The organism is Pseudomonas sp. Sample_22, from assembly GCF_004307635.1.
In the GTDB taxonomy this organism is placed as follows: domain Bacteria; phylum Pseudomonadota; class Gammaproteobacteria; order Pseudomonadales; family Pseudomonadaceae; genus Aquipseudomonas.
In genome coordinates this window covers 57,672-223,656 of record NZ_RCNY01000085.1, presented here as the reverse complement: position 1 = coordinate 223,656, position 165,985 = coordinate 57,672, and the positions used below count along the sequence as shown (strand labels likewise).

Genomic DNA, 165,985 nt, shown 5'->3' with positions numbered 1-165,985 from the left:
TTTTTAGCGAAAAACATCTCGCGAAAGCTTGACCGTGAACAGAGTATCTACAGGGTTATAGGTCGTGCCGTTATTCCATGATCGACACTGACCTTGTAGGAGCGAGGCTTGCCCGCGAAAGCAATCCGTCAGGCGACCCGATTCAAATCGTTATGCCGTGTTTCCTTCAGGCACAGTACGGCGATCAAGCTCAGCACCGCTGCGCCGGACACATAACCGCCGACATAGCTCAAGCCACCCATAGCTACCAGTTTCTGCGCAAAGAACGGCGCCGCCGAGGCACCGACAATACCGCCCAGGTTGTAGGCGGCAGAGGCGCCGGTATAACGCACGTGAGTTGGAAACAGCTCCGGCAGCAGTGCACCCATCGGCGCAAACGTCACGCCCATCAGGAACAGCTCAATGCACAGGAAGAGTGCCACGCCCCAGGTCGAGCCTTGGGTCAGCAGCGGTTCCATCAAAAAGCCCGACAAAATTGCCAGCACGCCGCCGATGATCAGCACCGGTTTACGTCCGTAGCGGTCGCTGGCCCAGGCGGACAGTGGAGTAGCCGCCGCCATGAATAACACGGCGAAGCACAGCAAGCCGAGGAAGGTTTCACGGCTGTAGCCCAGCGTCGCGACGCCATAACTCAAGGAAAACACCGTCGAGATATAAAACAGTGCGTAACACACCACCATCGCACCGGCACCCAGCAAGACAGGCACCCAGTATTGGCTGAACAGCTCGACCAGCGGGATTTTTACCCGTTCCTGGCGGGCCACGGCGTTGGCAAAGACCGGCGTTTCATGAAGCTTGAGGCGCACGTACAGGCCCACCATCACCAGCGCGGCACTGAGCAGGAACGGAATCCGCCAGCCCCAGGAGCGGAACTGTTCATCGTCCAGCACCATGGCCAGGGTGAGAAACAGGCCGTTGGCCGCAAGAAAGCCAATGGAAGGGCCGAGCTGCGGAAACATGCCGAACCAGGCGCGTTTGCCCTTGGGGGCGTTCTCCGTGGCCAGCAGCGCCGCGCCGCCCCATTCCCCGCCCAACCCCAGGCCCTGGCCGAAACGCAGCACGCAAAGCAGGATTGGCGCCCAGGCGCCGATGCTGTCATAGCCGGGTAGCACGCCGATCAGCGTGGTACATACGCCCATCAGCAACAGCGAGGCCACCAGGGTGGATTTGCGTCCGATGCGGTCGCCGAAGTGGCCAAACAGCGCCGAGCCCAGCGGTCGTGCCAGAAACGCGATGCCGAACGTCAGGAAAGCCGAGAGCATCTGCGCCGTCCCGGACGTCTGCGGAAAGAATACCGGGCCGATCACCAGTGCGGCAGCAGTGGCATAAACGTAGAAGTCGTAGAACTCGATGGCGGTGCCGATGAAGCTCGCGGTGGCCACGCGGGTGGCGGAGTTCGTCGGTTGCGCGGGCGCGTGGTCGTAGGTTGTGCTGGTCGTCATGCGGTTATCCCTGACAGTCATGTGCCCCAGTGGAGCGAATTATTATGGTTGAACACCCAGGGATGTGGGTTTGCAGCAGAGTGCGGGTAGCACAGCGTAGCGGGGGGCTTGGGTAAGCGCCTCGATTATAGGAAGGTGGCTAACGATTCAACAAGGGGGCAAGAATGCTCAGCCTGCCGTGGCCGCGACGGGCGCCGGGCCGGTATGCCAGATCAATACCCGAGTGACGCGGTTGTCTTCGGTCTCGAGGATTTCCAGGCGATAACGACCGATTTTCAGGCATACCGCGCTCTCGGGAATGGTTTCCAGCGCCTCGGTCACCAGCCCGTTAAGGGTTTTCGGGCCATCGCATGGCAGGTGCCAGCCGAGGCTCTTGTTGAGGTCGCGTATCGATGCGGCGCCATCGATCACCAGGCGGCCGTCGGCCTGGGGGTGAATGTGCGGGTTGTCCAGGCTTTGCTGGCTTTCGAACTCGCCGACGATTTCTTCGAGAATGTCTTCCAGGGTCACGATGCCAAGCACCTCGCCGTACTCGTCGACGACCATGCCAAGCCGACGCTGCTGCTTGTGGAAATTCAGCAGTTGCAGTTGCAGCGGAGTGCTTTCCGGTACGAAGTACGGTTCGCGACTGGCCGCCATCAGCGCGTCCAGTGTCAGGCTGTTGTCGGCCAGCAGATGGCCGATTTGCCGAGTGTTGAGCACGGCTTCAACCTGATTGATGTCGCTGTGAAACACCGGCAGGCGCGTGCGGGTGTTGTTGCGCAGTTGTTCGATGATTTCTTCGATCGGGTCATCGAGGTTGATCCCGTCGACTTCGCTGCGCGGCACCAGAATGTCGTTGACCGTGATGTTGTCCAGCGCATGGATGCCGGGCAGCGGATGTGGCCGGTGGACGGCGGGTTCGCGGTCATCGTGTTGGGCGTGTGGTGCCTCGTCTTCGCTCTGTTGCACGACCTTGACCTTGCGGGCCAGTGGACGAATCAACAGTTTGGCGATGGCATCAAGCAACCAGGCAGCGGGGTAAACCATTTTCAGCGGGACGCGCAGCAAGCTGTTGCCAAAGGCGAGGATGGCATCCGGATGGCGGGCGGCAACGGCACGGGGCAAATAGTCGGCAAGCACCAGAAGAATGGCGCCCGCACCGAGGCACGCGATCCATGGACCGTTCTGCGCCCAGGTGAAAATCGCCAGCAAGGTGCAAATGACCACGACCAGCGCGCGACACAGGGTATTGCAGAAGATCAGGCTGACGAGCGGGAAGCTCAGCCTGGCCGGTGGCTTGTCGCTCGAGCGCGAAGCGATGCGTTTGGCCAGCAGATATTGATGTGCGGCTTCAATGGCGGAAAACAGTCCCGACCATAAAACCAGCAGAGCCACTACAGCGAGCATTGGCCCTAAGGGCAAGTCGTCCATTAATGCCGCCCGTTAGATATGCAGGATGTATTCACGGACCAGCTTGCTGCCGAAATACGCCAGCATCAACAGGCAGAATCCGGCAAGGGTCCAGCGAATGGCCTTGTGTCCGCGCCAGCCGAGGCGATTGCGCCCCCAGAGCAGCACGCTGAAGACGATCCAGGCCAGGCAGGCCAGCAAGGTCTTGTGCACCAGGTGTTGGGCGAACAGGTTGTCGACGAACAGCCATCCGGAAATCAACGACATCGACAGCAGAGTCCAGCCGGCCCAGAGGAAGCCGAACAGCAGGCTTTCCATGGTCTGCAGCGGCGGGAAGTTCTTGATCAGCCCGGACGGATGCTTGTGCTTGAGCTGATGGTCCTGGACCAGCAGCAACAGCGACTGGAATACCGCGATAGTGAACATGCCGTAGGCGAGGATCGACAGCAGGATATGGGCAAGGATGCCCGGTTCTTCGTCGATGATCTGTACCGTGCCGGCGGGAGCGAACTGCGCCAGGAGCACGGTCAGCGCGCCGAGGGGAAACAGTAAGACCAGCAGGTTCTCCACGGGGATTCGCGAGCAGGCCAGCAAAGTCAGGGCGATGACTGCGGCGGCAATCAGGCTGGCGGCACTGAAGAAATCCAGGCCCAGGCCGATCGGCGTCAGCAGGTGGGTCACCAGGCTGGCGCCATGGGCCAGCACCGCGAGTACGCCGAGCGTGACCAGCAGGCGCTTGTTGGCCTTGGCGCAGTTGGCCAGGCGGGTGCCCTGATAGATAGTCGCAGCGGCATATAAACAGGCGGCGGCGAGGGTGGTAAGCAAACTGGGTGACAAGGGGAGCATAAGTCCTGTTAGGCAAGCCCGAAAGGCGCTGAGTTTGGCATAGAACCCACGCGGCACGAAAGACCAGACAAGCTGACGGCGAGGTGTCCGCCGACCGCAGTCTTCGCTATAATCCGCGACCTGCCCACGCCGCAGGCTCGCCGAGCACAGTTTTAGTCCGGTCCGGGCCGCCATTATCCCGGTCTACACAGGGCCTGAAAGGATCGCGCAATGTTTGAAAACTTAACCGACCGTCTCTCGCAGACGCTGCGCCATGTCACCGGCAAGGCCAAGCTGACTGAAGACAACATCAAAGACACCCTGCGCGAAGTGCGCATGGCGCTGCTCGAAGCCGACGTCGCCCTGCCAGTGGTCAAGGACTTCGTCAATTCGGTCAAGGAGCGCGCTGTCGGCACCGAGGTGTCGCGCAGCCTGACGCCGGGCCAGGCCTTCGTGAAAATCGTCCAGGCCGAACTCGAAAGCCTGATGGGCGCAGCCAACGAAGATTTGAACCTCAGCGCCGTGCCGCCAGCGGTCATCCTGATGGCCGGTTTGCAGGGCGCGGGTAAAACCACCACCGCCGGCAAGCTCGCGCGCTTCCTGAAGGAGCGCAAGAAGAAGTCGGTCATGGTCGTGTCTGCGGACGTTTACCGTCCAGCGGCGATCAAACAGCTGGAAATGCTCGCCGGTGAAGTGGGCGTGACCTTCTTCCCGTCCGACCTGAGCCAGAAGCCGGTCGAGATCGCGCAAGCGGCTATTAAGGAAGCAAAGCTCAAATTCATCGACGTGGTCATCGTCGATACCGCCGGTCGCCTGCACATCGATGAAGAGATGATGGGCGAGATCAAGGCGTTGCATGCCGCGATCAACCCGGTTGAAACCCTGTTCGTGGTCGACGCCATGACCGGTCAGGACGCCGCCAACACGGCCAAGGCCTTCGGCGATGCACTGCCGCTGACCGGTGTGATCCTGACCAAGGTCGACGGCGACGCCCGTGGCGGTGCTGCGCTGTCGGTTCGCGCCATCACCGGCAAGCCGATCAAGTTCATCGGTATGGGCGAGAAGAGCGAAGCGCTCGATCCGTTCCATCCTGAGCGTATCGCTTCGCGCATCCTCGGCATGGGCGACGTGCTCAGCCTGATCGAGCAGGCGGAAGCGACCCTCGACAAGGACAAGGCCGACAAGCTGGCCAAGAAGCTGAAGAAGGGCAAGGGTTTCGACCTCGAAGACTTCCGCGATCAGCTGCAACAAATGAAGAACATGGGTGGCCTCGGCGGCCTCATGGACAAACTGCCGAACATGGGCGGTGTGAACCTGGCGCAAATGGGCAATGCCCAGAGTGCGGCAGAGAAGCAATTCAAGCAGATGGAAGCCATCATCAACTCCATGACCCCGGCCGAGCGCCGTGACCCTGAGCTGATCAGCGGTTCGCGCAAACGCCGTATCGCCATGGGTTCCGGCACCCAGGTGCAGGACATCGGACGCTTGATCAAGCAGCACAAGCAGATGCAGAAGATGATGAAGAAATTCTCTGCGAAAGGCGGAATGGCCAAGATGATGCGCGGCATGGGCGGTATGTTGCCCGGCGGCGGCATGCCGAAAATTTAGTGCCCTGTCACGCCAATACTGCTCAATATTGGCGTAACAGGGCACCAGAATCCGCGCCGGTCATCGCACCGGCGCAGACCCGCACGGAAGCGGGATCTACAGCAAACCCGCGCTTGGCGGGAGCTGACCGGCCGTTTTCAACGACGGCTCTATAGCAAATCTGCATGGCGTCCGATAGGCCGCCGGAAAAAGTCATTTGCAAAAGTCCGGATATTCCTTAGAATATGCGGCCTTTCGGGCACCCATGCCCGCTGTGCCTTTAGATTTGCAGCACCGACTACAGGAACGATGTTCACATGCTAACAATCCGTCTTGCCCTTGGCGGCTCCAAAAAGCGCCCGTTTTACCACTTGACCGTAACCGACAGCCGCAACCCGCGCGACGGCTCGCACAAGGAACAGGTTGGTTTCTTCAACCCTGTTGCTCGTGGTCAAGAAGTTCGTCTGTCCGTGAACCAAGAGCGCGTAGCCTACTGGCTGAGCGTTGGTGCACAACCTTCTGAGCGCGTTGCTCAGTTGTTGAAGGAATCTGCCAAGGCTGCGGCCTGAGCAATATGAACGCGACGCCAGCTGTTGCTGATGATTTGATCGTTATCGGCAAGATTTATTCTGTTCACGGCGTTCGCGGCGAAGTGAAGGTGTATTCCTTTACTGATCCGATCAAGAACCTGCTGGATTACAAAACCTGGACGCTCAAGCGTGACGGCAATGTAAAGCAGGTAGAGCTGGTCAGCGGACGCGGGAACGACAAGTTCCTGGTCGCAAAGCTCAAGGGTCTGGATGATCGTGAAGAAGCTCGTCTTCTGGCCGGTTATGAGATCTGCGTGCCGCGCAACCTGTTCCCTGAACTGACCGACGGCGAGTACTACTGGTACCAGCTGGAAGGTCTCAAGGTCATCGACACCCTCGGGCAACTGTTCGGGAAGATCGATCACCTGCTGGAGACCGGCTCGAATGATGTAATGGTGGTCAAGCCTTGCGCTGGCAGCCTGGATGATCGCGAACGCCTGTTGCCCTATACCGAGCAATGCGTGTTGGCCGTCGACCTGGCAGCAGGCGAGATGAAGGTGGATTGGGACGCGGATTTCTAAGCGTGGCTAACTTGCGCGTAGAAGTGATCAGTTTGTTTCCCGAGATGTTCTCCGCCATCAGCGAGTACGGCATCACCAGTCGGGCGGTGAAACAGGGGCTGTTGCAGCTCACCTGTTGGAATCCGCGAGACTACACGACGGATCGACATCACACTGTGGATGATCGCCCATTTGGCGGTGGTCCGGGCATGGTGATGAAGATCAAGCCCCTGGAAGATGCTCTGGTTCAGGCCAAGGCAGCCGCCGGGGAGGGCGCGAAGGTGATTTACCTGTCGCCCCAAGGCCGTCAACTGACTCAGTCGGCGGTACGCGAGTTGGCGAATCTGGATGCATTGATCCTGATTGCCGGCCGCTATGAAGGCATTGACGAGCGTTTTATTGATGCTCATGTCGATGAAGAGTGGTCGATTGGCGACTATGTACTGTCTGGCGGCGAGCTGCCGGCGATGGTCCTGATCGATGCGGTTACACGACTGCTGCCTGGAGCTTTAGGGCATGCGGACTCCGCCGAGGAAGATTCCTTTACGGATGGTTTGCTGGATTGCCCGCACTACACCCGACCGGAGGTGTATGCGGATCAGCGTGTTCCCGACGTATTGCTAAGTGGCAATCACGCGCACATCCGGCGTTGGCGTTTACAGCAGTCCCTTGGTCGGACCTATGAACGACGCGCCGATCTTCTGGAAAGCCGCTCGCTTTCTGGAGAAGAGAAGAAGCTGCTCGAGGAATACATCCGCGAGCGGGACGATAGTTAACAACGTATCGATGGTAGATCCGACGATTTACCTTAGGAGCACAGCATGACTAACAAAATCATCCTTGCACTCGAAGCAGAGCAGATGACCAAAGAGATCCCTACCTTTGCCCCGGGCGACACCATTGTCGTTCAGGTGAAAGTGAAGGAAGGCGACCGTTCGCGTCTGCAAGCGTTCGAAGGTGTTGTTATCGCCAAGCGTAACCGCGGCGTAAACAGTGCATTCACCGTTCGTAAAATCTCCAACGGTGTTGGCGTAGAACGTACTTTCCAGACCTACAGCCCGCAAATCGACAGCATGGCCGTTAAACGTCGCGGTGACGTACGTAAAGCCAAGCTGTACTACCTGCGTGACCTGTCTGGTAAAGCAGCTCGCATCAAGGAAAAACTGGCTTAAGTCCAGCTTCCGATGCAGAAAAAAGCAGCCTACGGGCTGCTTTTTTGTTGCCTGCGATTTATCTTCCCTGACCGTACTGTCGGTCTTGCCTGAGCCTTTATGCCCGCCATCGATCATCCCCTGATAGACCAGTTCCTCGACGCCCTTTGGCTGGAGAAAGGTCTTTCCGATAACACCCGCGATGCCTATCGCAGTGACCTCGCGCTGTTCAACGGCTGGTTGCAGGAAAAGGGCCTGGAGCTGATCAACGCCGGGCGCGAGTTGATCCTCGACCACCTGGCCTGGCGCCTGGAGCAAAACTACAAGCCCCGTTCAACGGCAAGGTTTCTCTCTGGCGTGCGTGGCTTCTATCGCTATCTGCTGCGGGAAAAGTTGATCGCGGTCGATCCAACATTAAGGATCGACATGCCGCAACTTGGGCGACCGTTGCCCAAATCCTTGTCGGAAGCCGATGTGGAAGCCCTGCTGAAGGCCCCTGATTTGAGCGAAGCCATCGGCCAGCGTGACCGTGCCATGCTCGAAGTGCTCTACGCCTGCGGGCTGCGGGTCACGGAGCTGATCAGCCTGACACTGGAGCAGGTCAATTTGCGCCAAGGGGTCTTGCGTGTGATGGGCAAGGGCAGCAAGGAGCGGCTGGTGCCGATGGGCGAGGAAGCGATTGTCTGGGTCGAGCGCTACATGCGCGATGGCCGTGGCGAATTGCTTGGCGGGCGTCCCAGCGATGTGTTGTTTCCCAGCCAGCGCGGCGAGCAGATGACCCGTCAGACGTTCTGGCACCGCATCAAGCATCAGGCCAAAGTCGCCGGGATCGGCAAATCGCTGTCGCCGCACACCCTGCGTCATGCCTTCGCCACGCATCTGCTCAACCATGGTGCGGATTTGCGTGTGGTCCAGATGTTGCTGGGGCACAGTGATTTGTCGACAACGCAGATTTATACCCACGTCGCCCGGGCGCGATTGCAGGATTTGCACGCCAAGCACCATCCGCGCGGCTAAATACCGTTCCTGAAACTGAAATGCTTATCTGTGGCGAGGGGGTTTACCCCCGTTCGGCTGCGCAGAAACCGGTACTCACGGAGCAACTAATTTAACCCCGTGGCAGATTGTGGGGTTGCTGCGCAACCCAACGGGGGTAAACCCCCTCGCCACAATGAATATTGCCAAACAGGCATCGTAGGCTGTCCTGCGTCACCTGCATTCGGCCACCGTTGCCTTATGTGGTAGGCTTTGTCGGTTTGCACGATGGGCGGTTATGACCCGGTGTTTCGGCACGGGCGTTCTGATCGTCACATTTGTCCGCCTTCAGGAGTTCTCATGCGTCTGACCCAGATTTTCGCCGCCGCAGCCATTGCGTTGGTCAGCACCTTTGCCGTCGCCGATGACGCGGCCGACAAAGCCATTCGTAAAAGTCTGGAAAACCTCCAGCTCGAAGTACCGGTAGAAACCATCACCGCCAGTCCGTTGCCGGGTTTGTATGAAGTCAAACTCAAGGGCAGCCGCGTGCTGTATGCCAGTGCCGACGGGCAATATGTCGTTCAGGGCTACATGTTCCAGCTCAAGGACGGCAAGCCCGTCAACCTGACCGAAAAGACCGAACGCCTGGGCATTTCCAAACTGGTCAATGAAATCCCGGTCGCTGAAACCGTGGTGTACCCGGCCATCGGCGAAACCAAATCGCACATCACCGTGTTCACCGACACCACTTGCCCCTACTGCCACAAGCTGCACGCCGAAATCCCGGAGTTGAACAAGCGCGGAATCGAAGTGCGTTACGTAGCGTTCCCGCGTCAGGGGCTGGGCTCGCCGGGTGATGAGCAATTGCAGGCGGTGTGGTGCTCCAAAGACAAGAAAGCGGCCATGGACAAAATGGTCGACGGCAAGGAAATCAAGGCCGCCAAGTGCGATAACCCGGTTGCCAAACAGTTCGCCCTCGGTCAGTCGATTGGCGTGAACGGTACACCGGCCATCGTTTTGGCCGATGGTCAGGTCATTCCGGGCTACCAGCCTGCGCCACAAGTCGCCAAACTGGCGCTGGGCGCGAAGTAAATTCGCATCGTCACGGTCAGCCATTGACGATCATGGTCCGGCAGCAACATCGCCGGGCCATTAATAGAGAGCCGCGAACATGCGGCTGTTTTCACGGCCGGCCTCGAGTCGGCCGTTTTATGGGGAGTTCACAGTGAAACCGGTCAAAGTAGGCATCTGTGGGTTAGGGACCGTCGGTGGCGGTACCTTCAACGTACTTCAGCGCAACGCCGAGGAAATCTCTCGTCGTGCCGGGCGTGGGATCGAAGTGGCACAAATTGCCATGCGCACGCCAAAGCCTCAGTTCCAAACGACCGGTATTGCGATTACCAACGATGTCTTCGAAGTGGCCACGAACCCTGAGATCGACATCGTGATAGAGCTGATGGGCGGCTATACCGTTGCCCGCGAGCTGGTACTCAAGGCCATCGAGAATGGCAAGCATGTGGTCACCGCGAACAAGGCGCTCATCGCCGTTCACGGTAATGAAATTTTCGCCAAGGCACGCGAGAAGGGCGTGATTGTTGCGTTTGAAGCAGCCGTGGCGGGTGGCATTCCAGTCATCAAAGCGATCCGTGAAGGCTTGTCCGCCAACCGCATCAACTGGGTGGCCGGGATCATCAACGGCACCGGCAACTTCATTCTCACCGAGATGCGCGAGAAAGGCCGGACCTTCGAAGACGTGTTGGCCGAAGCGCAAGCCCTGGGCTATGCCGAAGCCGACCCGACCTTTGACGTTGAAGGCATCGATGCGGCGCACAAGCTGACGATTCTGGCTTCGATTGCATTCGGCATTCCGCTGCAATTCGACAAGGCTTACACCGAAGGCATCACCAAACTGACCACCGCCGACGTCAACTACGCCGAAGCGCTGGGTTATCGCATCAAGCATCTGGGGGTGGCGCGCAGCACCGCATCCGGTATTGAACTGCGCGTGCACCCGACGCTGATCCCGGCCGATCGCCTGATCGCCAACGTCAACGGCGTAATGAACGCGGTGATGGTCAACGGAGACGCCGCCGGTTCGACCCTGTTCTACGGCGCCGGCGCCGGCATGGAACCGACCGCTTCGTCGGTGATCGCCGACCTGGTGGACGTGGTTCGCGCCATGACCTCCGACCCGGAAAACCGCGTACCGCACCTGGCTTTCCAGCCGGACTCGTTGTCCGCTCACCCGATCCTGCCGATCGAATCCTGCGAAAGCGCTTACTACTTGCGCATCCAGGCCAAGGACCATCCGGGCGTATTGGCCCAGGTGGCAAGCATCCTCTCTGAGCGGGGGATCAACATCGAGTCGATCATGCAGAAGGAAGCCGAAGAGCACGACGGTCTGGTGCCGATGATCCTGCTGACCCACCGAGTGGTGGAACAGCGCATCAACGATGCCATCGCAGCTTTGGAAGCCCTGGCGGGCGTGGTCGGTCCGGTTGTACGGATCCGTGTCGAGCACCTGAACTAAGCCGTTATCGTTTACCGGGCGCCGTGTCGGGCGCCCGGCATTGCGAACACTGTCCATTGGAGTCAGTCATGCGTTACATCAGTACCCGCGGCCAGGCACCGGCCCTGAATTTCGAAGACGTCCTGCTGGCAGGTCTTGCCACCGACGGCGGTCTGTACGTCCCGGAAAACCTGCCACGTTTTACCCAGGAAGAAATCGCTTCCTGGGCCGGCCTGCCGTATCACGAGCTGGCTTTCCGGGTCATGCGCCCGTTCGTCACCGGCAGCATTCCCGATGCCGATTTCAAAAAGATTCTTGAAGAAACCTACGGTGTGTTCGCCCATAGCGCCGTCGCGCCGCTGCGTCAGCTGAACGGCAACGAATGGGTGCTGGAGCTGTTCCACGGCCCGACCCTGGCGTTCAAGGATTTCGCCCTGCAACTGCTGGGTCGTTTGCTCGATTACGTGCTGGAAAAGCGCGGCGAGCGTGTGGTGATCGTCGGTGCCACCTCCGGTGATACCGGTTCGGCCGCCATCGAAGGTTGCAAGCACTGCGAAAACGTCGACATCTTTATCCTGCACCCGCACAACCGTGTGTCCGAAGTGCAACGTCGACAGATGACCACGATCTTCGGTGAGAACATCCACAACATCGCCATCGAAGGCAACTTCGATGACTGCCAGGAAATGGTCAAGGCGAGTTTCGCCGACCAGAGCTTCCTCAAGGGCACTCGCCTGGTGGCGGTGAACTCGATCAACTGGGCGCGGATCATGGCCCAGATCGTTTACTACTTCCACGCAGCCCTGCAGTTGGGCGGCCCGGCGCGCTCGGTGTCGTTCTCGGTGCCGACCGGGAACTTCGGCGACATTTTCGCCGGTTACCTGGCGCGCAACATGGGCCTGCCGATCAATCAATTGATCGTCGCCACCAATCGCAACGACATCCTGCACCGCTTCATGAGCGGCAACCAGTACGTCAAGGAAACCCTGCACGCCACCCTGTCGCCGTCGATGGACATCATGGTGTCATCGAACTTCGAACGCCTGCTGTTCGATCTGCACGGTCGCAACGGCGCGGCGATTGCCGGTCTGATGGACAGTTTCAAGCAAGGTGGTGGTTTCAGCGTCGAGCAGGAGCGCTGGACCGAAGCCCGCAAACTGTTCGACTCGCTGGCCGTGGATGACGCACAAACCTGCGAAACCATCGCCGAAGTTTACGAGCAAACCGGCGAAGTGCTGGATCCGCATACGGCGATCGGCGTCAAGGCAGCACGCGAATGCCGTCGCAGCCTGGATATCCCGATGGTGATTCTGGGCACGGCGCATCCGGTCAAGTTTCCGGATGCGGTGGAGAAAGCCGGCGTAGGAAAAGCGCTGGAACTCCCTGTACATCTTTCTGATTTGTTTGAAAGAGATGAGCGTTGCACCGTGTTGCCGAACGAGCTGAAAGCCGTACAGGCCTTTGTCAGCCAGCATGGCAACCGCGGTAAGCCATTGTAACGGGCAAAACCTGTCACACATTGAAGCCCGTCCCTGACGGGCTTTCTCGTTTCTGCGTGCCACACTGCCGTCGAGATTCGCCCCTGAAGGACGGGTGAACTGAACACAAGGATGTGGCAATGCCGTGTTTCCATGAGTCAAAACCAGCGATGTGCTGGTTGTTTTTTATTGCGGCCCTGGGCTTTGCCCAGTGGGCCGTGGCGGCGCAAATGATGGCTTTTGAGTCGGACGTTGCAGCCGCCGCCCCGGTGCTCGCGCTGGATGCGCAGGAGCGCAAATACCTCGCTGAGCAGCGTCAGGTTGTCGTTGCGTTGACACAGTACCCGTTGTATCTGTTCAAGGACGAGCACGGCCATTGGAGCGGCTTCAACAACGATGTGCTGGAGCGCATCAGCACCCTGACAGGGCTGAAGTTCGTCTACGAAGAGACGTTCTCCTCCGACCAGTTGCTCCAGCGCCTGGAAAGTGGTGCAGCCGACATGAGCACGATGTTGTCCATGAACGACGAGCGCAGGGCATTCCTGGATTTCAGTCATGCGTACGGTGGCGCAAGCTGGGTGCTTATCGGTCATAGCGAAGCGCCCGCCGTGCAGTCGTTGGAGCAGTTGGCGAAAAAGGTCCTGGTGTTACCGACCCGACACGCGCTGGAAGCGGAGATTCGGCATGAGTATCCAGCCATCGAGCTGCGCTCGGTCAAGACCTACGCCGAGGCTCGGGCGTTGGTCGAAAGCGGCGAAGCCTACGCGACCATCGACACCGAAGTCGGCGCCCGACTCTATCCTTCGGGGCGGCTCAAGGTCGGCGCAGCGATAGAGGGCAAATGGGACGCTGATTACCTGGCTGTGCGCAAAGGCCAACCACAACTGTTGAGCATCCTCAACAAGGCGCTCGAAGCATTTTCACCAGCTGAGTTACGCGCGATTCGCCACAAATGGTTCGGAGCAACGGCACCCGTAGCGACGCCTTCGGCGTGGGAACGGCTGGATTGCTGGAGCGTTGTTGTTTGCAGCGTATTTGCACTGCTTTGCCTGGTCTGGAATCGTCGCCTCACGACACTGATCCAGCAGCGCCAGGATGCCGCGAACGACCTTCGCGATCAGTTGGCGTTCCAGCATACGTTGCTGGACGCTATGCCCGATCCGATGTTCGTTCGTGATCTGCAAGGGCGCCTGGTCATGTGCAACAAGAGTTACGAGGAGCATCTGGCGATACGCTTCGATCAGGCTCAGGGGCGCCAGCTCATCGAGCTCGACATCATGCCCAAAGCGACGGCCGAACTTCTGCATGCCGAGCTCATGGTTCAACTGAACACGCGCAAGCCATGCTTCAGCGAGCGGCAATTGCTCTTGCACAGTGGCCTCAAGGACGTCTATCAATGGACGGTGCCGTTCTACAGTGCGGACGGGCAATTGCGCGGTCTGTTGGGGGGCTGGAGTGATATCGGTCAACGGGGTCGACAGGCGTGACGGAGTTGTTTTCTCTCTGTCATCTTGGCCATGCATGCTCTGTCGATCAGGGACGCCGTTATGTCTTTCAGAACTTTCTTCCCGGGCCGGCGGTCATTTACTGTAGTGACGCCCCAGGCACTTTGTTTTCGGACTATTGAGTGGTGATCGAGATGGAAAGTATCAGTCTCTTGCTCGGTGAGGCTCTGAGCCCGTATCAAGTGACATTGACCCCGTCAGGTATTCAGGGTGAATTCCGTGTGACATTGAGGAACGCGATCGGTGAGATCGTGGTCGAGCGCAAGTTCAATCAGGCGCAGTTGAGCGACAAGCGCTTGCTGACCGATGTGGTCGACGGCTTGCATCGCGATGTGCTGATTGCTGAAGGACGCCTGGAGCCTTGTGTGATCGCGGCGCTGCGTAATGCCGCTCAGGACAAGCTGTTGGCCAGTCGAAATTGAATTGTCATTTGTGGGAACCTTCCTGCACCAAGGTCAGTCAGACCCATTAACAACAGGATCAAGCATTGTGCTCCGGTGCTTGTAGCTTGTTGCTACGGGTCTGATGCAGGCCACGTTTAACCCCGAGTCGTCTCCCCACTTCTCGGGGTTTCTTTTTGCCCGGCGTTTGTCAGTGCCCGGTCTGTTGCTCGAAAAATGTCCTGGAAGCCTCCAGGTATTCACTGCGACTTTCCGGGTCAAGCCAGGCCGCGTAGGCCTCGCTCAGATAGTCACGGGGCAGGGTACGCAACAGTTGGTTTATTTCGGTGATCGCCTTTCGACCCTGCGGCGTGTCGGTGCAGCCGATGTAACCGGACAAGTATTTACCGGTGTTGCGAATCGGGTAGAACTGCAATTCATTCTCCGCGATCCCTTGCTGCTGCGCCTGATAACGGATTTCCGGACGATAGCCCAGCAACAGCTGCAAGCGTCCCAGGCGTTGCATTTGCAAGAGGCTGCCCAATGCGTCGTTACCGTAATGGAGCGTCAAGGCCTTGGGCGGAGCCTGTTTGAGCAGCACGTCGAGGTACTCGCCGTAGTTGCGTTCGGCGACGATCCCCAGCGTCACGGTGCCGGTGGCCAGCAGGGCGGCCAGATCCACTTCTCCATCCTTGATGAATGGCGCCAGCACGTTGCGATCAACGCGGCGCACGGCCAGGCCATTGCTCATGGCGCGGAATACCGGGATGGAAAACGCGATCCAGGTTTCGCGTTCCTTGCTCCAGTTCAAAGCGGCATCACACGTGAGAGAGGGCTCGTGGAGCATCTGCAAGCCGCGCGCGCGATTGACCTTCATCACGCTGTGTTGGTACTGCGGCATGCCGGCGATCAGTTTCGTCAACAGTTGATCGATAATGCCCAGGCCTTTTTTCGGTCCTTCGAAAATGAACAGCGGTGGCAGGTCGCGTTTGAGCCAGATCAGCGTGTCTTTGGGTTGCGCCAACGCTGGCGGTGACGTAGCGCTAATCAACAGAACGCTCGCCACCGCACACAACGCCCGCCCGTTACGCCACAGGCAGTGCTTGAAGAGTTGCGCAAGCAGACGCTTGAGCTCAGATGGCTCCGTCTTTGCGCAGTTGTGCGATCTGCGACGCGTCATAGCCAAGTTCCTGGAGTACCTGCGCGTTGTGCTCGCCCAGTTGCGGCCCGACCCATTCACAATCACCGGGTGTGTCAGAGAGTTTCGGCACAATTCCCGGCATCTTGAAATCTTTGCCATCCGGCAGTTTGGCCTGCAGGAACATTTCCCGGGCGAGGTACTGCGGATCACTGAACATGTCTTCGGCGCTGAAGATTCGGCTGGCCGGTACGTCGGCCTGATTCAGCAGCTCAAGAATCCTGTCCAGCGGCAACGAATTGACCCAGCGATCGATGACGCCGTAGAGCTCGTCACGGCGGCTGTCACGCCCGTCGTTGCTGGCCAGCAACGGGTCGTTGGCCAGGTCTTCGCGACCCATGATCAGCATGAAACGCTTGAAGATCGCATCGCCGTTGGCGCCGATCTGTACGTGCTTGCCGTCGGCACTGGTATGGATCGAAGAGGGCGTGATGCCGGGCATGATGTTGCCGGTCCGTTCACGGATGAAACCGAACACGTCGAACTCCGGGACCATGCTTTCCATCATGGCGAAGATCGCTTCATACAGCGCTACATCAACCACCTGGCCCTGGCCGCCGTTGACCTCACGGTGCCGCAAAGCCATCAGCGCGCCGATCACGCCCCAGAGTGCGGCAATCGAGTCGCCAATGGATATGCCGGTGCGCACCGGTGGGCGATCTTCAAAACCGGTGATGTAGCGCAAACCGCCCATGGACTCGCCGACCGCACCAAACCCTGGTTGATCTTTCATCGGCCCGGTCTGGCCGAAGCCCGAGAGCCGCACCATTACCAGCTTCGGATTCAATGCATGCAGGATCTCCCAGCCCAGGCCAAGTTTTTCCAGGACGCCGGGGCGGAAGTTCTCGATGAGGATGTCCGCTTCGCCGAGCAGCTTTTTCAGAATCGCCAGGCCGTCGGGATGCTTGAGGTTCAGGGTCAGGGACTTTTTATTGCGTGCCTGCACAAACCACCACAGCGAAGTGCCCTCATACAACTTGCGCCATTTGCGTAACGGATCGCCGCCGTCCGGGGATTCGACCTTGATCACATCGGCGCCGAATTCAGCGCAAATGCGCGAAGCAAATGGCCCGGCAATCAACGTGCCCAATTCAACGACTTTCAGGCCCGAGAGCGGTTTGGCGGTCAACGACATACGTGATCCTGTAGGAAAAGGGGTTGAGCGAGTACAGAGTTTTAACATAGCCGACCGTCAGGCGCCCCAGGTAGATCGGCTTCTATTCGTTCAATGGTGGTCGCATCGGTTAGACTTGCCGCCTTTCCCCGTATCAAGAAGCCCGTTCATGGCCCAGCCGTCCACGACCTACAAGTTTGAACTGAACCTCACCGACCTCGACCGTAGCGTCTACGAGAGCGTCAAGCAGACCATCGCCCGGCATCCTTCGGAAACCGAAGAGCGCATGACTGTGCGCCTGCTGGCCTACGCACTCTGGTACAACGAGCAACTGTCTTTTGGCCGTGGTCTGTCAGAAGTGGATGAACCGGCCTTGTGGGAAAAAAGTCTGGATGACCGCGTCCTGCACTGGATCGAAGTCGGCCAGCCGGATGCCGAGCGCCTGATCTGGTGTTCGCGTCGCACCGAGCGCACCAGTCTGCTGGCTTACGGTAGCCTGCGCGTCTGGGAAGGCAAAGTGGTGCCGGCGGTGAAAAACCTGAAAAACGTCAACATCGCGGCCGTGCCTCAAGAAGTGCTGGAAACCTTGGCCAAAGACATGCCCCGCGTCATCAAGTGGGACGTAATGATCAGTGAAGGGACGATTTTCGTAACCGACGATCGCGGTCAACACGAAGTCCAGCTGACCTGGCTGCTGGGCGAACGCGGCTGAGGCTGCGCCATTCCCCAGATATCCCACATTCAAGAGAAGCACCTGTCACCCCATGCGTATCGAACCTCGCCTGTTGCCCGACACCTTGCCCTTCCTCGGTGATATTCCACCTTTGCTGACCCGCCTGTATGCGGCGCGGGGTGTGCAATCCGAAGCCGAACTGGACAAGAGCCTGGCGCGATTGATCCCGTTCCAGAAGCTCAAGGGTATCGAGGCGGCGGTGGATCTGTTGGTAGTCGCCCTCGAGCAACGTCAGCGGATCCTGATCGTCGGCGACTTTGACGCCGATGGCGCGACGGCCAGTACCGTGGGCACTTTGGGCCTGCGTTTGCTGGGTGCGGCGCATGTCGATTATCTGGTGCCCAATCGATTCGACTACGGCTACGGCCTGACGCCGGAAATCGTCGCGGTGGCACTGGAGCGCCAGCCGCATTTGTTGATCACGGTGGACAACGGCATCTCCAGTGTCGATGGCGTGGCGGCGGCGAAGAAGGCCGGGCTCAACGTGCTGGTCACCGATCACCATTTGCCCGGCGAGGAATTGCCGTTGGCCGATGCCATCGTCAATCCGAACCAGCCGGGATGCGAATTCCCAAGCAAGGCGCTGGCCGGTGTCGGGGTGATTTTTTATGTCCTGATGGCTTTGCGCGCGCGGTTGCGCGAACTCGGCTGGTACACGGACAAGCCGCAACCGAACATTGGCGAATTGCTGGATCTGGTGGCGCTGGGCAGTGTTGCCGACGTCGTACCGCTGGATGCCAACAACCGGATTCTGGTGCATCAGGGCCTCGAGCGGATTCGCGCAGGCCGTGCCCGGCCGGGCGTCAAGGCGATCCTGGAAGTGGCCAAGCGTGATCATGCGCGCATTACCTCGACCGACCTGGGCTTTATTGTCGGTCCGCGCCTGAACGCGGCAGGTCGTCTGGATGACATGAGTCTGGGCATCGAATGCCTGCTGACCGAAGACGCCGGCCTGGCCCGTGAAATGGCTGCCCAACTGGACGGCATGAACCAGGACCGCAAATCCATCGAACAGGGCATGCAGCGTGAAGCGCTGGCCCAGCTCAAGGACCTGCCGCTGGAATCGATGCCGTTCGGTTTGTGCCTGTTCGATCCTGAGTGGCACCAGGGCGTCATCGGTATCCTCGCGTCGCGCATGAAAGAACGCTATTTCCGTCCGACCATCGCTTTTGCCGATGCTGGCGATGGTCTGCTCAAGGGCTCGGGACGTTCGGTGCAGGGCTTTCACATCCGCGATGCACTGAGTGTGGTCGCGGCGCAGCATCCGAACCTGATTACCAAGTACGGCGGTCATGCGATGGCGGCGGGCCTTACGCTGGCGCAAGACAACTTTCCGTTGTTCGCCGAGGCGTTTGACGCTGAAGTCCGCCGGCAATTGCGTGAAGAAGACCTGACCGGGCGCCTGCTGTCGGACGGCACCCTGGCGGTCGAGGAGTTTCACCTGGAGCTTGCCCGGGCACTGCGCCATGCCGGGCCTTGGGGACAGCACTTTCCTGAGCCGCTGTTTCACGGGGTGTTTCAACTGGTGGAGCAGCGCGTGGTTGGCGAACGGCACCTCAAAGTGGTACTGAGGAGCGAGTGTGGTTCGGTCAAGCTCGACGGCATTGCCTTTGGCATCGACCGCGACGTCTGGCCGAATCCGACCATCAAGTGGGTCGAATTGGCTTACAAACTCGACGTCAACGAGTTTCGTGGAAACGAGACGGTTCAGTTGATGATTGCCCACATAGAACCGCGTTGACCCCTTCGCGGGCAAGCCTCGCTCCTACGGATTACCGAAATCTGTAGGCGCGAGGTTTGCCCGCGAAAGCGATCTTTCTGACTCGCAACCTTTCTGAACCCTCCCTCATCCCTCGATGTCGACTAGGCTCTAAGCACTGCTTGATTTTCCTTGTGACGTCTTGTCGAATTCTTTTGCCCGCGGGGGCGGGTGTTGTACCTTTTTCCTGTCACTCGTCGACTTTCAAACAGAACCCTGGAGCCTGACCACTGATTCGAGAGGTGCCCCATGAGTCTGCTGCTTGAACCCTATACCCTTCGCCAATTGACCCTGCTCAACCGCATTGCGGTGTCGCCAATGTGCCAGTATTCGAGCGTCGATGGTCTGGCCAATGATTGGCACCTGGTCCACCTCGGCAGCCGTGCCATCGGCGGGGCCGGGCTGGTGTTTACCGAAGCCACGGCGGTCACGGCCGACGGGCGGATTACCGCACAGGACCTTGGTCTGTGGAACGATGAGCAGATCGAGCCGCTGCAACGCATCACTCGCTTCATTGCCGCCCAGGGTGGTGTTGCGGGTATCCAGTTGGCCCATGCCGGTCGCAAGGCCAGCACCTGGCGCCCTTGGCTCGGCAAACATGGCAGCGTAAAACCTGAAGACGGTGGCTGGTTGCCGGTCGGGCCGTCGCCCATTGCTTTTGATCCTCAGCACACGCAACCCAAACAGCTTGACGATGGTGAAATCGCCGATGTGATTCAGGCCTTCGTCGATTCCGCCAAGCGCGCGTTGGCCGCCGGTTTCAAGGTGGTGGAAGTGCATGCGGCCCATGGTTATCTGTTGCATCAATTTCTCTCTCCGCTGAGTAATCAGCGGCGCGATCAATGGGGCGGCTCGTTCGAAAACCGCATTCGCCTGGTGTTGCAAGTCACCGAAGCCGTGCGCGCGGTGTGGCCGCAAGAGCTGCCGCTGTTTGTCCGGGTCTCGGCCACGGACTGGGTCGAGGATGGCTGGAACCCGGATGAAACCGTCGAGCTGGCGCGACGCCTGAAAACCCTGGGGGTCGATTTGATCGATGTTTCGTCGGGTGGCACGGCGGTCAACGCGGAAATTCCGACCGGCCCTGGTTATCAGACTCGCTTCGCGGAAAAGGTCCGCAAGGAAGCGGAAATCGCCACCGGCACTGTCGGCATGATTACCGAGCCGGCACAGGCCGAACACATTCTGCGCACCTGTCAGGCGGATATCATTTTCCTGGCCCGTGAGTTGTTGCGCGACCCGTACTGGCCGCTGCATGCGGACGACGATCTCGGGGGACGCAAGGCCATCTGGCCGGCGCAGTACCAACGGGCTACTCATCGTGATCAACCCATTCATGAATCTGATCTGCGTGAATGATTGCGCCGTTACGAAAAAAGCCCCTGAATCGTGAGATTCAGGGGCTTTCGTTTGATCGGGAAACCAATCAGGCCGCTTCGATCTTGCTGCGGTTTTGCTCGACCTTGTTCAGGTAGTCCTTGAGCTTGTCCTGTTCCTCCGGCGTGGTGAACAGGCCTAGCTTGCTGCGGCGCCACAGAATGTCATGGGCGGTGGTGGCCCATTCTTCGCTGCACAGGTAGTCAACTTCGCGGGTATAGAGACCCCCGCCGATGTGTTCGCCCAGATCGCCAAGGTCCTGCACCCCTTCGAGCATGCGCCAGGTCCGGCTGCCGTAGGTGGTGGCCCAGCGACGCGAGATTTCGGTCGGAACCCAGTCGAACCGGTCACGAATTTTCGAGCTCAACGCCTGCGGGGTCGTCATGTCTTCGCCGCCTGGCAGGGGCGAATCGGCGGTCCAGCTCGGTTTGATGTGCGAGAAGTACGGTGTCAATTGCGCCAATGCCGACTCGGCCAGTTTGCGGTACGTGGTCAGCTTGCCGCCGAATACCGACAGCAACGGGGCTTCTTCGCCGGAGCCCGACAGGGCGAGGGTGTAATCACGAGTCACCGCCGACGGGTTGTCCGATTCGTCGTTGCACAGCGGACGCACGCCGGAATAACTGTGCAGGATATCGTCCCGGCTGATCTGTTTTTTGAAGTGGGCGTTGACCACGTTCAACAGGTAATCGGTTTCGCCATCGGTGATTGCAACCGCGGCAGGGTCGCCGGTGTACTCGCGGTCGGTGGTGCCGATCAGGGTGAAGTGGTTCAGGTACGGAATGGTGAACACGATGCGCTGGTCTTCGTTTTGCAGAATGTGCGCATGTTCGCCTTCGTACAGCTTCGGCACGATCAGGTGGCTGCCCTGGATCAGACGGATGCCGTACGGCGATTCCATTTTCAGGTCATCACGAATGAACTTGGCGACCCAGGGGCCGGCCGCGTTCACCAGTGCCTTGGCACGAATCGAAAACAGGCTGCCGTCGGCGCGTTCCAGGTGCAGGTGCCACAGCCCCTTGGTGCGACGAGCGCTGACGCAACGGGTCTGAGTATGAACGTGGGCACCTTTTTCCCGGGCTTCCATGGCATTGAGCACCACCAGACGCGCATCGTCGACCCAGCAGTCGGAATACTCGAAGCCTTTGGTGATTTCGCTTTTCAGTGCGCTGTCCGCAGCAAACTTCAGGCTTTTCGAGCCCTGGAGTTGTTCGCGTTTACCGAGGTTGTCATACAGAAACAGCCCGGCGCGGATCATCCAGGCTGGACGCAGATGAGGGCGGTGCGGCAACACGAAGCGCATTTGCTTGACGATGTGCGGCGCCTTGGCCAGCAGCACTTCGCGCTCGGCCAATGCTTCGCGCACCAGACGAAATTCGTAATGTTCGAGGTAGCGCAGGCCGCCATGGATCAGCTTGCTGCTGGCTGACGATGTGTGGCTGGCCAAGTCATCCTTTTCGCAAAGGAACACTGACAGACCGCGGCCTGCGGCGTCCGCTGCGATCCCTACACCATTGATCCCGCCACCAATGACGGCGATATCGTAGACCTCGGCAAGAGGGGGCGTAGGCAAGGTGGAAGTGGGCATCGGCTAAGGCCTCGGGTGTTTTTGATTTTCTGTATTTGATTACGAACATAAATGTTCATTTGCGAAAATACTAGCCCATAAAGATGCGCACAGCCAGTCAGCTTCGATTGAAAATACTCATCGAAGGACGGTGAAAGGAAAATTTACGAACATTGAAGCGTTAGCGGAGGGCTTTTGTGGCGAGGAAGCTTGCTCCCGCTCGGCGGCGAAGCCGTCGCATTGACGGCTGATCCGATGATTCTGAGTGAGCTCGATTGAATGGTGGAAGGGCTGCTTCGAAGCCCAACGGGAGCAAGCTCCCTCGCCACAGGGGAGGGGGGTACTTAAACGACTTCCAATCTAACCTTGTGCTGGCTCAACAACTGCGCCAGCGCCGGGGAAGGCTGCTGATCGGTCACCAGGCAATCGACCAGGCTGATCGGCCCCAGGCGAATCATGGCGTTGCGCCCGAATTTGCTGGAGTCGGCGGCGAGGATCACTTGTCGGGCATTGGCGATGATCGCCTGGGACACCCGCACTTCCTGATAATCGAAATCCAGCAAACTGCCGTCTTCATCGATGCCGCTGATCCCGACCAGGGCGAAGTCGACCTTGAACTGGTTGATGAAATCGACACTGGCCTGACCCACCACGCCACCGTCACGCCGCACGTTGCCGCCGGTCAGCAGCACGTCGAAGTCGTCCTTGGCACTGAGCATCGAGGCCACATGCAGGTTGTTGGTGATGATCTTCAGATGGTTGTGATTGAGCAGGGCGCGGGCGATGGATTCGGTCGTCGTGCCGATGTTGATGAACAGCGACGCGTGATCCGGGATCTGTGCGGCAATGGCTTCGCCGATACGCTGCTTTTCATCGCGCATCTGATCGGCACGCATGGCGTAAGCGGTGTTTTCGACACTGGAGTCGTAAGCCGCGCCGCCGTGATAACGACGCAGCAAATTGGCTTCCGCGAGTTGATTGATATCGCGGCGGATGGTTTGCGGAGTAACAACGAACAGCGTGGCCATTTCCTCGATACTGACGTAGCCGCGTTCGCGAACCAGTTCGAGGATTTGCTGCTGACGGGGAGGCAGATTCATGGGGCGTCCTTTGGGCTGCCGTGCAAAATTTGCCCATGATGCCGCAGGAATCCGCTCCCTGCCAGTTACATACAGATGCGAGTCTGCTGGTTGGCTTATTCAGCTTCGTCTTCAGAGGCCCAATCGCGAGTGCGGCTGACCGCTTTTTTCCAGCCGGCGTAAAGCTTTTCCTTCGCCGCTTCGTCCAGGGTCGGTTCGAACTTGCGCTCGATCACAGCCTTGCCGCGCAACTCTTCCAGGCTACCCCAGAAGCCACACGCCAGGCCGGCCAGGTAAGCGGCACCCAGCGCCGTGGTTTCACGCATTTGCGGGCGCTCGACCTGAGTACCGAGAATGTCGGCCTGGAACTGCATGAGGAAATTGTTCGCCACCGCACCACCGTCCACGCGCAAGGCTTTGAGACGTTCGCCGGCATCCTGCTGCATGGCATCGAGCACGTCGCGGGTCTGGTAGGCGATCGACTCCAGTGCGGCACGGATGATGTGATCCACGCGTACACCGCGGGTCAGGCCGAACAGCGCGCCACGGGCATACGGGTCCCAGTAGGGAGCGCCAAGACCGGTAAAGGCCGGCACCAGGTACACGCCGTTGCTGTCCTTGACCTTGTTGGCGAAGTATTCAGTGTCGTGGGCGTCGTTGATGATCTTCAACTCGTCACGCAGCCATTGCACGGTGGAGCCGCCGTTGAACACCGCGCCTTCCAGCGCATAGGCCACTTCGCCGCGCGGGCCGCAGGCGATGGTGGTGAGCATGCCGTGGTTGGATTTCACGGCTTTGTCGCCGGTGTTCATTAACAGGAAGCAGCCGGTGCCGTAGGTGTTTTTGGCCTGACCGGCCTCGACACACATCTGGCCGAACAACGCCGCTTGCTGATCGCCGGCGATACCGCCGATGGCGATGCCGCTTTTGGTCTGGCCGTAGATTTCCGATGACGACTTCACTTGCGGCAGCATTTCCCGGGGGATATCCAGCACCTCCAGCATCTTCGTATCCCACTCCAGGGTGTGGATGTTGAAGAGCATGGTGCGCGAGGCGTTGGTGTAGTCGGTGACATGCACTTTGCCGCCGGTAAATTTCCAGATCAGCCAGCTGTCGACGGTTCCGAACAGCAATTCACCGTTGCGCGCGCGCTCACGGCTGCCTTCGACGTTGTCGAGAATCCATTTGAGCTTGGTGCCGGAAAAGTACGGGTCGGTGACCAGGCCCGTGGTGTCGCTGATGTATTGCTCATGGCCATCGCGCTTGAGCTGCTGGCAGATTTCGGTGCTGCGTCGGCACTGCCAGACAATGGCGTTGTAGATCGGACGCCCGGTGTTCTTGTCCCAGACCACCGTGGTTTCACGCTGGTTGGTGATACCGATGGCCGCGACCTGATCGTGATGCAGGCCGGCTTGCGCCAGCGCCTCGACCATCACCGCGCTTTGCGTGGCAAAGATCTCCATCGGGTCATGTTCGACCCAGCCGGCTTGCGGGTAGTGCTGTGCGAACTCCCGCTGGGCGGTGCAGACCACGTTGGCGTCGCGGTCGAAAATGATCGCGCGGGAGCTGGTCGTACCCTGATCGAGGGCAATGATGTAGTTCTTATTCTGAGTGTCGGTCATGTCGATTGCCTTGGACGAAATATGGGAGCGAGTTCTGGCGCGCGATCTGTTCGGCAGGATCATGCGCCAACGGTATCAAGAAATTCTCGGTTTGCCGTCAATGGCCGGTGTTGCTTCCTTCATTGCGGGCTCGGTGCTCGGTAGATGGCGGGCGATCAAGCCGCGATAAGCGGCTGCACCCAGGCAGGCACCGACGATCGGTGCAAATATCGGAATCAGGAAATACGGAATATCGCGACCGCCGGTGAAGGAAATATCCCCCCACCCCGTGAAGAAAGTCATCAGTTTGGGGCCGAAGTCGCGCGCAGGGTTCATCGCGAAACCGGTCAGCGGCCCCATCGAACTGCCAATGACCGCGATCAGCAAGCCAATCAGGATCGGCGCCAGCGGGCCATTGGGCAGGCCATTGTTATCGTCGGTCAGCGACATGATCACGCCCATCAGGATGGCGGTGATGATCACTTCCACCAGGAACGCTTGCGCCGTGGTCAGGCTGGGGTTGGGAAACGTGGAAAACACCGATGCCAGTTCAAGGCTGGCTTGGGTGCCGCGAACCATATGGTGAGTTTGTTCGAAATCGAAGAAAAGGTTGCTGTACAGCGTGTACACCGACAGGGCACCGCAAAAGGCGCCAGCGATCTGGGCAAAGATATAGAACGGCAGTTTACGCTTTTCGAAATCGGCAAAAATGCTCAGTGCAATGCTGACGGCTGGATTGAGATGTGCGCCGGAAACCCCGGCGGTCAAGTAGATGGCCATGCTCACGCCGACGCCCCAGATGATGCTGATTTCCCACAAACCGAAGCTGGCGCCCGCGACCTTGAGCGCGGCAACACAACCCGTACCAAAAAAGATCAGCAGCGCAGTACCTAAAAATTCGGCCATGCATTGGCTCGAGAGGGACGGTTGTTGTAAAGCGGTAGTCATTGAAACCTCATTTTTTTTCTTGTCTGGCGCTTTCATTCCATCATGGTCAGAGCGCGTTTTTCCCCAAGGCAGGATCCCCATCCTGTCCCGGTTTACAGCTGGGCACTGCGGTAAGACGTTTCGTACAGTTTCATAAACGAAAAAATATAGACAAGAAACACTGCTGTCAAAGGTCGAAAGTGAACCATTGGTCATAAATAAACTATTAATCCTGTGAATGATCCCAACAGGTGCTGATTGGTGGCCTGTTCAACCGGCACCGGGATAGAGCCTTTTGCGTATCAATGTCCTAGAATTCCGCGCAAGATTTTTTTACTGTCTCCCAGTCTGGAGCTGCCATGACCCCCGCATTGGATTTGCTGAAAAAGGTTCGCGCCGAACACCGGGTGCACAGTTATGAACATGATCCGAAAGCTGCGTCTTACGGATTGGAGGCTGCAGAGAAGCTTGGACTGGACCCGGCGCAAGTGTTCAAGACTTTGCTGGCGGCCAGTGAAAAGGGTGAATTGCTGGTGGCGGTGGTGCCAGTTGGCGGCAGCCTGGATTTGAAACACCTGGCCCACGCCGCCGGGGTGAAAAAAGTCGAAATGGCCGACCCCGCAGCTGCGCAACGCGCTACGGGGTATCTGCTGGGCGGGATCAGCCCGCTGGGGCAAAAGAAGCGCTTGCGCACATTTATAGACAATTCTGCCCAGCCCTTGGCGAGCATTTTCGTCAGTGCCGGTCGGCGTGGCCTGGAGGTCGAATTGGCCCCGGCGGTGCTGGCCGAACATACTCAGGCGAAGTTCGCCGACATCGGCCGCACCTGAGGGGCTGGATACGTCGCTGTATGGGGAAAATCGGGCTGTTCTGTCACTGGTGCGTTTTTCTCGGCGACCTCATGCTCGGCGACCTGACACAGGGAGATGGTTATGCAACTCGAGTTTCATCAGGTCGACGCGTTCAGCGATCAACCATTTAGCGGCAACCCGGCAATGGTCTATCGGCTGGACGCCTGGCTCGCCGATGAGTTGATGCAGAAGATCGCCGCCGAACACAACCTTGCCGAAACGGCTTTCGTCGTACGAGAAGGGCTGGGCTGGCACATCCGCTGGTTTACCCCGTCCACCGAAGTCCCGCTGTGCGGGCACGCGACGTTGGCCAGTGCCCATGTTTTGTTCGAGATCTACAAGGAACCGGTCGAGCGCCTGGACTTCACCTGCAAGTCAGGCCCACTGAGCGTCAGTCGCGAGGGTGGACGTTTGTGGCTGGATTTTCCGACGATCATCCCGTCGGAAGTGGGCGTGACCCTCGATGTCGAGCGTGCGCTCGGCGTGGAAGCAGTAGACGTGCTCGGCTCGAATGAATTGTTCGTGGTGCTGGAGTCTGAGCAGGCCGTGCTCGATTGCAAACCGGACATGGCCGCATTGGCAAAACTGCCGTGGCTGGGCGCCATCGTCACGGCCCGGGGCAGCAAACATGATTTCGTCTCGCGCTACTTCGCGCCGGCGATTGGCATCAACGAAGACCCGGTGACCGGATCGACCCATTGCAGCCTGATTCCGTATTGGTCGAAACGTCTGGGCAAGTCGGGTTTGACGGCTTACCAGTGCTCGGCGCGGGGCGGGGAGTTGTTCTGCCGGCTGGAAGGGGATCGGGTGAAGATAGGCGGGAATGCAACGCTGGTGGCCAGCGGCACGCTGATGCTGGGCTAATGCAAATCCGTTGTAGGAGCGAGCCTGCTCGCGATAGCGGTACATCAGCCAACATTGTTGTTGAATGTGAAACCGTCATCGCGAGCAGGCTCGCTCCTACAGGGAAGGTGTTGATTAACTAACGCTGCTGTACCGCCGCACACCCGATTCAACGGTCGGAATCTGCGCCGCCATACTGCCGCTCGCCTGGAATAGCACCAGGTGTTCGGCAGAGACACGAATGCCCACCTCGGCACCGATCTGTTGATCGACATGGCTCGGGAAGATCGACTCCAGCTGGGTACCGGTCGGCAATTGCAGGCGATAGAGCGTTGATGCGCCCTGGAAAGACTTGCCGACGATTCGTACCTTCAATGCGCTGTCTGGTGCATAAACGATATCGTCCGGACGCAGCAGTACGTCCACTGCGCCGCCTACCGGCCAGGTATAGGCCCGGTTACCGCGCAACTCGCCCAGCTCGGTTTGCACCGACTCCGGGCTGCTGAGTTGGCCACGAATGAAGTACCCCTGGCCGATGAAGCTGGCCACGTAGGGCGTCAGCGGTTCGTGATAGAGGTTGTAGGGCGTATCCCACTGCTCCAGCCGTCCTTCCTTGAAAACACCCACATGATCGCTGACCGCGAAGGCTTCTTCCTGATCGTGGGTCACCAGAATCGCGCTGGTGCCACGGGCCTTGAGAATGTCGCGCACTTCGTGGCTGAGCTTGCGGCGCAGTTCGCCATCGAGATTGGAGAACGGTTCGTCGAGCAACAGCAACTGCGGCTCGGGCGCCAGGGCGCGGGCCAGGGCAACGCGTTGCTGCTGACCACCGGAGAGTTCGTGGGGGAAGCGCTTGCCGAGGCCCTTGAGGTTGACCAGCTCCAGCAACTCTTCGGTGACGCGATCCTTTTGCGGATGCTTGCGAATGCCGAAGGCGATGTTGTCGGCCACACTCAGGTGCGGAAACAATGCGTAGTCCTGGAACACCATGCCAATCCGGCGCTTCTCCGGCGCGAGGGTGAAACCGGCGCTGGAGATGGTTTCTCCTGCCAGCTGGATGTCACCTTCGTGCACCGGCTCGAAACCGGCTATGGCGCGCAGGGTGGTGGTCTTGCCGCAGCCTGAAGAACCGAGCAGGCAACCGATGTCACCGGCGTTCAAATGCAGGTTGAGGTTTTGCACCACACGCTGGTCTTGATAACCGCAGGCGAGGTTGCGCAGGTTGAGCAGTAATGGCTGGCTCATGCGTGGTGATACGCCGGCTCGACGAGAAACTCGAGCAGGGCCTTTTGTGCATGCAAGCGGTTTTCAGCTTGATCCCAGGCGACCGAGCGTGCGTCGTCGAGCAGGTCGACGCTGATTTCTTCGCCGCGGTGCGCAGGCAGGCAATGCATGAACAGCACGTCCGGCGCGGCCAGGTCGAGCAGTGCGCGGTTGACCTGGTAGGGCGCGAACAGCTGAAGGCGCTTGGCGGTCTCTTCCTCCTGGCCCATCGAAGTCCAGACGTCGGTGCTCACCAGGTGGGCGCCGCGTACGGCGTCTTGCGGATCGCGAACGATGGTCACCCGGTCCCCAGCCTTGGCCACGAATTCGGGGTTGGGCTCGTAACCTTCCGGGCAGGCAACGCGCAACTGGAAGTCGAACTGGATCGCCGCTTCTATATAGCTGTTGCACATATTGTTGCCGTCGCCGATCCAGGCCACGGTCTTGCCCTGGATCGAGCCGCGGTGTTCGAGGAAGGTCTGCATGTCGGCCAGCAACTGACAAGGATGCAGGTCGTCGGACAGACCGTTGATCACCGGTACGCGCGAGTTGGCGGCGAACTCGGTCAGATTGCTGTGGGCAAAGGTGCGGATCATCACCGCATCGAGCATGCTCGACATGACGATGGCGCAGTCGCCGATCGGTTCGCCGCGGCCCAGTTGGGTGTCACGGGGCGACAGGAATATCGCCTGACCACCGAGCTGGATCATGCCGGCTTCGAAGGAAATGCGGGTGCGGGTCGAAGACTTTTCGAAAATCATCCCGAGCACGCGGTTTTTCAGGGGCTCGAACAGTACGCCGCGGTTACGCAGGTCTTTGAGCTCAACGCCTCGACGGATCACGCTGACCAGCTCTTCGGGCGTGCAATCCATCAGGGAGAGAAAGTGCCTTGCGCTCATCATTGACTACCTTTTTGCTACAAACCGCAGATGCTCAAAGCCTTGTTTGACGGAACAACGGGCGAGACCTGCGGCGTAAGCCGCACGGGGCGACGAAATAGGGGAAGGCGCGATCTTATAATTAAATGTCGCGTCTTACCAATAGGGCTACGGTTTTTAGGGGATTTCAGAGGGGCTACGGGATGACCGCAGTCGCGCATTTGAAGCCTGTTTCCTGACAGCAGCGGGCCATTTGTACACCGGGCCTGCGCGGCTTGGCAATCAAACGGGGCGCGGATAACGCATTGTGGGTCGGTTTGCGCCTGGATATTCGCTGAATTTCGCAACAGTACGTCTGATCTGAAATATTTGCTAATGCAAAGTGCTGGGTTATAAATAAGTCACGAGCGACGCAGGAAGCCACCGCAATGGAATCGAAAGAACAGCAACTTATGGAATTGCTTGGCCTTACAGCCCGCTCCCTGACGCACCTGACCGCGTCGATGACTTCGATGTCTTTCGAACTGCTGCGCAGCAACGATCAGACTACCCGCGACGCTGGTCGGCGGATGATCGACCGCATGGCCACCATCAGTGCCGGGCTCGACGATCACTGGCGATTGATTGGCGAATTGACCGGGGTGCATGTCGCCCACGAGCAGATCGAAACCATCCAGGAAATCCAGTCGCAGGCTCCACCGAGGCTGCCGTCGAGCTGATCGACAACGGCCATCGGCTGGCCTGATGGTCACCGATTCACAAGATGAACGTCGCTGGCGCGGTTGCGGGGCAGGCGCCATAGTTTTGTTTCCGCGGCCGACATTGCCCGCTCAGAACAAGACAGAGACTGGCCATGACCAAGACTCTCCATCACCGTGCCTGCCACCTGTGTGAAGCCATCTGTGGCCTGACCATCGAAACCACCGAGGCCGACGCCGGCAACCTGCAGATCACCTCGATCAAGGGTGACCCTCTGGATACGTTCAGCCGTGGGCATATTTGCCCCAAGGCTGTCGCCCTGCAGGATATTCAGAACGATCCCGATCGCCTGCATAAACCGATGCGACGGATGGGCAGCGAATGGCAGCCCATCGAGTGGGAAGACGCCTTCAAACTTGTCGCCGAGCGGCTGGCGGCAATCCAGGAACGTCACGGACAAAACGCAGTGGCGGTCTATCAAGGCAACCCCAGCGTGCACAATTATGGGTTGATGACCCACAGCAATTACTTTCTCGGCTTGCTGAAAACCCGTAACCGGTTTTCAGCAACGTCGGTTGACCAGTTGCCCCATCATTTGACCAGCCATTTGATGTACGGCCACGGTTTGTTGCTGCCGATTCCAGACATCGATCACACCGACTTCATGCTGATCCTCGGGGGTAATCCGCTGGCCTCCAACGGCAGCATCATGACCGTGCCGGATGTGGAAAAGCGCTTGAAAGCCATTCAAGCAAGAGGCGGCAAAGTGGTCGTGGTCGATCCTCGACGCAGTGAAACGGCGGCGATCGCCGACCAGCATCTGTTCGTGCGTCCTGGCGGCGACGCGGCGCTGTTGTTCGGCCTGCTCAATACGTTGTTCGCTGAAGGACTGGTCCGCGACAGTCACTTGCCTGTTGACGGTCTGGATGACGTTCGCGAGGCAATCGCGACATTCACCGCCGAAGCCATGAGCCCGCTTTGCGCGGTGCCAGCCGAGCAGATCCGCCAACTGGCGCGGGACTTTGCCGCTGCGCCAAGCGCGGTTTGCTACGGTCGCATGGGTGTCTCGACCCAGGCGTTCGGCACGCTTTGCCACTGGCTGGTGCAGTTGATCAACCTGGTGACCGGTAATCTCGATCGTGTTGGCGGCGCCTTGTGCACCGAGCCGGCGATCGACCTGGTGGCCTCTACTTCGGGTGGGCATTTCAATCTGTGGCAGAGCCGGGTGTCCGGGCGTCCGGAGTACGCCGGGGAGCTGCCGGTATCAGCGCTGGCCGAAGAAATATTGACCGAGGGCGAAGGGCAGGTCCGTGCGCTGATTACCGTGGCGGGCAATCCAGTGTTGTCGACGCCCAATGGCCGACAACTGGAGCAAGCGCTGGATGGACTGGAGTTCATGGTCAGTGTCGACTTGTACATCAATGAAACCACGCGATACGCCGACCTGATCCTGCCGTCCACCTCGGCGCTGGAAAACGATCACTACGACACCACGTTCAACATGTTCGCCGTGCGCAATGTCAGCCGGTTCAATCGTGCAATTCTGCCCAAACCCGAAGGTGCGCTGCATGACTGGGAGATTTTCGTCGGATTGGCCCAGGCATTCGCCGCGAAGACCGGCAAGGAGCTCAAACCCACCATCGCTCCGGCGCAGATGATCGATCGTGGTCTGCGCATGGGCCTGTACGGCGATGCGTCAGAGCAAAAACTGTCCTTGGCGACATTGTTCGACCATCCCCATGGCGTTGATCTGGGGGCGCTCAAGCCAAACCTGGCGTCGCGTCTGAAAACCGCCAACCAACGGATTCAGGTCGCACCTGCCGCGATCCTTGCCGATCTGGCGCGCTTTTGCACACTACAGGCCCCGGCGGCCGATGAGCTGCTGATGATCGGCCGTCGCCATGTGCGTAGCAATAACTCGTGGATGCACAACTATCATCGTCTGGTGAAGGGCAAGCCGCGCCATCAGTTGCTGATGCACCCCGATGATTTGGCCAGTCGGGGCTTGAGTGACGGGCAGCGTGTGCGGGTCAGTTCACGGGTCGGGGTAATTGAAGTGGAGGTGCTCGGCAGTCTGGATATGATGAAAGGCGTGGTCAGTCTTCCGCACGGTTGGGGCCATGCGCGCCCAGGCGTGCAAATGACGATTGCCAGTGGCCAGCCGGGCTCCAGTGCCAACGACCTGACTGACGAATGTCAGCTCGATGAATTGTCCGGAAATGCGGCGCTCAATGGCGTCCCGGTGACCGTGGCAGCGGCCTGATCGTATCTGACGGAGAGACCGAGCAGGGCGCTCGGCTTTCCGTTACAATGCGCCACCGTGCCGACCCATGAGTCGGAAAGTTCAGCCGAGGTGCTCCATGGATATCATCGAAACGATTAAAGAGCAGATTGCCAACAACACCATTCTGCTTTACATGAAAGGCTCGCCGAATGCCCCGCAGTGCGGCTTCTCCGCTAAAGCCGCGCAGGCCGTGATGGCATGTGGCGAAAAGTTTGCGTACGTGGACATCCTGCAGAACCCGGAAATCCGCGCCAACCTGCCAAAATACGCCAACTGGCCAACCTTCCCGCAGCTGTGGGTTGCTGGTGAGCTGGTCGGCGGTAGCGACATCATGACCGAGATGTCCGCCGACGGCTCGCTGCAGGCGCTGATCAAGGATGCAGCTGCCAAGGCTGCTGCTCCAAAAAGCGAAGCCTGATCTCGTATCTTTGTAGGAGCAAAGCTTGCTCGCGATGGATTCAAGTCCACCGCGGGTTACCTGACGGGTTGCGGTATCGTTAACGATCATCGCGAGCAAGCTCAGCTCCTGCAACGAGCAAGAACAAAAAAGCCCCGCTTCTTCAAAAGAGAACGGGGCTTTTTATTGCATCGCAATTAATCGCGTCGAACTTACTCGTCTTCGCCCATCTGCGATTGCAGATAGTTCTCCAGACCAATCTTGTCGATCAGGCCCAGTTGGGTTTCCAGCCAGTCGATATGTTCTTCTTCGGACTCAAGGATGTCTTCAAGCAGTTCACGGCTACCGAAGTCGCCGACTTTCTCGCAATGCGCGATGGCGGCTTTCAGATCGGCGTGACCGGTTTTCTCGATACGCAGGTCGCACTCAAGCATTTCCTTGGTGTGCTCGCCGATGTGCAGCTTGCCCAGGTCCTGCACGTTCGGCAGGCCCTCGAGGAACAGGATGCGCTTGATCAGCTTGTCCGCGTGCTTCATCTCATCGATGGATTCGTGATACTCGTGTTTGCCGAGTTTGTTCAGACCCCAATCCTCATACATCCGTGCATGCAGGAAGTATTGGTTGATCGCGACCAGCTCATTGGCAAGGATCTTGTTGAGATGCTGGATGACTGTAATGTCGCCTTTCATGATGGGGTCCTGCCCTTTATTAGCTGTCTATAAGGCAGAGTTTGAGCCGCACAACTAAGAGTGTCAAACCTAAGTTATTGAATAATATATGAAAATTAATCGGAATAAGAATGTTTGTGTTCCGCGTCTAGCATCTAACTGGTTGATTTTCAGGCATAAAAAAACCGGACATCAGTCCGGTTCTTTGAAATGGGATATTCAGGCGGCGGTAAATTCTGCGGGAAAAGGAATCGCAGCTTGCGCGGTTTGCAGTTCCATCAGGGTTTCACGGACCACTTCCTTGGCCAGGCAGGCACATTTGCCACATTGACTGGCAACGCCTGTGGCTAAACGGACTTCTTTGTAGCTGCAGCATCCTTCATAGATCGCATCGCGGATTTTACCGTCGGTGACACCAGTGCAGAGGCAAACATACATAAGAGAAGACCGTCGCTTGTTTATGCTCGAATGCGATGGATCTTAATGTTAACGAGAATGATTGTCAAAGTGCTTTGAGGCAACATTTCTCCAGGGCTGACGAACGGTTTTTCTTCACTGCGCAGGCGCTGATTTTGCTCCTGCAATTTTACGCCAGCAGGAAAAACCGTTGAGGACAGGCCAAACACGCAGTGTATGATGGCCGGTCTTTGCGCAACGGATTTGTGTCACAGGGCTGTCGCCTGAGAGTGGCAGGCTGGCGCAAACCTTGTTATTCACGTTTCTACACCAGGAGATATCCAATGAGCGTACTCGTAGGCAAACAAGCCCCTGACTTCACCGTACCGGCCGTACTCGGCAATGGCGAAATCGTAGACAGCTTCACCCTGTCGTCGGCCATCAAAGGCAAATACGGCCTGGTGTTCTTCTACCCACTGGACTTCACCTTCGTTTGCCCGTCGGAGCTGATCGCTCTGGACAACCGCATGTCTGAGTTCAAGGCACGCAACGTTGAAGTGGTCGCGGTTTCGATCGATTCGCACTTCACCCACAACGCCTGGCGCAACACTCCGGTCAATAATGGCGGTATCGGCGAAGTCCGTTACACCATGGCTGCCGACATCAAGCAGGAAATCATGAAGGCCTACGACGTTCAGTCCGCTGACGGCGTAGCGTTCCGTGGCGCTTTCCTGATCGACGACAAAGGCGTTGTCCGTTCGCAGATCATCAACGACCTGCCGCTGGGCCGTAACATGGAAGAGCTGCTGCGTCTGGTCGACGCTCTGCAATTCCACGAAGAGCACGGCGAAGTCTGCCCTGCCAACTGGAAAAAAGGCGACAAAGGCATGAACGCTTCGCCAGAAGGCGTTGCGGCTTACCTGACCGAGCACGCTGCCGCACTGTAAGGCGCAGGCTCCAGCTTTAAAAAGCAGATAAAAAAAAAACCGGCCTTAGAGGCCGGTTTTTTTATGGGGGGGCGGCGAGCTATCAGTCGTCGAAATCTTCCCAGCCACCCATTTGTTTCCAGCGATTGACGATGCCGCAGAACAGTTCGGCGGTTTTCTCGGTGTCATAGCGAGCCGAGTGAGCCTCGCGACCATCGAAGTCGATATCCGCCGCCTGACAAGCCTTGGCCAGCACAGTTTGACCGTAGGCCAGACCGGCGAGGGTTGCGGTGTCGAAGCTGGAGAATGGATGAAACGGGTTGCGTTTCATGTCCAGGCGCGCGACCGCAGCGTTGAGGAAGCCCAGGTCGAAGCTGCTGTTGTGGCCGACCAGAATCGCCCGCTTGCAGCCATTGGCCTTGAGCGCCTTGCGCACGCCGCGGAAGATATCGGCCAGGGCAGTTTCTTCACTCACGGCCATGCGCAGAGGGTGATCGAGCTTGATCCCGGTGAACTCCAGCGCTGCCGCTTCGACGTTCGCGCCTTCGAAAGGCTCGACTCGGAAGAAGTAGGTGTGATCCGGGTAGACAAAACCCTTTTCATCCATGGCAATGGTGGTTGCGGCGATTTCCAGCAGGGCGTCGGTGGCCGAGTTGAAACCACCGGTTTCTACGTCGACGACAACTGGCAGATAGCCACGAAACCGTGCGGCCATCGGGTGACGGGAACCACCGCCACCGCCTTGGCCTTCCTGTTCGTCGTCGAAATGGTCTTCACTCACGCGTGTTCCTCCAGCAGGCGCCAGCGCAGTTTTTCACCGGCGCGCAGCGGGATAACGGTCAGCTCGCCAAACGGCAGGCTGGTTGGGGCAGTCCATTCTTCACGGACCAGGGTGATGCGATCGGTGTTTGCCGGCAGGCCATAGAAACGCGGGCCGTTGAGGCTGGCGAAGGCTTCGAGCTTGTCCAGTGCATTACGCTGTTCGAACGCTTCGGCGTACATCTCGATCGCTGCATAAGCGGTGTAGCAACCGGCGCAACCGCAGGCGGCTTCCTTGGCATGCTGGGCGTGGGGCGCCGAGTCGGTACCGAGGAAGAATTTCTCGCTGCCACTGGTGGCGGCGTCGAGCAGGGCTTCCTGATGGGTGTTGCGCTTGAGGATCGGCAAGCAATAGAAATGCGGCCGGATCCCGCCCACCAGCATGTGGTTGCGGTTGTACAGCAGGTGATGCGCGGTGATGGTCGCGCCAACGTTGGCCGAGGCCGAGTTGACGAACTGCACGGCGTCAGCGGTGGTGATGTGTTCGAACACCACTTTGAGCGTCGGGAAACGCTCGACTACACGGCGCATGTGCTCATCGATGAAGATTTTTTCGCGGTCGAAGACATCGACATCGCCGCGGGTGACCTCACCGTGGATCAACAAAGGCATTCCGACTTCGGCCATGGCCTCCAGTGCCGGGAAAATCTTGTCGATACTGGTGACGCCAGAGTCCGAGTTGGTGGTCGCGCCGGCCGGGTACAACTTGGCGGCGTGAACGAAACCGCTGGCCTTGGCCTCGCGAATTTCTTCAGGCTGGGTGCGATCGGTGAGGTACAGGACCATCAGCGGTTCGAACGGGCTGCCGGCCGGGCGGGCAGCGAGAATCCGCTGGCGATAGCCGTCGGCTTCAGCCGCATTGCGGACCGGAGGGACCAGGTTGGGCATGATGATGGCGCGACCAAAGGTGCGCGCGACATCCGCAACGGTATTGGTCAACACGGCACCATCGCGAAGATGAATGTGCCAGTCGTCGGGACGCAGCAGGGTCAGGCGGTCGGACATGAGGGGATTCCAGGCGGGTCAAACTGAGGGGAATGCTACCGGAAAAGACACTTGCAGGCACTCGCTATCAAGTTTTGCAGGAAGCTTCCGATATCCAACAGGTATGCCGTAAACATCTGTGTGTCGGTCTTTTTGTTGTAGAAGCCAGTGGAGCCTCCCGTGCGCCAGCGTTATTTAGCCTTGCTCAGTGTGTTTGCCAGCCTTCCCGCGATGGCGCTCACTTTCCAGACTCGTCTGGAGAGCATTGAGTGGACGGTCGAAGGTGACAAGTTCGAGTGCCGCTTGACCCAGCCGATCACCGATTTCGGCTCAGGGCAATTCGTGCGACGCGCTGGCGAGCAGGCGACGTTTCGTCTGAATGCCTATAACGCGATGCTGGGTGGAGGCTCGGCCACGCTGTTGGCGGCGGCTGCGCCGTGGCAACCGGGGCGCGGTGACATCAATCTCGGCTCCGTTCGAATCGGCAGCGGCAACGTGCTGTTCAACAGTTCACAAGCGCAGGCCGGACGGCTGATCAGCGGCCTGATTGACGGTCGCAGCCCTGTGGTACGGCATTCTTCGGCGGATGGTCGGGTATCGGAAGTACGCTTGTTGCCGGTCAGGTTCAACAAGGCATTCGCCGATTACCAAAGCTGTGTGGCCAAATTGTTGCCGCAGAATTTCGATCAGGTCAAACAATCCGAAGTGGGTTTCCCCGGTGGCGGTATCGATCTGGATGCGGCAGCGAAAGCCAAGCTCCGGGTGATGCTGGAGTACATGAAGGCTGATCCGACGGTTAACCATATCGAACTTGACGGCCATTCCGACAACAGCGGTAACCGCCTGACCAATCGCGACCTGTCACGACGTCGAGCCTTGGCTGTGATGGAGTTCTTCAAGGCCAACGGGATCCAGGAATCGCAGATCACCCTGCGCTTTCACGGCGAAGCCTATCCGTTGGCGCCCAATATCAACAACGCCAATCGTTCGAGAAATCGTCGTGTGACCATACGTCTGGAACGGGGGGCACCACCCGAGCAGGTGGCACCTCAAGCCGTGAAACCGGCCACTTCAACGACTTCCTGACTCTACGGTCATCGTCGCGCTCTCGACATAATCTGTCGCTTCGTCGTCATAAGCTGTCGCGCCACTGTAAATTATCCTGCATGAGCGGTAGACTTCTCGGCTTTCCGTAGAACCCCGTGGAGTGATGGCATGGCGGACGTAAACAAGGTCGTTCTGGCGTATTCCGGCGGCCTGGACACTTCGGTGATCCTCAAGTGGCTGCAGGATACTTATAACTGTGAAGTGGTGACCTTCACCGCTGACCTGGGTCAGGGCGAAGAGGTTGAACCTGCACGCGCCAAGGCTCAGGCCATGGGCGTCAAAGAAATCTACATCGACGACCTGCGCGAAGAGTTCGTGCGCGATTTCGTGTTCCCGATGTTCCGCGCCAACACCGTTTACGAAGGCGAGTACCTGCTGGGTACTTCCATCGCGCGTCCGCTGATCGCCAAGCGACTGATTGAAATCGCCAACGAAACCGGCGCTGACGCCATTTCCCACGGCGCCACCGGTAAAGGCAACGACCAGGTTCGTTTCGAACTGGGCGCCTATGCTTTGAAGCCAGGCGTAAAAGTGATTGCTCCGTGGCGCGAGTGGGACCTTCTGTCCCGCGAGAAGCTGATGGACTACGCGGAAAAACACGCGATCCCGATCGAGCGTCACGGCAAGAAGAAATCGCCGTACTCGATGGATGCCAACCTCCTGCACATCTCTTATGAAGGCGGCGTGCTGGAAGACACCTGGACCGAACACGAAGAAGACATGTGGCGCTGGACCGTTTCCCCGGAAAAGGCTCCTGACAAGCCGCAGTACCTGGAACTGACCTACCGCAACGGCGACATCGTTGCGCTGGACGGCGTCGAAATGACTCCGGCCACCGTTCTGGCGACGTTGAACCGTATTGGTGGTGAACACGGTATCGGTCGTCTCGACATCGTCGAGAACCGTTACGTGGGCATGAAGTCCCGTGGCTGCTACGAAACCCCTGGCGGCACCATCATGCTGCGCGCCCACCGTGCGATCGAGTCGATCACCCTGGACCGCGAAGTCGCTCACCTCAAAGACGAGTTGATGCCTAAGTACGCCAGCCTCATCTACACCGGTTACTGGTGGAGCCCTGAGCGTCTGATGCTGCAACAGATGATCGATGCGTCCCAGGCCCACGTGAACGGTGTCGTGCGTCTGAAACTGTACAAGGGCAATGTCATCGTCACCGGCCGCAAGTCCGATGAGTCGCTGTTCGACGCCAACATTGCTACCTTTGAAGAAGATGGCGGCGCCTACAACCAGGCCGACGCGGCAGGCTTCATCAAGCTTAACGCCCTGCGTATGCGCATTGCAGCCAACAAGGGTCGCAAGCTGTTCTGAGACCTTTGAGTCGGAAATGAATTTGTGGCCTCCTCATCGAGGAGGCCACAAATTTGCAGATGCTGTTTTTTATCTGAAATCTCAATATCACGTTGTCGGGTACCTCCCTCCGCTTTCATCACCGTCGTGTGGTGTACGTCAGTGGCAAGATTCAAGAACTGTCACTCTCTTTGAACATAAATTGTAAACAACATAAAAAGTAGCGTTGCTGCGTTTTCTTGTCTGCTTTAAAAGGTTGAGTGCGCCTTCCTTGAGGCATTTTTCCGATTCTGTATCCGCGATAAATAAAACTGCCTGACAGTGTTTTTCCCGTGGCTTTTTTATGGCCTGGGACAAGGCACTGAATTCGATTGTCTTGTTGAGTTGACGTGCATCGATGATCTGCAGGCTATTTGCTGGCTGAGACAGTCGAATACGTTGTTCGCCTGCGGTTTGCCGCGAGTCGATGTCGTCGGGAGGGGATTGTGCGTTGGGAGAGCGAGATGCAGGCGGAACATCTGTTGCCTCATTTTCCCGGTTATCCATTTCACCAAGGGCTTCTATGAAATGCTCGCCCTTTTCATAGTCCGAAGGCGCGTACAACGATCGATAATTGAAGTTGAGTGTCGCAAAGAAAAGAAGAAGCAAATAAAAGGGAAAGCTTATCAAGAACCAAATATAGATCTCCCTTTCTCTGTTATCCAGTAAAGGTAATATCACTGCTGCTGAAGTTTCAGACAGTGTTGCGAATATGGCGATAACGGTAATGGGGTTTGCGATTCTTTTTTTGGGAATTTTCATGTGTTGTACTCATATTGGTTGTCTATTCTCTAATGGATTGAAATTTTATGGGTTGTATTGCAGTGGTTGGTTTATTGCGGTTGATTGGCTGTAGTCCCTTAAAAAGGTTCGTTGCTGGTTTTTAAAAATATACCCTGTTTGTTTCGGTGTGGGTTGTATTGTTTTAATGGTTGTTCAATTCTTGAATTTTTCTGTAAGGGTGAGTGGCACTTCCTGTGCGATCTTTCCTTTTTCAGTGTTTGGCACTAAAAGTATCTGTTGCGTTGAGGGGGATGGAGGGGCAGATTGTGTTCGGCGGGAAAAAAATAGAGTCGATAAAGGTTTGTGTTTGTTGTGAATTGATACAAAAAACCACCGTTGAAAAAACACATGCACAATGCGGATACAGTTTTCCAGAGGCGGAGTTCGAGGGTTTTTTGTAAGACTAATCCGCGATGTTTGTAGGGAATGTCTTTCGCTGTAGATGCCCGGGGGGCGCGGCATGCCATGGGGGAAACGACTAGGCTATTGTGCGGGCTCTAAAAATTCGAACAGCGAAATTGGACTTGCCCATGAATAAAGTGCTGATCGTGGATGATCATCCCGTCATTCGTCTTGCGGTACGTATGCTGATGGAACGTCATGGCTACGAAGTCGTTGCTGAAACAGACAATGGTGTGGATGCATTACAACTTGCCCGTGAACAAATGCCGGACATTGTCATTCTGGATATTGGAATACCAAAACTCGATGGCCTGGAAGTTATCGCACGATTGAGTTCGGCAGCCTTACCGATGAAAGTATTGATATTGACTTCACAGGCACCTGGGCATTTCTCCATGCGATGCATGCAATCCGGTGCTGCCGGATATGTTTGCAAGCAACAGGACCTGACGGAGTTGCTCAGTGCAATAAAGGCTGTTCTGTCCGGTTACAGTTACTTCCCCAATCAAGCATTGCACACCGTGCGTGCCAGTTTGGGCAACGCCAGCGAAGCCGATATGGTGGATCGCCTGTCGGGGCGGGAAATGATGGTTCTACAACAGCTGGCTCGGGGCAAGACCAACAAGGAGATTGCCGATGGGATGTTTCTCAGCAACAAAACCGTCAGTACCTACAAGACGCGGTTGTTGTTGAAGCTTAATGCGCGCTCTCTGGTCGACCTGATCGAGCTGGCTCAGCGCAATGGGCTTGTCTGATTGCGCAGCGTTGACGACACCGGATAAGCGGGCACTTGTCACGGTTCAGCATTTAGCAAAAAGCCTCCGTTTCGGGAGGCTTTTAGATGTCATAAGTCAAAATCGTAATCGGCCAATTGCTTTTGCAGTCGGCGCTCCTCCAGCAGATTGTCGATGGTGCGGCGTTTGCTCAGGTTGGTTTTGGCTACTTCCACCACCGGCTCGGCATCGTCAGCCTCAACGGGGATGAAGTCGTCTTCTACGTCCAATTGCTCTTTGCCAGTGCTCATGTAGTTACTCCAGGCTAAGAAGGCCTTTGGGGCTCCTTATATCGACAATCTCCTGGCGGGTAAAAAAGATTTTTTCAATCGATGAATCAGTAATTCTAATAGAGCCTCAATCGTCCGAGGTCTTGTGCTTGTATTCACACAGGTCTTCGATACGACAACTGCCACAACGCGGCTTGCGGGCCAGGCATACATAGCGCCCATGCAGGATCAACCAGTGATGTGAGTCGAGCAGGTACTGTTTGGGCACGAACTTCATCAATTTGTGCTCGACCTCGACGACATTCTTGCCAGGTGCAATGCCGGTGCGGTTGCTGACCCGGAAAATGTGGGTGTCCACCGCCATGGTCAGCTGCCGGAATGCGGTATTGAGCACGACGTTGGCAGTCTTGCGGCCAACTCCGGGCAGGGCTTCCAGTTCCTCTCGGGTCTGCGGCACTTCACCTGCATGGCGCTCGACCAGCAACCGACAAGTCTCGATGACGTTTTTTGCCTTGCTGTTGAACAGGCCGATAGTCTTGATGTATTCGGACAGTCCTTCAACGCCCAACGCATGAATAGCCGCAGGGGTGTTGGCGACCGGAAACAGTTTTGCCGTCGCCTTGTTGACTCCAACGTCGGTCGATTGCGCCGAAAGAATAACGGCGATCAGCAATTCGAACGGTGAGGAGTAGGCCAGTTCGGTCTTTGGTTCCGGGTTGTCTTCATGCAGCCTGCGGAATATTTCCAGACGTTTTGCAGCATTCATGGGCAGTGCGTGTCCTCGAGGGCGTCAGTGTGAAGGTGTCGGGCGATGCCAGGCTTGCCATGCGGCGATCAGCAGACCCAGGAGAATAAAACCGCCTGGAGCCAGCGTAGCCAGGCGTAAGCCACCGTCGGTGGTCAGTCCCCAGCCTTGCCATTGCGCGTGCGTTGCAGCGACCAACCACGACAAGTGATGACCCAGTGTCCCGTAACCAATGAATTCGCGCAGCAGTCCGAGGCCGACCATCAGGGCGCCGAACAGCCCATACAGGCGCAGGCGGTCTCGCCAGGTGCTCTGAAAGAATCCGTTGTGTTCCAGCACGACACATTGCAAAGCAAGCAGCGCCGCATAGATCCCTATTTGATGATGCCATTGCAGCGACCAGACTTGTGCGCCGAGTTCCGCGCAACTGGTGAGCGTGGCCGAAAGCAGCACGCTTGCCCACAAATGCGTTGCCGGGAGCAAGCGTGGTCGCAAGATGTTCATGCCAAGGCCAAACGCGCTGATCACGACAACGAACATCAACCACAGGCCCAATGCGCTCGCCAGTGAGCCGGTGACGCCAATGAGCGGTGCGAGCATCAATGAGCACGGCAGCAACGATGTTTTACTCATGGCCGGCGCTCCCGAGCAGTTGTTGCCGATGCTCATCAAAATAACGCAGCGCGTCGTGGGTGGCGTTGATCACTGCTCGTGAGGTAATGGTCGCCCCCGCCAATTGATCGAACTGCCCGAGATCCTTTTTCAAGGCCCAGCCCTTGTCGTCAGGATCAAAACGAGACTTGCCGGTAAACGATTGGAGCCAGGTGTTGGGCCAGTCGGCGATTCGTGCGCCGAGCCCCGGGGTTTCCGCTTGTTTGAGTGTTTTGACGCCGATCAGCCTTGCGTTGGCGTCAATGGCAATCAGCAGGTCGATAGCGCCCGCGTAACCCAGGGTCTGGCTGCGCAGCAACACAGCGTACGGTTGACCGGCCTTGGTCGCTCGGTACCCGGCCATAAGGGTACTGTTGCCCAACGCGGTGTCCTGGAGTGTGAGCGGCTGTTCCAGCGGCTGATTGTCGTAGCTGGCAGGGGGTAGCAGATCCAGCAGGTTGCGACTGTCGATCAAGCGCTGCTCGGCGGCGATGCGCGGCGCACTGTTGAGCTGCGCGAGATAACTCAGGCCTATGCCAAACGCGCCCAGTAAAACCAGGATCGCAACGCTCGACGCACGATTCATGATGCGCTCTGCTCCTGACGAGCGACTGCAAACCTCTCCAGCGCCGGAACGCAGAGGTTCATCAAAAGCACGGCGAAGGCGACGCCGTCCGGGTAGCCGCCCCAGGTACGAATCAGGTACGTCAACAGCCCGACCCCGGCGCCAAACAACAGGCGGGCTATGGGGCTTTTGGCGCCAGATACCGGTTCCGTAACGATGAAGAATGCCCCCAACATGGTTGCACCGGTGAGCAGGTGAAACAGCGGTGAACCGTGGGAGTCAGAGCCCGAGCCGTTCCAGCACAACAGACTGATGACGAACAGACTTGCCAGCATCCCGACCGGCGCATGCCAACTGAACACTTTACGTTGCAGCAAAAATGCGCCGCCGGCGAGGAATGCCAGGTTCACCCATTCCACGCCGCGGCCGCCGAAGTGACCAAACGCCGGGTTCGCCGAAAACAGTTCGTCCATTGTCAGGCTTTTGTTGATCCGCAGACTGTCCAGTGCCGTGGCCCGGACCCACGCATCCGGTACCTGTCCAAAGCCAAACACCTGTTGTAAAGCACTCGACAGGTCCATGCCGTGGGATGACGGCCAATGGGTCATCTGTTGCGGGAATGTCACCAGCACCAGAGCAACACCCAGCATCGCCGGATTGAACGGGTTCGATCCGACACCGCCATACAAGTGCTTGCCCAATACCATCGCGAACGCGGCGGCACTGACGGTCAGCCACCACGGACAATAGGGTGGCAGGGCCAACGCCAACAGGGTTGCGCTGACCAACGCGCTGCCGTCGCTCAAGCTGGCCCCGAGTGGTCGCTTGCGCAGGTGCAACATGGCCGCTTCGACCGACAATGCAGCGATGCCGGCCAACATCAGATTGATCAACACGCCCCAACCGTACAGCCAGAACATCATCAGTGCTCCGGGCAGGGTGGCCAGCAGCACCAGTTTCATGGCCTGCTGCAAGCGATCATCAACTGACTCAAGAGGCGGCATAGGTTTCCACCTGGCGTTCGGCCTCGTTGAGGGCACGCTGCAGGGCTTCGATCTGTTCGGCGGAGGCTTCGCTGGTCTGGGCTTTTTTAAGTTCGGCGCGGCGCATGGCCAGCTGGATTTTTGCCCGTTTCAACTCGGCATCGTTTGTCGCCGCTGCCGGACGCGGCACAGCAACCGGCGGCGCATCGCTTTCCAGTTGCGTCAACGTACGTTCGGCTGCTTCGAACTGCTGCTGCAGGACGACGAGTTGCGACTGCTGTTCAAAGGTGGGCGGATGGCCGAAAGCCTTCAGCGACTTGTGCAATTGTGCCCGGCTCATCGCGACGTCGATCTTGGCTTTTTTCAGCGCCGCATCGGCATTCGCCGCTTTCTGCGCGCGGACGCGTTCAAGGGCGGCTTGCACTGGATCGAGTGCGGCTTCAACGGGCTGCGGCGTTCGCTGCAAGCGAGCCTGGCGCTCGGCTGCCTTCTGTTGTTCTTCGCGTTGCAAACGGGCGTTGCGCTGTTCGAACCGGCGTCGTGCATGACTGCGCTTCTCGGCACGGGCTCGTTGATCGTCAAGACTGAATGCCAGACCACCGACAATCGGCACAACGGTCTCCATCGGCAGGGGACGCATCTCGATGCAATCGACCGGGCATGGCGCCACGCAGAGATCGCAACCGGTGCATTCGTCGATGATCACCGTGTGCATCAGTTTTGCCGCGCCGACGATGGCATCGACGGGGCAGGCCTGGATGCACTTGGTGCAGCCAATGCATTCGGCTTCGCGAATGTAGGCGATCTGCGCCGGGGCTGAACCTCGGCTGACGTCCAGTTCCAATACCGGCACGTTCAGCAGTTGGGCCAGGGCATTGATGGTTTCGCTGCCACCCGGGGGGCACTTGTTGATCGGCTCGCCGGCGGCGATGCCCTCGGCGTAAGGTTTGCATCCTGGGTGGCCGCACTTGCCGCATTGAGTTTGCGGCAGGAGGGCGTCGATGCGTTGAATCAGACTCATGTTTTGATCAGTCCGCTGAATCCGAGAAAAGCCACTGCTATCAAGCCGGCACCGATCAGGTCGATCGGCAAGCCGCGAAAGGGCAGTGGAACATCGTTATCGAGTGTGCGCTGGCGCAAATCGTTGAAAAGACTCAGCACCAGCCAGAAACCCAGACCGCATCCCAGGCTCAATGCCGTGGCATGGAAAAGACCGTTGTCGTCCTGAACATTGAACAGTGTCACTCCCAGGACGCCGGCATTGCCTGCCAGTAGCAACCACAGGCCTTCGAACGAAAGCTTGGGCAACAACCGCGCAAGCAGTTTGAGCAGGGGGTCGATCAGCAGGACGCTCAGTGGCAGAAAGACGAACAGGCGCAGGGTTGCCAGATCCAGTGGCACCAGTAGCCAGCGGTACAGTGCATAGCCGACTACGCCTGCCATCAACATCAGGCATGTCGTCGCGATGCCGAGCGCATGGACCTGCCGGCGCTTGCTGCCCAACAGCGGATCGACGCCCAGCGGCCAGTGCAACACGAGGTTGTTGATCAAGGCTGCACTGAAGAGCGTCAAAAGCGTATCGGTCATGATTGTCCATATCCGCTGCCGGATAACCCTGTAGGTGAAGCCACACCTGATGGATAGTATGGGCCAGACATGAAAATCCCACAGCCGCGCCAGGCACGACTGTGGGATCGATTCAGCGCAAAATCTACTTGATGCGCTGACCTGGCTTGGCGCCACTGTCCGGGCTGAGCAGGTAGATTTCTTCACCGCCAGGGCCGGCCGCCATCACCATGCCTTCGGAGATGCCGAACTTCATTTTCCGTGGCTTGAGGTTGGCGATCATCATGGTCAGGCGACCATCGAGCTTGGACGGATCCGGGTAGGCACTCTTGATCCCGGAGAACACGTTGCGTTGCTCGTCACCGATATCAAGGGTCAGGCGCAACAGCTTGTCGGCGCCTTCCACGTGTTCGGCCTTGACGATCAGCGCCACGCGCAGATCGACTGCGGCGAAGGTGTCGAAGTCGATTTCCGGCGACAGCGGGTCTTTGGCCAGTTCGCCGTTGCCGGCAGGTGCGGCTTCGCCGGTGTCGGTCTGGCTGGCGGTCAGGTCTTCTTTCGAAGCGTCGGTCATGGCTTGCACTTTCACCGGGTCGATCCGGGTCATCAACGGCTTGAACTCGTTCAACTGATGGTTGGCGAGCAAGGTTGCGTGGTCGTTCCAGGTCAGCGGTGCGACGTTGAGGAACGCCTCGGCATCGGCGGCCAGCAACGGCAGCACAGGCTTGAGGAAGATCACCAGTTGGCGGAACAGATTGACGCCGGTGGCGCAGATCGCCTGGACTTCATCCTGTTTGCCTTCCTGTTTGTTCAGCGACCACGGTGCCTTGTCGGCAATCCAGGCGTTGGCACGATCGGCCAGGCCCATGATCTCGCGCATGGCGCGGGCGAAATCGCGGGCTTCATAGGCGTCGGCGATGCTTGGCGCGGCGGCCAGGAAGGCTTCGGTCAACTCTGGCGCAGCGTTGGTGTCGACCATCAGGCCGGCATTGCCCTTGTGGATAAAACCGGCGCAACGGCTGGCGATGTTGACGACTTTGCCGACCAGGTCGGAGTTGACCTTCTGCACGAAGTCTTCGAGGTTCAGGTCGAGGTCGTCGACGCCACGGCCCAGTTTGGCCGCGTAGTAGTAGCGCAGGTATTCCGGCGACAGGTGATCCAGGTAGGTCCGGGCCTTGATGAAGGTGCCGCGGGACTTGGACATTTTCTGGCCGTTGACGGTCAGGTAGCCGTGCACGTTGATGCCGGTCGGCTTGCGGTAGCCGGCGCCTTCGAGCATGGCTGGCCAGAACAGGGCGTGGAAGTTGACGATGTCCTTGCCGATGAAGTGGTACAGCTCGGCGGTGGAGTCCTTGCCCCAGAACGCATCGAAGTCCAGCTCCGGCGTGCGGTTGCACAGGTTCTTGAAGCTCGCCATGTAGCCGATTGGCGCGTCCAGCCACACATAGAAGTACTTGCCCGGCTCGCCCGGGATTTCAAAACCGAAATACGGCGCATCGCGGGAAATGTCCCACTGCTGCAGGCCGGCATCCAGCCATTCGGCAATCTTGTTCGCCACGGCGTCTTGCAGGGTGCCGCTGCGGGTCCAGGCTTGCAGCATTTCCTGGAAGTCCGGCAGCTTGAAGAAGAAGTGCTGGGAGTCCTTGAGCACCGGCGTGGCGCCAGAGATCGCCGACTTCGGATCCTTCAGGTCGGTGGGCGCGTAGGTGGCGCCGCATTTTTCGCAGTTGTCGCCGTACTGGTCTTCAGTGCCGCATTTCGGGCAGGTGCCCTTGATGAAGCGATCGGCCAGGAACATTTTCTTTTCCGGGTCGAAGTACTGCGTGATCGAGCGTTGGGCAATGTGCCCGGCGTCGCGCAGCTTGAGGTAGATCTGGCTCGACAGCTCACGGTTTTCTTCGGCGTGAGTGGAGTGGAAGTTGTCGAAGTCCACCAGGAAGTCGGCAAAGTCGGCGCTGTGTTCAGCCTGGACATTGGCGATCAGTTGTTCCGGGGTGATGCCTTCTTTTTCTGCGCGCAGCATGATCGCCGAACCGTGGGCGTCGTCAGCGCAGACATAAATGCATTGGTTGCCGCGGTGCTTCTGGAAGCGCACCCACATATCGGTCTGGATGTATTCCAGCATATGGCCAAGGTGGATCGAACCATTGGCATAGGGCAGGGCGCTGGTGACGAGGATCTTGCGTGGCTCGGACATGGGGCTCGGCTACTTGATGAAACGGAGGTCGGCCACTATAAAGCGCCAGCGCATAATTTTCACCCTGTGCACCTGTATCCGGTTGCATCGGATGCTCAAACCCGAGTCCGGGCAGTTTGAAGAAGAAAGGGCTGTTGTGGCGAGGGAGCTTGCTCCCGCTGGGGGGCGAAGCCGCCCCGAACCCTGCTACACGGCGCTGTCAGGAGGATCGCGTCAACCTGATTGCGACTGCTGCGCAGCCGAACGGGAGCAAGCTCCCTCGCCACAGGCACAAATAGCTCCCTCCCCACAGGGGTGTGTTTGCCACAAATCATCAGTGGGCATGCCGTCCTTGAGCTGATGCTCAAACCCGAGTACAGGCAGTTTGAAGAAGAAAGTGCTGTTGTGGCGAGGGAGCTTGCTCCCGCTGGGTGGCGAAGCCGCCCCGAACCCTGCAACACGGCGCTGTCAGGAGGATCGCGTCAACCTGATCGCGCCTGCTGCGCAGCCGAGCGGGAGCAAGCTCCCTCGCCACAGGGATGTGTTTGCCACAAATAGCTCCCTCCCCGCAGGGATGTGTTTGCCACAAATAGCTTCCTCCCCACAGGGATGTGTTTGCCACAAATCATCAGTGGGCGTGCCGTCCTTGAGCTGATGCTCAAACCTGTGAGCAGGCAGTTTGGGCAGGAAAGGGCTGTTGTGGCGAGGGAGCTTGCTCCCGCTGGGTGGCGAAGCCGCCCCGGACCCTGCTACACGGCGCTGTCAGGAGGATCGCGTCCATCCGATTGCGACTGCTGCGCAGCCGAGCGGGAGCAAGCTCCCTCGCCACAGGGAAGTGTTTGCCACAAATAGCTCCCTCCCCGCAGGGATGTGTTTGCCACAAATCATCAGTGGGCATGCCGTCCTTGAGCTAGAACGGTTAGGATACCTGCCTGATTTTCCAGCCTTGTTATCGGAGTTGCCCATGAGCGCCGTCAATCGCGCAGCGGTGGAAGCCGTCCTTCGCCAATACACCGACCCTTATCTGAACCAGGACCCGGTCAGCGCCGGGTGCGTGCGCAACATCGACATTCAGGGCGACCGCGTCAGCGTCCAGCTCGAATTGGGTTACGCCGCCGGTCTGTTCAAGAGTGGCTGGGCGCAGATGCTGGAAATGGCTATTCAAGGCCTCGATGGCGTGTCGAGTGCAAAAGTCGACATCACCAGCGTGATTGCCGCACACAAGGCTCAGGCACAGGTTCCGGGGCTGGCGAACGTGAAAAACGTCGTGGCCGTGGCGTCAGGCAAGGGTGGCGTGGGCAAATCCACCACCGCGGCCAATCTGGCACTGGCCCTCGCTCGCGAAGGCGCCAAAGTCGGGATTCTCGACGCCGACATCTACGGTCCAAGCCAGGGCATCATGTTCGGCATCGCCGAAGGCACCCGCCCGCAGATCAAAGATCAGAAGTGGTTCGTGCCGATCCAGTCCCACGGCGTCGAAGTGATGTCCATGGCCTTCCTCACCGACGACAACACGCCAATGGTCTGGCGCGGACCGATGGTTTCCGGTGCCTTGCTGCAACTGGTCACCCAGACTGCCTGGGGCGATCTGGATTACCTGGTCATCGACATGCCGCCAGGCACCGGCGACATCCAGCTGACCCTGGCGCAGAAAGTCCCGGTGGCCGGCGCCGTCATCGTCACCACCCCGCAGGACCTGGCATTGCTGGACGCTCGCAAGGGCGTCGAAATGTTCCGCAAGGTCAACATTCCGGTGCTGGGCGTGGTGGAAAACATGGCCGTGCACATCTGCTCGAACTGTGGGCATGCCGAGCATCTGTTCGGTGAGGGCGGCGGGGTGAAACTGGCCAATCAGTACGGCGTCGAACTGCTGGCTTCGTTGCCGCTGGCGATGGCCATCCGCGAACAGGCCGATGGTGGCAAGCCAACAGTGATCGCCGAGCCGGACAGTCCGATAGCACTGGTTTATCAGGAACTGGCCCGCCACGTCGGTGCGCGGATCGTGTTGCAGGAAGCGTTGACGCCAGCGATGCCGAACATCAGCATCAGCGACGATTGATGGCCTGAAACACAATCAACTGTGGGAGCCAGCCTGCTGGCGATAGCGGATTCAGATTCACCAACCATGTTGGCTGAACCACCGCAATCGCCAGCAGGCTGGCTCCCACAGTGTTTTTCATGACTGGGCTTAGATCCGCAACCCGCCATCCATCTCCAGAATCCGCCCGGTGTAGTAGTCGTTCTCGAAAATGTACGCCGCGGAATGGGCGATTTCTTCCGGCTTGCCCATGCGCTTGAGCGGAATCCCGGCAGTCATCTTCTCCAGCGCTTCAGGCTTCATGCCCAAAGTCATTTCGGTTTCGATGAAGCCCGGTGCAATGCCGGCCACGCGAATGCCGTAGCGCGCCAGTTCCTTGGCCCAGGTCACGGTGGCCGCAGCGACGCCGGCCTTGGCGGCAGAGTAGTTGGTCTGGCCGATGTTGCCAGCGCGGGAAATCGACGAGATATTGATAATCGCGCCATTGTTGTTCAGCTCAACCATTTTCGCCGCAACTTCACGGGTGCACAGGAATACACCGGTCAGGTTGACGTCGATCACTGCCTGCCACTGCGCCAGGCTCATTTTGGTCATTTCACCGTCCTTGACCTTGAGCAGCAGGCCGTCGCGCAGGATGCCGGCGTTGTTGATCAGGCCATGGATCGCACCGAAGTCTTCGGCGACCTGGGCAACCATGTGCGTGACTTGTTCTTCGTTGGCCACATTGCACAAGTAAGCGCGAGCTTCGACGCCTTTGGCTTTGCAGGCGGCGACCGCGTCATCGAGTTTTTCCTGGTTCAGGTCGACCAATGCCAGCTTCGCGCCCTTGCCGGCGAAATACTCGGCCATGGAACGGCCTAAACCCTGGCAACCGCCCGTGATAATGATTACTTTGTCAGTGAGTTGCATTCGCATGCCCCGGTAGCAGGTCTGAGTGGTTTCCTTGCTAGATAGCCTCTCGATCTGCGCCTGACCTGGCTTGGCTGCACATGAGAATTGCCCGATGGCGTGCTGGGACTTTCCAGCGCAGCCCGTCCGTTTTTTTGACGGATTCTATATAAGGAGTCATAAATTGAGCGTTGAAGCGGCTAAGCATGCACGAGAATTGCTTCTCAAGGAATACCGTGGAGTGCTCTCGACGCACTCCAAAGCAATGCCCGGTTTTCCGTTCGGCTCAGTGGTTCCGTATTGCCTGGATGAGCATGGCCGACCGTTGATCCTGATCAGCCGTATCGCGCAGCACACGCACAATCTGCAAAAAGATCCGAAATGTTCATTGTTCGTCGGTGAACGCGGCGCTGAAGATGTACAGGCCGTCGGTCGACTGACTTACCTGGCCGAAGCCCGACAGCTGGAAGACGCCGCGGCCATTGACGCCGCTGCCGAGCGCTATTACCGCTACTTTCCGGAATCGCAGAGCTACCACACCGCCCATGATTTTGATTTCTGGGTACTGACGCCGGTCCGTCATCGCTACATCGGTGGATTCGGTGCGATCCACTGGGTCAATGAGCTGACGCTGGCCAACCCGTTTGCCGGCAAGGCTGAAATCAGCATGGTCGAGCACATGAACGCCGATCACGCCAAAGCGATTGCCCATTACGTGGAACTGGCCGGTTTGCCAAAGACTTCCCCGGCGCAAATGGTCGGCATCGACAGCGAAGGCATGCACCTGCGCATCGGTCAAAGCCTCTACTGGCTACCGTTCCAGGCACCATGTAATACGCCGACACAAGTTCGCGAAGCCTTGGTTTTCCTGGCCCACGCTGAGCATTGGCCGAAAAATGAAGTGGCCGACGCTTGAATTCACGAAACGGCGACGTCATCTAAGGTGAACTGGCAAGGCATTCTTGCGTTGAGGAACCATTTGATGCGCCCTTTTTTGTTGCTCTTTCTGCTGTTCCCGGTGTTGGAGCTGTTCGTATTCGTCAAGGTGGCAGGGGCGATCGGGTTTTTCCCGGCCCTGCTGCTGGTAATACTCGGTTCGATGTTCGGTGTTTTTGTGCTGCGCATTGCCGGCCTGGCCACCGCACTGCGTGCCCGTGAAAGCCTGAACCGCGGTGAGCTGCCGGCCCAGACCATGCTCGAAGGTCTGATGCTGGCGCTGGCCGGTGGCCTGTTGATCCTGCCCGGCTTCATCAGCGATGTGATCGGCCTGATCATGCTGTTGCCGATCAGTCGTCGTCTGCTGGCCAATAAAATGCGCCAGCGCGCCGAGGAACAGGCGATTCGCCAACGCGCCTTCGCCGATGACCTGCAGGCCCGTGGCGGCCCCGCACCACGCGAACCGCTGGGCCGTGAGCCCAACGTGATCGAAGGCGAGTTCGAACACCGCGATACCAAGTAATTCAATCTATCGACACGGCACCTTCGGGTGCCGTGATCGTTTGCGGGGCATCGACATGAAAATTTTTCGCTGCCGGCCCTTGTAATCAGCTTGTACGCCCTTATGTAACGGTCACCGCAAGGTTTCTGGCGATCACGCCAGTCAGACTTCCGCGGTTCGCTCGACGAACCGCACCCGGCACCGCCGGACTTTGTTAAACCCGCCGGGACTACACCGGCCGATGAAAACCACAATTAGGAGAGATCGACAATGAAGCTTCGTCCTCTGCATGACCGCGTCGTCATCCGTCGCAGCGAAGAAGAAAAGAAAACCGCTGGCGGTATCGTCCTGCCAGGCTCGGCTGCTGAAAAAGCCAACAGCGGCGAGATCCTCGCTGTCGGCACCGGCCGCGTACTGGATAACGGTGAAGTGCGTGCACTGTCCGTGAAAGTGGGCGACAAGGTTGTGTTCGGTCCTTACTCCGGCAGCAACACTGTGAAAGTCGACGGCGAAGACCTGCTGGTAATGAGCGAGAACGAAATCCTCGCTGTTGTCGAAGGCTGATTCCCCGCTCATTTTCCCGCTACTACAAAGTATTTAAGGAATATCGATCATGGCTGCTAAAGAAGTTAAATTCGGCGATTCCGCCCGCAAGAAAATGCTCACCGGTGTCAACGTCCTGGCTGACGCAGTAAAAGCGACCCTGGGCCCGAAAGGCCGTAACGTGATCATCGAGAAGAGCTTCGGCGCTCCGACCATCACCAAGGACGGCGTTTCCGTAGCCAAAGAAATCGAACTGGAAGACCGTTTCGAGAACATGGGCGCGCAGCTGGTCAAAGACGTTGCCTCCCGTGCCAACGATGACGCAGGCGACGGCACCACCACCGCCACCGTTCTGGCTCAGTCGATCGTCAACGAAGGCCTGAAAGCCGTCGCTGCCGGCATGAACCCGATGGATCTGAAGCGCGGTATCGACAAAGCGACCATCGCGATCGTCAAAGAGCTGAAGGCCCTGTCCAAGCCATGCGCTGACACCAAGGCTATCGCTCAGGTAGGCACCATCTCCGCCAACTCCGACAACTCCATCGGCGACATCATTGCCGAAGCCATGGAAAAAGTCGGTAAAGAAGGCGTGATCACCGTTGAAGAAGGCTCGGGCCTGGAAAACGAACTGTCGGTTGTAGAAGGCATGCAGTTCGACCGTGGCTACCTGTCCCCGTACTTCGTCAACAAGCCAGAGACCATGGTCGCTGAGCTGGACGGCCCGCTGATCCTGCTGGTCGACAAAAAGATCTCGAACATCCGCGAAATGCTGCCAGTGCTGGAAGCCGTTGCCAAAGCCGGCCGTCCGCTGCTGATCGTGGCCGAAGACGTTGAAGGCGAAGCCCTGGCGACTCTGGTTGTGAACAACATGCGTGGCATCGTCAAAGTCGCAGCCGTCAAGGCTCCAGGCTTCGGCGACCGTCGCAAGGCCATGCTGCAGGACATCGCCGTTCTGACCGGCGGTACCGTTATCTCCGAAGAGATCGGCCTGAGCCTGGAAAGCACCACCCTGGAGCACCTGGGTAACGCCAAGCGCGTGACCCTGTCCAAGGAAAACACCATCATCGTTGACGGTGCTGGCGTACAAGGCGACATCGAAGCGCGCATCAACCAGATCCGTGCCCAGGTTGCCGAAACGTCCTCGGACTACGACCGTGAAAAACTGCAAGAGCGTCTGGCCAAGCTGTCCGGCGGCGTTGCAGTGATCAAGGTTGGCGCTGGTTCCGAAGTTGAAATGAAAGAGAAGAAAGCCCGCGTTGAAGACGCCCTGCACGCTACCCGTGCAGCCGTTGAAGAAGGCGTGGTACCTGGCGGTGGCGTGGCCCTGATCCGTGCTCTGGAAGCACTGACCGAACTGAAAGGCGACAACGCCGATCAGGACGTGGGTATCGCTGTACTGCGTCGCGCTGTTGAAGCGCCGCTGCGCCAGATCGTTGCCAACTCCGGCGACGAGCCGAGCGTAGTGGTCGACAAGGTCAAGAACGGCGAAGGCAGCTTCGGCTACAACGCTGCGACTGGCGAATACGGCGACATGATCGAAATGGGCATCCTGGACCCAACCAAGGTTACCCGTTCGGCTCTGCAAGCTGCAGCTTCGATCGGCGGTCTGATCCTGACCACCGAAGCCGCTGTTGCTGATGCACCGAAGAAAGACGGCGGTGCTGGCGGCGGTATGCCAGACATGGGCGGTATGGGCGGCATGGGCGGCATGATGTAAGCCAGCCGTACCCCTGTACTAAAAACCCCGCCTGCGAAAGCCGGCGGGGTTTTTTGTTGCCCCAGAAAAATGTGTTGCGGTTGACAACCTCTTCGCGGGCAAGCCTCGCTCCTACGGTTACTCATTGGACCTGTAGGAGCGAGGCTTGCCCGCGCAGGCGTCAATTCAGGTGCTGACTAGCTCCGCGTTGACCGGCCCCTGAGCCTTCAACGCCGGTCGATACAGAATCCAGTAATACGACCCCAGACAAATCAGCCAGCAGAACACTGCCGTCCACACGTTGTGCGAAAAGAAGTGCGCCCCCTGCATCATTCGCCCGATGGAAAACACCGAACCCAGGGCGAAGGCAAAGACGAACGCCACCCGGGCCAGTCGCGGGCGACGATCACGCAACACGAAAAACAGCGCGAACAGCGTGAACCCGGTGGCCGCATGGCCACCCGGCCAGCAGCGCCCTGGCTTGTCGGTCTGCGGCCGAGGGCTGAGTAGTTCACTGTAGGTTTCATGGCCGCCGAACTGTTCCAGGCTCCACGGGCATTGCACCGCCGTCACTGCTTTCATCGGCGTGACAAACGAGGTCGCCAAGCCCAGGGATAGCACCAGACAACCCAGTTCCCGTTTGTACGGTTTGAGTTTGTCCATGAAAAACGAACCAATGAAACCGAGTATGGCCAGTACCGAAAACGCAATGACCACTTGCTTGGCGCGGTCATGCAGTACGGTCTCGAGGAAGTAACTGTGGCGCCCGATGAACGCCCCGGCAACCGGGTCGTAAAACAGCTTGGCCAGGGCCATGTCCAGGTTTGTCAGTTCGAGGAGCACCAGAGTCATCGCCGCAACAGCGGGAATGCCCAGGTATACCCAGAGATTGAGCGGGCGAGAAGCGGGGCGTGCAGAAATCGAAACCATGAAAATTCCCGGGTCAGTGAAATGTTCTTGAGTGCGCAGCCGCGCGGAGTTTGAGCCCGTTTCTGTCGTCAGCCCGTGAATCGATAGTGAAAAAAACGTTGAGCCCCGAATCGGCCGTTTTGTGAGGTCGAGACTGCACGCAGTCCTAGCCGTGAGCCACACTTGGCCTTAAGCTGCGCGGGCCAAGACGGCCGTAACTGTGTACGGAGAAGGTGCCCATGCGAATTTTATTGGTTGAAGACAATCGCGATATCCTCGCCAATCTGGCCGATTACCTGGGGCTCAAAGGCTATACCGTCGACTGTGCACAGGACGGTCTGTCGGGCCTGCACCTGGCCGCCACCGAGCATTACGACTTGATCGTGCTCGACATCATGCTGCCTGGCATCGACGGCTACACCTTGTGCAAGCGCCTGCGCGAAGATGCCCGGCGCGACACCCCAGTCATCATGTTGACCGCACGCGACCAACTCGACGACCGGCTGCAAGGCTTCAAGTCTGGCGCCGACGATTACCTGATCAAACCTTTCGCACTTTCGGAACTGGCGGCACGGATCGAAGCGGTCATGCGGCGTACCCAGGGCGGTGGCCGTCGTACCTTGCAAGTCGGCGACTTGAGCTACGATCTGGACACGCTGGAAGTTACCCGCGAAGGGCGGCTGCTCAAGCTCAACCCGGTGGGCCTCAAGTTGCTCGCAGTATTGATGCAGAAAAGTCCGCATGTGCTGCGCCGGGAAATTCTTGAAGAAGCGTTATGGGGCGATGACTGCCCGGACAGTGACAGCCTGCGCAGCCATGTCCATCAGTTGCGTCAGGTGATCGACAAACCGTTCGCCAAACCGTTGCTGCATACCGTGCACGGTGTCGGTTATCGCCTGGCCGAGGGCCGCGATGGAGTTTAAGCAGAGCCTTGCCCAGCGCATCATCATTGCCTTCGCACTGATGAGTGCGTTGGTCGCGGGTGCCTTCGCAATGGGCATTGTCGCCACCGTGCATCTGGTGGAAGAGAAGTTGATTTCTGCCGGATTGGGTGGCGATTTGCAGCGCCTTCTGCTCATGGACAGTGTCTCGGACTGGAGCCATCGGCCCGAGCCGGATCAGTTGTTCTATTTCAGCGGAGGACCGGGCGATTTCGATTTGCCCAAGGATTTGCGACATCTGGACTCCGGTTTTCACGAGGTGTTTCGCGAACACCTGTCGTACCACGCGATGGTCGAAATCGTCGACGGGCGGCGTTATGTGCTGCTGCAGGACCAAAGCGATTTCGAAGAGCGTGAACGGGTGCTGTTCGCCGTTGTTCTCGTTGGCTTTGTGCTCAGCCTGGCGCTGGCGGTTTTCCTTGGCTGGGTTCTGGCGCGCAAGGTGATGGCGCCTGTTGTCCGGCTGGCCCGACAGGTCCGGCACCGCGATCAGTTGCTCGGTCTGGCACCGCCGCTGGCACCGGACTACGCGGCCGATGAAGTGGGGGAGCTGGCTGTGGCATTCGATGCGACCCTGGGGCGTCTGCGTCAGGCACTGACGCGGGAGCGACTGTTCACCAGCGATGTCAGCCACGAGTTGCGTACGCCGTTGATGGTTCTGGCCAGTTCCTGCGAGTTGTTGCTCGAGAACCCTGGCATCGATCAGCGCGGTCGCGCGCAGGTCGAGCGCATCTCCCGCGCCTGTGAAGAAATGCGTGAACTGGTACAAACCTTCCTGATGCTGGCCCGGGCCCAGCGCGAAGACACGAGCATGTCCCCGCAGCAGACGCTCACTGGCGTCGCCGACGGCTTGATCGGGCAGTGGCGCGCGCCCATTGAGGCCAAAGGCTTGACGCTGATTTTTGAACCGGGTCAGCCACAGAGCATTCGATACAACGCCACGCTGCTGAATGCGGTGATGGGTAACTTGCTGCGTAACGCGCTGCACTACACTGAACAAGGGTTTATCCGATTGACCCTGACGACCAGCGGTTTTGTCGTCGAGGACAGTGGCGTGGGCATTCCCGAAGAGAAGCGTGAAGCGATGTTCGAACCGTTCGTGCGCGGCAGTGAAAAGCGCGGTGAGGGCCTGGGCTTGGGGCTGTCACTGGTGCAGCGGATCTGTGAAAACCAGGGCTGGAGCGTCAGCCTGACCAACATGGAGCCCAATGGCTGTCGTTTTCAGGTGCAGTTGCACCCCACTCCAGCAAGCTGACCGTCGGCGACAAGCAATGGAGAGCGGCCCGTGTTTTGTAAAACCTCGAAACGATTAGGGGTTTTACATGACATTTTTTTCACAAAGGCATGACCTGACGCTGACACGGTGCTACCTAATGTGGGTGCCATCAGAAGTACAGGAGAGCTCGATATGGCCGGCCCGATCAAACTGGATTTTTCCGAAAAATACGACGACCAGCACGCACAACAGTATTTGCAAAAACATCAGGATGGACTGAGTCGTAAATTATCCCATTGGCGGGATGAGCAATTGGCTCGCAAGGCGCTGACTGCGGTCGGTGAGCCTGGTCTGGTCCTCGACCTGCCCTGCGGCGCTGGACGTTTCTGGCCATTGCTGGCGGAGAAACCCAACCGCGTGATCATCGGCGCCGACAATTCGGAGTCGATGCTGAAGATAGCTACTCAAGCGCAACCGGCCGATGTGGTGAAACGGGTACAACCCTTGCACACTTCTGCATTCGACATTGCCTTGCCTGATAACGCCGTCGACAGCATTTTCTGCATGCGATTGCTCCATCACATCGGTGAGGCCGAGCATCGACTGGCAATTTTGCGCGAATTCGAGCGCGTCACCCGTGATAGCGTCATTCTTTCACTGTGGGTAGATGGCAATTTCAAGGCCTGGAAACGCAAGCGCCTGGAACGGACCCGCAATCAGCAAGGTTACCAAAACCGATTTGTGTTACCTGCTGCTACGGTCGAACAGGAATTTGAACAAGCGGGTTTCCGAATTCAGGAACGTCTGGACTTTTTACCGCTCTATGCCATGTGGCGAGTTTACGTATTACGCAAGAGGTAACAGGATGGCAGTGCAGGTAGCAGCAGGATCGGATGATGGCTCCCAGGACCGTTTCGACTATTTCTGGAATCAGCGCGGTGAATGGGTAGAAGAGCCCAATGTTCGCCGCGGTGGAGAAAGTGGTGTGCAGCGCGTCAAGGGCAGTGATGATCAACTGCTCTACTTCAAACGCCAGACCGGGCATATCTATCGCAGCTTGCTGCACCCGTTTGGCCGGCCGACAGTGCTGCGTGAGCGCGATGCACTCATCGGCGTTGGCTCGCTCGGGGTTCTTGTTCCGCAAATTGTATTCTGCGGCGCACAGCGCGACCCCGTGCACAAATGGCGCGCCTTACTGGTAACAAAGTCACTGGATGGTTTCCAGGAAATTGAACATTGGTACGCCGACGGCGGCCGCGAGCGTCACGGTGAAGCCGTACATGATCGCGTGTTGCAGGCCTTGGCAGAAAACCTGGCCCGCATGCACAAAGGGCGTTGGCAGCATAGCTGCCTCTATATCAAACACGTATTCGTGCGGGTGACCGGCGAAGGCGAGGCGTCCAGGGTCGAGGTGGCTTTGATTGATCTGGAGAAGTGCCGCCAGCGTCTGACTTCACATCAGGCGGCTGCCCACGACATGAAGCAACTGCGCCGCCACTCGTCGTTCAGCTCAACTGACTGGAAGAAACTGGTCTACTTTTATGAGACGGCGTTTGGCAGCGCTATCAAGGGTTTATAGCAATGAAACTCGAAGTTGCGCGAGGTTTGTTTTTGATAGGAGCCTTGGCAGTCGCTTCGCTCGCGGTGGCTGCCTGGGAGCAGCCACGCACTCAAGTTCTCAGCTCAGCGAATGGCGATCATTGCCCTTTGCCACGAGTCGCCAAGACCTCCGTGGCTACACAGCCCGACCATGATTTGTTGCTGTTCATGTTCGGACTTTCTCAAGGATTGAGGCCGCAAAGTTGAAAAGTTTGAAGCCCAAATAAAAGGCCTCGCAAATGCGAGGCCTTTTATTTTCCGGTGTCTCGTCCATGACGCTTATCCAATGGGGGAGCGGTGTCAGGGTTTATCGTCTTTGGCCAGCAACGTATATACGCATGGCAACACGAACAAGGTAAACAGCGTCCCGATCGACATGCCTGTGGCGATCACCGTTCCGATGTCGAAACGGCTCACCGCCCCCGCGCCGGTGGCGATGATCAAGGGCACCATGCCAAATACCATGGCGGCAGTGGTCATCAATACCGGGCGCAGGCGAATGGCCGCTGCTTCCTCCACGGCCTCGCGTGGCGACAGGCCCTTGTCCTTGCGCAATTGGTTGGCGAATTCGACGATCAGGATTCCGTGCTTGCTGATCAACCCGATCAGCGTCACCAATCCGACCTGGGTGTAGATGTTCATGCTCGACCAGCCAAGGAACAACGGGATCAAGGCACCGCAGATCGACAGTGGCACTGTCACCAGAATCACCAGTGGGTCACGGAAGCTTTCGAACTGTGCAGCCAGCACCAGGAAAATGATTGCCAGTGCCAGGGCAAAGGTCACCCATAACGCGCTGCCTTCCTGTACGTATTGCCGCGAGGCACCGGCATAGTCGATGGCAAAGCCCACCGGCGCCTCTTCGCGGGCGATTTGCCGCACAACGTCGATAGCCTCGCCCATGCTGACCAGCGGCACACCGGACAGGATCGCCGAGTTGAGTTGCTGGAACTGGTTCAACTGCCGCGGTCGCGCACGGTCGGTCACGGTGATCAGGGTCGACAGGGCCAGCAGCTCGCCCTGGGTGTTTTTCACGTAATAGTTGTTCAGCCAGTCGGGATTGTCCCGAAACGGTCGCTCGACCTGAGCGATGACTTTGTAGCTGCGCCCCTCGATGGTGAAACGGTTGATCTCCGCTTCACCAAGCAAAGTCGCCAGTGTTCCACCCAGATCCTGCATCGACACACCCATCTGGGCAGCCTTGGCACGATCGATGTCCACCACGACTTCCGGCTTGTCGAAGGCCAGGTCGACATCGACGAATGCGAACTTGCCGGACTCCATGGCGCGCTTTTTCACCCGGTCGACCACCTGCAACAGCAGCTCGTAGTCGTTGGCGGTGTTGATGACGAACTGGAAAGGCAGCCCTTCGCCAGTGCCTGGCAGCGAGGGCAGGTTGAAACCGAAAATCTGCAAGCCGGGAATGCTTTCGAGCTTGGCCTGAACCTCGGGCAGTATCTGCATCTGCGTCCGGCTGCGCTCGTTCCACGGTTTGAGCAGAAACCCGCCGATACCCGATTGCACTCCGTTGAATCCATTGATCTGGAAGGAAGAGTAATACTCGGGGAACGCCTTGAAGATCGAAATGAATTCGTCGGTGTAGGTGTTCAGGTAATCGAGGTTGGTCGGTTGCGGGGCGTTGGCGATCATGAAAATGATGCCTTGGTCCTCGTCCGGTGCCAGTTCCGATTTGGTGAACTTGAGCAACACCGGAATCAGGCACAAAACAATGACCGCGAACACCAGCACCACGGGCCGGGTATTGAGCGTTCCGTGGAGCATGCTCTGATAGCGGCGCTTGAGGCTTTCGAAAATCAGGTCGAGGCGATGGGCCAGGCCGCTGGGGTTTTCATCGTGACGCAATAGAAAGGCGCACATCATCGGTGACAGGGTCAGGGCGACGATGCCGGAGATCACTACGGCGCCGGCCAGGGTCAGGGCAAACTCCTTGAACAATGCGCCGGTCAGCCCCGTCAGGAAGCCGATCGGCGCATACACCGCCGCGAGAGTGATGGTCATTGAAACCACCGGCATGGCGATTTCCCGGGCACCCTCTATAGCAGCGTCCCGCGGTGTCTTGCCTTCTTCGATATGGCGGTGGATGTTCTCCACCACGACGATGGCATCGTCCACCACCAGGCCGATGGCCAGCACCATCGCCAACAGCGTCAGCAGGTTGATCGAGTAACCCATCATCTGCATGAAGAACATCACGCCGATCATCGACAACGGAATGGTGACCACCGGGATCACCACCGAGCGCAGTGCACCGAGAAACAGGAACACCACGACGATCACGATCAGGACCGCTTCGAACAGGGTTTTCACCACTTCATCGATAGAGGCCTGAATGAACAGCGTGGCGTCGTAGGCAATTTCACCCTTGAGGTTCGGCGGCAACTGGGCTTCAAGATCCGGCATGATCTTGCGCACTTCCTTGATCACATCCAGCGGGTTGGCACCGGGCGTGGCCTTGATGCCGATATACACCGAGGGCGTACCGCCAAAGGAACTGATGGTGTCGTAGTTTTCGGCGCCCATCTCGACCCGGGCGACATCGCGCAGCAGTACGCGACTGTCGCCATCGACCTTGAGCGCAATCGCAGAAAAGGCTTCGGCGGATTTCAGCTCGGTGCTGGCGTTGATGCTGGTGACCACGTACTCGCCCTTCACCTCGCCAGCGGCGGACAGGAAGTTGTACTGGCGCACGGCGTTGGTCACGTCGCTGGCCGTCAGACCGAAACCGGCGAGTTTCACCGGGTCAAGCCACAGGCGCATGGCGAACACCTGGTTGCCGAGAATCTCGGCTTCGGCCATACCGGGCAGGGTTGCCAGTTTCGGCTGGATCACCCGTGACAGGTAGTCGGTGATCTGCGGGTTGCTCAACTCCTTGCTGAAAAAGCTGATGTACATCAGCGCCGAGGCATCGGCGGCTTCCTTGCTCAGGACCGGGTCTTCAGCGTCCTGGGGCAATTGGTTCTTCACCTCGTTGGCCTTGGCCAGCAGTTCGGTGAACAGTCGGTCGCTGTTGGCACCGATGCGCGCGTAGATCGAGATCACCGAAAAGTTCTGGCGACTGACCGAGGTCATGTAGTCGATACCCTCGGCGCTGGCCAGGCTTTGCTGCATCGGCTGGGTGATATAGCCCTGGATGGTTTCGGCGTTGGCCCCGGGGTACGCCGTGGTCACCGTGATCAGGGCGTTTTCCATTTGCGGATATTGACGTAGCGGCAACTTGCTCCAGGCCTGGAAGCCCAGCAGCACGATCAGCAGGCTGACCACGGTGGCGAGCACCGGGCGGCGGATGAACGGATCAGTAAAAGCCATTGGGGGTTCCTTGATCAGTCAGCGCGAGGCTGACTGTTCTTTTCGGCCAGGGTCTTGTCATCGCTGATGGCGATGCGCGCGCCATTGTCGAGTTTGATCTGGCCAGCCGTGACAATCGTTTCACCGTTCTGCACGCCTTTGGTGATGATCACCATTGCATCGCGCCGTTCGCCGGTTTCGACAAAGCGCCGCTCGGCAATCAGGATCGGTTGCCCCTTGTCGTCCTCCTCCACGCTGCCGTCTTCGGCTTTTTTCTGGGTGGCGACATAGACCGAGTTGCCATAGAGCGTGTAGGTGATCGCGCTTTCCGGTACGACGATGCGTGGCTGCGGGTCGGGCAATATGACCTGCAGGCTGGCGAACATCCCCGGCAGCAGCTTGCCATCGGGGTTGGCCAGGGTGGCCCGGACCTGCACGTTGCGCGTGCTGTTCTCGACTTTGGGGTTGATTGCACTGATGGTGCCGGGGAAATCTTCTGTGGGGAACGCCGCGACAATGAGCTGCACCGGTTGACCGACGGCGATCTTCGGTACCGACTGTTCGGGAACGAAGAAATCGACATACAGACTGCTGAGGTCCTGCAGGGTGGCGATCATGGTGCCTGTGGCCACGTAGTCGCCGACGTCCACCTGACGAATGCCGATGGTGCCGCTGAAGGGGGCGAGGATGCTTTTTTTGCCGAGTGCAGCCCTGAGTTGGTTGACCGTGGCCTTGCTCTTTTTCAGTACCGCCGAGAGGCGGTCGAATTCACCTTTGGAAATGGCCTGGCTGCCTACCAGTTGGCTACCGCGACCGTAATCGACCTGAGCCAGCCCAAGGTCGGCCTGGGCGGTTTCAAGCAGAGCGCTTTCCACGGCGCTGTCGAGCCGCAGGAGCAGTTGGCCGGCCTTGACCTTCTGCCCTGATTCGAACTGCAGATCCACAACAGTGCCATCGGTCTCCAGGCTCAGGTCCACGCCTTGCAGTGCCTTGAGCGTGCCGATGGTGGGCAGGCGTGCCTGCCATGGCCGTTCGGTTGCCTTGGCCACGGCAACGCTGATCGGTGGTTTTGGCGCGGAGAAACCTTGAATCATCGTGTAGATGGAGAAGGCTTTATATCCGGCCAGGACCAGCACGATCAGCAGAACAACACCCAACATGATCAGCATGCGGCGACGCAGCATATTCCAGTTCCTTGGAGAAAATCAGGTGAGACAGTGGGCACATTACCGCGACTGGGAAGGGTAATCCAACTGCCAGTTTTTACAGGTTGTGAGGTATTGGAGAGGTGATGTCGTGAAAAGATCGTCCGGGAGCGGCCCCAGCTATCGGACGATCTTTTGACGTAATTACGCCATCAGATGCAGATGGTTGTCCCAGAGCCCTGCCGGCAGCTCCAACGGTTTTGCAACCAGCTCTGTCTGGCGGCAATCGTAGTAACGGCAGCGGCCCTGGCCAGAGGTCACGACAAACCCGTCGGCGACCGCGCCAACGCCAGCGCAATCGGCAAGCGGTGCATCCAGGCGCACTTCGCCGCTGTCCAGGTCCCAGATGAAAAAGCGGTTGCCCCGTGGCGCAGTCAAGGCCACCAATCGCAGGTCACTGTGCACCGCGACACTGGCGGTGTAATGCCCCATGGCCTGTAACTGGTGCTCCGGCACCGGGAACGCCACGAACGGTTGGCCGGGGCGCTTGATTGCCAGCAGCTCCGACGATTCATGAGCCGCGCCCATGAACTGCTGACCGGCAACGATGGTGCCGTCGCTGGCGATGCCCAGGTGGCGCACGCTGTTCATCTGCTGGCCGAGGGTTTCCTTGCTCAACAGCGTGCCGTCGCGTTGCATCAGCACCAGGCTTGGTTCCATGGCGTCGAGATTCATCTCGACCCGGCTTTCCGCTTCGGTGCGAATCCCGCCGTTGGCCACCACCAGGGTTTCGCCATCGGGCATCCACGACACTTGATGCGGGCCGATGCCATGGGTGGAGATCTCGCCGCTGTGCACCAGTCGCTCGCCTTCGAACTTATACACACCCAGCAAGCCGCGACCCGGATCAGTGGTGTCGTTTTCGGTGGCATACAGCCAGTCACCGCTGTGGTGAATCACCGCGTGACCGTAGAAGTGCCGATTCGGTTGTGATGTCAGCGTTTGCAGCAAAGTCCCGTCGCGCAGGTCGATCAGGTAGCTCTCGGTGCCCGGGCGACGGGCGACGAACAGCGCAATCGACAACGTCGGGTGGTTGATGATGTCGTGGCAACGCTGGCCGACCTGGGTGGCAAACACCCGGGTGCCGTCCAGCCGATACCCGACGGCGTAGTGCTTGCCGTCAGTATCGTCCCGCGCCGAGAGAAGCAGCGGGCTGGCGTCTTTGTGTTTGAACAGCTTCCAGCCGCCCAGCGTCACTGCACCCAGCAACAAACTTCCTAACGTCAGAGCCTGGCGTCGCAGCATGGCACTTGCCCTCATCAGTCACCGTCGTTGGCGTTGAAGCCCAGTTGGATGCCCAGCGCCTTGGCCAGTTCGCCTTCGTGCAGGCGATGGACGACGTTGAGGCTGTCGTAGATATCGTTGAGTTGCTGGCGACCGGCGTCGTCGTTGAGCATTTCGGTCAGCGAGCGCTGGTTGCTGGCGAACAGTTTCAACGAAGCGGCATAGGCGGCGTCGATCTTGTCGGCCAATGGCTTCTGATCGCTTGGCAACAGGCTGCGCAAGCCCTTGTTGTCGACGCCTTCCCAGACTGTTTTGGCAGCGGCCAGGCTTGCCTCAAGGCCGGCCAGGGAAGATTGGCTGCGCCATGCATCGGCCTGGAACGGTTGCGGGACCCCCTTGGTCTGGCGCCCCATTGGCGTGCCGAGTTTTTTCTTCAGGCTGTCGAGCGCAGTGACTTGCACGCGCAACAGATCGGCAATTGCTTCGTGCGAGTCAGCATAACGCTGGTTCGGGAACTTGCTCATTTGCGCGAGCATACCGTCCGTGTTGTTCCAGCTTTTCAGAATCTCTTCGGCCAATTGTTTCTGACGCTCGCCAATGGCGATCAACAGCGGGCAATACTTGGCTTTCTGCTCGGCGTTGGCCACATCTGGCTTGCTGTCGAACAGAATGTATTCGTAGGCCGACAGGCCTTGCACCACGACGCTGGACTTGGTCAGTGCCGCTGCATCGATTTGCGGCTGTGCCGTGATCAGTTGCTCGACTTGGCGGCCGACCAGGTTTTTCTTGTCCGGCCAGAACTGCACTTGCCATGCACGATTGCCTTCAGCCAGCGGCCCGATCAACAGCGGTTGCAGCTCGGCCCAGGCTTTTTGTGCGTGCAGGAAGTCGGCGCGGGCAGTTTCCAGTGTTTCCTTGCCTTCGCAGTAGGCCAGCGCGCTGACAGCCAGTTGGCGGTCGGCTTCTACCCAGCGGGTGTAGGTCGGCAGGATCACCGATTTGGCGATGGCTGCCGACGTGACCGCTTGCGGGTCCTGAGGCGAACAGGCGCCCAACGCTAGTGCGGCCAGGCTGGTGAACAACAATTTGGGACGAAACATGTCGGGCTCCCGCAGTCGAATGCGTATTAAAGTGAATTCAAAAACGCCAGCAACGCGGCGCGCTGCTCGGCATTGAAAGACAAAACCTGTTGCTGCGCCGCGGTTGCTTCGCCGCCATGCCAGAGCACGGCTTCGAGCAGATTGCGAGCGCGGCCGTCATGCAAATACTGGGTATGCCCGCTGACCGCTTGCGTCAATCCAATGCCCCACAACGGCGGCGTGCGCCAGTCGCGGCCACTGGCCTGGAATTCGCTGCGGTTGTCGGCCAGGCCGTCGCCCATGTCATGCAGCAGCAGATCGCTGTAAGGGCGAATCACTTGATTGGCCAGTTCAGGTTCGGCGGCGTTGGCGGCGGTGGTGTATTTCGGCGTATGGCAGGACTGGCATCCCGCCTGATAGAACAAATTCTTGCCGGCCAGCACTTCAGCAGCGTTGACATCACGGCGCGCCGGAACGGCGAGGTTGCGAGTGTAGAACAGCACCAAGCGCAGGATGTTGTCGCTGACTTCCGGCTCGCCATCTACGCCGTTGCCATTCGGCGCCTGTTTGCAGGCGGTTTGCCCGTCGGTGCAGTCATCAAAGGGTCTGAGGCTGGTCGTGAGACCCATGTCACCGGAAAACGCGTGAACATTCTGCTGATTGAGATTCGGTTGCCCGGCTTTCCAGCCAAATCGCCCGAGTACGGTTTTCTGTTGCGCGTCATCCCAGACCCGGTTCGGCCGTCCGGCGATACCGTCCCCGGCTTTGGCTTGAGCCTCGGCGTTGGCCAGGATTGCCTCCTCGGGGATTGCTTCAAGCAGGCCCAGGCCGATCATTGGCGGCGCGACCCGTGCCGAGAAACGTGTGTCGGGGTGCATTGGGCCGTAATTCAACTGGGTGATGTTGAGGCTCGGCTTGCGCAATTCGACTTCGGTGCCGTCTTTGAATTGCACCTTTACCGGTGTGTAGTCGACCCGCACCTTGCCCTCGGGGGCGACACCGGGCACGGCCATGTCCTGGAACTGCCCGCCGTAGACCGGCTCCGGCACGACACCCAGTTGCTCGATGACTTTGGCATAAGCCGGGGTGTCGGGAATCGACAGGCGCACCAGCATCGATACGGCATTCGAAGCGTCAGGTTCGGGCGGGTGACCGCGACCGTCCTTGATGTGGCAGCCCTGGCAGGCATTGGTGTTGAACAGAGGACCCAGACCATCACGGGCTGTCGTGGTCGACGGCGCAATCACCCAAGGGTTGCGGAAGAAGCTGTTGCCGACGCTGAAATCCACACGCCGTGAAGGTGGCAGGTTGGCCGAGGGCAGGGAAAATGCGTTTTGATCAGTCTTGCGTACGGTGGCACTACCGCCGGAGCGGGCTTCACCGGGTTCGGCCTCGGTAAACCGCGGGGCGTCATCGCAGGCACTCAGGCCCAGGGCCAGAAACAGTGCGGACAAGCGAAGAGGCAGCGAGGGCATAGACATCCTGCAAGACGAGCAAAACAAGGGCGCAAAGTCTAACAGGGGATAAGAGTTTGAATAAGAGGAATTATCGTTTGCTTTGATGCGGGGCAGGGTTTTGATCGTTCCCACGCTCTGCGTGGGAATGCCTCTACGGACGCTCCGCGTTCGGCTCTGGATGGGACGCGGAGCGTCCCGGGCTGCTTTCCCACGCAGAGCGTGGGAATGATCGGCACTCAAAAAACAGGTATGAAAAAGGCGACCCGAAGGTCGCCTTTTTATTCAGCCAGCGTTGATCAGAATTCGTGATCAGCGTTGTCCGGGTTCAGGTCGCTGATACCCAGCTTGCCAGCAGCCGCTTCGATCGAACCGGTCTGCTTGACCAGCGAAGCGATGGCGTCGCGAACGATCTGGTTGCCCGCGGCGTTGCCGGCAGCGATCAACTGGTCGTAGTGCTCACCCTTGTTGGCGTGGTCAACGATGACCTGCATCTTGGCTTCGGTAGCGGCCAGGTCGGCTTTCAACGCGGTGTCGGCAGCCGGGTCTGCCTTGGCCACCAGCGACGACAGGCTGGCGCCGGTCATTTTGGTGCCATCGACGCGGGTGTATTCGCCCAGGTACACGTTCCGAATGCCCTTGGCATCGTAGAACTGCGAATTGTGGGTGTTGTCGCTGAAGCAGTCGTGTTCGTCTTCCGGAGAGTTGGCTTCCAGGGACACCTTCATGCGCTCGCCCGCCAGTTCGCCGAGGGACAGGCTGCCCATGCCGAACAGCATTTTGCGCAGGCCGGTTTCAGCCGGTTCGGCTTCCAGGGTGGCGCGGTAGTTGTCGGCCACGTTCGGCTTCCAGTTGCCGACCATTTCTTGGAGGTCGCTGACCAGCAACTGGGTCACTGCCTTCAGGTACGCGCGGCGGCGCTCGTTGTGACCGCCGGTTGCGCCTTTGCCTTCCAGATAGTCGGAAGCCGGACGGTTGCCGGCACCAGGGCCGGTGCCGTTCAGATCCTGGCCCCAGAGCAGGAATTCGATGGCGTGGTAGCCGGTGGCGACGTTGGCCTCGGAACCGCCCAGCTCGTTCAGGCTGGCCAGTTTTTCCGGGGTGATGTCTTTGACGTCGATCTTGTCTTCGCCGACCTGAACCTGGGTGTTGGCGATGATGTTGGCAGTGGCGCCCGGGTTACCCAGGGCGTGCTCGTAGGATTTGTCGACGTAGTCGATCAGGCCTTCGTCCAGTGGCCAGGCATTCACCTGACCTTCCCAGTCGTCGATGATGGTGTTGCCGAAACGGAACACTTCGCTCTGCAGGTAAGGAACGCGAGCTGCGATCCAGGCGGCCTTGGCGGCTTTCAGGGTGTCGGCGTTCGGCTTGGCGAGGAACGCGTCGATGGCGGTTTGCAGGGTTTTCGCGGTGGATTCGGCATCGCTGTAAACGGCGAAAACGATGTCGGCGTAGTGCGCGACAACGGCTTTGGCGGCGGCTTCGTCGACTTTACCGGCAGCGGCAGGCGCAGCGGCTGGAGCAGCCGGGGTAGCAGCAGTGCTGGCTGCCGGCGCAGGTGCGACAGCTTTTTCTTTGTCCTTGCCTTCACCGCAACCGGCGAGGGAAATTGCGATGGCCAACAGACTGGCGGTAGCCAGAGGCATACGAATCATGGCGAACATCCTGCTTCGAGAGGGAGGTGATAAGGCGCTGTGAGAGCGCAAAACTGCGACATAATGCAAATCTTTCGCATTATGTGTAAAGGGTTGTGCTTGGAAATATTTCTTATTCACATGACTGAATGCCGGCCGCCAGCGAGAGCAAGCTCCCTCGCCACAGGTTCAGAGGATCGCGGCGTTACTGCGCTGGGCCTGCTTCAGGTACGCACCCAATTCCCGTGCCGGCAGGGGTTTGCTGTAGTGATAGCCCTGACCTTCGTGACAACCTTCGGAAATGATGTAGGCCTCCTGCTCGGCCGTTTCCACGCCCTCGGCGATGACTTGCATGCCCAGGCTCTTGCCCAGCTGGATGATCGCGCGAACGATCGTCGCGTCATCGTCGTCATCGAGCAGGTCCTGGACGAAACTCTTGTCGATCTTGATCTTGTCCAACGGCAGGCTTTTCAGATAGCTCAGTGACGAGTAGCCCGTACCGAAGTCGTCAATCGCAATCAGTGCCCCGGAGCGCCGCAGGCTTAGCAAATGCTGGGCGGCGGTGCTGATGTCCTCCATCAGGCCGGTTTCGGTGACTTCCAGTTCCAAGCTGCGCGGCGGCAGGCGATACATCTGCAGCAAATTGTTCACCACCCTTGGCAACTCAGCGTGGTGCAATTGCACGGTGGACAGGTTCACGGCCATGCGCAGGTCGCTGAAACCCTGATCGTGCCAGTCGCGCAGCTGCTTGCACGCCTGGTCGAGAACCCATTCGCCGATGGCGATGATGGTGCCGTTCTGCTCGGCCAGCGGGATGAACAGGTCCGGCGGCACCAGCCCGTGTTCCGGGTGCTGCCAGCGAATCAGTGCTTCGACGCCAACCACGCGATGATCCCGATAGCTGATTTGCGGCTGATAGACCAGGTAGAACTGTTCGCGGGCCAAAGCATCGCGCAGGTCTTTTTCCAACTCGCGACGGCGGCGCATCTCGGTGTCAACGCTGGCGATATAAAACTGGTAACGATTGCGCGAGCGGGTCTTGGCCAGGGTCATGGTCTGCTCGGCTTTTTGCAGCAGCTTCTCGGTGCTGTCGCCGTCTTCGGGGAATAGCGTGATGCCGATGGTGGCGCGCAGGCGAATTTCCTGATGATCGAGGGCAAACGCCGCTTCCAGGTCATCGAGAATGCTCTGGGCCAGCTCGGCGGCTTCGTAGGGTTGTTCGATATCGGCCTGCACCAGGGCGAACTGGTCGCCCCCGAGACGGGCGAGGGCGCCGAGGCGTCCACTGTGTGCGCGCAGGCGATCGGCCAGGGCCAGCAGTAACTGGTCGCCGGTCTGGTAGCTGAACTGTTCGTTGATACCCTTGAAGTCATCCAGCCCGACACACAGCACCGCGACCCGGCGTTGAAGCTTGCCAGCGTCGACGAGGATCTTGTCCAGTTGCGTTTGCAGCTGCTGACGGTTCGGCAGGCCGGTGAGGAAGTCATACTGGGCCATGCGCAGCAGGCTGTTTTCCGCTTCGTGGCGCAGATGGGTGTTGCGCTCGATGGACTCCAGCAACTGGTTGGCGGTGTTGATCCAGATGCCTAGCTCGTTTTTTTCATGGCCCTTGAGCTGCGGAATCTTGTGTTCGCTGGGGCGATCGGGATTGATTTCGGTCAAATGCTCGATGATCCGCGACAAAGGCTTGGTCAGCAGCCAGTGATAAACCAGGTACAGCACCAGCCCCATCGCCAGGGCACGCAGTACACCGGAAATGAAGATGATCACCGAACTGACGATAAAACCCTGGCCATAGGTGGCCGTGTCGAGGGTGATGCTCAGGTCGCCGTAATACTCACTGTAAGGACCACGACCGACCAATTGAGTGGTGAAGGTGCGTTCCTTGCCGAGGATCAGATCGGTCAGCCAGCGGCTGTTGGAATGCTGCAATTCGCGTGATTTTTGCGCGAGCATGGCTTCGTTGGGATGACCGATGGAAGCCTGGCGAACGGCATCGTCCTGAAACAGGCCTTCGATCACCTGCATGCCCATTTCCCGGTCCAGGCTATAGACGGCCTGGGTCGAAGGGTCGCGGAACATGTCGAGAATGCGTTGGGCATCCCCGGCAACGGCCTGGCGGGTCTTATAAGCATCGAAAACAATCTGCGCGCAGCTCAAGACCACACCGACGATCAATGCCGACAGGAGCACGACCCGGAGCAACTTCACCGACAAGCTGTTCTTGAGTTCCAGCTTCAAAGGGTTATTCCTTGTTCCGTGCGGGTAGCATCAAGTTGCCATGAGTATTGGCAATCTCGTGATGGCAGTCAAAGGGACAATCATCCGTGAGGGATTTTGCCTGCAGCTTGGCCGATTTGCTGTGCCTGGATTATTGATCCGATGGGTACTGTGTCGGTAGTTGGGTCCTTCAACTTGAGGGAAAGTGGGGATTTTTTCCTTTCATTGATGTTAGACCGGTGTGGCTTTGGGGCAAGGGGGTGATAGCGGGTTTCTTCGTGGGAAAACTCCGATACCTGTAGGAGCGAGCCTGCATACGCCACGCAACCTGTGGGAGCTGGCTTGCCAGTGATGGCGCCCTGCCAGCCAACCAATCTCCAGCAGATGTACCCCATAAAAAAACCCGGCTAAAAAGCCGGGTTCTTTTGTCTGGCATCGAGCTTAAGCGGTGAAGGTTTTGCCTTCGAACTGCTCAGCCACGAATTTCCAGTTGACCAGGTTCCAGAACGCTTCAACGTACTTCGGACGCAGGTTGCGGTAGTCGATGTAGTAAGCGTGTTCCCAGACGTCGCAGGTCAGCAGCGGTGTGTCGCCGCTGGTCAGCGGGTTGCCGGCGCCGATGGTGCTGGCCAGGGCCAGGGAACCGTCAGCCTTTTTCACCAGCCAGCCCCAGCCGGAACCGAAGGTGCCGATGGACGTCTTGCTGAACTCTTCCTTGAACTTGTCGAACGAACCGAAAGCCGCGTTGATTGCGTCAGCCAGTGCGCCGGTTGGTTGACCGCCAGCGTTTGGCGCCAGGCAGTTCCAGTAGAAAGTGTGGTTCCAGACCTGAGCGGCGTTGTTGAAGATGCCGCCCGAAGAAGTCTTGACGATTTCTTCCAGGGTCTTGCCTTCGAACTCGGTGCCTGGCACCAGGTTGTTCAGGTTCACGACGTAGGTGTTGTGGTGCTTGTCGTGGTGATATTCCAGAGTTTCCTTGGAAATGTGCGGCTGCAGAGCATCATGTGCGTAAGGCAGTGGCGGCAATTCGAAAGCCATGGTGGATCTCCTAATCAGGTCAGGTGCGGTGAGCGCAAGGCCGATCACGGGCGGCCAGACAAGCGCCGGGGAGTTTTACACTCTTTGCGGCGCAGGGTCGGGATCATAGCACCGGGGGGGCGGCATAACCACGCAACAACTGTGTGGAATAGAGGTTCCAGAGCCGTTTGGAATAAATCAGCCGGCCATGATCAATTGCAGCGCTACTGCAAACATCATCACGGCCACCAACAGATCGAGGATTCGCCAGGTGCTCGGTCTGGCCAGCCATGGAGCGAGCCAGGCGGCGCCTAGTGCCAGGGTGAAAAACCACAGCAGCGACGCACTCGCGGCCCCCACCACATAAGCACCAGGCTCGGTTTGTTGTGCACCGAGGGAGCCGATCAGTAAAACGGTGTCCAGATACACATGCGGGTTGAGCAACGTCACCGCCAGAGCGCTGAGCATCACCGCGCGCAGTGAGCGCACAGTCTGGTTTTCACCCTGTTGCAGGCTCTGCTTCGAAAAGGCACGGCGCAGTGCCTGACTGCCATACCACAGCAAAAACACCGCGCCGCCCCAACGGGCAATCGCCAGCAATGTCGGATTTTGTGCCAGGACTGTCGCCAGTCCGAACACCCCGGCCGCCACCAGTAGCGCGTCGCAGGCCACGCACAGGGCCGCGACCGGAAGGTGATGTTCCCTGCGCAAACTTTGCGCCAGCACAAACGCATTCTGCGTGCCGATCGCCATGATCAGGCCGAACGCTACCAACAGACCGTTCATATAGCTTTGCCACATGATTGCTTACTCCCCGTTGGCAGCCAGATTGCGCAGCACTTCCAACGCGCGTTCAGCGTCGGCCTGGCCGACGAACAAGTGGTCGTGGTAGTAACCGGCGATTACGTTGCAGCTGATCCCGGCCTTGCCCAACGCTGTGGCGAATGCGGCTGTCAGGCCGACGGCTTCCAGGGCCGAGTGCACGTTCAGGGTGATCCAGGCCGCGACGTAGTCGAAGCTCAAACCGGTCTGCTCGGCGTGGCTACGTTCGACAATGACTGTCAGGCCTTCCTGTTCACGGAAGCTGCCAATGATGTCCAACCCCGTCGGCAATTGCCCGTCGGGCAGGGTGCAGAACACGTATTCGCCGGCGTTTAATTGCGGACTCATGCTGCGCAGTAACGTTGCCAATGAAGTTTCGCCAGCCATGTCGGTATTTCCTGTTCATCAGTTCTTGCTGGTCATTCTCGGGCACGACGCTGTATAAGAAAAACCAATATTGCTGATCGCTCATTAGGAGAACTGATGTTCGACTACAAATTGCTGTCCGCTTTGGCGGCGGTGGTCGAGCAGGCCGGTTTTGAACGGGCTGCGCAAGTGTTGGGGTTGTCGCAATCGGCCATTTCCCAGCGCATCAAATTGCTCGAAGCACGAGTAGGTCAACCGGTACTGGTTCGGGCTACGCCGCCATCCCCGACCGAGATCGGGCGGCGCTTGCTCAACCATGTGCAGCAGGTACGTCTGCTTGAACGGGATCTGCAAAGCCTGGTACCGGCATTGGATGAAGAAGGTTTGCCGGAGCGTTTGCGCATTGCCTTGAATGCCGACAGTCTGGCCACCTGGTGGGCGCAGGCGGTAGGGGATTTCTGCGCGCAACAACATGTGTTGCTGGACCTGATCGTTGAAGACCAGACCGTCGGCCTCAAACGGATGCGTGCCGGCGAAGTGGCGGGGTGTCTGTGTGCCAGTGAGCGACCGGTGGCCGGTGCGCGCAGTGTTTTGCTCGGGGCGATGCGTTATCGCGCCCTGGCCAGCCCGGCGTTCATTGCCCGACATTTCCCGCAAGGTGTACGCGCCGACCAGTTGGCGCGAACCCCGGCCCTGGTTTTCGGCCCTGACGACTTTCTGCAGCATCGATATCTGGCATCCCTCGGCGTCGATGGCGGCTTCGAACACCATTTGTGCCCGTCATCTGAAGGCTTTATCCGTCTGACCGAAGCCGGACTCGGCTGGGGGCTGGTGCCGGAACTGCAGGTCCGCGAACAACTGGAGCGCGGTGTTTTACGGGAGCTTTTGCCAGATAAGCCGATCGATGTGCCGCTGTACTGGCATCATTGGCGTAATGGTGGTCAGTTGCTGGGATTGCTGACCGATCAGTTGGTGCTGGCATCCAGGCAATGGTTGGTGCCGTTGGACTGACGTTCAACGTCAAGACTTCACGCAATACGCAAAACGAAATATTCGGAGCAATACATGAAGATTCTGGTCACCGGCGCAAGCGGCTTCATTGGCGGGCGCTTTGCGCGTTTCGCCCTGGAGCAGGGCCTGGACGTGCGGGTCAACGGTCGCCGGGCCGAGGGTGTGGAGCATCTGCTGCGCCGTGGCGCCGAGTTCATCCAGGGTGATCTCGGCGATCCGCAATTGACCCGGGAGCTGTGCGCCGACGTTGAAGCCGTGGTGCATTGCGCCGGCGCCGTCGGTGTGTGGGGACGTTATCAGGACTTTCACCAAGGCAATGTCCAGGTTACCGAAAATGTGGTCGAGGCCTGCCTTAAACAACGGGTAAAACGCCTGGTGCACTTGTCGTCGCCATCGATCTACTTCGATGGTCGCGATCATTTGGGTTTGACCGAAGAACAAGTGCCCAAACGCTTCAAACATCCGTATGCCGCCACCAAATACCTGGCTGAGCAAAAGGTGTTCGGCGCCCAGGAATTCGGCCTCGAAACCGTGGCGCTGCGCCCGCGTTTCGTCACCGGTGCCGGTGACATGAGCATCTTTCCGCGCCTGTTGAAAATGCAGCGCAAGGGACGTCTGGCGATTATTGGCAACGGTCTGAACGTGGCTGACTTCACCAGTGTGCAAAACCTCAACGAAGCGTTGCTCAGCAGTTTGCTGGCCGGGGGCTCGGCCCTGGGCAAGGTCTACAACATCAGCAACGGCGCGCCGGTGCCCCTGTGGGATGTGGTCAATTACGTCATGCGCAAAATGGAAGTCCCACAGGTTACGCGCTACCGTTCCTACGGTTTGGCCTACAGCGTTGCGGCGCTGAACGAAGGCGTATGCAAGTTATGGCCAGGCCGCCCCGAGCCGACCTTGTCGCGGCTGGGCATGCAAGTGATGAAGAAAAATTTCACCCTGGACATCAGTCGCGCCCGGCATTATCTGGATTACGACCCGAAGGTCAGCCTGTGGACTGCCCTTGATGAATTCTGCGGCTGGTGGAAAGCCCAGGACATCCGCACACACTGAACCGGCTACGGTGTTGAGGGTCAATCGGTGCGGCAGTGGGGGTTATACTCGCCGCATCCACGCCATTGCGTTTCACAAAGGTTGACTCAATGTCCATGCGTAACGATGCCAACGACGACTTCGATGATGTACCGAGCCTGCGTGCAGGCGTCCTCGATGACGATGATTTTCCAGCCACCACCCGCACCTCGGTACATTCGCGCACACCGCCCGTGGTCAAGGTCAAGGCAGCAAGTACCGGCCCGTTGTGGGCACTGGTGGGCGCTTTGTTCTTTGCCTTCGCGGGCCTGGCCTGGTGGAGCTTCCAGCAGATTTCGCTGATGGAGCAGCAACTGGTGGCCACCCAGGAAAGTTTCGCGCGCATCAGTGAGGAAGCGGCAGGGCGCCTGCAGGACATTTCCGGCAAAGTGGTCGCCAGTCAGACCAACGTCACCTCCGACAGCGAAGCCTTGAAGCTGCAAATCAAGCAGCTGGAGAGCAAGTTGCAGGATCAGAGCAAGCAGCAACAAGGCGTGGTCGGTCAAACCTCGGACCTGGACAAGCGTCTGGCGCAGATGACCGCGCAAACCAGCGATCTGGACAAGCGTCTGGCGCAGATCACCACCCAGAGCGCTGAGCACCAGACCGTCAATACGCAATTGCAAGCCCAGGTCAAAGTCTTGATCGGCGATGTGGCCGCGCTGAAGAGCGCCACGGCTGACACGGGGCAATTCGAAGCCCAGCTGAAAAGTATCGGCGCCGATATCACTGCATTGAAAAAGCAAGGCAACCCGAACGCCGCCATCGACAGCCTGGAACAGGACATCATCGTGCTCAAGAGTCAGCAGGACAACCGTCCGGCGCAAGGCTCGACCAACACAGCGGAATTCGATGCTTTCCGCACCCAGGTCACCCGCAACATCAACACACTGCAAGCGCAGATCCAGAACCTGCAACAGCAATTGCGCGCCCGACAGTAAGCCTTGAATCATTCCCGGGCGGACCGGGAATGATTTCCTTACACACTGCGATCCGCTGAATATCCATACATGCCCGATTGCCGTCTACGCTCTTGAAACATCAACAGGAACGAGGGATGCGCAATGGGGTTTGTGCAAAGGTTCGCCGTGCTGTGCTTCATGCTTGTGCTGGGCTTGGCTCAGGCGCAAGCGGCCGGAACAGAAAAGGACGACAGCAAGGCCGCCATCGCCTTGCTGGAAAAAGCCTTGGCCTATTACCACGAGAACGGTGACAAGGCCTTTGCGGCGTTCAGCCGTCAAGGTGAGTTCGTCGATAAAGACCGTTATGTGTTCGTCCTGGACACCAAAGGCGTGATGCTCGCCAGCGGCGGTCCGTCTTCGGCCCTGATTGGCCGGGACGTCTCGGAAACGCTCGGGCCGGAGTTGCAGACAGCCTTCAAGGAAGCCCTCAAGGTGCCGGAAGGCAACGGTATTCAACAGGCGGAATATCGTTGGCAGAACTGGGCCGACGGCAAGGTCGAGCGCAAACATGTGTATTACCAGCGAGTCGGCCAGCGGATTCTCGCGGTGGGTTACTACCTGCCACGGGCGTCAGCGGAACAGGCCATGGCCTTGCTGAACAAAGCGGCAACCGACCTGGCCAAGGACGAGAAGGGCACACTGACGGCGATCAATTCCCTCAAGGGCGGATACCTGCAGGATGACCTGTATGTGTTCGTCGTCGATCTGGACACTCAGCGATATGTCGCCCACGGCACTAACCTGCGCTTGATCAACACCGATTTCAGCAAAATCAAGGACCCTGAAGGCAAACCCGTGGGAGAACCGATCCTGGCGCTCATGGCCAAGCAGGATTATGGCGAATACGAATATCGCTGGAAAAACCCGGTGACTGGCAAGATCGAGGACAAGCACGCCTACCTGAAGAAGGTCGGACATTTTCTGGTGGCTGTCGGGTATTACAGCCCATGATGTGTATGTAGGAGCGAGCTTGCTCGTGAAGGTGGTGAACGATATCGCGCGAACCCGGATGCCCTGCGGCGTTCTCGGCTTTTTTCGCGAGCAGGCTCGCTCCTACAGGCATTTAACGAACCTTGTCTTCCCTGCCCCGCAACAACTTGTTCGGCATGGCGATTGCCGCTGCCAACCCCAGCAGCGACACGGCAGCGCTGACCATCAGCAAGTGGCGAAAGGTCAACAGCAGTTCGGCACGCAATGCGTCCTGCGCATCCCCCGGCGCCGCGTTCAGACCGTCCAGCAGTACGTTGCCGGAATGCCCTTCGGCAATCAGCGCCGACCCGGCCAGGTGCGCGAAGCTTGAATCCTGCAGCAGCGCCAGCAGCAGTGCCGACATCATGGCCACGCCCACCGCGCCCCCAAGCGAGCGAAACAGGTTGGTGGTGCTGGTCGCTACGCCGATGTCCCGTTGTTCCACCGAGTTTTGGGTGCCCACCAGCGAAGTCGGAAACTGCATGCCCGAGGCGATCCCGCTGAACAGCATGCACAGGCTGCTCAGCACGAACGCTTGAGGCGGACTGAAGGCCATGCCCAGAATCGAAATCGGCATCAGCACGGCGCCAGCGAGGATCATGGGTTTATAGCGGCCCGTGATTGAGGTCCTGCGACCGGCGAAATAGGCACCAATCGGCAAGCCCATCGCCAGCGGCAGCAGGTGCAGCGCGGCGCTGTCTGCGCCGGCACCGGTGACGCTCTGGAAACGCAGCGGCATCAGCACGATCAACGAGATCGCCTGGAAACTGGTGAAGAAAATCGTGCACCAACACAGAACCGCATTGCGGTTGGCGAACAAATGCATGGGCAATAGCGGCTCCCGTGCCCGTCGTTCATGCATCACAAACAACCCCAGCACCAGCACTGAGCAAGCCAGTAACCCCAACACCTCGGCGCTACGCCATGAATGGCCCTGGCCGACCTGGGTGATGCCCAGTAATAACGCCGTCAGGCCAATGATCATCAGCACAGTGCCGAGGTAATCAATGATGGGTTTGCGTTGCGGAATCGGCAGGCCGACCAGTGTGCGATTGGCCACCAGCCACGCACCGAGGCCCAATGGCAGGTTGATCAGGAACACCCAGCGCCAGGACAAATACTCCGTCATGTAGCCGCCGAGCACGGGGCCGGCGACGCTGGCCACCGCATACATGCTGCTGAAGTAACCCTGATAGCGACCGCGTTCGCGCGGTGGCACGATGTCGCCGATGATTGCCTGGCTCACCGAGATCATTCCGCCGGCGCCGATGCCCTGGAAAATCCGCGCCAACACCAGTTGCTCCATGCTCTGGGCCATGCCGCAAAACAATGATGCCAGGGTGAACAGGCCCATGCCGAACAGCATCAACTTGCGCCGCCCGTACAGATCCCCGAGTTTGCCGTAGATCGGCACCGCCACGGTCATCGCCACCATATAGCCGGAAATCACCCACGCCAGCAGGCTGACATCCTTGAATTGCGCGGAAATGGCCGGCATCGATACCGCGACGATGGTCTGGTCCAGCGCCCCCAGAAAAATTGCCAGCATCAGGGCGATCAGCACACTGCGGATCGCCGGTTTGGGCATTTCAGGCTGGTTGAGATGGGTCACGGGAAAACCTGCGGGCAGTGATTGACCCGCAGAGGCATGGCGAGCGGGTGAGTGCTCGCCAGTTTAAATCGATAGCAGCCTATTCGATAGCCTCGTAGGGAAGCCCGACATAGTTTTCTGCAATGGTTTTTCGCCCGGCCTCGGAATCGACGAAGTAATCCAGCTCCGACTCGGCGATGCGCTGGCTGAATGCATCGTGATCGTCGAAACGGTGCAGCATCGAGGTCATCCACCAGGAAAATCGTTCGGCTTTCCACACCCGACGCAGGCAGATTTGCGAGTATTTCTCGAGCAAGTCGAGGCGATCTTCGCGATAAACCTTGAGCAGGATATTGAACAACGTACTGACGTCACTGGCCGCCAGATTCAAACCTTTGGCACCGGTGGGGGGGACGATGTGCGCGGCATCGCCGACCAAAAACATCCGGCCGTACTGCATGGGTTCGACCACGAAGCTGCGCAGCGGCGCGATGCTTTTTTCGATGGACGGACCGGTCACCAGCTTCTGCGCCAAGGTCTGCGGCAGGCGGGTTTTGAGTTCGTCCCAGAAGCGTTGATCGGACCAGTTCTCGACCTGTTCATTGGCCGGGACTTGCAGGTAATAACGTGTGCGCGTGGCCGAACGCATGCTGCACAGGGCAAAACCACGTTCGTGGCGGGCGTAGACCAGTTCTTCGTGTACTGGCGGGGTGTCGGCCAGTATTCCCAGCCAACCGAACGGATAGACCCGCTCGAAGACTTTCAGGCTATCGCTGGGAATCGATTGACGGGCGACACCATGGAAGCCATCGCAGCCGGCGATATACGCGCAATCGAGGCGATAGGTTTCGCCATTCTTTTCAAAAGTGATGAAGGGCTCATCGGTTTTCATGCCGTGGGGAACGACATTGCTCGCTTCATAAATTGTCTGCGCCCCCGCGACCTGACGAGCGGCCATCAGGTCACGTGTAACCTCGGTCTGGCCGTAGATCATTACGGTTTTACCACCGGTGAGGGCCTGCAGGTCAATGTGCACCTGACGCCCATCGAGGGCCAGTTCGAAGCCGCCATGGACCAATCCCTCGGCGTCCATGCGCTTGCTCACACCGGCCTGGCGCAACAGCTCTACCATGCCTTGTTCGAGGACTCCGGCACGGATGCGACCGAGGACATAGTCCGGGGTCTGACGTTCGAGGATAAGGGTGTCGATTCCGGCGTTGTGCAGCAACTGGCCGAGTAGCAGACCGGAAGGGCCAGCACCAATAATGGCAACTTGAGTTTTCAGCGTTTTCATTGTTTTTATGACTCGCAAGCTTCACGCGGCCAGAGCCGCTGAATGATTTTATGGATCGAGTGCTTGCATTTTTCTCTCGCGGGTCTGTCAATTGAAGGTGAAAACTGAGCTGATACCTGTTCATTTTGCCAATCGGTGCGATTATCGCCCGTCATCTATTCCGAGGCCTGGATTGAAGTGATGAACAAGCCTGACCTGCCTTCGATTCCAGTGTTCAAGCTCTACGGTGAAAGCCTGGATTGGCCGACCCCCGACTTGCTGCACTGTGAGACCATTTCCAAACGCAGCCGCGAACATCAATGGGAAATCAAACCGCATCGCCATGCCGATTTATGCCAGTTGCTCTTCGTATTCAAAGGTCAGGCAGAGCTTGAAATCGAAGGTAAACGTACTCAACTGAGCGAACCGGCTATCCAGATCCTGCCACCACTGTCGGTGCACGGCTTCCGTTTTTCCGAGGATGTCGAAGGCTTTGTGGTCACGCTTGCCGCGCCGTTGATCGCCCATTTGCAGCAGCAACTGGGGCATTCGGTCAACGCCTTGGCCCAAGCGGAAAGCTATCCTGCGGGGCAGGACGGTGAGTACCTCAACAGTCTGTTCAGTGCGCTGCAGAATGAGTACACCAGCCATCAACCGGCACGGGAAATGCTGATGCATTCGCTGGTCAGTGTGATCATGGTGTGGGTCAGCCGCCAGGTGATCCAGCGTCATTCAGCCAGCCAACGGCCGCAGCGTGCCCGCGAGTACCTCAACGGTTACATCCAGCTGGTGGAAGAGACCTATCGCCAGCACGTCAAGGTCGAGGACCTGGCCCATCGCCTGGGGATTTCCGTTTCCCATCTCAACGGCACGTGCCGTGAGCTGGCCGGGCAGCCGGCATTGCAGATCATGCATGAGCGGCAATTGCTGGAAGCCAAGCGCTTGCTGACCTACACCAGCATGACCATCTATGAAATGTCCGACGTGTTGGGGTTTTCAGATCCGACCAACTTCACGCGCCTGTTCCGGCGTCGGGTGGGAATCTCGCCAAAGGCCTTCCGCGACCGCTTGAAGGCCGATCAGGACAACGAGGCCTGACGCCTTGGCTATCGAAGGGCGTTGAGGGTCGCGTTGTGGGGAATGCAACGCTCGAAATTGCAGCTGGCGTACTCACGGGGCAGGTTGCGCAACTGCTCCACGCGCCAGGCTGCTGCGCCATACAACCCGAGCGTGACCGCGCAGGTGATGAAAATGGCCAGGTACCTTCTTGTTTTGATGTTCATGGCGTTGACCTCTGAACGAATACCCTGCGGTATTACCTTGAGCATAGGTCAGCGCGGATGAGTTGCCAGCCAGACAGGCTGTGCATTTGATCCGATATTCAGAACACTGATGAACCCCTGTGACCTTGTGAGAATCCCTGAACCCTGTGGGAGCCGGCTCGCTCCTACAGGGGCAGTGATGGATTTCGGGTTTTATCGCGACTGCGCCTGCTCCACCAACCAGCCCATCAATTCCCGCAACTTCGGCGAAGGTTCTGGTTTTTCCGGGAATACCAGGTAATACGCCAGTCCCGTCGTCACCTTCAGTTCGAATGGCATGACCAGTCGCCCGGCATCCAGGTCGTCGCCGATCAACGACCAATCGCCAATCGCCACCCCCGTTCCCTGGGATGCCATCGACATCGCCAGATCAAGGGTCTCGAAGTGCTGGCCCTTGCCGACATTGCTCAGTTTCACATCCGCTGCTTTCAACCAGGCCTTCCAGTCCCGCTCATCGCGTGTGGGGTGTAGCAGCAGATGCTGTTGCAAATCGGCCGGAGTCTGCAGCGGTATCGGCCCTTCGAGCATGGGCTTGGAACAGACCGGTGTCAGTTGCTCGTCGAACAGTTTCTGCGACATCAGAGCAGTGTCTGGTGGTGTGCCGTACATGACCGCCGCATCGAATTGCTCGCGGTGAAAGTCCACACCGTGCTTGATCGTGGTGGTCAGCTCCACGGGGACATCCGGGCGTTCCTTTTGCCATTGCAACAGGCGCGGCAACAACCAGCGCATGACGCACGTCGGCGCCTTGAGTTGCAGGGTTTCACGCTTCTCGCCGATCTGCTCAACGGCCTCGTCGATCAATCCGAAAATCTGCTGCACCCGTGGCAGCCACTCCCTTCCTTCGGCTGTCAGGCTCAGGCCTCGCGCCTGGCGGATAAACAATTCATAACCGAGAAAATCTTCCAGCCCGGCGATCTGTCGGCTTACCGCTCCTTGGGTGATGTGCAGCTGTTCGGCAGTCCGGGTGAAGTTGCAGCACTGCGCGGTAATCAGAAAAGTATGCAGCGCCGGCAGGGGAGGCAGTCGTTTCATTGAGATCCAAGGTATGACGTGAGGACATGGCTAGTATGATTTTTTATCCATTGTTGCGGCTATGTGTCGCCCGTTCCAATGAGGCCATCCCTGGACCTGCGAATCCATCATAAACACAGCGCAGGCCCGGCGTCTCAAATCGAACAAGAAGGGCAATTCACATGGCGACGTGCGGCGAAGTGTTGGTCAAGTTACTCGAGAATTATGGTGTCGAGCAGGTGTTCGGCATTCCGGGCGTTCACACCGTGGAGCTGTATCGCGGGCTGGCCCGTTCGAGCATCAACCACGTCACACCACGTCATGAGCAGGGCGCCGGTTTCATGGCCGACGGCTACGCCCGCACCAGCGGCAAACCGGGTGTGTGCTTCATCATCACCGGCCCAGGCATGACCAACATCACCACCGCCATGGGCCAGGCTTACGCCGATTCGATTCCGATGCTGGTGATCTCCAGCGTGCAATCGCGCAGCCAACTGGGCGGCGGTCGCGGCAAGCTGCACGAACTGCCGAACCAGGGCGTATTGTGTGCCGGTGTAGCGGCGTTCTCCCACACCCTGATGTCGGCGGCCGAGTTGCCGGGCGTACTGGCCCGCGCTTTTTCGCTGTTCCAGGCCGGTCGTCCGCGCCCGGTGCACATTGAAATTCCGTTGGACGTCCTGGTCGAGGAAGCCGACGACTTGCTCAGCAGCCTGCCGGTCACTATCGACCGCGCCGGCGCTGCGCCTTCGGCCGTTTCGCGCATGACTGAGTTGCTGGCCGGCGCCAAGCGTCCGCTGATCCTCGCCGGTGGCGGGGCCATCGATGCCGCTGCCGAGCTGACTGAACTGGCCGAGTTGCTCGACGCTCCGGTGGCACTGACCATCAACGCCAAAGGCATGCTTGAGTCCGCGCATCCGTTGCTGATCGGCTCGACCCAGAGCCTGGTCGCCACGCGCGCGCTGGTCGCCGAGGCCGACGTGGTATTGGCCATCGGCACCGAACTGGCGGAAACCGACTATGACGTGACCTTCGCTGGCGGTTTCGAGATTCCCGGCAAGCTGCTGCGTATCGATATCGACCCGGACCAGACCGTGCGCAATTACCCGCCGCACGTTGCGCTGGTGTCTGACTCGCGCAACGCCGCACAAGCGTTGTTGAGTGCGTTGTCGCACAAATCCCTGGCTGAGCGCCGTAACGATTGGGGCCAGGTTCGCGCCGCCCGTTTGCGTGAAGAGCTGGCCGCGAGCTGGGATGCACCGACCCTGGCCCAGACGCGTTTCCTCGAAACCGTTTTGCAGGAGTTGCCCAACGCCGTGTTCGTTGGCGATTCCACTCAGCCGGTGTACACCGGCAACCTGACCTTCAACCCGGAACGCCCGCGTCGCTGGTTCAACTCGTCCACCGGCTACGGCACCCTCGGTTACGCCTTGCCGGCGGCGATTGGCGCCTGGCTCGGTGGCAGCGTTGAAAGCGGCGCCCGCCCGCCGGTTGTGTGCCTGATCGGCGACGGTGGCCTGCAATTCACCCTGCCGGAACTGGCCAGCGCCGTGGAAGCGCGCACACCAGTGATCGTGCTGCTGTGGAATAACCAGGGCTACGAAGAGATCAAGAAATACATGGTCAACCGTGCCATCGAACCGGTGGGTGTCGACATCTATACCCCTGACTTCATCGGCGTGGCCAAGGCCCTGGGTTGCGCTGCCGAGGCGGTCAGCGGTGTCGAGCCATTACGTAGTGCGCTGCGTGCCGCCACCGATCGCCAAGGCCCGACCCTGATTGAAATCGATCAGACCCAGTGGATGCAGGCGGTGTCGAAATGAACTTCCCAACCACACTCGATGGCCTGTACATCGACGGCCAATGGTCGGCGGGCAACGAACACCTGCGCGTGATCAACCCGGCAACCGAAGCGCTGCTGACCACCGTCAATGGTGGCGACGCAAGTGCCGTCGAGCAAGCCGTCAGCGCGGCGACCAAGGCCTTCATCGACTGGTCGAAAACCACTGGCGCCGAGCGCGGCGCGATCCTGCGCAAAATCGCCGCGGGCGTGCAAGCCGGGCGCGAACAACTGATGCATTTGCAGTCGAGCAACAACGGTAAACCGCTGTTCGAGGCGGCCATCGACGTCGATGACGTGATCGCCACCTTCGAGTATTACGCCGGTCTCGCCGAAGGCCTGGATGCAAAACAGGACAGCGCCGTCGAATTGCCGACCGATGATTTCAGCGCGCGCCTGCGCCGTGAACCCTGCGGTGTGGTCGGCCTGATCGTGCCGTGGAATTTCCCGATGGTCACCACCGCATGGAAGCTGGCCCCGGCGTTGGCCGCGGGTTGCTGCGTGGTGCTCAAGCCTTCGGAAGTGACGCCGCTGCCGGAGCTTGAACTGGCCGCGATCATCGCTGAAGCCGGCGTGCCTGCCGGTGTGTTCAACCTGGTTTGCGGTACCGGCCTGGCCGTGGGCGCCCCCCTCTCGGCAGACCCGCGCATCGCCAAAATCTCCTTCACTGGCAGCAACGCGGTAGGCGTGCAGGTCATGCAGCGCGCCGCAGAAACCGTGAAGGGCGTGAGCCTGGAACTGGGCGGCAAATCTTCATTGCTGGTACTGGCCGATGCCGATCTCGACCTGGCGGTGGAAGTGGCGTGCGGCGGCGGTTTCTTCAACGCCGGGCAGATGTGCTCCGCCACCAGCCGTGTACTGGTCGCCGAGGAACTGGCTGAAGCGTTCCTGACGCGGATCAAGGCTCGTGCCGAAGCGATTCGCGTGGCGGACCCGTTCGACCCGAACGTGGAGATGGGCGCGCTGGTCAATCAGGCGCAATACCAACGCGTGCTCGGCCACATCGATCGCGGTTTGAGTGCCGGTGCGAGGCTGGTGTGCGGCGGTAATCGTCCGGCGGATCTGCCTCGCGGGTATTTTTTGCAGCCGACGGTTTTCACCGATGTGCCCCTGGACAGTGCGCTGTGGTGCGAAGAGATTTTCGGCCCGGTGATCTGCGTGCGCCGTTTCACCTCCGAAGCCGAAGCGATTGCCCTGGCCAATGACAGCCAGTTCGGCCTGGTGGCCAGTGTGGTCACGCGCAACGCTGAAACCGCCGACCGTGTCGCCAACGCTTTGCAGGCGGGGCTGGTGTGGATCAACGCGCCTCAGGTGATCTTCCCGCAGACCGCTTGGGGCGGCTACAAGCAGAGCAGCATCGGCCGCGAATTGGGGCCGTGGGGCTTGCAGGCTTTCCAGGAAATCAAACACGTGATTCGCGCCGTCTGAAGGCACGAAAAAGGTGAGCGCATGCCTCGCAAGGAGGCATGCGTCGGCGTCATGGCTTCGATGAGTATTTATCGATAGTCAGCTGTTTTACACGACTTCAGGATGAACTCGCTGGCCCGGTAAAGCCCCCGAAAATACGAGGGGTAAACGCTGATCCAGTCGCGCGGATGCAACAGTTTCGACCTGCCTTATACCTACAAAAACAAAGGGAGTCCGTAATGGGCGAGCATGATCTGAACAGACGTCAATTCATCAAGACCGTGGGCGTAGCCTCGGTTGCAGCGGCCGCCATGAGCTTGCCGTTCGTCAAGGCCAATGCCAGCGATACCCGCTTCACCGGCAAGACCCTGCGCCTGCTGACCTGGTCGGATGACACCGGCCTGGCTGCATTGCGCAATATCGCTGCGACATTCGAAGACAAGTACGGCTGCAAGGTCATCGCCGACCGCACCGGCAGTACCTCGGAAATGGTCGCCAAACTCAAGGCCGGCGGTGATCGCCCGCAGTACGACATCATCACCCTGGCCGGCGTCGGCGCCGAAGGTCTGGCCGCCGCCAACCTGTTGGAAAAGCCCGACCTCAACCGCATCCCCAACATCGTCGATGTGCCGGAAAAATACCGCACCGGCGCCAATGGTCACGGCATCGGTTACCTGCTCTGGTGCAACAGTCTGGTCTACAGCACGCGCACCCAGAAAGAAGCGCCGACCAGTTACGCCTCCCTGTGGGACGCCGACGCGGCACCGAACATCTTCCTGCCGCCACCGAACTGGACCGAGGCCATGGACCTGATCATCATCGCTGCCAAACTGGCCGGCGGTGACGAGCACAACATCGAGCCTGGCTTCAAGAAGCTCGCCGAACTGAAAGATCGCGTAGTGACCCTGGGCGAAAACCCGAACCAGATCGCCGAACTGTTCCGCACCGGTTCCCTGGACATGGGTGGTCTGTACGCGCCGGCGTTCTTCCCGAAACAGATCCGCGATCCGAACTACGGCCTGGGCGCCACGTTCGGCATGAAGGAAGGTTTCTACACCGACCTGATGCTGTCGGTGATGCCGAAGAATCGTCCGGGCGACACCGACATGGCGTACGCCTTCATCAACCATTCTCTGGACCCGCTGGTGCAGGGCAAGATGGCGGAAGACATCTACAACGGTCCGGTCAACGCCAAGGCGATCATCTCCGCCGAAGCGCGCAAGAGCCCGTACATCCTCACGCCGGAGCAGATTGCCGAGAAGGCGATCATGCACGACAACGCTTTCCTGGCGACTGTGCATGACCAATGGATTCGTCGTTACACGGAAATCTTTTCTTCCTGATTTCTGAGGTTCAAGGATCCTTTGTGGCGAGGGAGCTTGCTCCCGCTCGGCTGCGCAGCAGCCGCATAACCAGGCACCGCGTTCTATCAGAACCAACGCGGTGAGTGATTGGGGTCGCTAAGCGACCCAGCGGGAGCAAGCTCCCTCGCCACAGGTTCTTGCTCGATCTCAGTCTTGCTGCTTTCCATTGACGAGACCCTTTGCTATGGAACACCAACCTCTGACCCACCCGGTGAGTGCCGTGCCCACGCGCGCCAATCGCGGTGTTTCGCCGACCGCGCGTGCCTGGTTTTTCCTGACACCGTCGATGCTGTTTCTCGGCGTGCTGATTGCCGCGAGCCTGTTGGTACTGCGCATGAGCGTGGGCACCAAAGGCGCGGAATGGTCCGGGTTCAGCCTGGCCAGTTACGCCCAATTGCTTGAACCCTACTACCTCAAATCCCTGATGCTGACCCTGCGCCTGGCGTTGATCAGCGCGGTGATCGCTGTGATCCTGGCGATCCCGGTGGCCTACACCATGTCGCGACTGACCTCACCGTTCGTGCGTCGGATCTTCCTGGCGGCGGTGCTGTTGCCGTTGTTGGTCAACCTGTTGCTGCAAAGCTACGGCTGGCTGGTGATTCTCGGCCCGGGCGGCATGCTCAACCAGGCGCTGATGGGGCTGGGCCTGATCAAGCGTCCCATCATGCTGCTGTACAACCAGAACGGCGTATTGATGGGCCTGGTGCAAACCGCGTTTCCATTGGCCGTGTTGCCGATCGCCAGCGCCATGCGCGGTGTCGCCCGCAGCTACGAAGAAGCCGCCGCGACCCTCGGCGCCAGTCGCTTCCAGGTGTTCCGCCAAGTGGTATTGCCGATGAGCCTGCCGGGGATCATTACCGGTGCAACGTTGGTGTTCGCCTACAACGCCAGCAGTTTCGTGGTGCCGCTGCTGCTCGGTGGCCGTCGCGTGCCGATGCTGGCGGTGATGGTGCATGACCAGATCGCCCCGCTGATGAACTGGCCCGCCGCGTCTGCTGCCGGTGTGGTGCTGATCGTCACGACGCTCGCGATCATGACCTTGTCCGAATACATAACCGGCCGTCGTCGACGCATGCTGGAGGCTTCGCAATGAGTACCCTGACCAAGAAGCGCTATGGGCTGTTGCCCGGCGAGACCGGCAAGTTCGCCGGCATCCTTTCCGGCTTCATTCTGCTGCTGGCGGTGCTGCCGATCCTGACCATGATCGTCATGTCCTTCAGTGGCGCATCGAACCTTGATTTCCCGCCGAGCAGCTACAGCCTGCAATGGTACAAGGCCGCCTGGCACACCTTCGTCTCGCCCGATTCCAGCGACGTGTTGAGCCTTGGCCAGGCCATGACCACCAGCCTCATGGTGTCGTGCCTGACCATGGTCTTCGCCACGATCATCGCGGTGCCGGCAGCGTACGCGTTGACCCGTTGCGAGTTCCGCGGCAAGGCCGTGGCACTGCAACTGATGTCGTTGCCACTGGTGTTCCCGATGGTGGTGTTGGGGCTGGCATTGTTGCTGGTGTTCGACAGCCTGCCATTCCACATGACCACCTCGCGATTGGTGATTGCCCACGTCATCCTGGCGTTGCCGTTCGTGGTGAAGAACTGCACGGCGGCCATGCTTTCCATCGGCAGTGAAGTCGAGGAGGCCGCACAAATGCTCGGCGCCTCACCGCTGCGGGCGATTGTCGATGTGGTGGTGCCGTTGATGAAGTCGGGGATCCTGGCGGGCATGCTGCTGGCGTTCATCGTCTCGTTCAACGAATTCACCGTGACCTATTTCCTTTACACCATCGATGTGATGACCGTGCCGATCTGGATGTACAGCCGCACTGTGTCTTCGCTCGACCCCACCGTTTTTTCGTTTGCCGTGCTGATCGTGTTGATCGACTTTGTCCTGATTTGGGCACTCGAAAAACTGGTCGGTGAAGGTGGCGTTTCGTTCTGATTTCTTGAGGTGATTCTTATGTCTGGTCTGATTCTGGAAAACGTCGAGAAACATTACGGCTCGGCCTGCGCGGTAAAAGATGTAAACCTGCATTTGCCCGAGGGCAAACTGGTGTGTTTCCTCGGTCCTTCGGGCTGTGGCAAAACCACGTTGCTGCGCATGATTGCCGGGCTGGAAACCCTGAGCGGCGGCGAGATACGCCTCGACGGTGTAGACATTGGCCATACGCCTGCGCACCTGCGTAATTTCGGCATGGTGTTTCAGTCCCTGGCATTGTTCCCGCACATGACGGTGGGGGAGAACATCGCCTATCCGCTGAAACTGCGTGGGGTCAGCAAGGCTGACCAGCAGGCGCGGGTGGTGGAGTTGCTGGAGTTGATCCAGCTGCAACCGATGATCAATCGTCCGGTCGCCAAACTCTCGGGCGGCCAACGCCAGCGCGTGGCGATTGCCCGGGCGATTGCTTCGCACCCGAAAATCCTTTTGCTTGACGAGCCGCTGTCGGCGCTCGATGCCAAGTTGCGTGAGTCAATGCAGGTGGAAATCCGTCAGCTGCAACAGCGTCTGAACATCACCACCATCATGGTCACCCACGACCAGCGCGAGGCCATGACCATGGCCGATATCGTCGTGGTGCTGGGTGAGCACAAGGTGCAGCAGGTGGGTACGCCAATCGAGATTTACCGTCATCCGGCCAACGAATTCGTCGCGGATTTCATCGGCTCCGGCAATATTTTCCCGGCCACGGTACTGGGCAACGGCCAAGTGAGTTTGCCGGGCGGGGACGCGCTGAAGGTGCCAATCTGCAGCAGCATCGTGGTTGGCGAGAAAGTGAAGATGCTGATCCGCCCGGAAGACCTGCAACTGTCGGCCCCTCAGGCCACGGCGGGCAACCGCTTGCTGGGCAAGGTGACGTTTGTGCGCGATATCGGCGCGACCATCGAGACGACGGTGGAGTGTTCCGGGGTGACGTTCACTGCGCTGAGCACGCCGTGTCAGGGATTCGGTTTGAGCGTCGGGCATCCGGTGTCGGTGACCCTTCCTGCCGAGGCTTGTCGGGTACTCGGCGCCTGATCCAGGGTTTGTACTGCCTCAAATGGCCTCATCGCTGGCAAGCCAGCTCCCACAGTGATTGTGGTTTTCACTAGATTGTGTGAACACCGACGAAACCTGTGGGAGCTGGCTTGCCAGCGATGGCGTCAGCTGTAACAACAAAAAATCTGGATCAGACGCTCAAACGCAACCGCGCCAAATCCCTCAAGGGTGGAGCCCCGAACAACCGACTGTACTCCCGGCTGAACTGCGAGGGGCTTTCATACCCTACGCGATACCCGGCCGCCGAAGCCTCCAAGCCTTCCGCCAGCATCAAACGCCGCGCTTCCTGCAGGCGCAGCTGTTTCTGATACTGCAGCGGACTCATCGCCGTCATCGCCTTGAAGCGGTGGTGCAGCGTCGAGACGCTCAAGTTCACCTCTTTGGCCAGATCATCGATGCGCAGTGGCTGTTCGAAGTTGCCATTGAGCCATTTGATCGCCTGGCTGATGCGATGGCTCTGGCTATTGGCAATGGCGATTTCGTACAACCTGTGCCCCTGCTTGCTGCGCAACAGCCGATAGAGAATTTCCCGACGAATCAGGGGCGCGAGCATGGCGATGTCTTTCGGCGTGTCGAGCAAGCGTGCCAGGCGCAGCACGGCGTCGAGCATCGCGCTGTCCAGCCGTTCGACGTACAAGCCGCGTCCGGTCGGGCGGGTTGGCACACCGATCGGGCCGGCGTCGGCAATCAGCGCGGAGATTTCTGCGGGGTCGATGTCCAGCCGCACAGCCAGGATCGGCTCCTCGGCCGAAACATTCACCACTCGACCACTGAGCGGCATCGAGACCGAGACCACCAGGTAATTGAGCGGGTCGTAATTGAAGAACTCATCGGCCAGCCGTACTTCCTTGCGGCCCTGGGCCATGATGCACAGCGCGGGTTGCGCGAGCACCGGGGCGAATTCGTGGTTTTGACTATGGCGTGACATGAACAGCGAGCCCACAGCGGTGGCATAACTGCCATCTTCCGCGGTGTTGCGACGAATGATCGCCGCCAGTTCCGCACGCTGTTTCTCCATCTCGATGTCCAGCGCAGCTTCAAAGTGATCGAGTGACGACATGCAAGGCATCCTCGGCAAGGTGATGGGGCAGAGCATATGTTTGTGCAAGCCGCGGTGGTAGACACATTCTGTCGAATGCTTGCCTGATTCTGCATGAGGATGTTTTTTCGACCCCGCAAGCGAGAGCGTAGAGCCCCAAAGTTGCTTGAAACTCAGAAGGCGGAGCCGTGACAGTGTTTTACACAATGTTGCAGGCGGCCCGCGTACTTTCGCAGGATTGTGCAACGCGGCGGCAGAAATCGACTAACGGAAAACCCGCAGTGGCCCTTAACCTTTGATCCTGTCGCAGCCCGTCCCCCGGCTGCCACTCGACTCCCCGGGAGGGTTGAACCATGTCCAAGCAAATCCCTGTCAGTCATATGGCTTTCGTTCGAGCGCGCGCCGGGCGTTCACAAGAACTCGGTTTGCGCCTGAGTGCGTTGATCGAGCCGTCCCGTGCAGCGCCAGGCTGCCTGAGCTTTACCTTGCAACACTCACAATGCGATCCGGATCTGTGGCTGGTGTCCGGCTTCTGGAGCAATCAACAGGCGATGACCGCGTATTTCAACACCCCGGCCATGGAGATTTTTGCCGAGCTGGTGCAGGAACTGGTGGTCAACAGCCTGGATTTCCATACCTTCAAGGATGTCTCGCAGGCGCAGGCCTTGCGTCAGTCCGGGGTAGCGGTACACAAACTGGCCGGTTGAGGGTTTAATGGCTGCATTCTCAACCAGCCAGGATGCGCGACATGGCACGCAAAGCCTTTGAAACCTTCGAAGCAGTATCGGCCGTAATCCCCCGTGAAGGCGGGTATTACGCGGCAATCGCGACCAAAGCCATTGGCGGCTCCGGTGCGCCTCGTTTCAACAAACTGCTGGAAGAGCAGACCTTCAAGACCGCCAAGGAAGCGGACGAAGCCGCCGCCCTGCAACTGACCCATCTCAAGGGCGTTGGCGAAGACGGCGAACTGATCTGGTAATTACTTCACCGCTCCCGGGCGGTACATTTTGAACAATGCCTCAGGTCCCAGCTGGAAGTAATCGGCTGGCCCGCCGCCGCGCAGAATCGGTTCTGCCGCGGCGGTGTCGTATACCCCATCCTTCAGCAGCCATTTGGCGATATGCACGGCGACCACTTCGCCGAGGATCAGCCAACTCGGCACCACATCGCCGTCCGCTCGTTGCAACTGAATGATCTGCGTGACCTTGCATTCGAAAGACACCGGGCTTTCGGCAACTCGCGGCACCTGAATGATTTTCGACGCCACGGGGGTCAGCCCGGACAATTCGAATTCATCGACTTGCGGCTCGACCATGGCGCAACTCTGGTTCATCTGTTCGGCCAATGGCCGAGTAGCCAGGTTCCAGGCGAACTCGCCGGTCTGTTCAATGTTGTTCAGGCTGTCTTTGCGCCCGACGCTGGAGAACCCGATGATCGGCGGAATGTAGTTGAAAGCGTTGAAAAAGCTGTACGGCGCCAGGTTCAAGCGGCCTTCGGCATCCTGGGAAGAAATCCAGCCGATGGGGCGCGGGCCTACGATCGCGTTGAATGGATCGTGGGGCAGGCCGTGGCCATTGGCGGGTTCGTAGTAGTGGATGTCGTCGGGCATAGGCTTTTGTTCCTGAGGACTTGATTCGCAAGAGCGTCATAGTGCAAGGGCAAACCGCTAATTTCCAGTCAGAAAAAAATCCTGTAGGAGCGAGCCTGCTCGCGATGCGGTCCGTCATTCAACATCTCAATCGACTGACAGTCAGTCATCGCGAGCAGGCTCGCTCCTACAGATTTTGTGATCAGTGCACAAATTTTCAATGCTCTGGAAAAGACCAGGCCCGGCCGAAGCCGGGCTATGGTGCCGTGGATTGGGGTTTAGCTGACGGACGCACCGCCGGTGCGGTCATAACCATCTTCAGCGACAGTGGCGCCGCCGGTGCGGTCGTAGCCGTCTTCAGCAACGGTGGCGGAGCCAGTACGGTCATAGCCGTCAGCGGCGACAGTAGCGGAGCCGGTGCGATCGTAGCCATCTGCTGCAACGGCGGAACCGGTGCGGTCGAAACCGTCGGCGGCGAAGGTGTTGGCGGCCAGTACGGACAGGGCGATGGCGAGGAACAGTTTGGTTTTCATCTTCATTCTCCAGATTCTTTGGCGTGGTGTGTCTTGGGCATGGGTTTCATGCTACGCCAGTTAAACTGATTAAAAAGCGCAAAATAATGCTAAAAACAATCGATTAAGTAGATATTAACGCCGTCAGACGGTTCCGCTTTCAGGGACTGAATGGGCGTATCGCACTTGATCGATCAGGCCGTTTGAGGATGGTCAGCAAGCATTAACTCGTGATTAATCTGCCGTGGTGTGTCGTTAACAAATTGTTTAATCAATGGCCGCGAATGTCGGCAGTGTGTTTTTCAAAAAAAAAGGGCAGACCCGAAGGTCTGCCCTTTTTGCTGAAGCGCGCCTGGACTTAGTCCGTGACGATCCGCGAATGCTTGCGGGTGTCTTTCATGGTGATGTACACCAGCAACGACACGGCGATGCACGCGGTGACATACCAGTAGTAACCGGTTTCCATGCCGATGCTCTTGAACCACAGTGCGATGTATTCAGCGGTACCGCCGAAGATCGATACGGTCAGTGCGTACGGCAGGCCCACGCCCAGGGCGCGGATTTCGGTCGGGAACAGTTCGGCTTTCACCACGGCGTTGATCGAGGTGTAGCCGCTGACGATGATCAGTGCCGCCATGATCAGGAAGAACGCGCCCCACCAGGTGGTGATGGTGTGCAGGGTAGTGAGGATCGGCACGGTGAACAGCGTTCCCAGAATGCCGAAGGCAATCAGGATCGGCCGACGACCGATTTTATCCGACAGCCCACCGATGACCGGTTGCAGGCACATGAACAGGAACAACGTGGCGGCGGAAATGGTGGTGGAGTCGGAGATGCTCATGCCGACGGTGTTCACCAGGTACTTCTGCATGTAGGTGGTGTAGGTATAGAACGCCAGCGTACCGCCCATGGTCAGGCCGACCACGGTCATCAGTTCCTTCGGATGGCGCATCAAGGTGCGCATGGCGCTTTCCTTGGCCTTTTCTTTCTTGGTGAACGATTCGGTTTCTTCCATGCCGCGACGCAGGTAGAGCGCGACCACTGCGCACAGCGCGCCGATGGCGAACGGAATGCGCCAGCCCCAGGCGTACAACTCTTCGGTGGTCAGCAGGTTCTGCAGCACGATCAACACGCCCAGTGCTATGAGCTGACCGGAAATCAGGGTCACGTACTGGAAGCTGGAGAAGAAGCCACGACGCTCCTTGGTTGCCATCTCGCTGAGGTAAGTGGCGGAGGTGCCGTATTCGCCACCCACCGACAGGCCCTGCAGCAACCGGGCGAACACCAGCAGGATCGGCGCACCGATACCGATGGTTTCATAGCCAGGGCTCAGGGCGATCAGCAGCGAGCCGAAGCACATCAGGTAGACGGAGGCCATCAGGGCCTTTTTGCGTCCGACCTTGTCGGCGTACAGGCCCATCAGCCAGCCGCCGATCGGGCGCATCAGGAAGCCCACGGCGAAGATCGCCGCGGTGTTCAGCAATTGTGCAGTGGTGTCGCCTTTGGGGAAGAAGGTCTTGGCGAAGTACAGGGAGAAAGCGGCGTAGACGTACCAGTCATACCATTCGACCATGTTGCCGACGGAGCCACTGAAGATCGATTTGATACGGCTGGAGGTGGTGCGTTGTTTTGTCGACACGGCAGCCGACCCACGGGGCAGGGAACTGGAGTTATCCATTGAAGGATCCTTCGTTTAATTATTTTATGAAGCGCGCGTAAACGCAGGCTGCCGGGGCTATAGCAGGAGCTGTGCCAACGGCGAGAGGGCCGGTTTAGAAGGGGTAGGCAGGTTTTATGAGCGGAAATCCGCTTATGGCGTGCAGGGCGAGAAGCGGATTTCCGCCGAAACAGATCGTTCCTACGCTCCGCGTGGGAATGCAGCCCGGGACGCTCCGCGTCCCAAAAGCCGAACGCGGAGCGTCCGTTGAAGCATTCCCACGCGGAGCGTGGGAACGATCAAAAATGAGGTCTGTCCAGACGCTACAGGAACATCTCTCGGGTCAACCCGTGCCGCTGCATCTTTTCATTGAAGGTCCGGCGCGGCAGTTGCAGTTCTTCAAGCACCGATTTCACATCGCCTTTGTGCCGCATCAGCGCCGCGCGCAGGCACTGCGCTTCAAAAGCCTCCTGTTGCGCTGCCAGTGACTGCCCGGGTTCGACGGCCAACAGCTCCGGCTCATCAAGGCCCAGGACCTGGCGCTCGGCGACGTTGGCCAGTTCGCGCACGTTGCCCGGCCAGTCATGACTCAGCAGATGGCTCAGCTGCGCGCCGCTCAACGGTGGAAATTTGCGTCCCAGGCGTTCGGCAGCGTTCTGCGCGAAGGATTCGAACAGCAACGGTATGTCTTCACGGCGTTCGCGCAAGGGCGGCAGACGCAATTGAGCGACGTTCAACCGATAGGCCAGATCTTCGCGAAAACGACCGGCCCGCGCTTCATCAAGCAGGTCCGGTTTGGTCGCGGCGATGATGCGCAGGTCTACCCGGATACTCTGGTTCGAGCCCAATCGCTCCAGCTTTTGTTCCTGCAACACCCGCAGCAGTTTCACCTGCTGCGCCAGCGGCATGCTTTCGATTTCATCGAGGAACAGCGTGCCGCCGTCGGCGTATTCGAGCTTACCGATACGCTTGCCTTGTGCCCCGGTGAACGCACCGCTTTCGTGGCCGAACAGTTCGGCTTCGAACAGCTGCTCAGGGATTGCCGCGCAGTTGAGCGCGACAAAGGGTTTGTCGGCCCGTGGGCCGAAGTCGTGCAGGCAGCGGGCAACCAATTCCTTGCCGCTACCGGTTTCACCGCGGATCAACACATTGACCGGCAACGACGCCAGATCCAGTACCTGTCGACGCAAAGTCTGCAAGCCACGGGACACGCCGAGCAGTGTGGCATCGAGCTTGGCGCGGTTGTCCGCCTGCTCATGCAGGGCGCGGTTTTCCAGTACCAGGCGACGCTTGTCCAGCGCCCGGCGCAGGCTGCCGAGCAAGGTTTCCGGGCTGAAAGGTTTCTCGAGAAAGTCATAGGCGCCATCGCGCATGGCGTCGACGGCCATCGGTACATCGCCGTGACCGGTCAGCAGTATCACCGGCAGGTCAGCGTCGCGGCGTTGCACTTCGGCCAGCAGTTCCAGGCCGCTCATTCCGGGCATGCGCACGTCACTGAGAATCACCCCGGCAAAATGCCTGGGCAGCTGCGCCAGGCACTCTTCGGCGCGGCTGAACAATTGCACGTCAAAACCGGACAGGCTCAGCCATTGCTCGACGGCGTTGCGAATGCTGCTTTCGTCGTCGACCACCATCACAGAATTGAGCATCAGCCTTGGGCCTCCAGGTCGATCGGCAAGGTCAGGGTGAACACTGCGCCATTACCGTGATTATCCGCGGTCAATCGCCCGCCCGCTTCGTGAACGATGGCGAATGAAACGGCCAGGCCGATGCCCAGCCCGTCGCCCACGGGTTTGGTGGTGAAAAACGGATCGAACACCTTGGGCAGATTTTCTTCTGCGATGCCGCTGCCATTGTCGATGACGCTCAGTCGCCACAATTGTTCATCAGCCTGGAGACGGATTTCCAGGCGTTTGCAGGGTTTATCCTGCATCGCATCGAGGGCGTTGCGCAGCAGATTGATCAACACCTGCTCCAGGCGAATCGCATCCCCGCGCACCCATGCCGGACGCGTCATATGCAGCACGGTGCTGACTTGCTCGTCGCGCAAGCGAGTGTCGAGCAATTGCAATGACTGGTCGACCACCGCCGCCAGGTCCAGGCGTTCGCGCAAGCCGCTGGGGCTTTTGCGGGCGAAGGTTTTCAAGTGCCCGGTGAGGGCGGCCATGCGGGTCAGCATGTCATCCAGCGGTTTGAGCGCCTGGTACGCTTCATCGACGCGGCCATGATCGAGCAGCAGACGCAAAGTAGCCAGTTGCATGCGCTGGGCCGTCAGTGGCTGATTGATTTCATGGGCCAGTGCCGCCGACATCTGACCGAGGGCGGCGAGCTTGGCTGATTGCACCAGGCCTTCCTGGGCGGTGCGCAAATCGCGGGTGCGCTCCTCCACCAGTTGTTCAAGTTCTTCGCGGCTGCGTTGGCGTATCTTCGCCAGGCGCCAGCGCTGGTGGAGAAACAGCAGCAGAAACACCACCGTCAGCCACAACCCGGCAGCGGCAAGCGCGGCGTTGCGGCTGTCCTCGAAGGCCACCTGCGGACGGCGCAGCAAGTGCAACGTCCAGCCTTCGGCGGCGAGCGGCAGCGATTCCCACAGGTAATCGGCACGGCCGTCCGGGCCATTGACCCGTGTCAGCGCACTGTTGTCGTCGAAGTGGCGCAGCACTTGGTAGTCCAGCGGCATCAGCGGTTGCTTGTCGTATTGGCGGGTCGCCTTGAGCTCGGCGTGATCGCTGGCACTGAGTGGCTGTAAATGGCGATAGCGCCATCCCGGTTGATTGGCAATGAAGATGACCCCGCGGGCGTCGCTGACCAGCAACGTGTCGCTGCCCTGGCGCCATTCGCGTTCCAGTTCCGGAAACTCCAGTTTCACCACCATGGCGCCGAGAAACTGGCCGTCGTCGTTGGTGACGGCGCTCGACAGGAAGTAACCGGGAATGCCACTGGTCACGCCCACGGCATAAAAACGCCCGGTGCCTTGAGTGCGGGTCTGGCTGAAATAGGGCCGAAAACCATAGTTGTGGCCGACATAACTGCTGGGCAAACGCCAGTTGCTTGCCGCCACGGCCAGCCCCGTACGGTCGAGCAATTCCAGGGTCGAAGAGTCGGCCGCACCGTTGATTTTTTCGAGTTTACGGTTCAGCACATCCTGCTGCTCGGGGCTCACCGGGCCTTTGAGGGCGTCGCGCAATTGCGGGTCCAGCGCCAGCACCGAGGGCAGGGCGCGGTAACGTTCGATCAGCGTATGCAACGATGTGGCATACAGTGCCAATTGCTGATTGGCCCGTGCCGCGTCTTCGATCATTGATTGGCGCACGGTATGGCGCATGGCCAACGTGGCAACGAGGGCGGCGCCGGCGATGATGACGACGGTATAGACCGTCAGGCGCAAGGGGCGAGAAAACTCGAACATGCTGCATTACACACGGGGGAACGGAGGGGGCGCACCATAACATGGCCACGCGATCCCCTGTAGAAGCGAGCCTGCTCGCGATGGACGTCAACGATGACGCGGGCTGCCTGAATGAGCGCGGTGCCTTTGCGTCCATCGCGAGCAGGCTCGTTCCTGCTGGGGGATGTGCGGGCAATAAAAAAGGCGACAGGAGCACAGCTCCGGTCGCCTTTTCCTGCGGGGCAGTCTAAGCGCTTACTGCACTTCCACCGCCAGGCTTTCACTGATCTTTTGCTGCCAGATGGCAGGACCGGTGATGTGTACCGACTCGCCCTTGCTGTCGACCGCAACGGTCACAGGCATGTCTTTTACGTCGAACTCGTAGATCGCTTCCATGCCCAGTTCGGCGAAAGCCACTACGCGGGATTTCTTGATCGCTTGCGCCACCAGGTAAGCCGCGCCGCCGACTGCCATCAGGTAAACGGCTTTGTGGTCCTTGATCGCGTCGATGGCGGTCGGGCCGCGCTCGGATTTGCCGATCATGCCCAGCAGGCCGGTTTGCTCGAGGATCTGACGGGTGAACTTGTCCATCCGCGTTGCGGTGGTCGGGCCAGCCGGGCCAACCACTTCTTCGCGCACCGGATCAACCGGGCCGACGTAATAGATGAAGCGACCTTTCAGATCGACCGGCAGGGTTTCACCTTTGTTCAGCATCTCGACCATGCGCTTGTGCGCAGCATCGCGGCCGGTGAGCATCTTGCCGTTGAGCAGGACGGTTTCGCCCGGCTTCCAGCTCTGCACTTCTTCCGGGGTCAGGGTGTCGAGATTGACGCGACGGGCCGACGGGCCTGCTTCCCAGACGATTTCCGGGTAGGCATCCAGCGGTGGCGCTTCCAGCGAGGCCGGGCCGGAACCGTCGAGCACGAAGTGCGCGTGACGGGTAGCGGCGCAGTTCGGGATCATGCACACCGGCAAGGACGCGGCGTGGGTCGGGTAATCCATGATCTTCACGTCGAGCACGGTGGTCAGGCCACCAAGGCCCTGGGCACCGATGCCCAACTGGTTGACCTTCTCGAACAGCTCCAGGCGCATTTCTTCGATGCGGTTCTGTGGGCCACGGGCCTTGAGTTCGTGAATGTCGATGGACTCCATCAACACTTCCTTGGCCATGACGGCGGCTTTCTCGGCGGTGCCGCCGATGCCGATGCCGAGCATGCCTGGTGGGCACCAGCCGGCGCCCATGGTCGGAACGGTCTTGAGCACCCAGTCGACGATCGAGTCGGACGGGTTGAGCATGGCCATTTTCGACTTGTTTTCGGAACCGCCGCCCTTGGCCGCCACGTCCACTTCCACGGTGTTACCCGGAACGATGGAGTAGTGGATCACGGCCGGGGTGTTGTCCTTGGTGTTTTTACGAGCGCCCGCCGGGTCGGCGAGGATCGAGGCACGCAGGACGTTTTCCGGCAGGTTGTAGGCACGACGCACGCCTTCGTTGATCATGTCGTCCAGGCCCATGGTCGCGCCATCCCAGCGCACGTCCATGCCCACGCGGACAAACACGGTAACGATGCCGGTGTCCTGGCAGATCGGACGGTGGCCGGTGGCGCACATGCGCGAGTTGATCAGGATCTGCGCCATCGAATCACGGGCCGCTGGCGATTCTTCGCGCAGGTAGGCTTCGTGCATCGCCTGGATGAAATCCACGGGGTGGTAATAGGAAATGAACTGCAGGGCGTCGGCAACGCTCTGAATCAGGTCGTCTTGCTTGATCACGGTCATGAGTCGCGCTCCTCTAAAAGACGGGAACATTCAATAAGGTGCTTGCAGCTTGGGTGCATCGGTCGGTTGCAAGCACCTTTCAAGGCACGCCGGGCATGCTGGCGCGACGCTAAAAAGGCGCGGCAGTATAACGCGCCTCGTCCAAGGGCACACGCGCCGGTAGTCAAACGTTGGTCGCATAGGCGGCCGCGTGAATCCAGGTGATTTTTCAGCCATGGATTTGACGCCATTTATCCGACCGAAAATTGAATGGTCATTTATCGGCCGCCCCACTAAAGTGACACTCGGTCTGTAGAGTAGGACGCTCTGTCAGCCTTCATTCGGTGAGTCAACGATTGACCCATAACGCCATCCAGCGACTGTTGCTCAAACGTTTTGCCCTGGCAGCCGGCACGTATGCCCTGGCTTTGCTGTTGCTGTGGCTGGCGTTTTTTACCGGTCACTATCAGCAATCCCTGGCCAGCGTGGCCATTGGCAGCGCACTGGTGGTGATCAGCCAGGGCACGTTGTTCGCCCTGTTCTATAGCGGCTGCAACCTGCGCTTCGCCGACCCCAGCCTCACGGAAGCTCAAGTGCTGATGGGGCTGGGTTGGCAAACCTGGTTGATCGCCCATCTGGACGACGCGCGCGGGGCGTTCCTGGTCTTTTATGTGCTGATCCTGCTGTTCGGGCTGTTTCATCTGTCCCGTCGCGCGTTTTTACGCTGCGCGATGCTGGTGTTCTTCAGTTTCAGCGCCATTACGCTGTGGGAGGGCTATCACTTTCAGCTGGCCGACCCGGCGCTGGCGGCGTTGCAGGTGTGCGTGCTGTTGATCGTGTTGATCTGGCTGGTGCTGTATGCCGGTTACGTCCAGGCTTCGCGACACCGTATGCGGCAGCGGCGCTTCGCGTTGCAGGCGCATCAGGACACGCTGCGCGGGATGATGCGCCAGCTCGAAGACCTGGTCGCCACCGACGAACTGACCGGTCTGTTCAATCGCCGGCATTTCCTGCGCCTGGCCTCCCGTGAACTCAACGCCATGGACGCCGGCGTCAGGCATGGCCTGGCGCTGATCGACCTCGATCACTTCAAGCGGATCAACGATCTGCACGGCCATGCCGCGGGCGATCAAGTGCTGCAGGCCTTTGCCGGCGTGGCCACTGCATGCCTGCGCGATGGCGACGTTCTGGCGCGCTATGGTGGCGAAGAGTTTGTGGTGTTGTTGCCCGATTGCGATGCCGACAGTCTGACCGCCTGCTGTGAGCGACTGCGGGTTGCATTTACCGATGTCGAGTTGCTCGGCCTGAATGTCGGCAGCCTCAGTCTGTCGGCGGGCATGACGTTGCTGGAACTGGGCGATGACCTCGACGACGCCTTGCAGCGAGCCGATCAGGCGCTCTATCGCGCCAAGCGTGACGGTCGTAACCGTTGCGCGGCGGCGTGGGAAAACGTCGATGCCTGAATTACGTGTCGGTGACCGCCAGTGGTCGGTGGCGGCGGGCAGTAATCTGCTTGATGCACTGAATCAGAACGGCGTGGCGGTGCCCTATAGCTGTCGCGCCGGCAGTTGCCATGCGTGCCTGGTGCAGTGCGTGCAAGGCTTGCCGAGCGATAGCCGCCCCGATGCCTTGAGCGCGCAGCAACGCCAGCAAGGTTGGCGTCTGGCGTGCCAGTGCCAGGTGGTCGAGGACTTGCAGGTGCACACCTTCGACCCGCAGCAGGATGGGCGCCCGGCCGAGGTCGCGGCGCTCGACTGGTTGAGCCCCAACGTACTGCGCTTGCGCCTGATCCCGCAGCGGCCATTGCGTTATAGCGCCGGGCAGCACCTGGTGTTGTGGGCGGGTAACGTGGCGCGGCCATACTCCCTCGCCAGCCTGCCCGAGGACGACCGGTTTCTCGAATTTCACCTCGATTGTCGCCTGCCGGGTGAGTTCAGCGATGCAGCACGTCAGTTGAAAATCGGCGATCCGCTGCGCCTCGGCGAATTGCGCGGCGGGGCGCTGCATTATGACCCCGATTGGCACACGCGACCGCTGTGGCTGATGGCCGCCGGCACTGGTTTGGGACCGTTGTTTGGTGTGCTGCGCGAAGCTCTGCGTCAGGATCACCAAGGCGAAATCCGCGTCATTCATCTGGCCCATGACGCCGACGAGCATTATCTGGCCAAGCCTCTGCAGGCCATGGCGGCCAGCCGCCCGAACCTGAGCATCGAGCTCTGGACCCCGGTCGGGTTACCCGCGGCGCTGGCGCAACTGCGGCTTGTTTCGCGGCAAACCCTGGCCCTGCTCTGCGGAGCGCCGGACAGCGTCGACGCCTTTGCCCGGCGCTTGTACCTGGCGGGATTGCCGCGCAATCAACTGCTGGCCGATGTGTTCCTGCCACGTGGTTGAGCCGCAGACGTTGACCGGATTTATCAAGCGGCACTAAACCTTCGCTGACAGTACCGGCTCCATCGCCAGCCCTGACAACTCAACCTTTGGATCAGCAAACAAAAAGCCCCGCCATTCACATGGCGGGGCTTTTGTTTTTCAGCGCTCGGTCACTCAGACCATCGGGTCGCCAACGTGCAGGATCTTCATGCCGTTGGTGCCACCGGTGGTGTGGTAGCTGTCGCCCTTGGTCAGGATGACCCAGTCGCCTTTTTCCACGACGCCGCGTTTGACCAGCTCGTCGATCGCCTTCTGGCTGACTTCGTTCGGTGCCAGCGAAGCCGGATCGAACGGGATGGTGTACACGCCACGGAACATCGCCGCGCGGGCCTGGGCTTCGCGGTGCGGGGTGAACGCGTAGATCGGCACCGAGGAACGGATGCGCGACATGATCAGCGGGGTATAACCACTTTCGGTCAATGCGATGATCGCCTTCACGCCCGGGAAGTGGTTGGCGGTGTACATGGTCGCCAGCGCAATGCTTTCGTCGCAGCGGGTGAATTCCTTGCCGATGCGGTGGCTGGAGGTCTTGCTGGTCGGATGCTTTTCAGCGCCGACACAGATGCGCGCCATCGCTTGTACCGCTTCGAGCGGATACAGGCCGGCAGCACTTTCAGCCGACAACATTACGGCGTCGGTGTAGTCCAGCACGGCGTTGGCTACGTCGGACACTTCGGCGCGGGTCGGCATCGGGTTCTGGATCATCGACTCCATCATCTGGGTCGCGACGATCACGGCCTTGTTGTGGCGGCGTGCGTGCAGAATGATTTTCTTCTGAATGCCCACCAGCTCGGCGTCGCCGATTTCCACACCCAGGTCACCACGGGCCACCATCACGGCGTCGGATGCCTTGATCAGGCCATCGAGGGTTTCGTCGTCGGCCACGGCTTCGGCGCGTTCGATCTTCGCCACCAGCCAGGCGGTGCCGCCAGCTTCGTCGCGCAGTTGACGGGCGTATTCCATGTCGGCGGCGTCACGCGGGAAGGACACCGCGAGGTAGTCGACTTGCATTTCCGCAGCGAGCTTGATGTCAGCCTTGTCTTTTTCCGTCAGGGCCGGGGCAGTCAGGCCGCCACCGCGACGGTTGATGCCTTTGTGATCGGACAGCGGGCCGCCGATGGTCACGGTGCAGTTCAGTTCGGTGGCCGTGGCGGTATCGACGCGCATCACCACGCGACCGTCATCGAGCAGCAGCTCGTCGCCCACGCCACAGTCCTTGACCAGGTCCGGGTAGTCGATGCCGACCACTTGCTGGTTGCCTTCGGTAAGAGGATGGCTGGTGGAGAAGGTGAATTGATCACCGATCTTCAGCTCGATCTTCTTGTTGGCGAATTTGGCGATACGGATTTTCGGGCCTTGCAGGTCACCCAGCAGGGCGACGAAGCGACCGTGCTTGGCTGCCAGGTCACGCACCAGCTTGGCGCGAGCCTTATGCTCGTCGGGGGTGCCGTGGGAGAAGTTCAGACGGGCGACGTCCAGGCCAGCCAGAATCAGCTGTTCGAGAACTTCCGGCGAGTTACTGGCCGGGCCAAGGGTAGCGACGATTTTGGTACGACGGACGGACATGCAAAGACTCCTGAGTTCAAGCGCTGGGTGAGGCTACTATGCTGCGAAGTTGTAGTCATTGTTCGTTTGCACTACTTATCGCTTTCTTTATTGAACCGGACAACTTTGCGCCTGGCAGCCTGAAGATTTCCGCTCACGGGTCGATACAGCGTTCAAGACAGGAGATCCCCCCATGCGATTCGTGCTCATTGCCGCCCTTGCCATCAGTGTCCTCAGTGTCACGGGCTGCACCCGTTTCTCGATGAACCATCATTTGAATCTTGCCTACAGTGCCTATGAGCGGGGCAATTGCGAGCAAGTCATGCTCGAATTGTCCAAAGTCGAGCGCGCCAGCCGGGCGCGGCCTTATGTATGGCCGGAAGTGTCGATGATGCGCGGCCAGTGCCTGGAACGGCAAAAGATGTTTATCGATGCGGCCCAGACTTACCAATTCATCATCGCCTCGTATCCGCAAAGCGAATACGCCTATCGCGCCCGCGCCCGCCTGGAAACCTTGCAGAGCCTGGGCCATTACCCGACCCGCAGTGCCGCGGCGGTACGCCCGACGCAGTTCTGATGCAGGTTGTCATTCAATAGCTGGCCGACCGGCGGTGGTGAGCTATAGTCGAATAGACCGGTTTAGAGCGTTCTCTCTAAACCATCGTGACACCTGTGATTGGCAGGAGTAAGCGATAGCGGTTTATTGACTGTCGCACCAGGATCGGGGAGAGCGGGCCGTCTTGCCACTTCAGTTCCACCGGCAGGTCCGTTCCGAAGCATTAGTGCGGCTCTGCTTAAGGGCCTTGCGTAGCGAATTCAGCATGTTTACTGACCGCCGGATCGAGCGGCATCAACTGCCGTATTTCCTGAAAGTGTTCAACAGCATTACGGACAAGCCCATCGGTTTTCTGGGCAATGTCTCCGAAGATGGACTGATGCTCATCAGTCAGTTGCCGATGATGATCGGTGCTGACTTTGAACTGCGCCTTAAAATCCCCGCCAGCGGCGGCATCCAGCAGGTCATTGACTTGCGGGCGTGTTGCTTGTGGTGCCACGAAGACGCGACGCCTCACCACTATGACGCCGGGTTCAGTCTGCAGCGGGCACCGCCTGAATATGGGCAACTGGTGGAGGCGTTAAGGCAGTATTTCAGTTTTCTGCCGCTGCCGGCCTCGGCCTGATAAAGCAAAAGATCGCTGACGGCGGTCTTTTGCGCCTAGGTGCTGCCGCCACGCTTCCAGCTCAAATATTGCGTCACCAATTGCGTCCCCAATTGCCCCGGCCGCGTATCCAGCACTGGCACGCCATGAGCGCTCAACCGTTCGTGAAGTTCAGCCCGTGCATTCAAATAGTTCACCGTGCCGCAATAAGCCAGGGCTTCGGGCAAGGTCTGCACCGGTGTTTCGCGCAGGTTATCGAGCAGGTCTTCGCGCAAACTGGCGATCAGCACGCGATGCTGTTGGCCCAGGCGTTTGACGGCCGTCAGCAATTCTTCATCGTCCTCATCGCGCAGATTGGTCAGCAGCACCACCAGCGCACGGCGTTTTTGCCGCGCCAGCAATTGCGTGGCGGCGACTTGATAGTCGGCACTGCGTTGGCAGCTGTTCAGGTCATACACGCTGTTGAGCAACGTGTTGAGTTGCCCGGTGCCTTTGACCGGTGCGAGGTAGCGCGGTGTGTCGCTGGCGAACGTACTGAGACCGACCGCATCACCCTGGCGCAATGCGACATAACTGAGCAGCAGGCAGGCGTTGAGCGCGTGATCGAAGTGCGACAACTCATCATCCTGACTGCGCATGCGGCGGCCGCAGTCGAGCATGAAGATGATTTGTTGGTCGCGCTCGTCCTGGTATTCCCGGGCAATCGGGGTGCGCTGCCGGGCGGTGGCTTTCCAGTCGATCTGGCGCAGGCTGTCGCCCTCGCGAAATTCGCGCAACTGATGAAACTCCAGACCCAGCCCCCGGCGTTGTCGCTGGCGCACGCCGAGTTGGCTCAGCCAGTTATCCACCGCCAACAGTTGACCGCCGTAGAGGCGGGCGAAGTCGGGATAGACACGGGTGTGATCGGTCAGCTTCAGCAGGCGTTTGTCTGACCACAGGCCCAGGGGGCCAGGCAGGTTGACTTCGCAGCGTTCGAAACTGAAGTGGCCGCGGCTGACCGGACGCAGACGATAAGCCATAACACTTTGCAGGCCGGGTTGCAGCGCCACCGCCAATGGCAGGTTTTCGAAGCACAGGCCTGGCGGCACGTGGTCGAACAGGCGTATGTCCAGCGGTTGGGCGAAGTCGTGTTCGACCGTCAGTCGCACTTCGCTCCAGCGACCGAGTGCCAGGCTGCCGGGCATCTGTCGTGTGATCCGTGGGGAGGGCAGTCGCTTGAGGCGAATGGCATCGAGCAACGCCAGGGCCAGTAGCGCCAGCAGCAGGCCCCAGTTGATTCGCGACACAGATGCCGGCAACGCAACATCCAGCGCCTGCAACGCGCCCAGCACGATGCCGATGGCCAGCAGCACACCCAGCCATAGCAACAGCAGGCGACTTGGTTTCACAGGCGCGGCGCCGGAACTTGGTCGAGTAATTGTCGCAACACCTGATCGACCTCCAGACCCTCGATATCCAGCTCCGGGGCGATGCGCACGCGATGGCGCAGCACCGCCAGGGCACAACCTTTTATGTCATCCGGAATCACGAATTCGCCGCCGCGCAACAAGGCCCGAGCCCTGGCGCAGCGCACCAGCGCGATGGAAGCCCGAGGCCCGGCGCCAAGGGTCAGGCCCGGCCAGCTGCGGCTGGTGCGGGCCACGCGGACGGCGTAGTCGAGCACCTGGTCGTCCAGTGGCAAGTCGCTGGCGATGCGTTGCAGCGCCAGCACGTCCTTGGCTTGCAGCACCGTGCGCAGCGGTTGCACATCGAGCATGTCGGCGCGGGTCGAACGGCTGACCTGACGCACCATGTTCAACTCCTGTTCGGCGTCGGGGTAGTCCATGCGCACCTTGAGCATGAAGCGATCCAGCTCGGCTTCCGGTAACGGGTAAGTGCCTTCCTGTTCGATGGGGTTTTGCGTGGCAAGCACCATGAACGGTTGCGCGATCGGCAGGGCGCGGCCTTCAAGCGTGACTTGCCGTTCCTGCATGGCCTCAAGCAGTGCGGCCTGGGTTTTCGCCGGGGCACGATTGATCTCGTCGGCCAGCAGCAGGTTGGTGAACAGCGGCCCTTTGCGCAGTTTGAACTGCTCGGTCTGAAGGTCGTACACCGCATGGCCGGTGACGTCGCTGGGCATCAAGTCAGGGGTGAACTGAATACGCGCGAATTCCCCACCGAAACAGCGTGCCAGCGCCCGCACCAGCAAGGTCTTGCCCAGCCCCGGCACGCCTTCGAGCAACACGTGCCCCCCGGCAATCAGCGCCGTGAGCACATCGTCAATAACGCTGTCCTGGCCGATTACGGCTTTTTGCAGTTCGACGCGTATCGCCTGAGCCAACTGGCTGGCGCGCTGTCGTTGTTGAGCGGCATGGCTGGGTGCGTCGGGCTCGATCGGTTCACTCATAACGCGTTCCTCAAGGTTTGCAGATGGGCGACCTGGCGGCTGAATTCTGCACTGGAAAGTCGCTGCTTCTTCCGTGGGCTCATGGCCTGGCTGATAGCACGTGTGGGCTGGCCGGTCAGGCGTGAGAGCAGCAGCCATTGTTCGGCAACGCCGAGTTGGTCATAGCCTGGATGGCGTCGTCGGACCCGGCGCAGAATGTCTTGTTGCAGCGTTTGCAGCAGGCTCTGCTGACCGTTGCGTCGCAACATGAAATCGGCACTGGCACGCAGGTGCTCGAGCAATTGTCGGCGCGCTTTCGGTGCCGGTTCCTGCAATGGCCCATGGCGCACACCGACATGCCAGAGCCCCAGGGCAATCAGCGCAAGCAAGGCAACCAGCGCCTGGGGGAAATAACGCAGCAACAAGGTCCATAAACTGTCGTGATCGGTGTTGAACAACAGGGTCACATCGGTATCCGCGGTCAGGTACCACAACAGCCAGGCGTTGTCGTACTGATCGATTGCCGGGGTTTTCCACAAGTCGGCGTCGGTCACCACAATGATCGAGCCGAGCCCGTGGTTGAGTTGCATCATGTGCGTGGCCTTGCCGCTGTTGGCCCAGGCCTGGGCGAGATTCTTCGGGTCTTCGAGATGGAAGGCCGTGTCGAAGCCGGCATACGCCGGGGCGTCTTCGTTTTCCAGGTAGAGCTTGGTCAGTTGCGGATAAGGATCTTTTTCGCCATCGGCCGGCGGCGGGTCCTTGAGGTCCTTGCTCAGGGACTGATGCAGTTGTACCCGGTCGAGCAACAAATCATTGCTTTGCCCGGCCTTTTCATCCCACAGCGACTGGGCGACGAACAACAGGCGCCCTCCGGCCCGGGTCCAGTTCATCAATTGATCAATCTGCCGTGGCGTCATGTTGTAGCGATCGCCCAGTAACAACAGGCTGTGTTGATGCGGCTCCAGGCTCGGCAGAACGTCGAGGCTATTGGCATGGCCGACGACCAGGCCTTGTTTGCGCAGAAAGTGCTCGGCGGCCAGATAAGGATTGGCCTGTGCCTCGGGCGATGGACCATGATCGATTTCTGCCGGATAGGGCGTGGCCTTGAAATACAGGTACACGCTCAGCGCGACCAGCAGCACCGCGACGACTATGCCGAACGTGATCAGCCACCCGCGCCGGTTCAATGCGCGGCTCCAGGGCCGAACAATGCTCGCCAGCCATCACACAATTCATGCTGCAAATGCGCGGCGGGCAAGCGATGCCCGTAAGCCATGTTCTGCCAATGCCCGGTCAGTTTTTTGCTGAAGGCCAACAACGCCGGTTGTTGCAGTTGTTCGATGCGTTCCAGCACCTGGCCTTCGGTGTCGGCAGCTTTCAGCGCGATGTCGTAATCGTGCAGCAGGTGGCTGAGGAGGGCGCGGTAGAGCAATCCCAGCGCTTCTCGGGGATGGCTCTGCCAGAGGTTTTCGGCACTGGTGGCGACGTCGGCGGGCAAGGTGTCACGGCCAAGATCCAGGCCGAACGCCTGTTGCGGTGTCGGTCGCGTGGTTTTTTTGCCTAGGCTCGGACGACGGCTGACAAACGCCTGCAACAGGTCGCGGTAATGCCAGATCAACAAGCCAATGGCGGCGGCCACGATGCCCCACAGCAAGGCTTCGATCAGCGTGGCCAGTGCGCCGAAACGCTGACTGTCAAACAACCCGAACAGTGCCTTCAACCAGGCTGGCGTGTTGTTGTCAGCCGGTTTTTCGGCACTGTCGATGTCGTCGCCAAAGCGATAACGGATCACCGTTTCCTTGTTCTTGAACGGCGGCTGCTCAAGGATCGCCTTGATGCTGTCGCGGGACGCCTGACTGGTCAGCGGTTGTTCCAGCAAGCGCGGACTGTCAGGCGTTGCCACCGCAGCGTCGGCCCAGGCATCGTGTCCAGTCGGGAGCAACAGGATCACTGCCAGCAAAACCGCGATGGCAGCGCTGTTCAAGCGCTGGCGCATACGGCGGAACACCAGTTCGATATCCCAGGCTTCCAATACAGTACGGCGGTTGAGGTAGAGGCTGAAGCCGCAAGCTACATAGATCGGTTCCCACACCACCAGCACCAGGGCGTAGAAGGCATTGGTCAGATGCTCCAGCCAGCGCCAGTCCTGGGTGGCGGCGGCGATCAGCGATTGCCAGCTCCAGTCGAGTGCGACCTGTTGCGGCAACAGCAGATAGAACAGCACCATAAGGCCGATCCACAGTGCAGTTTCCAAATGCACGCCAATCAGCGTCAGCCACCGTGCCGCACCGGCATCGCGCTGCAACAGCACCTGAATGCGCTGCTGTCTCGCTTCGGCGCTCAGGCCTTCGAGTTGCACCACCGGTAACAGAAAGCTGCGGCTCATGCCAAAGCGTCGCCAGGTCAGGCTGGCCAGCAATTGCGGCTTGAGCAGCCGCGGCCATTGGCAAAGGGCTTGTTTGAGGGTGGGTGTTTCGCCAAATATGGCTTTGGACAGGATGTACAGCGGCAGGCGTTCGAAAGCCGGCTTCAGCCACCAGAAAATGAACACGGCAAGGGATGGCGACTCCCACAGCAAGCCGCTCAGCAGGGCAAAAACCGGCAAGGTGATGATCGCCCAACTGATCATCAGCAGACGTCGATGGCGCTGGCTCAACAGCACGCCCAGGTCCATGGCTTCCCAGGTCGGGCGCGGGCGGATCACCACACTGGCGTCACTCAGGCGCATGGCGGACCCGTCCGGCAAACAGCAGATAAACCGTGACCGACAGCCAGAGCAGCGCGCCCACCAGGTATTTGGTCATGGGCGTTGCTGCCGTCATCGACGACCAATAGGCCTCGATGAACGCCGCAATCAGCAGGAACAGCATCACCCCGCAAATCAGCAACACGCTCTTGCGTGCCGCCAGGCGCAAGGCTTCCGAGCGGGGCAGGCGCCCCGGCGCAATCAATGCCCAGCCCAGTTGCAGGCCGGCCGCCCCGGCGAGGGCGATGGCGGTCAATTCGAAGGCGCCGTGGCCAATCACGAAGGACCAGAACGTTTGCCCGTAGCCGATGTGCGTCAGATGTCCGGCCACCGCGCCGATCATCAAGCCGTTGAAGAGCAGGAAGAACGCGCTGCCCAGGCCAAACAGCAAACCACTGGCGAAGGTCTGAAAGGCGATGCCGATGTTATGCATGATGTAGTAGCCGAACATCACCCAGTCTTCACTGGCCGCGCGTTCCGCCGAGCGCCCGAGATGACCGGCTTCGGGGTCGTACATGTTTTGCATTTCGCTGACCTGCTCGGCCGGGATCAGGTTGTAGATCAGGTCCGGGATCAGGTACACCAGTAGCGCAATGCCGATCAGGCTGCCGAAAAACAGCAGGCTGGCGGCAAGCACGAAGCGCCATTGCTCACGGACCAGGCGGGGGAATCCGGCGAGGATGAATGCCAGTACATTGGCCCCCAGGTGGCTGCGATGGCGATACAGTTGTTGGTGTCCGCGCAGGACCTGTTGTTGCAACGAATCGATCAGGAAACTGCTGTAGCCGCGCTCCCGAGCCAGTGCCAGATGTTGGCAGAGACGACGATAGTCAGCCGGGAAATCGCCGACTCCGTCGGCCTTCCTGTCCCGTTCCAGACGTTGCAGCGTGAGGGAAAACTGCTCCCATTCGGCCATGTGCCGATGTTCGAAAAGGCTTTGCTTCATGCCGGGCCCAACAAACCGCGAGCGATGCCGTTGAGTTCAGCCACGGCTTGTGGCGCTGGAACCTGCAACGGTTGCGCCAGGATCGCGGCGAGCTCATTGACCCTCGCAGGCGAGAGTTCGGCCTGGCGTTCGGCGAATCCGAGGATGGCGCGTTGTTCGCTCAGGCTCAGGGTTATTGCCGGGCGGCGCGGTTGGGCTGGCGGTAGCTGGGGACGTGTGAGCGGCTGTTCACGGTAGATCACCAACGTGCCGGCCGCCACATCGCCGAGGCGTTTGAAGCCGGGATGCTGCAGGCAACTGATTGCCCCGAGGAAGTAGCCGAAAGGCAACAAATCGACAAACCGCAGCAGGTTGCGCAACAGCGACGCGGACCAGCCAATCGGTGTGCCATCGTCTTGAACCACGCGCACTCCCATCCATTGCTTGCCCGGTGAGCGGCCCTGGTTAAGGACCTCGAACAGCACCATGTACCACCAGCTCACGCCAAAGATCAGCAGCGAGCCCAGGCCGGCGCCGAGTTTTCCGAGTATCGCCACGACAATGAACACCACGCCGAGGATCACGCCGCGCAGTGCCAGGTCGATGGCGAACGCCAGCGCACGCACCATCAGCCCGGCGGGTCGCAGAGGCAAGTCGATGCCTTCAGGCGTTTCAACTTGATATCGCGTATCCAGTGGCGGGGACAGCGTCGCTTTCCTTGGCAGTGCTGTGGTCTCGAGCATGGGCAACCTGATGATGTGGCCTGATCGGGATTGTCTCGTTCCCCGATGCTAGCAGCCTCACTGGGGAAAACGACATAACTATGTATTGCGGTTTGAGTAACCAGGAGTGTTTGAATCACAAGATTACTGGCCGGGGCGGGACGTGAACGCCTAGACTTCGTCGATCTTCAGTTCGGGAAACGCCTGTGACCTCTATCTTCTGGTACGACTATGAAACGACGGGCATCAACCCCCGTTGCGACCGCCCCCTTCAAATGGCGGGGCTGCGTACTGACTTCGATCTCAATGAAATAGACGAGCCGGTCAATCTCTATTGCCAGCCCAGCGACGACATCCTGCCGCACCCGGCAGCCTGCGCGATCACCGGCATTACGCCTGGAAACCTGGCCACGCTGGGGTTGAGCGAAGCCGACTTCATGACCCGCGTGCACGCCCAGTTGGCTGCGCCGGGCACGTGTGGAGCCGGGTACAACACCTTGCGCTTCGACGACGAAATGACCCGCTACAGCCTGTACCGCAATTTTTTCGACCCGTACGCACGGGAGTGGCAGGGCGGCAACAGTCGCTGGGATTTGATCGATGTGGTGCGCGCAGCATATGCCTTGCGTCCCGACGGTATTGTCTGGCCAACAGACGATGAGGGGCGGGTGACACTCAAGCTTGAGCGTCTGACCGCCGCCAACGGCATCGATCACGGCAATGCCCACGAAGCGCTGTCGGATGTGCGCGCGACGATCGCTTTGGCGCGGTTGATCCGGGAAAAACAGCCGAAGCTCTATGAATGGCTGTTCAAGTTGCGCAGCAAACAAAAGGTGCTGGACCAGATTCGCCTGTTGCAACCGATGGTACACATTTCCGGGCGCTTTTCAGCGGCACGCAACTTTGTGGGGGTGGTGTTACCGCTGGCCTGGCATCCACGCAACAAGAATGCGCTGATAGTCTGCGACCTGCATCTTGACCCCCAGGGTTTGCTCGATCTGGATGCTGACACGTTGCGCCAGCGCCTCTATACCCGCCGCGATGATCTGGCCGAGGGCGAGTTGCCGGTTCCGCTCAAGCTCATTCACATCAATAAATGCCCGGTAGTGGCGCCGTTGTCGGTACTTCGTCATGAAGATCAGCAACGTCTTGGCCTGGATATGCCGTTGTATCAGCAGCGTACGGTGCGACTAAGTGACGCGCAGCAAGTCTGGCTGGATAAAGTTGCGGCAATTTATGCCCGTGAGGATTTTTCTGTCAGCCTGGACCCTGAACAACAGTTATACGATGGTTTTATCGGTGACCGTGATCGGCGTCTATGTGAACAAGTACGTTCTGCCGACCCGGCTCAATTAGCACAAGCTCAATGGCCTTTCGATGATGAACGTTTGCCTGAATTATTGTTTCGATATCGCGCACGCAACTTTCCGCAAACGCTGAATCTTGAAGAGCAAGAGCGCTGGAGACTATTTTGTCAGAAGCGCTTGTCGGACCCTGAGTGGGGCGCCCCCAATACCCTGGATAGTTTCTCCGAGGCCGCAGCCCAAATGGCTGTTACTGCGACAGCGTTTCAGCAACAGGTACTCGGCGAATGGCAGCAACATGTTCTCGGGTTACGCTCACGTTTGAATCTTTGAAATCGAAAACACCCGGAGCCTGAACTCCAGGCATAAAAAAACGCCAGCGATTGGCTGGCGTTATTTTTTGTCGCAGACGGGTCTGGCGGCTTAGCCCAGCAGGGTAGCCCAGCCTTCAACCACGTCACCGCCCCACTTGGCTTTCCACTCTTTCAGAGTCTTGTGGTTGCCACCTTTGGTTTCGATGACTTCGCCGTTGTGCGGGTTTTTGTATTGTTTAACTTTGCGAGCACGCTTGGTGCCGGTAGTTTTCACAGCGCCGCCACGTGGAGCCTTGGTTTTGGATTCCGGGTCCAGCAAAGCAATGATGTCACGCAGGGACTTGGAGTATTCGCCCATCAGGGTGCGCAGTTTGCCTTCAAATTCCAGCTCGGTTTGCAGTTTGTCGTCTTGGGACAGATTCTTCAAACGGGCTTGCAGCTCTTTGATAGCTTCTTCGGTGGCGCGATATTCGTTGATCAAGGACATGATTACTACCTTATGTGTGGCGCAGGATGGCAGGGGGACAGTGCCGCAATAATAGTCAGGGTGTTTCATCAAGTAAACATTAAAGCAGGTTTATTTAATTAAATTGTCCGCAATTCGCTGCACATTTTCGATGCAGTTAAATAGTTTGAAGCTCGGCTACAGATATTTACAAAGGAGTGCTTGTGGAAGGCTTACTGCACTGTCGTTTGACGAACGAGGTGCACGGGCAGGCCCAGCGTCGGTTGCCATCTGACAGCACGGCACGTCATCAATACTGCAGTTTTGCTGCGCAATCGCTAGAATGGCCGCCTTTGCGAAGTTCTGGAGTTTTCCCCCCATGCGCACTTTTCGGCTGGTGATTTCCTGCCCCGACCGCGTCGGCATCGTTGCTAAAGTCAGTAACTTTCTGGCGTCACATAACGGCTGGATCACTGAAGCGAGCCACCACTCGGACAATCTCAGTGGCTGGTTCTTCATGCGTCACGAGATTCGTGCCGACTCGCTGCCTTTCGGTATCGAAGCCTTGCGCGAAGCTTTTGCGCCGATTGCCGAAGAATTCTCGATGGACTGGCGTATCACCGATACCGCGCAAAAGAAACGCGTGGTACTGATGGCCAGCCGCGAATCCCACTGCCTCGCCGACCTGCTCCATCGCTGGCACAGCGATGAACTGGACTGCGAAATCGCTTGTGTGATTTCCAACCACGATGACTTGCGCAGCATGGTTGAGTGGCACGGCATTCCTTACTACCACGTGCCGGTCAACCCGCAGGACAAGGAGCCGGCTTTCGCCGAGGTTTCGCGTCTGGTGAAACATCACGATGCCGAAGTGGTGGTCCTTGCCCGTTACATGCAAATCCTGCCGCCCGAGTTGTGCAGTGAATATGCGCACAAGGTCATCAACATTCACCACAGCTTCCTGCCGTCGTTCGTCGGTGCCAAGCCGTATCACCAGGCTTCGATGCGCGGCGTGAAACTGATCGGCGCGACCTGCCACTACGTGACGGAAGAGCTGGACGCCGGCCCGATCATCGAGCAGGACGTGGTGCGTGTCAGCCACAGCGACAGCATTGAAGACATGGTGCGTTTCGGCCGTGACGTCGAGAAGATGGTACTGGCCCGCGGTCTGCGTTATCACCTGGAAGACCGGGTGTTGGTGCACGGCAATAAAACCGTCGTGTTCTGATTTACCGCACGACCCGGTTGAAATTCGAAGGGCCTGGGCGTTCAATCGCTTCAGGCCCTTCGCCGTTTCTGCATGAGGACATGACCATGGCCGATCCATTGGACAAAGCCACTTCCAAGGCGCCCGCCACCTTGGGCGAAGGTTGTTTGAGCCGTTACGACCCGGACGACCTGAGCCCGGAGGATGGAACGGAGTTTCCAGGCGCTGCCGAGTTGTGGGAGCAGTTGCAGCAAGAGCCCGACAACCCGCCTAAGCCTGCTTGAGTTTCATCAACTTCTTGAGCAGCGGCCGCCCCAGCATCAGCAAGAACACCGGCCCACCGACCAGCAGATAGAAGTAATAGGTCACTGCCCGCCAGATCAGAATCGCCGCCGCTGCGGTGGATTTCCCCACCATGGGCGCCAGCAGCGCCGCCGACGTCAGTTCCGCCGCGCCGGCCCCGCCCGGCAACAGGCTGAATTGACCTGCACTGAGCGAAAGCATCTGGATCAAAAAGCTCCAGGCCCATTGCAAGTCTGCACCGAGCCCGCGCAGCGCCAGATACAGCACGCTGTAGCGTAAAATCCAGTGCAGGCAGGTCAGGGCAAACACAGTGATCAATGTCTGCAAGGGCAGCTTCAGTGTGTCAGTAAACGCCGCCAGAAAACTCAGGAGCTTTCGCGCCCAACGCATCCGGGTGGTGGGCTGCACGTTGAGGCGGGCCAGCAACCGGCCGCTCAGGCGAATCAGCAAGCGGTGATACCGCGCCACAAGCACACAACTGATCAATCCGCCGAACATCGACACGGCACTGACAATCAACAGCCATTCCATGCGCTGGCTCAGGTGTTGAAACAGCGCATAAATCAGAATCCCGCTGAGTGCGCAGAGGAAAAACAACAAATCGCTCAACTGGTCCATGGCGAACACGGCACTGCTTCTGGCCGGACGCACACCGTTGCGTCCCAGCAGCGCCATGATAGTGAGCGGGCCGCCGCTGCCGCCAGGCGTGGCGCAATAAGCGAATTCGGCAGCCATGACCACGCCAAGGCTTTTGACGGGGCTGACCTTATGGCGCTGATCGCCCAATAAAAGGCGCAATCGCAGGGTGTTTACCACCCAGCACAGCAGGATCATGCCGAACATGACCAATAATCCGCTCAGCGGAAAAGCACTCAATCGTGACCAGGTTTCGCTTCCACCCAAAAGCCACGGGATCAGCACCGCAGCGAGCAGGCCGATCACCAGCAGGATCCCGCGACTCATGCGGCGCGCTCCCTGTTCTGGCTTTGCAGGGCCAGCCAGTTTGCCTTGGTCATGGGCGATCGTCCGTCTGCCAGCAGGCGCTTGAGGGTTTGCAGCCAGTAGGTGCGCGAGAATTCATGGCGCATGTCGACCGGGTGCAGGCCCAGGCGAATCACCGGTGCCTGGCGCCAGCGTTGTTCGCGCTGATCGCTGACGAGCTTGGACAAACCGCGACGCCAGGCACTGCGTGCGCTCCAGACCAACCCGGGCGCGTCGACCGTGGTGAAATCCGGTAGTCGATAAAGGTGTTGAGGGTCGCTGGTATAACTCAAAGGCAGTTGTCGCAAGGCTTGCCGCGTGCCTTCACTCATCAGCCAGGCCGGCGCGACAAAACCGTTCAGCGGCCAATGGTATCGATCAAACATCGCAATGCCTTCATGCAAACGGGCGAGGGCGGCCTCCCGGGACAAGCTGTAGAACTCGCCTTCGTGGGTATAGACCCGGCGCATGAACCAGTCTCGCGCAGAGTTCAGCGGCGATCCGTCATCGCAATGAAAATAGCCGTGCAGCACCAATTCATCGCCGCGTTCGAGTCGTTCGGCAAGCCGCTGGCGAAAATCCGGATGGGCGTGCAGATCGTTGTGTCTGTGGTAGTTCGGCACCACCAGCCAGGTGATGGGTACGTTACCCAGTGCGTCCACGGCTTCGACAAAGGGTTGGTAGTCGGCCCAGGTTTGTGGCGCCACATCGTGCAAGACCAGTAACAGGCTGGGCGTATTCATGGGCTCAACCATTGGCCGCGCGTGGCCATTGACTGCCGAGTACGGCGTGATAGTGACCCAGCAAACTGTTGACCACCGTGTCCCAGGCGTAATGTCGCTCGGCATGAAGTCGCGCTTGTCGGCCGAGGGCCGCACTGTTTTGGGCGAACAGTTCGCGCACCGCGTTGGCCATCGCCTGCGGATCGTTCGGTGCACATAACAGGCCGCATTGATCAGTGACAATTTCCTGAAAAGCCCCTGCCGCCACCGCCACCACCGGAATGCCGCTGGCCATGGCTTCGAGAATGACCAGGCCGAAGGTTTCCTGATCGCCTGCATGCAGCAACGCGTCAGCACTGGCCATCAGGCGCGCGACCTGCGCGGCGGGACAGAATTCATCAATGACGGTGACATTGCCTGGCACCGTGCTCGGCATCGACGAACCGACCAGCAGCAAGTGGTAACGCCTGCCCAGGCGTTTCATGCACTGGAGCAGCACCGGCAGGTTCTTTTCCTTGGAACCGCGACCGGCAAAAATCAGCAGGTGGGTGTTGTCGTCCAGTCCCAATTCGACCCGCAGGCCCGGATCGCGCTTTTCGGGATGGAAAGTCTGCAAATCGACGCCCAAGGGTTGGACAAAAACGTTTCGAACCCCAAGACCCGTGAGCTTGTCCGCCATCACCTGACTGGGCGCGAGAACCCGGTCGAAGTTGCCGTAAAGCTTGCTGACGTAGGCTTCGACATTGGTGGTCACCCAGTTGCCCATGCGGTTGCTGACCAGCAATGGCAGGTCCGAGTGATAGAAACCGATCACTGGCACATCCAGTTGCCTGCGTGCGTCCAGGGCTGCCCAGGCAGTGAGATAAGGATCGCCGACCTCGATCAGTTCGGGTTGCAGGTCGTGCAGGACATTGCGCCAGGGGGCCAGGCGCAGCGGGAATCGATAACCCTTGCCGAAAGGCAGGGCAGGAGCCGGAACGGTATAGATACCGTCCTGTTCACTGAAAACTGCGCCAGGGACCAGCAAACTGTGGCGAGTGCCGGGCCTTGTACACAGTCGATGATGTTTTGCATCCAGATAAGTGCGCACGCCACCGCTGGCAGGGGCGTAAAACATGGTGATGTCAGCGATATGCACGATGAACACTCCTCCGGTCCGTTGCTCTCCTTGGGTGGACCTTAATGAAGAATAGATGTTCGGTTGAGGTTTGGAGGGGTGGGCTGTCAGCCAGGGTTATGCGATGTGTTACAGACCGCCTTCGCTGGCGAGCCAGCTCCCACAAGGTTTTGCGTCGTACACAAAAATTGCGTCCGCTGCAGAACTCTGTGGGAGCTGGCTTGCCAGCGATGAGGCCGGTGAGAGCGATTAGATCCGGAAACTGCCTACCAACTGCTTCAACCGCGCCGCCTGCTGTTCCAGATCCGAACACGCGCGCAACGTCGACTGCAGGTTTTCCACACCTTCCTGGTTCAGCGTATTGATTTCGGTGATGTCGACGTTGATCGACTCAACCACTGCCGTCTGTTCCTCGGTGGCGGTCGCCACCGACTGGTTCATGCCGTCGATTTCGCCGATACGCTGGGTCACGCTGCTCAAGCGCTCACCCGCCAGATTGGCGATTTCGACGCTGTCCTGGCTGTGACGCTGGCTGTCGCTCATGGTGCTGACGGACTCGCGGGCACCGACTTGCAGCTCCTCGATCATGGTTTGCACTTGTTGCGCCGATTCCTGGGTGCGGTGCGCCAGATTGCGCACTTCATCGGCCACCACGGCAAACCCGCGCCCGGCTTCACCGGCCCGCGCCGCTTCGATGGCGGCATTGAGCGCCAGCAAGTTGGTCTGTTGGGAAATGCTGGTGATCACTTCGAGAATCTGCCCGATGTTCACGGTTTTGCTGTTCAGCGACTCGATGTTGGTGCTCGACGCGCTGAGCATGCTCGACAACTGATTCATCGCGGCAATGCTGCGGTCCACAACCTGCTGGCCGTCTTCGGCGAGGCTGCGGGCGTCACTGGCCTGATTCGATGCTTGCGCAGCATTGCGGGCGATCTCCTGGGCGGCGGCGCCGAGCTGGTTGATCGCGGCGGCGACACTGCTGGTGCGCGATGCCTGCTGGTCGGAGTTGAACATCGACGAGTTCGAGGCCGCCACCACACGCAACGCGACTTCGTTGACCTGGCCGGTGGCGGAAGACACCTCGCGGATCGAACCGTGGATACGCTCGACGAAACGGTTGAATGCCGTGCCGAGCGTGCCGAACTCATCGTTGTTGACGATGGTCAGGCGCTTGGTCAGGTCGCCTTCGCCGTCGGCAATGTCGGCCATGGCGCGGGTCATGACGTGCAGCGGCTGAATCAGGATGCGGATCAACATGCCCAGCAGGGCGATGATGATTGCCACCGCGATGACGGTCGCCACCACCGCTGAAGCGCGGAATTCGCTGAGCATCGAGAAGGCTTTTTCCTTGTCGATGGACAAGCCGATGTACCAGTTGACCGAGGGTAAGCCTTTGATCGGCGTGAAGCTGACGATGCGGGTCTTGCCGTCGACATCGACTTCACTGAAACCGTTGCCGATTCGCGGTGTGTCTTTCGGATACGCCTCACTCAGGGACTTCATCACCAGCGCTTTGTCCGGGTGAACCAGGATTTTGCCGTCGGCGCTGACCAGAAAGGCGTAGCCCATGCCGTCGAAGTCGCGGGCGCTGAGGGTATCGATCAGCGTTTGCAGGCTCAGGTCACCGCCGATCACGCCGATGCTTTGCCCGGATTTTTTCGAGGCCATGGCCATGGAAATGATGGTTTGACCGGTCGCCGCATCGATATAGGGCTCGGTCAGGGTCGGCGTGCTGCTGTTTTCCGCCCCCTTGTACCAAGGGCGGACCCGTGGATCGAAGCCATCGGGCATCTTCGCGTCGGGTCGGATGGTGAAATGCCCGGTGGCATCGCCCAGGTAGGACGCCATGAACGTCGAGGTCAGCGCTTTCTGTTCAAGCAGGGCGGCTACGTTGGCTTGTTCCGGGTTGATGGCGATGTTTTGCGAAAGGTTTTCGATCAGCAGAATCCGGCCGGTCAACCATGTCTGGATGTTGTTGGCGGTGACATCCCCCATCTCGTTGAGATAGTTGTCCAGGTCTTCGCGGATGGCATTACGCTGTAAATAGTCGTTGTACAGGGTGAATGAGGCGAAAGTGGCAATGACGATGAGGGCGGCGGCAAGCAGGATTTTATGGCTGAAGCGTAGATTTTTATTCATGGCTTGGGGTCCGCTAAGGTCTTATTGCCCAGCGCGTGCTTTTATAAAGGAACGCAAAAGGGGCAGGGTTGAAAGCAAGTGATATTTCCATCGCTCCTTAAGGGAAATGTCCTACCAGATTGTGTCTGTCTGCTTTGTTGCTATTTCTATCGGCCGTGAAGGATCAAAGATTAACCATGGGTGACCAAATGCATGACTCATTGCAACTCGTTATCGGCGCCGATCTTTCCGGGCAGCCGATCGCCCAGGCCATGCGCCTGGCCAACCGTCACGGTTTGATTGCGGGGGCTACCGGGACGGGCAAGACCGTCACCTTGCAACGTATGGCCGAAGCCTTCAGTGATGCCGGAGTCGCGGTATTTGCCGCCGATATCAAGGGCGATCTCTGCGGTCTGGGTGCAGCCGGTAATCCCCAGGGCAAGATTGCCGAGCGAATCGCCGGGATGCCCTGGCTGAACCACAAGCCTCAGGCTTATCCGGTGACCTTGTGGGACATTCACGGGCAGTCCGGTCATCCACTGCGCACAACCTTGAGCGAAATGGGCCCGTTATTGTTGGGTAGCCTGTTGGAGCTGACGGACAGTCAGCAATCGGCGCTATATGCCGCGTTCAAGGTCGCCGACCGCGAAGGCTTGTTGCTGCTGGACCTCAAAGACCTGAAGGCATTGCTCAATCACCTCAAGGATCATCCACAGCTGCTCGGCGATGATGCGGCGCTGATGACTACCGGTTCCAGCCAGGCCCTGCTGCGGCGTCTGGCAACGCTCGAACAACAGGGGGCGGAGGCGCTGTTCGGTGAACCGGCGCTGCAACTCGAAGACATTCTGCAGCCGACAGTCGACGGTCGTGGTCGCATTCATTTGCTCGATGCCAGTCGGCTGGTGCATGAAGCGCCGAAGGTCTACGCGACGTTTCTGTTGTGGTTGCTGGCCGAATTGTTCGAGCAATTGCCGGAGCGCGGTGATTCGGACAAACCGCTGTTGGCGTTGTTTTTTGACGAGGCGCATCTGTTGTTTGCCGGGACCCCCAAGGCGTTGCAGGATCGTCTGGAACAAGTGGTGCGGCTGATTCGTTCGAAAGGCGTGGGGGTGTATTTCGTCACCCAATCGCCGGGGGACCTGCCGGACGATGTGCTGGCGCAACTCGGCTTGCGCATCCAGCACGGTTTGCGTGCATTCACCGCCAAGGAGCAGAAATCCCTGCGGGCGGTGGCCGACGGATTCCGGCCTAACCCGGCATTTGATGCGCTGTCGGTGCTGACTGAGTTGGGGATTGGAGAGGCTTTGGTCGGCACTTTGCAGGAAAAGGGCACGCCGGAAATGGTCCAACGGGTTTTGGTGGCACCGCCACAGTCGCGGATCGGGCCGCTGAGCGAGACGGAGCGTACGCTGCTGATCGCCGGTTCGCCGTGCAAGGGCCGGTACGACAAGCCGATTGATCGTGAGTCGGCTTATGAAGTGCTGATGGGCCGCAAAGGACTGGCGCCTGAACCCGAGGCTGCACCGGACAAATCAGCCAAGCAAGAGCCAAGCTTCACCGAACAGGCCGGGGAGTTCCTCGGCACGGCGGCGGGGAAGGCGCTGAAGTCAGCGATGCAGCAGGCGGCGAATCAGATCGGCCGACAATTGGTGCGCGGTTTGATGGGCTCTTTATTGGGCGGCAACAAACGCCGCTGAAACCTGTAGGAGTGAGCCTGCTCGCGATGGCGGCGTATCAGTCAACTTATGCGTTGAATGTTACATCGCTATCGCGAGCAGGCTCGCTCCTACATGGGTTCATGATCAGGTTTTGGGCCTGGCGTGCGCCGCCAACCGCTCCAGCGCGGCCCGAAGGTTTGGATCACTGATGCCGTCGGCCGTCGCCTGAATGGTCGCCGCCGCATCATTGGACAAATCCATGGTATGACCGGCCGCGCCTTGTTGAACGGTAGGTGGCTGAACCTTGAACAGAATTCGCGTGAGGCTGGCGAATTCATCGAACATCTGCAATTGCCGCTGCAGGCGTTTTTGCTGGTAGCGCAGGCGAGTGGCCCAATGCCCATCAGTGACGATCAGCAGCAAGCTGCCTTCACGCCAGGACGCCACGTGGCAATGCTCGCGAGCGGCGGGTTGCAGTTGGCTTTCCAGCAGGCGTTGCAGATGACCCAGGCGTTGAGCGTGGCCGAGAATGGCTTTGAGCGGCTTGGCTTCGCGAAGGAGAACGGCGGGTGCTCTGGCCGTAAGAGGGCGAAATGCCATGATCAGACACCTGAAGTAACAGAGCCGCCATGGTAGCAGAAAGCGCCGAATGCACTCGCCCATTGCTTTTGTGGATGCTTTACTCATTAAATCAACGACTAACTTCTTCCCTGAATGGGTTGAAGTTGAGCAAAACGCCCTTATTTTAAGTGAGCCCCGTCAAAGCGCAGTGCCAGCATCGTGGAACATCGCCACTTTCCTCACCACCGTTTCCGGGTAGAATGCTCGTTCGCATGCGGCCATGAGGGCTGCACGGGCGACTCACGGGGCCGCCCTCCATCCCTTTAGTGTGGAAGATCCTGCCGATATGTTTGCGCCTTTGTTAAAGAAACTTTTTGGAAGCAAGAACGAGCGTGAAGTCAAACGCATGCTCAAGACGGTGCAACTCGTCAATGCCTTCGAAGAGCAAATGGTGGCCCTTTCGGACGATCAATTGCGTGCCAAGACAGACGAGTTCAAGGCCCGCATCGCCAAAGGGGAAACCCTCGATAAATTGCTGCCAGAAGCCTTTGCGGTCGCCCGCGAAGCCGGTAAGCGTGTCATGGGCATGCGTCACTTCGACGTCCAGCTGATCGGCGGCATGACCTTGCATGAAGGCAAGATCGCCGAAATGCGTACCGGTGAAGGCAAGACCCTGGTGGCAACACTGGGCGTTTACCTCAATGCATTGTCCGGCAAGGGCGTGCACGTTGTGACGGTGAACGACTACCTGGCCCGTCGAGACGCCAACTGGATGCGCCCGCTGTATGAATTCCTCGGCCTGACGGTCGGCGTTGTCACGCCGTTCCAGCCGCCGGAAGAGAAGCGCGCCGCCTACGCTGCCGACATCACCTACGGTACCAACAACGAATTCGGTTTCGATTACCTGCGCGACAACATGGCGTTCAGCATGGAAGAAAAATTCCAGCGCGAACTCAATTTTGCCGTGATCGACGAAGTCGACTCCATTCTCATCGACGAAGCCCGTACCCCGCTGATCATCTCCGGTCAGGCCGAGGACAGCTCCAAGCTGTACATCGAGATCAACAAACTGATCCCGCAGCTGGAATTGCACGTTGAAGAAGTCGAAGGCGAAGTCACCAAGCCCGGCCACTACACCGTCGATGAGAAGACCCGCCAGGTCGAGCTCAACGAAGCCGGTCACCAATTCGTCGAAGAAACGCTGACCCGCATCGGCCTGCTGGCTGAAGGCGAGAGCCTGTACTCGGCGCACAACCTGAGCCTGCTGACTCACGTTTACGCCGGTCTGCGTGCGCACAAACTGTTCCACCGCAACATCGAGTACATCGTGCAGGACGGTCAGGTGGTTCTGGTCGACGAACACACCGGCCGCACCATGCCGGGCCGTCGTTTGTCCGAAGGCCTGCACCAGGCCATCGAAGCCAAGGAAAACCTGAACATCCAGGCCGAAAGCCAGACACTGGCGTCGACCACGTTCCAGAACTACTTCCGTCTGTACAACAAACTGTCCGGGATGACCGGTACGGCCGACACCGAAGCGTTCGAGTTCCACCAGATCTATGGCCTGCAGGTCATGGTCATCCCGCCGAACAAGCCGCTGGCCCGTAAAGACTACAACGACCTGGTGTTCCTGACCGCGGACGAGAAATACGCCGCGATCGTTGCCGACATCAAGGAAAGCATGGCCGCCGGTCGTCCAGTACTGGTCGGCACCGCAACCATCGAAACGTCCGAGCACATGTCCAGCCTGCTCGTGAAGGAAGGCATCGAACACAAGGTCCTCAACGCCAAGTTCCACGAAAAAGAAGCCGAGATCATTGCCCAGGCCGGTCGTCCGGGCGCATTGACCATCGCCACCAACATGGCCGGTCGTGGTACCGACATCCTGTTGGGCGGCAACTGGGAAGTGGAAGTGGCCTCGCTGGAAAACCCGACGCCTGAGCAGATTGCCCAGATCAAGGCCGACTGGCAGAAGCGTCACCAGCAAGTGCTCGAGTCGGGTGGCTTGCAGGTGATCGCCTCCGAACGTCACGAATCGCGCCGTATCGACAACCAGCTGCGTGGTCGTGCCGGTCGTCAGGGCGACGCCGGTTCCAGCCGTTTCTATCTGTCGCTGGAAGACAGCCTGATGCGCATCTTTGCCTCTGACCGGGTGAAGAACTTCATGAAAGCCCTGGGCATGCAGCCTGGCGAAGCGATTGAGCATCGCATGGTGACCAACGCCATCGAAAAGGCTCAGCGCAAGGTTGAAGGTCGTAACTTCGACATTCGCAAGCAACTGCTTGAGTTCGACGACGTCAACAACGAACAGCGTAAAGTGATCTATCACATGCGTAACACGTTGCTGGCTGCCAACAACATCGGTGAAACCATTGCCGACTTCCGTCAGGACGTCCTCAACGCCACCGTCAGCGCCCACATTCCACCGCAATCGCTGCCTGAGCAGTGGGACGTGGCAGGCCTGGAATCGGCCTTGGAAAGCGATTTCGGCGTGAAACTGCCGATCCAGCAGTGGCTCGACGAAGACGATCACCTGTACGAAGAAACCCTGCGCGAAAAACTCATGCAGGAACTGATCGCCGCCTACAACGAGAAAGAAGACCAGGCGGGCGCCGAAGCGCTGCGCAGCTTCGAGAAACAAATCGTTCTGCGCGTGCTGGACGACCTGTGGAAAGACCACCTGTCGACCATGGACCACCTGCGTCATGGTATCCACCTGCGTGGCTATGCCCAGAAGAACCCGAAGCAGGAGTACAAGCGCGAGTCGTTCACGCTGTTCTCCGAGCTGCTGGATTCGATCAAACGCGACTCGATCCGCGTGCTGTCGCACGTTCAGGTTCGCCGCGAAGATCCGATCGAAGAAGAGCAGCGCCTGCGTCAGGAAGCCGAGGCACTGGCCGCCCGCATGCAGTTCCTGCATGAAGAAGCCCCAGGTCTGGAGCAACCGGAGCAACTGGGTGAAGAGGTCGATGTGGCTCTCGCCACCGCACCGGTTCGCAACGAGCAGAAGCTGGGCCGCAACGAGCTGTGCTACTGCGGTTCGGGCAAGAAGTTCAAGCATTGCCACGGGCAGATCCAGTAAAACCCGTTTCAATCGCTGAAATACCCGCGCCGCGACCGGCTTCTGCCGTCGCGGCGTTTTACCATTTCGAACCACCGTTTTTCCTGAAACGGTGCTGACATCATTTATAAAGGAGCGCATTCATGGCTGTTGGTCTTGGTCCTTTGCCAACGTTGCACCCGGTTGCCGGTTTTGAACTCGGTATCGCCTCGGCCGGTATCAAGCGCCCGGGGCGCAAGGATGTCGTCGTCATGCGCTGTGCCGAAGGCTCGACGGTGGCAGGCGTGTTCACCCTGAACGCTTTTTGCGCAGCGCCGGTGATCCTCGCCAAGCAACGCGTGCAAGGCCCGGTGCGTTACCTGCTGACCAACACCGGCAATGCCAACGCCGGTACCGGCGAGCCAGGCCTGGCCGCCGCCGAGCGCACTTGCGCCAAACTGGCCGAGCTGACCGGCGTCGATGCCAGCCAGGTGCTGCCTTACTCCACCGGTGTGATTGGCGAGCCCTTGCCGGTCGAGAAAATCGAAGGTGCACTGCAAGCGGCCCTCGACGATCTGTCGGTCAACAATTGGGAAGCTGCCGCCACCGGCATCATGACCACCGACACGTTGCCAAAAGGCGCCAGCCGTCAGTTCCAGCACGACGGCGTGACCATCACCGTGACCGGCATCAGCAAAGGTGCGGGCATGATTCGACCAAACATGGCGACCATGCTCGGCTACATCGCCACCGACGCCAAAGTCTCCCGCGACGTGCTGCAAAACCTGATGCTGGACGGCGCCAACAAGTCGTTCAACCGCATTACCATCGACGGCGACACCTCGACCAACGATTGCTGCATGCTGATTGCCACCGGTCAGGCTGCGCTGCCGGAGATCACCCGTGCCGAAGGCGAGCTGTTCGCCAAGTTAAAGCAAGCGGTGTTCGAAGTGTGCATGGACGTGGCGCAGGCCATCGTGCGTGACGGCGAAGGTGCGACCAAGTTCGTCACCGTTGAAGTCAACGGCGGCGGTAATCATCAGGAGTGCCTGGACGTCGGTTACACCGTGGCCCACTCGCCGCTGATCAAGACCGCGCTGTTCGCTTCCGACCCGAACTGGGGCCGCATCCTGGCTGCCGTCGGCCGCGCCGGCGTACCGAATCTGGACGTGAGCAAGATCGACGTGTTCCTCGGTGACGTTTGCATCGCCAGCCGTGGCGCGCGCGCCGCGACCTACACTGAAGCCCAGGGCGCGGCAGTGATGCAGCAGGAAGAAATCACCATCCGTATCGAATTGGGCCGCGGCGATTGCAGCGAAACCATCTGGACCACCGACCTGTCCCACGAGTACGTGAAGATCAACGCCGAGTATCGTACTTAAGAGCGGGTCGCCCCTAATCGCGGGCAAGCCCGCGATTAGGGGCGACCAGATGCTAGAGATTTGGCCTGTCCCCTTCATCAAAGGTCCCGAACATGAGCCTTCACCTGATCATCGGCGACAAACTGCTTTCCTCCTGGTCCCTGCGCGGCGCCCTGGCGCTTGATCTGACCGGCGCTTCCTACACCGAAGAACTGATCAAACTGAACCAGCCCGACACCCGCGAGCGTGTGCTCAAGCATTCGCCGACCGGCAAAGTCCCGCTGCTGAAAACCGAGCACGGCACCATCGCCGACTCCCTGGCGATTGCTGAATACCTGGCCGAACAATTCCCTGAAGCCAAGCTGTGGCCAACAGACACCGCGGCCCGTGCCCAGGCGCGTTCGGCGTGTGCGCAAATGCACAGCGGCTTCTTCGCCATGCGTGGCAACATGCCGTTCAACCTCAGTCATGACGCGCCGCTGTCGCCGCTCCCGGCGGACGTGCAGGCGGATATCGAGCGCATGGCGGCGTTGTGGGCCGAGTGCCGTGCTGCCGCGACCGAAACCGGTCCTTACCTGTTTGGTCGCATTACCTTGGCCGATGCGTTCTTTGCGCCGATCGCCGTACGACTGCGCACCTATCGGGTGAAACTGTCCGCGGTGGACGAAGCCTATGTTGAAACCCTCTACCAATGGCCAGCATTCAAGGCCTGGCAGAAGGCCGGACTGGAGGAAATCGAGCGGTGAAACGAGTTCATGTAGCCGCTGCCGTTATCCGTGATAACAGCGGCAAGATCCTGATTGCCCGCCGTGCCGATACCCAGCACCAGGGCGGATTGTGGGAGTTTCCCGGTGGCAAGGTCGAGGCCGACGAATCGGTGGAAACCGCGCTGGCCCGCGAACTTCATGAGGAACTGGGCATTGTCGTCAGTGCAGCGCGCCCGTTGATCAAGGTTCGCCACGATTATCCGGACAAGCAGGTATTGCTCGACGTCTGGGAGGTTTCGGCGTTCAGCGGTGAGCCACACGGTGCTGAGGGTCAGCCATTGGCCTGGGTCAGCGCCCGTGAGTTGTCGAACTACGAGTTTCCCGAAGCCAACCGGCCGATCGTCGCGGCTGCCCGGTTGCCCGAGCGGTACCTGATCACCCCGGAAGATCTGGAAACCCCGGCCTTGCTGCGCGGAATTCAGAAAGCCATTGCCGGCGGCATCAAGCTGATCCAGTTGCGCGCACCGAACGGTTACGATCCGAAGTATCGCGACCTGGCCGTTGATGCGGTAGGGCTGTGTGCCGGCAAGGCGCAGTTGATGATCAAGGGGCCGTTCGAGTGGCTGGGCGATTTTCCTGCCGCCGGTTGGCACATCACGTCTGCGCAGCTGCGCAAGTATGCGGCTGCCGGCCGGCCATTGCCGGCTTCGCGCTGGCTGGCCGCGTCCTGCCATAACGCCGAAGAACTGGCGTTGGCCGAAGCAATGGGCGTGGACTTCGTGACCTTGTCGCCGGTGCAGCCGACGCTGACGCATCCGGGGGCTGAGCCGCTGGGGTGGGAGCAGGCTTCGACCTTGATCGAAGGCTTCAGCAAACCGGTGTTTTTGCTCGGTGGTGTCGGGCCTGCGCAGGTTCAGCAAGCCTGGGCGGCGGGTGCGCAGGGTGTTGCTGGGATTCGGGCTTTCTGGCCTGATTCTTCGGTGTAGTTGGTGGACCCTTCGCGGGCAAGCCTCGCTGCTACAGGTTCACGCGAAATCCTGTAGGAGCAAGGCTTGCCCGCGATGGCGGCCGGCAGGCGCCGCTTAATCCCCAGGCTTCGCCGCCGGTTGCCAAAGAATCTCCGCAACGCCTTGCCTCTTGGCAATCAACCTGGCCACCACAAACAGCAAATCCGACAACCGATTGATGTACGCCAGGCCAACCCCGGCCAACGGCTCAATCGCATTCAACTGCTGACAACGCCGCTCGGCACTGCGTGCCAGGCTGCGGCAGACGTGGGCTTGGGCAATTAACGCCGAACCACCCGGCAGAATGAAGTTCTCCAGCGGTCCCAATTCTTCATTCCATACATCGATCGCCGCTTCAAGGCGTTCGATTTCCGCCACGTTCAATGCCTGGTATGCCGGCATCGCCAACTCGCCGCCAAGGTCGAACAGCCGATGCTGGCAGGGCGCCAACACCTCGATCACTTCGCTCAGCCGCGGATACTCTTCACATTCCGCTGCAAGCCCGGCCAGCAATACGCCGACCTGACTGTTCAACGTGTCGACCTCGCCAATGGCCTCGATCCGTGGATGGTCCTTGGGTACGCGGCGTCCATCGCCCAGGCCGGTTTCGCCTTTGTCGCCGGTGCGGGTGTAAATCTTCGACAAGCGAAAGCCCATGGTTACCTCGTAAGCTGGTTGAATTCCTGGGAGACGAGCGGGGTGCCCGCCAGTGGCAAGCGCAAGGTGAAGCAGGTGCCTTGGCCGAGGGTCGATTGCACTTCCATCTGCCCTTTATGGTTATTGGTGATGATGAAGTACGAAACCGACAACCCGAGACCGGTGCCCTGGCCGATTTCCTTGGTGGTGAAAAACGGTTCGAAGGTCCGTTTGCGCACGCTTTCGCTCATGCCGATGCCATTGTCCTCGACCTGAATCTCCGCCCAGGGCGGATTGAGCCGGGTGCGGAGAATGATCCGCCCCGGCTCGCTATCGTCTTCACGCTGGTGAATGGCCTGGGCGGCGTTTTTCAACAGGTTGAGCAACACTTGCTCCAGTTCGTTGGCGGTACCGGGTACCGGGCCGAGCGCGGGGTCGAACTGGCGGATGATGGCCTGGCCCTTGAAGTCGAAACCGATGGCCAGGTCGAAGTCGTTACCGGCGATTTCCACCGCCTGATCGATCAGTGCCGGCAGATCGCATGGGGCCATTTGCCGGGTACTGCGGCGGCTGAAACTGAGCATGTGGGTGACAATTTTCGCCGCGCGGGCGCCGGCCTGTTGAATGCCGTCGAGTAGCTGCGGCACTTCCCTGGCTTGCAGGTATTGATTGACCGTCGACAGCTCAACGCCTATGTGTTCGGCCTGCTCCAGGTTTTTTGGCAGTTCGGGGGACAGGCGGCGGCGAATGTTCTGCACGTTGTGCAGGATCGCACCAAGCGGATTATTGATCTCATGGGCCATGCCGGCGGCGAGGCCACCGACGGAGAGCATTTTTTCCGACTGCACCATCATTTCTTCCAGGGACAGGCGTTGGGTGATGTCGTCGATTCGTATCACCACGCCACGCCCGGCACCGCCCATCAGCGGGTAGAAAGTCAGGGCGTAATGGCGCGGCTCATCGTCTTTGATCCAGGTCACGCGTTCGATTTTGGCTACGGTATGTTGCTCGACCGTTTGCTTGAGTTGCGGCAAAAACGGCTTGAGCGGCTCGAAGGCGAGGAAGATCGGCTGGTTCAAGGCTTCATCCAGGCGAGTGCCGGACAGGGCACTGGCTTCCTGATTCCACTGCGTCACGTAAAGCTGTTCGTCGAGCGCGATCAGCGCCGATGGCATGGAGTCGATGATGCTGTTGAGGTAGTTCTGGAAGCCGGTGAGTTTCTTCTCGATCTTGCTCCGCACCTGGACTTCGAGCTCCAGTTTGCGATTGGTGTGGCGGGTTTCCTCGGCCAGGCCCTGAGCCTGGTCATAGGCCGCCTGCGAGTCGTCCCGTGCGCGTTTGAGCTGCTGCTCCCGCGCTTCAATGCGTGACAGCATGGTATTGAACGCTTCGGCGAGGCTGCCGATTTCATCGTGGTTGCCCCGTGAGGCACGCAGGGCGTAGTTCTCTTCCCGGGTCACCTGGCGGGAAAGCTCTTCGAGTTGATGGATCGGCCGGGTAATCAGGCGTTTGATCTGCCTCGCGATGACCAGCCAAAGCAGGACACTGAAAATCAGGATCCCGAGGCTGGCAGTCAGGGTCCCGGTATAAAACGCCATCGGCAGTTCGCTGCTGGCCACCAACAGCAAGTGGCCCGGCGCGGCACCTGGGCGGGGCAGGGTGATGACTTGATTGCTGCGAAATTCGGTGGCCTGCCAGGATTCGATATGCCCGTATTTTTTTGGCAGACTCAGGTGATCGCCATGCTGCAACTGTGCCAGGCGTTCACCCTTGCCGTCATATAGTGCAGCGGCGCGCAAGGGTGAGTAGCTGTTGAGTTCGTCGAGCAGGCGTTGAGCGCTTTGCGGCGAAGTCAGTGCTTCGGAAATCAGGCTCGGATTGGACACCAGGCGTCCGATGGTCTGCAACGCCTGGGGCGCCATGCTTTCCTGGGAAATGTAATACGCGGCGCTGATAAAAGTCAGGTTGGCGACCAGTAAAACAGTGGTCAACAGCACCAACAGGGCGGCCAGTAGTTTCTGGCCGACCGGCAGGTTTTCAAGGCGCTGGCGCAATGGCATCAGGTTTATCGCTGCAAAGGAACAAGTGGCCAGCGTAGCCGCTGCTCAGTCGCTGGGCAATCCAAGGCTGTGCAGTCGGGTAATCAGGCGCTGTTGCAGTTGATTGAGGTGTGGCAGATTCAATTGATGTCGAGCCGCGATTTTGCAGGCATGGCCCAGCAGGTAGCTGATTTCGGTCCGGCGCTGGTGGCTGACATCCTGGTACATCGACGAGTAATTGGCCGCCGTGGCATGAATCACCCGCTCGACTTCCTGTTGCAGGTTTTCCGCTGCTGCCGGTTGACCGCAGCGCTCAAGCAGTTCGGTGAGTTCACCGCAGAGGGTGGCGACTTCACAACGGTGCTCCTGCAAACCACCATTACGGCAATCGTGCAGCACAGTCAGTGGATTGATGGCGCAATTGAGTGCCAGTTTTCGCCACAACCTGGTGAGTATCTCGGTACTCCATTCATGGGGAATACCGGCGCTGTTCAATTCTTCAAGCCAGGTTGGTGCGGCGGGATGACCGGCATCCCCCAGCCAGGTAAACCCGTGTCCGGCGAACACCACGCGCCAGTCGCCATCGCGAAAAGCGCCTTCGGTGCTGGAGGCATAAATGCAGCGAGCCTGCGGCACTTGTGCGGCTACGGCGTCCTGGCTGCCGAGGCCGTTCTGCAACAGAATCAGTTCGGCGCCGGGAGCCAGGCGTGGCACCAGTTGCGCTACGGCGTGCTCGGCGTCGTAGGCCTTGCAGGCCACCAGCAATCGATCGATCGGCTCTTTACTATCGGGTGTTTCGGCAGGTACCGGGTAGTGCTGCGCTGCGCCATGCTCGACCAGCGTCAGTCCACCCGCCACTTCATAGGCTTGCAGACGCCGGGCGTCGCGCAGGATCAGCCGCACCGGCAACCCGGCCCGTGCCAGGCGAGTGGCCCATAAAGTACCGAGACTGCCAGCGCCGAGTACATGCCAGGTAGTGGACATCAGCTTTTTGCTCTGTTTGACGCGCGCATGGACGGCTCGCAGTGAATGATCGGAAAGACCCGTTATAATCAGCGCGGATTTTTACCGCAAGCCAGGTGTGCTCCTTCTTGATCGAGCGCCCCCTATTTAATGGAGAGATTACATGCCGTCGTTCGACGTGGTATCCGAACTGGACAAACACGAAGTCACCAACGCGGTCGAGAACGCCGTCAAGGAACTCGATCGTCGCTACGACCTGAAAGGCAAGGGCAGCTTCGAGTTCAAGGAAAAGGACCTGACCGTCAATCTGACCGCTGAAGCCGATTTCCAGCTCGAAGCGATGATTGAGATCCTCAAGCTGGCGCTGGTCAAGCGCAAAATCGACGTGCAGTGCCTTGAGGTCAAGGATGCATTTGCTTCGGGCAAGTTGATGAAGCAGGAAGCCGTCCTCAAGGAAGGCATCGACAAAGAGCTGGCGAAGAAAATCGTCGCTCACGTCAAAGACGCCAAGTTGAAAGTGCAGGCCGCCATTCAGGGCGAGCAAGTGCGCATCACCGGCAAGAAGCGTGACGATCTGCAGGAAGCCATCGCCGTACTGCGCGCCAAGGAATTCGGCATGCCGCTGCAGTTCAACAACTTCCGCGACTGATCCGCACGCGGGAACCTCTCGGCGTTTTCGGCGTCCGAGGCCCAAGCAACGGCAGAAACGATTGATCCACACCGGGTCGGTCTTTCTGCCGCTATTTTTTCGCGTGCCGGATAGCCGCAAATCAGGAGAACGTAGATGGACTTGAATGCTGAAGTGGATAACCTGGTCAAGGCATCCCAAGCCTGGATTCCGATGATCATGGAATACGGCAGTCGCGTGCTGTTGGCGGTAATCACACTGGCCATCGGTTGGTGGCTGATCAACAAGGTGACGCAGAAGCTCGGAAGCCTGATTGCATTGCGCAATGCCGATCTGGCGCTGCAAGGCTTCATCAGCAGCCTGGCCAACATCATTCTGAAAATTCTGCTGATCGTCAGCGTGGCGTCGATGATCGGTGTGGAAACCACCTCGTTCGTGGCTGCCATCGGTGCGGCGGGCCTGGCCATCGGTCTGGCCTTGCAGGGTAGCCTGGCGAACTTCGCGGGTGGCGTGTTGATTCTGTTGTTCCGTCCATTCCGTATTGGCGACTGGATCGAAGCACAAGGTGTGGCCGGTACGGTTGATAGCATCCAGATTTTCCACACGGTGCTGCGCACGGGTGATAACAAAACCATCATCGTGCCAAACGGTAACCTGTCGAACGGCATCATCACCAATACCAACCGCCAGCCAACCCGCAAAGTGGTGTTTGATGTGGGGGTTGATTACGAGGCGGACCTGCAGAAAGCCCGTGAAGTGTTACTGGATCTGGCAAAAGACCCGCGCGTATTGACTGATCCGAAGCCTGAGGCCGTTATTTCGACACTGGGTGACAGTGCGATCACTGTTTCCCTGCGTGTATGGGTTAAAACTGCGGATTACTGGGATGTGATGTTCATGTTCAACGAACAATCCCGTGATCGTTTGAAAAAGGCCGGTATCGACATTCCGTTTCCACAGCGGGTTGTTCGTGTGGTTCAGGAAGCAGCAGTACAGTAAGCCTGGTTTCATTAGTTGTTACATGAGCCCGAGGGATTAATAGTCTCTCGGGCTTTTTTGTGACTTTTGATCGGTTCATTGAAAAAAGTACTAATGTTATTCGCGGAAGTTGTTTGCTGGCGTGATCAGTGTATGGCAGGCATAAAAAAACGCCCACCTGAAAAGGTGAGCGTTTTTTGATCTACAGTACTTCCGGTTTTACACCCTGATTACAGGATGCTCAGCGGGTACTCGATGATCAGACGGGTGTCGTAGACGTCAGGCGAGTAACCGCTGTACGCGCCGTTCGAACGGTAGTTGGCGAAACGTGCACGGAAGGACAGGTCTTTAGCTGGACCTTCCTGAACGACGTACTTGGACTCGATGTTCCACTCGTTTTCCTTACCTTCACCCAGACCGTTGGTCTTGATGTTGTCACCCATCACGTAACGGGTCATGAAGCTCAGACCTGGGACGCCATAGGAAGCCATGTTCAGATCATAGCGAGCTTGGTAGGATTTCTCCTCGCGGCCCACGAAGTCAGAGATCTGGATGGAGTTGGATACGAAGATGGTGCTGTTACCGTCAACGCCGTAGTAGTAAGCGTTGTCGCCGCTGGACTGCTGATAGGCCAGGGTGAATTTGTGAGCGCCGAGGCTATAGGCAGCAGCCAGGGACCACAGGTTGTTGTCCACACCCAAGGTGCCGTCGCCGATGGCGTCGACCAGGTCACCGCGCTTGTCACCTTTGGTCTTGTAACCGTTAAGGTCGAAGTTCAGGGACTGATCGTCAGTGATTGGCAAGGTGTAGTTCAGGTTGACGTAGTACTTCTTGAAGTACTCATCGGCATCCGATGCAGCCACGGCACCGGTGAAGTTGTCGGTGAAGGCGTAGCTGGCACCGAAGATGTTGATGCCGTCGCTCAGGCCTTTGCCGTGGTTTCCGTCTTCGTCAGTCAGGCCGCCGATGCTGTCACGGGCCATACCGGTTTGTTTGCTCAGAGCGGTGAAGCGACCGGCGCTCAGTTCCAGACCTTTGATTTCCTTGGAAGTCAGCAAGGTACCGGTGGCAACTTCTGGCAGCAGACGGCTGTCGTCGGTAGCGAACACTGGGCTGGCTACGAATTGCTGGCCGTACTTCAGAACTGTGTCGGAGAGACGCAGTTTGACTGCACCGCCAACCTTGCCCTGGGATTTTTCCGGGTTGCCATCGCTGTCGTTGGCGAACAGGCCGTTGCCACGCTTGCCCGAACCACCGTCCAGTTTGACCGAGCCCATTGCCATGGCGTCCAGACCGAAACCAACAGTGCCTTGAGTGAAGCCCGACTCGTAAGTGAGCAACTGGCTCAGACCGGAGTCCTGACGATAGCCGGCGGTGCCGCTGGATGGGTTGCTGACACCGTTTTTATAGTCGCGGTTCATGTATTCGAAACGGGTTTTCAGTTTCAGGCTCTGGTCACCGAAGAAACCCTTGGATTCTTCCTGGGAAGACGCCACTGCGAACTGCGAGGTACCAGCTGCAACAGCCAGTGCGATCATGCTCCACTTCATCACGCGCATCGTGATTTGCTCCTTTGGTTTTTAGAAGAGTACTGCCGCTCCACCTGTTTTATTATCTGGGCGGCTCTTTCTTTTTGTGTCGGCGCAAACTTATATCACGCCGACAATGTTGGCGATACTTGCGCATCTAACCTTTCAGCTTCTTTACGACCCTGTCGCTAACAGCTTGCTAGATGTCGCAAATTTACAGCCCCGATGCAACCGGAGACACAACTTTAACGCTGTTTTGTTGGGGTTGAGCATCGGTAAAAAGAGTCCCTGGTGAAACGTTTGAATCTCCATCGGGCTACCCTGCCGCTGTTTTATTTAGTCTCAAGGTTCCCGCTTCCAGCTGAGCCTTATAGACGATGTGGGTGTGAATGCAACAAGCGTGCACAAATCAGAATTCCATGGATATTTTTTTCTGCATTGCTGGCCGATGCCGTAAAACCTCATGAATCCGGGGGTCTCATCCTGCTGTAGGTGAGGCTTGACGCCATCCATCGCATGGTGTTGACCATACTGTTACCGCCGCGTGACAACCAAAAATGTTACCGGTTCACCCCGCCGTTGAGTAATTGGCGGATATGCGAAGTAGTCAGCGTAGACACACTGTGCGGTTTTGGTGCAAAAATTTTTATTTGCTGTACTGAATCCATACAGCATCGCGGCCTGTCACCCAGCAGCTGATGAGGCTTTTCGGTCATTTCAGCGCATTTTGCGGGGCTGCCGGTTCGGTACTGGTGCGTTTCGCCAGCAAGTGTTTCATCTCGGAGCGTAGGAGCGTCCATATCAGGATCTCGAGAGTTTGCATCAGGGTTCGTCGTGAAGCCTGCGACGTTCGCAGGTATGCTGCCGTCCAGTCGCTTGGTGCAACATCTCTCGGGATGGGCGCTAAGCTGAAATTGATGACCTGACGGGAGTGCGCGCTGTGTTCGCTTTAGATCCAATACTTCAACAGGACACGCTACCGATCGGTGATTTCCCGCTTTGCCGGCTGCTGCTGTCCAACGATTCGAACTATCCCTGGTTCATCCTGGTGCCTCGCCGTGACGATATCAGCGAGATATTTCAGTTGGATGTCGCCGATCAGCAGCAGTTGTGGCAGGAAACGACCGCGCTGGCCGAGTTGCTCAAGGATTCATTCGACGCCGATAAACTCAACGTCGCGGCGTTGGGCAATGTCGTCAGTCAGTTGCATATGCATGTGATCGTGCGCAAGCGGGATGACGCCGCCTGGCCCGCGCCGATCTGGGGTAAACACCCGGCCAGGCCTTACAATGCAGAGCAGGTCGAGGCCATTCGTGAGCGACTGCGTCTGGTGCTGACCGACGATTTCACCTTCGTGGAGGGTTGAATCATGAGCCTGGAAAATCGCGTTACCGATCTGGAGAGTCAATTGGCGTTTCAGGATGACACCATCCAGTCGTTGAACGACGTGCTGGCAGCGCAGCAGCGCGCAGTCGAGCGCCTGCAGTTGCAGATGGCCGCATTGCTCAAGCGCCAGGAAGAAATGGCCGGTCAGTTCGAGTCTTTCGAGGAAGAGGCGCCGCCGCCGCATTACTGAATGGCAGGCAATAAAAAACCGCGAGCAGCCAGGCTGTTCGCGGTTTTTTTACGCCTTGTATCAGCGGCGAGGCAGAGCGGCGATCACATCTTCGGCTTGCAGGCCCTTGTCACGATTCATGACAGAGAACTCCACGCGCTGGCCTTCGACCAGGACGCGATGGCCTTCACCGCGAATGGCCCGGAAGTGCACGAAAATATCGTCACCGGAGTCGCGGGAGATAAAGCCGAAGCCTTTGGAGGTGTTGAACCACTTGACGGTTCCGGTATCGCGGTTGCTCATGTCGTAGCTTGGCGAAGCGGCAGCCGGTGACGATTTGTAGAAGCTGATGGCCAGGTGCAGAAAAACCGCAACCAGAGCGGCGACCAGGCTGAACAGAACGGCAGGTTGACCGGCGATGACAGGCATCGGCGCGATCAGCGTCAGGGTTTGCAGAACGACAGCCAGTACCAGCAGGGCGCTGACCAGGTTTTGCAGTTGATGACGCGGGCCTTTGTTCCAGTAGGGGATGACAGGTGCGAGGGTGAGGTTAAGCAGGCCGAAAAAGGCCAGGTACAGAGCATCGGGTTGTTGCAGGTAAGGTACGGCTTCGGATCGCAGGCTAGGGATGAAGGACAGCAGCAAGGCCGCTGCACCTATTAGCAGGTGGACGATTTTCAACATTTTGATTGACTCACGTTAAGACGGCTCACAAGGAAGAGCTGACGAGGCACGGTTCGCTTCAGAACAATAGGAGGCGTTGGACACGTACCCGATATCAGCCTATGCGCGGCACCCGGAAAAATAGGCACCCACGACACGATGTCTATTTAACAGCAAAGCCGCAGGCTACTCAAATCAGGGCGTCCAGCGGTGTGTCGGGGACGATTTGTCGCGGGACCCCGGGCAATCCAGGGCTGCGATGCGACGACAGGCTTGCTAGAGTGGTCCTGCACCTGTTGGATGAAGTTCATCACCTTTAGGGGAAAAACATGGCAATCGATATCGGTATCAGTGAAGAGGATCGCAAGTCCATCGTCGAGGGGCTCTCGCGCCTGTTGTCGGACACCTACGTACTTTATTTGAAAACCCATAACTTCCACTGGAACGTCACCGGGCCGATGTTCCGGACCCTGCACCTGATGTTCGAGGAGCAATACAATGAATTGGCCCTGGCGGTCGATTCGATTGCCGAGCGGATCCGTGCACTCGGATTTCCGGCACCCGGTGCCTACGCCGTTTATGCGCGGCTGTCTTCCATCAAAGAGGAGGAGGGCGTGCCTGCTGCCGAAGACATGATCAGGCAGTTGGTCGAAGGCCAGGAAGCTGTAACACGCACCGCTCGCGGCATCTTCCCGTTGCTGGACAAGGTCAGCGACGAGCCGACAGCCGATCTTCTGACCCAGCGTATGCAGGTTCACGAGAAAACCGCGTGGATGTTGCGCGCACTGCTGGACCAGTAACATCCGGGCGCGCGAACGGCACGGGGTGAGTGCTGTTCGCGCGTTTGTCTCCCTCGAAAGTGCGTGATGCTTGAATGAGTCTTCGCTACCAATTGTAGGAAAAGCTCCGGAGTAGGACGCGCTCCATGATCTCCCCTCAACTGTTGGCTTCTCCTACGCGGATGGGCAAAAAGTCATCTGGATATAACGTTGTCCTCGCGGTTTTATAAGCACACAGATTGCGCTTATGGAAACCAGATATGGCAAAGGAGTGTCAGCGTTATGGTTTATGGAGAGAGGCGAAACGAAGGGTGGAGCGGTCCGGTTAAAGACTCAAGGATTGATCCGTTTGTCAGTGAATTCGATATGGGGCTGGTTCAGCCGTTGTCCCGATCGGTGCGTTTGAATGGTTTTGCCACGTGTATGCGGCTGGAGCAGGTTTACTGGGATATCTTGGCCCAGATGGCCAAAGCCAACTGCTGTTCGGTCAGTGCACTGTTGTCCCACCTTGATCGCGAGGTGCACTTGCGTCATGGCGGGGTGAAGAACTTCAGCGGGTTGGTGCGGGTGGTCTGTGTCGTGCACAGTCTCAAGGGCGGGAATTGCAGGGGCATGGCTTGACCGGTGGCACTGAAAGGATTGCGTGTCGATCTGTGCAGTCTTACGGCTGCACAGGCTGCATTTAATGGATATAATCCCGCTCTTTGCCGCAAAACCCAGCGTGTGCGGTAGCAATCTGATCGCCGAGACAACCCCCATGCCGATGTACGATTACCAATGTGCTTCCTGTGGTCATCAGTTGGAAGCCATTCAAAAGATCAGCGATGCACCGCTGGTCGACTGCCCTGCCTGCCAGGCGCCAGAGCTGAAAAAGATGCTGTCCATGCCGGGTTTCCGCCTCAGCGGCACCGGCTGGTACGAGACTGATTTCAAGACCGGTTCCAAGAAAAATCTGGCCGGCGGCGACAAAGCTGACTAGGTTCAGAGCCTGGCTTGAACGACACGCGCGAGCCCTCGCACCCTATGTATGCGAGGCCTGCAACCGAATTTCGAATTACGAGAAGCGAAACCACTACCATGATGCGCAGCCATTATTGCGGCCAACTGAACGAAAGCCTGGAAGGCCAGGAAATTACCCTTTGCGGATGGGTTCATCGTCGCCGTGACCACGGTGGGGTGATTTTCCTCGATATCCGTGATCGTGACGGTCTGGCCCAGGTGGTGTTCGATCCGGATCGCGCTGAGAGCTTCGCCGCCGCTGATCGCGTGCGCAGCGAATTCGTCGTGAAGATCACCGGTAAGGTCCGCCTGCGTCCGGCCGGTGCCACCAATGCCAACATGGCGTCGGGCATGATCGAAGTCCTGGGCTATGAACTGGAAGTGCTGAACGAATCGGAAACCCCGCCGTTCCCGTTGAACGAGTTCTCCGACGTCGGCGAAGAAACCCGTCTGCGCTACCGCTTCCTCGACCTGCGTCGCCCGGAAATGGCCGAGAAGCTGCGTCTGCGTTCGCGCATGACCACCAGCATCCGTCGCTTCCTTGACGAAAACGGCTTCCTCGACGTCGAGACGCCGATCCTGACCCGCGCTACCCCGGAAGGTGCCCGTGACTACCTGGTGCCAAGCCGTACTCACGCCGGTTCGTTCTTCGCCTTGCCGCAATCGCCACAGCTGTTCAAACAGCTGCTGATGGTGGCCGGCTTCGACCGTTACTACCAGATTGCCAAGTGCTTCCGCGACGAAGACCTGCGTGCCGACCGTCAGCCGGAATTCACCCAGATCGACATCGAAACCAGTTTCCTCGATGAAAAAGACATCATGGGCCTGACCGAAGCCATGATCCGTAACCTGTTCAAGGAAGTGCTGGATCTGGAATTCGGTGATTTCCCGCACATGACCTTCGAAGAAGCCATGCGCCGCTACGGTTCCGACAAGCCAGACCTGCGTAACCCGCTGGAACTGGTTGACGTTGCCGATCAACTCAAGGAAGTCGATTTCAAGGTATTCAGCGGTCCGGCCAACGATCCGAAATGCCGCGTTGCCGCACTGCGCGTACCGGGCGGGGCGAGCATGCCGCGCAGCAAGATCGACGACTACACCAAGTTCGTCGGCATCTACGGTGCCAAGGGCCTGGCGTACATCAAGGTCAACGAGCGCGCCAAAGGCGTCGAAGGCCTGCAGTCGCCAATCGTCAAGAACATCCCTGAAGCGTCCCTGAACGTGATCCTCGATCGCGTCGGTGCAGTTGACGGCGACATCGTGTTCTTCGGTGCCGACAAGGCCAAGATCGTCAGCGAAGCCCTGGGCGCGCTGCGGATCAAGGTCGGTAACGATCTGAACCTGCTGACCTGCGAGTGGGCGCCGATGTGGGTCGTCGACTTCCCGATGTTCGAAGAGAACGACGACGGCAGCTTCACCGCTTTGCACCACCCGTTCACCGCACCGAAGTGCACCCCGGCAGAGCTGGAAGCCAACCCGGCTGGCGCGCTGTCCCGAGCCTACGACATGGTGTTGAACGGTACCGAGCTGGGTGGCGGTTCGATCCGTATCCACCGCAAGGAAATGCAGCAATCGGTATTCCGCCTGCTGGGCATCAATGAAGCTGAGCAGGAAGAGAAGTTCGGCTTCCTGCTCGACGCCCTCAAGTACGGCGCGCCGCCGCACGGTGGCCTGGCCTTCGGTCTGGATCGTCTGGTGATGCTGATGACCGGCGCCCAGTCGATCCGTGAAGTGATCGCCTTCCCGAAAACCCAGAGCGCGGCAGACGTCATGACTCAGGCTCCGGGTCAGGTAGATGCCAAGGCATTGCGTGAACTGCACATTCGCCTGCGCGAAACACCAAAGGCCGAGTAAGGCTGGAGGGCGCATCTTCGGATGCGCCCTTTCTTTATAGACAGAGCTGTACAAGATTTTTGTTTGCCGGCCGGCGCGACTCAGCGTGGCGGGCAATGTTTCAAAGAGAATTCGGAGCGAGTTATGGCAGGTCATTCCAAGTGGGCGAACATCAAGCACCGCAAAGAACGTCAGGATGCCAAGAGGGGCAAGATCTTCACCAAGTGGATTCGTGAACTGACCGTTGCTGCCCGTCAGGGTGGTGGTGATCCCGGTTCCAACCCGCGTCTGCGCCTGGCCCTGGACAAGGCGCTGGGTGCCAACATGAGCCGTGACATCATCGATCGCGCCATCGCCCGCGGTACTGGCGCTGCCGATACCGACGACGTGGTCGAGTTGACCTATGAAGGTTACGGCCCGGGTGGCGTGGCGGTGATGGTCGAGTGCATGACCGACAACCGTAATCGCACTGCAGCCGCTGTCCGCCACGCGTTCAGCAAGTGCGGCGGTAACCTGGGGACTGACGGTTCGGTGGCCTATCTGTTCGAGCGCAAGGGGCAGATTTCCTTCGCCGCCGGTGTCGACGAAGACGCGTTGATGGAGGCTGCCATGGAAGCCGACGCCGATGACGTGGTGACCAACGAAGACGGGTCGATCGATGTGTTCACCTCGTTCGCCGGGTTCTATTCCGTGCGAAACGCGCTGGAAGCGGCGGGTTTCAAAGGGGATGACGCTGAAATCGTCATGTTGCCGACCACCAGCGCCGAACTCGATCTGGAAGGTGCCGAAAAAGTCCTCAAGCTGATCGACATGCTCGAAGACCTGGATGACGTGCAGAACGTCTACTCCAATGCCGAGATCCCGGAGTCGGTGGCCGCTCAGCTCGGTTGAAGGTAGCCAGGATCCAATGTGGGAGCTGGCTTGCCAGCGATGACAGTGAGTCAGGCAACATCTTTGTTGGATGAGCCTGCGCCATCGCTGGCAAGCCAGCTCCCACATCTGTTATTCGCTGTATTGAATGCAGTGCACTTACCCAACCCGCAGGCGTTATGACTTTAATTCTTGGTATCGACCCCGGTTCGCGCATCACCGGTTATGGCGTTGTTCGTGATACCGGGCGCGGCTGCGAGTATGTGGCCTCTGGCTGTATTCGTACCGGCGCGGGCGAGCTGCATGAGCGTCTGCAAATTGTCTACCGCGGTGTGCGGGAGATTATCCAGATGTACAAGCCGGTGACCATGGGCATCGAAAAGGTGTTCATGGCCCGCAATGCCGACTCAGCCCTGAAACTGGGGCAGGCCCGTGGCGCCGCTATCGTGGCGGGTGCGGAAGAAAGCCTGGAAATCGCCGAGTACACCGCGACCCAGGTCAAGCAGGCTGTAGTCGGCACTGGCGCTGCCAATAAAGAGCAGGTCCAGATGATGGTCATGCATATGCTGAAACTGACCAGCAAGCCACAAATCGATGCCTCGGACGCCCTGGCCATCGCCATTTGCCATGCTCACACCCGCTCCAGTCTCTTGCCCCACGGCTTGGGGGCGGCACGCAGTCGTGGCGGGCGCCTGCGTCTCTGATAGCATCAGCAATCATTTTTTCCGGAATGAGGGTTTCGCGCCTGTGTTGTCGGCCGAACCCCTTGCTCTGTCAGTCGCTGGCCTCGTGCTGGCCAACGCTCAAGGATCTGTAACGTGATTGGACGCTTGCGCGGCACTCTGGCTGAAAAACAGCCACCGCACCTGATTCTGGATGTAAATGGTCTGGGCTATGAGCTGGAAGTGCCCATGACCACGCTGTATCGTTTGCCGTCGGTCGGTGAGCCGCTGACCTTGCACACCCATTTGGTCGTACGCGAAGACGCGCAGTTACTCTATGGCTTCGTCGGCAAGCGCGAGCGAGACTTTTTCCGTGAATTGATTCGTCTCAACGGTGTAGGGCCGAAACTGGCCCTGGCCTTGATGTCGAGTCTGGAGGTCGATGAACTGGTGCGTTGCGTGCAGTCCCAGGACACATCGGCGTTGACCAAGGTGCCGGGCGTGGGCAAGAAAACCGCAGAACGCCTGTTGGTCGAACTCAAGGATCGCTTCAAGGCCTGGGAAACCGTGCCGGCGATGTTTGCCCTGGTGCCGAACCAGCCGGACGGCCCTGCACCGGTCAATACCGCCGAAAACGACGCGGTCAGCGCGCTGATCTCCCTGGGCTACAAGCCGCAGGAAGCCAGCAAGGCGATTTCCGCGATCAAGGAGAAAGGCTTGAGCAGTGAAGACATGATTCGTCGTGCCCTGAAGGGAATGATCTAAGTGATTGAAGCTGATCGTCTGATCGCCGCCACGGGTGGACCTCGTGACCGCGAGGAAGTCCAGGACCGGGCGATTCGTCCTGTCAGCCTGGCCGAATACATCGGCCAGCCGACCGTTCGCGAGCAAATGGAGTTGTTCATCCAGGCTGCCCGTGGCCGTAACGAATCCCTTGATCACACCCTGATCTTCGGTCCTCCGGGGCTGGGTAAAACCACGCTGGCCAACATCATCGCCCAGGAAATGGGGGTGTCGATCAAAAGCACCTCGGGGCCGGTCCTTGAGCGTCCGGGTGATCTGGCCGCGCTGCTGACCAACCTTGAACCGCACGACGTACTGTTCATCGACGAAATCCATCGCTTGTCACCGATTGTCGAAGAAGTGCTGTATCCGGCGATGGAAGATTTCCAGCTCGACATCATGATCGGCGAAGGCCCGGCTGCGCGTTCGATCAAGCTCGATCTGCCGCCGTTCACCCTGGTTGGCGCAACGACACGGGCGGGGATGCTGACCAATCCGTTGCGCGACCGTTTCGGCATCGTCCAGCGCCTGGAGTTCTACAACAACGCCGATCTGTCGACGATTGTCAGCCGCTCGGCCAGTATCCTCGGCTTGCCGCTCGACCCGGAGGGCGCCTTCGAAATCGCCCGCCGCGCCCGCGGCACCCCGCGAATCGCCAACCGTCTGCTGCGTCGTGTACGCGACTTCGCCGAAGTCCGTGCCAAGGGCCATATCACTAAACCGATTGCCGATCTGGCCCTGAATCTGCTGGATGTCGACGAGCGCGGCTTCGATCACCAGGACCGGCGTCTGTTGCTGACCATGATCGAGAAATTCGATGGCGGGCCGGTCGGGGTCGATAGCCTCGCGGCGGCGATCAGTGAAGAGCGCCACACCATCGAAGACGTGCTGGAACCTTACCTGATCCAGCAGGGCTATATCATGCGCACGCCGCGGGGGCGGGTGGTGACGCGGCATGCCTACCTGCACTTCGGCTTAAACATTCCGTCACGATTGGGTGAGATGCCCGTGGTAGACGAATTCCTTGATGCCGTGGACGATTAATTAACTTTTGCGTGCTGAATTTTCGGGCATTGTGCTGTCCTAGGACCGTACTTTCGCGAGAAAGCCGCAGAACAATGAAAAACAGTTGCCTGGCCGATTGGCAACCTGAGGAGTAAGCACTAGAGTATGCGCGCGCAAAACGGGCTTGAGCCTTTCGCACATCGTTGTCGCGTTTATTACGAAGACACCGATGCGGGCGGCATCGTGTATTACGTCAATTACCTCAAGTTTATGGAACGGGCTCGAACCGAGCGGCTACGAGAACTGGGCTTTGCCCAATCGCAGCTGGCAGGGGAGGACCTGTTGTTCGTCGTGCATTCCAGCGAAGCGCGCTACCACGCGCCGGCGCGACTGGACGACGAGCTGCTGGTAAGCGCTGAAGTAATCGAATTGAACCGTGCCAGCCTGCGCTTCAAACAGCAGGTCAGGCGGGCAACGGATGATGCGCTGCTCTGTGAAGGGCAGTTTCTGGTGGCCTGTGTGCGCACTGACAGTTTAAAACCCCGGGCCATTCCCGAAGCTCTACGAGCGGCCTTTGCCGACGTGAGCGGCGCGGGTACTCACTCAAAGCAGGAGATAAAGCGTGGAAGCTAACGTCGTCGACCATTCCTCCATGTGGAGCCTGGTCAGCAATGCCAGTATCGTGGTGCAACTGGTAATGCTGACCCTGGTAGCCGCATCGGTGACCTCATGGATCATGATCTTTCAGCGCAGCAACCTGCTGCGCGCCGGTCGACGTGCCCTGGAGAGCTTCGAGGAGCGCTTCTGGTCGGGTATCGACCTGTCCAAACTCTACCGCCAGGCCGGCAGCAACCCGGACCCTGATTCGGGTGTCGAGCAGATCTTCCGCGCCGGTTTCAAGGAATTCTCCCGTCTGCGCCAGCAGCCAGGCGTTGACCCTGAAGCGGTCATGGAAGGCGTAGCCCGTGCCATGCGCGTCGCGATCTCCCGCGAAGAAGAAAAGCTCGAGCAAAGCCTGCCCTTCCTGGCCACCGTCGGTTCCGTGAGTCCGTACATCGGTCTGTTCGGTACTGTGTGGGGCATCATGAACTCCTTCCGCGGCCTGGCGACTGCCCAGCAAGCAACGCTGGCAACTGTTGCACCCGGTATCGCCGAAGCACTGATCGCTACCGCGATTGGTCTGTTCGCCGCGATTCCTGCCGTTATCGCCTACAACCGTTTTGCCGCTCGCAGCGAAACGCTGATCAGCCGCTACTACACCTTCGCCGATGAATTCCAGGCGATCCTGCACCGCAAAGTGCACACCAGCGAAGAATAAGCAGGTAATTTCCAATGGCTTTAATCGCTCGAGCACGAAACAAGCGCAAGCCGGTCGCCGAGATGAACGTAGTGCCTTACATCGACGTGATGCTGGTGCTGCTGGTCATCTTCATGGTGACCGCGCCGATGCTCAATCAGGGCGTGAAAGTTGATCTGCCCAAGGTTTCCAGCGAAGCCTTGCCGCAGGACAACAACACCCAGGTCCTGACCATTTCCATCAAGTCTGACAAGACCTATTACTGGAACCTTGGCAGCGAAGTCGACACCGAGAAGCAACAGGACAGGGCCATGACCCTGCCGCAGATGACCGATGCGGTGACCAAGATCATTCGCGTCGGCAACGAAGGCGGCAAGCGTACCCAGGTCTTCATTCGCGGCGACAAGAGTGTCGACTACGGCTCTGTCATGGGCGCCATGGGCGGGTTGCAGAAGGCCGGCGTCGGTAATGTTGGCTTGATTACCGAGGCGCCCTGATGCAGCAACAGCGAGAGCCGTCCGCCTCGGAAAGCTACTTCTGGCCTAGTGTCTGGGCGATTGGCTTGCACGTGCTGGTGTTCGGCATGCTGTTTGTCAGTTTCGCCTTTACCCCGGAGTTGCCGCCGGCCAAGCCGATTGTCCAGGCGACCCTGTACCAGCTGAAATCGAAAAGTCAGGCGACCACCCAGACCAATCAGAAGATTGCGGGTGAGGCGAAGAAATCCGCCGCGCGCCAGACCGAAGTCGAGCAGATGGAGCAGAAAAAGGTCGAGCAGGAAGCGGTGAAGGCTGCGGAACAAAAGAAAGAAGAAGCGGCTCAAAAGGCCGAGGAAGCCAAGAAGGCCGACGAGTCGAAGAAAGCGGAAGAGGCGAAAAAGGCTGATGAAGCCAAGAAAGCCGATGAAGCGAAGAAGACCGCCGAAGCCAAGAAGGCAGAAGAGAAACAATTGGCTGATATAGCCAAGAAGAAAGCGGAAGAAGAAGCCAAGAAGGCTGCTGAAGAAGAGGCCAAGAAAGCGGCCGCTGAAGAAGCGAAGAAAAAGATCGTCGAAGACGCGAAGAAGAAAGCCGCGGAAGACGCCAAGAAGAAAGCTGAAGCTGAAGAGGCGAAGAAGAAAGTCGCCGATGAAGCGAAGAAGAAAGCTGCTGCCGATGCTGCGAAGAAGAAAGCGCAGGAAGCGGCACGTAAATCCGCCGAAGACAAAAAGGCTCAGGCCCTGGCAGATTTGCTTTCCGACACGCCGCAGCGTCAGCAGGCCTTGGCCGATGAGCAGGGTGACGAAGTCGCCGGCAGTTTCGATGACCTGATTCGCGCTCGTGCAGCGGAAGGCTGGGCTCGTCCACCTTCGGCCCGCAAAGGCATGACGGTCGTGTTGCAAATCGGCATGTTGCCGGACGGTACGGTGACTTCGGTCAGCGTGGCCAAGTCCAGTGGCGACGGTCCGTTCGACGCATCGGCTGTGGCAGCGGTGAAGAATATTGGACGTTTGACAGAAATGCAGGGAATGAAGCCGAGTGATTTCGCTCCGTATCGTTCATTCAAGATGACATTCACACCTGAGGATCTAGCCTTGTGAGAAACCTTCTTCGAGGAATGCTCGTCGCTATCTGCTGCATGGCAGGATTGGCGATGGCAGATGAAAAAAACATTCTGGTCACCAGCGGCAGTGATCGGGCAACCCCGATCGCCGTTGTGCCGTTCGGTAACCAGGGCGGCAGCGTGCTGCCGGACGACATGGCGGAAATCATCGGTAACGACCTGCGTAACTCGGGTTACTACTCGCCGATTCCAAAGCAGAACATGATCAGCCAGCCAAGCCAGGCCAGCGAAATCATCTTCCGTGACTTCAAGGCGCTTGGCGCCCAGTACGTCATGGTCGGCAGCATTGTTCCGGCGGGCGGTCGCCTGCAGGTGCAATACGCACTGTTCAACGTTGCCACCGAGCAGCAAGTGCTGACGGGCAGCGTGTCTGGCGGCGTCGACCAATTGCGCGACATGTCGCACTACATCGCCGATCAGTCGTTCGAAAAGCTCACCGGTATCAAAGGTGCCTTTTCGACCCGCCTGTTGTACGTGACGGCCGAGCGTTTCTCCGAGAAGAACACGCGCTACACGCTGCAACGTTCGGACTATGACGGTGCCCGTGCCGTGACCCTGCTGCAATCGCGCGAGCCGATCCTGTCGCCGCGTTTCGCACCGGATGGCAAGCGCATCGCTTACGTCTCGTTCGAGCAGAAGCGTCCTCGAGTGTTCATGCAGAACATCGACACCGGTCGCCGTGAGCAGATCACCAACTTCGAAGGCCTGAACGGTGCCCCTGCCTGGTCGCCGGATGGCAATCGCCTGGCGTTCGTCCTGTCCAAGGACGGCAACCCGGACATCTACGTGATGAACCTCGGTTCGCGTCAGATCACCCGTGTCACCAACGGCCCGGGCATCAACACCGAACCGTTCTGGGGCAAGGATGGCTCGACCATCTACTTCACTTCCGACCGTGGCGGCAAACCGCAGATTTACAAAACCAGCGTGGGTGGCGGCGGTGCGGAGCGTGTGACGTTCGTGGGTAACTACAACGCCAACCCAAAACTGTCGGCTGATGAAAAGACCCTGGTCATGATTCACCGCCAGGATGGTTTCACCAATTTCAAAGTGGCGGCTCAGGATTTGCAGCGCGGTAGTGTAAAAATCCTCACTGATAGCACTCTGGACGAGTCGCCTACTGTTGCGCCCAACGGCACCATGGTAATCTACGCCACCCGCCAGCAGGGCCGGGGAGTCTTGATGCTCGTGTCCATCAATGGACGCGTAAGGCTCCCGCTTCCTACCGCACAAGGCGAAGTCAGAGAACCTTCCTGGTCCCCTTACCTGAACTGACGCGGCGCTATACGTTTTACTTAACACACTGGGGTTCATTAGGAGTTTCACGATGGAAATGCTGAAGTTTGGTAAATTTGCTGCGCTGGCTCTGGCCATGGCTGTAGCTGTAGGTTGCTCGTCCAAAGGCGGCGACAATGCCGGTGAAGGCGCTGTAGATCCAAACGCTGGTTACGGCGCAAACACTGGCGCAGTTGACGGCTCCCTGAGCGAAGAAGCTGCTCTGCGCGCTATCACCACTTTCTACTTCGAATACGACAGCTCGGACCTGAAGCCAGAAGCCATGCGCGCTCTGGACGTTCACGCCAAAGACCTGAAAGCAAACGGCGCTCGCGTTGTACTGGAAGGCAACACCGACGAACGTGGTACTCGTGAGTACAACATGGCACTGGGCGAGCGTCGTGCGAAAGCCGTTCAACGCTACCTGGTACTGCAAGGCGTTTCCCCAGCTCAGCTGGAACTGGTTTCCTACGGCGAAGAGCGTCCAGTTGCTACCGGCAACGACGAGCAGTCCTGGGCTCAAAACCGTCGCGTCGAACTGCGTAAGTAATTCGTCATGCGAACGTGCCGTCGTGCTGTAACTGTTCTGGCTCTCAGTCTCGCGTCGCTTTCGGCGTGGGCTGCGGTTCCTGTGGTCGATAATGACTCCGGCTATAACAATAGCGGGAGCAGTTATCCGCCTGCAGGTTACGGTACGAACGGCGCCTATGCCGGGGGAGGGGTTTCGGCCCCTGTCTCGGCACAGGGCGAGCTGTTCAACCAACTGCAATCAATGCAGCAACAGATCGAGCGCCAGCAAGGTGCAATTGAAGTTCTGCAAAATGATGTAGCGCGCATGAAGCAGGAAAACCTGGAGCGATATCAGGATCTTGATCGGCGCATAGGAACCGGCGTTGCACCAGCCGCGACTCCTGAGAATTCTTCCGGCGGTGGCGATCTGAATGCCCCTGCTGCAGCCGCTGGCGCGAGTGCAGGGGCGGCCGCCGCTCAAGCACCTGCGGCAGGCGGTGAACCGGCGGATCCGGCGAAGGAAAAGCTCTATTACGATGCCGCCTTCGACCTGATCAAAGCCAAGGATTTCGACAAGGCCAGCCAGGCCTTCGCCGCATTCCTGCGCAAATACCCGAATAGCCAATACTCGGGTAATGCCCAGTACTGGTTGGGTGAAGTGAACCTGGCCAAGGGTGATCTGCAAGGTGCAGGCCAGGCGTTTGCCAAGGTTTCGCAGCTTTACCCGAAACACGCCAAAGTGCCTGATTCGCTGTACAAGCTTGCTGATGTAGAGCGCCGCCTGGGTCACACCGACCGGGTAAAAGGCATTCTGCAGCAGGTGGTGTCCCAATATCCGGGCACTTCCGCTGCTCAGTTGGCCCAACGCGATCTGCAGAAAATGTAAGGCTGTTTGAGCCCTTTCGAAGAAACCCGCGCTTGCCGCGGGTTTTTTCGTTAGAATTCACGCCCTTTTTATGAAACACGCTTTTTGGGATCTGCGCATTGCCGGGGTTCCTTGAAGTGCCTGACGGAGGCGGACAGCCTGTTTAGCTGTTACGCCCGTGGCGACTATGCAAGACACATTGAGAATTACCGAAGTTTTTTACTCGTTGCAGGGTGAAACGCGGACGGCTGGCCTGCCCACAGTTTTTGTGCGCCTGACCGGTTGCCCTCTGCGTTGCCAATACTGCGACAGCGCCTATGCCTTCACTGGCGGAACCATCCGCACGCTCGACGATATCCTCGAGCAGGTTGCCGGTTACCGTCCGCGTTATGTCTGTGTCACGGGCGGCGAGCCCCTGGCGCAACCCAACGCCATCCCGTTGCTCAAGCGTTTGTGCGACGCCGGTTACGAAGTGTCACTGGAAACCAGTGGCTCTATCGACATCTCGGCGGTAGATTCCCGGGTCAGTCGCGTTGTCGACCTGAAAACTCCGGGTTCGAAGGAAGCGCATCGCAATCGCTATGAAAACATCGAGCTGCTGACGCCGAACGACCAGGTGAAATTTGTCATCTGTTCCCGCGAAGACTATGACTGGTCCGTATCCAAGCTGATCCAGTATGGTCTTGACCAGCGCGCTGGTGAGGTCCTGTTTTCGCCAAGTCACCATGATCTGAATGCTCGGGATCTTGCAGACTGGGTGGTGGCGGATAATCTGCCGGTACGCTTGCAATTGCAGCTGCACAAGTATCTTTGGAATGACGAGCCGGGGCGCTGAGATGACTGAACAACTGAACACTACGGAAAAACGTGCGGTTATCCTGCTTTCCGGTGGCCTGGACTCGGCAACCGTCGTAGCCATGGCGCGTGCCGAAGGTTATCGCTGCTACACCATGAGCTTCGACTACGGTCAGCGGTCTCACGCCGAACTGTACGCGGCCGAACGTGTCGCCCGGGATTTGGGGGTGATCGAGCACAAGGTCATCGGTCTCAATTTCAATGGCATGGGCGGCTCGGCGCTGACCGACACCAGCATCGATATTCCAGAGGAGTTGGGCGAAGGCATTCCGGTGACTTACGTGCCAGCGCGCAACACGGTTTTCCTGTCACTGGCGTTGGGCTGGGCTGAAGTGCTCGGCGCACGCGACATCTTCATCGGTGTCAACGCAGTGGATTACTCCGGCTACCCGGACTGCCGTCCCGAGTTCATCGAGTCATTCGAGCGCATGGCCAATCTGGCGACCAAGGCGGGTGTAGAGGGCGATGGCTTTCGCATTCAGGCGCCGCTGCAAAACCTCAGCAAAGCGCAGATTGTCCAGGCTGGCACCCAGCTTGGCGTCAACTACGGCCTGACCGTTTCCTGCTATCAGGCTGATGATGAAGGCCGTGCATGCGGCAAGTGCGACAGCTGCCGGCTGCGTGCTGAAGGCTTTGCGGCGGCCGGAATCAGCGATCCAACACCTTATTTTTGATTTTTTTTAAAATAGGTGTTGAATAGTCCTTAAAAATCAGTATTATACGCGCCACCACACAGCGGGTCGTTAGCTCAGTTGGTAGAGCAGTTGGCTTTTAACCAATTGGTCGTAGGTTCGAATCCCACACGACCCACCATTTTCAAGCTGTTTTAAAAGTCTGGAAGGCCCACGAAAGTGAGGATTTCCGGATTTTTTTTTGCCCGCGATTTGTGTTTGCCCAAGCCTTGGGCTGCACCGAACTGACGCAAGTCAGAATCATCTTTTGCATCCACCGGATATTCTGTAGCCTTGCGCAGCTTCAACGCTGTCCGTGCCTGATGAATACTCAATTTCCCGGCGGTACCCTGAAGGGTCCGGAGCCGGGTGTATACTCGACTTTCGCGCGAATGCGCCTGCAGGTCTTGCGAACATGACGCAGATTTCCGAACGCCTTCTGGTTCAAGCCCACCTCGACGCCAAGCAGCCCAAGCCGCTGACCGCGCAAGAGGAGGCCCATTACCGTGCCGCCATCGCTGCCGAGCTCAAAGCTCAGGACGCAGTGTTGGTGGCTCACTTCTATTGCGATCCGGTCATTCAGGCCCTGGCCGAAGAAACCGGTGGCTGTGTCTCCGACTCGCTGGAGATGGCCCGCTTCGGCAATGCTCACCCGGCCAAGACCGTAGTGGTCGCCGGTGTGAAATTCATGGGCGAGACGGCCAAGATCCTCAATCCCGAAAAGCGCATCCTGATGCCGACACTGGAGGCGACCTGTTCGCTGGATCTGGGTTGCCCGGTCGATGAGTTTTCCGCCTTCTGCGACCAGCATCCAGAGCGCACGGTCGTGGTTTATGCCAACACCTCGGCGGCGGTCAAAGCCCGGGCGGACTGGGTCGTGACCTCCAGCTGCGCACTGGAGATCGTTGAAAGCCTGATGGACAACGGTGAAACCATCATCTGGGGGCCGGACAAGCACCTGGGCACCTACATTCAACGTCAAACCGGTGCTGACATGTTGCTGTGGGACGGTGCGTGCATCGTTCACGAGGAATTCAAGTCCAAGCAGCTCGAAGACATGAAGGCGCTGTATCCGGATGCGGCGATCCTGGTGCACCCTGAGTCTCCAACCTCGGTCATCGAGTTGGCGGATGCTGTGGGTTCGACCAGTCAGTTGATTGCGGCGGCACAGACCCTGCCGAACAAAACGCTGATCGTCGCGACCGATCGCGGCATTTTTTACAAGATGCAGCAGTTGTGCCCGGACAAGGTGTTCATCGAGGCGCCTACAGCGGGTAACGGCGCCGCATGCCGCAGTTGCGCACACTGCCCGTGGATGGCCATGAACACCCTTGAGCGCACGCTCAAGAGCCTGAAGGAAGGGACGAATGAGATCTTCGTCGACCCGGCCCTGATTCCTCAAGCGATTCGCCCGTTGAAGCGGATGCTCGATTTCACTCAGGCGGCGCGGATGAAACTGGCCGGTAACGCTTAAGATACTCCCGCCAACTAAAAAACTGTGGGGAGCGAGCAAGCTCGCTCCCCACAGTGGTTTCTGTGTCGGAAAATTATTTGGTCTTCTTCGGAATGCGCACAAGCTGGGTGTCGGAGTAGATGTCATGCCAGCTGCGTTGCTGCTTGTCGAACAGCGACCAGATGAACCCCAGGCCCACACACAGCAGCGATGCGATCGACACCACAAAGCGCAATAGCGCCTGCCACAGGCTGATGGATGATCCATCGGCATTCTGTACGCGGATACTCCAGACCTGCATCCCCAGGGTCTGGCCGGAGTAAGTCCAGAACTTGGCGAAGAAGCCGAACAGTACAAAAAACAATACGGTCGAGAGCAGCGGGTCGCCATCCAGTGCGCCGGATTCGGTCAGGGTGCGCATTTTCTCTTCGCCGATGATCGCCATCTGAATCATCTTGTAGATGCCGCTGGTGACGATCAGCAGGGCCGTACACAGCAGGAAGTCATAGAACATCGCTGCCAGGCGACGACCCAGGCCCGCGGCAGGAAATTCGCCCTGGGGCTTCAGCAGGTGTTTCGACATGGCGGGCTCTCGGTGTAAAAAGAAGCCATTTTACGGATTTACGCGCACAAAAAAGCCCCCGATGTCAGCATCGGGGGCTTTTTCGTTACAGAAGATTAGGCTTCTGCTTGTACTTCATCAGCCTGCATGCCTTTCTGGCCCTGCACGGCGACGAAAGTCACTTTCTGGCCTTCTTTCAGGCTCTTGAAGCCGTTGCCCTGGATGGCGCGGAAATGCACGAACAGATCCGGACCGCTTTCAGGAGTGATAAAACCAAAACCTTTCTCGTCGTTAAACCACTTGACGGTACCGCTCTGACGTTGGGACATTTCTTATTTCCTTTGACGCAAAAATTAATGACAGTCTCCTTCTCATGAAAGAGTACTGGGGCTGGTTGCAGGAGAGTAAGAAGACGTCGAACGGGATGTAGCTAACTTGTAGGCTACTGCCCAGGTCACGATTCCAAGCGACCCATGCAAACACAGTGAACAAACTCTACGCCAACTACGGGAGAAAAAACAAGCCCTGTGAAAGGCCCGGATTTGCTCACGTTGACGGCCTGATATGCCAACTAGTGCTGGCTTATGCGACAGAGCTGTTCAATTGTTTTCGATCGTTATAAGCAAAGTTCATAATCGAAGCTTAAAGCCAAACGATGCACTATTTTATGGCAGTTGCGTTACACATTAGTGCGTTTTAAACGCAACTGCGTTACTTATAGGAACAGTCAATCAGCCGCGGTAGTAGCGTTGTGGAACAAATGGCATTTTGCTTACAAGCAAAGCCACCTTTTTCCCACGAACAATCGCCCAGACGGGTGTATCGATCGCGACGTACGCGCTGTCGATGTAACCCATGGCCAATGGCGCACCCAAGGTTGGCCCGAAACCACCACTGCAGACGCTGCCGATGATCTCGCCGGCTTCGTTGACGATCTCTGCCCCTTCGCGCACTGGCGTCCGTTCCTGCGGTAGCAGGCCGACACGTTTGCGGCTGACTCCGCCCTGTTGCTGGGCGAATACGGTTTCAGCCCCCGGGAAACCACCGGCACGCGCACCGTCGGCCCGACGCGGCTTGGAAATGGCCCACAACAGGCTGGCTTCGATGGGGGTGGTGTCGGTGTTCATGTCATGGCCGTACAGGCACAAGCCAGCTTCCAGGCGCAGGGAGTCACGCGCGCCGAGGCCAATGGCTTCAACTTCCGGTTCCGCCAGCAGTGCGCGGGTCAGGGCTTCGGCGTTGGCGGCCGGCACGGAAATTTCGAAACCGTCTTCGCCGGTGTAACCCGAGCGGCTGACAAAACAGTCCACACCCAGCAGTTTTACCCGGGCGAACTGCATGAAGGTCATCTTCGCCACTTCCGGTGCCAGACGTGCCAGTACCGTCACGGCCGCCGGTCCTTGGAGGGCGAGCAGGGCGCGCTCCTCGAACAGTGGCTCGATGGTGCACTGCTCGCCAATGTGCTTGCGCAGATGCGCCAGGTCTTGATCCTTGCAGGCAGCGTTGACCACCAGGAACAGTTCGTCGTTACCCAGGTTGGCGACCATCAGGTCGTCGAGGATGCCGCCGCTTTCGTTGGTGAACATTGCATAACGCTGCATGCCCACGGGCAAGTCGATGATATCCACCGGAACCAGGGTTTCCAGGGCCTTGGCGGCATTGGCGCCGGTCAGGCGAATCTGGCCCATGTGCGACACATCGAACAGACCGGCCTGATCGCGGGTGTGCTGGTGTTCTTTCATCACGCCCAAGGGATATTGCACAGGCATGTCATAGCCGGCGAACGGCACCATGCGCGCGCCGAGTTCGATGTGCAGAGCATGCAACGGGGTTTTCAACAGTTGTTCGGTGGACATATTCAGCTCCTGAAGAAGAGTGCAGATGAGCGCGCATCAGCACTCGATAATGTTGACCGCCAAACCGCCACGGGCGGTTTCCTTGTATTTGCTTTTCATGTCGGCGCCGGTCTGGCGCATGGTGCGAATGACCTTGTCGAGGGAAACGAAATGTTGACCGTCACCACGCATGGCCATGCGCACGGCATTGATGGCCTTGACCGAACCCATGGCATTGCGTTCGATACAAGGCACTTGCACCAACCCGCCAATCGGGTCGCAAGTCAGGCCGAGGTTATGTTCCATGCCGATTTCCGCGGCGTTTTCGACTTGCTGCACGGTGCCGCCCAGGACCTCGCACAGGGCACCGGCCGCCATTGAGCAGGCGACGCCCACTTCGCCCTGACAGCCGACTTCGGCGCCGGAGATCGAGGCGTTTTCCTTGTACAAAATGCCGATGGCCGCCGCGGTCAGCAAAAAACGCACGACGCCGTCGTCATTCGCGGTCGGGATGAAGCGCATGTAGTAATGGAGGACGGCAGGAATGATCCCGGCTGCACCATTGGTGGGCGCAGTGACGACGCGTCCGCCGTTGGCGTTTTCTTCGTTGACCGCCAGGGCGTACAGGTTGACCCAGTCCAGCACCGAGAGCGGGTCACGCAAGGACGATTCCGGGTTTTTGCACAGCTGCCGATGCAGCGCGGCGGCCCGGCGCTTGACCTTCAAGCCTCCGGGGAGGATGCCTTCGTTGCGGCAGCCGGCGGCGACGCAGTCCTGCATGACCTGCCAGATTTTCAGGAGGCCGGCACGGGTCTCCGCTTCCGGGCGCCAGGCGCTTTCGTTGGTCAGCATCACCTGGCTGATGGACAAGCCGTAAGTGGCGCAGTGACCGAGCAGTTCCTTGGCGGTTTTGAAGGGAAATGTCAGGGGTGTGGCGTCTTCGACGATGCGGTCGGCGCCGGCGGCGTCTTCGTCGACGACAAAACCGCCGCCGACCGAGTAGTACTCGCGGCTGCGGATTTGCAGCCCGGCTGCGTCGAATGCACGGAAAATCATGCCGTTGGGATGGTAAGCCAACGGTTTGCGAATCATCGCCAGGTGTTCTTTTTCATTGAATGCAATGCTGTGTTCGCCGAGCAGGTTCAGCTGTCCGCTGCCACGAATGGCTTGCAGGCGTGCGGCCACGGTTTCGGTGTCGACGGTGTCCGGGTGTTCGCCTTCCAGCCCCAGCAGCACGGCTTTGTCGCTGCCGTGGCCTTTACCGGTGGCGCCGAGTGAACCGTACAGCTCAACTTTGACGCAGGTGGTCGCGGCCAACAGTTTTTCGCGGCGCAAGCCTTCGACGAAACGCGCGGCTGCGCGCATCGGACCGACGGTGTGGGAGCTGGAGGGGCCGATGCCAATCTTGAACAGGTCGAACACGCTTAAAGACATGGTTGTTCTCCGGTTTCTTGTTATAGGAGTTGGCGGAATTCAGGCGTGATGCATTCCTTGTGGGAGCTGGCTTGCCAGCGATGGCGATGGATCAGGCAGCAAAAATGTCGACTGACCCACCGCTATCGCTGGCAAGCCAGCTCCCACAGGGTTTTGTGGTGTTCTTAAACGCGGGGGCGAGCAAACCCGCCCCCTCATCTGATTAAGCGTAGCTTTCGATCGACGGGCAGGCGCAGACCAGGTTGCGATCGCCGAACACGTTGTCGACACGACCGACCGGTGGCCAGTATTTGCCTTCGATCAGCGAGGCAACCGGGTACACCGCTTGTTCGCGGCTGTACGGGTGCGACCACTCACCGACCAGCTCCGCCGCCGTGTGCGGGGCGTTTTTCAGTGGGTTGTCGTCCTTGTCCAGGGTGCCGTTTTCCACCGCGCGGATTTCTTCACGGATGCGGATCATGGCGTCGCAGAAGCGGTCCAGTTCTTCCTTGGATTCACTTTCGGTCGGCTCGATCATCAAGGTACCGGCCACCGGGAACGACATGGTCGGGGCGTGGAAGCCGAAGTCGATCAAGCGTTTGGCTACGTCATCAACGCTGATGCCGCTGCTGTCTTTCAGCGGACGCAGATCAAGGATGCACTCGTGCGCCACCAGGCCGTTGCTGCCGGTGTACAGCACTGGGTAGTGCTCTTCCAGGCGACGGGAAATGTAGTTGGCGTTGAGGATCGCCAGCTGCGAAGCACGCTTCAAGCCTGCGCCACCCATCATGCGAATGTACATCCAGGTAATCGGCAGAATGCTTGCGCTACCGAACGGTGCCGCGCAGACCGCGCCTTCCTTGCGTGCCATCTGGGCGTGGCCCGGCAGGAACGGAGTCAGGTGCGATTTCACGCCGATCGGGCCGACGCCCGGGCCGCCACCGCCGTGCGGGATGCAGAAGGTTTTGTGCAGGTTCAGGTGCGAGACATCGCCGCCGAACTTGCCTGGCGCGCAGAGGCCAACCATCGCGTTCATGTTGGCGCCGTCGATGTACACCTGGCCGCCGTTGTCATGAATGATGCCGCAGATTTCGCGGATGCCTTCTTCGAACACGCCGTGGGTCGACGGGTAGGTGATCATCAGCGCGGCGAGGTGTTCGCGGTGCTCGATGGCCTTGGCGCGAAGGTCTTCGATGTCGACGTTGCCACGGGCATCGCAGGCGGTGACGACAACGCGCATGCCGGCCATTTGTGCGGTGGCCGGGTTGGTGCCGTGGGCCGACGACGGGATCAGGCAGATGTCGCGACGGTCTTCGCCACGGCTCTGGTGGTAGGCGCGAATCGCCAACAGACCCGCGTATTCACCTTGGGAACCGGCGTTCGGTTGCAGCGAGATCGAGTCGTAACCGGTGGCGGCGCAGAGCATCGCTTCGAGTTCGTCGGTCAGTTGCTGATAACCGGCGCTTTGCTCGGCCGGGGCAAACGGGTGCAGGGCGCCGAATTCAGCCCAGGTCACCGGGATCATTTCACTGGCAGCATTGAGCTTCATGGTGCACGAACCCAGCGGGATCATGGTGCGATCCAGGGCCAGGTCTTTGTCGGCCAGCTTGCGCAGGTAGCGCATCAGCTCGGTTTCCGAGTGATAGCGGTTGAACACCGGATGGCTGAGGATTGGCGACTGACGTACCAGGGTGGCCGGGATGGTGCTCTGCACCGAGGCGGCGAGGGCGGCGAAGTCCGGCAGGGTCTTGCCGTTGGACAGCAGGCTCCACAGGGTTTCAACGTCGGCCTGGGTGCTGGTTTCGTCAAGGGACAGGCCCAGACGTTCAGCGTCGACGACGCGCAGGTTGATCTGCTGGGCGCGCGCCTGATCGTGCAGTCTGGCGGTGTCGGCGCCGGTATTGATCGTCAGGGTGTCGAAGAAGTTTTCCTGTTCGACGTTCAGCCCCAGAGCGGTCAAGCCCTTGGCCAGGATCGCGGTCAGGTGATGGACGCGATTGGCGATTTGGGTCAGGCCTTTAGGGCCGTGGTAAACAGCGTACATGCTGGCGATGTTGGCCAGTAGCACTTGCGCGGTGCAGATGTTGGACGTGGCCTTCTCGCGGCGGATGTGTTGTTCGCGGGTTTGCATGGCCAGGCGCAGGGCCGGCTTGCCGAAACGGTCCACGGAAACACCGACCAGACGGCCCGGCATGTCACGCTTGAATGCGTCTTTGGTGGAGAAGTACGCCGCGTGCGGGCCACCGAAGCCCAGCGGTACGCCAAAGCGTTGCGCGCTGCCGATGGCCACGTCGGCGCCGAATTCGCCCGGCGGGGTCAGCACGGTCAGGGCCAGCAGGTCGGCGGCCACGGCCACCAGAGCGTTGGCGGCGTGGAAGCGCTCGGTCAGTTCGCGGTAGTCGAACACGTCACCGTTGCTTGCCGGGTACTGCAGCAGGGCACCGAAGAACGGCGTCACGTCGGTCAGTTCACGCTCGTCGCCAACCACCACGTCGATGCCCAACGGCTCGGCACGGGTGCGCAGCACGTCAAGAGTCTGCGGGTGGCAATGCGCGGAGGCGAAGAATTGGTGGCTGCCTTTGTTCTTGCTCAAGCGTTTGCAGAAGGTCATGGCTTCGGCAGCGGCAGTGGCTTCGTCGAGCAGTGAAGCGTTGGCGATCGGCAGGCCGGTGAGGTCGCTGATCAGAGTCTGGAAGTTCAGCAGCGCTTCGAGACGGCCTTGGGAAATTTCTGGCTGGTACGGGGTGTAAGCGGTATACCAGGCTGGATTTTCCAGGAGGTTGCGCAGGATCGGCGACGGCGTGTGGGTGCCGTAGTAACCCTGGCCGATGAAAGTCTTGAACAGCTGGTTCTTGCCGGCGATGGACTTGATCAACGCCAAGGCATCGGCTTCGCTCAGACCGTCTTCCAGGCCGAGTACGCTGGTGCCCTTGATGCTGTCGGGAATCACGCTGGCGCTCAGGGCTTCCAGGGAATCGAAGCCCAGGCTGTTGAGCATGGCTTGCTCGTCACCGGCGCGCGGGCCGATGTGACGGGCGATGAATTCGTTGGCGGTCGTCAAATTGATTTGCGTCATGTCAGTGCTCCTCAGGCTTCGGCTTGGGCTTTGATCAGGCGGTCGTAGGCGTCCTGATCCAGCAGTTGGCCGACAGCGTTGGCGTCGCTTGGCTTGAAACGGAAGAACCAGCCTTCGCCCAGCGGATCTTCGTTGACCAGCTCAGGGCTGCTGTCCAGCGCCGGGTTGACTTCCAGCACTTCGCCGTCCAGCGGCATGTACACGCCACTGGCGGCTTTTACCGATTCCACGGTGGCGGCTTCGGCGCCTTTGTCGTAGGACTGCAGCTCAGGCAGTTGTACGAAAACCACGTCGCCCAGGGCGTTCTGGGCGAAAGCGGTGATACCGACTGTGACGCTGCCGTCAGCTTCGGTGCGCAGCCATTCGTGATCTTCAGTAAAACGCAACTCGCTCATGGAAACTCCTAAGGGGCCAGACTCGTCTGGTGGACGCGATTGAATGCTTGGGCGATGCCCTGGTTATGTGCGTCTACTTAGCAAGAATACGGCCAATGTTGTTTTTCTTATTTGGATCAATGATTTAGCGGGATTCGGAGTTCCAGGGTGAGGGGGCGCTGTAGCGAAATCGATACGGCAATTATCAAGGATAAAAGCTGAGGTGGATCAAAGCCTTGCGCAGCCGTGATCGGGGCGGAGTGTAGCGATATCGTTCCGCTGTAGCGCTTTCAGTACAGGTGGAGGTCGCTTTTGAATAGATCGTTCCCACGCTCTGCGTGGGAATGCCTCTTGTGACGCTCTGCGTCACGCTGTGGGACGCAGAGCGTCCCGGGCTGCATTCCCACGCGGAGCGTGGGAACGATCATCAAACGATCAATCAAACGCTCTACGGCTTATTGGGGATGCCGTACTTGCGCAACCGATGAGCGATGGCGGTATGCGAGGTTTGCAGGCGGCTGGCCAGTTGGCGGGTCGAGGGGTAGCTGACGTAGAGTTTTTCCAGCAGGTTTTTCTCGAACGCGTCCATGGCCTGTTCCAGGCTGTCGACGTCCTGATCGCTCTGGCGTGCCACCGAGGTGCCGGCGATGTCGAGGTCGCCGATGTCCACCAGGCTGCTTTCGCAGATGGCGGCGGCGCGGAAGATTACGTTTTGCAGTTGCCGCACATTGCCCGGCCAGCGGTTGCCGAGCAAAGCCGGATAAGTGCCCGGCGCCAGGCGACAGACCGGACGCTGGATTTGGGCGCACGCCTGCTGCATGAAATAGCGGGCCAACAACAGGATGTCCTGGCCACGTTCGCGCAGCGGCGGCACTTCGACATTGAGCACGTTGAGCCGATAGAACAGGTCTTCGCGAAACAGGCCTTCGCTGACCATTTTTTCCAGGTCGCGGTGGGTCGCACTGAGGATCCGTACGTTGACCTTGACCTCGCGATCACCGCCCACCCGCCGGAAGCTGCCGTCGTTGAGAAAACGCAGCAATTTGGCCTGCAAGTACGGCGACATCTCGCCGATCTCGTCGAGAAATACCGTGCCTTGGTTGGCCAGCTCCATCAGCCCCGGCTTGCCGCCCCGTTGCGCGCCGGTGAAGGCGCCGGGTGCATAGCCGAACAGCTCGCTTTCGGCGAGGTTTTCCGGCAAGGCCGCACAGTTCAACGCCAGAAACGGCGAGCTGTGCCGCGCACTGATGGCGTGACAGGCGCGGGCCACCAGCTCCTTGCCAGTACCGGTTTCGCCCTGGATCAACAGCGGCGCATCGAGGGCCGCCACCCGTTGTGCGCGGACTTTGAGCGTGCGAATGACCGGCGATTCACCCAGCAGCGCATCGAAACCTTCGGCGTGGTCGTGGTGCAGCGCCGACAGCCGTTCGCCAATGCGATTGGGTTGATAGAGGGTCAGCAACGCGCCAGCGTCGGTGATGGGCGTGGCATCCAGCAATAAAGTCTGGCCGTTGACCGTGATTTCGCGCAGCGGCAGACGAAAACCGTGTTCGAGCAGGGCGTCGAGCAACGCCGGATCGGAAAACAGCTCGGCAATGCTTTCACCGGCCGGTTCGCGACCGTACAGGGCGATCAATGCCGGGTTGGCCAGCAGCACTTTGCCGGCGCTGTCCAATGCCAGCACCGGGTCAGTCATGGCCGCCAGCAACGCATCGAGCTGCAGGTGTCGGCGCTGGCCGGGCAGGATGTCGACCACGGTGACCGCTTGCACGCCGCGCACGCTGAACAGCGCATCCCGTAACTCTTCGAGCACTTGCGGGCTCAGGGTCGGCGCGTCGATATAGACGTTGGGCGGGACCATTTCCACCGCATCCAGATTGAGATTGCGCCCACCGAGCAGGGCCAGGACTTCCTGGGTAATGCCGACGCGGTCGATGAAGCTGACGTGGATACGCATGGGACGCTTTCGGGTTCTGGATTACGGAGGGTGGCAAGTATGCCTTGGAGCAGAGGTAAGGTGAAATCCAGAGCGGGATGATGATCGTTCCCACGCTCTGCGTGGTAGCGCTGCCATGGACGCTCCGCATCCACACTGACGCGGAGCTTCAAGGGATGCATTCCCACGCCGGAGCGTGGGAACGATCAGCAGAGGTACCTGAGTTATTCGAAGTGTTCGAGGTTGACCGGGTCGCCGGATTTCATATTCAACTGCTGCCGGATGTCTTCAAACATCAGATCGTAATGCTTGTGGACAGAGCCGATCTGGCTGTGGGTCTTGGGAATTCCGTACTTTTCGGCGATTTTCGTCACGTTGCTGGCGAAGTTGTAGGCTTCCTCTTTCGGCAGGAAGAACGGCTCCGACACGTCCTTGCCCTGAATGCTGCCATGCAAGGTGAACTGGATGCCTTTTTCCCCTTTGGCATTCTTGCTGACTTCATAATCGAGGTGCACGTTGTAGCTGACATCATCCGGGGTCAGCGCATGACGTTCGATGTGCAAGTGTCCCGGCTCGAATTGTGCCATTCACGTCTCTCCTTACAGGTAGGTAATGCCAGGTGTCGCGGTGCTGATGCGGGTGCCAGCCTTGCCCTGGACGATCGATTCGATGTCGGCGAGTGAGCCGATCACCGCGACTTTTCCAGTATGGCGTGCGAACTCGCAGGCTGCCTGCACCTTTGGTCCCATGGAGCCCGCGGCGAAGCCGAGTTTTTCCATTTCGTCCGGGTGAGCCTGAGCGATGGATTTCTGGGTGGGTTTACCGAAGTCGACAAACGCCGCGTTGACGTCGGTGGCGATCACCAGCAAGTCGGCTTCAAGCTGTTCGGCCAGCAGCGCCGAGCACAGGTCCTTGTCGATGACCGCCTCGACACCTTCGAGCTTGCCGGGGGCGGTGTACATGGTCGGAATGCCGCCACCGCCGGCGCAAATCACGATGCTGCTTTTTTCCAGCAGCCACTTGATCGGGCGTATTTCAAAGATGCGTTTCGGTCTGGGGCTGGCGACTACCCGGCGATATTTGTCGCCGTCCGGGGCGATTGCCCAGCCTTTTTCGGCAGCCAGTTTTTCTGCCTCGGCCTTGGTGTACACCGGGCCGATGGGTTTGGTGGGGTTCTGGAAGGCCGGGTCATTGGCATCGACTTCGACCTGCGTCAGCAGGGTCGCGAACGGCACTTCGAAGTCCAGCAGGTTGCCCAGTTCCTGTTCGATGATGTAGCCGATCATGCCTTCGGTTTCAGCGCCGAGCACGTCCAGCGGATAGGGAGAAACCGAGGTGTAGGCCGCGGCCTGCAATGACAACAGCCCGACCTGCGGGCCATTGCCGTGGGCGATGACCAGTTGGTTGCCGGCGTGGATCTTGGCGATCTGCTCGGTGGCGATCCGGATGTTGGCGCGCTGGTTGTCAGCGGTCATCGGTTCACCCCGACGGAGCAGGGCGTTACCGCCCAGTGCAACGACGATACGCATGGTGGTTGTCCTTTTAGAGTCGGTGATCCTGGATCGTTCCCACGGTCCCCGTGGGAATGCATCTGGTGACGCTCCGCGTCACATCGGACGCGGAGCGTCCGTGGCGGCATTCCCACGCAGAGCGTGGGAACGATCGTTTGGGGGCAGTCCTTACAAATCAGCCAGCGTCGACACCAGAATCGCCTTGATGGTGTGCATGCGGTTTTCCGCTTGCTCGAAGGCAATGCAGGCCGGCGACTCGAAGACGTCATCGGTCACTTCGATACCGTTCTTCAGGTGTGGATACTGCTCGGCGATCTGTTTGCCGACCTTGGTGTCGCTGTTGTGGAAGGCCGGCAGGCAGTGCATGAACTTGGTGCGCGGGTTGCCGGTGGCTTTCATCAGTTCGGCGTTGACCTGATAAGGCAGCAGTTGCTGAATGCGCTCGGCCCAGGCCTCCACGGGTTCGCCCATCGACACCCAGACATCGGTGTGAATGAAGTCCACGCCTTTGACGGCGGCTTTCGGGTCTTCGGTGAGGGTGATGCGGGCACCGCTTTCTTCACCGTACTGTTTGCAGCGTGCCACCAGATCGTCCGCCGGCCACAAGGCTTTCGGCGCGCAGATGCGCACGTCCATGCCGAGCTTGGCGCCGATCAGCAGCAGCGAATTGCCCATGTTGTTGCGGGCGTCGCCGAGGTAGGCGTAGCTGATGTCGTGGATCGGTTTGTCGGCGTGTTCACGCATGGTCAGCACGTCGGCAATCATTTGCGTCGGGTGATATTCATCGGTCAAACCGTTGAACACCGGGACCCCGGCAAACTTGGCCAGTTCTTCGACGATCTCCTGTTTGAAGCCACGGTATTCGATCGCGTCGTACATGCGCCCCAGTACGCGGGCGGTGTCCTTCATGCTTTCCTTGTGGCCGATCTGCGAAGAGTTGGGATCGATGTAGGTGACGTTGGCACCCTGGTCATAGGCCGCGACTTCGAACGCACAGCGGGTGCGGGTCGAGGTTTTTTCGAAGATCAGCGCGATGTTGTTGCCCTTGAGGTGCTGCTGTTCGGTGCCGGTGTATTTGGCGCGCTTGAGGTCGCGGGACAGGTCGAGCAGGTAACGCAATTCGCGAGGGGTGTGGTGTTCCAGGCTCAGCAGATTGCGGTTATGAATATTGAACGCCATTTTGGATCTCCTAAGGTGTCGGTTATCCCTTCGGCCCACACTCGGTAAGTGTGGGCCGAAGTTAATAGGTTAGTAGTCGATCGGATCGCGGATGATCGGGCAGGTCATGCAGTGGCCGCCGCCGCGACCGCGTCCGAGTTCGCCGGCGCTGATGGTGATCACTTCCACCCCGGCCTTGCGCAGCAGAGTATTGGTGTAGGTATTGCGGTCGTAGCCGATGACCACCCCCGGTTCCACGGCCACCACGTTGTTGCCGTCATCCCATTGCTCGCGTTCGGCGGCGAAGCTGTTGCCGCCGGTTTCGACGACGCGCAGGGCCTTGAGGTTGAGGGCCTTGGCCACGGTGTCGAGGAAGTTGGTTTCTTCGCGACGGATGTCGATGCCGCCCGGTTTGCTTTCGTCGGGGCGAAGGGTGAAGGCAACAATCTGGTTCACCACTTCCGGGAAGATCGTCACCACATCGCGGTCGCAGAAACTGAACACGGTGTCCAGGTGCATCGCCGC

157 protein-coding genes and 1 tRNA gene (1 of these 158 running past the window's edge) are annotated in these 165,985 nt (G+C 59.0%); 81 read left to right on the top strand and 77 right to left on the bottom strand.

The annotated features are described in order from the left end of the window. Positions 1-128: 128 nt before the first annotated feature. The 3 genes from D8U73_RS24000 to ccsA form a co-directional block, all read right to left on the bottom strand. Entirely contained in the window at positions 129-1,442 is a 1,314-nt protein-coding gene (locus D8U73_RS24000) for an MFS transporter (protein ID WP_056853629.1), read from the bottom strand. Positions 1,443-1,610: 168 nt separating this feature from the next. Continuing rightward, on the bottom strand, positions 1,611-2,855 hold the full coding sequence (locus D8U73_RS23995) for a transporter associated domain-containing protein (protein WP_130905952.1): 1,245 nt from the start codon (positions 2,853-2,855) through the stop codon (positions 1,611-1,613). Positions 2,856-2,867: 12 nt separating this feature from the next. Next, positions 2,868-3,680, bottom strand: a complete 813-nt coding sequence (gene ccsA / locus D8U73_RS23990; RefSeq protein ID WP_056853627.1) for a cytochrome c biogenesis protein CcsA — start codon at positions 3,678-3,680, stop codon at positions 2,868-2,870. A gap of 210 nt (positions 3,681-3,890) precedes the next feature. Between ccsA and ffh the strand changes: the two genes are divergently transcribed. From ffh to D8U73_RS23935, 11 genes are all read left to right on the top strand, one after another. Next, positions 3,891-5,267 (top strand): signal recognition particle protein, encoded by a 1,377-nt coding sequence (gene ffh / locus D8U73_RS23985; protein WP_056853626.1) that lies wholly within the window; start codon positions 3,891-3,893, stop codon positions 5,265-5,267. 296 nt (positions 5,268-5,563) lie between these two features. Then, positions 5,564-5,815: a 30S ribosomal protein S16 gene (gene rpsP, locus D8U73_RS23980; protein WP_003198088.1), complete on the top strand. Its 252-nt coding sequence runs from the start codon at positions 5,564-5,566 to the stop codon at positions 5,813-5,815. A 5-nt stretch (positions 5,816-5,820) separates the two neighbouring features. Then, positions 5,821-6,357 carry a ribosome maturation factor RimM gene (gene rimM / locus D8U73_RS23975; protein WP_007972729.1) on the top strand — a complete coding sequence of 179 codons (537 nt, stop codon included), beginning with the start codon at positions 5,821-5,823 and terminating at the stop codon, positions 6,355-6,357. 2 nt (positions 6,358-6,359) lie between these two features. Then, a complete protein-coding gene (gene trmD, locus D8U73_RS23970) occupies positions 6,360-7,112 on the top strand; it encodes a tRNA (guanosine(37)-N1)-methyltransferase TrmD (protein ID WP_077046481.1) in 753 nt (250 codons plus the stop codon). Between the two features lie 45 nt (positions 7,113-7,157). After that, complete coding sequence (gene rplS, locus D8U73_RS23965; RefSeq protein WP_003175895.1) at positions 7,158-7,508, top strand: 50S ribosomal protein L19; 351 nt, start codon at positions 7,158-7,160, stop codon at positions 7,506-7,508. Between the two features lie 99 nt (positions 7,509-7,607). Next, positions 7,608-8,504: a site-specific tyrosine recombinase XerD gene (xerD, locus tag D8U73_RS23960; protein ID WP_056853624.1), complete on the top strand. Its 897-nt coding sequence runs from the start codon at positions 7,608-7,610 to the stop codon at positions 8,502-8,504. A 318-nt stretch (positions 8,505-8,822) separates the two neighbouring features. Then, complete coding sequence (gene dsbC / locus D8U73_RS23955; protein ID WP_056853623.1) at positions 8,823-9,554, top strand: bifunctional protein-disulfide isomerase/oxidoreductase DsbC; 732 nt, start codon at positions 8,823-8,825, stop codon at positions 9,552-9,554. A gap of 133 nt (positions 9,555-9,687) precedes the next feature. Further along, positions 9,688-10,992, top strand: a complete 1,305-nt coding sequence (locus D8U73_RS23950; RefSeq protein ID WP_056853659.1) for a homoserine dehydrogenase — start codon at positions 9,688-9,690, stop codon at positions 10,990-10,992. A gap of 68 nt (positions 10,993-11,060) precedes the next feature. Next, entirely contained in the window at positions 11,061-12,470 is a 1,410-nt protein-coding gene (gene thrC, locus D8U73_RS23945) for a threonine synthase (protein WP_056853622.1), read from the top strand. A gap of 119 nt (positions 12,471-12,589) precedes the next feature. Continuing rightward, positions 12,590-13,936, top strand: a complete 1,347-nt coding sequence (locus D8U73_RS23940) for a transporter substrate-binding domain-containing protein (protein ID WP_130905951.1) — start codon at positions 12,590-12,592, stop codon at positions 13,934-13,936. A 152-nt stretch (positions 13,937-14,088) separates the two neighbouring features. Continuing rightward, the gene (locus D8U73_RS23935) at positions 14,089-14,376 is read left to right on the top strand and encodes a DUF3509 domain-containing protein (RefSeq protein WP_130905950.1); all 288 of its coding nucleotides are present in this window, start codon (positions 14,089-14,091) and stop codon (positions 14,374-14,376) included. Positions 14,377-14,545: 169 nt separating this feature from the next. On the opposite strand, the gene D8U73_RS23930 is transcribed toward D8U73_RS23935, so the two are convergent. Together D8U73_RS23930 and D8U73_RS23925 are read right to left on the bottom strand one after the other, a co-directional pair. After that, positions 14,546-15,514, bottom strand: a complete 969-nt coding sequence (locus tag D8U73_RS23930) for a TIGR02285 family protein (protein WP_056853619.1) — start codon at positions 15,512-15,514, stop codon at positions 14,546-14,548. After that, positions 15,468-16,667 (bottom strand): CaiB/BaiF CoA-transferase family protein, encoded by a 1,200-nt coding sequence (locus tag D8U73_RS23925; RefSeq protein ID WP_056853618.1) that lies wholly within the window; start codon positions 16,665-16,667, stop codon positions 15,468-15,470. The genes D8U73_RS23930 and D8U73_RS23925 overlap by 47 nt, the downstream gene beginning before the upstream one ends. A gap of 148 nt (positions 16,668-16,815) precedes the next feature. On the opposite strand from D8U73_RS23925, the gene D8U73_RS23920 reads away from it, so the two are divergent. The 3 genes from D8U73_RS23920 (at position 16,816) to D8U73_RS23910 (ending at position 20,494) form a co-directional block, all read left to right on the top strand. Then, positions 16,816-17,358 (top strand): YaeQ family protein, encoded by a 543-nt coding sequence (locus D8U73_RS23920; RefSeq protein ID WP_130905949.1) that lies wholly within the window; start codon positions 16,816-16,818, stop codon positions 17,356-17,358. Positions 17,359-17,410: 52 nt separating this feature from the next. Beyond that, the gene (gene recJ / locus D8U73_RS23915; protein WP_130905948.1) at positions 17,411-19,120 is read left to right on the top strand and encodes a single-stranded-DNA-specific exonuclease RecJ; all 1,710 of its coding nucleotides are present in this window, start codon (positions 17,411-17,413) and stop codon (positions 19,118-19,120) included. Positions 19,121-19,387: 267 nt separating this feature from the next. Then, positions 19,388-20,494 (top strand): NADH:flavin oxidoreductase/NADH oxidase, encoded by a 1,107-nt coding sequence (locus D8U73_RS23910; RefSeq protein ID WP_130905947.1) that lies wholly within the window; start codon positions 19,388-19,390, stop codon positions 20,492-20,494. Between the two features lie 67 nt (positions 20,495-20,561). Here D8U73_RS23910 and glpD read toward each other — a convergent pair whose 3' ends face one another. The 4 genes from glpD to D8U73_RS23890 all read right to left on the bottom strand — a co-directional run bounded on the left by glpD (position 20,562) and on the right by D8U73_RS23890 (position 25,707). Beyond that, complete coding sequence (glpD, locus tag D8U73_RS23905; RefSeq protein ID WP_130905946.1) at positions 20,562-22,100, bottom strand: glycerol-3-phosphate dehydrogenase; 1,539 nt, start codon at positions 22,098-22,100, stop codon at positions 20,562-20,564. 323 nt (positions 22,101-22,423) lie between these two features. Continuing rightward, a complete protein-coding gene (locus D8U73_RS23900; protein WP_056853613.1) occupies positions 22,424-23,179 on the bottom strand; it encodes a DeoR/GlpR family transcriptional regulator in 756 nt (251 codons plus the stop codon). Positions 23,180-23,274: 95 nt separating this feature from the next. Next, positions 23,275-24,780 (bottom strand): glycerol kinase GlpK, encoded by a 1,506-nt coding sequence (gene glpK, locus D8U73_RS23895; RefSeq protein WP_056853612.1) that lies wholly within the window; start codon positions 24,778-24,780, stop codon positions 23,275-23,277. A gap of 75 nt (positions 24,781-24,855) precedes the next feature. After that, on the bottom strand, positions 24,856-25,707 hold the full coding sequence (locus D8U73_RS23890) for an MIP/aquaporin family protein (RefSeq protein ID WP_130905955.1): 852 nt from the start codon (positions 25,705-25,707) through the stop codon (positions 24,856-24,858). Between the two features lie 338 nt (positions 25,708-26,045). On the opposite strand from D8U73_RS23890, the gene ybaK reads away from it, so the two are divergent. Together ybaK and D8U73_RS23880 are read left to right on the top strand one after the other, a co-directional pair. Next, a complete protein-coding gene (gene ybaK / locus D8U73_RS23885) occupies positions 26,046-26,516 on the top strand; it encodes a Cys-tRNA(Pro) deacylase (RefSeq protein WP_056853610.1) in 471 nt (156 codons plus the stop codon). 102 nt (positions 26,517-26,618) lie between these two features. Beyond that, a complete protein-coding gene (locus tag D8U73_RS23880; protein ID WP_056853609.1) occupies positions 26,619-27,401 on the top strand; it encodes a PhzF family phenazine biosynthesis protein in 783 nt (260 codons plus the stop codon). Between the two features lie 114 nt (positions 27,402-27,515). Here D8U73_RS23880 and D8U73_RS23875 read toward each other — a convergent pair whose 3' ends face one another. After that, positions 27,516-28,625, bottom strand: a complete 1,110-nt coding sequence (locus tag D8U73_RS23875) for an ABC transporter ATP-binding protein (protein WP_056853608.1) — start codon at positions 28,623-28,625, stop codon at positions 27,516-27,518. Then, entirely contained in the window at positions 28,622-29,542 is a 921-nt protein-coding gene (gene argF / locus D8U73_RS23870; protein ID WP_056853607.1) for an ornithine carbamoyltransferase, read from the bottom strand. The genes D8U73_RS23875 and argF overlap by 4 nt, the downstream gene beginning before the upstream one ends. A gap of 407 nt (positions 29,543-29,949) precedes the next feature. On the opposite strand from argF, the gene D8U73_RS23865 reads away from it, so the two are divergent. The 3 genes from D8U73_RS23865 to grxD all read left to right on the top strand — a co-directional run bounded on the left by D8U73_RS23865 (position 29,950) and on the right by grxD (position 32,922). Then, on the top strand, positions 29,950-30,240 hold the full coding sequence (locus D8U73_RS23865) for a hypothetical protein (protein WP_056853606.1): 291 nt from the start codon (positions 29,950-29,952) through the stop codon (positions 30,238-30,240). A gap of 134 nt (positions 30,241-30,374) precedes the next feature. Next, a complete protein-coding gene (locus D8U73_RS23860) occupies positions 30,375-32,483 on the top strand; it encodes a molybdopterin oxidoreductase family protein (protein ID WP_130905945.1) in 2,109 nt (702 codons plus the stop codon). 97 nt (positions 32,484-32,580) lie between these two features. Next, positions 32,581-32,922, top strand: a complete 342-nt coding sequence (grxD, locus tag D8U73_RS23855; protein WP_056853604.1) for a Grx4 family monothiol glutaredoxin — start codon at positions 32,581-32,583, stop codon at positions 32,920-32,922. A gap of 191 nt (positions 32,923-33,113) precedes the next feature. Here the strand turns inward: grxD and bfr are convergent, their stop codons facing one another. Together bfr and D8U73_RS23845 are read right to left on the bottom strand one after the other, a co-directional pair. Next, entirely contained in the window at positions 33,114-33,590 is a 477-nt protein-coding gene (gene bfr / locus D8U73_RS23850) for a bacterioferritin (RefSeq protein ID WP_056853603.1), read from the bottom strand. Positions 33,591-33,788: 198 nt separating this feature from the next. Then, on the bottom strand, positions 33,789-34,007 hold the full coding sequence (locus D8U73_RS23845; RefSeq protein WP_056853602.1) for a bacterioferritin-associated ferredoxin: 219 nt from the start codon (positions 34,005-34,007) through the stop codon (positions 33,789-33,791). A 302-nt stretch (positions 34,008-34,309) separates the two neighbouring features. On the opposite strand from D8U73_RS23845, the gene D8U73_RS23840 reads away from it, so the two are divergent. After that, a complete protein-coding gene (locus D8U73_RS23840; RefSeq protein ID WP_007971324.1) occupies positions 34,310-34,912 on the top strand; it encodes a peroxiredoxin C in 603 nt (200 codons plus the stop codon). An 82-nt stretch (positions 34,913-34,994) separates the two neighbouring features. On the opposite strand, the gene rnt is transcribed toward D8U73_RS23840, so the two are convergent. Both rnt and pyrC read right to left on the bottom strand, forming a co-directional pair. After that, positions 34,995-35,672: a ribonuclease T gene (gene rnt, locus D8U73_RS23835; protein WP_130905944.1), complete on the bottom strand. Its 678-nt coding sequence runs from the start codon at positions 35,670-35,672 to the stop codon at positions 34,995-34,997. Further along, positions 35,669-36,715, bottom strand: a complete 1,047-nt coding sequence (gene pyrC, locus D8U73_RS23830; protein ID WP_020799892.1) for a dihydroorotase — start codon at positions 36,713-36,715, stop codon at positions 35,669-35,671. The genes rnt and pyrC overlap by 4 nt, the downstream gene beginning before the upstream one ends. A gap of 159 nt (positions 36,716-36,874) precedes the next feature. On the opposite strand from pyrC, the gene D8U73_RS23825 reads away from it, so the two are divergent. Further along, positions 36,875-37,780, top strand: a complete 906-nt coding sequence (locus tag D8U73_RS23825; RefSeq protein ID WP_056853600.1) for an OmpA family protein — start codon at positions 36,875-36,877, stop codon at positions 37,778-37,780. Positions 37,781-37,909: 129 nt separating this feature from the next. Beyond that, positions 37,910-39,127, top strand: a complete 1,218-nt coding sequence (locus tag D8U73_RS23820) for an argininosuccinate synthase (RefSeq protein WP_020799894.1) — start codon at positions 37,910-37,912, stop codon at positions 39,125-39,127. 138 nt (positions 39,128-39,265) lie between these two features. Here D8U73_RS23820 and D8U73_RS23815 read toward each other — a convergent pair whose 3' ends face one another. Further along, positions 39,266-39,907 (bottom strand): hypothetical protein, encoded by a 642-nt coding sequence (locus D8U73_RS23815; RefSeq protein WP_056853599.1) that lies wholly within the window; start codon positions 39,905-39,907, stop codon positions 39,266-39,268. Between the two features lie 551 nt (positions 39,908-40,458). Between D8U73_RS23815 and D8U73_RS23810 the strand changes: the two genes are divergently transcribed. Next, positions 40,459-41,085: a response regulator transcription factor gene (locus D8U73_RS23810; RefSeq protein WP_056853598.1), complete on the top strand. Its 627-nt coding sequence runs from the start codon at positions 40,459-40,461 to the stop codon at positions 41,083-41,085. Between the two features lie 89 nt (positions 41,086-41,174). Here the strand turns inward: D8U73_RS23810 and D8U73_RS23805 are convergent, their stop codons facing one another. The 8 genes from D8U73_RS23805 to metG form a co-directional block, all read right to left on the bottom strand. Further along, a complete protein-coding gene (locus D8U73_RS23805) occupies positions 41,175-41,354 on the bottom strand; it encodes a hypothetical protein (protein ID WP_056853597.1) in 180 nt (59 codons plus the stop codon). 106 nt (positions 41,355-41,460) lie between these two features. Continuing rightward, the gene (gene nth / locus D8U73_RS23800; RefSeq protein ID WP_056853596.1) at positions 41,461-42,099 is read right to left on the bottom strand and encodes an endonuclease III; all 639 of its coding nucleotides are present in this window, start codon (positions 42,097-42,099) and stop codon (positions 41,461-41,463) included. Positions 42,100-42,123: 24 nt separating this feature from the next. Then, positions 42,124-42,711, bottom strand: a complete 588-nt coding sequence (locus D8U73_RS23795) for an Rnf-Nqr domain containing protein (RefSeq protein ID WP_056853595.1) — start codon at positions 42,709-42,711, stop codon at positions 42,124-42,126. Next, positions 42,704-43,315: an RnfABCDGE type electron transport complex subunit G gene (locus D8U73_RS23790; RefSeq protein ID WP_130905943.1), complete on the bottom strand. Its 612-nt coding sequence runs from the start codon at positions 43,313-43,315 to the stop codon at positions 42,704-42,706. The genes D8U73_RS23795 and D8U73_RS23790 overlap by 8 nt, the downstream gene beginning before the upstream one ends. Further along, positions 43,312-44,298, bottom strand: a complete 987-nt coding sequence (locus tag D8U73_RS23785; protein WP_130905942.1) for an RnfABCDGE type electron transport complex subunit D — start codon at positions 44,296-44,298, stop codon at positions 43,312-43,314. Before D8U73_RS23785 ends, D8U73_RS23790 begins: the two co-directional genes overlap by 4 nt. Further along, positions 44,285-45,298 carry an electron transport complex subunit RsxB gene (rsxB, locus tag D8U73_RS23780; protein WP_130905941.1) on the bottom strand — a complete coding sequence of 338 codons (1,014 nt, stop codon included), beginning with the start codon at positions 45,296-45,298 and terminating at the stop codon, positions 44,285-44,287. Before rsxB ends, D8U73_RS23785 begins: the two co-directional genes overlap by 14 nt. Continuing rightward, entirely contained in the window at positions 45,295-45,864 is a 570-nt protein-coding gene (locus D8U73_RS23775; RefSeq protein WP_130905940.1) for an Rnf-Nqr domain containing protein, read from the bottom strand. Before D8U73_RS23775 ends, rsxB begins: the two co-directional genes overlap by 4 nt. A gap of 124 nt (positions 45,865-45,988) precedes the next feature. Next, positions 45,989-48,040 (bottom strand): methionine--tRNA ligase, encoded by a 2,052-nt coding sequence (gene metG / locus D8U73_RS23770; protein ID WP_056853590.1) that lies wholly within the window; start codon positions 48,038-48,040, stop codon positions 45,989-45,991. 943 nt (positions 48,041-48,983) lie between these two features. On the opposite strand from metG, the gene apbC reads away from it, so the two are divergent. Next, positions 48,984-50,078, top strand: coding sequence for an iron-sulfur cluster carrier protein ApbC (gene apbC / locus D8U73_RS23755; protein ID WP_130905954.1), 1,095 nt, complete (start codon positions 48,984-48,986; stop codon positions 50,076-50,078). A gap of 129 nt (positions 50,079-50,207) precedes the next feature. Here apbC and D8U73_RS23750 read toward each other — a convergent pair whose 3' ends face one another. After that, a complete protein-coding gene (locus tag D8U73_RS23750; protein WP_130905939.1) occupies positions 50,208-50,966 on the bottom strand; it encodes an SDR family oxidoreductase in 759 nt (252 codons plus the stop codon). Between the two features lie 163 nt (positions 50,967-51,129). Between D8U73_RS23750 and D8U73_RS23745 the strand changes: the two genes are divergently transcribed. The 4 genes from D8U73_RS23745 (at position 51,130) to groL (ending at position 54,643) form a co-directional block, all read left to right on the top strand. Continuing rightward, positions 51,130-51,861, top strand: coding sequence for a HugZ family protein (locus D8U73_RS23745; RefSeq protein WP_056853587.1), 732 nt, complete (start codon positions 51,130-51,132; stop codon positions 51,859-51,861). Positions 51,862-51,927: 66 nt separating this feature from the next. After that, a complete protein-coding gene (locus D8U73_RS23740) occupies positions 51,928-52,404 on the top strand; it encodes an FxsA family protein (RefSeq protein ID WP_056853586.1) in 477 nt (158 codons plus the stop codon). A gap of 249 nt (positions 52,405-52,653) precedes the next feature. Then, the gene (locus tag D8U73_RS23735; RefSeq protein ID WP_034149036.1) at positions 52,654-52,947 is read left to right on the top strand and encodes a co-chaperone GroES; all 294 of its coding nucleotides are present in this window, start codon (positions 52,654-52,656) and stop codon (positions 52,945-52,947) included. A 49-nt stretch (positions 52,948-52,996) separates the two neighbouring features. After that, complete coding sequence (gene groL / locus D8U73_RS23730; protein ID WP_056853585.1) at positions 52,997-54,643, top strand: chaperonin GroEL; 1,647 nt, start codon at positions 52,997-52,999, stop codon at positions 54,641-54,643. A gap of 165 nt (positions 54,644-54,808) precedes the next feature. Here groL and D8U73_RS23725 read toward each other — a convergent pair whose 3' ends face one another. Continuing rightward, entirely contained in the window at positions 54,809-55,552 is a 744-nt protein-coding gene (locus D8U73_RS23725; RefSeq protein ID WP_130905938.1) for a phosphatase PAP2 family protein, read from the bottom strand. A 218-nt stretch (positions 55,553-55,770) separates the two neighbouring features. On the opposite strand from D8U73_RS23725, the gene colR reads away from it, so the two are divergent. From colR to D8U73_RS23700, 5 genes are all read left to right on the top strand, one after another. Then, a complete protein-coding gene (gene colR, locus D8U73_RS23720; protein ID WP_056852733.1) occupies positions 55,771-56,454 on the top strand; it encodes a two-component system response regulator ColR in 684 nt (227 codons plus the stop codon). Next, positions 56,444-57,727 carry a HAMP domain-containing sensor histidine kinase gene (locus D8U73_RS23715; protein WP_130905937.1) on the top strand — a complete coding sequence of 428 codons (1,284 nt, stop codon included), beginning with the start codon at positions 56,444-56,446 and terminating at the stop codon, positions 57,725-57,727. The genes colR and D8U73_RS23715 overlap by 11 nt, the downstream gene beginning before the upstream one ends. A gap of 153 nt (positions 57,728-57,880) precedes the next feature. Next, entirely contained in the window at positions 57,881-58,549 is a 669-nt protein-coding gene (locus tag D8U73_RS23710) for a class I SAM-dependent methyltransferase (RefSeq protein WP_056852731.1), read from the top strand. 4 nt (positions 58,550-58,553) lie between these two features. After that, positions 58,554-59,267, top strand: coding sequence for a lipopolysaccharide kinase InaA family protein (locus tag D8U73_RS23705; RefSeq protein ID WP_056852730.1), 714 nt, complete (start codon positions 58,554-58,556; stop codon positions 59,265-59,267). 2 nt (positions 59,268-59,269) lie between these two features. Continuing rightward, complete coding sequence (locus D8U73_RS23700) at positions 59,270-59,494, top strand: hypothetical protein (protein ID WP_082557526.1); 225 nt, start codon at positions 59,270-59,272, stop codon at positions 59,492-59,494. 93 nt (positions 59,495-59,587) lie between these two features. On the opposite strand, the gene D8U73_RS23695 is transcribed toward D8U73_RS23700, so the two are convergent. The 10 genes from D8U73_RS23695 to D8U73_RS23650 all read right to left on the bottom strand — a co-directional run bounded on the left by D8U73_RS23695 (position 59,588) and on the right by D8U73_RS23650 (position 73,635). After that, positions 59,588-62,614, bottom strand: coding sequence for a multidrug efflux RND transporter permease subunit (locus D8U73_RS23695; RefSeq protein ID WP_130905936.1), 3,027 nt, complete (start codon positions 62,612-62,614; stop codon positions 59,588-59,590). 14 nt (positions 62,615-62,628) lie between these two features. Beyond that, positions 62,629-63,777: an efflux RND transporter periplasmic adaptor subunit gene (locus D8U73_RS23690; protein WP_130905935.1), complete on the bottom strand. Its 1,149-nt coding sequence runs from the start codon at positions 63,775-63,777 to the stop codon at positions 62,629-62,631. A gap of 165 nt (positions 63,778-63,942) precedes the next feature. Then, positions 63,943-65,043, bottom strand: coding sequence for a DUF1513 domain-containing protein (locus D8U73_RS23685; protein ID WP_056852727.1), 1,101 nt, complete (start codon positions 65,041-65,043; stop codon positions 63,943-63,945). Positions 65,044-65,057: 14 nt separating this feature from the next. Further along, a complete protein-coding gene (locus D8U73_RS23680; protein ID WP_130905934.1) occupies positions 65,058-66,122 on the bottom strand; it encodes an imelysin family protein in 1,065 nt (354 codons plus the stop codon). A gap of 26 nt (positions 66,123-66,148) precedes the next feature. Then, entirely contained in the window at positions 66,149-67,576 is a 1,428-nt protein-coding gene (locus tag D8U73_RS23675) for a di-heme oxidoredictase family protein (protein WP_130905933.1), read from the bottom strand. A 278-nt stretch (positions 67,577-67,854) separates the two neighbouring features. Continuing rightward, positions 67,855-69,210: an imelysin family protein gene (locus tag D8U73_RS23670; RefSeq protein ID WP_130905932.1), complete on the bottom strand. Its 1,356-nt coding sequence runs from the start codon at positions 69,208-69,210 to the stop codon at positions 67,855-67,857. A gap of 168 nt (positions 69,211-69,378) precedes the next feature. Beyond that, positions 69,379-71,430, bottom strand: a complete 2,052-nt coding sequence (locus D8U73_RS23665; protein ID WP_130905931.1) for a bifunctional diguanylate cyclase/phosphodiesterase — start codon at positions 71,428-71,430, stop codon at positions 69,379-69,381. A gap of 420 nt (positions 71,431-71,850) precedes the next feature. Then, entirely contained in the window at positions 71,851-72,447 is a 597-nt protein-coding gene (locus D8U73_RS23660; RefSeq protein ID WP_056852722.1) for a Fe-Mn family superoxide dismutase, read from the bottom strand. Positions 72,448-72,624: 177 nt separating this feature from the next. Continuing rightward, positions 72,625-73,227 carry a LysE/ArgO family amino acid transporter gene (locus D8U73_RS23655; RefSeq protein WP_056852721.1) on the bottom strand — a complete coding sequence of 201 codons (603 nt, stop codon included), beginning with the start codon at positions 73,225-73,227 and terminating at the stop codon, positions 72,625-72,627. 6 nt (positions 73,228-73,233) lie between these two features. Beyond that, complete coding sequence (locus D8U73_RS23650; RefSeq protein ID WP_130905930.1) at positions 73,234-73,635, bottom strand: ACT domain-containing protein; 402 nt, start codon at positions 73,633-73,635, stop codon at positions 73,234-73,236. Between the two features lie 96 nt (positions 73,636-73,731). Here D8U73_RS23650 and D8U73_RS23645 point away from each other — a divergent pair, with 96 nt between their 5' ends. The 4 genes from D8U73_RS23645 to D8U73_RS23630 all read left to right on the top strand — a co-directional run bounded on the left by D8U73_RS23645 (position 73,732) and on the right by D8U73_RS23630 (position 77,609). Beyond that, positions 73,732-74,625 carry a LysR family transcriptional regulator ArgP gene (locus tag D8U73_RS23645; protein ID WP_056852719.1) on the top strand — a complete coding sequence of 298 codons (894 nt, stop codon included), beginning with the start codon at positions 73,732-73,734 and terminating at the stop codon, positions 74,623-74,625. 54 nt (positions 74,626-74,679) lie between these two features. Next, positions 74,680-75,678: an NAD(P)-dependent oxidoreductase gene (locus D8U73_RS23640; RefSeq protein ID WP_130905929.1), complete on the top strand. Its 999-nt coding sequence runs from the start codon at positions 74,680-74,682 to the stop codon at positions 75,676-75,678. Between the two features lie 89 nt (positions 75,679-75,767). After that, positions 75,768-76,637, top strand: coding sequence for an ATPase (locus D8U73_RS23635; protein ID WP_130905928.1), 870 nt, complete (start codon positions 75,768-75,770; stop codon positions 76,635-76,637). Positions 76,638-76,760: 123 nt separating this feature from the next. After that, entirely contained in the window at positions 76,761-77,609 is an 849-nt protein-coding gene (locus tag D8U73_RS23630; protein WP_130905927.1) for a cache domain-containing protein, read from the top strand. Between the two features lie 112 nt (positions 77,610-77,721). Here the strand turns inward: D8U73_RS23630 and D8U73_RS23625 are convergent, their stop codons facing one another. Both D8U73_RS23625 and pobA read right to left on the bottom strand, forming a co-directional pair. After that, positions 77,722-79,239, bottom strand: a complete 1,518-nt coding sequence (locus tag D8U73_RS23625) for an MDR family MFS transporter (RefSeq protein WP_130905926.1) — start codon at positions 79,237-79,239, stop codon at positions 77,722-77,724. A 79-nt stretch (positions 79,240-79,318) separates the two neighbouring features. Continuing rightward, positions 79,319-80,512: a 4-hydroxybenzoate 3-monooxygenase gene (gene pobA, locus D8U73_RS23620; protein WP_130905925.1), complete on the bottom strand. Its 1,194-nt coding sequence runs from the start codon at positions 80,510-80,512 to the stop codon at positions 79,319-79,321. A gap of 180 nt (positions 80,513-80,692) precedes the next feature. Between pobA and D8U73_RS23615 the strand changes: the two genes are divergently transcribed. Beyond that, positions 80,693-81,589: a helix-turn-helix domain-containing protein gene (locus tag D8U73_RS23615; protein ID WP_056852713.1), complete on the top strand. Its 897-nt coding sequence runs from the start codon at positions 80,693-80,695 to the stop codon at positions 81,587-81,589. An 8-nt stretch (positions 81,590-81,597) separates the two neighbouring features. Here D8U73_RS23615 and D8U73_RS29265 read toward each other — a convergent pair whose 3' ends face one another. Both D8U73_RS29265 and D8U73_RS23610 read right to left on the bottom strand, forming a co-directional pair. Then, positions 81,598-81,774, bottom strand: coding sequence for a hypothetical protein (locus tag D8U73_RS29265; RefSeq protein WP_162837843.1), 177 nt, complete (start codon positions 81,772-81,774; stop codon positions 81,598-81,600). 192 nt (positions 81,775-81,966) lie between these two features. Further along, the gene (locus D8U73_RS23610; protein WP_056852711.1) at positions 81,967-82,848 is read right to left on the bottom strand and encodes a LysR substrate-binding domain-containing protein; all 882 of its coding nucleotides are present in this window, start codon (positions 82,846-82,848) and stop codon (positions 81,967-81,969) included. Between the two features lie 161 nt (positions 82,849-83,009). Here D8U73_RS23610 and D8U73_RS23605 point away from each other — a divergent pair, with 161 nt between their 5' ends. From D8U73_RS23605 to D8U73_RS23580, 6 genes are all read left to right on the top strand, one after another. Further along, positions 83,010-84,647 carry a 5-guanidino-2-oxopentanoate decarboxylase gene (locus D8U73_RS23605; protein WP_130905924.1) on the top strand — a complete coding sequence of 546 codons (1,638 nt, stop codon included), beginning with the start codon at positions 83,010-83,012 and terminating at the stop codon, positions 84,645-84,647. Next, a complete protein-coding gene (locus D8U73_RS23600) occupies positions 84,644-86,092 on the top strand; it encodes an aldehyde dehydrogenase family protein (protein ID WP_130905923.1) in 1,449 nt (482 codons plus the stop codon). Before D8U73_RS23605 ends, D8U73_RS23600 begins: the two co-directional genes overlap by 4 nt. 218 nt (positions 86,093-86,310) lie before the next feature. Beyond that, on the top strand, positions 86,311-87,414 hold the full coding sequence (locus tag D8U73_RS23595; RefSeq protein WP_056852708.1) for an extracellular solute-binding protein: 1,104 nt from the start codon (positions 86,311-86,313) through the stop codon (positions 87,412-87,414). 205 nt (positions 87,415-87,619) lie between these two features. Then, on the top strand, positions 87,620-88,528 hold the full coding sequence (locus D8U73_RS23590; protein ID WP_056852707.1) for an ABC transporter permease: 909 nt from the start codon (positions 87,620-87,622) through the stop codon (positions 88,526-88,528). Next, on the top strand, positions 88,525-89,373 hold the full coding sequence (locus D8U73_RS23585) for an ABC transporter permease (RefSeq protein ID WP_056852706.1): 849 nt from the start codon (positions 88,525-88,527) through the stop codon (positions 89,371-89,373). Before D8U73_RS23590 ends, D8U73_RS23585 begins: the two co-directional genes overlap by 4 nt. An 18-nt stretch (positions 89,374-89,391) precedes the next feature. Continuing rightward, on the top strand, positions 89,392-90,447 hold the full coding sequence (locus tag D8U73_RS23580; RefSeq protein WP_130905922.1) for an ABC transporter ATP-binding protein: 1,056 nt from the start codon (positions 89,392-89,394) through the stop codon (positions 90,445-90,447). Between the two features lie 151 nt (positions 90,448-90,598). Here D8U73_RS23580 and D8U73_RS23575 read toward each other — a convergent pair whose 3' ends face one another. Beyond that, on the bottom strand, positions 90,599-91,528 hold the full coding sequence (locus tag D8U73_RS23575; RefSeq protein WP_056852704.1) for an AraC family transcriptional regulator: 930 nt from the start codon (positions 91,526-91,528) through the stop codon (positions 90,599-90,601). Positions 91,529-91,860: 332 nt separating this feature from the next. Here D8U73_RS23575 and D8U73_RS23570 point away from each other — a divergent pair, with 332 nt between their 5' ends. Beyond that, positions 91,861-92,214: an antibiotic biosynthesis monooxygenase family protein gene (locus D8U73_RS23570; protein ID WP_130905921.1), complete on the top strand. Its 354-nt coding sequence runs from the start codon at positions 91,861-91,863 to the stop codon at positions 92,212-92,214. A gap of 41 nt (positions 92,215-92,255) precedes the next feature. Then, positions 92,256-92,486: a hypothetical protein gene (locus D8U73_RS23565; RefSeq protein ID WP_056852702.1), complete on the top strand. Its 231-nt coding sequence runs from the start codon at positions 92,256-92,258 to the stop codon at positions 92,484-92,486. Here the strand turns inward: D8U73_RS23565 and D8U73_RS23560 are convergent, their stop codons facing one another. The 6 genes from D8U73_RS23560 to D8U73_RS23530 all read right to left on the bottom strand — a co-directional run bounded on the left by D8U73_RS23560 (position 92,487) and on the right by D8U73_RS23530 (position 100,431). Further along, entirely contained in the window at positions 92,487-93,116 is a 630-nt protein-coding gene (locus D8U73_RS23560; protein WP_130905920.1) for a flavin reductase family protein, read from the bottom strand. Between the two features lie 257 nt (positions 93,117-93,373). Then, positions 93,374-93,628 (bottom strand): hypothetical protein, encoded by a 255-nt coding sequence (locus tag D8U73_RS23555; protein WP_056852700.1) that lies wholly within the window; start codon positions 93,626-93,628, stop codon positions 93,374-93,376. Positions 93,629-93,965: 337 nt separating this feature from the next. After that, positions 93,966-95,285: an MFS transporter gene (locus D8U73_RS23550; protein ID WP_056852699.1), complete on the bottom strand. Its 1,320-nt coding sequence runs from the start codon at positions 95,283-95,285 to the stop codon at positions 93,966-93,968. 302 nt (positions 95,286-95,587) lie between these two features. After that, the gene (locus D8U73_RS23545) at positions 95,588-96,913 is read right to left on the bottom strand and encodes a sigma-54 dependent transcriptional regulator (protein ID WP_130905919.1); all 1,326 of its coding nucleotides are present in this window, start codon (positions 96,911-96,913) and stop codon (positions 95,588-95,590) included. Continuing rightward, positions 96,913-98,673 (bottom strand): ATP-binding protein, encoded by a 1,761-nt coding sequence (locus D8U73_RS23540; RefSeq protein ID WP_130905918.1) that lies wholly within the window; start codon positions 98,671-98,673, stop codon positions 96,913-96,915. Before D8U73_RS23540 ends, D8U73_RS23545 begins: the two co-directional genes overlap by 1 nt. Positions 98,674-98,907: 234 nt before the next feature. After that, entirely contained in the window at positions 98,908-100,431 is a 1,524-nt protein-coding gene (locus D8U73_RS23530; protein ID WP_008061943.1) for a fumarate hydratase, read from the bottom strand. 335 nt (positions 100,432-100,766) lie between these two features. Here D8U73_RS23530 and D8U73_RS23525 point away from each other — a divergent pair, with 335 nt between their 5' ends. Together D8U73_RS23525 and D8U73_RS23520 are read left to right on the top strand one after the other, a co-directional pair. Continuing rightward, on the top strand, positions 100,767-101,873 hold the full coding sequence (locus D8U73_RS23525; RefSeq protein WP_130905916.1) for a GGDEF domain-containing protein: 1,107 nt from the start codon (positions 100,767-100,769) through the stop codon (positions 101,871-101,873). After that, a complete protein-coding gene (locus D8U73_RS23520; protein ID WP_130905915.1) occupies positions 101,866-102,801 on the top strand; it encodes an iron-sulfur-binding ferredoxin reductase in 936 nt (311 codons plus the stop codon). The genes D8U73_RS23525 and D8U73_RS23520 overlap by 8 nt, the downstream gene beginning before the upstream one ends. 153 nt (positions 102,802-102,954) lie before the next feature. On the opposite strand, the gene pyk is transcribed toward D8U73_RS23520, so the two are convergent. Beyond that, positions 102,955-104,406: a pyruvate kinase gene (gene pyk, locus D8U73_RS23515; RefSeq protein ID WP_056852693.1), complete on the bottom strand. Its 1,452-nt coding sequence runs from the start codon at positions 104,404-104,406 to the stop codon at positions 102,955-102,957. Positions 104,407-104,578: 172 nt separating this feature from the next. Here pyk and D8U73_RS23510 point away from each other — a divergent pair, with 172 nt between their 5' ends. Continuing rightward, a complete protein-coding gene (locus D8U73_RS23510; protein ID WP_130905914.1) occupies positions 104,579-104,962 on the top strand; it encodes a tetratricopeptide repeat protein in 384 nt (127 codons plus the stop codon). Between the two features lie 244 nt (positions 104,963-105,206). After that, entirely contained in the window at positions 105,207-105,566 is a 360-nt protein-coding gene (locus tag D8U73_RS23505; RefSeq protein WP_056852691.1) for a PilZ domain-containing protein, read from the top strand. Positions 105,567-105,601: 35 nt separating this feature from the next. Here D8U73_RS23505 and D8U73_RS23500 read toward each other — a convergent pair whose 3' ends face one another. Genes D8U73_RS23500 through D8U73_RS23475 form a run of 6 tightly spaced genes read right to left on the bottom strand, consistent with a single transcriptional unit; the run spans position 105,602 to position 112,324 of the window. Next, on the bottom strand, positions 105,602-106,933 hold the full coding sequence (locus D8U73_RS23500; protein WP_130905913.1) for a DUF58 domain-containing protein: 1,332 nt from the start codon (positions 106,931-106,933) through the stop codon (positions 105,602-105,604). Then, the gene (locus tag D8U73_RS23495; protein WP_056852689.1) at positions 106,930-107,931 is read right to left on the bottom strand and encodes a MoxR family ATPase; all 1,002 of its coding nucleotides are present in this window, start codon (positions 107,929-107,931) and stop codon (positions 106,930-106,932) included. The genes D8U73_RS23500 and D8U73_RS23495 overlap by 4 nt, the downstream gene beginning before the upstream one ends. Further along, entirely contained in the window at positions 107,928-109,097 is a 1,170-nt protein-coding gene (locus tag D8U73_RS23490) for a DUF4350 domain-containing protein (protein ID WP_130905912.1), read from the bottom strand. The genes D8U73_RS23495 and D8U73_RS23490 overlap by 4 nt, the downstream gene beginning before the upstream one ends. Next, positions 109,094-110,638, bottom strand: a complete 1,545-nt coding sequence (locus D8U73_RS23485) for a DUF4129 domain-containing protein (protein ID WP_130905911.1) — start codon at positions 110,636-110,638, stop codon at positions 109,094-109,096. Before D8U73_RS23485 ends, D8U73_RS23490 begins: the two co-directional genes overlap by 4 nt. After that, on the bottom strand, positions 110,625-111,602 hold the full coding sequence (locus D8U73_RS23480) for a stage II sporulation protein M (protein ID WP_130905910.1): 978 nt from the start codon (positions 111,600-111,602) through the stop codon (positions 110,625-110,627). The genes D8U73_RS23485 and D8U73_RS23480 overlap by 14 nt, the downstream gene beginning before the upstream one ends. Beyond that, the gene (locus tag D8U73_RS23475) at positions 111,599-112,324 is read right to left on the bottom strand and encodes an RDD family protein (RefSeq protein WP_130905909.1); all 726 of its coding nucleotides are present in this window, start codon (positions 112,322-112,324) and stop codon (positions 111,599-111,601) included. The genes D8U73_RS23480 and D8U73_RS23475 overlap by 4 nt, the downstream gene beginning before the upstream one ends. A 185-nt stretch (positions 112,325-112,509) precedes the next feature. On the opposite strand from D8U73_RS23475, the gene sbcB reads away from it, so the two are divergent. Continuing rightward, positions 112,510-113,940 (top strand): exodeoxyribonuclease I, encoded by a 1,431-nt coding sequence (sbcB, locus tag D8U73_RS23470; RefSeq protein WP_130905908.1) that lies wholly within the window; start codon positions 112,510-112,512, stop codon positions 113,938-113,940. 90 nt (positions 113,941-114,030) lie between these two features. On the opposite strand, the gene mvaT is transcribed toward sbcB, so the two are convergent. Next, positions 114,031-114,408: a histone-like nucleoid-structuring protein MvaT gene (gene mvaT, locus D8U73_RS23465; protein ID WP_007933316.1), complete on the bottom strand. Its 378-nt coding sequence runs from the start codon at positions 114,406-114,408 to the stop codon at positions 114,031-114,033. Between the two features lie 337 nt (positions 114,409-114,745). Here mvaT and purU point away from each other — a divergent pair, with 337 nt between their 5' ends. Together purU and D8U73_RS29260 are read left to right on the top strand one after the other, a co-directional pair. Continuing rightward, positions 114,746-115,594: a formyltetrahydrofolate deformylase gene (gene purU, locus D8U73_RS23455; RefSeq protein ID WP_056852683.1), complete on the top strand. Its 849-nt coding sequence runs from the start codon at positions 114,746-114,748 to the stop codon at positions 115,592-115,594. Positions 115,595-115,680: 86 nt separating this feature from the next. Continuing rightward, a complete protein-coding gene (locus tag D8U73_RS29260; RefSeq protein ID WP_177336551.1) occupies positions 115,681-115,857 on the top strand; it encodes a hypothetical protein in 177 nt (58 codons plus the stop codon). Here D8U73_RS29260 and D8U73_RS23450 read toward each other — a convergent pair. From D8U73_RS23450 to D8U73_RS23435, 4 genes are all read right to left on the bottom strand, one after another. Beyond that, the gene (locus D8U73_RS23450; protein ID WP_130905906.1) at positions 115,844-116,839 is read right to left on the bottom strand and encodes a lysylphosphatidylglycerol synthase transmembrane domain-containing protein; all 996 of its coding nucleotides are present in this window, start codon (positions 116,837-116,839) and stop codon (positions 115,844-115,846) included. The two genes, D8U73_RS29260 and D8U73_RS23450, sit on opposite strands and share 14 nt — an antisense overlap. After that, positions 116,836-117,612, bottom strand: coding sequence for a polysaccharide deacetylase family protein (locus D8U73_RS23445; RefSeq protein ID WP_130905905.1), 777 nt, complete (start codon positions 117,610-117,612; stop codon positions 116,836-116,838). Before D8U73_RS23445 ends, D8U73_RS23450 begins: the two co-directional genes overlap by 4 nt. Further along, positions 117,605-118,726, bottom strand: coding sequence for a glycosyltransferase family 1 protein (locus D8U73_RS23440; RefSeq protein ID WP_130905904.1), 1,122 nt, complete (start codon positions 118,724-118,726; stop codon positions 117,605-117,607). Before D8U73_RS23440 ends, D8U73_RS23445 begins: the two co-directional genes overlap by 8 nt. Positions 118,727-118,945: 219 nt before the next feature. Continuing rightward, entirely contained in the window at positions 118,946-120,835 is a 1,890-nt protein-coding gene (locus D8U73_RS23435) for a methyl-accepting chemotaxis protein (RefSeq protein ID WP_130905903.1), read from the bottom strand. 188 nt (positions 120,836-121,023) lie between these two features. Between D8U73_RS23435 and D8U73_RS23430 the strand changes: the two genes are divergently transcribed. Next, positions 121,024-122,511, top strand: a complete 1,488-nt coding sequence (locus D8U73_RS23430) for a helicase HerA-like domain-containing protein (RefSeq protein ID WP_130905953.1) — start codon at positions 121,024-121,026, stop codon at positions 122,509-122,511. Between the two features lie 105 nt (positions 122,512-122,616). Here D8U73_RS23430 and D8U73_RS23420 read toward each other — a convergent pair whose 3' ends face one another. Beyond that, a complete protein-coding gene (locus D8U73_RS23420; RefSeq protein WP_056852678.1) occupies positions 122,617-123,072 on the bottom strand; it encodes a DciA family protein in 456 nt (151 codons plus the stop codon). 307 nt (positions 123,073-123,379) lie between these two features. Between D8U73_RS23420 and secA the strand changes: the two genes are divergently transcribed. The 4 genes from secA (at position 123,380) to D8U73_RS23400 (ending at position 129,127) form a co-directional block, all read left to right on the top strand. After that, a complete protein-coding gene (gene secA / locus D8U73_RS23415; RefSeq protein ID WP_130905902.1) occupies positions 123,380-126,115 on the top strand; it encodes a preprotein translocase subunit SecA in 2,736 nt (911 codons plus the stop codon). A 122-nt stretch (positions 126,116-126,237) separates the two neighbouring features. Then, positions 126,238-127,455, top strand: coding sequence for a bifunctional glutamate N-acetyltransferase/amino-acid acetyltransferase ArgJ (gene argJ / locus D8U73_RS23410; RefSeq protein ID WP_130905901.1), 1,218 nt, complete (start codon positions 126,238-126,240; stop codon positions 127,453-127,455). Positions 127,456-127,547: 92 nt separating this feature from the next. After that, positions 127,548-128,180: a glutathione S-transferase family protein gene (locus tag D8U73_RS23405; RefSeq protein WP_130905900.1), complete on the top strand. Its 633-nt coding sequence runs from the start codon at positions 127,548-127,550 to the stop codon at positions 128,178-128,180. Next, complete coding sequence (locus D8U73_RS23400) at positions 128,177-129,127, top strand: Nudix family hydrolase (protein WP_130905899.1); 951 nt, start codon at positions 128,177-128,179, stop codon at positions 129,125-129,127. The genes D8U73_RS23405 and D8U73_RS23400 overlap by 4 nt, the downstream gene beginning before the upstream one ends. Before the next feature lie 96 nt (positions 129,128-129,223). On the opposite strand, the gene D8U73_RS23395 is transcribed toward D8U73_RS23400, so the two are convergent. Genes D8U73_RS23395 through D8U73_RS23385 form a run of 3 tightly spaced genes read right to left on the bottom strand, consistent with a single transcriptional unit; the run spans position 129,224 to position 132,807 of the window. After that, complete coding sequence (locus D8U73_RS23395; protein WP_130905898.1) at positions 129,224-129,805, bottom strand: cob(I)yrinic acid a,c-diamide adenosyltransferase; 582 nt, start codon at positions 129,803-129,805, stop codon at positions 129,224-129,226. A 2-nt stretch (positions 129,806-129,807) separates the two neighbouring features. Continuing rightward, complete coding sequence (locus tag D8U73_RS23390) at positions 129,808-131,844, bottom strand: HAMP domain-containing sensor histidine kinase (protein WP_130905897.1); 2,037 nt, start codon at positions 131,842-131,844, stop codon at positions 129,808-129,810. Positions 131,845-131,889: 45 nt separating this feature from the next. Next, positions 131,890-132,807 carry a putative 2-dehydropantoate 2-reductase gene (locus D8U73_RS23385; RefSeq protein WP_130905896.1) on the bottom strand — a complete coding sequence of 306 codons (918 nt, stop codon included), beginning with the start codon at positions 132,805-132,807 and terminating at the stop codon, positions 131,890-131,892. A gap of 142 nt (positions 132,808-132,949) precedes the next feature. On the opposite strand from D8U73_RS23385, the gene D8U73_RS23380 reads away from it, so the two are divergent. Both D8U73_RS23380 and D8U73_RS23375 read left to right on the top strand, forming a co-directional pair. Continuing rightward, positions 132,950-133,435: a YajQ family cyclic di-GMP-binding protein gene (locus tag D8U73_RS23380; protein WP_007977344.1), complete on the top strand. Its 486-nt coding sequence runs from the start codon at positions 132,950-132,952 to the stop codon at positions 133,433-133,435. A gap of 135 nt (positions 133,436-133,570) precedes the next feature. Further along, complete coding sequence (locus D8U73_RS23375) at positions 133,571-134,413, top strand: mechanosensitive ion channel family protein (protein WP_130905895.1); 843 nt, start codon at positions 133,571-133,573, stop codon at positions 134,411-134,413. A gap of 209 nt (positions 134,414-134,622) precedes the next feature. On the opposite strand, the gene D8U73_RS23370 is transcribed toward D8U73_RS23375, so the two are convergent. After that, the gene (locus D8U73_RS23370) at positions 134,623-135,951 is read right to left on the bottom strand and encodes an OprD family porin (protein WP_130905894.1); all 1,329 of its coding nucleotides are present in this window, start codon (positions 135,949-135,951) and stop codon (positions 134,623-134,625) included. Positions 135,952-136,861: 910 nt separating this feature from the next. On the opposite strand from D8U73_RS23370, the gene D8U73_RS23365 reads away from it, so the two are divergent. Both D8U73_RS23365 and D8U73_RS23360 read left to right on the top strand, forming a co-directional pair. After that, positions 136,862-137,287: an HIT domain-containing protein gene (locus D8U73_RS23365; protein WP_056852668.1), complete on the top strand. Its 426-nt coding sequence runs from the start codon at positions 136,862-136,864 to the stop codon at positions 137,285-137,287. Between the two features lie 3 nt (positions 137,288-137,290). Then, positions 137,291-137,497 carry a SlyX family protein gene (locus D8U73_RS23360; protein ID WP_056852667.1) on the top strand — a complete coding sequence of 69 codons (207 nt, stop codon included), beginning with the start codon at positions 137,291-137,293 and terminating at the stop codon, positions 137,495-137,497. A 60-nt stretch (positions 137,498-137,557) separates the two neighbouring features. Here the strand turns inward: D8U73_RS23360 and D8U73_RS29700 are convergent, their stop codons facing one another. Next, complete coding sequence (locus D8U73_RS29700) at positions 137,558-138,160, bottom strand: cold-shock protein (protein ID WP_056852666.1); 603 nt, start codon at positions 138,158-138,160, stop codon at positions 137,558-137,560. Between the two features lie 308 nt (positions 138,161-138,468). Here D8U73_RS29700 and D8U73_RS23350 point away from each other — a divergent pair, with 308 nt between their 5' ends. From D8U73_RS23350 to D8U73_RS23265, 18 genes are all read left to right on the top strand, one after another. Then, positions 138,469-138,939, top strand: coding sequence for a Dps family protein (locus tag D8U73_RS23350; protein WP_056852665.1), 471 nt, complete (start codon positions 138,469-138,471; stop codon positions 138,937-138,939). Positions 138,940-139,200: 261 nt separating this feature from the next. After that, entirely contained in the window at positions 139,201-139,539 is a 339-nt protein-coding gene (locus D8U73_RS23345; protein ID WP_056852664.1) for a ribbon-helix-helix domain-containing protein, read from the top strand. Positions 139,540-139,675: 136 nt separating this feature from the next. Beyond that, positions 139,676-139,897, top strand: coding sequence for a zinc ribbon domain-containing protein (locus tag D8U73_RS23340; RefSeq protein WP_007977333.1), 222 nt, complete (start codon positions 139,676-139,678; stop codon positions 139,895-139,897). A 98-nt stretch (positions 139,898-139,995) separates the two neighbouring features. Beyond that, positions 139,996-141,771 carry an aspartate--tRNA ligase gene (gene aspS / locus D8U73_RS23335; protein ID WP_056852663.1) on the top strand — a complete coding sequence of 592 codons (1,776 nt, stop codon included), beginning with the start codon at positions 139,996-139,998 and terminating at the stop codon, positions 141,769-141,771. 123 nt (positions 141,772-141,894) lie between these two features. Next, entirely contained in the window at positions 141,895-142,641 is a 747-nt protein-coding gene (locus D8U73_RS23330) for a YebC/PmpR family DNA-binding transcriptional regulator (RefSeq protein ID WP_007977329.1), read from the top strand. Positions 142,642-142,799: 158 nt separating this feature from the next. After that, positions 142,800-143,324, top strand: coding sequence for a crossover junction endodeoxyribonuclease RuvC (ruvC, locus tag D8U73_RS23325; RefSeq protein ID WP_056852662.1), 525 nt, complete (start codon positions 142,800-142,802; stop codon positions 143,322-143,324). A 114-nt stretch (positions 143,325-143,438) separates the two neighbouring features. Then, on the top strand, positions 143,439-144,047 hold the full coding sequence (gene ruvA / locus D8U73_RS23320; protein WP_056852661.1) for a Holliday junction branch migration protein RuvA: 609 nt from the start codon (positions 143,439-143,441) through the stop codon (positions 144,045-144,047). Continuing rightward, the gene (gene ruvB / locus D8U73_RS23315) at positions 144,048-145,109 is read left to right on the top strand and encodes a Holliday junction branch migration DNA helicase RuvB (RefSeq protein WP_056852660.1); all 1,062 of its coding nucleotides are present in this window, start codon (positions 144,048-144,050) and stop codon (positions 145,107-145,109) included. Positions 145,110-145,235: 126 nt separating this feature from the next. After that, positions 145,236-145,703, top strand: a complete 468-nt coding sequence (ybgC, locus tag D8U73_RS23310) for a tol-pal system-associated acyl-CoA thioesterase (RefSeq protein ID WP_056852659.1) — start codon at positions 145,236-145,238, stop codon at positions 145,701-145,703. Beyond that, the gene (gene tolQ, locus D8U73_RS23305) at positions 145,693-146,388 is read left to right on the top strand and encodes a protein TolQ (protein ID WP_034149144.1); all 696 of its coding nucleotides are present in this window, start codon (positions 145,693-145,695) and stop codon (positions 146,386-146,388) included. The genes ybgC and tolQ overlap by 11 nt, the downstream gene beginning before the upstream one ends. A 23-nt stretch (positions 146,389-146,411) precedes the next feature. Next, positions 146,412-146,864 carry a protein TolR gene (tolR, locus tag D8U73_RS23300; protein ID WP_162130368.1) on the top strand — a complete coding sequence of 151 codons (453 nt, stop codon included), beginning with the start codon at positions 146,412-146,414 and terminating at the stop codon, positions 146,862-146,864. Then, positions 146,864-147,943 carry a cell envelope integrity protein TolA gene (gene tolA, locus D8U73_RS23295; protein ID WP_056852658.1) on the top strand — a complete coding sequence of 360 codons (1,080 nt, stop codon included), beginning with the start codon at positions 146,864-146,866 and terminating at the stop codon, positions 147,941-147,943. Before tolR ends, tolA begins: the two co-directional genes overlap by 1 nt. Then, positions 147,940-149,241 (top strand): Tol-Pal system beta propeller repeat protein TolB, encoded by a 1,302-nt coding sequence (gene tolB, locus D8U73_RS23290; protein WP_056852657.1) that lies wholly within the window; start codon positions 147,940-147,942, stop codon positions 149,239-149,241. The genes tolA and tolB overlap by 4 nt, the downstream gene beginning before the upstream one ends. A 52-nt stretch (positions 149,242-149,293) precedes the next feature. Next, complete coding sequence (pal, locus tag D8U73_RS23285; RefSeq protein WP_003178634.1) at positions 149,294-149,791, top strand: peptidoglycan-associated lipoprotein Pal; 498 nt, start codon at positions 149,294-149,296, stop codon at positions 149,789-149,791. 6 nt (positions 149,792-149,797) lie between these two features. After that, complete coding sequence (gene ybgF, locus D8U73_RS23280) at positions 149,798-150,637, top strand: tol-pal system protein YbgF (RefSeq protein ID WP_056852656.1); 840 nt, start codon at positions 149,798-149,800, stop codon at positions 150,635-150,637. Positions 150,638-150,803: 166 nt separating this feature from the next. Beyond that, a complete protein-coding gene (gene queE, locus D8U73_RS23275) occupies positions 150,804-151,451 on the top strand; it encodes a 7-carboxy-7-deazaguanine synthase QueE (protein WP_056852655.1) in 648 nt (215 codons plus the stop codon). A 1-nt stretch (position 151,452) separates the two neighbouring features. Further along, positions 151,453-152,145, top strand: coding sequence for a 7-cyano-7-deazaguanine synthase QueC (queC, locus tag D8U73_RS23270; RefSeq protein ID WP_056852654.1), 693 nt, complete (start codon positions 151,453-151,455; stop codon positions 152,143-152,145). Positions 152,146-152,208: 63 nt separating this feature from the next. After that, positions 152,209-152,284, top strand: a tRNA-Lys gene (locus D8U73_RS23265). A 13-nt stretch (positions 152,285-152,297) separates the two neighbouring features. On the opposite strand, the gene D8U73_RS23260 is transcribed toward D8U73_RS23265, so the two are convergent. Beyond that, positions 152,298-152,477, bottom strand: coding sequence for a hypothetical protein (locus tag D8U73_RS23260; protein ID WP_130905893.1), 180 nt, complete (start codon positions 152,475-152,477; stop codon positions 152,298-152,300). Between the two features lie 80 nt (positions 152,478-152,557). On the opposite strand from D8U73_RS23260, the gene nadA reads away from it, so the two are divergent. Then, complete coding sequence (gene nadA, locus D8U73_RS23255) at positions 152,558-153,616, top strand: quinolinate synthase NadA (protein WP_056852653.1); 1,059 nt, start codon at positions 152,558-152,560, stop codon at positions 153,614-153,616. 73 nt (positions 153,617-153,689) lie between these two features. On the opposite strand, the gene D8U73_RS23250 is transcribed toward nadA, so the two are convergent. The 11 genes from D8U73_RS23250 to arcA form a co-directional block, all read right to left on the bottom strand. Then, positions 153,690-154,178: an RDD family protein gene (locus D8U73_RS23250; RefSeq protein ID WP_056852652.1), complete on the bottom strand. Its 489-nt coding sequence runs from the start codon at positions 154,176-154,178 to the stop codon at positions 153,690-153,692. Between the two features lie 95 nt (positions 154,179-154,273). Continuing rightward, positions 154,274-154,486 (bottom strand): cold shock domain-containing protein, encoded by a 213-nt coding sequence (locus D8U73_RS23245; protein ID WP_003175786.1) that lies wholly within the window; start codon positions 154,484-154,486, stop codon positions 154,274-154,276. A gap of 402 nt (positions 154,487-154,888) precedes the next feature. Continuing rightward, positions 154,889-156,013, bottom strand: coding sequence for a glycine cleavage system aminomethyltransferase GcvT (gene gcvT, locus D8U73_RS23240; RefSeq protein ID WP_056852651.1), 1,125 nt, complete (start codon positions 156,011-156,013; stop codon positions 154,889-154,891). 36 nt (positions 156,014-156,049) lie between these two features. Then, positions 156,050-157,426 carry an L-serine ammonia-lyase gene (locus tag D8U73_RS23235; RefSeq protein WP_056852650.1) on the bottom strand — a complete coding sequence of 459 codons (1,377 nt, stop codon included), beginning with the start codon at positions 157,424-157,426 and terminating at the stop codon, positions 156,050-156,052. 202 nt (positions 157,427-157,628) lie between these two features. After that, positions 157,629-160,481, bottom strand: a complete 2,853-nt coding sequence (gene gcvP / locus D8U73_RS23230; protein WP_056852649.1) for an aminomethyl-transferring glycine dehydrogenase — start codon at positions 160,479-160,481, stop codon at positions 157,629-157,631. A gap of 11 nt (positions 160,482-160,492) precedes the next feature. Beyond that, positions 160,493-160,876: a glycine cleavage system protein GcvH gene (gene gcvH, locus D8U73_RS23225; RefSeq protein ID WP_056852648.1), complete on the bottom strand. Its 384-nt coding sequence runs from the start codon at positions 160,874-160,876 to the stop codon at positions 160,493-160,495. Between the two features lie 427 nt (positions 160,877-161,303). Next, positions 161,304-162,812 (bottom strand): sigma-54-dependent transcriptional regulator, encoded by a 1,509-nt coding sequence (locus D8U73_RS23220; RefSeq protein WP_056852647.1) that lies wholly within the window; start codon positions 162,810-162,812, stop codon positions 161,304-161,306. 203 nt (positions 162,813-163,015) lie between these two features. Then, the gene (locus D8U73_RS23215; RefSeq protein WP_056852646.1) at positions 163,016-163,378 is read right to left on the bottom strand and encodes a DUF5064 family protein; all 363 of its coding nucleotides are present in this window, start codon (positions 163,376-163,378) and stop codon (positions 163,016-163,018) included. Between the two features lie 12 nt (positions 163,379-163,390). Beyond that, on the bottom strand, positions 163,391-164,320 hold the full coding sequence (arcC, locus tag D8U73_RS23210; RefSeq protein ID WP_056852645.1) for a carbamate kinase: 930 nt from the start codon (positions 164,318-164,320) through the stop codon (positions 163,391-163,393). A 150-nt stretch (positions 164,321-164,470) separates the two neighbouring features. Next, positions 164,471-165,481 carry an ornithine carbamoyltransferase gene (locus tag D8U73_RS23205; RefSeq protein WP_056852644.1) on the bottom strand — a complete coding sequence of 337 codons (1,011 nt, stop codon included), beginning with the start codon at positions 165,479-165,481 and terminating at the stop codon, positions 164,471-164,473. A gap of 69 nt (positions 165,482-165,550) precedes the next feature. Continuing rightward, positions 165,551-165,985: the 3' portion of an arginine deiminase gene (gene arcA, locus D8U73_RS23200; RefSeq protein ID WP_056852643.1), read on the bottom strand. 822 nt of this gene lie beyond the right edge of the window; only the last 435 of its 1,257 coding nucleotides appear in the window; its start codon lies off the right edge, out of view; it ends in the stop codon at positions 165,551-165,553.

What these genes read in the sequence shown, in the direction of transcription:
- D8U73_RS23545 (WP_130905919.1), bottom strand. Translation starts at nt 96,913, where the DNA reads ATGCTCAATTCTGTGATGGTGGTCGACGACGAAAGCAGCATTCGCAAC.
- bfr (WP_056853603.1), bottom strand. Translation starts at nt 33,590, where the DNA reads ATGAAAGGCGACATTACAGTCATCCAGCATCTCAACAAGATCCTTGCC.
- D8U73_RS29700 (WP_056852666.1), bottom strand. Translation starts at nt 138,160, where the DNA reads ATGTTGAAAATCGTCCACCTGCTAATAGGTGCAGCGGCCTTGCTGCTG.
- D8U73_RS23655 (WP_056852721.1), bottom strand. Translation starts at nt 73,227, where the DNA reads ATGTGGCAAAGCTATATGAACGGTCTGTTGGTAGCGTTCGGCCTGATC.
- D8U73_RS23725 (WP_130905938.1), bottom strand. Translation starts at nt 55,552, where the DNA reads ATGGTTTCGATTTCTGCACGCCCCGCTTCTCGCCCGCTCAATCTCTGG.
- D8U73_RS23345 (WP_056852664.1), top strand. Translation starts at nt 139,201, where the DNA reads ATGGTTTATGGAGAGAGGCGAAACGAAGGGTGGAGCGGTCCGGTTAAA.
- dsbC (WP_056853623.1), top strand. Translation starts at nt 8,823, where the DNA reads ATGCGTCTGACCCAGATTTTCGCCGCCGCAGCCATTGCGTTGGTCAGC.
- nadA (WP_056852653.1), top strand. Translation starts at nt 152,558, where the DNA reads ATGACGCAGATTTCCGAACGCCTTCTGGTTCAAGCCCACCTCGACGCC.
- D8U73_RS23995 (WP_130905952.1), bottom strand. Translation starts at nt 2,855, where the DNA reads ATGGACGACTTGCCCTTAGGGCCAATGCTCGCTGTAGTGGCTCTGCTG.
- D8U73_RS23330 (WP_007977329.1), top strand. Translation starts at nt 141,895, where the DNA reads ATGGCAGGTCATTCCAAGTGGGCGAACATCAAGCACCGCAAAGAACGT.
- purU (WP_056852683.1), top strand. Translation starts at nt 114,746, where the DNA reads ATGCGCACTTTTCGGCTGGTGATTTCCTGCCCCGACCGCGTCGGCATC.
- gcvT (WP_056852651.1), bottom strand. Translation starts at nt 156,013, where the DNA reads ATGTCCACCGAACAACTGTTGAAAACCCCGTTGCATGCTCTGCACATC.
- rplS (WP_003175895.1), top strand. Translation starts at nt 7,158, where the DNA reads ATGACTAACAAAATCATCCTTGCACTCGAAGCAGAGCAGATGACCAAA.
- D8U73_RS23900 (WP_056853613.1), bottom strand. Translation starts at nt 23,179, where the DNA reads ATGAATCTGCCTCCCCGTCAGCAGCAAATCCTCGAACTGGTTCGCGAA.
- D8U73_RS23215 (WP_056852646.1), bottom strand. Translation starts at nt 163,378, where the DNA reads ATGGCACAATTCGAGCCGGGACACTTGCACATCGAACGTCATGCGCTG.
- D8U73_RS23395 (WP_130905898.1), bottom strand. Translation starts at nt 129,805, where the DNA reads ATGGGCTTTCGCTTGTCGAAGATTTACACCCGCACCGGCGACAAAGGC.
- D8U73_RS23220 (WP_056852647.1), bottom strand. Translation starts at nt 162,812, where the DNA reads ATGCGTATCCACGTCAGCTTCATCGACCGCGTCGGCATTACCCAGGAA.
- D8U73_RS23510 (WP_130905914.1), top strand. Translation starts at nt 104,579, where the DNA reads ATGCGATTCGTGCTCATTGCCGCCCTTGCCATCAGTGTCCTCAGTGTC.
- thrC (WP_056853622.1), top strand. Translation starts at nt 11,061, where the DNA reads ATGCGTTACATCAGTACCCGCGGCCAGGCACCGGCCCTGAATTTCGAA.
- D8U73_RS29260 (WP_177336551.1), top strand. Translation starts at nt 115,681, where the DNA reads ATGGCCGATCCATTGGACAAAGCCACTTCCAAGGCGCCCGCCACCTTG.
- D8U73_RS23740 (WP_056853586.1), top strand. Translation starts at nt 51,928, where the DNA reads ATGCGCCCTTTTTTGTTGCTCTTTCTGCTGTTCCCGGTGTTGGAGCTG.
- ybaK (WP_056853610.1), top strand. Translation starts at nt 26,046, where the DNA reads ATGACCCCCGCATTGGATTTGCTGAAAAAGGTTCGCGCCGAACACCGG.
- D8U73_RS23520 (WP_130905915.1), top strand. Translation starts at nt 101,866, where the DNA reads ATGCCTGAATTACGTGTCGGTGACCGCCAGTGGTCGGTGGCGGCGGGC.
- D8U73_RS23340 (WP_007977333.1), top strand. Translation starts at nt 139,676, where the DNA reads ATGCCGATGTACGATTACCAATGTGCTTCCTGTGGTCATCAGTTGGAA.
- rimM (WP_007972729.1), top strand. Translation starts at nt 5,821, where the DNA reads ATGAACGCGACGCCAGCTGTTGCTGATGATTTGATCGTTATCGGCAAG.
- D8U73_RS23560 (WP_130905920.1), bottom strand. Translation starts at nt 93,116, where the DNA reads ATGCCCGACGACATCCACTACTACGAACCCGCCAATGGCCACGGCCTG.
- D8U73_RS23805 (WP_056853597.1), bottom strand. Translation starts at nt 41,354, where the DNA reads ATGAGCACTGGCAAAGAGCAATTGGACGTAGAAGACGACTTCATCCCC.
- D8U73_RS23565 (WP_056852702.1), top strand. Translation starts at nt 92,256, where the DNA reads ATGGCACGCAAAGCCTTTGAAACCTTCGAAGCAGTATCGGCCGTAATC.
- D8U73_RS23585 (WP_056852706.1), top strand. Translation starts at nt 88,525, where the DNA reads ATGAGTACCCTGACCAAGAAGCGCTATGGGCTGTTGCCCGGCGAGACC.
- ccsA (WP_056853627.1), bottom strand. Translation starts at nt 3,680, where the DNA reads ATGCTCCCCTTGTCACCCAGTTTGCTTACCACCCTCGCCGCCGCCTGT.
- D8U73_RS23385 (WP_130905896.1), bottom strand. Translation starts at nt 132,807, where the DNA reads ATGTCCACTACCTGGCATGTACTCGGCGCTGGCAGTCTCGGTACTTTA.
- D8U73_RS23615 (WP_056852713.1), top strand. Translation starts at nt 80,693, where the DNA reads ATGAACAAGCCTGACCTGCCTTCGATTCCAGTGTTCAAGCTCTACGGT.
- D8U73_RS23580 (WP_130905922.1), top strand. Translation starts at nt 89,392, where the DNA reads ATGTCTGGTCTGATTCTGGAAAACGTCGAGAAACATTACGGCTCGGCC.
- D8U73_RS23480 (WP_130905910.1), bottom strand. Translation starts at nt 111,602, where the DNA reads ATGAAGCAAAGCCTTTTCGAACATCGGCACATGGCCGAATGGGAGCAG.
- queE (WP_056852655.1), top strand. Translation starts at nt 150,804, where the DNA reads ATGCAAGACACATTGAGAATTACCGAAGTTTTTTACTCGTTGCAGGGT.
- D8U73_RS23860 (WP_130905945.1), top strand. Translation starts at nt 30,375, where the DNA reads ATGACCAAGACTCTCCATCACCGTGCCTGCCACCTGTGTGAAGCCATC.
- D8U73_RS23865 (WP_056853606.1), top strand. Translation starts at nt 29,950, where the DNA reads ATGGAATCGAAAGAACAGCAACTTATGGAATTGCTTGGCCTTACAGCC.
- D8U73_RS23530 (WP_008061943.1), bottom strand. Translation starts at nt 100,431, where the DNA reads ATGACCGTGATCAAGCAAGACGACCTGATTCAGAGCGTTGCCGACGCC.
- D8U73_RS23250 (WP_056852652.1), bottom strand. Translation starts at nt 154,178, where the DNA reads ATGTCGAAACACCTGCTGAAGCCCCAGGGCGAATTTCCTGCCGCGGGC.
- D8U73_RS23375 (WP_130905895.1), top strand. Translation starts at nt 133,571, where the DNA reads ATGGACTTGAATGCTGAAGTGGATAACCTGGTCAAGGCATCCCAAGCC.
- D8U73_RS23710 (WP_056852731.1), top strand. Translation starts at nt 57,881, where the DNA reads ATGGCCGGCCCGATCAAACTGGATTTTTCCGAAAAATACGACGACCAG.
- D8U73_RS23935 (WP_130905950.1), top strand. Translation starts at nt 14,089, where the DNA reads ATGGAAAGTATCAGTCTCTTGCTCGGTGAGGCTCTGAGCCCGTATCAA.
- tolA (WP_056852658.1), top strand. Translation starts at nt 146,864, where the DNA reads ATGCAGCAACAGCGAGAGCCGTCCGCCTCGGAAAGCTACTTCTGGCCT.
- D8U73_RS23660 (WP_056852722.1), bottom strand. Translation starts at nt 72,447, where the DNA reads ATGGCTTTCGAATTGCCGCCACTGCCTTACGCACATGATGCTCTGCAG.
- D8U73_RS24000 (WP_056853629.1), bottom strand. Translation starts at nt 1,442, where the DNA reads ATGACGACCAGCACAACCTACGACCACGCGCCCGCGCAACCGACGAAC.
- D8U73_RS23810 (WP_056853598.1), top strand. Translation starts at nt 40,459, where the DNA reads ATGAATAAAGTGCTGATCGTGGATGATCATCCCGTCATTCGTCTTGCG.
- glpD (WP_130905946.1), bottom strand. Translation starts at nt 22,100, where the DNA reads ATGCCCACTTCCACCTTGCCTACGCCCCCTCTTGCCGAGGTCTACGAT.
- ybgF (WP_056852656.1), top strand. Translation starts at nt 149,798, where the DNA reads ATGCGAACGTGCCGTCGTGCTGTAACTGTTCTGGCTCTCAGTCTCGCG.
- D8U73_RS23675 (WP_130905933.1), bottom strand. Translation starts at nt 67,576, where the DNA reads ATGCCCTCGCTGCCTCTTCGCTTGTCCGCACTGTTTCTGGCCCTGGGC.
- D8U73_RS23690 (WP_130905935.1), bottom strand. Translation starts at nt 63,777, where the DNA reads ATGCTGCGTCGCCGCATGCTGATCATGTTGGGTGTTGTTCTGCTGATC.
- D8U73_RS23405 (WP_130905900.1), top strand. Translation starts at nt 127,548, where the DNA reads ATGAGCCTTCACCTGATCATCGGCGACAAACTGCTTTCCTCCTGGTCC.
- ybgC (WP_056852659.1), top strand. Translation starts at nt 145,236, where the DNA reads ATGCGCGCGCAAAACGGGCTTGAGCCTTTCGCACATCGTTGTCGCGTT.
- argJ (WP_130905901.1), top strand. Translation starts at nt 126,238, where the DNA reads ATGGCTGTTGGTCTTGGTCCTTTGCCAACGTTGCACCCGGTTGCCGGT.
- D8U73_RS23795 (WP_056853595.1), bottom strand. Translation starts at nt 42,711, where the DNA reads ATGAGTAAAACATCGTTGCTGCCGTGCTCATTGATGCTCGCACCGCTC.
- D8U73_RS23635 (WP_130905928.1), top strand. Translation starts at nt 75,768, where the DNA reads ATGTCCATGCGTAACGATGCCAACGACGACTTCGATGATGTACCGAGC.
- D8U73_RS23550 (WP_056852699.1), bottom strand. Translation starts at nt 95,285, where the DNA reads ATGGATAACTCCAGTTCCCTGCCCCGTGGGTCGGCTGCCGTGTCGACA.
- nth (WP_056853596.1), bottom strand. Translation starts at nt 42,099, where the DNA reads ATGAATGCTGCAAAACGTCTGGAAATATTCCGCAGGCTGCATGAAGAC.
- D8U73_RS23705 (WP_056852730.1), top strand. Translation starts at nt 58,554, where the DNA reads ATGGCAGTGCAGGTAGCAGCAGGATCGGATGATGGCTCCCAGGACCGT.
- D8U73_RS23555 (WP_056852700.1), bottom strand. Translation starts at nt 93,628, where the DNA reads ATGAAAACCAAACTGTTCCTCGCCATCGCCCTGTCCGTACTGGCCGCC.
- D8U73_RS23245 (WP_003175786.1), bottom strand. Translation starts at nt 154,486, where the DNA reads ATGTCCCAACGTCAGAGCGGTACCGTCAAGTGGTTTAACGACGAGAAA.
- D8U73_RS23875 (WP_056853608.1), bottom strand. Translation starts at nt 28,625, where the DNA reads ATGAGCCAGCCATTACTGCTCAACCTGCGCAACCTCGCCTGCGGTTAT.
- aspS (WP_056852663.1), top strand. Translation starts at nt 139,996, where the DNA reads ATGATGCGCAGCCATTATTGCGGCCAACTGAACGAAAGCCTGGAAGGC.
- grxD (WP_056853604.1), top strand. Translation starts at nt 32,581, where the DNA reads ATGGATATCATCGAAACGATTAAAGAGCAGATTGCCAACAACACCATT.
- D8U73_RS23370 (WP_130905894.1), bottom strand. Translation starts at nt 135,951, where the DNA reads ATGCGCGTGATGAAGTGGAGCATGATCGCACTGGCTGTTGCAGCTGGT.
- D8U73_RS29265 (WP_162837843.1), bottom strand. Translation starts at nt 81,774, where the DNA reads ATGAACATCAAAACAAGAAGGTACCTGGCCATTTTCATCACCTGCGCG.
- metG (WP_056853590.1), bottom strand. Translation starts at nt 48,040, where the DNA reads ATGTCCGAGCCACGCAAGATCCTCGTCACCAGCGCCCTGCCCTATGCC.
- argF (WP_056853607.1), bottom strand. Translation starts at nt 29,542, where the DNA reads ATGAGCGCAAGGCACTTTCTCTCCCTGATGGATTGCACGCCCGAAGAG.
- D8U73_RS23350 (WP_056852665.1), top strand. Translation starts at nt 138,469, where the DNA reads ATGGCAATCGATATCGGTATCAGTGAAGAGGATCGCAAGTCCATCGTC.
- D8U73_RS23600 (WP_130905923.1), top strand. Translation starts at nt 84,644, where the DNA reads ATGAACTTCCCAACCACACTCGATGGCCTGTACATCGACGGCCAATGG.
- D8U73_RS23920 (WP_130905949.1), top strand. Translation starts at nt 16,816, where the DNA reads ATGGCCCAGCCGTCCACGACCTACAAGTTTGAACTGAACCTCACCGAC.
- D8U73_RS23360 (WP_056852667.1), top strand. Translation starts at nt 137,291, where the DNA reads ATGAGCCTGGAAAATCGCGTTACCGATCTGGAGAGTCAATTGGCGTTT.
- gcvH (WP_056852648.1), bottom strand. Translation starts at nt 160,876, where the DNA reads ATGAGCGAGTTGCGTTTTACTGAAGATCACGAATGGCTGCGCACCGAA.
- glpK (WP_056853612.1), bottom strand. Translation starts at nt 24,780, where the DNA reads ATGACCGACACTCAGAATAAGAACTACATCATTGCCCTCGATCAGGGT.
- xerD (WP_056853624.1), top strand. Translation starts at nt 7,608, where the DNA reads ATGCCCGCCATCGATCATCCCCTGATAGACCAGTTCCTCGACGCCCTT.
- D8U73_RS23840 (WP_007971324.1), top strand. Translation starts at nt 34,310, where the DNA reads ATGAGCGTACTCGTAGGCAAACAAGCCCCTGACTTCACCGTACCGGCC.
- D8U73_RS23595 (WP_056852708.1), top strand. Translation starts at nt 86,311, where the DNA reads ATGGGCGAGCATGATCTGAACAGACGTCAATTCATCAAGACCGTGGGC.
- D8U73_RS23735 (WP_034149036.1), top strand. Translation starts at nt 52,654, where the DNA reads ATGAAGCTTCGTCCTCTGCATGACCGCGTCGTCATCCGTCGCAGCGAA.
- D8U73_RS23820 (WP_020799894.1), top strand. Translation starts at nt 37,910, where the DNA reads ATGGCGGACGTAAACAAGGTCGTTCTGGCGTATTCCGGCGGCCTGGAC.
- D8U73_RS23475 (WP_130905909.1), bottom strand. Translation starts at nt 112,324, where the DNA reads ATGCTCGAGACCACAGCACTGCCAAGGAAAGCGACGCTGTCCCCGCCA.
- D8U73_RS23695 (WP_130905936.1), bottom strand. Translation starts at nt 62,614, where the DNA reads ATGGCTTTTACTGATCCGTTCATCCGCCGCCCGGTGCTCGCCACCGTG.
- pal (WP_003178634.1), top strand. Translation starts at nt 149,294, where the DNA reads ATGGAAATGCTGAAGTTTGGTAAATTTGCTGCGCTGGCTCTGGCCATG.
- D8U73_RS23485 (WP_130905911.1), bottom strand. Translation starts at nt 110,638, where the DNA reads ATGCGCCTGAGTGACGCCAGTGTGGTGATCCGCCCGCGCCCGACCTGG.
- D8U73_RS23570 (WP_130905921.1), top strand. Translation starts at nt 91,861, where the DNA reads ATGTCCAAGCAAATCCCTGTCAGTCATATGGCTTTCGTTCGAGCGCGC.
- D8U73_RS23650 (WP_130905930.1), bottom strand. Translation starts at nt 73,635, where the DNA reads ATGGCTGGCGAAACTTCATTGGCAACGTTACTGCGCAGCATGAGTCCG.
- D8U73_RS23880 (WP_056853609.1), top strand. Translation starts at nt 26,619, where the DNA reads ATGCAACTCGAGTTTCATCAGGTCGACGCGTTCAGCGATCAACCATTT.
- D8U73_RS23430 (WP_130905953.1), top strand. Translation starts at nt 121,024, where the DNA reads ATGCATGACTCATTGCAACTCGTTATCGGCGCCGATCTTTCCGGGCAG.
- D8U73_RS23420 (WP_056852678.1), bottom strand. Translation starts at nt 123,072, where the DNA reads ATGGCATTTCGCCCTCTTACGGCCAGAGCACCCGCCGTTCTCCTTCGC.
- D8U73_RS23450 (WP_130905906.1), bottom strand. Translation starts at nt 116,839, where the DNA reads ATGAGTCGCGGGATCCTGCTGGTGATCGGCCTGCTCGCTGCGGTGCTG.
- apbC (WP_130905954.1), top strand. Translation starts at nt 48,984, where the DNA reads ATGAGCGCCGTCAATCGCGCAGCGGTGGAAGCCGTCCTTCGCCAATAC.
- D8U73_RS23445 (WP_130905905.1), bottom strand. Translation starts at nt 117,612, where the DNA reads ATGGTTGAGCCCATGAATACGCCCAGCCTGTTACTGGTCTTGCACGAT.
- D8U73_RS23670 (WP_130905932.1), bottom strand. Translation starts at nt 69,210, where the DNA reads ATGATTCGTATGCCTCTGGCTACCGCCAGTCTGTTGGCCATCGCAATT.
- D8U73_RS23775 (WP_130905940.1), bottom strand. Translation starts at nt 45,864, where the DNA reads ATGACCGATACGCTTTTGACGCTCTTCAGTGCAGCCTTGATCAACAAC.
- D8U73_RS23890 (WP_130905955.1), bottom strand. Translation starts at nt 25,707, where the DNA reads ATGACTACCGCTTTACAACAACCGTCCCTCTCGAGCCAATGCATGGCC.
- D8U73_RS23495 (WP_056852689.1), bottom strand. Translation starts at nt 107,931, where the DNA reads ATGAGTGAACCGATCGAGCCCGACGCACCCAGCCATGCCGCTCAACAA.
- pyrC (WP_020799892.1), bottom strand. Translation starts at nt 36,715, where the DNA reads ATGTCCGACCGCCTGACCCTGCTGCGTCCCGACGACTGGCACATTCAT.
- groL (WP_056853585.1), top strand. Translation starts at nt 52,997, where the DNA reads ATGGCTGCTAAAGAAGTTAAATTCGGCGATTCCGCCCGCAAGAAAATG.
- D8U73_RS23235 (WP_056852650.1), bottom strand. Translation starts at nt 157,426, where the DNA reads ATGTCTTTAAGCGTGTTCGACCTGTTCAAGATTGGCATCGGCCCCTCC.
- D8U73_RS23910 (WP_130905947.1), top strand. Translation starts at nt 19,388, where the DNA reads ATGAGTCTGCTGCTTGAACCCTATACCCTTCGCCAATTGACCCTGCTC.
- ruvC (WP_056852662.1), top strand. Translation starts at nt 142,800, where the DNA reads ATGACTTTAATTCTTGGTATCGACCCCGGTTCGCGCATCACCGGTTAT.
- pobA (WP_130905925.1), bottom strand. Translation starts at nt 80,512, where the DNA reads ATGAAAACGCTGAAAACTCAAGTTGCCATTATTGGTGCTGGCCCTTCC.
- D8U73_RS23925 (WP_056853618.1), bottom strand. Translation starts at nt 16,667, where the DNA reads ATGTCGTTGACCGCCAAACCGCTCTCGGGCCTGAAAGTCGTTGAATTG.
- recJ (WP_130905948.1), top strand. Translation starts at nt 17,411, where the DNA reads ATGCGTATCGAACCTCGCCTGTTGCCCGACACCTTGCCCTTCCTCGGT.
- D8U73_RS23845 (WP_056853602.1), bottom strand. Translation starts at nt 34,007, where the DNA reads ATGTATGTTTGCCTCTGCACTGGTGTCACCGACGGTAAAATCCGCGAT.
- mvaT (WP_007933316.1), bottom strand. Translation starts at nt 114,408, where the DNA reads ATGTCCTTGATCAACGAATATCGCGCCACCGAAGAAGCTATCAAAGAG.
- D8U73_RS23640 (WP_130905929.1), top strand. Translation starts at nt 74,680, where the DNA reads ATGAAGATTCTGGTCACCGGCGCAAGCGGCTTCATTGGCGGGCGCTTT.
- arcC (WP_056852645.1), bottom strand. Translation starts at nt 164,320, where the DNA reads ATGCGTATCGTCGTTGCACTGGGCGGTAACGCCCTGCTCCGTCGGGGT.
- D8U73_RS23605 (WP_130905924.1), top strand. Translation starts at nt 83,010, where the DNA reads ATGGCGACGTGCGGCGAAGTGTTGGTCAAGTTACTCGAGAATTATGGT.
- rsxB (WP_130905941.1), bottom strand. Translation starts at nt 45,298, where the DNA reads ATGAGTCTGATTCAACGCATCGACGCCCTCCTGCCGCAAACTCAATGC.
- D8U73_RS23575 (WP_056852704.1), bottom strand. Translation starts at nt 91,528, where the DNA reads ATGTCGTCACTCGATCACTTTGAAGCTGCGCTGGACATCGAGATGGAG.
- D8U73_RS23540 (WP_130905918.1), bottom strand. Translation starts at nt 98,673, where the DNA reads ATGTTCGAGTTTTCTCGCCCCTTGCGCCTGACGGTCTATACCGTCGTC.
- queC (WP_056852654.1), top strand. Translation starts at nt 151,453, where the DNA reads ATGACTGAACAACTGAACACTACGGAAAAACGTGCGGTTATCCTGCTT.
- D8U73_RS23205 (WP_056852644.1), bottom strand. Translation starts at nt 165,481, where the DNA reads ATGGCGTTCAATATTCATAACCGCAATCTGCTGAGCCTGGAACACCAC.
- pyk (WP_056852693.1), bottom strand. Translation starts at nt 104,406, where the DNA reads ATGTCCGTCCGTCGTACCAAAATCGTCGCTACCCTTGGCCCGGCCAGT.
- D8U73_RS23610 (WP_056852711.1), bottom strand. Translation starts at nt 82,848, where the DNA reads ATGAAACGACTGCCTCCCCTGCCGGCGCTGCATACTTTTCTGATTACC.
- D8U73_RS23645 (WP_056852719.1), top strand. Translation starts at nt 73,732, where the DNA reads ATGTTCGACTACAAATTGCTGTCCGCTTTGGCGGCGGTGGTCGAGCAG.
- D8U73_RS23590 (WP_056852707.1), top strand. Translation starts at nt 87,620, where the DNA reads ATGGAACACCAACCTCTGACCCACCCGGTGAGTGCCGTGCCCACGCGC.
- D8U73_RS23390 (WP_130905897.1), bottom strand. Translation starts at nt 131,844, where the DNA reads ATGCCATTGCGCCAGCGCCTTGAAAACCTGCCGGTCGGCCAGAAACTA.
- D8U73_RS23715 (WP_130905937.1), top strand. Translation starts at nt 56,444, where the DNA reads ATGGAGTTTAAGCAGAGCCTTGCCCAGCGCATCATCATTGCCTTCGCA.
- gcvP (WP_056852649.1), bottom strand. Translation starts at nt 160,481, where the DNA reads ATGACGCAAATCAATTTGACGACCGCCAACGAATTCATCGCCCGTCAC.
- D8U73_RS23685 (WP_056852727.1), bottom strand. Translation starts at nt 65,043, where the DNA reads ATGCTGCGACGCCAGGCTCTGACGTTAGGAAGTTTGTTGCTGGGTGCA.
- D8U73_RS23435 (WP_130905903.1), bottom strand. Translation starts at nt 120,835, where the DNA reads ATGAATAAAAATCTACGCTTCAGCCATAAAATCCTGCTTGCCGCCGCC.
- D8U73_RS23505 (WP_056852691.1), top strand. Translation starts at nt 105,207, where the DNA reads ATGTTTACTGACCGCCGGATCGAGCGGCATCAACTGCCGTATTTCCTG.
- D8U73_RS23790 (WP_130905943.1), bottom strand. Translation starts at nt 43,315, where the DNA reads ATGAATCGTGCGTCGAGCGTTGCGATCCTGGTTTTACTGGGCGCGTTT.
- D8U73_RS23680 (WP_130905934.1), bottom strand. Translation starts at nt 66,122, where the DNA reads ATGTTTCGTCCCAAATTGTTGTTCACCAGCCTGGCCGCACTAGCGTTG.
- secA (WP_130905902.1), top strand. Translation starts at nt 123,380, where the DNA reads ATGTTTGCGCCTTTGTTAAAGAAACTTTTTGGAAGCAAGAACGAGCGT.
- ffh (WP_056853626.1), top strand. Translation starts at nt 3,891, where the DNA reads ATGTTTGAAAACTTAACCGACCGTCTCTCGCAGACGCTGCGCCATGTC.
- D8U73_RS23930 (WP_056853619.1), bottom strand. Translation starts at nt 15,514, where the DNA reads ATGACGCGTCGCAGATCGCACAACTGCGCAAAGACGGAGCCATCTGAG.
- colR (WP_056852733.1), top strand. Translation starts at nt 55,771, where the DNA reads ATGCGAATTTTATTGGTTGAAGACAATCGCGATATCCTCGCCAATCTG.
- D8U73_RS23380 (WP_007977344.1), top strand. Translation starts at nt 132,950, where the DNA reads ATGCCGTCGTTCGACGTGGTATCCGAACTGGACAAACACGAAGTCACC.
- D8U73_RS23700 (WP_082557526.1), top strand. Translation starts at nt 59,270, where the DNA reads ATGAAACTCGAAGTTGCGCGAGGTTTGTTTTTGATAGGAGCCTTGGCA.
- D8U73_RS23750 (WP_130905939.1), bottom strand. Translation starts at nt 50,966, where the DNA reads ATGCAACTCACTGACAAAGTAATCATTATCACGGGCGGTTGCCAGGGT.
- rpsP (WP_003198088.1), top strand. Translation starts at nt 5,564, where the DNA reads ATGCTAACAATCCGTCTTGCCCTTGGCGGCTCCAAAAAGCGCCCGTTT.
- D8U73_RS23630 (WP_130905927.1), top strand. Translation starts at nt 76,761, where the DNA reads ATGGGGTTTGTGCAAAGGTTCGCCGTGCTGTGCTTCATGCTTGTGCTG.
- D8U73_RS23815 (WP_056853599.1), bottom strand. Translation starts at nt 39,907, where the DNA reads ATGAAAATTCCCAAAAAAAGAATCGCAAACCCCATTACCGTTATCGCC.
- D8U73_RS23785 (WP_130905942.1), bottom strand. Translation starts at nt 44,298, where the DNA reads ATGCCGCCTCTTGAGTCAGTTGATGATCGCTTGCAGCAGGCCATGAAA.
- D8U73_RS23940 (WP_130905951.1), top strand. Translation starts at nt 12,590, where the DNA reads ATGCCGTGTTTCCATGAGTCAAAACCAGCGATGTGCTGGTTGTTTTTT.